The sequence below is a fragment of the Streptomyces tirandamycinicus genome (assembly GCF_003097515.1).
GTDB classification, from domain to species: Bacteria; Actinomycetota; Actinomycetes; order Streptomycetales; family Streptomycetaceae; genus Streptomyces; species Streptomyces tirandamycinicus.
In genome coordinates this window covers 4,943,432-5,174,117 of record NZ_CP029188.1, presented here as the reverse complement: position 1 = coordinate 5,174,117, position 230,686 = coordinate 4,943,432, and the positions used below count along the sequence as shown (strand labels likewise).

At 71.7% G+C, this 230,686-nt stretch carries 200 protein-coding genes, 5 tRNA genes and 6 pseudogenes; 80 read left to right on the top strand and 131 right to left on the bottom strand.

Annotated features, from left to right (window positions below):
* Positions 1-105: 105 nt before the first annotated feature.
* Positions 106-393 (bottom strand): 30S ribosomal protein S15, encoded by a 288-nt coding sequence (gene rpsO, locus DDW44_RS22915; protein ID WP_017947742.1) that lies wholly within the window; start codon positions 391-393, stop codon positions 106-108.
* 471 nt (positions 394-864) lie between these two features.
* Positions 865-2,364, bottom strand: coding sequence for a type VII secretion integral membrane protein EccD (gene eccD / locus DDW44_RS22910; protein WP_108908913.1), 1,500 nt, complete (start codon positions 2,362-2,364; stop codon positions 865-867).
* A 293-nt stretch (positions 2,365-2,657) separates the two neighbouring features.
* Between eccD and eccCa the strand changes: the two genes are divergently transcribed.
* The 6 genes from eccCa (at position 2,658) to DDW44_RS22880 (ending at position 11,739) form a co-directional block, all read left to right on the top strand.
* Positions 2,658-6,626, top strand: a complete 3,969-nt coding sequence (gene eccCa, locus DDW44_RS22905) for a type VII secretion protein EccCa (RefSeq protein ID WP_108907569.1) — start codon at positions 2,658-2,660, stop codon at positions 6,624-6,626.
* 241 nt (positions 6,627-6,867) lie between these two features.
* Positions 6,868-7,452 (top strand): hypothetical protein, encoded by a 585-nt coding sequence (locus tag DDW44_RS22900; RefSeq protein WP_027735285.1) that lies wholly within the window; start codon positions 6,868-6,870, stop codon positions 7,450-7,452.
* A gap of 62 nt (positions 7,453-7,514) precedes the next feature.
* The gene (locus DDW44_RS22895) at positions 7,515-8,024 is read left to right on the top strand and encodes a hypothetical protein (protein WP_108907568.1); all 510 of its coding nucleotides are present in this window, start codon (positions 7,515-7,517) and stop codon (positions 8,022-8,024) included.
* 2 nt (positions 8,025-8,026) lie between these two features.
* Complete coding sequence (locus DDW44_RS22890; RefSeq protein ID WP_108907567.1) at positions 8,027-10,342, top strand: DUF6571 family protein; 2,316 nt, start codon at positions 8,027-8,029, stop codon at positions 10,340-10,342.
* A 74-nt stretch (positions 10,343-10,416) separates the two neighbouring features.
* Positions 10,417-10,971 (top strand): hypothetical protein, encoded by a 555-nt coding sequence (locus DDW44_RS32915; RefSeq protein WP_240800719.1) that lies wholly within the window; start codon positions 10,417-10,419, stop codon positions 10,969-10,971.
* A gap of 219 nt (positions 10,972-11,190) precedes the next feature.
* On the top strand, positions 11,191-11,739 hold the full coding sequence (locus DDW44_RS22880) for a GNAT family N-acetyltransferase (protein ID WP_108907565.1): 549 nt from the start codon (positions 11,191-11,193) through the stop codon (positions 11,737-11,739).
* A gap of 284 nt (positions 11,740-12,023) precedes the next feature.
* Here DDW44_RS22880 and DDW44_RS22875 read toward each other — a convergent pair whose 3' ends face one another.
* The 7 genes from DDW44_RS22875 to eccB form a co-directional block, all read right to left on the bottom strand.
* Positions 12,024-12,326 (bottom strand): WXG100 family type VII secretion target, encoded by a 303-nt coding sequence (locus DDW44_RS22875; protein WP_018891795.1) that lies wholly within the window; start codon positions 12,324-12,326, stop codon positions 12,024-12,026.
* Positions 12,327-12,393: 67 nt separating this feature from the next.
* On the bottom strand, positions 12,394-12,747 hold the full coding sequence (locus tag DDW44_RS22870) for a WXG100 family type VII secretion target (RefSeq protein ID WP_017947732.1): 354 nt from the start codon (positions 12,745-12,747) through the stop codon (positions 12,394-12,396).
* A 118-nt stretch (positions 12,748-12,865) separates the two neighbouring features.
* Entirely contained in the window at positions 12,866-14,020 is a 1,155-nt protein-coding gene (locus DDW44_RS22865; protein ID WP_341867077.1) for a S8 family serine peptidase, read from the bottom strand.
* 115 nt (positions 14,021-14,135) lie between these two features.
* Positions 14,136-15,875, bottom strand: a complete 1,740-nt coding sequence (locus DDW44_RS31765; protein WP_134407279.1) for a hypothetical protein — start codon at positions 15,873-15,875, stop codon at positions 14,136-14,138.
* A gap of 6 nt (positions 15,876-15,881) precedes the next feature.
* Positions 15,882-16,352, bottom strand: coding sequence for a hypothetical protein (locus tag DDW44_RS22855; protein ID WP_108907563.1), 471 nt, complete (start codon positions 16,350-16,352; stop codon positions 15,882-15,884).
* Positions 16,353-16,609: 257 nt separating this feature from the next.
* On the bottom strand, positions 16,610-17,884 hold the full coding sequence (gene mycP, locus DDW44_RS22850) for a type VII secretion-associated serine protease mycosin (protein WP_108907562.1): 1,275 nt from the start codon (positions 17,882-17,884) through the stop codon (positions 16,610-16,612).
* Between the two features lie 19 nt (positions 17,885-17,903).
* A complete protein-coding gene (gene eccB, locus DDW44_RS22845; RefSeq protein ID WP_108907561.1) occupies positions 17,904-19,424 on the bottom strand; it encodes a type VII secretion protein EccB in 1,521 nt (506 codons plus the stop codon).
* 181 nt (positions 19,425-19,605) lie between these two features.
* On the opposite strand from eccB, the gene eccE reads away from it, so the two are divergent.
* From eccE to DDW44_RS22800, 11 genes and pseudogenes are all read left to right on the top strand, one after another.
* Positions 19,606-20,940, top strand: a complete 1,335-nt coding sequence (eccE, locus tag DDW44_RS22840) for a type VII secretion protein EccE (RefSeq protein WP_208647997.1) — start codon at positions 19,606-19,608, stop codon at positions 20,938-20,940.
* Positions 20,940-21,659, top strand: coding sequence for a hypothetical protein (locus DDW44_RS22835; RefSeq protein WP_017947725.1), 720 nt, complete (start codon positions 20,940-20,942; stop codon positions 21,657-21,659). The genes eccE and DDW44_RS22835 overlap by 1 nt, the downstream gene beginning before the upstream one ends.
* Positions 21,660-21,930: 271 nt before the next feature.
* Positions 21,931-22,164 (top strand): DUF397 domain-containing protein, encoded by a 234-nt coding sequence (locus DDW44_RS22830; protein WP_017947724.1) that lies wholly within the window; start codon positions 21,931-21,933, stop codon positions 22,162-22,164.
* Positions 22,165-22,450: 286 nt separating this feature from the next.
* Positions 22,451-22,819: pseudogene (locus DDW44_RS33390) on the top strand (hypothetical protein); the annotation flags it as partial.
* 1,196 nt (positions 22,820-24,015) lie between these two features.
* Positions 24,016-24,126: pseudogene (locus DDW44_RS33385) on the top strand (alpha/beta fold hydrolase); the annotation flags it as partial.
* A 548-nt stretch (positions 24,127-24,674) separates the two neighbouring features.
* Positions 24,675-26,384, top strand: a complete 1,710-nt coding sequence (locus DDW44_RS33380) for a MinD/ParA family ATP-binding protein (RefSeq protein WP_425275656.1) — start codon at positions 24,675-24,677, stop codon at positions 26,382-26,384.
* A 208-nt stretch (positions 26,385-26,592) separates the two neighbouring features.
* Positions 26,593-28,596, top strand: a complete 2,004-nt coding sequence (locus tag DDW44_RS22820; protein WP_108907560.1) for an ABC transporter substrate-binding protein — start codon at positions 26,593-26,595, stop codon at positions 28,594-28,596.
* A gap of 93 nt (positions 28,597-28,689) precedes the next feature.
* Positions 28,690-29,766: an ABC transporter permease gene (locus tag DDW44_RS22815; protein ID WP_425275699.1), complete on the top strand. Its 1,077-nt coding sequence runs from the start codon at positions 28,690-28,692 to the stop codon at positions 29,764-29,766.
* Positions 29,763-30,749 (top strand): ABC transporter permease, encoded by a 987-nt coding sequence (locus tag DDW44_RS22810; RefSeq protein ID WP_108907559.1) that lies wholly within the window; start codon positions 29,763-29,765, stop codon positions 30,747-30,749. Before DDW44_RS22815 ends, DDW44_RS22810 begins: the two co-directional genes overlap by 4 nt.
* Positions 30,746-31,717, top strand: coding sequence for an ABC transporter ATP-binding protein (locus DDW44_RS22805; RefSeq protein ID WP_108907558.1), 972 nt, complete (start codon positions 30,746-30,748; stop codon positions 31,715-31,717). Before DDW44_RS22810 ends, DDW44_RS22805 begins: the two co-directional genes overlap by 4 nt.
* Positions 31,714-32,913 (top strand): ABC transporter ATP-binding protein, encoded by a 1,200-nt coding sequence (locus tag DDW44_RS22800; protein ID WP_108907557.1) that lies wholly within the window; start codon positions 31,714-31,716, stop codon positions 32,911-32,913. The genes DDW44_RS22805 and DDW44_RS22800 overlap by 4 nt, the downstream gene beginning before the upstream one ends.
* Positions 32,914-32,974: 61 nt before the next feature.
* Here the strand turns inward: DDW44_RS22800 and DDW44_RS22795 are convergent, their stop codons facing one another.
* The 9 genes from DDW44_RS22795 to rimP form a co-directional block, all read right to left on the bottom strand.
* Positions 32,975-33,925 carry a bifunctional riboflavin kinase/FAD synthetase gene (locus DDW44_RS22795; protein WP_078544435.1) on the bottom strand — a complete coding sequence of 317 codons (951 nt, stop codon included), beginning with the start codon at positions 33,923-33,925 and terminating at the stop codon, positions 32,975-32,977.
* A gap of 58 nt (positions 33,926-33,983) precedes the next feature.
* Complete coding sequence (locus DDW44_RS22790) at positions 33,984-37,988, bottom strand: trypsin-like peptidase domain-containing protein (RefSeq protein WP_108907556.1); 4,005 nt, start codon at positions 37,986-37,988, stop codon at positions 33,984-33,986.
* A 269-nt stretch (positions 37,989-38,257) separates the two neighbouring features.
* A complete protein-coding gene (truB, locus tag DDW44_RS22785) occupies positions 38,258-39,187 on the bottom strand; it encodes a tRNA pseudouridine(55) synthase TruB (protein WP_108907555.1) in 930 nt (309 codons plus the stop codon).
* The gene (gene rbfA, locus DDW44_RS22780; protein ID WP_108907554.1) at positions 39,184-39,654 is read right to left on the bottom strand and encodes a 30S ribosome-binding factor RbfA; all 471 of its coding nucleotides are present in this window, start codon (positions 39,652-39,654) and stop codon (positions 39,184-39,186) included. The genes truB and rbfA overlap by 4 nt, the downstream gene beginning before the upstream one ends.
* A 56-nt stretch (positions 39,655-39,710) precedes the next feature.
* On the bottom strand, positions 39,711-40,004 hold the full coding sequence (locus DDW44_RS22775; RefSeq protein WP_026281947.1) for a DUF503 domain-containing protein: 294 nt from the start codon (positions 40,002-40,004) through the stop codon (positions 39,711-39,713).
* A gap of 157 nt (positions 40,005-40,161) precedes the next feature.
* Positions 40,162-43,245, bottom strand: a complete 3,084-nt coding sequence (gene infB / locus DDW44_RS22770) for a translation initiation factor IF-2 (protein ID WP_108907553.1) — start codon at positions 43,243-43,245, stop codon at positions 40,162-40,164.
* A 155-nt stretch (positions 43,246-43,400) separates the two neighbouring features.
* On the bottom strand, positions 43,401-43,691 hold the full coding sequence (locus DDW44_RS22765; protein ID WP_078503435.1) for a YlxR family protein: 291 nt from the start codon (positions 43,689-43,691) through the stop codon (positions 43,401-43,403).
* Between the two features lie 172 nt (positions 43,692-43,863).
* Complete coding sequence (gene nusA, locus DDW44_RS22760) at positions 43,864-44,859, bottom strand: transcription termination factor NusA (RefSeq protein ID WP_017947710.1); 996 nt, start codon at positions 44,857-44,859, stop codon at positions 43,864-43,866.
* Between the two features lie 2 nt (positions 44,860-44,861).
* Entirely contained in the window at positions 44,862-45,434 is a 573-nt protein-coding gene (rimP, locus tag DDW44_RS22755; RefSeq protein WP_108907552.1) for a ribosome maturation factor RimP, read from the bottom strand.
* A gap of 186 nt (positions 45,435-45,620) precedes the next feature.
* On the opposite strand from rimP, the gene DDW44_RS22750 reads away from it, so the two are divergent.
* The 3 genes from DDW44_RS22750 to DDW44_RS22740 are packed head-to-tail and all read left to right on the top strand — an operon-like array spanning position 45,621 to position 47,580.
* Positions 45,621-46,262, top strand: a complete 642-nt coding sequence (locus DDW44_RS22750) for a hypothetical protein (RefSeq protein ID WP_108907551.1) — start codon at positions 45,621-45,623, stop codon at positions 46,260-46,262.
* Positions 46,262-46,690 carry a DUF4439 domain-containing protein gene (locus DDW44_RS22745; protein WP_017947707.1) on the top strand — a complete coding sequence of 143 codons (429 nt, stop codon included), beginning with the start codon at positions 46,262-46,264 and terminating at the stop codon, positions 46,688-46,690. Before DDW44_RS22750 ends, DDW44_RS22745 begins: the two co-directional genes overlap by 1 nt.
* Before the next feature lie 17 nt (positions 46,691-46,707).
* The gene (locus tag DDW44_RS22740) at positions 46,708-47,580 is read left to right on the top strand and encodes an aminoglycoside phosphotransferase family protein (protein WP_017947706.1); all 873 of its coding nucleotides are present in this window, start codon (positions 46,708-46,710) and stop codon (positions 47,578-47,580) included.
* Positions 47,581-47,769: 189 nt separating this feature from the next.
* Here the strand turns inward: DDW44_RS22740 and DDW44_RS22735 are convergent, their stop codons facing one another.
* The 8 genes from DDW44_RS22735 to DDW44_RS22700 form a co-directional block, all read right to left on the bottom strand.
* On the bottom strand, positions 47,770-49,464 hold the full coding sequence (locus tag DDW44_RS22735) for a proline--tRNA ligase (RefSeq protein WP_108907550.1): 1,695 nt from the start codon (positions 49,462-49,464) through the stop codon (positions 47,770-47,772).
* A gap of 123 nt (positions 49,465-49,587) precedes the next feature.
* Positions 49,588-50,130 carry a GNAT family N-acetyltransferase gene (locus DDW44_RS22730; RefSeq protein ID WP_018891814.1) on the bottom strand — a complete coding sequence of 181 codons (543 nt, stop codon included), beginning with the start codon at positions 50,128-50,130 and terminating at the stop codon, positions 49,588-49,590.
* A 28-nt stretch (positions 50,131-50,158) separates the two neighbouring features.
* Positions 50,159-51,004: a GNAT family N-acetyltransferase gene (locus DDW44_RS22725; protein ID WP_026281948.1), complete on the bottom strand. Its 846-nt coding sequence runs from the start codon at positions 51,002-51,004 to the stop codon at positions 50,159-50,161.
* A 181-nt stretch (positions 51,005-51,185) separates the two neighbouring features.
* Positions 51,186-52,340 carry a flavodoxin-dependent (E)-4-hydroxy-3-methylbut-2-enyl-diphosphate synthase gene (gene ispG / locus DDW44_RS22720; protein WP_078503432.1) on the bottom strand — a complete coding sequence of 385 codons (1,155 nt, stop codon included), beginning with the start codon at positions 52,338-52,340 and terminating at the stop codon, positions 51,186-51,188.
* Positions 52,341-52,568: 228 nt separating this feature from the next.
* Positions 52,569-53,870 (bottom strand): M50 family metallopeptidase, encoded by a 1,302-nt coding sequence (locus DDW44_RS22715; protein ID WP_018891816.1) that lies wholly within the window; start codon positions 53,868-53,870, stop codon positions 52,569-52,571.
* Positions 53,867-55,129 carry a 1-deoxy-D-xylulose-5-phosphate reductoisomerase gene (gene dxr, locus DDW44_RS22710; protein WP_018891817.1) on the bottom strand — a complete coding sequence of 421 codons (1,263 nt, stop codon included), beginning with the start codon at positions 55,127-55,129 and terminating at the stop codon, positions 53,867-53,869. The genes DDW44_RS22715 and dxr overlap by 4 nt, the downstream gene beginning before the upstream one ends.
* Before the next feature lie 102 nt (positions 55,130-55,231).
* Positions 55,232-57,214: an acyl-CoA dehydrogenase family protein gene (locus DDW44_RS22705; protein WP_051093181.1), complete on the bottom strand. Its 1,983-nt coding sequence runs from the start codon at positions 57,212-57,214 to the stop codon at positions 55,232-55,234.
* 248 nt (positions 57,215-57,462) lie between these two features.
* Positions 57,463-58,413: a LysR family transcriptional regulator gene (locus DDW44_RS22700; protein ID WP_167455525.1), complete on the bottom strand. Its 951-nt coding sequence runs from the start codon at positions 58,411-58,413 to the stop codon at positions 57,463-57,465.
* 508 nt (positions 58,414-58,921) lie between these two features.
* Between DDW44_RS22700 and DDW44_RS22695 the strand changes: the two genes are divergently transcribed.
* Positions 58,922-60,130, top strand: a complete 1,209-nt coding sequence (locus DDW44_RS22695; RefSeq protein ID WP_108907549.1) for an MFS transporter — start codon at positions 58,922-58,924, stop codon at positions 60,128-60,130.
* A gap of 64 nt (positions 60,131-60,194) precedes the next feature.
* Here DDW44_RS22695 and DDW44_RS22690 read toward each other — a convergent pair whose 3' ends face one another.
* The 4 genes from DDW44_RS22690 to DDW44_RS22675 all read right to left on the bottom strand — a co-directional run bounded on the left by DDW44_RS22690 (position 60,195) and on the right by DDW44_RS22675 (position 67,257).
* Positions 60,195-61,640 (bottom strand): aldehyde dehydrogenase family protein, encoded by a 1,446-nt coding sequence (locus DDW44_RS22690; protein WP_108907548.1) that lies wholly within the window; start codon positions 61,638-61,640, stop codon positions 60,195-60,197.
* Positions 61,641-62,002: 362 nt separating this feature from the next.
* Positions 62,003-62,899 (bottom strand): EamA family transporter, encoded by an 897-nt coding sequence (locus tag DDW44_RS22685; RefSeq protein WP_108907547.1) that lies wholly within the window; start codon positions 62,897-62,899, stop codon positions 62,003-62,005.
* Between the two features lie 569 nt (positions 62,900-63,468).
* Positions 63,469-65,061 carry a PucR family transcriptional regulator gene (locus DDW44_RS22680; RefSeq protein WP_108907546.1) on the bottom strand — a complete coding sequence of 531 codons (1,593 nt, stop codon included), beginning with the start codon at positions 65,059-65,061 and terminating at the stop codon, positions 63,469-63,471.
* A gap of 102 nt (positions 65,062-65,163) precedes the next feature.
* Entirely contained in the window at positions 65,164-67,257 is a 2,094-nt protein-coding gene (locus tag DDW44_RS22675) for a type IV secretory system conjugative DNA transfer family protein (protein ID WP_108907545.1), read from the bottom strand.
* A gap of 516 nt (positions 67,258-67,773) precedes the next feature.
* Between DDW44_RS22675 and DDW44_RS22670 the strand changes: the two genes are divergently transcribed.
* On the top strand, positions 67,774-68,337 hold the full coding sequence (locus DDW44_RS22670) for a hypothetical protein (RefSeq protein ID WP_108907544.1): 564 nt from the start codon (positions 67,774-67,776) through the stop codon (positions 68,335-68,337).
* A 57-nt stretch (positions 68,338-68,394) separates the two neighbouring features.
* Here the strand turns inward: DDW44_RS22670 and DDW44_RS22665 are convergent, their stop codons facing one another.
* From DDW44_RS22665 to DDW44_RS22650, 4 genes are all read right to left on the bottom strand, one after another.
* Positions 68,395-69,003, bottom strand: coding sequence for a hypothetical protein (locus DDW44_RS22665; protein ID WP_108907543.1), 609 nt, complete (start codon positions 69,001-69,003; stop codon positions 68,395-68,397).
* The gene (locus tag DDW44_RS22660; protein WP_167455524.1) at positions 69,000-70,721 is read right to left on the bottom strand and encodes a type IV secretory system conjugative DNA transfer family protein; all 1,722 of its coding nucleotides are present in this window, start codon (positions 70,719-70,721) and stop codon (positions 69,000-69,002) included. Before DDW44_RS22660 ends, DDW44_RS22665 begins: the two co-directional genes overlap by 4 nt.
* A gap of 341 nt (positions 70,722-71,062) precedes the next feature.
* Entirely contained in the window at positions 71,063-72,391 is a 1,329-nt protein-coding gene (locus DDW44_RS32910; protein WP_244224085.1) for a DUF2637 domain-containing protein, read from the bottom strand.
* A gap of 68 nt (positions 72,392-72,459) precedes the next feature.
* A complete protein-coding gene (locus DDW44_RS22650) occupies positions 72,460-72,777 on the bottom strand; it encodes a hypothetical protein (protein ID WP_108907541.1) in 318 nt (105 codons plus the stop codon).
* Between the two features lie 278 nt (positions 72,778-73,055).
* On the opposite strand from DDW44_RS22650, the gene DDW44_RS22645 reads away from it, so the two are divergent.
* From DDW44_RS22645 to DDW44_RS22620, 6 genes are all read left to right on the top strand, one after another.
* Complete coding sequence (locus DDW44_RS22645) at positions 73,056-73,256, top strand: hypothetical protein (protein ID WP_108907540.1); 201 nt, start codon at positions 73,056-73,058, stop codon at positions 73,254-73,256.
* Between the two features lie 242 nt (positions 73,257-73,498).
* Positions 73,499-73,684 (top strand): hypothetical protein, encoded by a 186-nt coding sequence (locus DDW44_RS22640; protein WP_108907539.1) that lies wholly within the window; start codon positions 73,499-73,501, stop codon positions 73,682-73,684.
* Positions 73,681-73,953: a hypothetical protein gene (locus DDW44_RS22635; protein ID WP_146207048.1), complete on the top strand. Its 273-nt coding sequence runs from the start codon at positions 73,681-73,683 to the stop codon at positions 73,951-73,953. Before DDW44_RS22640 ends, DDW44_RS22635 begins: the two co-directional genes overlap by 4 nt.
* Complete coding sequence (locus tag DDW44_RS22630; protein WP_108907537.1) at positions 73,953-74,372, top strand: ASCH domain-containing protein; 420 nt, start codon at positions 73,953-73,955, stop codon at positions 74,370-74,372. The genes DDW44_RS22635 and DDW44_RS22630 overlap by 1 nt, the downstream gene beginning before the upstream one ends.
* Positions 74,369-74,554 carry a hypothetical protein gene (locus DDW44_RS22625; RefSeq protein WP_146207047.1) on the top strand — a complete coding sequence of 62 codons (186 nt, stop codon included), beginning with the start codon at positions 74,369-74,371 and terminating at the stop codon, positions 74,552-74,554. The genes DDW44_RS22630 and DDW44_RS22625 overlap by 4 nt, the downstream gene beginning before the upstream one ends.
* Positions 74,551-75,258 carry a hypothetical protein gene (locus tag DDW44_RS22620; RefSeq protein ID WP_108907535.1) on the top strand — a complete coding sequence of 236 codons (708 nt, stop codon included), beginning with the start codon at positions 74,551-74,553 and terminating at the stop codon, positions 75,256-75,258. The genes DDW44_RS22625 and DDW44_RS22620 overlap by 4 nt, the downstream gene beginning before the upstream one ends.
* Before the next feature lie 57 nt (positions 75,259-75,315).
* Here the strand turns inward: DDW44_RS22620 and DDW44_RS22615 are convergent, their stop codons facing one another.
* The 9 genes from DDW44_RS22615 to DDW44_RS22575 form a co-directional block, all read right to left on the bottom strand.
* Positions 75,316-76,140 (bottom strand): hypothetical protein, encoded by an 825-nt coding sequence (locus DDW44_RS22615; RefSeq protein ID WP_108907534.1) that lies wholly within the window; start codon positions 76,138-76,140, stop codon positions 75,316-75,318.
* Entirely contained in the window at positions 76,137-76,820 is a 684-nt protein-coding gene (locus DDW44_RS22610; protein ID WP_240800431.1) for a nucleotide-binding protein, read from the bottom strand. Before DDW44_RS22610 ends, DDW44_RS22615 begins: the two co-directional genes overlap by 4 nt.
* A gap of 232 nt (positions 76,821-77,052) precedes the next feature.
* Positions 77,053-77,670, bottom strand: a complete 618-nt coding sequence (locus DDW44_RS22605) for a restriction endonuclease (RefSeq protein WP_244224225.1) — start codon at positions 77,668-77,670, stop codon at positions 77,053-77,055.
* A gap of 682 nt (positions 77,671-78,352) precedes the next feature.
* Entirely contained in the window at positions 78,353-79,864 is a 1,512-nt protein-coding gene (locus tag DDW44_RS22600; protein WP_208647994.1) for an ATP/GTP-binding protein, read from the bottom strand.
* 11 nt (positions 79,865-79,875) lie between these two features.
* Entirely contained in the window at positions 79,876-81,390 is a 1,515-nt protein-coding gene (locus tag DDW44_RS22595; RefSeq protein ID WP_108908910.1) for an SCO6880 family protein, read from the bottom strand.
* Positions 81,377-82,825, bottom strand: coding sequence for a hypothetical protein (locus tag DDW44_RS32160; RefSeq protein ID WP_108907532.1), 1,449 nt, complete (start codon positions 82,823-82,825; stop codon positions 81,377-81,379). Before DDW44_RS32160 ends, DDW44_RS22595 begins: the two co-directional genes overlap by 14 nt.
* A 2-nt stretch (positions 82,826-82,827) precedes the next feature.
* Positions 82,828-83,577, bottom strand: a complete 750-nt coding sequence (locus DDW44_RS22585) for a DUF8175 domain-containg protein (RefSeq protein WP_108907531.1) — start codon at positions 83,575-83,577, stop codon at positions 82,828-82,830.
* Between the two features lie 16 nt (positions 83,578-83,593).
* Positions 83,594-83,890, bottom strand: a complete 297-nt coding sequence (locus DDW44_RS22580) for a hypothetical protein (protein ID WP_108907530.1) — start codon at positions 83,888-83,890, stop codon at positions 83,594-83,596.
* Positions 83,887-84,387, bottom strand: coding sequence for a DUF6668 family protein (locus DDW44_RS22575; protein WP_146207045.1), 501 nt, complete (start codon positions 84,385-84,387; stop codon positions 83,887-83,889). Before DDW44_RS22575 ends, DDW44_RS22580 begins: the two co-directional genes overlap by 4 nt.
* A 276-nt stretch (positions 84,388-84,663) precedes the next feature.
* On the opposite strand from DDW44_RS22575, the gene DDW44_RS22570 reads away from it, so the two are divergent.
* From DDW44_RS22570 to DDW44_RS22550, 5 genes are all read left to right on the top strand, one after another.
* A complete protein-coding gene (locus DDW44_RS22570; RefSeq protein WP_108907528.1) occupies positions 84,664-85,680 on the top strand; it encodes a bifunctional lytic transglycosylase/C40 family peptidase in 1,017 nt (338 codons plus the stop codon).
* Entirely contained in the window at positions 85,677-86,330 is a 654-nt protein-coding gene (locus DDW44_RS22565; protein ID WP_108907527.1) for a hypothetical protein, read from the top strand. Before DDW44_RS22570 ends, DDW44_RS22565 begins: the two co-directional genes overlap by 4 nt.
* Positions 86,331-86,342: 12 nt before the next feature.
* The gene (locus DDW44_RS31750; RefSeq protein WP_146207044.1) at positions 86,343-87,233 is read left to right on the top strand and encodes a hypothetical protein; all 891 of its coding nucleotides are present in this window, start codon (positions 86,343-86,345) and stop codon (positions 87,231-87,233) included.
* 113 nt (positions 87,234-87,346) lie between these two features.
* The gene (locus DDW44_RS22555) at positions 87,347-87,607 is read left to right on the top strand and encodes a hypothetical protein (protein ID WP_146207043.1); all 261 of its coding nucleotides are present in this window, start codon (positions 87,347-87,349) and stop codon (positions 87,605-87,607) included.
* Between the two features lie 321 nt (positions 87,608-87,928).
* On the top strand, positions 87,929-89,485 hold the full coding sequence (locus tag DDW44_RS22550; RefSeq protein WP_146207042.1) for a hypothetical protein: 1,557 nt from the start codon (positions 87,929-87,931) through the stop codon (positions 89,483-89,485).
* A gap of 546 nt (positions 89,486-90,031) precedes the next feature.
* On the opposite strand, the gene DDW44_RS32155 is transcribed toward DDW44_RS22550, so the two are convergent.
* The gene (locus tag DDW44_RS32155; RefSeq protein ID WP_167455523.1) at positions 90,032-90,190 is read right to left on the bottom strand and encodes a hypothetical protein; all 159 of its coding nucleotides are present in this window, start codon (positions 90,188-90,190) and stop codon (positions 90,032-90,034) included.
* Positions 90,191-90,338: 148 nt separating this feature from the next.
* Positions 90,339-91,199 carry a hypothetical protein gene (locus DDW44_RS22545; protein WP_146207041.1) on the bottom strand — a complete coding sequence of 287 codons (861 nt, stop codon included), beginning with the start codon at positions 91,197-91,199 and terminating at the stop codon, positions 90,339-90,341.
* A 946-nt stretch (positions 91,200-92,145) separates the two neighbouring features.
* On the opposite strand from DDW44_RS22545, the gene DDW44_RS22540 reads away from it, so the two are divergent.
* From DDW44_RS22540 to DDW44_RS22520, 5 genes are all read left to right on the top strand, one after another.
* The gene (locus DDW44_RS22540; RefSeq protein WP_108907522.1) at positions 92,146-92,448 is read left to right on the top strand and encodes a hypothetical protein; all 303 of its coding nucleotides are present in this window, start codon (positions 92,146-92,148) and stop codon (positions 92,446-92,448) included.
* A 110-nt stretch (positions 92,449-92,558) separates the two neighbouring features.
* Entirely contained in the window at positions 92,559-93,635 is a 1,077-nt protein-coding gene (locus DDW44_RS22535) for a tyrosine-type recombinase/integrase (RefSeq protein ID WP_108907521.1), read from the top strand.
* Positions 93,636-94,016: 381 nt separating this feature from the next.
* Complete coding sequence (locus tag DDW44_RS22530; RefSeq protein WP_108907520.1) at positions 94,017-94,841, top strand: hypothetical protein; 825 nt, start codon at positions 94,017-94,019, stop codon at positions 94,839-94,841.
* Positions 94,834-96,048 (top strand): helix-turn-helix domain-containing protein, encoded by a 1,215-nt coding sequence (locus tag DDW44_RS22525; protein WP_244224084.1) that lies wholly within the window; start codon positions 94,834-94,836, stop codon positions 96,046-96,048. Before DDW44_RS22530 ends, DDW44_RS22525 begins: the two co-directional genes overlap by 8 nt.
* A gap of 414 nt (positions 96,049-96,462) precedes the next feature.
* The gene (locus tag DDW44_RS22520) at positions 96,463-97,386 is read left to right on the top strand and encodes a pentapeptide repeat-containing protein (protein ID WP_108908908.1); all 924 of its coding nucleotides are present in this window, start codon (positions 96,463-96,465) and stop codon (positions 97,384-97,386) included.
* Positions 97,387-97,409: 23 nt separating this feature from the next.
* Here DDW44_RS22520 and DDW44_RS22515 read toward each other — a convergent pair whose 3' ends face one another.
* The gene (locus tag DDW44_RS22515) at positions 97,410-97,778 is read right to left on the bottom strand and encodes a recombinase family protein (RefSeq protein ID WP_279634831.1); all 369 of its coding nucleotides are present in this window, start codon (positions 97,776-97,778) and stop codon (positions 97,410-97,412) included.
* A gap of 576 nt (positions 97,779-98,354) precedes the next feature.
* On the opposite strand from DDW44_RS22515, the gene DDW44_RS22510 reads away from it, so the two are divergent.
* From DDW44_RS22510 to DDW44_RS22500, 3 genes are all read left to right on the top strand, one after another.
* A complete protein-coding gene (locus DDW44_RS22510; protein ID WP_244224083.1) occupies positions 98,355-99,425 on the top strand; it encodes a hypothetical protein in 1,071 nt (356 codons plus the stop codon).
* Between the two features lie 423 nt (positions 99,426-99,848).
* Entirely contained in the window at positions 99,849-100,424 is a 576-nt protein-coding gene (locus DDW44_RS22505) for a P-loop NTPase family protein (protein ID WP_108907519.1), read from the top strand.
* A 92-nt stretch (positions 100,425-100,516) separates the two neighbouring features.
* Positions 100,517-101,122, top strand: coding sequence for a helix-turn-helix domain-containing protein (locus tag DDW44_RS22500; protein WP_108907518.1), 606 nt, complete (start codon positions 100,517-100,519; stop codon positions 101,120-101,122).
* 675 nt (positions 101,123-101,797) lie between these two features.
* Here the strand turns inward: DDW44_RS22500 and DDW44_RS22495 are convergent.
* Positions 101,798-102,040 carry a hypothetical protein gene (locus tag DDW44_RS22495; protein ID WP_108907517.1) on the bottom strand — a complete coding sequence of 81 codons (243 nt, stop codon included), beginning with the start codon at positions 102,038-102,040 and terminating at the stop codon, positions 101,798-101,800.
* Positions 102,041-102,212: 172 nt separating this feature from the next.
* Here DDW44_RS22495 and DDW44_RS22490 point away from each other — a divergent pair, with 172 nt between their 5' ends.
* Positions 102,213-102,545 carry a hypothetical protein gene (locus DDW44_RS22490; RefSeq protein ID WP_108907516.1) on the top strand — a complete coding sequence of 111 codons (333 nt, stop codon included), beginning with the start codon at positions 102,213-102,215 and terminating at the stop codon, positions 102,543-102,545.
* Positions 102,546-102,965: 420 nt separating this feature from the next.
* On the opposite strand, the gene DDW44_RS31745 is transcribed toward DDW44_RS22490, so the two are convergent.
* Together DDW44_RS31745 and DDW44_RS22485 are read right to left on the bottom strand one after the other, a co-directional pair.
* Positions 102,966-103,160 (bottom strand): hypothetical protein, encoded by a 195-nt coding sequence (locus DDW44_RS31745; RefSeq protein ID WP_146207040.1) that lies wholly within the window; start codon positions 103,158-103,160, stop codon positions 102,966-102,968.
* Positions 103,161-103,222: 62 nt separating this feature from the next.
* Positions 103,223-103,570, bottom strand: coding sequence for an alkylmercury lyase (locus DDW44_RS22485; RefSeq protein ID WP_108908907.1), 348 nt, complete (start codon positions 103,568-103,570; stop codon positions 103,223-103,225).
* Positions 103,571-103,644: 74 nt separating this feature from the next.
* Here DDW44_RS22485 and DDW44_RS22480 point away from each other — a divergent pair, with 74 nt between their 5' ends.
* From DDW44_RS22480 to DDW44_RS32905, 3 genes and pseudogenes are all read left to right on the top strand, one after another.
* Positions 103,645-104,043: a heavy metal-responsive transcriptional regulator gene (locus DDW44_RS22480; RefSeq protein ID WP_108907515.1), complete on the top strand. Its 399-nt coding sequence runs from the start codon at positions 103,645-103,647 to the stop codon at positions 104,041-104,043.
* Between the two features lie 1,042 nt (positions 104,044-105,085).
* A pseudogene (locus tag DDW44_RS33570) lies at positions 105,086-105,979 on the top strand (helix-turn-helix domain-containing protein); the annotation flags it as partial.
* A gap of 9 nt (positions 105,980-105,988) precedes the next feature.
* Positions 105,989-106,459 carry a hypothetical protein gene (locus DDW44_RS32905; protein ID WP_240800428.1) on the top strand — a complete coding sequence of 157 codons (471 nt, stop codon included), beginning with the start codon at positions 105,989-105,991 and terminating at the stop codon, positions 106,457-106,459.
* Positions 106,460-106,527: 68 nt separating this feature from the next.
* Here DDW44_RS32905 and DDW44_RS22470 read toward each other — a convergent pair whose 3' ends face one another.
* A complete protein-coding gene (locus tag DDW44_RS22470; protein ID WP_108907513.1) occupies positions 106,528-107,136 on the bottom strand; it encodes a hypothetical protein in 609 nt (202 codons plus the stop codon).
* 403 nt (positions 107,137-107,539) lie between these two features.
* A complete protein-coding gene (locus tag DDW44_RS22465; protein ID WP_134403966.1) occupies positions 107,540-108,031 on the bottom strand; it encodes a hypothetical protein in 492 nt (163 codons plus the stop codon).
* A gap of 90 nt (positions 108,032-108,121) precedes the next feature.
* Between DDW44_RS22465 and DDW44_RS32900 the strand changes: the two are divergent.
* From DDW44_RS32900 to mobF, 4 genes and pseudogenes are all read left to right on the top strand, one after another.
* A pseudogene (locus tag DDW44_RS32900) lies at positions 108,122-108,211 on the top strand (ATPase); the annotation flags it as partial.
* Between the two features lie 79 nt (positions 108,212-108,290).
* Positions 108,291-108,872 carry a suppressor of fused domain protein gene (locus tag DDW44_RS22455; protein WP_108907511.1) on the top strand — a complete coding sequence of 194 codons (582 nt, stop codon included), beginning with the start codon at positions 108,291-108,293 and terminating at the stop codon, positions 108,870-108,872.
* A gap of 220 nt (positions 108,873-109,092) precedes the next feature.
* Entirely contained in the window at positions 109,093-109,611 is a 519-nt protein-coding gene (locus DDW44_RS22450) for a hypothetical protein (protein WP_240800429.1), read from the top strand.
* A 288-nt stretch (positions 109,612-109,899) separates the two neighbouring features.
* Positions 109,900-114,501 carry a MobF family relaxase gene (gene mobF, locus DDW44_RS22445; protein WP_167455521.1) on the top strand — a complete coding sequence of 1,534 codons (4,602 nt, stop codon included), beginning with the start codon at positions 109,900-109,902 and terminating at the stop codon, positions 114,499-114,501.
* Between the two features lie 144 nt (positions 114,502-114,645).
* On the opposite strand, the pseudogene DDW44_RS32895 reads toward mobF, so the two are convergent.
* Positions 114,646-114,921, bottom strand: a pseudogene (locus tag DDW44_RS32895) (ATP-binding cassette domain-containing protein); the annotation flags it as partial.
* 311 nt (positions 114,922-115,232) lie between these two features.
* Here DDW44_RS32895 and gabT point away from each other — a divergent pair.
* A complete protein-coding gene (gene gabT, locus DDW44_RS22435) occupies positions 115,233-116,567 on the top strand; it encodes a 4-aminobutyrate--2-oxoglutarate transaminase (protein WP_017947692.1) in 1,335 nt (444 codons plus the stop codon).
* 124 nt (positions 116,568-116,691) lie between these two features.
* Positions 116,692-117,642, top strand: coding sequence for a phosphatase PAP2 family protein (locus DDW44_RS22425; protein ID WP_244224082.1), 951 nt, complete (start codon positions 116,692-116,694; stop codon positions 117,640-117,642).
* 114 nt (positions 117,643-117,756) lie between these two features.
* Here DDW44_RS22425 and DDW44_RS22420 read toward each other — a convergent pair whose 3' ends face one another.
* The 7 genes from DDW44_RS22420 to DDW44_RS22385 form a co-directional block, all read right to left on the bottom strand.
* Complete coding sequence (locus DDW44_RS22420) at positions 117,757-118,248, bottom strand: bifunctional DNA primase/polymerase (RefSeq protein ID WP_108907509.1); 492 nt, start codon at positions 118,246-118,248, stop codon at positions 117,757-117,759.
* A gap of 365 nt (positions 118,249-118,613) precedes the next feature.
* On the bottom strand, positions 118,614-120,026 hold the full coding sequence (locus DDW44_RS22410) for an NAD(P)/FAD-dependent oxidoreductase (protein WP_167455520.1): 1,413 nt from the start codon (positions 120,024-120,026) through the stop codon (positions 118,614-118,616).
* 133 nt (positions 120,027-120,159) lie between these two features.
* Positions 120,160-120,972, bottom strand: coding sequence for an ABC transporter permease (locus tag DDW44_RS22405; RefSeq protein ID WP_108907507.1), 813 nt, complete (start codon positions 120,970-120,972; stop codon positions 120,160-120,162).
* Complete coding sequence (locus tag DDW44_RS22400; RefSeq protein ID WP_017947687.1) at positions 120,972-121,907, bottom strand: ABC transporter permease; 936 nt, start codon at positions 121,905-121,907, stop codon at positions 120,972-120,974. The genes DDW44_RS22405 and DDW44_RS22400 overlap by 1 nt, the downstream gene beginning before the upstream one ends.
* Positions 121,904-123,055, bottom strand: a complete 1,152-nt coding sequence (locus DDW44_RS22395) for an ABC transporter ATP-binding protein (RefSeq protein ID WP_018891826.1) — start codon at positions 123,053-123,055, stop codon at positions 121,904-121,906. The genes DDW44_RS22400 and DDW44_RS22395 overlap by 4 nt, the downstream gene beginning before the upstream one ends.
* 47 nt (positions 123,056-123,102) lie before the next feature.
* On the bottom strand, positions 123,103-124,353 hold the full coding sequence (locus DDW44_RS22390; RefSeq protein ID WP_108907506.1) for a polyamine ABC transporter substrate-binding protein: 1,251 nt from the start codon (positions 124,351-124,353) through the stop codon (positions 123,103-123,105).
* 52 nt (positions 124,354-124,405) lie between these two features.
* Entirely contained in the window at positions 124,406-125,920 is a 1,515-nt protein-coding gene (locus DDW44_RS22385) for a gamma-aminobutyraldehyde dehydrogenase (RefSeq protein ID WP_108907505.1), read from the bottom strand.
* Positions 125,921-126,094: 174 nt separating this feature from the next.
* Between DDW44_RS22385 and DDW44_RS22380 the strand changes: the two genes are divergently transcribed.
* Positions 126,095-126,664 (top strand): NADAR family protein, encoded by a 570-nt coding sequence (locus DDW44_RS22380; protein ID WP_108907504.1) that lies wholly within the window; start codon positions 126,095-126,097, stop codon positions 126,662-126,664.
* Positions 126,665-126,739: 75 nt separating this feature from the next.
* On the opposite strand, the gene DDW44_RS22375 is transcribed toward DDW44_RS22380, so the two are convergent.
* Positions 126,740-127,477: a DUF4190 domain-containing protein gene (locus DDW44_RS22375; protein WP_108907503.1), complete on the bottom strand. Its 738-nt coding sequence runs from the start codon at positions 127,475-127,477 to the stop codon at positions 126,740-126,742.
* 106 nt (positions 127,478-127,583) lie between these two features.
* Here DDW44_RS22375 and DDW44_RS22370 point away from each other — a divergent pair, with 106 nt between their 5' ends.
* A complete protein-coding gene (locus DDW44_RS22370) occupies positions 127,584-128,609 on the top strand; it encodes an adenosine deaminase (RefSeq protein WP_017947681.1) in 1,026 nt (341 codons plus the stop codon).
* 10 nt (positions 128,610-128,619) lie between these two features.
* Complete coding sequence (locus tag DDW44_RS22365) at positions 128,620-129,336, top strand: glycerophosphodiester phosphodiesterase (protein WP_108907502.1); 717 nt, start codon at positions 128,620-128,622, stop codon at positions 129,334-129,336.
* A 147-nt stretch (positions 129,337-129,483) separates the two neighbouring features.
* Here the strand turns inward: DDW44_RS22365 and DDW44_RS22360 are convergent, their stop codons facing one another.
* Positions 129,484-130,677 carry a polyamine ABC transporter substrate-binding protein gene (locus tag DDW44_RS22360; RefSeq protein ID WP_108907501.1) on the bottom strand — a complete coding sequence of 398 codons (1,194 nt, stop codon included), beginning with the start codon at positions 130,675-130,677 and terminating at the stop codon, positions 129,484-129,486.
* 209 nt (positions 130,678-130,886) lie between these two features.
* Positions 130,887-132,326, bottom strand: a complete 1,440-nt coding sequence (locus DDW44_RS22355) for a gamma-aminobutyraldehyde dehydrogenase (protein ID WP_108907500.1) — start codon at positions 132,324-132,326, stop codon at positions 130,887-130,889.
* 190 nt (positions 132,327-132,516) lie between these two features.
* Between DDW44_RS22355 and DDW44_RS22350 the strand changes: the two genes are divergently transcribed.
* From DDW44_RS22350 to DDW44_RS22335, 4 genes are all read left to right on the top strand, one after another.
* Positions 132,517-133,008, top strand: a complete 492-nt coding sequence (locus DDW44_RS22350; protein WP_026281953.1) for an Lrp/AsnC family transcriptional regulator — start codon at positions 132,517-132,519, stop codon at positions 133,006-133,008.
* Positions 132,993-134,381: an aspartate aminotransferase family protein gene (locus DDW44_RS22345; protein ID WP_425275655.1), complete on the top strand. Its 1,389-nt coding sequence runs from the start codon at positions 132,993-132,995 to the stop codon at positions 134,379-134,381. Before DDW44_RS22350 ends, DDW44_RS22345 begins: the two co-directional genes overlap by 16 nt.
* A gap of 227 nt (positions 134,382-134,608) precedes the next feature.
* On the top strand, positions 134,609-135,337 hold the full coding sequence (locus tag DDW44_RS22340) for an ABC transporter ATP-binding protein (protein WP_108907498.1): 729 nt from the start codon (positions 134,609-134,611) through the stop codon (positions 135,335-135,337).
* Positions 135,319-136,455: a hypothetical protein gene (locus DDW44_RS22335; RefSeq protein ID WP_108907497.1), complete on the top strand. Its 1,137-nt coding sequence runs from the start codon at positions 135,319-135,321 to the stop codon at positions 136,453-136,455. The genes DDW44_RS22340 and DDW44_RS22335 overlap by 19 nt, the downstream gene beginning before the upstream one ends.
* 59 nt (positions 136,456-136,514) lie before the next feature.
* Here the strand turns inward: DDW44_RS22335 and DDW44_RS22330 are convergent, their stop codons facing one another.
* The 4 genes from DDW44_RS22330 to rlmN form a co-directional block, all read right to left on the bottom strand.
* Positions 136,515-137,546 carry an ABC transporter ATP-binding protein gene (locus DDW44_RS22330; RefSeq protein WP_108907496.1) on the bottom strand — a complete coding sequence of 344 codons (1,032 nt, stop codon included), beginning with the start codon at positions 137,544-137,546 and terminating at the stop codon, positions 136,515-136,517.
* A complete protein-coding gene (locus DDW44_RS22325; protein ID WP_108907495.1) occupies positions 137,546-139,306 on the bottom strand; it encodes an ABC transporter permease in 1,761 nt (586 codons plus the stop codon). Before DDW44_RS22325 ends, DDW44_RS22330 begins: the two co-directional genes overlap by 1 nt.
* Positions 139,282-140,379, bottom strand: coding sequence for a thiamine ABC transporter substrate-binding protein (locus DDW44_RS22320; RefSeq protein ID WP_108907494.1), 1,098 nt, complete (start codon positions 140,377-140,379; stop codon positions 139,282-139,284). The genes DDW44_RS22325 and DDW44_RS22320 overlap by 25 nt, the downstream gene beginning before the upstream one ends.
* 334 nt (positions 140,380-140,713) lie before the next feature.
* Positions 140,714-141,820, bottom strand: a complete 1,107-nt coding sequence (rlmN, locus tag DDW44_RS22315) for a dual-specificity RNA methyltransferase RlmN (RefSeq protein WP_017947670.1) — start codon at positions 141,818-141,820, stop codon at positions 140,714-140,716.
* Positions 141,821-142,085: 265 nt separating this feature from the next.
* On the opposite strand from rlmN, the gene DDW44_RS22310 reads away from it, so the two are divergent.
* Complete coding sequence (locus tag DDW44_RS22310; protein WP_244224081.1) at positions 142,086-142,595, top strand: hypothetical protein; 510 nt, start codon at positions 142,086-142,088, stop codon at positions 142,593-142,595.
* Between the two features lie 341 nt (positions 142,596-142,936).
* Positions 142,937-144,286 (top strand): FG-GAP repeat domain-containing protein, encoded by a 1,350-nt coding sequence (locus tag DDW44_RS22305; RefSeq protein ID WP_108907492.1) that lies wholly within the window; start codon positions 142,937-142,939, stop codon positions 144,284-144,286.
* A 137-nt stretch (positions 144,287-144,423) separates the two neighbouring features.
* Here the strand turns inward: DDW44_RS22305 and DDW44_RS22300 are convergent, their stop codons facing one another.
* The 6 genes from DDW44_RS22300 to rpsB all read right to left on the bottom strand — a co-directional run bounded on the left by DDW44_RS22300 (position 144,424) and on the right by rpsB (position 150,744).
* Complete coding sequence (locus DDW44_RS22300) at positions 144,424-145,326, bottom strand: alpha/beta hydrolase family protein (protein ID WP_108907491.1); 903 nt, start codon at positions 145,324-145,326, stop codon at positions 144,424-144,426.
* Between the two features lie 783 nt (positions 145,327-146,109).
* Positions 146,110-147,222, bottom strand: coding sequence for a phosphatidate cytidylyltransferase (locus DDW44_RS22295; RefSeq protein WP_108907490.1), 1,113 nt, complete (start codon positions 147,220-147,222; stop codon positions 146,110-146,112).
* Positions 147,222-147,779 (bottom strand): ribosome recycling factor, encoded by a 558-nt coding sequence (gene frr, locus DDW44_RS22290; RefSeq protein WP_026165253.1) that lies wholly within the window; start codon positions 147,777-147,779, stop codon positions 147,222-147,224. Before frr ends, DDW44_RS22295 begins: the two co-directional genes overlap by 1 nt.
* Positions 147,780-147,962: 183 nt before the next feature.
* Complete coding sequence (gene pyrH, locus DDW44_RS22285; RefSeq protein ID WP_037734681.1) at positions 147,963-148,745, bottom strand: UMP kinase; 783 nt, start codon at positions 148,743-148,745, stop codon at positions 147,963-147,965.
* 157 nt (positions 148,746-148,902) lie between these two features.
* Complete coding sequence (gene tsf, locus DDW44_RS22280; protein WP_017947648.1) at positions 148,903-149,739, bottom strand: translation elongation factor Ts; 837 nt, start codon at positions 149,737-149,739, stop codon at positions 148,903-148,905.
* Positions 149,740-149,841: 102 nt separating this feature from the next.
* The gene (gene rpsB / locus DDW44_RS22275; RefSeq protein WP_108907489.1) at positions 149,842-150,744 is read right to left on the bottom strand and encodes a 30S ribosomal protein S2; all 903 of its coding nucleotides are present in this window, start codon (positions 150,742-150,744) and stop codon (positions 149,842-149,844) included.
* Positions 150,745-150,963: 219 nt separating this feature from the next.
* On the opposite strand from rpsB, the pseudogene DDW44_RS22270 reads away from it, so the two are divergent.
* Positions 150,964-151,395 (top strand): annotated as a pseudogene (locus DDW44_RS22270) (peptidoglycan DD-metalloendopeptidase family protein); the annotation flags it as partial.
* Between the two features lie 631 nt (positions 151,396-152,026).
* On the opposite strand, the gene DDW44_RS22265 reads toward DDW44_RS22270, so the two are convergent.
* The 17 genes from DDW44_RS22265 to DDW44_RS22185 form a co-directional block, all read right to left on the bottom strand.
* The gene (locus DDW44_RS22265; protein WP_017947646.1) at positions 152,027-152,587 is read right to left on the bottom strand and encodes a TetR/AcrR family transcriptional regulator; all 561 of its coding nucleotides are present in this window, start codon (positions 152,585-152,587) and stop codon (positions 152,027-152,029) included.
* Between the two features lie 131 nt (positions 152,588-152,718).
* Positions 152,719-153,555: an RNA polymerase sigma factor WhiG gene (gene whiG / locus DDW44_RS22260; RefSeq protein ID WP_026281956.1), complete on the bottom strand. Its 837-nt coding sequence runs from the start codon at positions 153,553-153,555 to the stop codon at positions 152,719-152,721.
* 255 nt (positions 153,556-153,810) lie between these two features.
* Positions 153,811-154,977, bottom strand: a complete 1,167-nt coding sequence (dprA, locus tag DDW44_RS22255) for a DNA-processing protein DprA (protein ID WP_108907488.1) — start codon at positions 154,975-154,977, stop codon at positions 153,811-153,813.
* A 58-nt stretch (positions 154,978-155,035) separates the two neighbouring features.
* Positions 155,036-156,658: a YifB family Mg chelatase-like AAA ATPase gene (locus tag DDW44_RS22250; RefSeq protein WP_108907487.1), complete on the bottom strand. Its 1,623-nt coding sequence runs from the start codon at positions 156,656-156,658 to the stop codon at positions 155,036-155,038.
* A complete protein-coding gene (locus tag DDW44_RS22245) occupies positions 156,658-157,038 on the bottom strand; it encodes a YraN family protein (RefSeq protein WP_018891850.1) in 381 nt (126 codons plus the stop codon). The genes DDW44_RS22250 and DDW44_RS22245 overlap by 1 nt, the downstream gene beginning before the upstream one ends.
* A gap of 107 nt (positions 157,039-157,145) precedes the next feature.
* Positions 157,146-157,454: a DUF2469 domain-containing protein gene (locus DDW44_RS22240; protein ID WP_017947641.1), complete on the bottom strand. Its 309-nt coding sequence runs from the start codon at positions 157,452-157,454 to the stop codon at positions 157,146-157,148.
* A 54-nt stretch (positions 157,455-157,508) separates the two neighbouring features.
* Complete coding sequence (locus DDW44_RS22235; RefSeq protein ID WP_037757749.1) at positions 157,509-158,042, bottom strand: NUDIX hydrolase; 534 nt, start codon at positions 158,040-158,042, stop codon at positions 157,509-157,511.
* Entirely contained in the window at positions 158,035-158,802 is a 768-nt protein-coding gene (gene lepB, locus DDW44_RS22230; protein WP_108907486.1) for a signal peptidase I, read from the bottom strand. Before lepB (DDW44_RS22230) ends, DDW44_RS22235 begins: the two co-directional genes overlap by 8 nt.
* Before the next feature lie 51 nt (positions 158,803-158,853).
* Complete coding sequence (gene lepB, locus DDW44_RS32890) at positions 158,854-159,543, bottom strand: signal peptidase I (protein ID WP_483027315.1); 690 nt, start codon at positions 159,541-159,543, stop codon at positions 158,854-158,856.
* A gap of 121 nt (positions 159,544-159,664) precedes the next feature.
* A complete protein-coding gene (gene lepB / locus DDW44_RS22220) occupies positions 159,665-160,771 on the bottom strand; it encodes a signal peptidase I (RefSeq protein WP_146207039.1) in 1,107 nt (368 codons plus the stop codon).
* Positions 160,764-161,546, bottom strand: coding sequence for a signal peptidase I (lepB, locus tag DDW44_RS22215; RefSeq protein WP_018891854.1), 783 nt, complete (start codon positions 161,544-161,546; stop codon positions 160,764-160,766). The genes lepB (DDW44_RS22220) and lepB (DDW44_RS22215) overlap by 8 nt, the downstream gene beginning before the upstream one ends.
* Positions 161,547-161,618: 72 nt before the next feature.
* Positions 161,619-161,969, bottom strand: coding sequence for a 50S ribosomal protein L19 (rplS, locus tag DDW44_RS22210; RefSeq protein ID WP_017947635.1), 351 nt, complete (start codon positions 161,967-161,969; stop codon positions 161,619-161,621).
* Positions 161,970-162,101: 132 nt separating this feature from the next.
* Positions 162,102-162,923 (bottom strand): tRNA (guanosine(37)-N1)-methyltransferase TrmD, encoded by an 822-nt coding sequence (gene trmD / locus DDW44_RS22205; RefSeq protein ID WP_018891855.1) that lies wholly within the window; start codon positions 162,921-162,923, stop codon positions 162,102-162,104.
* On the bottom strand, positions 162,923-163,480 hold the full coding sequence (gene rimM, locus DDW44_RS22200; protein WP_017947633.1) for a ribosome maturation factor RimM: 558 nt from the start codon (positions 163,478-163,480) through the stop codon (positions 162,923-162,925). Before rimM ends, trmD begins: the two co-directional genes overlap by 1 nt.
* A gap of 78 nt (positions 163,481-163,558) precedes the next feature.
* On the bottom strand, positions 163,559-163,798 hold the full coding sequence (locus DDW44_RS22195; protein ID WP_017947632.1) for an RNA-binding protein: 240 nt from the start codon (positions 163,796-163,798) through the stop codon (positions 163,559-163,561).
* A 2-nt stretch (positions 163,799-163,800) separates the two neighbouring features.
* Positions 163,801-164,241, bottom strand: a complete 441-nt coding sequence (gene rpsP / locus DDW44_RS22190) for a 30S ribosomal protein S16 (RefSeq protein ID WP_018891857.1) — start codon at positions 164,239-164,241, stop codon at positions 163,801-163,803.
* Between the two features lie 233 nt (positions 164,242-164,474).
* Positions 164,475-165,068, bottom strand: a complete 594-nt coding sequence (locus tag DDW44_RS22185; protein ID WP_017947630.1) for a hypothetical protein — start codon at positions 165,066-165,068, stop codon at positions 164,475-164,477.
* A 783-nt stretch (positions 165,069-165,851) separates the two neighbouring features.
* Here DDW44_RS22185 and DDW44_RS22180 point away from each other — a divergent pair.
* Positions 165,852-166,709: a methyltransferase domain-containing protein gene (locus DDW44_RS22180; RefSeq protein ID WP_206307358.1), complete on the top strand. Its 858-nt coding sequence runs from the start codon at positions 165,852-165,854 to the stop codon at positions 166,707-166,709.
* 304 nt (positions 166,710-167,013) lie between these two features.
* Here DDW44_RS22180 and ftsH read toward each other — a convergent pair whose 3' ends face one another.
* The 6 genes from ftsH to nsdA form a co-directional block, all read right to left on the bottom strand.
* Positions 167,014-168,933 carry an ATP-dependent zinc metalloprotease FtsH gene (gene ftsH, locus DDW44_RS22175; RefSeq protein WP_170814254.1) on the bottom strand — a complete coding sequence of 640 codons (1,920 nt, stop codon included), beginning with the start codon at positions 168,931-168,933 and terminating at the stop codon, positions 167,014-167,016.
* A 179-nt stretch (positions 168,934-169,112) separates the two neighbouring features.
* Positions 169,113-170,663, bottom strand: coding sequence for a signal recognition particle protein (gene ffh, locus DDW44_RS22170; RefSeq protein WP_017947627.1), 1,551 nt, complete (start codon positions 170,661-170,663; stop codon positions 169,113-169,115).
* A 269-nt stretch (positions 170,664-170,932) separates the two neighbouring features.
* Entirely contained in the window at positions 170,933-173,389 is a 2,457-nt protein-coding gene (locus DDW44_RS22165; protein ID WP_108907483.1) for a [protein-PII] uridylyltransferase, read from the bottom strand.
* A gap of 13 nt (positions 173,390-173,402) precedes the next feature.
* Positions 173,403-173,741 (bottom strand): P-II family nitrogen regulator, encoded by a 339-nt coding sequence (locus tag DDW44_RS22160; protein ID WP_017947625.1) that lies wholly within the window; start codon positions 173,739-173,741, stop codon positions 173,403-173,405.
* Positions 173,738-175,093, bottom strand: coding sequence for an ammonium transporter (locus DDW44_RS22155; RefSeq protein WP_018891862.1), 1,356 nt, complete (start codon positions 175,091-175,093; stop codon positions 173,738-173,740). The genes DDW44_RS22160 and DDW44_RS22155 overlap by 4 nt, the downstream gene beginning before the upstream one ends.
* A 336-nt stretch (positions 175,094-175,429) precedes the next feature.
* Positions 175,430-176,902, bottom strand: coding sequence for a transcriptional repressor NsdA (nsdA, locus tag DDW44_RS22150; protein ID WP_108907482.1), 1,473 nt, complete (start codon positions 176,900-176,902; stop codon positions 175,430-175,432).
* Between the two features lie 475 nt (positions 176,903-177,377).
* Between nsdA and DDW44_RS22145 the strand changes: the two genes are divergently transcribed.
* Positions 177,378-178,040, top strand: a complete 663-nt coding sequence (locus DDW44_RS22145) for a bifunctional DNA primase/polymerase (RefSeq protein WP_017947622.1) — start codon at positions 177,378-177,380, stop codon at positions 178,038-178,040.
* A 342-nt stretch (positions 178,041-178,382) separates the two neighbouring features.
* Here DDW44_RS22145 and ftsY read toward each other — a convergent pair whose 3' ends face one another.
* The 5 genes from ftsY to DDW44_RS22120 form a co-directional block, all read right to left on the bottom strand.
* Entirely contained in the window at positions 178,383-179,606 is a 1,224-nt protein-coding gene (ftsY, locus tag DDW44_RS22140) for a signal recognition particle-docking protein FtsY (protein WP_017947621.1), read from the bottom strand.
* 419 nt (positions 179,607-180,025) lie between these two features.
* Positions 180,026-181,453, bottom strand: a complete 1,428-nt coding sequence (locus tag DDW44_RS22135; RefSeq protein ID WP_018891865.1) for a sugar porter family MFS transporter — start codon at positions 181,451-181,453, stop codon at positions 180,026-180,028.
* Between the two features lie 279 nt (positions 181,454-181,732).
* A complete protein-coding gene (locus tag DDW44_RS22130) occupies positions 181,733-185,494 on the bottom strand; it encodes an AAA family ATPase (protein ID WP_108908903.1) in 3,762 nt (1,253 codons plus the stop codon).
* A 227-nt stretch (positions 185,495-185,721) separates the two neighbouring features.
* Entirely contained in the window at positions 185,722-185,940 is a 219-nt protein-coding gene (locus DDW44_RS22125; protein WP_017947618.1) for a hypothetical protein, read from the bottom strand.
* 383 nt (positions 185,941-186,323) lie between these two features.
* Positions 186,324-186,605, bottom strand: coding sequence for an acylphosphatase (locus tag DDW44_RS22120; RefSeq protein WP_108907481.1), 282 nt, complete (start codon positions 186,603-186,605; stop codon positions 186,324-186,326).
* Between the two features lie 153 nt (positions 186,606-186,758).
* Here DDW44_RS22120 and DDW44_RS22115 point away from each other — a divergent pair, with 153 nt between their 5' ends.
* Positions 186,759-187,658: a CAP domain-containing protein gene (locus DDW44_RS22115; protein ID WP_108907480.1), complete on the top strand. Its 900-nt coding sequence runs from the start codon at positions 186,759-186,761 to the stop codon at positions 187,656-187,658.
* Between the two features lie 70 nt (positions 187,659-187,728).
* Here the strand turns inward: DDW44_RS22115 and mutM are convergent, their stop codons facing one another.
* The 9 genes from mutM to DDW44_RS22070 form a co-directional block, all read right to left on the bottom strand.
* Positions 187,729-188,610, bottom strand: a complete 882-nt coding sequence (gene mutM / locus DDW44_RS22110; RefSeq protein WP_108907479.1) for a bifunctional DNA-formamidopyrimidine glycosylase/DNA-(apurinic or apyrimidinic site) lyase — start codon at positions 188,608-188,610, stop codon at positions 187,729-187,731.
* Between the two features lie 217 nt (positions 188,611-188,827).
* Entirely contained in the window at positions 188,828-189,697 is an 870-nt protein-coding gene (gene rnc / locus DDW44_RS22105; RefSeq protein WP_108907478.1) for a ribonuclease III, read from the bottom strand.
* A gap of 19 nt (positions 189,698-189,716) precedes the next feature.
* On the bottom strand, positions 189,717-189,890 hold the full coding sequence (gene rpmF, locus DDW44_RS22100; RefSeq protein ID WP_026165248.1) for a 50S ribosomal protein L32: 174 nt from the start codon (positions 189,888-189,890) through the stop codon (positions 189,717-189,719).
* 2 nt (positions 189,891-189,892) lie between these two features.
* Positions 189,893-190,516: a YceD family protein gene (locus DDW44_RS22095; RefSeq protein ID WP_017947612.1), complete on the bottom strand. Its 624-nt coding sequence runs from the start codon at positions 190,514-190,516 to the stop codon at positions 189,893-189,895.
* Positions 190,517-190,676: 160 nt separating this feature from the next.
* A complete protein-coding gene (locus tag DDW44_RS22090; RefSeq protein WP_018891871.1) occupies positions 190,677-191,774 on the bottom strand; it encodes a hypothetical protein in 1,098 nt (365 codons plus the stop codon).
* Positions 191,775-191,916: 142 nt separating this feature from the next.
* A complete protein-coding gene (gene coaD / locus DDW44_RS22085; RefSeq protein WP_017947610.1) occupies positions 191,917-192,426 on the bottom strand; it encodes a pantetheine-phosphate adenylyltransferase in 510 nt (169 codons plus the stop codon).
* The gene (gene rsmD, locus DDW44_RS22080) at positions 192,423-193,007 is read right to left on the bottom strand and encodes a 16S rRNA (guanine(966)-N(2))-methyltransferase RsmD (RefSeq protein ID WP_018891873.1); all 585 of its coding nucleotides are present in this window, start codon (positions 193,005-193,007) and stop codon (positions 192,423-192,425) included. The genes coaD and rsmD overlap by 4 nt, the downstream gene beginning before the upstream one ends.
* Positions 193,008-193,217: 210 nt before the next feature.
* The gene (gene recG, locus DDW44_RS22075) at positions 193,218-195,404 is read right to left on the bottom strand and encodes an ATP-dependent DNA helicase RecG (RefSeq protein WP_017947608.1); all 2,187 of its coding nucleotides are present in this window, start codon (positions 195,402-195,404) and stop codon (positions 193,218-193,220) included.
* 339 nt (positions 195,405-195,743) lie between these two features.
* On the bottom strand, positions 195,744-197,339 hold the full coding sequence (locus DDW44_RS22070) for a DAK2 domain-containing protein (RefSeq protein WP_108907477.1): 1,596 nt from the start codon (positions 197,337-197,339) through the stop codon (positions 195,744-195,746).
* A 267-nt stretch (positions 197,340-197,606) separates the two neighbouring features.
* Between DDW44_RS22070 and rpmB the strand changes: the two genes are divergently transcribed.
* Positions 197,607-197,792 (top strand): 50S ribosomal protein L28, encoded by a 186-nt coding sequence (gene rpmB / locus DDW44_RS22065; RefSeq protein ID WP_003957616.1) that lies wholly within the window; start codon positions 197,607-197,609, stop codon positions 197,790-197,792.
* Positions 197,793-197,975: 183 nt separating this feature from the next.
* On the opposite strand, the gene thiD is transcribed toward rpmB, so the two are convergent.
* Together thiD and DDW44_RS22055 are read right to left on the bottom strand one after the other, a co-directional pair.
* On the bottom strand, positions 197,976-198,782 hold the full coding sequence (gene thiD / locus DDW44_RS22060; protein ID WP_108907476.1) for a bifunctional hydroxymethylpyrimidine kinase/phosphomethylpyrimidine kinase: 807 nt from the start codon (positions 198,780-198,782) through the stop codon (positions 197,976-197,978).
* A complete protein-coding gene (locus DDW44_RS22055) occupies positions 198,779-199,741 on the bottom strand; it encodes a thiamine-phosphate kinase (RefSeq protein ID WP_026281960.1) in 963 nt (320 codons plus the stop codon). The genes thiD and DDW44_RS22055 overlap by 4 nt, the downstream gene beginning before the upstream one ends.
* Positions 199,742-199,983: 242 nt before the next feature.
* Between DDW44_RS22055 and DDW44_RS22050 the strand changes: the two genes are divergently transcribed.
* Positions 199,984-200,217, top strand: a complete 234-nt coding sequence (locus DDW44_RS22050; RefSeq protein WP_017947604.1) for an Lrp/AsnC family transcriptional regulator — start codon at positions 199,984-199,986, stop codon at positions 200,215-200,217.
* Between the two features lie 23 nt (positions 200,218-200,240).
* The gene (locus DDW44_RS22045) at positions 200,241-200,714 is read left to right on the top strand and encodes a DUF3515 domain-containing protein (RefSeq protein ID WP_108907475.1); all 474 of its coding nucleotides are present in this window, start codon (positions 200,241-200,243) and stop codon (positions 200,712-200,714) included.
* A 309-nt stretch (positions 200,715-201,023) separates the two neighbouring features.
* On the opposite strand, the gene DDW44_RS22040 is transcribed toward DDW44_RS22045, so the two are convergent.
* The 3 genes from DDW44_RS22040 to DDW44_RS22030 form a co-directional block, all read right to left on the bottom strand.
* Positions 201,024-202,196, bottom strand: a complete 1,173-nt coding sequence (locus DDW44_RS22040) for a D-alanine--D-alanine ligase family protein (RefSeq protein ID WP_108907474.1) — start codon at positions 202,194-202,196, stop codon at positions 201,024-201,026.
* 84 nt (positions 202,197-202,280) lie between these two features.
* Positions 202,281-203,318, bottom strand: a complete 1,038-nt coding sequence (locus DDW44_RS22035) for an NAD(P)H-dependent glycerol-3-phosphate dehydrogenase (RefSeq protein WP_108907473.1) — start codon at positions 203,316-203,318, stop codon at positions 202,281-202,283.
* Positions 203,315-204,067 carry a lysophospholipid acyltransferase family protein gene (locus DDW44_RS22030; protein WP_108907472.1) on the bottom strand — a complete coding sequence of 251 codons (753 nt, stop codon included), beginning with the start codon at positions 204,065-204,067 and terminating at the stop codon, positions 203,315-203,317. Before DDW44_RS22030 ends, DDW44_RS22035 begins: the two co-directional genes overlap by 4 nt.
* A 110-nt stretch (positions 204,068-204,177) precedes the next feature.
* On the opposite strand from DDW44_RS22030, the gene cofC reads away from it, so the two are divergent.
* Together cofC and DDW44_RS22020 are read left to right on the top strand one after the other, a co-directional pair.
* Complete coding sequence (gene cofC / locus DDW44_RS22025) at positions 204,178-204,867, top strand: 2-phospho-L-lactate guanylyltransferase (protein ID WP_108907471.1); 690 nt, start codon at positions 204,178-204,180, stop codon at positions 204,865-204,867.
* Positions 204,868-204,990: 123 nt separating this feature from the next.
* Positions 204,991-205,194, top strand: a complete 204-nt coding sequence (locus tag DDW44_RS22020) for a hypothetical protein (protein ID WP_108907470.1) — start codon at positions 204,991-204,993, stop codon at positions 205,192-205,194.
* Between the two features lie 168 nt (positions 205,195-205,362).
* Here DDW44_RS22020 and DDW44_RS22015 read toward each other — a convergent pair whose 3' ends face one another.
* The 4 genes from DDW44_RS22015 to leuC form a co-directional block, all read right to left on the bottom strand.
* Complete coding sequence (locus DDW44_RS22015; RefSeq protein WP_108907469.1) at positions 205,363-205,974, bottom strand: HU family DNA-binding protein; 612 nt, start codon at positions 205,972-205,974, stop codon at positions 205,363-205,365.
* A 170-nt stretch (positions 205,975-206,144) separates the two neighbouring features.
* Positions 206,145-206,372, bottom strand: coding sequence for an SCO5555 family protein (locus tag DDW44_RS22010; protein ID WP_017947596.1), 228 nt, complete (start codon positions 206,370-206,372; stop codon positions 206,145-206,147).
* Between the two features lie 104 nt (positions 206,373-206,476).
* Positions 206,477-207,070, bottom strand: coding sequence for a 3-isopropylmalate dehydratase small subunit (leuD, locus tag DDW44_RS22005; protein ID WP_017947595.1), 594 nt, complete (start codon positions 207,068-207,070; stop codon positions 206,477-206,479).
* A 5-nt stretch (positions 207,071-207,075) separates the two neighbouring features.
* Positions 207,076-208,509 carry a 3-isopropylmalate dehydratase large subunit gene (gene leuC / locus DDW44_RS22000; RefSeq protein WP_108907468.1) on the bottom strand — a complete coding sequence of 478 codons (1,434 nt, stop codon included), beginning with the start codon at positions 208,507-208,509 and terminating at the stop codon, positions 207,076-207,078.
* 176 nt (positions 208,510-208,685) lie between these two features.
* Between leuC and ndgR the strand changes: the two genes are divergently transcribed.
* Positions 208,686-209,402, top strand: coding sequence for an IclR family transcriptional regulator NdgR (ndgR, locus tag DDW44_RS21995; RefSeq protein ID WP_017947593.1), 717 nt, complete (start codon positions 208,686-208,688; stop codon positions 209,400-209,402).
* Positions 209,403-209,641: 239 nt separating this feature from the next.
* On the opposite strand, the gene DDW44_RS21990 is transcribed toward ndgR, so the two are convergent.
* Complete coding sequence (locus DDW44_RS21990) at positions 209,642-210,100, bottom strand: DUF4188 domain-containing protein (RefSeq protein WP_018891885.1); 459 nt, start codon at positions 210,098-210,100, stop codon at positions 209,642-209,644.
* Positions 210,101-210,210: 110 nt separating this feature from the next.
* Between DDW44_RS21990 and DDW44_RS21985 the strand changes: the two genes are divergently transcribed.
* Positions 210,211-210,849 (top strand): MerR family transcriptional regulator, encoded by a 639-nt coding sequence (locus DDW44_RS21985; RefSeq protein ID WP_208648052.1) that lies wholly within the window; start codon positions 210,211-210,213, stop codon positions 210,847-210,849.
* 77 nt (positions 210,850-210,926) lie between these two features.
* Here DDW44_RS21985 and DDW44_RS21980 read toward each other — a convergent pair.
* From DDW44_RS21980 to DDW44_RS32150, 9 genes are all read right to left on the bottom strand, one after another.
* Positions 210,927-210,999, bottom strand: a tRNA-Glu gene (locus DDW44_RS21980).
* Between the two features lie 28 nt (positions 211,000-211,027).
* A tRNA-Gln gene (locus tag DDW44_RS21975) sits at positions 211,028-211,099 on the bottom strand.
* Positions 211,100-211,117: 18 nt separating this feature from the next.
* Positions 211,118-211,193, bottom strand: a tRNA-Glu gene (locus tag DDW44_RS21970).
* An 87-nt stretch (positions 211,194-211,280) separates the two neighbouring features.
* A tRNA-Glu gene (locus DDW44_RS21965) sits at positions 211,281-211,353 on the bottom strand.
* A 21-nt stretch (positions 211,354-211,374) separates the two neighbouring features.
* Positions 211,375-211,446, bottom strand: a tRNA-Gln gene (locus tag DDW44_RS21960).
* Between the two features lie 91 nt (positions 211,447-211,537).
* Positions 211,538-212,260, bottom strand: a complete 723-nt coding sequence (locus DDW44_RS21955; RefSeq protein ID WP_018891886.1) for an HAD family hydrolase — start codon at positions 212,258-212,260, stop codon at positions 211,538-211,540.
* A 231-nt stretch (positions 212,261-212,491) separates the two neighbouring features.
* On the bottom strand, positions 212,492-214,006 hold the full coding sequence (gltX, locus tag DDW44_RS21950) for a glutamate--tRNA ligase (RefSeq protein ID WP_108907466.1): 1,515 nt from the start codon (positions 214,004-214,006) through the stop codon (positions 212,492-212,494).
* On the bottom strand, positions 213,999-214,793 hold the full coding sequence (locus DDW44_RS21945) for a fumarylacetoacetate hydrolase family protein (RefSeq protein ID WP_108907465.1): 795 nt from the start codon (positions 214,791-214,793) through the stop codon (positions 213,999-214,001). The genes gltX and DDW44_RS21945 overlap by 8 nt, the downstream gene beginning before the upstream one ends.
* A 76-nt stretch (positions 214,794-214,869) precedes the next feature.
* Positions 214,870-215,046 carry a hypothetical protein gene (locus tag DDW44_RS32150; protein WP_017947587.1) on the bottom strand — a complete coding sequence of 59 codons (177 nt, stop codon included), beginning with the start codon at positions 215,044-215,046 and terminating at the stop codon, positions 214,870-214,872.
* 561 nt (positions 215,047-215,607) lie between these two features.
* On the opposite strand from DDW44_RS32150, the gene DDW44_RS21940 reads away from it, so the two are divergent.
* The 8 genes from DDW44_RS21940 to DDW44_RS21905 all read left to right on the top strand — a co-directional run bounded on the left by DDW44_RS21940 (position 215,608) and on the right by DDW44_RS21905 (position 225,904).
* Entirely contained in the window at positions 215,608-219,030 is a 3,423-nt protein-coding gene (locus tag DDW44_RS21940; protein WP_108907464.1) for a sensor histidine kinase, read from the top strand.
* A 9-nt stretch (positions 219,031-219,039) separates the two neighbouring features.
* Positions 219,040-219,453 carry a roadblock/LC7 domain-containing protein gene (locus tag DDW44_RS21935; RefSeq protein WP_017947585.1) on the top strand — a complete coding sequence of 138 codons (414 nt, stop codon included), beginning with the start codon at positions 219,040-219,042 and terminating at the stop codon, positions 219,451-219,453.
* A 143-nt stretch (positions 219,454-219,596) separates the two neighbouring features.
* Positions 219,597-220,004 carry a DUF742 domain-containing protein gene (locus tag DDW44_RS21930; RefSeq protein ID WP_026165243.1) on the top strand — a complete coding sequence of 136 codons (408 nt, stop codon included), beginning with the start codon at positions 219,597-219,599 and terminating at the stop codon, positions 220,002-220,004.
* Positions 219,985-220,566 carry a GTP-binding protein gene (locus tag DDW44_RS21925; RefSeq protein ID WP_026165628.1) on the top strand — a complete coding sequence of 194 codons (582 nt, stop codon included), beginning with the start codon at positions 219,985-219,987 and terminating at the stop codon, positions 220,564-220,566. Before DDW44_RS21930 ends, DDW44_RS21925 begins: the two co-directional genes overlap by 20 nt.
* A 338-nt stretch (positions 220,567-220,904) precedes the next feature.
* Positions 220,905-224,252 (top strand): sensor histidine kinase, encoded by a 3,348-nt coding sequence (locus tag DDW44_RS21920; RefSeq protein ID WP_108907463.1) that lies wholly within the window; start codon positions 220,905-220,907, stop codon positions 224,250-224,252.
* Between the two features lie 10 nt (positions 224,253-224,262).
* Complete coding sequence (locus DDW44_RS21915) at positions 224,263-224,676, top strand: roadblock/LC7 domain-containing protein (protein WP_030980891.1); 414 nt, start codon at positions 224,263-224,265, stop codon at positions 224,674-224,676.
* Positions 224,677-224,772: 96 nt separating this feature from the next.
* Complete coding sequence (locus DDW44_RS21910) at positions 224,773-225,342, top strand: DUF742 domain-containing protein (protein WP_108907462.1); 570 nt, start codon at positions 224,773-224,775, stop codon at positions 225,340-225,342.
* On the top strand, positions 225,323-225,904 hold the full coding sequence (locus DDW44_RS21905; protein ID WP_026165101.1) for a GTP-binding protein: 582 nt from the start codon (positions 225,323-225,325) through the stop codon (positions 225,902-225,904). The genes DDW44_RS21910 and DDW44_RS21905 overlap by 20 nt, the downstream gene beginning before the upstream one ends.
* Positions 225,905-226,537: 633 nt before the next feature.
* Here DDW44_RS21905 and DDW44_RS21900 read toward each other — a convergent pair.
* Entirely contained in the window at positions 226,538-226,741 is a 204-nt protein-coding gene (locus DDW44_RS21900) for an acyl-CoA carboxylase subunit epsilon (protein ID WP_017946704.1), read from the bottom strand.
* A 21-nt stretch (positions 226,742-226,762) separates the two neighbouring features.
* Positions 226,763-228,346, bottom strand: a complete 1,584-nt coding sequence (locus DDW44_RS21895; RefSeq protein WP_026165102.1) for an acyl-CoA carboxylase subunit beta — start codon at positions 228,344-228,346, stop codon at positions 226,763-226,765.
* Between the two features lie 941 nt (positions 228,347-229,287).
* On the opposite strand from DDW44_RS21895, the gene DDW44_RS21890 reads away from it, so the two are divergent.
* Positions 229,288-229,902: a YceI family protein gene (locus DDW44_RS21890; protein ID WP_108908902.1), complete on the top strand. Its 615-nt coding sequence runs from the start codon at positions 229,288-229,290 to the stop codon at positions 229,900-229,902.
* Positions 229,903-230,071: 169 nt separating this feature from the next.
* Here DDW44_RS21890 and DDW44_RS21885 read toward each other — a convergent pair whose 3' ends face one another.
* Complete coding sequence (locus DDW44_RS21885) at positions 230,072-230,599, bottom strand: GNAT family N-acetyltransferase (RefSeq protein WP_017946707.1); 528 nt, start codon at positions 230,597-230,599, stop codon at positions 230,072-230,074.
* Positions 230,600-230,686: the final 87 nt, after the last annotated feature.

The window sequence follows — 230,686 nt, the reverse complement described above, 5'->3', positions numbered from 1 at the left end:
TCGATACTGCGTTGTGCGACCAGACTACAAAGCGTCCGTGGCACTCCGCACGTACAGCAAAGGGAGCGGCCCCCTGGAAGTGGGAACCGCTCCCTTCACGGCGTCTTACTTGGCGCCCGCCGCACCGCGGCGGATGCCGAGGCGCTCGACCAGCACACGGAAGCGCTGGATGTCCTTCTTGGCCAGGTACTGCAGCAGCCGGCGGCGCTGGCCGACCAGGATCAGCAGACCACGGCGGGAGTGGTGGTCGTGCTTGTGGGTCTTGAGGTGCTCGGTCAGGTCCGAGATGCGGCGGGAGAGCATCGCGACCTGGACCTCGGGGGAGCCGGTGTCGCCCTCCTTGGTGCCGAACTCGGACATGATCTGCTTCTTCGTGGCGGCGTCGAGAGACACTCGGTACTCCTCGTGGTGTTCGGTGCGCCTGCGAGTGCCCCTGGTCTTGGTCTCAGGGGAGCTTCCGTGACTCGGAGGCGAAGGCGCGATGGGCGCTGCTCCCAGAGTCTGTGGGGCTCCGGGGGCGCGTACACAAACGGCCGTCACACAGAGTACCAGCTCCCCGCACCCCGTCCGGCCGCGGACGCCGGGCGGGGTGCGATCGCGGGTTCCGGTCGTGCTTCCGCTCCGGCTTCCCGCTTCCCGCTCGCCGTCCGGGTTCCCGCTTCCCGCTTCCCGTCCGGCTGCTACCGGGTTCCGGTCCGGAGCGGGGGCCGGATGGGCGAACCGGCGTTCCGGCCGGATGTACGAGCCGGGCGGGGCGCCGGCGCCGGGCGCCCCGGGCACGGCCCCGGCCCGGCGCCAGCGGTGAGGGGCCCGGTGTACGGCCCGCAGGCCCTGGTCGGAGGCCTGGTCGGAGGCCCCGGCCGGTCAGGACGTCAGCGCCCGGATGGAGTGGTAGACGCCGAAGACCGCCAGGCACAGCGGTACGAGCGTGAGCAGCACGAACGTCTCCGCGACCTCCAGGAAGCGGCCCCAGAAGGGGGTCACGCCCTTGCGCGGGACGATCAGCCCGATGGCGATGATCACCGCGGCGACGCCGGCGACCGCCGCGGACAGCCACACCGTCCGGACGTCGAGGCCCGTGCCGTCGCCCTTCAGGGCCGCGGCGACGAGCTCGGCGGGCGGATTCAGGCACAGTCCGAGCCCCAGCAGGACGAGCGAGCCCAGGCCGGCCGCGAGGGCGCAGCCGACCTGGGACGTGTAGCGGAAGAGGTGGGCGCGCATCAGCATGGCGATGCCCGTGGCCAGCGCGAGCAGCCGGCCCCAGACGTCGCCGGAGAACCCGAGCACGGCGGCCGAGCCGACGGCCAGCAGGGCGCAGCCGCCGACGAGGCCGACCAGCAGTTCGTGGCCCCGGCGGGCCTGGGCGGCGATGCGCTCGGCGTCGACCGGGCCCTGGGGCGCCTGGTCGACGCCGTAGCCGCCGACCGCGGTGCGCGGGGGCTCGAAGCCCACGGGGAGACGGGCGAAGCGGGTGGACAGGCCCGGGAGGAAGGCGAGGGCCCCGACGGCGAGCGGGGAGCACACCGCGGCGGTCTCGGACGGCTCCATCCCGGTCGTGATCGCGACGAAGGTGACGAGCGTGCCGACGGCCGCGGCGAAGGCGAACGCCACGAAGGGCCCGTCCCCGCCGGGCGCGACCATCATCAGGATCACCGAGACCACCAGCACGGCTGCGCAGGCGAGCAGGAACTGCAGCCGGCCGACGCCCTGGCCCGATGCCACGGGCAGCAGCCCGGCGCCCGCGACGGCGGCGTTCGCCATCGCCCCGATCCCGAGGGCGACGGCCGACCCGCGGTCGGTGTACACCCGGGCGCGCACACACCCGAGCGCGAGCAGCAGCACGGCGGCGACGCCGGCCAGGACACCCGGCAGGCCGTGGGTGTCGTGGCGCGGGTCGGCGGACCACAGCACGAAGGCGAGCAGTACGAGCAGCACCGAACCGCCGAGCAGTCCGGCGCCGCGCATCAGGCCGTCGGTCCACAGCGTGCGGTCGCGGGCGACGGCGGAGGCCACGGCGTCGGACACGTCGTCGAAGACCGCCGGGGGCAGCGACTCGGCGAACGGGCGCAGCGACAGCAGCTCACCGTCGAGGATGCGCTGGGAGAGAAGGGAGCGCGCGCCGTCGAGCACGGTGCCGTCACGGCGGACCAGGTGGTATCCGACCGGGGCGCCCTCCGCCGGGCGCTGCCCCGACAGCCGCAGGACCTCGGGGTAGAGATCGGCGAGGGGGACGTCCTCGGGCAGCGCCACGTCCACGCGGCCGTCGGGCGCGACGACCGTGATCCGGCAGAACCCGGTTCCGCCGCCGGACGGAGTCGTGGTGGCCGGCCGGCCCGCTCCGGTGGCCGCCGCTGGGGCCGTCATACTCACCTGCTGCATCCCCTCGTGTCCGCGCGTGTCCGCGCGTGTCCGCTCGGATCCGCTCGTGTCCGCTCGTATCTGCTCGTGTCCGCTCGTATCCGCCCGGGCCATCGGGCCGGAACCATGTTCCGAATGACCCTCTTTTTGCGGTAGTTCATGCGTGCGCAAACACGTCGGGCCACCCTACCGCCCGCCTCGCCGCCCCCGCGCAAGTAGGATCCCTCCCCGCGGATGGAACCCGTCGCCACGGGGGCGCCGATAGGAACATTTCCGTCCGGCAAGGGAATTGGTGAGCTGTGAGCCAGATCGTCGTCAAGCGCCCACCACGGGTCCTGCCGTCCGAAGTGCCCGGCGAGCCGGTGCAGCTGCAACCACCGCCCGAGCTGCCGAGAGGGCAGCAGGAGGGCGCGCTCATGCAGTTGCTGCCGATGCTCGGCATGGGGGGTTCCGTCGTCTTCTTCTTCATGACGCCGAACCCCATCATGCGGATCATGGGCATGGTGATGATCGCGTCCACCGTCGCCATGGCGATCGCCATGCTGGTGCGCTACCGGCGGGGCACCCAGGGAGAGCTCGCCGGACTGCGCCGCGACTACCTCAAGTACCTGACGCAGACCAGGCGTGCGGTCCTCAGGACGGCGCGGGTGCAGCGGGACGCCCAGTTCTATCTGCACCCGTCGCCCGAGCAGCTGTGGGCGCTGGTGGCCGAGGGAAGCCGGGTGTGGGAGCGCCGGGTCGCCGACGACGACTTCGGGCAGGTGCGCATCGGGCTGGGGAGCCAGCAGCTGGCGACGCCCCTGGTGGCACCCGACACGGCGCCGGTGGACGAGCTGGAGCCGCTGACCGCGGGCGCGATGCAGAAGTTCATCACCGCCCACAGCACACTCGACGGCCTGCCGATGGCGCTGTCCCTGCGGGCCTTCTACCACCTGACCGTGAGCGGCGAGCCGGAGTCGGTCCGGTCCGCCGCGCGGGCCGTCGTCGGCTCGCTCGCCTCGCTGCACTCCCCCGAGGACCTGGTCGTCGCGATCGCGGCCGGCCCCGACGCCGCGGGGCACTGGGAGTGGGCGAAGTGGCTGCCGCACGTGCAGGCGCAGGGCCCGGGCGACGGGGCGGGAAGCCGGCGTCTGATCGCCACCGACGCCCGCGACCTGCAGGACATGCTCGCGAGCCACCTCGAGGGACGCCCGCGTTTCCAGGGCCCCCAGAACCCGCTGCTCGACCGGCCGCACCTCGTCGTCGTCCTCGACGGCCGTACGGTGCCGCCGATGTCGCCGCTGGCCGCCGCCGAGGGACTGCAGGGCGTGACGCTGATCGAGATCGTCCCCGGCGAGATGGGCGCCCCGCGCGGCGGACTGTCCGTCGTGGTGCACCCGGACTCCCTGCGACTGGAGTCGGGGCAGGGCCTGGTGTACGACGGCACCCCGGACCGGCTGAGCGTCGAGGCCGCCGAGGCGCTCGCCCGGCAGCTGGCGCCGCTGCGTGTCGCCGTGGGCGGGGACGACGACGAACCGCTGCTGGCCAATCTCGAGTTCACCGATCTGCTCGGCCTCGGCGACGCCGCCTCCGTGGACGTCAGCCGCACCTGGCGGCCCCGCTCTCAGGCCGAGCGGCTGCGGGTGCCGATCGGTGTGGGCGAGGACGGCTCGCCGGTCATGCTCGACCTGAAGGAGGCCGCACAGGAGGGCATGGGCCCGCACGGTCTGTGCGTCGGCGCAACCGGTTCCGGCAAGTCCGAGCTGCTGCGCACCCTGGTGCTCGGACTCGCCGTGACGCATTCCTCGGAGACGCTGAACTTCGTCCTCGCGGACTTCAAGGGCGGCGCGACCTTCGCCGGAATGTCGCAGATGCCGCACGTCGCCGCCGTCATCACCAACCTGGCGGACGACCTCACCCTGGTCGACCGGATGGGCGACTCCATACGCGGCGAGCTGAACCGCCGCCAGGAGCTGCTCCGGGACGCCGGCAACTACGCCAACATCCACGACTACGAGAAGGCGCGGGCGGCGGGCGCCCCGCTGCAGCCCATTCCGTCGCTGGTGCTCGTCATCGACGAGTTCAGCGAACTGCTCACCGCCAAGCCCGACTTCATCGAGATGTTCGTGCAGATCGGCCGCATCGGCCGGTCCCTCGGCGTCCATCTGCTACTGGCCTCCCAGCGCCTGGAGGAGGGACGGCTGCGCGGTCTGGAGACGTATCTGTCGTACCGGGTCGGTCTGCGGACGTTCTCCGCGGCCGAGTCGCGTGCGGCGATCGGCGTACCGGACGCGTACCACCTGCCCAACGTCCCCGGCTCCGGCTATCTGAAGTTCGGCACCGACGAGATGGTGCGCTTCAAGGCGGCGTACGTCTCCGGTGTGTACCGGGCGAACGGGCAGCACACGGGCGCGCCGGGCGGGCCGCTGCCGGTGGACCGCAGGCCGGTGCCGTTCACGGCCGCACCGGTACCGGTCCGGTACGTCGAGTCGGCGGTACCGGCCCCGGTGCCCGAAGCACGCGGGCCCGAGGACGACGCGCTCGCCGACTCGGTGCTCGACGTGATCGTGCGGCGCCTGGAGGGCCGGGGCGCGGCGGCCCACCAGGTGTGGCTGCCGCCGCTGGACAATCCCCCGCCGCTGGACGAGTTGCTGCCCGGTCTGTCGCCGGTGGAGGGCCGGGGGCTGACGCAGCCGGGATTCGAGGGCGCGGGGCGGCTCGTCGTTCCGCTCGGCGTCGTCGACAAGCCGTACGAGCAGCGCCGGGACACCCTCTACCGGGACTTCTCCGGAGCGGCCGGCCATATGCAGATCGTCGGCGGCCCCCAGTCCGGCAAGTCGACACTGCTGCGGACGATCATCTCGGGCTTCGCGCTCACCCACACCCCGCACGAGGTGCAGTTCTACGGCCTCGACTTCGGCGGCGGCGGCCTGGCATCGGTCGCGGGCCTGCCGCACGTGGGCGGTGTCGCCTCGCGGCTCGACCCCGAGAAGGTCCGCCGTACCGTGGCCGAGGTCTACGGCATCATGACGCGCCGGGAGGAGTACTTCCGCAGCACGGGCGTCGACTCCATCGCCACCTACCGCAGGCTCCGGGCGCGCGGGGAGATCTCCGTGACGGAGCAGCCGTGGGGCGACGTGTTCCTGGTCATCGACGGCTGGGGGAACTTCCGCACCGACTACGAGGGGCTGGAGTCGGCGGTCGTCGACATGGCGGTGCGCGGACTGGGCTACGGGATCCACGTCATCCTCACGGCGTCCCGGTCGATGGATGTGCGCTCCAACATCAAGGACCAGTTGATGAACCGGCTGGAGTTGCGGCTCGGCGACACCATGGACTCTGAACTGGACCGCAAGGCGGCGGTGAACGTGCCGACCGGCGTGCCTGGCCGCGGTCTGACCCCGGAGAAGCTGCACTTCATGGCCGCGGTGCCGCGCATCGACGGCATCAACTCCGACAGCGACCTGTCGGAGGCGACCACCGCGATGGTGCAGGAGGTCGGCCGCCACTGGGCAGGCGCTTCCGCCCCGAAGGTGCGTCTGCTCCCTCGCGTGCTCCCCGGCAACCGGCTCCCCGCGGGATCCGCCGAACCACGGCGCGGTGTGTCGTTCGGGATCGACGAGAACAACCTGGAGCCCGTGTTCGCCGACTTCGGCCGCGACCCGTTCTTCCTGGTGTTCGGCGAGAGCGAGTCCGGCAAGTCGAACCTGCTGCGACTGCTCATCACACAGCTGACGCAACGGTACGACGGCGACGCCGCCAAGTTCTTCGTGATCGACAACCGGCGCGCCCTGCTCGACGTCACCCCCGCCACCCACCTGGCAGAGTACGTACCGATGTCCAACACCATGGACCACCACGTCGACGCCCTGGCGGACCTCATGCAGCGCCGAGCGCCGTCCGCCGAGGTCACCGCACAGCAACTGCGCGACCGGAGCTGGTGGCAGGGCCCTGACGTCTTCGTGGTCGTCGACGACTACGACCTGGTGTCCACATCGAGCGGCAACCCGCTGGCCAAGCTCACCGAGCAATTGCCCTTCGCGCGGGACGTCGGGGTCCGCTTCATCATCGCGCGCAACTCGGCGGGAGCGAGCCGCGCGGCGTACGAGCCCTTCCTGCAACGGATGATGGAGCTCGGCGCACAGGGGCTTCTACTCTCCGGCGACCCGGCGGAGGGCGAGGTGCTCGGCGTCCGCATGCGGCCCATGCCCGCGGGGCGGGGCATCTTCGTGTCCCGCCAGCGTGGGAAGCCGCTGGTGCAGACGGGGTGGTTGGGGGATCCCGAGTGACGGCAGGCACGTGCCGCGCCGTACCGTCCACCGCGCTGCCCTGAGGCCCGGGTACGGCCGTGGAGCGCTGGCGGGCAGCGCGAGCGCGGCCGGGCGGCTGCTGTTGGTGCGCGTCCATGAGGGACACGGCACCGCGCCGCGCGAAGGCCGAACTTCCACGAGCGCGGGCCTACGCCCGCAATGGCAGCGGAACGCCACCGGCCTCGGTCATGGCGGGGGCCCGGAGAAAGGGATCAGAAGCATGACAGGGTTCGCGGTCTTCATGGTGCTCTTCGGCATGGCGTTCGTCACGCTCGGGTTCGCCGACCACAGGGCGATCTGGTGGCGGTTCCAGGCCCGCCGTCACACCGACCCGGCGTCTGCCGAGCCGTCCGACGCCGGGTTCCTCGTCCAGCGGCTGCTCTGTTTCGCGGCCGCCGGCCTGGCGTTCTGGGGCTCCTGGTCAAGCTTTCAGCTCGACGGGCTGGGCCAACCCGACCGGGCCGGTCAGGCCGAGGTGTTCGAGCGAACCGTCGCCGTGGCCGACTGGCTGGACGGATCGACGATGTTCCCGGTGCTGGCCTCGGACGACGGCTCCTGGGTCGAGCGGGTGGACCCGGAGCTCCGAGGACCGGAGAGGGACGATCCGACGGCCGTTCTGGTGTGGCGTTCGGGCTCTCTGGATCCAGAGGGCAACGTGGAGCACTACGAAGTGAGCAGCGAGGACGGCACCACGTGCCTGAAGGTGACGGCCGAGCCGTCACCCGAGCAGCCAGGTCCGGAGGGCATGTCGCCGAGCTACTTCGACGTGCGCGCCGACGCCTCGGAGGGCTCCTGCACGAAGTGAGCACAGGAACCGCAGACGCTTCCTCTTGATGTGCCAGGTAGACAGCCGGAAAGGTGTGCCAGATGGCGTGGGACGAGTGGGAACAGCTCAAGACGCAGGCGGCCGGGCGTCAGTCGGACCAGATGCAGCTGAACCGGGTGCCCGATGAGGGCGGGGGCGGAGGCGGAGGGAGCTACGGCGACCTCAGGGCTTCCGAGAGCGATCTCGCGAAGATCGGCAGCAACGCGTTCACGCTGTTCAACCGCCTGTGGGACGAGGCGCGCGTGGCTGGCCCCAGCAGTTCCAAGGCCGCTGACGACCTCAAGCGCCAGGGCTTCGAGCTCGGGGCCGGGCTCGCCCACGTGGCCAAACGCTGGGACGAACAACTCGGCTCCCTCCGGGACGCCTGCTCCCATATCTCGAACCACATGCGGGTGACGAAGAAGATCCACAAGGACGACGAGCACTACATCACCGGGCAGCTGAGCAGCATCGCCACCCTGGACAGCGGATTCGACGAACGGGTCGGGGAGCCGGGCGCGAAGAACAAGATCTACGGCGACAACGAGAAGGACGAGAAGGACAAGGACTAGTCATGGATCTTGAGACCCTTCGTTTCGCCAAGTTCGGCCTGCTCGACGAAGCCGTCACCGACTGGACGACTCTGATCGGCAAGCTCGCCGGCCTGAAGGAGGACGCCGACGACGGCCTCCGCGTGCAGGCGAACAAGTCGAACTGGACAGGCGAGAACGAGAAGATCTCCAAGCAGTTCATCGGCAGAACAGCCGGCGAGTTCGCCGACGCCCACACCCAGGCCACGTCGATCCGCAACATCCTGAGGGACACCTGCAGCGAGCTGAAGGGCTACCAGGCCAAGCTGAACGAGGCGATCGAGCGCGGGCTCAGGAAGAACCTCACCGTCGTCTCCACGGCCGGCGGCGGCTTCACGGTGAGCATGAACATCCATCCCGATAGAGCCGGCAAGGGGACGAGCGTCCCCAGCCATACCGAGGCGGACGTGACGGCCCTGCGGGACGAGGTGCAGCAAATCCTCGACGGCGCGACCCGGAGCGACAGCTCCGCGACCAGGGTCCTCACGGCACTCGTCGACCAGAGCAAGCTCGGCTTCTCCGATAACGGCTACGCCGATCGGGACACCGCGACCGACGCGCTCCGGGAAGCCGATTCCCTGGCGAAGCTGGCGAAGAAGAACCCCGAGGATCTCACGGTCGAGGAGTTCGACCGGTTGAACGCCGGCCTCAAGAGATTCGCGGGCGACGGCCTCTTCGCCGAGCACTTCGCAAAGACGCTCGGCGGCAAGGGCACCCTGGAGTTCTGGGCCGATCTGAACAGGCCCATGGTCAATCCGGAGCTCATGCACGAGCGGCGCGAGCAGATGGCCGACCTCCAGAAGAACCTCGGCCTCACACTGGCCACGGCCAGCCGGAGTGACACGGCCGCCATGGAGACATGGAAGCGCGATGTCGTAGCCTTCGCCGACAGGCCGCTGGAGAAGAACGGCGGAATGCCCTTCGGCGGTCAGGTCATGAGCAACCTGATGCGATGGGGCGACTACGACGACACGTTCCTGAACGAGTACGGCAACAAGCTCGTCGCCGCGGAGAAGAAGCTCACGCACAACGGCGCCCATGTCGCCTGGCAGCCCCTCGGCATTGATCCACAGCTCAACCACACGGGTACCGACACCGGGTGGGACCCGATGACCGGCTACTTCAAGGCCCTCGCCAACAACCCGCACGCGGCAACCGAGTTCTTCGGTGACACCTTCCTCACCAAGGACGAGGACCACGACTTCAAGGTGGAGGGCAAGGACGACCGGCGCTCGCTGAGCAACTTCGAGTACTTCTTCGAGGAGCGCGACTGGCCCCACGACTACGACAAGGACCGCGAAGAGAGCATCGCGGGGCGGAACAACCTGGCGATGGCGCTGGAGGCCGCGACGACCGGCCATCCGGCAGGTGAGATGCCGACCGCCGACCTCCCGCCGCACTCGGCTGCTCAGGCTCAACTGATGGAGTCCCTCGTCGCCTCGATCGCGGAGGACGACACGCGACTGACGAAGCACGGCCACATGTCCGACAGCATGGGGCAGATCGCTTCGGAATACCTGCCGGACATCAATCGTGCCACGACGGACACGAACGCGGACCCGCAAGCAACCCAGGGCGAAAAGACGGCGAGAGACAACGTGGCGAGGCTCTTCCCTCTCGCCGGTTCGGCAGCGATTCTCGACCACCGGGATGTGTCGCGCTTCCTGCTCACCATCGGACAGGATCCGGACGGCTACGCCGCCGTTCAAGTGGGCCAAAAGGCATATATGACCAACCTCATGGACTACCACCTGAATCCGGATCTCCCGGAGGCCCAGCGCTACAGCGGCGACCAGAAACTCCTTGTCCATGAGATTGCGCACTCCAGCGGCGAGGTGTCAGCCGCCTTGAACGTAGGCCGACAGGAAGCACTGGCCGGCGCGGCGGAAGATGCCGACAAGAAGTACGAGCAATCCGTTGCCAAGTGGAAGAGCGGCATCTCCGGGGGCATTGGCACCGGAATCGGCGTGGGCGTTTCATTCATCGCCACGCCGGTGGTAGGCGCCGTGGTGGGCGGCGGAGCAACCACTGTCAGCGGCGTCGTCCTCGAACATGTATTTCAGGATGCCGAGGGAAAGGCCAAGGACGAAGCCGGCCCCAAGATGGGCGAGAAGTGGGAAAACGGGCTGGAGGACAGCATCAAGTACGCGGTGACCGCCGCCGACACTGCGGCAAGTGCTCATGGGCTTCCACATGGCTCAGATCTTGTGGAGAGCGCCCGCACCGGTTCACGGAACGGCTACGACCTGGGGGGCGGCTTCACGGAGAGCGTGGCCAAGGATCTGCAGACCGACATCTAGACCCCATTCGCTGCGGCGGCAGCACAATCGTCGCCGGCACCGGATCCCTTCAAGGACATACAACGAGGTTCGCGTTGAAGAAGTACCCCGCCCCACGCATGGCTGGCTCCGGGCGCGCCTGTGCCGCCTTGGCCATTGCGGCGCTTGCCGCGCTGACCGGATGCTCCGAGGAGCCTCAGCAGGCGCGGAAGTACTCAGTCCCTGCTTCGCTGTGCGGCATCGCAGTGCAGCCCACCTCCTTGGCCCCGTTCCTTCCAGGCGGCTCCTCACTTTCCACAGCCGAGGCATCCCCAGTGAAGGGGACCAAGCGGTGTGAGGTCCGCGTCGACGGGAAGCCCGCTCTGACGGCCAGTCAGGATTGGCGGGAGAAGAACGCGCGGATCACCGCAGTGGCACTCGACACCAAACACATCGACATGGCCGAGTACGAGACGACCGGCAGCTATCTCTACGAAGCCGGAGGCGCGGTGGCAAGGGTCGACCCGTGCCGTAACCCCTCGTTCACAGGAGACATGTTCGCAATCATCGAAGTGCGTTCGCCCGGCCTTGGCAGCACAGCCGCCATGAAACAGCTGATCACGGAGTACACCGACTCGGTAAGAGAATCCGAGGCATGCTCAAGCGGGTGAACCCGCAGACCCGCTTCCCACCATCACCCATCGCCGACCCTGCACGCCGCCCTCGCGGCCGCCGGCTTGGAGCTCTACCTGCCGCCCCTTGGCGGTAAGTTCGGTCGCTACCCGGGTGCTGACCTGCCGCGACTGTTGACCGACCGGGCCTCGAACAAAGGCCCTGGCCGTGGCCTGCTCTCTCGGATTGCCCTCATGGGCGTGCGATAGGTTGCCGCCATGACCGAGCTCGGAACCGTCGTCTGGCCACCCGCCCCGATACGGACCGAACGGCTTGTACTCCGTCAGTCCGAGGCCCGGGACCGCGCTGCGTTCATCGAACTGTTCGCCCTGCCGGAGGTACGCACCTACCTCGGCGGCCCTCGACCCCGTGACGAGCTCGAACACGCGGTGCCCGAACTGCCAGGCCGACGCCCCGGCCTTTTCGTGGTCGATCTCGACGGAGCGATGATCGGCACGATCACGCTCGATCGGCGCGACGCGGAGCGCCCGGGGCACGTCCGTCCCGAGGCCGGGGAGACCGAGCTCGGCTATATGTTCCTGCCGGAGGCGTGGGGACGCGGGTATGCCGCCGAGGCGTGTGCGGCGGCGCTCGACTGGTTCGCAGACGGGCTTCCCGGCGAGCCGGTGGTGCTTTGCACCCAGACCGCCAACGACCGCTCGATGCGCCTCGCGGCGAAGCTGGGGTTCACCGAGGTGCAACGGTTCGAGGAATGGGGCGCCGAGCAGTGGTTCGGCGTATGGTCCCCGGTCACGGCTTCCGGTTGAGCTTGGACCGGGGCAGCCTCGTCTTCGGGACGGGCACCCCGGCCCTGCCGATGCTTGAGGCGGTACCGGATGGACGTACAGGAGGCCGGCAGTCGTGGTCGTCCATGAGCTGAGTCAGGATGCCCCGGACGTCAAAGGTTCGACAATGATCACGCTCTCGGTCTGACCGGTGATCGCGCTTCGAGCGGGTCCCTTTCCCCGAAACACCGGATCAGGGGTGGGCACCCCTCGCGCGTGCCCACCCCTGATCGGCGTTCCGAGTCACCGGCCGCAGCCGGGACACGTCAGGCGAAGTAGCTGGCGGCCTTCTTGTCGCCACCCATGTAGTCGCCGCCCGCGTTCGCCACGACCTGGCCGATCTGCATGAGCGCGCGGTGGATGTCCGCGGCCTCCTTGTCCCACTTCACCTGCTCCTGGACGTAGGCGTTGTGGGCCTCACCTTCCCAGCCGGCGGCAACGGTGGCCATGGCCGTCTTGATCTCCCGCAGGTCTTCCTCGAGCTTCTTGGCCTGGTTGCCGAGCGTGGTCGCCGCCAGGTCAAGGCCGCCGTACTTGACGACGAGCTCGTCTCCCGAGTTCATGCCCATGATTCCCTCATCTCACGTGTGGTGGTGCTTCGGCCGTGACAGCCGAAGTCAAGCGAGCTCGGCGGTTCTAGAGACCCGCGAGGCCCGACCTGGGGGCGGCGCTCGCACCGGCACCGAGGTCGACGTTGATCGCCTGCACGGCGGCGCGGACGTCGTCTTCCGTGCCGTCCTTGATCCTCCTCGAAGCGCTCATGGCCTCGATGAACTTCGCGAGGATGTTGCCGAGACGCACCATCGAGGTGTTGATCTCCTGCTGCTTCGCGTTGAAGGCGCCGGCGCCGATGCCCTTCCACTGGCCCTCAAGGCTGTCGATCGTGCCCTGGATCTGCTGGAGCTGGCCCTTGATCGAGTTGAACTTCTCGAAGAGCTGCTTCTCGAGCTGAATGACTTGCTGGTCTGAAAGCCGCTGGCCCTGTGACACAGTCGCGTTCCCTTCTGAACTATTGGTGTAAGTGGTTGGATCGCGCCTCACCGGGCAGCAACCAGGCGAAGCTCGACGAAAGGCCGGGCTCTGGACGACCCACGGCCCGGCCGTTCGGTCAGCCGGTGCGCCGTCGTCGGACTACGGCGAATGCGGCGCCCGCAATCGCCACGGCTCCACCGATTCCGAGGATGAGGCCCAACTGACCGCTGTCGTCCGCGGCCTTGCCGGAACCCGTCGTCACGGTGCCCGGCTCCTCACCGTTCTTGGGTGTCCGGGTGGCAGCGGGCGCGGACGAGGCAGCTGAGCCTGCGGAGGCGCCATCGCCATTCCCCTCGTCGGTCAGCGGGCTCACATCCGGAGCACCGGGCTTGCCGATACCGCGGGTGATGTGGGCGTTGGGGCGCACGACTCCGTGACCGAGGTAATGGCTTTTCGAGTCGCCCTTCCACGCATCGCCGCGGCCCGCGCTCTCGAACATGACGCGGAGGACCTGATTGGCGGTCCAGTCCGGGTGAGCGGACCAGATCAACGCGGCGGAGGCGGAAGCGATCGCCGCAGCCTGACTGGTGCCCTCACCGCCGTCGCAGTATCGAGTAAAGGTGGAATCGCACCAGTAGGGAATGTCAGTACCGGGCGCCGCAAGGTCGACAATCTCGCTGTGGTGCGAGTAGTCACCGACTCGACCATCACGATCAATGGCACCAACCGCGACCACTTCTTCGTACTTGGCAGGGTAGCTGGGCTTGTTGCCCTTCTTGGCCGAATTGCCTGCAGCAGCGAATACCAGTTTGCCCTTGCTCTGCGCGTACCTGATCGCCTCACGTTCCCGCTCGGACATGAACTCATTGCCGATCGAAACGCTGATGATCTGTGCATCACTGTCGGCGGCAGCTCTCATGGCCACCACCTCATCCCATTCGTTCACCTTGACGCCCTTCGGGAACGCCTTGGTGGCAACTCGCATGGGAATGATCTTTGCCCCCGGTGCCAGGCCGCGTATACCGCCGCCCTTTCCCGTGCCGGCGATCAACTCAGCCATGGTCGTGCCATGACCCTCGTAGTCATCTGTGGCCTCGCCGGGCGCCTCCGTGGCATCAAGTCCCTTGAGCACTTGGCCTTGCAAGGAAGGTGTTTTCGAGTTTACGCCCGAGTCGATGACAGCAACCTTGATTCCTTCGCCGGTGGATTTCTTCCACATCTCATCGGCGTGCATCGCCTTCAGGTACCACTGCTGAGACTCCATATCTGCCGCAGTGGCGCTGGGCGCCATGCCGACGGAGCATGCTCCGGCCAAAGCCAGTATGCACGCGACACGCCGCCAGGTGGGCATCGCCCATGCTTGATTTGTTCCTGCCGCCATCCCGACTTCCGAACCTTCCCTTTGCCTAGTCAATCACCGGCGGTACAGCACCGCGTCGTTGTGACGACCACGTCTGCTCATCCTCAGACAAGTTGTCAGGTCGAGCGGACACGTTGCGGTCTCGGCCCTGATCACGGGGTTGTCTCTCGCCGCTACCGCCGACAGGACGTGCGTTGCGAGGTGTGCCTACGACTCCGTTCGCACTGGGTGTGCCTTTGCCCGTCGGGCGCTGCGTGACATTTCCGGTGCTCGCGCCGATGACTCCGAACTGGCCGGGGCGAGGCGCCGAGGTACGGCCCGCAGCTACCCCCTCGGCACCGACGACCGTGCCCAGAGGGATCCGAGGCGCGGGCGAGCCGGCTGGAGAACGCTGCGGCGTGCCCCCAACGATGCCGTCCGCACGGCCTGTGCGAGCGCCGCTCGATGGCGTCTGGCCGGTGCGTGCCGCTGACTGCTGGCCGATGGCACCTTGTCGACCGGCGGGAGTCTGGCCCGGCGTACCCATGACACCGGCGCGCCCAGTCGCGGTGCTCGCGCCCATGGGGCCTGAAGGCCGACCGACCGGCCCTTGGTTCCCAGTGGCCGGGTGTGTACCCCCGAGAGCAGCACCATGTCGACCGGTCGCACCGGCGCGACCGGCGGCGGGTGCACTGCCGCCCGACGCGCCCGGACGTCCGACTGCTTGCGCAGCCGGGCCGGTTCCGGTTTTGGCTACGCCGGAAGTACCGGTTGCTCGCGGCACGGTGTTCTTCGCGGCGCCGAAACTCGGGGCCAACGGCGCAACCGGGCTTGGAGGTGTGCCGGGATTGCTGACGGAAGGGGGAGGCGAGGCACTGGGCGCTGCAGCCGAAGGGGCAGGCGGGGCGACGACACTGTCGATCTCCATCGAGGTGTTCCGACCAGGCACCGAAGGAGATGCGCCGAGGGCTTCCTTCCCTGAGCTGTCAGAGACTCCTGCCGTCTCGGTCCTCTCACGACTTGCAGGCTGACCTGCGGCACCCGAGGCTTCGGCCCCTGCGCCACCGGCGGGCTCGTTCCAGAGTCCGCCTTCTCGCGGCCGCGGTACGTCCGCCTGCAGCATCTTCGGCATCGGCGGCGGTTCCTGCGCCGCCAGGGACTCCTCCGATACCGCATAGAACGACGCCAGGCGGTTCATCTGGTTGATGGCCTCCTGGCGGTCCTCCTCCACCTTCACCGCTTCGGCGTACTCAGGGTTGTCCGCCCGGCGCTCGGGCAGAGCGAAGTCCTCCGCCTTCTTCCGGACGAGTCGTCCGTCCCTCGGTGGCTTCGAGTTGCGCACGGACGTCAGGCCCGTGCTGGCTACCTCCATCTGCGTGCTGACCTTGTTGGCGAACGTCCCCAGCCCCCAGGCGTACTTGGCGAGCTCCGTGCCGTACCTGCGGAACTCCCTGCCGGACTCGCCCTCCCAGTGGACGCTCTTGACGTAGTCGTCGAGTTCCTGCGCCGCGGCATTGAGAGCGTCCCGGGCCTTGCCGAGTTCCCGTCCGGCGTTCTCCAGGTCCGACGGATTGGCTTGGTCCAACAGGTCGAGCATCGCGTTGAGGTCGGCGCCCTCGAAACTGGTCTTGCCGAACAGGCTTCCCCGGCTGCCGATGCCGATGTCGTCCATCAGCGCCGTCATGCGCTGATAAGCGTCGGTGGCGCCGAAGACCGTCTCGATCTGGGCCGAGTCGTCGGTCTGCTGCTCGGTTACCTCGGCCGCCTGCTGCTCAGGGGTAAGTTCCGGTTGCTTGTCGTCACTCATCGGGTGTCACCCCATGTCCTCGGTGTCGACGTCCTTGACGTCTGCGTTCTGGCCCGGCGCGTCACCCTGCGGCTTGTCGCGCTTCTCGTGCGCCTCACGCTCCTGGTCCAGGCGTGTCCGGATCCGGTGGAAGCGAGACCGCAGATCCTCCTCGACGTTGTCGAAACCGACATCCGCCCCGTGAACCCCGATCCTCAGCAGCTCGATCTGATCGCCCAGCGACTTGGACAGTGAAGTGAGCGCCTTGTGGACGCGGTTGTACTGGGTGTAAAAGCCGTCCGCCTCCGCGAAAGGCATGTTGGCGCCGCTGAACGACCCCCGGGAGACGGCCTGCGCGGCGACCTTCTTCGTACCGCCGGCCCCGTTCTCCAGTTCCGCGAGCAAGTTGTTCACCCGCTCCTGGAAGCGCTTCAGCGCACCCACACCACGCTCGAGATCCCGCGCGGCGGCGCCCCCGCCACCGTCCCCTGGCGCCATTACGACCGATCCTCCCCGTTTACAGTCGTCACAAGAAATTCACACAGTGCGGCCGTGGATCGTGGTGACTCGTCATTCGACTCGCCATCCGACTCTTCATCCAACTCGCCATTCACCCATACACACAGGCCACTCTAGTCACTGCCTCTGACAGGCCCAAGTGTCTTATCCGTCACCCGACTTCCCCGGCTCGGCCGCGTCGCCGGACGCTCAAGGACACTATGCGGTTGCAACGAGTGCCGCATCCGTAGAGGTACTCAGATGCGACCGGCGCTTGGCTCCTCCGCCCGTCGGTTCCCCGTCTCCGGTTCCGGTCCCCTCGCCCGCCGCCGCGCGTCCCGCACCGTCACCGCGCCGCCGACGATCACGGCGACCAGGATCGCGCCGCCTACGACGACGTACGTCGCGAGGCGGGCGTTGCGTTCATCGGCGGTCTCGCCGAGGTGGAGTTCGGCGGGGGTCGGCGCCTCGGCGCCGGAGAGGCCCTCGCGGGCGACGGGCTTCTCGATCGGCTCGCCGTCCTCGGTGAGAGCGCGGACCGGGTCGACGACACCCCAGCCGACCAGGCGGTCGTGGCCCGCGACGGAGCGTTCCGCGGTCTGCTGGATCTGGGCGACGATCTGCTCCTGCGTCCAGTCCTCGTGCTTGCTCTTGAGGAGCGCCGCGACGCCCGCCACGTAGGGCGCGGAGAAGCTGGTGCCGTTGTCGGCGCAGTGGCCGCCCCCTGGGACCGTGGAGACGATGTCCACGCCGGGGGCCGCGATGCCGACGAAGTCCCCGGACTGGGAGAACGCCGCCCGCTCGTTGTTGCGGTCCGACGAGGCGACGGCGAGGACGCCCTGGTAGGAGGCCGGGTAGGTCTTCTTGACGTTGCCGCCCATGCCGTCGTTGCCGGCCGACGCGACGATCACGACCTCCCGTTCCAGGGCCCTGTCGATGGCCTGCTTCAGCACGGGTGTCGGTTCCACGGCGTTGGCGGTGTCCTGGGAGATGTTGATGACCCCGGCGCCCTCGGCCACCGCGTGGTCGACGGCCCGCGCGAGCGTCTCGGCGGTTCCGTGCCCCTCGGCGTCGTTCTGCTGGATCGGGATGATCGTGGCCTCGGGGGCGAGACCGACGAATCCGGTGCCCTTGGCGGGGCGCGCGGCGATGATGCCGGCGACCTTGGTGCCGTGGCCGACGGTGTCGGTGGTGCCGTTCTCGCTGCCGCGTTCGAGCTTGTCGCCGTTGGCGTCCTTGAGGTCCCGGTCGAGGAGGTTCCGGCCGCTTCCGGCGTCGACCGCCGGGGCGAGCTGCGGGTGCTTGACGTCGACGCCGGTGTCGATGACGGCGACCCGCACGCCCTTGCCGGTGGACTGCTTCCACAGCTCGTCCAGCAGGACGCGCTGCAGCGCCCAGGGGCGGCCCTCGTAGGTCTTGCCCGGGTAGGTGCACTGGTCGGTACCGTTCGCGGCAGCGGGGCCGGCCGGGACGACGACGGCGAGCGCGGCGGCCGCCGGGGCGGCGAGAAGGCGCCGGTACAGGTGCGTCATGTCAGGTCGGGTCCCTGCCTCAGGAGCCCTGCGGCTGGCGCGCGGCGCCGGTGGACAGACGAGGCCCGGTCGGCAGGAAGGCGGACCAGGCGGCCGGTACCGGCACGGGCTCGACGTCCTTGTAGCCGAGGCGGTTCTGGGCCTGCTGGGCCTCCTGCCGGCGGGCCTCCCGTTCCTTGGCGGAGCCGGACGCCCCGATCCCGGAGTCGTCCGTCGCGCTGTCGCCGTTGGACTGCATGGCGTAGCGCAGTCCGGTGTCGGTGACGAGGAAGAGGAAGCCGGTGTCCGTACGGGAGCCCTTGAACTGGCGGAAGAGCTGACCGGAGCCGGGGGTGACGTAGGCGCTGCTGGAACCGGTGGGCAGCGTGGCGGGGAACTCGGTGCCCGCCCAGGTGCTGAGGGTGGTCGAGCCGTCGTCGTGCACCTCGCGGAGGACGTTGCACACGGTGTTGCGGCTTCCCTCGTCCGTGCCGGCCGAGTTGACGGGCTCGGGGGCGTGTTCGGGCCATTTCTTGTCCCGGCCGAAGGCCCGGCCCGGCCGGATGGCGGCGGGGCTGACGGACTCGGCGCGGCCGTCCGGGGCGAGGTCGATCAGATCGCGGCTGCTGAGCAGCAGTTTGGCCGTGAAGTCGGTCACGGGGGCCACGCGGCCGCTGAGCACCACGTACTGCTGGACCCGGGTGCCGTCGGTGGCCTTGAGGACCATGCCGACCTTGTTCACCTCGTCCGGGAGGCCGCCGGGGACACCGGCGTCCGCGCCGGCGCCCGGAACCACCGGGAACCCGATCCTGTCGCCCTTGTGCAGGGTGTCCAGCCAGGCGGCGGACACCCGCTGGGGTGCCCGTCCGAGGCCGACGAGTTGCCGAAGCAGCAGTTCGTCCTCGTCCACGGGGTAGGCCGTGCCTTTGGCGTCGACGATGTAGCGGGTCGCGTCGGGGCCCTCGACGTAGAGCAGTTCTCCGCCGCGCAGCCGGCCGGCGCCCTCGGTCTTCCGCTGTTCGCGCTCGGCGAGGACGAACGCGGCCTTCTGGATGGCGCGGCCGCCCTCGCCCGGCCGTTCGCAGACCGCCCAGCGTTTGGCGACTCCGGCCTCCTTCGCGTCGGGCAGCCGGTCCGGGGCGTAGGGGATGCCGAGGGTGGCGCCATGCGGGATCTTGCCGTTGTCCAGCACGGATTCGTCGACGTTGACGACCTTGCCCTTGTCGGGGTCGAGGAGCAGTTTCGCGGACGACATGTTGAGCACCGGGTGGAGCTGCTTCTTCCCGTTCGTCCTCAGCACCACGTAGCGGGTGGTCGACTTGCTGGCGATGATGACGTTCTCGTTGGGGGTGTCCCAGTTCTGCGGGGCCACCGGCTTGAACATGCCCCACGCGCCGAAGACGGCCAGGACCACCACGGCCACGATGGCTCCGGGGACCACCGCGCGCAGGGGGCGGGGGGCGCCTTCCTCCGACCCCGTCGTGTTCGGCTGCACGAACTGCGCGACCAGTCTCCGCTTCGCGAAGGTGTATGCGTTGAGTTCGTCCCGACGTGATGCCATCTGTCCGCTGTCCCTCTCCCCGCTGGGCGACCAGGTTGCCACACCCCCGCGCTGGGGCACGCCGCCGCACAGCTCCCTACTATGCCTGCCGGCGCTTGCGCCCCACCGCTCAGGTAGGGTGATCGCCCGGTCAACGCCCATGGCAGATCGGTACATACGGACACGAGGGGGCAACGCGGCGATGAGTACGGCGACTCGCTCGCGACGGGGGCGGACTTCCGGGCAGGCCCCGGAGACTTCCCGGCGGCAACGCAGCAACGCCCCGGCGAACGACGCTGCCCCGGCCGTTCCTTCGGCGACCACTCTGCGGCCCCTCGCCGGTGCCGGCCGTGTCGGCCCCTTCCGGCTGCGGCAGCTGGTGCTGGTGGAGCTGGCGCTCGCGCTGGTCCTGGTGGGTGCCGCCCTGGGCGGCCTCTGGCTGCTCCCCGCCTGCGCGGCCGCCGCGGCCCTGCTGCTGCTCGCGGTGCTGCGCAGGCGTGGTCACGCGCTGCCGGACTGGCTTTCCACGGCCGTCGGGCTGCGGGCACGCCGCCGGGCCGCCGGGCCCGCGGGCGCGGAGGTGGACCCGTCTCTGGCGCCTCTCGCGGAAGCCGCGCCCGGCGTACGCCCGTTCACCTACGTGGACCGTGATCGCCGCACGGTCGGGATGCTCGGGGACGGCTCGTTCCTCACGGCCGTGGTACGGGTCGAGGCGAGTGGCTCCGGGCTGCGGCCCGCCTTCGGGGCGCGGGCTCTGCCGATGTCGCTGCTGGGCGGCGCGCTGCGGGTCGACGACATCACCGTGGAGTCGGTGCAGTTGGTCCAGCAGGTGCGTTCCGCGCCCGCGCCGCATCTGCCGCAGCAGTCGGTGGCGCGGCTGTCCTACGGCCCGTTGCAGGAGCGCACGGGGGCTCCCGCGCTGAGGATGACGTGGGTGGCCGTGAGGCTGGACCCGGAGCTCTGCCGGGAGGCCGTAGCGGCCCGCGGCGGTGGCGTCGAGGGCGCGCAGCGCTGTCTGGTGCGGGTCGCCGACCATGTGGCGAGCCGGCTCACCGGGGCCGGGTTCGAGTCGCTGGTCCTGGACCAGGAGGAGCTCAACTCCACGATCGCCACCGCGGTCTGCGCCAGTCCACGGGCCGCGGCGCTCGCGGGCCGGCCCGGTGCGGCGGCCCAGCGCCGTACCGCCGAGACCTCTCGGGTCTGGCGCTGCGACGACCGCTGGCACACGACGTACGCCGTCGGCCGCTGGCCCGAGTTGGGACGCGGTGCGCAGCCGCTGCCCACGCTGGTGTCGACGCTGACCTCGGCCCCGGCCTACGCGACGACCTTCAGCCTCGCGCTGCGGCGCGGTGCACGGCAGGGAGCGCTGGCGGTGAGCGGGCACGTGCGGATCACGGGGGGCTCGGACACCGAACTGGTGGGGGTGCGACGGGAGCTGGAGCAGGCCGCGCGGTCGGCCAAGGTCGGTCTGCTGCGGCTGGATCGCGAGCAGCTGCCCGGGGCACTGGCGACGATGCCGCTGGGAGGTACGCGGTGATGGGGACGGCGACGGGTTCCGCACGTGTGCTGAGGGGGCTGTTCGGTCCCCGGCACCCGGGGCACACCATGGCGGCGGAGGACCTCGGTGCCCTGTCCCTGCCGGTGGGCGACGACGGGGTGGTGATCGGCGACGACGCCGAGGGCCGGCCCCAGATGGTGGGCTTCCACCGTTCGGTTCCGTACGAGGTGCTGCTGATCGGCGGCCTCTGGACGGCGCAGGTGCTGGCGCTGCGGGCTGCCGGCACGGGCGCCCGGGTGGCGGTGGAGACCGGCCGGGCGCATGCGTGGACGGCACTGGCGCAGGCGGCGGGGGCGGGGCTGGAGTGCATCACGCTCCACGAGGTGGGGCGCGTGCCGCCGATGGGTGCCACGGTCGGGAGTCCGGTGGTGGTGGTCCGCGACTGCGGCATGCGGCCTCCGCGGGGGCGCGTGGTGTCGTCGCCGTGGCAGTCGGTGCTCACGCTGCTCCCCTATCTGAGCCCCGTAGCACCGCGCCTGCTGCGGGACGCGACGCTGGTGGGCGTGCAGCGGGTGTCGCCGCAGGAGGCCGAGCAGATCGGCCGGATCCTCGGGCTCGGCCGGGCGGAGAGCGACGCGCTGCCGACCCTCGCCGACGGCGTGACGCTGTGGGTCTCGGGGCGTGAGCGCCACTGGGTGATGACGAGCGGGACGGACGCCGAGACCGGGCTGCTGGGTGTGGCCCGGCGGATCGACTGACATGCAGGCGGCCATCGACCGACATGCCGGCGACCGGGCACCGGCCGTTCCCCGGGGTGGTCGTGCGGCGGTCCTCGGGCGGCTGCCGACCGGAACGGCGCTGGATAGGATGCCCGTGTGACCCGGGCAACATCCGGATGTGCGGCCTCTCTCGGGGATCCATGGGAATCCACGGGGATCCACAAGGGTCTACGGGGATCTCGCGGGGGAGAGCACGGCCCGGCCGGTTCGGGGCACTTCGACTCGGCACCACCGAAAGGAAGCGTGACGCATGGGGAGCGCACAGGAGAAGGACGAGCTGTACGCCCTCGACATCTCCGGCGTCGAGTGGCAGGGTGCGCCCGGCACCAGCCCGGACGAGGAGCGGGTCGAGATCGCGTATCTGCCCGGCGGCGCGGTCGCGATGAGGTCGTCGCTGGACCCGGAGACCGTGCTGCGCTACACGGAGGCCGAGTGGCGGGCCTTCGTACTGGGCGCCCGGGACGGGGAGTTCGACCTGCGCTGACCGGCGCTGACCGGCCCGGACCGGGGCGATGCGCGCTCGGGTGTCCGGGGCGGCGCCTCGGGCCCGCGCTGAACGGCCCGGACCGTGGTGGCGCGTCGGGCCCGGGCTGAGCGTTTCGGGCCGGGGCTCCGGGGGCGCCCGCCACCGCCCTGGACGGTGGGGCTCCCGGCACGGCGATCGGCGGGTGGTCCCCGTCCGTACGGGGCGGAGCGGCGGCCGGGAGGTACCTGAGTGACCGTACGGCGGCGGTACGGCGGCCGGTAGGTGCACCGCATGTGCCGATCCTGTGGCGCCTCGACCGCCCTGTTGCCCGCGGCTCCGCCGGTTTCGCCCGTCACGCCCGGGCTCCCGCCCGTCGCCTGCGAAGGCGCCCGTGGGGAGTGACGCAGGGGACAGTCGCCGGGCGCGCTCCGGCCTGCCGTACCGTCGGTGTTGGCGATTAGGGTGGGTCGGGGCGCGGCGGGGAACCTGCGGGCAGGTGCGCGGCGCCGTACCGGGGAAGAGCCGGGCGGGCCGACGACGGACAGGGTCGCCCCCACCCACCACGGCACGAGGGTGCTCGACCACAGGAGGCACAGTGAACGGCGATCGGGACGAGATCCGCGAGGGCTGGCACACGCCCGTCGACGATCAGTCCGACGCGGAGCCCGCAGAGATGACGGGTGAGTTCACCATCGACTACACCCCGCCCGCCTGGTACACGCAGAACGCGGCGGGGGACGCATCGGGGGGCTCCGCCGCGCAGGGGGCGACGCCCGCGCCGCCGTCCGGGGCACCGGTCGCCATGCCGGGCCCTTCTCGGGACGGCGGATTCGAGCCGAACCACGCTCCGCCGGTGCCCGCCCCGGCGCACCGTGAGACGAACCCGGGGCCCGCCCCGGCGCAGCACCGGGCGAACGCGCCGTCCGCCGAGCCGGCGTCGGCCCCCGCACCCGCACCCGCACCCGCACCCGCGGCGAACTCGGCCCAGGGGCCGGTTCACGATCCCGCTCACCCGGCCGGGGACGGTCCGGCAGCCCCGGCTTCCGCCGTTCCGGGCGGTGCGGCGGCGCAGCCGTTCGGTGGCGGTGACGTCGAGAGCGGCGCGACGATGCGGTTCTCCCCCGCCGCTCTCCAGCGTGAGTTCGCGGAGCGCGAGGCGGCGGCAGCCGCCGCGGCCGCGCGGCAGGGGGCCGGTACGGCCGACGGGGCCCCGGCCCCGACCACCGGTGCCGACGACGCGGACGAGCGGGCGGACGAGGGGGCATCCGTTCAGGAACCCGAGACGCCCGGCGAGCCCTCAGGCGCGGACGAGGCCACCGGCGAGGGCGCCGCGGACGGGACCGCGGACGGCGCCGCCGGGGAGGGTCCGGCGGCCGGGGACGGGATGGGCGAAGTCGGCGAGCACGGTGGGCGCGGCGGGCACGGCGGGAAGTCGGAGGCCGACCACGGCGACCACGGCGACCACGGCGACCACGGCGACCACGGCACGAACGAGCCGTCCGGCAGCACCGCGCCCGTCGCCGAACGGGCCGGCACCGCGCCCGTCGCCGAGCCGTCCGGCGCGGCTCCCGCCGACCTCACGCCCCCCGGCTCCGTACCCACCGGCACCGTCCCGCAGGGCGCCGTCCCCGAGCCCGAGGTACCCCGGGACGACGCGCCCCCGGCCCTGCCGCACGGCGCTCACCCGCTTCCGGCCGGCGCGCAGCCCTGGGCTCCGGCGCCCGGCGCCCCGCAGGACGGCAAGCAGTTCAGCGTCGAGAACTACACCACCGTCCTGCCCGCCACCGTCCAGGGCATCCGGCGCTTCACGATGTGGCGGGGGACGGCCCCGTGGTGGTGCTCCTGCACTCGTCGGTCTGCGACCGCCGGATGTGGGACGAGCAGAGGGACGCACTGGCCGGGGCCGGGTACCGGGTCGTGCGCCCCGACTTCCGGGGCTTCGGCGACACCCCGGCCGAGGCCGTGCGCCCGTACCGCGACGCGGACGACGTCGTCGCTCTTCTGGACACCCTCGGGATGAGGTGCGTGGCCCTCGTCGGGGCGCAGCCACGGCGCAGCCTCTCAAACCGGGACCACCAACTAAGTGGCCCGTACAGCCACAGTCGGCGGACCGGCACACAACCCCGGCTCCCCGGCAGCCGTCCTCGCCCTCGGGGGCGCCCGGTGAGCCCGCCGGTCACGGCTCTCCCCCGCCGGGCGTCCCGCACCAGCGGCCCGCGAGCCCGCAGGGCGGTCACGGTTTCCCCGGGCCCCCGACCGCCCCGCCCCGGCAAGGCGCTGAGGAGCCCGGTCCGGCCGCACCGCAGGCCGGTTACGGATTCCCCCCGCCCGCGTACGGCCCGGACCCGTCCCTGGCGCAGCAGTCGGGCGCACCGCTGCCACCGGCCGCGCCGGCCCCCGAGGCCCGGCCTCCGCACGGCGGCCACGGATTCCCGCAGGGCGGCTACGGCTTCCCCCAGACGACGCGGCAACCCGGCGACACCGCCGCGCTGCCGCCCCAGGCACCCCGGGGCGGGCAGCCACCGCACATGCCCGGCCCGGCCGCTCCGCAGCCGGGGCGGCAGACCGAGGCGCCCGCCCAGCAGCATCCCCATGGGCAGGTGCAGCAGCCCCCGGTCGGCCCGGTCGATCCCCGCACGGGTGCGGCCTGGCCCCAGCCGGTCGCACACGACCAGCGCGAGCGCTCCGTACCGGGTGCGCCGCTCGGATACACGGCGGCGGTGGAGCTGTCCTCCGACCGTCTGCTGCGGAACACCAAGCCCAAGGCCAAGTCGACCCGCAACCCCTCGGCCCGGTTCCGGATCGGCGGCAAGAAGGAGGAGGCCGAGCGGCAGCGCAAGCTCGACCTGATCCGCACCCCGGTGCTGTCCTGCTACCGGATCGCGGTGATCAGTCTCAAGGGCGGCGTCGGCAAGACGACGACCACCACCGCGCTCGGCGCCACCCTGGCCACCGAGCGCCAGGACAAGATCCTGGCGATCGACGCCAACCCGGACGCGGGCACGCTCGGGCGGCGGGTGCGGCGCGAGACCGGTGCGACCATCCGCGACCTGGTCCAGGCGATCCCGTACCTCAACTCGTACATGGACATCCGCCGGTTCACCTCGCAGGCGCCCTCCGGTCTGGAGATCATCGCCAATGACGTGGACCCCGCCGTGTCGACGGCGTTCAGCGACGAGGACTACCGCCGGGCCATCGACGTACTGGGCAGGCAGTACCCGGTCATCCTCACCGATTCCGGTACGGGCCTGCTCTACAGCGCGATGCGTGGCGTGCTGGACCTCGCCGACCAGCTGATCATCATTTCCACGCCGTCCGTGGACGGTGCCAGCAGCGCGAGCACCACACTCGACTGGCTTTCGGCGCACGGCTACGCGGATCTGGTGCAGCGGTCGATCACCGTGATCTCCGGGGTCCGGGAGACCGGCAAGATGATCAAGGTCGAGGACATCGTCCAGCACTTCGAGACCCGCTGCCGCGGTGTGGTGGTCGTGCCGTTCGACGAGCACCTGTCCGCGGGCGCGGAGGTCGACCTGGACATGATGCGCCCGAAGACGCGCGAGGCGTACTTCAACCTGTCGGCCATGGTCGCCGAGGACTTCGCCCGGGCCCAGCAGGCACAGGGCCTGTGGACGTCCGCCGGTCAGGGCCACCAGCCGCCGCACATGGCGCCGCCGATGCCCAACCAGCCGTACGGGGGTCAGCCGCAGCCGGGACCGCCGTACGCGCCGCACCCCGGGCAGCCGCCGCACCCCGGTCAGCAGCAGCACCCCGGCCACCCTCCGTACCACCCCGGCCAGCCGGGCGGCCTGCCGCAGCAGGGAGTTCAGCCTCCGCAGCACTCCGGTCAGCCTCATCAGCCGGGTGGACAGCCGCCGTTCGGGGGACCGGGCGCCCCCGGCGGTCAGCCGCAGTACGGCGGACCGGTGCCGGGCGCGCAGCAGCAGTGGCAGCAGGCGCCCCCGCCGCAGGCGCCGCCGGTGCCGCATCCGGCCGGGCCGCCGCAGCCTGGCGCCTTCCCGGAGCAGCCGATCCCGCCGGGCGCCTCCCCGCAGCAGCCCGCGCGACCGGGCGCCCTCCCGGACCAGCCGGCGCACCCGGGACAGCCGCCGGCCCAGGGCGGGATACCCGGTCAGCCGGAACAGGGTGAACCGCAGGGTCACGTGCCCCCCGCCGGGCACGGATACGGCTACCCCGGGCAGCAGCCGCCGCAGGCACCGCCGGCCTCTCAGCAGTAGGGCGTCAGGGGTTCAGACCAATGAGGGCTCGCACCGTGCTCCACGGTGCGAGCCCTTCGGCGTTCGCGCAGCCCAGCAGCACTTTGACGCGGCGTCACGGCGTTGTTGACTCGTCTGGACCACGCTGATAGACCTTCGCATCACCAGTTGGCGCCCAGAAGATCCACGTGCCTCCTCCACGCGAGTTACGACGCGAGGTCAACGTCCTATGATCACAACGGCTCCGCACCGCTCCCCCGGCCCGAACCCCTTCCTCCGCTCGCGGGCGGGATGCCGCCCCCGCCGCCTGCTGCGGCTGCTGCTCGCCTCCGGCATCGCGGCCTCCGCCCTCTCCGCCGTCCCGCCGCAGGCACAGGCGCAGTCGCAGGCCCAGGCACAGGCACAGACACCGGGTGCCGTGCGCGGCACCGGGCAGCTCATGGACGCCCCGGCGAGCGCGAACGGCGCCGGCGCGAGCGCCGACGACGGCAAGAGCGACGGCAAGAGTGACGGCAAGGACGGGGCGGACAACGTCCTGACCGTGGCGGTCTCGCAGAGCGTCGACTCCCTCAGCCCGTTCCTCGCCCAGCGATTGGTCTCCACCAGCGTCCACCGGCTGGTCTACGAGTACCTGACGAACTACGACCCCAAGGACGCGCGCCCGGTCCCGGGACTCGCGACCGCCTGGAGTCCCTCACCGGACAAGCTGACGTGGACGTACACCATCCGCAAGGACTCCACCTGGTCCGACGGCAGACCGGCCACCGCCGAGGACGCCGCCTGGACCTTCAACAAGATGATGAAGGACCCGAACGCCGCGACCGCCAACGGCAGTTTCACGGCCAACTTCGCCGAGGTCACCGCCCCGGACCCCGGGACACTCGTCATCCGGCTCAAGAAGCCGCAGGCCACCATGACGGCGCTGGACGTCCCGATCGTGCCGAAGCACATCTGGGAGAAGGTCGGCGACTTCTCCACGTTCAACAACGACACCCGGTTCCCGATCGTGGGCAACGGGCCCTTCGTGCTGACCGACTACAAGGTCGACCGGTACATCCGGCTCAGGCCCAACAAGGACTTCTGGCGCGGCGCGCCGAAGTTCGACGAGCTCGTGTTCCGGTACTACAAGGACGGTGACGCGGCGGTCGCCGCGCTGCGCAAGGGCGAGGTCTCCTTCGTCCCCAACCTCACCCCGGCGCAGGCGGCTTCCCTGAAGAACGCCGAGAACATCAAGGTCAACGATGCTCCGGGCCGCCGCTTCTTCGCGCTCGCCACGAACCCGGGCGCACGGGCGAAGAACGGCGGCAGGTTCGGCAGCGGCCACCCCGCGCTGCTCGACCCGGTCGTGCGCAAGGCGCTGTTCCACGCGGTCGACCGGCGGACCATCGTCGACAAGGTGTTCCAGGGGCATGCGGTGGAGGGCGAGGGGTACATCCCGCCTCGCTTCGCCCAATACTTCTGGAAGCCGGATGCCGCCCAGCGGATCGCCCACGATCCGGCGAAGGCGGCCGCACTGCTCGACGAGGCCGGGTACCGGCGGAACGGCAGCGGCAAGCGGCTGGGCAAGGACGGCCGGCCGCTGGACTTCCGCATCCTGTGCCACGCCACCGATCCCCACGACAAGGCGGTCGGCAAGTACCTCCAGGAGTGGTGGGGAGACCTCGGCATCGGGCTGAAGGTCGACTGCCTGGACAATGTGTCCGACCCCTGGCTCAAGGGTGACTACGACCTGGCTTTCGACGGGTGGTCGGTCAATCCCGACCCGGACTTCGTCCTGTCCATCCACACCTGCTCCGCCCTGCCCGCCACCCCCGCGGACACCGGGGCGACCGACAACTTCATCTGCGACGAGCGCTTCGACCGGCTCTACGCGCAGCAGGCGGTGGAGTACGACGCGGCCAAACGCGGCGACCTGGTCAGGCAGATGCAGTCCCGGCTGTACGACACCGGCTTCATGAACGTCATGGTGTACCCGAACGCTCTCGAGGCCTACCGCACCGACCAGATCAAGTCCATCACGACGATGCCCGAGGCCGCGGGCAATCTGTACGGCCAGGACGGTTACTGGAGTTGGTGGTCCGCGGAGCCGGCCGCCGCGGGCCGGGCGTCCTCGGGCGGCGGCGGCTCCTCCGCCACGGTGGCCATCGGCATCGGGATCTCGGTCGTCCTGGTCATAGCGGTCGGCGTCCTCACCAGTCGGCGCCGCCGTGCCACCGCCGACGACCGCGAGTAGCCGATGAGCAGCACCACGGGCTCCTCCGGCCCCTCGCCCGACGTACCGGACGCCCCGGCGGGCACCGCCCCGCCGGGGGCCTCCGGGATCGAGATGAAGGTCGCGGCGGCGTCGCCCGGCTCCCCCGGCGCACGCCCGGGCCGGACGGCCGGCGGGAAGGCGGCGAACCCTGCCTACCCGTCCTACCCGTCCTATCTGGCCTATCTGTCCTATCTGGCCGGCAAGCTCGGCGGAGCCGTGGTGTCGCTGTTCGCCGTCCTCGTGACCAGCTTCTTCCTCTTCCGGATCATCCCCGGTGACCCGGTCAAGGCGATGACGCACGGCATGCCGACCAGCGCGGAGCAACTGGCGACGCTGCGGCGTCAGTTCGGCCTCGACCAGCCGTTGTGGAGGCAGTTCGCCGACTACTGCGCCGGTGCACTGACCGGCGATCTCGGCATGTCGTACCAGTTCCGGGCACCGGTCGGGGAACTCATCGCCCAGAAGTTGCCGGCGACACTGCTGCTCACCGGTGTGGCCGTGGTGGTCTACTCGGCGCTCGGGCTCTGGCTCGGTACGCGCTCGGCATGGCGGCACGGCGGGATCGGCGACCGGCTGAACACGGGCGTGGCGCTGACGCTGTGGTCGGTGCCGTCGTTCTGGCTCGGGCTGCTGCTGATCATCACCTTCTCGGTGGGGATCGGGCCGGTGCCCGGCATGTTCCCGACCGGCGGGATGGAGTCGGGCGGCACCTCCGGCGCCGGGTACGTCCTCGACGTCGCGCACCATATGGTGCTGCCGGTGCTGACCCTGGTGGCCGTCGGCTACGCGCAGACGCTGCTGGTGATGCGCTCCTCGCTGCTCGACGAGATGGGCGGCGACTATCTGACGACGGCCCGGGCGAAGGGGCTGCGGGACGACGACGTACGACGCCGGCACGCGGTCCCCAACGCCCTGCTTCCGACGGTGACGATGGTCTTCATCAACCTCGGCCATGTGGCGGCCGGATCGATCCTCGTCGAGACGGTGTTCTCCTGGCCCGGGCTCGGCGGGCTGTTCTACCAGGCGCTGAGCGTTCCCGACCTGCCGCTGGTGCAGGGGCTGTTCGTGGTGTTCGCGGGGGCGATGATCCTGATGAACCTGCTGGCCGACCTGCTCTATCCGCTGCTCGACCCGAGGGTGGGCCGATGACGAGGTTCACCAGGTCCACCAGGTCCACCAGGTCCACTGGGTCCAAGAGGCCCACGGGGGCGACGGGGTCCACGGGGCCGGCAGGGCCGGCGAGGTCGGCGAGGTCGCTGCACTGGGCACGCCGGCGCGCCTCGGTCGCGCGCTTCTGGCGGCGGTACCGCACCCACCGAGCCGGGGTCGCGGGTCTGGCCGGTCTGGCGCTGCTCGCCCTGATCGCCCTGGCCGCGCCGTGGCTGGTCGGCGGCGACGTCCAGAGTGTCACCCACGCGCCCGGCAGGGCACTGGAGCCGCCGAGCGGCGCCTTCCCCCTCGGCACGGACCAGTTCGGCCGCTCCCTGCTCGGGCTGCTGGTCTGGGGCTCCAGGATCTCGCTCACGGTGGGGCTGCTGGCGGCCGCGCTGTCGGTGGCGATCGGCACGCTGGTGGGCATCGTCGCGGGGCACTACCGCGGCTGGATCTCCACGGCCGTCATGAGGATCACCGACTGGTTCCTCGTGATGCCCACCCTGGTCCTGGCGATCGTGCTGGCCACGGTGCTGTCGCGCAGCGTGTGGACGGTGATCCTGGCCATCGGCGTCACGACCTGGCCGACGACGGCGCGGCTGGTGCGCGCGCAGACGATCGCGGTCGAGTCGCGACCGTACATCGAGCGCGCGAGAGCCCTCGGCGGCGGCCACCGGCACATCATGACCCGTCATGTGCTGCCCCAGGTGATGCCGCTGGTGCTGGCCCAGACGACACTCGGCATCTCCGCCGCCATCCTCACCGAGGCGACGCTGGCCTTCCTCGGGCTCGGCGACCCGTCGGTGGTGTCGTGGGGCGGGATGCTCCAGGACGCCCGGGAGGCGGGCGCGGTGTCGTCGGGCCATTGGTGGTACCTCGCGCCGCCCGGGATCGCCGTCGCACTGGTGGCGCTGGCGTTCACCCTGTGCGGACGGGCCGTGGAGTCCGTCCTCAACCCCCGGCTGGGGGTGTCCCGTTGAGTCTGCTGGAGATCCGGGGACTGCGGGTGACGTACGGATCAGGGGCGTCCGCCGTCCCGGCCGTGCGCGGGGTCGACCTGACGCTCGGCGCCGGACGGAAGCTGGGGGTGGCGGGCGAGTCGGGCTGCGGGAAGTCGACGCTGGCCCTGGCGCTGCTGCGGCTGCTGCCCGCGTCGGCCAGGCTGTCGGGCGAGATCCTGCTGGACGGCGAGGACGTGCTCGCCATGAACTGGGGCCGGCTGCGGGCGGTGCGCTGGGCGGGGGCGTCCATCGTCTTCCAGGGGGCCATGCACTCGCTGAACGCGGTGCACCGCATCGGCGACCAGATCGCGGAGCCGGTGCTCGTGCACGGCCGGGCGACGCCCGCGGCCGCGCAACGGCGAACCGCCGAACTGCTGGAGCAGGTGGGGCTGCCGGCGTCGCGCGCCGCGGCGTACCCGCACGAGCTGTCCGGCGGGCAGCGGCAGCGGGTGATGATCGCGATGGCGCTGGCCTGCGGACCGCGGCTGCTCGTCGCCGACGAGCCGACGACGGCGCTGGACGTGATGATCCAGGCGCAGATCCTGCGGCTGATCGAGCAGCTGGTGTCCGGGGAGGACATCGCACTGCTGATGATCAGCCATGATCTGGCGGTGCTCGCCGACACCTGCGACCGCCTCGCCGTGATGTACGCGGGCCGGGTGGTGGAGGAGGGCCCCGCCCGGGCCGTGTACGACGCGGCGCAGCACCCGTACGGGCAGGCACTGTCGGCGGCGTTCCCGCGGGTCGGGGACCCCGCCTCGCGCCGGGCCCCGCGCGGGCTGCCCGGCGATCCTCCGGACCCCTCTGCGCTGCCGGGCGGGTGCACGTTCCGTCCGCGCTGCCCCGTGGCGCTGGAGGTGTGCGGCCGGGAAGACCAGGAGCTGCGGGAGGCCGGGCCGGACAGGCTCGCGGCCTGTGTGCGCGTGGGTGTGCGGGAGGATTCGTGAGCGCTGTCGACGAGACCGGCACGGACCGGAGCCGGGTCTCCCCGGATACCGCCGCCGTCCCCCTGCTGTCGGCCTCCGGCGTGCGGGTGTCCTTCCCGGGCCGGCGCGGAGCCGCCCCGGCGCGCGCCGTCGACGGCGTGGATCTGGACATCGGCACCGGGGAGATCGTCGCGCTGGTCGGCGAGTCCGGCTGCGGCAAGACGTCCCTGGCCCGGGCACTGCTCGGTCTGGTACGGCCCGAGGCGGGGCGGGTGTCGTTCGGGGGCGTGCCGCTCGGCTACGACTCGCGGGCGCTGAGGGCGTACCGCAGACGGGTGCAGCTGGTGCTGCAGGACCCGAGCGGTTCGCTCAACCCCCGGCACACCGTGTACGACGCGGTGTCCGAGGGGCTGCGCATCCACGGCTACGACGGCGACGAGGGGGCGGCGGTCGCGGAGGCGCTCTCGCGCGCGGGTCTGCGCCCGCCCGAGCGGTTCTTCCTGCGCTACCCGCACGAGCTGTCCGGCGGCCAGCGCCAGCGGGTGGTCATCGCGGGGGCGCTGGTGCTGCGGCCCGAACTCATCGTGGCCGACGAGCCGGTGGCCTCCCTGGACGCCTCGGTGCGGGGCGAGATCCTGGCCCTGCTGCTGCGGCTGCGCGACGAACTGGGCCTCTCCGCGCTGGTGGTGACCCACGACCTGGGTCTGGCGTGGAACATCGCGGACCGGGTGGCCGTGATGTACCTGGGGCGCGTCGTGGAGACGGGAACGGTGGAGGAGGTGCTGACACGACCCCGGCACCCCTACACACAGGCGATGCTGTCGGTGCTGCCGGAGTCGCCGGTCCCGCCGGTGGTCCTCGCGGGCGAGCCGCCGGACCCGTCGCGCGTACCGCCCGGCTGCCGCTTCCACCCCCGCTGCCAGGTCCTCGCCTCGGGCGCCGCCGACGATGTCGCCGCCCGATGCCGTACGGAGGACCCGCCGGTGCTCGCCGGGGGCTCGGCGGGGGCGGTGGCCTGCCATTGGGCGGCGCGGACCGGCACGGCTCCCGCGGACGGCCGCGGCAGGGGCACGAAGGGCACGAAGGGCACGGAACGCACGGCTCCCGCGGACGGCCGCGGCGAGGACGCGGAGAGCACGGAGGGCACGGACGGCCGGGGCGAGGGCACGGACGGCGGCGGGGGCACGGAGGTCGCGGCGGGACCGTCGGGGGCGTGAGGCGTCCAGAGGGGCGCCCCGCGCGCGGTCCTCTCCGGTGCCCGGGCGGTGCCGCCGCGGCCTACGCGTCGTACTCCGCCGTCAGTTCACGCGCGCGCTTCACATCGGTGGCCATGGCGTCGAGAAGGGCCTCGACCGACTCGAACTTCGCCATGCCGCGCACATAGGCGAGGAAGTCGACCGCCACGTGGAGGCCGTACAGGTCGAGGCCGACGCGGTCGATGGCGTACGCCTCGACGGTCCGCTCGGTGCCGTCGAACTGCGGGTTGGTGCCCACGGAGATCGCGGCGGGCATCCGCTCCCCGCCGGCGGTGAGCCAGCCCGCGTAGACTCCGTCCGCGGGGATGGCGGTGTGCGGCAGGGTCTCCACGTTGGCCGTCGGGTAGCCCAGCTCGCGGCCGCGCTGGGCACCGCGGACGACCACGCCTTCGACCCGGTGCGGCCGGCCGAGGATCTCCGCCGCCCCCTCCACGTCGCCCTCGGCGATCAGCCGCCGGGTCAGCGTGGACGAGAAGGGCTCGCCGCCGCCCGCCGCGCCGCGCACGAAGAGGTCGACGACCTCGACCTCGTAGTCGTAGGTGCGGCCGAGCTCGGTCAGGAAGTCGACGTTGCCGGCCGCCCGGTGGCCGAAGCGGAAGTTGGGGCCCTCGATCACCGCGCGGGCGTGGAGCTTGTCCACCAGCACCTTCACGATGAAGTCTGCCGGCGACAGCTTCGAGAACTCGGCGGTGAACGGCAGGATCAGCACCGCGTCCACACCGAGCTCCGCCATCAGCTCCGCGCGCCGGTGGTGCGGCGCGAGCAGCGGCGGGTGGCTCCCGGGGCGGACGACCTCGCTCGGGTGCGGGTCGAAGGTGACCACGACCGACGGCACGCCGAGCTCCCGCGCCCGCTCCACGGCCCGCCCGATGATCAGCTGGTGGCCGCGGTGCACGCCGTCGTAGGAACCGATGGTGACGACGCTGCGCCCCCAGTCCTGGGGGATGTCCTCCAAGCCACGCCAGCGCTGCACTGTGACCGCTCCTCGCCCGAACCCGAAACATCGAACCTGCGTGCGCAATGATGACTTCTTACGCAGGTCTAAGACTGCCATGCCCGCGGAGCGCCGTGGGCATCGGCACCTGGCTGCCCAGCGCCTCCAACGTCCGGTGGGTGCTGGGTCCGATCACCACCGCCCACTCCCGCGGCGCCCCGGCCTGCCACGACACCGCCTCGGCCGCGAATCCGGGCACCTGGCGGGCCAGCTCGACCAGGCGGCGGTCGAAGACGTTCGCGCCCCTCGGGGTGCGCACGAGGAGAAGGCCGACGCGATGGACCAGCTCGCGGACCCGGGGATCCGACGGCCGCACCCCCGGGGCGCGCACGGCGGCCTGGAGCACCGTGTCCAGGACCTCGGGGTCGCCGCCCTCGTACCGCTCGTGCTCCAGGAGGACGTCCAGCAGCTCGGTGCGCAGCGGCTCGCAGGCCGGGCTGCCCGGTGTCCCGAGCACGGCGGCCAGCGCGCACCGCACCGGTGCGGGCCGGCCGCTCAGCAGGTCCACCACGAGCGGCAGGAGCACGGCCCGGGCCGGCACGCCGTGCCGCAGCCGGAGCGCGACGAAGGCCGCCGCGTGCGGGGCGCCGGAGGGCCGCAGGTCCACGTACTCGCTCACCAGCCCGGCCGCGCGGCGGGCCAGCGCGGGGGTGCGGAGCCCCGCGAGCGCCCGCAGCACCTCGCCCGCCGCGCCGCCTGCCCCGTCGCCCGCCGCGCCGCACGCCCCGTCGCCCGATCGACGCAGCGCGGCGCGGAAGGCCGCGAACACCGGCTCGGGGTGGGTCGGGGCCGCGTCGGCGAGGACGTCGGCGGGCACGCCCGGATCGTGGTCGCGGTACGCGTCCACGGCCCGCGCGAGGTAGCTCGGCCGGGTGCGCGGATCGCGGACGAGGACGGCGAGCGCGGCGCCGTGCAGGGCGATGTCGGCGGGCCGGGCGAGCAGCGCCAGCGCCGCGTACCTGAGCAGGTCGCGGTCGGCCCGGGTGGTGACCCGGGCCGCCACGGCAGGCGCGAACTCGGCCGCGGCGAGCCGGCGCGCCGGGCGGGTGTCGTCGTGGGCCCAGCGGTCGACGGCCCGGCAGACGGCGGACGGCTCGTCCTCGGTGAGCGCGGTCAGCAGTTCCCGGGCCCGAGGGTGGGCGGTGCTGACGAGTGCCTCGCAGAGATCGTCGACGGCCCGTCCGCGGTGGGTGTGGAGGAGGGCCTGGGCCGCCGCGGCGACGGTGGGCCGGATGACCGCGCCGGGCGCGGCCGGCAGCGGCCTGTCGTCGGTGAACCACCGGCAGAGCAGCGGCTGGACGGCCCGCGGCGACCGGGCCAGGCGTTCGGCGACCGCGTCCAGATAGCGGGGCGGCGGGCATCCGCCGGGATCCTCCTGACGCCGGCCGGCCGCCGACGGGCCGGGGGCGCCCCGCGCGCCGACGCGGCCGGTCCCGGTGCGCTGCGGCGGCCCGTCCGCCGGGACGAGGCGCCGCAGCAGGTCCATGCGGTCGGCTTCGCCGATGTGCAGCGCGAGCCAGAAGGAGGGGCCGAACTCCCCGAGAGCGGGCGCCCGGCGCGGCCCGCCCGGCCGCAGGGCGCGCAGGGTGATGCGGTCGGCGAGGGTGCGCAGCACACCGAGGTATCTGCGGGTGCGCGGCACGCGCAGCAGCGTCTCCCGGAGCAGTCCGGCGGCCCACCAGCGGATGTCAGCGCCCGATACCCCGGCCTCGCCGGGTGCGCCCGCCTCGCCGGGTGCGCCGGGACCGCCGAAGCCATGTGAGCCACCGGAGCCGCAGGGACCGAAGGGACTACCGGGGCCGCCGGAGCCGCGGGAACCGTTGACGCCGTGGAGGCCGTCGGAACCGGGGCCGCCGGGTTTGTCGAAACCATTCGAGCCACCGGAACCGCCGAAGCCTTGTGAACCGCCGAAGCCGCGGGAACCGTTGACGCCGCGGAGGCCGTCGGACTCGTCGATGCCGTCGCGTCCGCCGAAGCCGGGCGGCACACCCAGGCCGGCCGGCACACCGAAGCCGTCGAAGCCGTGCGGCACACCGAGGCCGCCGGGCACGTCGAAGCCGTCCGGCACGTCAAGGCCGTCAAGACCGCCCGGCACGTCGAAGCCCTCCGGCACCTCAAGGCCGTCGAGCACGTCGACCAGCGCCGTGAGCCTCGGTGCCAGCGCGGACTCCCCTGAGCGGCGGTCCAGCAGGAGCAGCGCCTGGACCGCCGTGCCCAGCCGGTGCCGGGGCAGCGCCGGCGCGCCCGCGTCCGCCCCCGAGGGGTCCGCGCGGTGCAGCAGCGGATGCAGGACCGTGTCCACGTCGAGGTGGGCCGCCTGCAGCCACTCGGCGACCTCCTCGTGGGCGAAGCGGTAGCCGCCGCCCGCGGGCACCAGCAGGCCCGTGGCGAGCACCGCGGACGCCCATCCGGTCCGCCAGGGGAAGACGTCCGCGAAGTCCTCCCGGTCGAGGCCGCCCTCCCCCGGGCCGAGGCAGCGCCGCGCCGCCTCGTGGACCCGTCCGGCCACCCGGGCCGCCAGCAGGCGCACCGAGGTCCCGTCCTGCCCGTGCCCCGCGGCCTCGGCGATCCGCTTCGCCGCCCGCAGGCACATCAGGTCCGTGTGGGCCGCGAGGATCTCCTCGCGCGACGGCTGCCCGGGCACCTCGCCGGGCAGCGCGGCCCGCACCTCCGCGAGCAGCCCGAGGGCCAGCGGATGGCAGGCGTCCGCCGCGGCCGTCGCGCCGGCCGGGAGTCCGAGGCGCGCCCTGGCCTGCTCGGCCTCCCGCGCGGTCAGCGGACCGAGGTGCACGGCCGGCCGGTGCACATGGGCCTCGGGGTACAGGGCCACGGCCCGCTCCCAGTACGCGGGCCGGCAGGCGACCACGAGCCGTACGCCGTGGTCACGCAGCCAGCGCGCCGTCTCCGCCGTCCAGTCGGGGAGCCGGGCGGCCAGGGCGGCGGGCATCTCCTCGGGGCCGTCGAGGAGGACGAACAGCGGCCGCCCGGCCTCGCGGGCGACGCGCGCCACGTGCTCCGGTGTGGCTTCCGCACCGGCCGCGGGGACGGCCCAGGGGCCGCTGCGGTGGGCCGTGATCCCGGCGACGACCCGGCCGGAGCGCACCAGAGCGCGGGCGACGGCGTCCGCCAGGCCGCGGTCGTCCGCCGCGAGGTCGGCGCCGCGCAGCCGGATCGAGACACCCGCGTCGGCCTCGCGGGCCCGCCGGGCGGCGAGCGCGGCGAGTTCGGTGGTACGGCCGCTCCCGAGGGCTCCGGTGAGGGCGAGGACGAGCGCCGGGGACGTCTCGAACTCCGCGAACTCCCGGACCACGTGCGATCGTTCGACGGGTTCGGCACCGGCGTCGCCGGCGCGGACCGGCCGGGCGGGGCCGAGGGACACCGCGGCGAGCCGGCGGGCTCCGGCGAGGTTGAGGTCGGCGCCGAAGCCGGGGACGGTGCGGGCGTTGCGCCGCAGCAGTGCCTCGAGCGGCCCGCCGGGGTCGCGTGCGGCCGCCGTGCGCAGGGGTACGGCGAGTCCCGCCGCGGGGTGCGCCGTGTCCGGGGCGGTGCCCGCGAGGACCGCCACCACGGATCCGGTTGCGGTGTCCACCACCGGCCCGCCGGTGGCCGTGCCGCCGGGCCCCAGCGCGTCGCTCCCCCCGGTGCCGACGGCCAGCTCGAAGGCGCCGTGGAGGGGGTGTGCGCGGCCGGCGGCGGTGTAGCTGGCCGGGATCTCGCCGAGGACGCGGGCCTCGCGCCAGCCACCGGCCGGGATGCGCACGTACGCGCCGTCCCCGGGCCGGTCCCGGAGGGCGACCGGCAGCGGGGTCAGGCCGAGCCCGGTGGTGTGGAGGAGCGCGAGGTCGGCCTCCGGGAGGAGGGTGACGCGGTCGGCGACACCGGTTCCGCCACCGGGCACGCTGAGCACGATCCGGTCGAGCCCGTCGACCGCTTCATGGCTGGTCACGACCGTGCCCCGGTCGTCCACGGCGAAGCCGGTCCCGCGCGGCCGGCCCGCCGGATCACAGATGCGCACCAGCGTCGCCAGGTCCTCGCGTCCCATGGCTCCGACGGTAGGCGGGTGTTGATCACGGAGAGAAGGTCGCCGGACGAACGCGCCCCCGAGTGCACCCCCGGTGCACTCCGAGCGCCTGCCCGTTGGGGTGAATCCTCGGTGCCGGGCGGATAGACACCCTCCGAGGGGGATCGTGGAGCGGGCAGCGGCCCTGCCCGCTCCACGCTGGAACGGCCCGGTGGAACGTCCCGGTGGAAACGTACCGATGGAACGCCCCTTGGAACATCCCGTGAGACCCGGCGGCCCTGCCGCGGGCGTCAGCCGAAGACCGCGAGGCTCTTCGCCTTGCCCCGGTGCTCCTCGACCAGTGCCAGGAACCGCTCCCCGGGCCCGAAGACGGCCACCGGGCTCCGCCCGCCGTAGTCCGGCATGTCCAGGCGCACGCCGTTGAGCAGCAGCCGGGCGCGCCTTTCGTCGACGTCCCAGCGGGGGAACGCCGCGGCGGCGGCCTCGCCGATCGGCATGACCGTCAGCTCCTCCTGGAGCTGGTCGATGGTCCTGGCCGCGTCGAGCCGGTACGGCCCGACGCGGGTGCGGCGCAGTGCGGTCAGGTGTCCGCCGACGCCGAGCCCGGCGCCGAGGTCGCGGGCGAGGGCGCGGACGTAGGTGCCGGAGGAGCAGACCACCGAGACCACGAGGTCGGTGACGGGTGTGCCGTCGTCGGCGACGGCCTCGCGCACGTCGTGGACGGTGAACTGCGAGACGGTCACCGGGCGGGCGGGGATGTCGAACTCTTCGCCGCCGCGGACCCGGGCGTAGGAACGCCTGCCGTCGATCTTGATGGCGCTGACCTTCGACGGCACCTGCATGATGGCGCCGGTGAGTTCGGCGACCCCGGCGTCGATGGCGTCCCGGGGGATGCCGGAGGCGTCGGCGGACGAGGTGACCTCGCCCTCCGCGTCGTCGGTGACCGTGGTCTGGCCGAGCCGGACCGTACCGAGGTACTCCTTCTCGGTGAGCGCCAGATGGCCGAGGAGCTTGGTGGCCTTCTGGACGCCGAGGACGAGCACTCCGGTCGCCATCGGGTCCAGCGTGCCCGCGTGACCGACGCGGCGGGTCCGCGCGATGCCGCGCATCTTGGCGACGACGTCGTGCGAGGTGAAGCCGGCCGGCTTGTCGACGATGATCAGGCCGTCCGGGGTGCCGCCCCCGCCGGCGGCCGGGGCGGCGTTGCTGTGCTGGCTCATTCGGAGGCCGTGTCCTCGTCCCTGCCCCCGGCGTCCACGTCGTTCTCGTCCTCCGGCTTGCGGTAGGGGTCGGCCCCACCCGCGTACGTCTTGCCCGTGGACGCCTGGCGCACCTCGGCGTCCTTGGCCCGCGCCTTGTCGAGCAGGTCGTCGATGGTCCGGGCGTTGTCCGGGAGGGCGTCCGGGACGAACGTCAGGCTCGGCGTGAAGCGGACTCCCGTCTGCCGGCCCACCTCGGACCGCAGGATGCCCTTGGCGGACTCCAGCGCGGCGGCGGACGCCGCGCGCTCCTCGTCGTCCCCGTACACCGTGTAGAAGACCGTGGCCTCCCGCAGGTCGCCGGTGACCCGGGCGTCCGTGATGGTGACGAAGCCCAGCCGTGGATCCTTGATTCGCCGGTCCAGGGTCTCCGCGACCACGACCTGGATGCGATCGGCCAGCTTGCGGGCCCGCGCGTTGTCGGCCACCGGTCCTTCTCCTCTTTCGTGCGATGGTCCGGGGGCACCCCCCGGACGGTGCAGTCTCAATCATCGTCCCCGTGCAGCCGCCGTCGCACCGACAGCAGCTCCACTTCGGGCCGGGCGGCGACGAGGCGCTCGCACCGGTCCAGTACGTCTGTGAGGTGTGCCGGATCCCCGGACACCGCCGCGAGGCCGATCTCGGCCCTGCGGTGCAGGTTCTGACCGCCCACCTCGGCCACCGCCACCGCGTACTTGCGCTGGAGTTCGGCCACGATCGGGCGGACGACGGAGCGTTTCTCCTTCAGCGAGTGGACGTCGCCGAGGAGCAGGTCGAAGGACAGCGTCCCCACAAACATGTATGTCCGGATGTCCCGCCGGTACGGGTTCGGTATGCGCCCTGCCCGCTCTTGGCAGGTACATCAAGGAACCGTACACGCACGGCCGGGGCCGATCGACGGGATTACCTCCCGCCGACCGGCCCCGAGCACGGTGTGCGTGGTCAGCAGCGCCGCGTCAGCCGCGGGGCTTCTCGCGCATCTCGTACGTCGCGATGACGTCGTCGACCTTGATGTCGTTGAAGTTTCCGAGGTTGATACCGCCCTCGAAGCCTTCGCGGATCTCGGTGACGTCGTCCTTGAAGCGACGCAGACCCTCGATCGTGAGGTTCTCCGCGACGACCTTGCCGTCGCGGATGAGGCGCGCCTTGGTGTTGCGCCGGACCTCGCCGGAGCGGATGAGCACACCCGCGATGTTGCCCAGCTTGGACGAGCGGAAGACCTCGCGGATCTCCGCCGTGCCGAGCTCGACCTCTTCGTACTCCGGCTTGAGCATGCCCTTGAGGGCCGCCTCGATCTCCTCGATCGCCTGGTAGATGACCGAGTAGTAGCGGACGTCCACACCCTCGCGCTCGGCCATCTGCGTGGCGCGCCCGGCGGCGCGCACGTTGAAGCCGATCACGATGGCGTCGGAGCCGGTCGCCAGGTCGATGTCCGACTCGGTGACCGCACCGACACCGCGGTGCAGCACCCGGATGTCGACCTCTTCGCCGACGTCCAGCTGGAGCAGCGAGGACTCCAGGGCCTCGACCGAACCGGACGCGTCGCCCTTGATGATGAGGTTGAGCTGCTGGATCTCGCCCGCCTTGAGCACCTTGTCGAGGTCCTCGAGGGACACCCGGCGGGTGCGCTTGGCGAACGCGGCGTTGCGCTCACGGGCGGCGCGCTTCTCGGCGATCTGGCGGGCCGTGCGGTCCTCGTCGACGACCAGGAAGTTGTCGCCGGCGCCCGGGACGTTGGTGAGACCCAGGACCAGGACGGGAGTCGACGGGGTCGCCTCCTCGACGTTGTTGCCCTTGTCGTCGAGCATCGCGCGGACCCGGCCGTACGCGTCGCCGACGACCATGGTGTCACCGATGCGCAGGGTGCCTCGCTGGACCAGGACGGTCGAGACGGCACCGCGGCCGCGGTCGAGGTGGGACTCGATCGCGATGCCCTGCGCGTCCTGCTCCGGGTTGGCCCGCAGGTCCAGGGCGGCGTCCGCGGTCAGGACCACGGCCTCCAGCAGGTTCTCGATGTTGAGTCCCTGCTTGGCGGAGATGTCGACGAACATGGTGTCGCCGCCGTACTCCTCGGCCACCAGGCCGTACTCGGTCAGCTGACCGCGCACCTTCGTCGGGTCGGCGCCCTCGACGTCGATCTTGTTGACCGCGACCACGATCGGCACGTCGGCCGCCTTGGCGTGGTTCAGCGCCTCGATCGTCTGGGGCATCACACCGTCGTTGGCCGCCACCACGAGGATCGCGATGTCGGTCGACTTGGCACCGCGGGCACGCATGGCGGTGAACGCCTCGTGACCCGGGGTGTCGATGAAGGTGATGCGGCGCTCTTCGTCGTTGACCTCGGTCGAGACCTGGTACGCACCGATGTGCTGGGTGATACCGCCGGCCTCGCCCGCGACGACGTTCGTCTTGCGGATCGCGTCCAGCAGCCGGGTCTTGCCGTGGTCGACGTGACCCATGACGGTCACCACCGGCGGACGCGCGACCAGGAACTCCTCGCCGCCCTCGTCCTCGCCGAACTCGATGTCGAAGGACTCGAGCAGCTCGCGGTCCTCCTCCTCCGGGCTGACGATCTGAACCGTGTAGTTCATCTCGCCGGCGAGGATCTGGAGCGTCTCGTCGGAGACCGACTGCGTGGCCGTGACCATCTCGCCGAGGTTCATCATCACGGCGACGAGCGACGCCGGGTTGGCGTTGATCTTCTCCGCGAAGTCGGTGAGGGAGGCACCACGCGACAGACGGACGGTCTCGCCGTTGCCGCGAGGCAGCATCACACCGCCGACCGACGGGGCCTGCATGGCCTCGTACTCCTGGCGCCTCTGCCGCTTCGACTTGCGGCCACGGCGCGCCGGACCGCCGGGACGGCCGAACGCACCCTGCGTGCCACCGCGGCCGCCGGGGCCGCCGGGACGGCCGCCGAAGCCGGGACGGCCACCGCCGCCACCGCCGAAGCCGCCGCCACCACCGGGACGCGGACCGCCGAAGCCGCCACCGCCGCCGCCACCGGGACGACCGCCGCCACCGCCGCCACCGGGACGACCGGCGAAGCCGGGACGACCGGCACCGCCACCGCCACCGGGACGGCCGCCGGGGCCACCGGGACCGCGACCGCCGCCGGGACCGGGACGCGGGCCGGCAGCGGGACGCTGCGGCATCATGCCCGGGTTCGGACGGTTACCGCCGGGGCCGCCGGGACCACCGGCTCCACGCGGAGCCTGGGGACGCGGCATGCCGCCGGGGGTGGGACGGGAACCACCGGGGGCCTGCGGACGGGGACCGCCCTGGCCGGCGCCCTGCGGACGGGGGCCACCGGGGGCACCCGGACCGCCGGGACGCGGGGCACCGCCCGGACGGGGCGCCTGCGGGCGCGCCATTCCGGTCGAGCCACCGGAGGTGAAGGGGTTGTTGCCCGGACGCGGGCCCGCGGGACGGGCACCGGGACGCGGGGCCTGCCGCTCGCCACCGGGGCGCGGGGCACCGGGACGGGCACCGCCGCCCTGGCCCTGACCGGGACGGCCGGCCGGACGCGGGCCGGGAGTGGCACCGGGCCGGGGACCGGCAGCCGGGGCGGCCGGGGGCGCGGTGAACTCCGGGGCGGCCGGAGCGGCCGGAGCCGGCTTCGGGGCCGCCGCGGGCTTGGGGCCCGGGGTCGGCCGCGGGCCGGGGGTCGGTGCCCCGGGAACACTCCGGGGAGCCTCGGCCGCCGCCGGCCTGGGGGCCGGTGCGCCGGGCTTCGGGGCGGCGGGACGCGCCGCCTGCGCCGGGGAGGGCGCGGGGGCAGCGCCCGCACGGCCTTCCGCCGCCGGGGCGGGCTTCGCGGGTGCGGACTTGCGCGGCGCCGCGGGCTTCCCGGCAGAGCGCTTCGCGGGGGAGCCCCCGGAACCCTGCTGGAAAGCATCAGTCAGTTTGCGTACAACCGGCGCCTCGATCGTCGAGGACGCCGAACGGACGAATTCACCGAGTTCCTGGAGCTTGGCCATGACGACCTTGCTCTCCACACCGAACTCCTTGGCGAGTTCGTATACCCGGACCTTAGCCACTTCGCTCCTTTTAGGTCCGGGTTACCGCCGGACCGTCGCTACTTCATGGGCGTACTCATCGCGTACTCATCGAGTGCTCATCGCAATCTCGACCTACTTCCGACTCGCGAGGTACCTGACCGCACGGGGATCCGCGCGGTGCTGCTTACTTCTTCTTACGGTGCGGCCTGCGCCGCCGTCGCCTCGACGACACGGCGTACGTCCGCGGTGTCGAGCGGCCCCTGGGCCCTGAGGGCCCTCGGGAACGCCCGACGGCGAACCGCCAGGTCGAGACAGACCGAGGCGGGGTGCACATAAGCACCCCGGCCGGGCAGCGTACCGCGATGATCGGGGACACACACACCCTCGACCGCCACGATGCGCAGTAGATCGTGCTTGGCCGCTCGCTCCCGACACCCCACGCAGGTTCGCTCAGGGCATGCGCGGGCATGCGTCCGACCAGACACGTCCAAGTCTACCTCCCCGTACCGACCTCACCCCTTTGGGGCAAGAATCGAACAGTTGATGGCTCAAAACTCTCGGCGATCCCCCGGCTACGGAACGAGTCCGGCCGCGGATCCGTTCCCCGGGAGGCGCGCCCGGACGGAGCACCCGACGCTCCCTACCGGGCCGCGCGGGTCAGGCCTGCCCGGCGGGCTGCTCGGTGTCCGGCCTGATGTCGATCCGCCAGCCGGTGAGCCGGGCGGCGAGCCGGGCGTTCTGCCCCTCCTTGCCGATGGCCAGTGACAGCTGGTAGTCGGGGACCGTCACCCGGGCGGACCTGGCGCCGAGATCGACCACCTCGACCTTGGACACCCGGGCAGGGGACAGCGCGTTGGCGACCATCTCCGCCGGGTCGTCCGACCAGTCCACGATGTCGATCTTCTCGCCGTGCAGCTCGGCCATGACGTTGCGCACCCGGCCGCCCATCGGGCCGATGCACGCGCCCTTGGCGTTCAGGCCGCTGCGGGTGGACCGCACGGCGATCTTGGTCCGGTGCCCGGCCTCGCGGGCGATGGCCGCGATCTCGACCGAACCGTCGGCGATCTCCGGCACCTCGAGCGCGAAGAGCTTCTTCACCAGATTGGGGTGGGTCCTCGACAGGGTGACGGAAGGACCGCGCACCCCCTTGGCCACCCGGACGACGTACGTGCGCAGCCGCAGGCCGTGCGAGTACTCCTCGCCCGGCACCTGCTCCTGCACCGGCAGGATGGCCTCCAGCTTGTCGTCCAGCTTGACCAGCACGTTCTTGGGGTCCTTGCCCTGCTGGACCTGGCCCGCCACGATGTCGCCCTCGCGGCGGGCGTACTCACCGAAGGTGACGTCGTTCTCGGCGTCACGCAGCCGCTGCTGGATGACCTGGCGGGCGGTGGAGGCGGCGATCCGCCCGAAGTCGTGCGGGGTGTCGTCGAACTCGCGGGGCTCCTGGCCCTCCTCGAGCTCCGACGGGTCCTCCTTCGCCCACACCGTCACGTGCCCGGTCTGGCGGTTCAGCTCGACCCGGGCGTGCCGGCGGCTGCCCTCGGTGCGGTGGTACGCGATGAGGAGGGCCGACTCGATGGCGTCGACCAGCAGGTCGAAGGCAATCTCCTTCTCCTGCGCCAAGCCCCTCAGGAGCTTCACGTCGATGTCCACGGCTACGCCTCCTCTTCTTTCCGAACGTCTTCCTGGACGTCTTCCTGAACGTCTTGCCGGACGTCCTTCTGAACGCCTTCGGTGTCCTTGCGGTTGAACTCCAGCTCCACACGCGCCCTGGCGATCTCGCCGAAGGCGAGTCTGCGGGAGGTGGGCTTGCGCCCCTTCACGCCCGGCACCTCCAGGTCGAGGCCCTCGTCGTCGACGCCGAGGATCCGGGCGACCAGTTCCCCGCCCGGGCCGCCCTCGGGAGTGGCCAGGTGGAACCGGGCGAGCCGGCCCGTGGCGCGCACGTAGTGGCGGCGTTCCCTGAGCGGGCGCTCGGCCCCGGGGGAGGTCACTTCGAGCTGGTACTCGCCCTCGCCCATGGCGTCGCTCTCGTCGAGCCGGTCGGAGATGACACGGCTGAGCTCGGCGCAGGCGTCGAGATCGACGCCCTCCTCGGAATCCACGACGACGCGGAGCACACGGCGGCGGCCGGCCCGGGACAGCTCGATCTCTTCCAGATCCAGGTCCGCGGCGCTGACGAGCGGTTCGAGCAGTCCGCGCAGCCTCTCGCTCTGGGTGGTGCTCATCCGGGTGACTCCTCGGCCGCGTGTGCTGTTGTGGGTTTCGTCGTGTGTCAGCACAAAGGGTAACCGGTCGCGGGGGGTGTTGCCGTCCACCCGCCGATGACCCGCAGGTACGCTCGCCTGCGGTGATCACATCAAGGCGCCGTCCACCCGATCGGGTGACCGCGCCCCAGGGCCCGAGGAGACCAGGTGGACCGCACGGGAACGACAGGCAGACGTGCGCTCCTGGCCGCCGGGGCGGCCGCCACCGCCGCGGCGCTGACCGGGTGTTCGACGGACGAGCCCGGCCCGCGGCCCGCGACGCTCCGGAGCGAGTCGGCGGAGACCGCGCTGCGCGAGCGCAGTGCCGGGCTGAGCGGCGCCCTGCTGCTGCGGTACGACGCGGTGCTCGCGGCGCATCCGGCGCTGGCGGCCCGACTGTCCCCGCTGCGCGCCGACGTCGTGCGGCATGTCGAGGCACTCGCGCCGACCGGGTCGCGGCTGCTGCCCCGCACCCCGCCGAGCCCCTCGGCGTCCCGTCCGCCGTCACCGGCGCAGGTCTCCCCCGTCGCGGTGCCCCCCGGCCGGGTCTCCCCCCTCCCGGTCTCCCCGGCGCCGGCCGCGTCCGGGCCGGCGCGTCCCGCCGCGTCGTCCCCGGCGGCCCCCGCGCTGCCCCCGGTGCCGGCCGACGCCGGGGCGGCCGTGCGCGAACTCGCCGCGGCCGAGCGGAGCACCGCCGACGCCCACGCCGCCGCGCTGAGCGCCGCCCCACCGGAGTACGCCCGGCTGCTGGCCTCGGTCGCAGCGGCCGGCGCGGTCCACGCCTACCTGCTGACGGAAGGGTCCCGCTGATGAGCGACGCGCTGGTCGCGGCGCAGGCCGCCCTGGCGGCGGAGCACGCCGCCGTGTACGGCTACGGCGTGGTCGGAGGACGGGCCGGTGAGGCCCGCCGCCCCGATGCCCTGGCGGCCTACGCGGCGCACCGGGCCCGCCGGGACGCCCTGGAGCGCGCGGTCCGGGATCTGGGCGGACGGCCCGCCGCCGCGCAGCCCGCCTACACTGTGCCGTTCGCGGTACCCGACCCGGCGGCCGCGGCACGGCTGGCCGCGGTCCTGGAGGACCGGGTGGCGGCCGTCTACTCCGATCTGGTGCGGGCCGCGCGGGGCCCGCTGCGCCAGGACGCCGCGGCCGCGCTGCGCGAGGCGGCGGTGCGGGCGGCGCGGTGGCGCGGCACCGGCGTGGCCTTCCCCGGCCTGGCCGAGCGAGCCGCGACTCAGTGAAAGGGAACGACGCACGCATGGCTTTCGAACCGCCCCAGCGCCTGGTGCGGGCACTGGGCGACAACGAGTGGACCGGGCGGCTGCCGGAGCTCGTCGAGGAGACGGCCGCCCGCGCCGGCCTGGAGGTCGAGCGGGTGATGGTGCCCGGCGGCCGAAGCAGCCTGGTCGTCCTCGTGAGGCGGCAGGACGGCACCCCGGCGGCGCTCAAGCTGGTGCCGCCCCTCGCGGCGCCGGAGCTGGAGCGGGCCGCCCTCGCGCACTGGGACGGCTTCGGGGCGGTGCGGTTGCTGGGCGGCTCGGGGGGCGCGCTGCTGCTGGAACGGCTGCACCCCGAGCGGTCCGTGCGCTCGCTCCCGGAGGCCAAGGCGCTGCTGGAGGCGGCGGGGACGGTGCGGCGGCTGTGGGTGGAGCCGCCCCCCGGCCATGCCTTCGAGACGGTGGCCGAGCGCACGGCACGCCAGGCGTCCGCACTGTCGGACCACGCGGGGACCGCGCCCCGGGCGCTGGTGGACGAGGCGCTGGCCGCGCGCGGGGAACTGCTCGCGGACGCCCCCGAGTCGCTGCTGCTGCACGGCAACTTCCGCCAGAGCAAGGTGCTCTCGGGCGACCGCGCGCCGTGGCTGGCGGTCGGGCCGGAGCCGCTGGTGGGTGAGCGGGCGTACGACCTGGCGCGGCTGGCCCGGGACCGGGTGGAGGATCTGGTCGCCGCGACCTCGGGCGCCTCGGCGGCCCGCCGCCGGGTGAACCGGCTCGCGGACTCGCTGGACGTCGACCGCGACCGGCTGCGTGGCTGGACGCTGTTCCGGGCGGTGGAGTCGGGCACCCGGGCGATCGCCGCAGGCCGGCACGCCGAGGGCGAGCTGTCGCTGGAGTTCGCCGGCTGGCTGTGACCGGCCGGCATCGCGCCGGTGGCCGTACGCCGGGGCCGGCCCGTCACCCGGTGTGCACGACGCCTCCCGCGGGGGCGGAAGGGCCCGGAGGGCACGAGGACGAGAAGCGGGACGGGACCGGTGGCACCGGTTCCGTCCCGCTTCCCCACGTCCCGCCGGGACCCTCCGGGGCCGGGGGGTCCGCCGCGCTCAGGCGGTGAGGCGTGCGATGGCCTCCTCGGCCGTCAGCTCCTCGCGCTCGCCCGTGCGGCGGTCCTTCAGCTCCAGGACGCCCTCGCTCGAGCGGCGGCCCGCCACCAGGATCTTCGGGACACCGATCAGCTCGGCATCGGTGAACTTCACCCCCGGGGAGACACCGGCCCGGTCGTCCACCAGCACCCGCACACCCGCCGCGCCGAGCTTCTCCGCCACGTCGAGCGCGAGCTCGGTCTGCAGCGCCTTGCCCGCGGCGACGACGTGGACGTCCGCCGGGGCGATCTCGGCGGGCCAGCACAGGCCCTGCTCGTCGGCGTGCTGCTCGGCGAGGGCGGCCACCGCGCGGGAGACGCCGATGCCGTACGAGCCCATGGTCACGCGGACCGGCTTGCCGTTCTGGCCCAGGACGTCGAGCTGGAAGGCGTCGGTGTACTTGCGGCCCAGCTGGAAGATGTGGCCGATCTCGATGGCGCGGTCCAGCTTCAGCCCGGCCCCGCAGGCGGGGCACGGGTCCCCGTCCTGGACGACGACCACGTCCAGGTACTCGTCGACCTCGAAGTCGCGGCCGGCGACGACGTTCCGGGCGTGCTTGTCCTGCTTGTTGGCGCCGGTGATCCAGGCGGTGCCCGGGGCGACCCGGGGGTCGGCGAGGTAGCGGACCTTCTCCAGGCCCTGCGGGCCCACGTACCCGCGCACCAGGTCGGGGCGGCCGACGAAGTCCTCGGCGGTGACCAGTTCGACGGCCGCCGGGGCGAGGTGGTCCGTGAGCTTGCCGAGGTCGACCTCCCGGTCACCGGGCACGCCGACGGCGACGATCTCCCCGTCGACCTTCACGAGCAGGTTCTTCAGCGTGGCGGACGCCGGCACCCCCAGGTGGTCGGCGAGCGTCTCGATGGTCGGGGTGTCGGGGGTGTCCAGCTCCTCGACGGGACCGTGCTCGCCGGAGGCCGGCGCGACCGCGAAGGTGACGGCCTCGGTGTTGGCCGCGTAGTGGCAGGAGGGGCAGTGGACGAAGGTGTCCTCGCCCGCGGGGGCCGGGGCCAGGAACTCCTCGGAGGCCGAGCCGCCCATCGCGCCGGAGACGGCGGAGACGATGCGGTGCTCCAGGCCGAGGCGCCGGAAGATCTTGATGTAGGCCTCGCGGTGCAGCCGGTACGACTCCGCCAGCCCCTCGTCGGTGGTGTCGAAGGAGTAGGAGTCCTTCATCTGGAACTCGCGGCCGCGCAGGATGCCGGAGCGCGGACGGGCCTCGTCGCGGTACTTCGTCTGGATCTGGTAGAGGATGACCGGGAGGTCCTTGTACGAGGTGCACTGGTCCTTCACCAGCAGGGTGAAGATCTCCTCGTGCGTCGGCCCGAGCAGGTAGTCCGCGCCCTTGCGGTCCTTCAGGCGGAACAGCTCGGCGCCGTACTCGTCCCAGCGCCCGGTCGCCTCGTACGGCTCCTTGGGCAGCAGCGCGGGCAGCAGCACCTCCTGGGCGCCGATCGCGTCCATCTCCTCGCGGACGACCCGGGCCACGTTCTCCAGGACCCGCATGCCGAGGGGCAGCCAGCTCCAGATGCCCGCCGCGTTCCGCCGGACGTAGCCGGCGCGGACCAGCAGTTTGTGGCTGAGCGTCTCGGCGTCCGCCGGGTCGTCGCGCAGTGTCTTGACCATCAGACGGGACATGCGCTGGACCTGGGCTGCCATGGATTGTCTCCTGCGTACACGTGCGTACAAGAAAGGGTGATGTCCAGGAGGTTAGCCGGGTGGCACCGGCGGGCGGAAATCAGTTCCGCCGCGAACACCCCCCGGTCCGTGCGGCGGGGCCCCTTACGTGCCGCGCAGCAGCGGCAGCGGGGCGCCCATCACCGCGTAGGGCTTCGGGGCGCTGGGGAAGAGGACCCGGCGGGCGAGGTCCCGGTAGCCGAGGGCGCGGTACAGCCCTCGGGCAGGGCTGTCGGTGTCGATCGCGGACAGGATGGAGCGGGACTGGGCGGCGCCGTCGGTGATGGTGGTGATCAGCCGGCGGCCGATCCCGCGCCCCTGGTAGGCGGGGTGGACATGGAGCTCGGTGATCACGAAGGAGTCGTCGAGCCAGTCGTCGGAGCCGTTGCTGCGCAGGTACGGCTCCACGACCGTGGACCACCAGTGGGTGCGGTCGTTCGGCATCCCGTACACGAAGCCCACCAGACGGCCCTCGGGGGTGGTCGCGCCGAGGGCGTGGGCGCCCGGGCAGAGCAGGTGCCGGAGCACGATGTGGCGGCGGATGCCGACCTCCTCCTCGGTCAGGCCGAAGGCGAGGGCCTGCACGGAGAGGGCGTCGTCCACGCGCGCGGCGAGGTTGACCGGCGCCACCTCGACATCGTGTTCCATGCGGGAACCCTACTTCTCCGCCGACCGCTCAGAACAGCACGCTCATGAACGCACCGACCTCGCGGAATCCCACCCGGCGGTACGCCGCGCGGGCCGCGGTGTTGTAGTCGTTCACGTACAGGCTCACCACCGGTGCGACATCGGCGAGGGCGTAGCGGACCACGGCCGCCATCCCGGTCTCGGACAGCCCCCGTCCGCGGTACTCGGGGGCGACCCAGACGCCCTGGACCTGGCAGGCCAGCGGGGTCGCGGCGCCGATCTCGGCCTTGAAGACGACCTTGCCGTCGTCGATGCGGGCGAAGGAGCGGCCCGTGCCGACGAGTTCGGCGATCCGGGCCTGGTAGAGCAGTCCGCCGTCGCCGGCCATCGGGGAGACGCCGACCTCCTCGGTGAACATGGCCACGCAGGCGGGCATGATCACCTCCATCTCGTCCTTGCGGATGCGCCGCACGTACGGGTCCGGCTCGATGTCCGGGGGCACCGACTCGGTGACCATGAGCGGCTGGTGGGCGCGGACTTCACGGGCCGGGCCCCAGCTCGGCTCCAGCAGCTTCCACAGCAGGGCGGTGGCCTCCGCCGGGCCGACGACGGACGAGCAGCGGCGGCCGGCCCTGCGGGCGCGGTCGGCGAAGGCGCGGACGGCCTCGGGGGTGGCGCAGATGGGGACCAGGTTGGCGCCCGAGTAGCAGAGCGAGCGCAGCCGGCCGTCCGCGTACCAGCCCCACATCTCGCCGCCGAGGCGCCAGGGGTCGAGTCCGGCGACCTGGACGCGGGCGGTGACGAACGCGTTGGCGACGGGGTCGCTCTCCAGGACCGCGAGGGCGGCCCCGAGATCGTCGGGGCCGAGGACCCGGCTGGTCGTCTGCGTCAACACGAGAGGGCCCTCCATCACTCCTTGCGGGCAACGACAGGTGCCGCTCGGTCGGCCCGGCCGTGCGCGTACCCGTGGTGGTGTACGGCCCGCCGGTCTGTGCACTTTACCTGCATACCCGGGTCCGGGCCCCTCACGCGAAAGGGCCGGGCCGCCCGCGCGGACCCGGCCCTCAGGAGGGTCGTCAGCTGACGGAGACCTCGGGCTCCCCGGAGGCCACGCCGTCCTTCTCCATCTGCTCGGCGATCTTCAGCGCCTCCTCGATCAGGGTCTCGACGATCTTGGACTCGGGCACCGTCTTGATGACCTCGCCCTTGACGAAGATCTGGCCCTTCCCGTTGCCGGAGGCGACACCGAGGTCGGCCTCGCGGGCCTCGCCGGGGCCGTTGACCACGCAGCCCATGACGGCGACGCGCAGGGGCACCTCCATGCCCTCGAGGCCGGCGGTGACCTGGTCGGCCAGCTTGTAGACGTCGACCTGGGCGCGGCCGCAGGACGGGCAGGAGACGATCTCCAGCCGGCGCTGGCGCAGGTTGAGCGACTCCAGGATCTGGATGCCGACCTTGACCTCCTCGGCCGGGGGCGCGGACAGCGACACCCGGATGGTGTCGCCGATGCCCTCGCTGAGCAGCGCGCCGAAGGCGACGGCGGACTTGATGGTGCCCTGGAAGGCCGGGCCGGCCTCGGTCACGCCCAGGTGGAGCGGGTAGTCGCACTGGGCGGCCAGCTGGCGGTAGGCGTTGACCATGACGACCGGGTCGTTGTGCTTGACCGAGATCTTGATGTCCTGGAAGCCGTGCTCCTCGAAGAGCGAGGCCTCCCACAGCGCCGACTCGACGAGCGCCTCGGGGGTGGCCTTGCCGTACTTCTGGAGCAGCCGCTGGTCGAGCGAGCCCGCGTTCACGCCGATCCGGATGGGGGTGCCGGCGTCCCCGGCCGCCTTGGCGATCTCCTTGACCTTGTCGTCGAACTGCTTGATGTTGCCGGGGTTGACGCGGACCGCGGCGCAGCCGGCGTCGATCGCCGCGAAGACGTACTTCGGCTGGAAGTGGATGTCCGCGATCACCGGGATCTGCGACTTCCGCGCGATGGTGGCGAGCGCGTCGGCGTCGTCCTGCGTGGGGCAGGCGACGCGGACGATCTGGCAGCCGGACGCGGTCAGCTCGGCGATCTGCTGCAGCGTGGCACCGATGTCGGAGGTCCGCGTCGTCGTCATCGACTGCACGGAGACGGGTGCGTCGCCGCCGACGGCGACCGAGCCGACCTGGATCTTGCGGCTGGCCCTCCGGTCGGCGAGCTTGGTCGGAACGGACGGCATACCGAGAGAAATCGCGGTCATCTGCTGTGCAACCCCAAGGTGTGGATCGAGGCCCTGGCAGGGCGGGCTCCAGCCTTCGAGATTACGCCACGGGCGTGCGGCCCGGCACACCGCGGCGGCGAACCACCCGAAGGGACGCGGCCGGACGCCACACGGTGTCCGGCCGCGGTGTCCGGCCGCCTTGTCCGCCGGGGGCCCGGGCCGTGTCACCCGGGGGAACGGCTCCCACTGCTCCCTACCGGTCAGCCCCTAGGAGATCTTCACCGGGTTCACTATGTCCGCCACCAGCACGAGCAGCGTGAAGCAGATGAAGATCCCCGCGACCACGTAGGCCACCGGCATCAGCTTGGCCACGTCGAAGGGGCCCGGGTCGGGCCGGCGGAAGAGCCGAGCGAGGTTGCGCCGCAACGACTCCCAGAGCGCTCCCGCGATGTGCCCGCCGTCCAGGGGCAGCAGCGGCAGCATGTTGAACAGGAAGAGCGACAGGTTGAAGCCGGCGAGCAGCATCATGAACGTCGCGACGATGTTCTGGGTGGGGGCGTCGAGGTTGAGCACCTCGCCGCTGATCCGGGCCGCCCCGACCACCCCGACCGGGGAGTCGTCCTTGCGCTCGCCGTCGCTGAAGGCCGCCGACCACAGGTCGGGCACCTTGGCGGGGAGCGAGACGATCGCCTGGACGCCGTTCTCGAACATGTCGCCCATGCGGTCCATGGACTGCCCGAAGGTCTGGGGCACGATCTCCGTCCGCGCCGCGAAGCCGAGGTAGCCGGCCGGCACGAACTCGCCGGGGACGACCTGGCCGTCCGCGTCCTTCTTGGCCACCATGTTCTTCAGCAGGGTGGCCTGGAGGACCTTCTCCTCACCTCCGCGGTCGACCGTGATGGTGGCGGGGCCGATGGTCTCGCGGATGCGGTTGGACAGGTCGCCCCAGTCGCTGACCGGCACCCCGTCGAAGGCGACGATCCGGTCGTCCTTGAGCAGTCCCGCGGCCGCCGCCGGGGACTCGGGGTCGGTGGACGTGCAGGTGCTGCGTTCCTCGCTCTGCGGGATGACGCACTGCTGCACGCCGGCGACCTGGGTGGTCTGGGTGGCGAAGCCGAACGACATCGAGACGCCGAGGAAGATCGCGACGGCGAGCACCAGGTTCATGAAGGGGCCCGCGAACATCACGATGACGCGCTTCCACGGCTTGCGCGTGTAGAAGAGCCGGGTCTCGTCGCCCGGCCGGAGCTCCTCGAAGGCCGCCGTGCGGGCGTCCTCGATCATGCCGCGCCAGGGGGAGGTGGAGCGGGCCTCGACCCGCCCGTCCGGGCCGGGCGGGAACATCCCGATCATGCGGATGTAGCCGCCGGCCGGGATGGCCTTGATCCCGTACTCGGTCTCGCCCTTGTGGCGCGACCAGATCGTCGGGCCGAAGCCGACCATGTACTGGGGCACGCGGATGCCGAAGAGCTTGGCGGTGGAGAGGTGTCCGAGCTCGTGCCAGGCGATGGAGAAGAGCAGTCCGACGGCGAAGAGCGCTATGCCGAGGACCGTCAACAGAATCGTCATGCGCGAGCCTCCGCTGTCGCCTTCTCCGCCGGTGCGGCCAGTTCCCGGGCGCGGGCGCGCGCCCAGGTCTCCGCCTCCAGGACGTCCTGGACCGTCAGCGAGGTTCCCCCGCGGGGGGTGCCGTGTTCGCCGACGACTGCAGTGACCGTATCCATGATTCCGTTGAACGGCAGCCGTCCCGCGAGGAACGCGTCGACGCATTCCTCGTTCGCGGCGTTGAACACCGCCGGGGCGGTGCCGCCCAGCTCCCCCACGTGCCGGGCCAGTGCCACGGACGGGAAGGCCTCGTCGTCGAGGGGGAAGAACTCCCAGGTGGAGGCGGTCGACCAGTCGAAGGCGGGGGCGGCGTCCGGCACCCGCGCGGGCCAGCCGATACCGACGGCGATGGGGCCGCGCATGTCCGGCGGGGTGGCCTGGGCGAGCGTGGAGCCGTCGGTGAACTCCACCATCGAGTGAACGTAGGACTGTGGGTGGACCACGACCTCGATGCGGTCGAACGGGATGTCGTAGAGGAGGTGTGCCTCGATGACCTCCAGGCCCTTGTTGACCAGGGTGGCGCTGTTGACCGTGATCACCGGGCCCATCGCCCACGTGGGGTGGGCGAGGGCGTCCTCGGGGGTGACCCGGGCCAGCTCGGCCCGGGAGCGGCCGCGGAACGGGCCGCCGGACGCGGTGACGACCAGCTTGCGCACGTCGGCGCGGGTGCCGGCGGCGAGGGCCTGGAACAGCGCGGCGTGCTCGGAGTCGACGGGGATGATCTGGCCGGGCTTCGCGAGGGCCTTGACCAGCGGGCCGCCGACGATGAGCGACTCCTTGTTGGCGAGCGCGAGGGTGCGGCCCGCCTCGAGCGCGGCGAGGGTGGGAGCGAGGCCGATGGATCCGGTGATGCCGTTGAGGACGGTGTGGCACTCGGAGGCGGCGAGCCGGCTCGCCGCGTCGGGCCCGGCCAGGATCTCGGGGAGCGGCTCGCCCGTTCCGTACCGTGCGCCCAGGGCCTCGCGGAGCGCGGGGACGGCGTCCTCGCGGGCGACGGCGACCGAGCGGACCCGCAGCCGGTGGGCCTGCTCGGCGAGCAGGGCGGCCCGCCCTCCGGCGGCGGAGAGCGCGGTGACGCGGAAGCGGTCGGGATTGCGCAGGACCAGGTCGACGGTCTGCGTGCCGATGGACCCGGTGGAGCCGAGGACGACGATGTCCCGGCGGCCTTCGGACGGATCGAAGGCGATGTGCGGATCGGCGAGGGGGGATGGGCTGTCGCTCATGCACCCATTGTGGCCGCAGTCCCCGCGGGTCCCGACAGCGCGTCCCCGGGGGCCGCGGGTGCGGGCCGCCGCGTGGAGGCGGCGGCCCGCACCGGCGGACGGTCAGCGGAACGGGCGGTGGACGTTCTCCCGCGTCGACGGGCCGGGGGTCGCGTCCGCGATCCAGGGGCCGTCGCCGCTCGGGTCGAGGATGCCCTCCTCGAGCCAGGTGTAGGAGCCGGCGAGGACGTCCTTCACCACCGACCGGTCGAGGTCGTCGGTGTTGGTCCACAGCCGTCCGAAGAGCTCCTCGACGCGGATACGGGACTGCCGGCAGAAGGCGTCCGCCAGCCGGTAGGCCTCCCGGCCGTGCTCCCCGGTCCGGCGCAGGAGTTCGGCCCGCACACAGGCGGCGCTCATCGCGAACAGCTCGGCTCCGATGTCGACGACGCGGCCGAGGAAGCCCTGCTTGGTCTCCATCCGGCCCTGCCAGCGGGACATGGCGTAGAAGGTGGAGCGGGCCAGCCGGCGCGAGGTGCGCTCCACGTACCGCAGGTGCGTGGAGAGGTCCGTGTGCCCGCGCGGGTGGAACTCGGCGTAGGAGCGGGGCAGCTGGCCGGGGCCCGCGACCAGCTTGGGCAGCCAGCGGGCGTAGAACGCGGTGGCTGCCGCCCCCGCCCTGGCCTTGTCGCCGAAGGACTTGTCGGGGTCGATGATGTCGCCGGCCACGGAGAGGTGGGCGTCCACCGCCTCGCGCGCGATCAGCAGGTGCATGATCTCGGTGGAGCCCTCGAAGATGCGGTTGATGCGCAGGTCGCGCAGCAACTGCTCGGCGGGGACGGCCCGTTCGCCGCGGGCGGCCAGGGAGTCCGCGGTCTCGAAGCCGCGTCCGCCGCGGATCTGGACCAGTTCGTCGGCGATGAGACAGGACATCTCGGAGCCGTAGAGCTTGGCCAGGGCCGCCTCGATGCGGATGTCGTTGCGGTCCTCGTCGGCCATCTGGGACGCCAGGTCGACGACGGCCTCCATGGCGAAGGTGGTGGCCGCGATGAAGGAGATCTTCGCGCCGACGGCCTCGTGGCCGGCGACCGGCTTGCCCCACTGCTCGCGGACGGCGGACCATTCGCGGGCGATCTTCAAGCACCACTTGCCGGCGCCGACGCACATCGCGGGCAGCGACAGACGGCCGGTGTTCAGCGTGGTCAGGGCGATCTTCAGCCCGGCGCCCTCGGGGCCGATGCGGTTCGCCGCGGGCACCCGGACCCGGTGGAAGCGGGTCACGCCGTTCTCGATGCCGCGCAGGCCCATGAAGGCGTTGCGGTTCTCGACCGTGATGCCCTCGGCGCCCGCCTCGACGACGAACGCGGTGATGCCTCCCCGGTGGCCCTCGGACCTGGGGACTCGGGCCATGACGACGAGGAGGTCGGCGACGACGCCGTTGGTCGTCCACAGCTTCACGCCGTCGAGCACGTAGTCGTCGCCGTCGGGCACCGCCGTGGTGGCCAGGCGCGCCGGATCGGAGCCCACGTCGGGCTCGGTGAGCAGGAACGCCGAGATGTCGGTACGGGCCAGGCGCGGCAGGAACGTCTCCTTCTGCTCCTGGGTGCCGAAGATCTTCAGCGGCTGCGGTACGCCGATCGACTGATGTGCGGACAGCAGCGCACCGATGGCGGGGCTCATCGAGCCGACCAGGGCCAGCGCCTTGTTGTAGTACACCTGGGTGAGGCCGAGGCCGCCGTACTTGGTGTCGATCTTCATACCGAGGGCGCCGAGTTCCTTGAGGCCCTCGATCACCTCGTCCGGTATCCGGGCCTCGCGCTCGATGCGCGCGCCGTCGATCTTCGTCTCGCAGAAGTCGCGCAGTTTGGCGAGGAACTCCTCGCCGCGCTGCACGTCCTCGGAGGCGGGCAGCGGATGGGGATGGATCAGGTCGAGCCGGAAACGGCCGAGGAAGAGCTCCTTGGCGAAGCTGGGCTTGCGCCAGCTCTGCTCGCGCGCGGCCTCGGCGACCTGTCGCGCCTCACGCTCGGTGACCTTCGGGGCCCCTGTGGCCTCTGGGGACACACTGGCCTTCGGGGCGTCCTGAGGGGTGGATGGTGCGGACATGAGGGACTCACCTCGCCGCTGTCGGAGGGCGGCCGGACCGGGAACTACCGACCGGTGCTACTCGTCCGTATCTACCCGAATACCGGCTGCCTCACCAGTCCTGCGGGGCAGCCGGGTGGATCCCGGCCGCCCTACCGCGAAAGGACGGCCGGAGCCCGTGCACGGTGGGTTCCGGCCGGGCCGTCGGTCCGGGCGGCACGGGCCCGCGCCCCTGCCGCGACGGCCGGGAAGCGCGTCGGGGGCGGCCCTCACCCGACACGGTCCGATGGGCCCGCGGACGGGCGCGCGGACGGGCCGGGGCGGCCCCCACCCGGCGCGCCCGTCCGCTCCCCCTCGATGCCCAGCAGCTCCAGGAAGGCCGCGGCCGCCGGGGTGAGGCCCTCCCGGCCCCAGATCACGTACTCGGCGCGCCCCGGGGCGTCCGTGACCTCGATGGTGGCCACCCCGGCCAGGCCCGCGACGTACGCGGGCGGGAGCAGGGCCACGCCGAGGCCCGCCCCCACCAGGCGGGCCAGGTAGTCCGCGTTGGTCACCTCGAAGGCGACCTCGCGGGTCAGGCCGGCGGCGGTGAACGCCAGATCGGACTGGGCCCGGCCGGCGGTCTTCGCCGGGAGGTCCACGAACACCTCCGAGGACAGCCGGCGGAGGTCGACCGACGTCTCGCCGGCGAGCGGGTGGTCCGGGGAGACCACGGCGACCAGCCGCTCCCGGGCGATCTCGCGGGCCATCACACCCCTGGGGCGGGCCGTGATCGGGATGCCGAGGAAGGCCACCTCGATCTCACCCTGCCTGACCCGCTCGACGAGCTCGTCGCTCGCTCCCACACTCACACTGATCCGGGCCTTCGGATGGCGCCGGTGGAAGTCCTTGAGGACGTTGGGGACATCCACGGCGGCGACGGTGGGGATCAGCCCCACCTCGAGGCGTCCGCGCACCTCCCCCACGGTCGCCGCGACTTCGGCGGCGGCCCGCTCCGCCGCGTCCAGGCACCGGCGGGCAGCGGGCAGGAAGGCGGCGCCCGCCGGCGTCAACCGGACCCGGCGACTGGTGCGTTCGAAGAGCCTCGCGCCCAGTTCCCTCTCCAGTCGCGCGATCTGGTGGCTCAGCGCGGACTGGACCACCAGGCAGCGCTGGGCGGCCCTCGTGAAGCTGTTCGTCTCGGCCACGGCGATCACGTACCGCATCTGCTGGAGCTCCATCGATCCATCGTGATACGCGATTCATCGCGTGACAAACATGCGTTGGACTCATCGATGCCCCCGGCTCGACACTGGTGACCACACACACGGCAGCAGGTCCCTCGGGCCGACTCCGCCGGGAGCCCTCGATCGGGGCCGCTTCGGCAAGCCCGAGAGCCTCGATTCCGCTGCCCTCCCCCTGACCCCGCACCTGGGCGCACACCGCCGAGGCTCGCTTCGTCGCGCCCTCGTGCCCGTAGCACCGAAAGGACGAGCGACTGCCATGCGCACCACGCCACCGCGACCCGATCCCGGACGGCGCCGGGCCGCGCCGGACCGAGCCGGACCGAGCCGGACCGATCGTGGTGATCCTCGCCGCCCTCTCCCACGGTGACGGGATCCGAGCCGTCCACGCCCCGGCCTCCCCGCTGGACCCCAGGACCACGAGGCACGCTCACAACCGCGCCAGACCATGCCAGACCGCGCCAGAACACGCCAGACCACGTCCGACTGCGTCCGGAGAGATGACATGACCATTGACGAAGAGACAACGCCCGTCGCACCACGGAAGCAGCTGTCCCCGACCCGGGGATGGCTGGGTGTGGCAGCCATCACCGCAAGTCTGTTCGTCTTCCTCACCACCGAACTCATGCCGATCGGCCTGCTCACCCCGCTCAGCGAGAGCCTCCACGTCTCCGTGGGCACGGCCGGCCTCATGGTCACGGCGCAGGGAGTCGCGGCCGGTCTCGGCGTGCCCTTCCTCGTGGCATGGACGCGGCGCATCAACCGCCGCCGGCTGCTGACCGCGCTGCTGGCCGTCCTGGCCGTCGGCAACCTGATCACCTCGATGGCCCCGACCTACCCGCTGATCCTGGGCACCCGACTGATCATGGGCTTCGCCAGCGGCGTCTTCTGGGCCATCGGCGTCAGCATGGCCATGCGCATCGTCCCCGAGAGGCACGCCAACCGGGCCGCCGCCGTCGTGATGTCCGGCATCTCGGTCGCCACCGTCGTCGGCATCCCGCTCGGCACCGTGCTGGAGAGCGCCGGCGGCTGGCGTGCCACCTTCCTCATCTGGGCGGGCCTCAGCTCCCTGGTGCTCCTCGCGGTCGCCTGCACCGTCCCGTCGCTGCCGTCGGCCAACGCGGTCTCGGTACGCGAGGTCTTCGGACTGCCCGTCAGGAACGTGCCGCTGCGCGTGGTCCTGGTCATGGTCGTCCTCTTCGTCCTCGGCCACTTCGGTGCCTACACCTTCGTCCGTCCCTACCTGGAGGAAAGCGCGTCCGCCACCGCCGGCTTCATCACCGTCGTCCTCATCGTCTTCGGTATCGGCGGTGCGATCGGCAACTTCGTCGGCGGCCTGACCGTCGGCAGGAGCCTGCGGGGCAGCTTCGTCGTGGGCGGCCTCGTCCTGATCGGCGCACTCGGCATGCTGCTGACCACCGGCACGAACGCCGTCGGCGTGATCGCCGCCATGATCCTGTGGGGCCTCGCCTTCGGTGTCGTCCAGCTCAGCCAGATCAACATGACGCTCGCGGCGGCGCCCGAGACCTTCGAGGCCGCCATGTCGCTCAACACCATGGCCTACAACACCTGCATCGCCCTGGGTGCCCTCTTCGGCGGCCTGCTCGCCGACCATGTGGGCGTCCCGGGCGTCATATGGTTCGGCATCGTCCTGGTGGCTCTCGCCGTGATCCTCCGCGCCTCCACCGGCCGCCGGACCACGGCTGCGAGCTGATCCCTGAGAAGAGAGACGGCCGGAGCCCCCGCACAGTGGGCTCCGGCCGTCGGTCGGGGGCGTACTAGAGGGCGAGTCCGGTGAGGACCAGCACCCGCTCGTAGGTGTAGTCGTCCATCGCGAACCGAACGCCCTCGCGTCCCACGCCGGACTGCTTGGCGCCGCCGTAGGGCATCTGGTCGGCGCGGTAGGACGGCACGTCGCCGACGATCACGCCGCCGACCTCCAGCTCCCGGTGGGCGCGGAAGGCGGTCTGCAGGTCGTGCGTGAACACACCCGCCTGCAGGCCGTACTTGGAGTCGTTCACCGCGGCGAAGGCCTCGGTCTCGCCGTCGACGCTCTGCACGGTGAGGACCGGCCCGAAGACCTCCTCGCAGGCGAGCGTCGTGTGCGCCGGCACTCCGCTGAGCACGGTCGGCGCGTAGGAGGCGCCGTCGCGCTTGCCGCCGGTGTGGAGCCGGGCACCCGCCTCGACGGCCTCCTCGACCCAGGACTCGACACGCTTGGCCGCGTCCTCGCTGACCAGCGGGCCGACGTCGGTGGACGGGTCGGAGGGGTCGCCGGTGTTCTGCGCCTCGACCGCCGCGACGATCTTCGGCAGCAGCCGGTCGTACACCGAGGTGTCGGCGATCACGCGCTGCACGGAGATGCAGGACTGGCCGCCCTGGTAGTTGGAGAAGGTGGCGATCCGGGTCGCCGCCCAGTCCAGGTCCTCCTCCGAGGCGAAGTCGGCGAGGACGACGGCCGCGCCGTTGCCGCCCAGCTCCAGGGTGCAGTGCTTGCGCGGCACGGAGTCCATGATCGCGTAGCCGACCTTGTCGGAGCCCGTGAAGGAGATGACCGGGAGGCGCTCGTCCTGGACCAGGGCGGGCATCCTGTCGTTCGGGACCGGGAGCACCGACCAGGAGCCGGCGGGCAGTTCGGTCTCGGCGAGCAGCTCGCCGAGGACCAGGCCGGACAGCGGAGTGGCGGGAGCGGGCTTGAGGATGATCGGCGCCCCGACGGCGATGGCCGGCGCGATCTTGTGGGCGCACAGGTTCAGCGGGAAGTTGAACGGCGCGATGCCGAGGACGACGCCCTTGGGGAAGCGGCGGGTGAGGGCGAGGCGCCCCTGGCCGCCGAGATCCGTGTCGAGGCGCTGGGCGTCGCCGCCGTTGAAGCGGCGGGCCTCCTCGGCGGCGAAGCGGAAGACGGAGACCGCGCGGCCGACCTCGCCGCGGGCCCACTTGACGGGCTTGCCGTTCTCGGCGGAGATCAGCTGGGCGATCTCCTCGGTGCGCTCGACGAGGCGCTTCGACACGTGGTCGAGGGCGGCGGCGCGCACATGGGCCGGGGTCGCGGCGAACTCGTCCACGACGGCGTGGGCCGCGGCAACGGCCTCCTCGACCTGGGCGTCGGTCGGGACGGCGACCGTGCCGACGAGACGGCCGTCCCAGGGCGAGGTCACGTCGAAGGTCGCCTCGCCGGTGGCCTGGCGGCCGGCGAGCCAGAAGGCGTGGGTGGAAGTCATCTTGGGGGTCCCGGCCCTTCCGAAGTAGTGGGTTGCCTCTTCTCACACGGTAGGGCGGCGGGGCCGGATCGTGGGTTGTCCGGCATGGAGTGGTCGGGCGGGCCGCCCTGCCGCTTTGGCGGGTCCGGGAGCCGGAGCCCCGGGGGTCGGGAGTACCGGGGTTCCGGGGTTCCCGGGCTCCGGGGCCGCCACGCCGTCTTCGGCGGTGTGGGGCCGGAGGTCTGGGGCCGCCTTGGCGGGTCCGGGAGCCGGGGGGCGCCGTGCCGCTCACGGGTGCGCCCGGCCGCGGTCGCCCACCCGCCACGACGGGTACGTGGCACCCGGCCGCCTCACGCTCGCCGGCGCCCGGTCTCCGCCGGTCGTCAGCGGCGGCGTTCGGTGCTGACGATCAGGCAGACACCGGCCACGACGACCGCGCCGCCGACCGCAATGGGCCAGGTCAGCCGCTCCCCGAGGACCAGCGAGCCGAGGAGCACGGCGACGACGGGGTTGACGTAGGCGTAGGTGGCCACCAGCGAGAGCGGGGCGGAGTGCAGCAGCCAGGCGTACGCCGTGAACGCGATCAGCGAGCCGAAGACGACGAGATAGGCGAGGGCGGTCCAGGAGCGGCCGGACACCTCGGCGAGGAGGAAGCCCCGCTGCTCACCGCGGCCCAGGCCGACGAGGAGACAGCCCAGGCCGCCCGCGACCATCTCGTAGGCGCTCGTCGCGAACGGGTTGGCCGGCATGGGGATACGGGAGGAGGAGAACGAGCCCACCGACCACAGGACGGTCGCGGCGACCACGGTCAGCACGCCCCAGAGACGGACGTCGCCGCTCAGGCCGGGCAGGGTCAGCACGGCGAGACCCGCGAGCCCGAGCAGGACGCCGCCGTACGCGCCGGGACCCGGGCGCTCGCCGGACGCGCACCGCAGGACGACGACCCAGGCCGGGACGACGGCGACCAGGAGTGCGGCGAGTCCCGACGGGACGGCGGTCTCGGCGAGGACGACCAGCCCGTTGCCGCCCAGGAGCAGCAGCAGCCCGACCACGGCCGCCGAGCCCAGCTGGGCGCGGGTGGCGCGGAGCGCGGACGGCCCCTGGAGCCAGGCGACGATCGCGGCGAGGATCAGGCCGGCGGTGACGAAGCGCGCGCCGGCCGACAGGAACGGCGGCATGGTCTCGACGACCACGCGGATGCCGAGGTACGTGGAACCCCACACGACGTAGACGATGGCGAGCGCGGCCCAGACCGGCCCGGATATCCGGCGGCCGGGCACACGGACGTCCGCGGGCCGAACGGCGGGCGCGGCACCGGGTCCGGAGTCGAGGGGGGCACCTGGTCTGGAGCCGGGTCCGGTACCGGAGGGGGCGCCGGTGCCGGGTCCGTTACCGGTCAGGGCGCCGCGTCCGGCGGGAGGTCTGTTCCCGCCGGATCCGCCGGGGACGGGTACGCCGGGAACGGGTGCGCCGGTGCCTGCGCCGGATTGCGTCATCGGTCCTTCTCGTCTCGTGGAGGCCGGACGGGTGCCACCCCCGCCCAAGCCGGTGATCACGGAGCAGGACCCTAGGCAGTTCGGCAGCCGAATGCCATGTTTTCTGCCCGATTTCGGGCAGCGGAAGGGGAATTGCCTTCACGTTCGCGTTGAAGGGCCGGCATCGCGAGAGTGTCCGGGACCAGGACCGGAGATCGGGACCGGGGCCAGGACCGGCCGCGGAACCCCCGGGACGTCCCTGTCGCGGCCACGGCCCGGGCCAGGCCCTGTCGGGCTACCGGCCAGGAACAGCCGCTGCCGCTGCCGCAGCCATGGGACCGAGACCTGGACCGGGGACGGGCCGTGCCCGGCTGCTACGGCACCGGGCCCTGCTCCGGGGCCGGGGCGGCGGCCGGCAGCGGGGTCTCGGTCGCCTTGAGGGCCAGCCAGAGTTCCATCCGCACGTCCGGGTCGTCCAGGGAGCGACCGAGGATCTCCTCGACGCGCCGCATGCGGTAGCGCAGGGTGTGGCGGTGGACGCCCAGATCGGCCGCGGCCGCGTCCCACTGGCCGTGACGGGAGAGCCAGGCACGCAGGGAGGCCACGAGGTCGCCGCGGCCCGTCGCGTCGTGCTCCCGCAGCGCTCGCAGCATCCCGTCGGCGAAGGCGCGCACCGCGTCGTCGGCGAGCAGCGGCAGCACCGAGCCCGCCGCGAGTTCCTCGTGCTCGACGAGCGCCCGGCCCCGCCTGCGGGCGACGGAGAGCGCCTGCTCGGCCTGCTTGTACGCGGTGGCCGCAGCCACCGGCCCCGCCGGGGCCGACATGCCGACGACGACCCCCGCCTCCTCCGTCTCGCGTTCGGTGTAGGGCTCGCAGGCGAGCGCGACCGCTCCCCCGTCGGCGGCGAGGACGACGAGCCGGTCGTCGCTCTCCCACACGGTCAGCACCGATTCACCCGCCCGGGAGGCGGCGGACTCCAGCGCCTCGGCGAGGGTGTGCGCGGGGTGTTCGGCCGCCGGGTCGGGCTCGCCGTCCGGTTCGGCGATGAGCAGCCGGAACGGGGCGTCCAGGAGTCCTCCGTACAGGTCCCCGGCGACCGTTCTGGCGGGGTCGGGCTGGCCGGCGAGCATCATCCTCAGCACCGCCGCGCCCAGCCGCTGCTCCGCGGCCTGCAGCGAGCGCGACCGTTCCGTGGTCAGGGTCAGCAGCGCCACCGCGGAGTGCACGGCGTAGCGCTCGGCGGTGCCGAGCGGCGCGCCCGTGCCGACCGCGAGGGCACCCCTGACCCGCCGCCCGGTGCCGAGGGACTGGAGTTCCACACGGTCCTCCGTCCCGCCGACGACCGCACTTGCGGGCGCGGGGCGCTCGCGCAGGCGCTCCACGTCTCCCGTGAGCCGGGCCGCGCGCCGGGCGGCCCAGTCGGGAGCGGCGGCGACGACGGCGCCGGAGGCGTCGTAGAGCGCGGCCCAGCCGTCGACATGCGCGGCGAGCTTGGCGAGCAGGGCCGCGGGACCCTCGGCGAGCGCGGCGCGGGTCAGCTCCCGCTGGGCCTCGAAGCCCGCGGTGACGGCCCGGTACTGATCGGCCGCGATCGCCGCGGAGACCGCCTTGCTGATGGCCAGGAAGGGCGTGCGCCGGGGCACCTCCAGGAGGGGGAAGTCCTCGGCGTCGGCCGCCTCCAGCAGAGCGTCGGGGATGTCGTCGTAGTTCACCCCGACGGCGAAGCCCAGCCCCGCGACGCCCGCGCCCGAGAGCCGCCGCACATAGCGCCGCATCGCCTCCCGGTCGGCGGCGTCGAGCGTCATCGCGGTGACGAGCAGCAGCTCGCCCCCCTCCATGTAGGGCACCGGGTCCGCCAGCTCGCTGGCGTGCACCCAGCGCACGGGGGTGCCGAGACGGTCCTCCCCCGCGCGGACGGTCAGCTTGAGCGCGGAGTGCTGGACGAGGGACGCGAGGGTGACCGGCATGGGACCGCGGACTTTCGGCAGAGGGCGAGTGCTTCTCGGTCTGTTGTGCCGTCCCGTATGAACGGCGCACCTCGATTCTGCCACCGCGTACGGGTGCCCGGCTCAGTTCCGCAGATCCACCAGGAGCGGAGGGGTGTGCTCGCCGCGCACCGACGCCAGGGAGAGCACCGCGTGCCCGGCCGGCACGGAATGCGCCAGCTCGGAGGCCGACCAGCGCTCCCGCTCGACCTCACGGACCGTCACCGCCTCGGCGGTCGCCGCCCTGCCCGTCACGACCCGGCGCATGAAGTGCAGCGCCTTGGTCAGCGGCTCGTCGGAGATGATCTGCCGGTTGGTCACGTCCTTGGTCTGCACCCACTCCTTGCCCCAGGACTCGGCGAACCGGCCGCCGTCCCACGGCCCGAGCCCGGCGAACGCCATCCGGCAGCCGACCGCGCCCAGCAGCGGCCCGCGCAGCGGCTCCGGCACGTCCTCCAGGGTGCGCAGCGCCAGCACCACCCCCGCGTGTGCGGAGCGCAGCCGCTGAACGGCCCGGATCGACTCGGGCGTGACCGTGTGTGTGGCGTCGTCCAGCACCAGACAGGCGAACAGCGATCGGTCCGAGCGGCTGAGCACGGCCTCCGTGAACTGGGCGAGGACCAGCCGGGCGATGATCCGCGACGCCTCGGCATGGCCGCGTTCCGGGAGGTCGATCCGGACCCGCAGCGGGTGCTCGAGGGCCCGCAGCGAGAACTGGCGGCCGGGCTCGGCGGTGCGGAAGAACCCGGCGAACGCGGGCCGGTCGAGGAAGGCGATCCGGTCCGCGAGCAGCGTCCCGATGTCGTCGGCGCGCTGGGACTGCCGTACCCGCGCGTCGAGTTCCCGCAGCTGGGACGTCCCGCCCGCGGCCTGCAGTGCGGTACGCAGCCCGTCCAGCGCACCGGGCGCGCCACCGAGGAGGTCGCGCAGTTCGGGCACGGCCGGGAAGTGGCCGTGGACGCCGCGGTACGGCCCGATGAGCTGCGCAAGGGCGGTGGCGGCCCGCCGACCGTCGGCCGTAAGGTCCCCGACGAGCGCCTCGGCGAGGACGCGCGCGGCCTCGTCGGGGTCGTCGCTGCCGCCGTACAGGTCCAGGTCGTGTGTGGACTCCGGCCGGCCCGGGGCGATGACCAGGTCGAAGGCGTCGTCGGGGGCGAGCGCCGTACCGTGCGCGGTGACGGCCACGACCGCGGCGCGGTTCGCGAGGGCCTGCAGGCACATGGACTCCACGACGGGCCGCACCAGCCGCACCGTCTTGCCCGACCCGGACGGCCCGACGGCGAGCAGCGAGGTGCTGAGCAGGGCGGGTTCGAGGGCGACCCCGGTGGTGCGGCGGGCGTAGGGGTTGCGGGGGTGGTCGGCGGCGGTGCCGATCCTGACCTGGCCGGTTGCGAGGTCGTGCACGGCGGTGCGCACCGGCAGATCCCGGACTCCGGAGGGATGGGCGCAGGCCGCGGCGCCCTCGGCACGGACCACGTCCGTGAAGGCCGCCAGTCGCTCGGGCCTGGTCCGCACCCCCTGCCAGGCCCGGCGGATCCGCGCGTAGTCGACGTCGCCGAGCGATCCCGTGCGCGTCGCGTCGGCCAGGGTGCGCGCTGTGTCGTCCAGCCCTGCGGTGCGCAGGTCGGGCCAGTCGGCGGGGTCGTCCTTCGGCGGGGGCGGGGGGACGGGGACGTCCTTCCTCCGGGAGTACCGGCGCCAGATCTCGGGCACGTGGCCGATCCGGGCGAACAGGACGAGCAGTCCGCCGCCGACGAGGGCGTAGTACGCGTAACTCACCGTGGCCCACAGCGGCGGGTCGGCCCGCCAGGAGTCAGGGGTGAGTACCAGCAGCGGCCAGAGCCAGTAGCGGCCGAGGTAGCCGTTCCAGAGCAGGGACCACAGCAGCCACCCCGCGAGCAGGGCGATCAGCGCCCCCGCGAAGAGCCGCCTCGCCGGGACGGGCTCCGGCTCCTCCGCCGGGCGCGGCCGGTGTCCCAGCCGCCAGACGCCCGGTTCGGCCTCGGGCCGCGGGGTGCGCAGCCAGTCGGCGACCGAGGTACCGGCCGCCGCCGGGGCGTGGGCCGGGACCGGCGGGACGGCGGGCGGCATCGGCGGCGGGCCCGCGGGGCGCGGGACGGGCCGCGCGCTGCCGGTGCCGCCGGATCGGGCTCCGCGTGCGTCGTACGTGCCTTCCATCTCCATGAACCCCTGCCCCCTGACCAGCCAGGCCCGCGCGTCTGTGCCACCGTCAATCTAGTGCCCGGCGACGGGGAGTTCAGCGATCCCGCACCGCGAGTACGGCGGGTGGCGGGAGATGTCCGGTGGCCGCACCGCCGCCCTGCCGGGGCTCGCGGGAGGAGGGCGCGGCCCGCCGGGGCGCGAACGGCGGCCGAGCACGGCGGCCGCGGCCCTGCGGCGCGGGACCTGATCTCGGGTACCGGTTCGCCGAGTTCGAGGAAGTAGACGAGTTCGGCCGCGGTAGCCAGGCTGTCGCGGGCCGCGGAGATTCTGGCCGACCGGGAGCAGGTGCGGCAGATGGAGGAGGCCGAGCGGGCACGCCGAGACGAACCGGAAGTACGCCGAGCCCCGGCCGTCGAGATCAGCGGCCGCGAAGTCGAGATGTAGCCCTGCCCCACTTGAGGTACGGAGCGGACTGCCGCATCGGTCGGGTACCCCTGGCAGGCTGTCAGTGCCTGCCGTTACCGTCGTGGGATGGCCAGCAGCAGCGATCCGTGGAGCGAGCGTCCCCAAGCGCCGCACAGGCCCGCCGAGCCACCCCAGCGGTCGATCAGCGAGATCCTGGGCACCCCGGAGCGGCCCAAGATCCTGCCCGGAGTGACGCCGTCGTGGCCGGGCCACGAGTACGGCACGAACTCAGCCCCGCCCCGGCACGAACCGATCCCTAGTGTTCCGGGAGCCGTTCGCCGGCAGCGCGCCGAGCTGGAAGCGCTCCGGGACGACGCCGCCCGGCAGTACCGCGCCGGCGACGCGGCCCGCGTCGAGGTCTACGCCAACCACCGCAAGGACGCAGCCGTGGCCCATGGAGTGTGGGCAGCGGCCGCGTGGCTGCTGGGCGAACTGGAGGCCAGCCCCATCAGCCAGGAGACGCACGCGTACCCGTACACCGCCCGAGAGGTGGGGCGCGAAGAGACCCGGGCGCTGGACTGCGTGGAGCGCAACGCCTGGCGTGACGTGGACGAGGACTACGGAGCCGGGGTGCTGAGCGCGTTGGAGTGGGCGACGAGCACGAGCAGGCCGAGGCCCGTGGCCCAGTGACGCCGAATGCCGAGAGGCCCGAACCGCAGGTTCGGGCCTCTCAACATTCGGCGAAGTTCAGCCGACCGCCTCGCCAGCCTTGAGCATGTGAATGCGGCGCCGCACCGCATCGGTGTCCTGCTCCACCGCCTTGCTCTCCCACGGGTTGGCCTTGTGGGCGTCGGGGCCGAAGCCCGTGCAGTCCTGCAGGATGAACTGCCCCTGCCGGACCGCACCGGGCAGCCAACGGTCCAGCCACTCAGCTACTCGCAACGGGCCCGACTCCGGATCGCTGTACGCCCAGTGGTAGCTGGCCATCAGGCCCGATAGGGCCTCCACCATGTCGGGATGCTGGTACCAGCACGAGGTGGGCTTGTCCGTGTAGCCGAGCATTTCCCGGTACGCCCGGGGCCAGCGAGGCCGGAAGGTCCCTTCCATCCACTCCAGCAGGATCTCCCACGCCTGTGCCTGCTGCTGCGGATTGAACGCCCCCCAGTTCCAGACGGAAGGCTTCGCCTCTTTGGGCTCCTCCGCCAGCCGCTGGACGACCTCGGAGAGCTCCACCAGAGCCTCGGCCAGGCCCTGGCCTTCCAGCGCCTTCAGCCGCGTGTCCAGCGTCTCGATCGCATGCCCCAGCGCCCGAGTACGCTCCCAGACGGCCCTGATCTCCTTCGGCTGGTCGGTCATCCCGCCTGCCTCCCCGCCTCAGCCGCCGACTCGGCCCCCGCGGTCTGCGGCGGGATTACCGGAGCCGTGTCGGGCATCCGAGGAGCCAGCACCGGCCCCTGAACCTGCGTGCCCTGCTTCTTCAGCCTCGCCTCCAGCTTCTCCTGGGCCTTCCCCTGCTTCGCCAGGGCCCTGACGTCAGCGCGCTCCCAGACCGGAGTGAACCGGTACCGGATCGGGGGCAGCCGCCGGTAGAAGATCAGGCCCGTACCCTCCTCCATCTGCCGGACGGCATCCTGCGGCATGACGCGGACCCGTCGCACCGAGACGTTCCGGGACCTCTTGTCCTCGTCCGTCGAGGACGACGAGGCCACTTCCTCGTCCCGCTCGCCGCACAGCACCGACACTTCCTCCAGATCCTGCGGAATGGACAGGCCACCGAGGACGACGCGCACGGAATTGCTCATGATCGTCTGGGCGCCGTTCTGGCCCCACCGCTCCCGTAGCTGTGACGGGGACTGGACGCTGATCAGGAGCTGAATGTTCCTGCCGCCTGCGTCCGCCGACCACTTGTGGAGCGGGAGCGGGCAGATCACGGCCGCCTCGTCCAGCACGAACCGCACGTACGGGTCCAGACGCCCCCCGGGGCTGTTGTCCGCATGGAGATACGCCGCCTCGTAGATCTCGCCGACCAGCGCCGTGAACAGCGGGGCCACGCTTCCGTACTGCTGGTCCCGACCCATCAGGTACAGGGTGCCGCTCGAGCGGAGGAAGTCCTGAACGTCGAACTTCTGCTGACCGGGCCGGGGGGACACGATGTCCATGACCTGGGGCAGCGACATGAACTCGAAGCTTCGGATGAGCGTCAGGTACACGCTGTCCCGGGTCTTCTCCGGGGCCTGCCGCATCTGGTTCAGTCCGTGAGCCCAGCCCGCCGGCACCTCGTCGGGATGGGCCATGAGGATGTCCAGCGGCTCACGGTCCACCGAGTTGGTGACCCAGCTCCGAACCGTCGCCAGGTCCCCGCCCTTGAGCCCGGCCGCGAGGAGGTAGCAGGAGAGGACCATGAAGCTGTGCCCCTCCCAGAAGCTGGCGTTTTCCATGCTTTCGCCGCTGGCCGAGGCAGAGAGGATGTAGCCCGCGCGCCGCAGGGCCACCACGGGGTCCTGGCACCCGTCCACCAGGTTCCAGTGCAGGGAGTTTTCCACGCCCGACACACCGGCGTTGAAGACCCAGATTGGCCGGTGGCGGTCGCGCCTCAGCTGGTGGGTGTGCTCGTAGAGGTCCCCGCGGGTCGACGTCACCACGCACGCGCCTGCCGCGTCGATGATCGCGTTGCCGAGCTGGGCGGACTTGCCCGTACGCGGCGGGGCGTACATCAGCAGGATGTCTTCGCAGGCCATGAACAACTGGCGCTTGTAGAGCAGGTCAGTACCGAGGTGCAGCCCGAGTTCGTGCGGACTGATCGAACGCGCCTTACCACTGGCCAGGGAGGGGCGAAGGGTTCCTGCACGGGCCTGCAGACCTCGCTCGGACAGCCACTTGCGCAGGTCTTTGGGGCCGGCGAAGCCGATGCGCGCCGAGTTTTTGGACGTCGAGGTGGGCCCCGACTTGCCCAGGTCGAGGCGCCGCTTGAGCTGAAAAAGTCCAAGTCCGCCCGCCGCCGCGAGCGTGGCGCCGAAGACGGGCCAGCCACCGAGGGGCCAGTTCGAGCCCACGGTGTTGAGGACGTCGAGCACTGCCCCCACGGAAGGCTCAGGCAGGCCGTCGCTCTCTCCTGCTGCCAGCGCTACGACGGGAAGGCCTGCGGCGCCGAGCGACGCGCGAGGCTTCCCCGCCACCGGGGCGCTCGGCTGGTGGGCAGCGAGGACGCGTCGCATCCAGCGCGGCTCCAGGCCATCACCCAGGCCGCAGCGGCCGGGGCACGTACTCTCTTCCCTGCGTGACATGAGGGTTCCTCTCCTGTCGCGAAGCCCCCGGGGTGGCGGTACCAGCGCTGTCCCGGGGGCGCCCTGTATGGATGGAAACCGGTGACCTGTGGCCACCGTACGGGCCAGAGCTGACACCCCGACCCGGAATTTCAGCTGCCGTGCTTCGCGATGATCGGCCGCAGATACTTGCGCGCCGTGCCCTCTGTGAACCCGGTCCCGGGGTGCAGAGCCCGAGCCAGAGCACTGGCGGACTGAGCCCGTTCCTCCGGAGACAGCTGCAGGTAGCGGTACTCCAGCAGATCCACCCCGGTCAGCTCAGGCGCACTGTCTGGCGGCTCGTCCGCCGACTCGGACGGCACCGCGACGTCCACCGACTCGGCGGTGTCGCCAATTGGCGACAGTGAGGCGGCTGCCTCCTCGGCAGGCCCCGGATCCTTCCGGAACCACTCGCCGCCGATCCGGGCCTGCACCATCTGCGGGCGCCCGTCGCGGCGGGCAGCCACGGCACCGGCGCCGGCCAGCTGCTGGTCGTCGCGCTCGAACTGCTCGAACGAATACCCGTCCACCAGCGGCGCGGGAGTCGGCTCCGGATGACCCGCGATCTCCTCCAGCTCCGCCTCGTACTGCTCATGCTCAGCAGAGCCGCCGTCGAGCGGCTCAGCGTCCGTCTGCTGCGGCACAGCGGGAAGCTCCGGACGTGCGTCGAGACGCTCCAGGCTCGCAGGGAGGGTGATTCCGGCGGCCGCGAGCCCTGTCGGCGCCGTCTCGGCTAGTGGCACCCCGTACCGGGCCAGGCGTAGTGGCATTAGCGCCTCTACCGGAGCCTTTCGGCGCCACCCGCGCCCGAACCGGTTCTGCAGCCGGGCCTGATAGATCAGGCGGTCCTGCTCCATCTTGATGACCTGTTCGTAGCTGCGCAGCTCCCACAGCTTCATCCGCCGCCAGAGCCGGAACGTGGGGACCGGGGCGAGGAGCCAGCGCGTGAAGCGGACGCCTTCCATGTGCTTGTCGGCGGTGATGTCCGCGAGCCGGCCGACAGCGTGCCGGGCCGCCTCCACCGCGACTACGAACAGAATCGGGATGACCGCGTGCATGCCGACGCCCAGCGGGTCCGGCCACGCAGACGCGGCGTTGAACGCGATGGTGGCGGCCGTCAGGAGCCACGCCGTCTGCCGCAGCAGGGGGAACGGAATGCGCAGCCAAGTCAGCAGCAGATCGAGGGCCAGCAGCACGACAATGCCCGCGTCCACTCCGATGGGGAACCAGTAGGCGAAGTCCCCGAAGCCCTCCTCCTGCGCGAGCTTGCGCACCGCGGTGTACGACCCGGCGAAGCCGATGCCCGAGATGATCACGGCGCCAACGATCACCACGCCGATCAGCAGGTGGTGGACGCGCGTCAGCTGCGGGACGCGCCTCGAATCTTCGGAGGCTGGCGCAGCCCGCGGGGGATCTGCGGCCTTACCCTGGTAGTGACGCATGCAGGTCTCCAAGTCTTCAGCGTCGCGGCCCTGGTGGTGTTGCCTCACCACCGGGGTCTGTTGGTTACTCAGGCACCTCTCGTCGGCCGTCGTTGCTGTAGTTCCTCGATGTACGCGAGCAAGTTGGTTCGCAGTTCCGCTTCCGTATCGCCCACGAGGCGGTCACGGTGGGCAAGGATCGCGTCAACGGCAACGCGGATCACGGTATTTGCCGTGATGCGCTCACCCTTATGTGAGCGCGCCGCCTGCAGCTCCCGCGCCACGACGTCCAGTTCGATCAACTGGTCGCCGCGCAGCTGCACGTACTTCGGTGACAGCTGCTCGCGGGCCGCCGCCGCAGCCTCACTGAGGCTGGACGAGCGCCGCGCCGGCGGTTCCTTCGCCATTTCGCCCCCTCGGGGTCTCGGAGTCAGTGACCCCAAGAGGCTATGACCTTGGAACTCTGGCGCCGCGATATGGGCCAGTGCATTTCCCACGCTCCCCTCCTCTCGTCGTCCACGCAAAGAATCATACCTCAAGACTCTTGAAGTTCAAGACTCTGAAAGTTACTGTTCCTGGCATGCGAGAGGGCCAGGGGTTCCCGCCCCGGCCCTCCCCGCCCGGACGAGCGCGCCAACGCTCTCCGGGCTTGGGAAACCCCTGAATCCAGAGACGAGGGATCTCCATGAGCAAGTCTCGCAGCCGCACCAGCGGCTTCTCCATCCCGCCCCCCGCATCGGCCCCCCGACTGCTGCTGGTCGGCAAGAAGGGACCTGCCTTCACCAGCCCCTGCCCCGACTGCGCGGGGTTCGACACGGTCGTGATCCGCCGAAACGGCCGCTCCACCACCGTCCGCTGCACCTGCCAGCTGGAGGCGGCCGCATGACCGAGGAAGAGCGCAAGGAACTCAGCCGCAAGAACTCCGAGGTCAACAGGCGCAGCAGCAAGGGGTCTGGCCGATGAGTGACCGCCCCACCCTGCCGATGCGTCCCACGCCGCACCAGCGCGACGGACGCCAGCCGCAGCCCCAGGACGCGCGGCCCCACCCCGCCCGATAGGGCCCCGCGGGCCGTCCTCGTCCGAGGGCGGCCCGCCTCTTCCTGCTCGCCTTGATGGAGAGGCCACCCCATGAACCACTGCACCAACGCCACCGTGCTGGAACGGATCCTCGACAGCGACCCGCGGGCCCACGGCCACGCGGAGGCGCTGGCGGCCGGACACCGCGCTGGCGAACACCCCGCCGCTCACGTCCACTACGACCTCCCCGGCGCCGCCTTCATCGTCGTCGCCCCGCAGGGTGGTGCGTCCGCATGACCATTGCCCGCGAACGCTTCATCGCCTTTGCCGCCATCGTGCTGTCTGTGCTGGCCATCGCTACCTCTGTCGAGCTAGGCCGGACATTGGTGCAGGCCCTGCTGTCCGGACTGGCCATGTACGGCACCGTGGTGGTGCTGGCCGCCCTCGCCCTGTCCGTGAGGCTCCGCAAGATCAGCAAGGTCAGCCGAGGACTCGTCGCGCTCGCCGTCATCGTCGCCCTTCTCCTGTACGGCGTGGGCAAGGCCCTCGCGGAGGTGATCTCCTGATGCGAGGACTCACCATCCGCCAGCCGTGGGCGGCCGCCATCACCTACGCCGACAAGCGCGTGGAGAACCGCACATGGCCCACCAGCTATCAGGGCCCCGTCCTCATCCATGCGAGTCGGACCATGGACCGCCGACACGGACCCATGGTGGCGGCCGTGGTCCGCGGGCTGCAGCTGGATGTGGGCGCCGTGCTGGCCGTCGCCCGGATCATCGCCTGTCACGAGGATGATGGAGAGTGCACCCCGTGGTCCCTCCCGGGTCACTTCCACCATGTGCTGGACGAGGTGACAGCCCTCCCTCTTCCGATTCCGTGGGTGGGCGCACAGGGCCTTTGGGCGCCGCCGGCCGCGCTCATGGAGAGAGTGCGCCAGCAGCTTTCGCCTGAGACTGCCTCCCACGTTCTGCGAGAGGGGCAGTGATGCTTCAGGACCTCCGCACGACCGAGGGCTATCGCCTGGAGGGTGGCTACCAGCTGCCCATACTGCTGCTCACCGGCCCCGTGCCCGCGACCCGCGAGGGTACGGACGAGGCGGGGCTGCTGTCGCCAATTGGCGACAGTGACGACGCGCGCCCGCCAGCCGATCCGGAGGTGGGGCGGTGAGCGAGCAGACCCCCGGGCCGTTCAGTCCGGCGCTCTACCTGATCGAGCATGCCCGGCCCGTACCGGCGACGTTCCGCCCCGTCCCGCAGCTGCCGCCCCGGCAGTCCGGAGCCAGCTGGCTCTGGGAGCACTTCGGCCGGATCGCCCCGGGCTTGGCCACCAGCAGCCTGTCCGTGCTCGGTTGGAGTTGGAACGGCGCCTTGCCGGACGGCTCCACTGCCCCTTTGTGGATCAACGGCACTCTGTCGGCGCTCGCAGGGTGCGTCGGCTGCGTGGCGGCGGCCAAGCCGCACGGCGACAACGCCACCGTCCGCCTTGCGTTCGCCATCGCGGCCGCGCTCGCGGCCGCAGGCGTCACCGCGTGGACCCCGGACTGGCAGCTGGCCGCCCTGCTGTGGGTCGTGGTCACCGCGGCGGTGTACGCGGTGTGCGCGCCCCTGTGGCGGGGTGACCTGCGCGAGACTCGCGCTCAGGAGCACGAGCTGGCTTTGGAGCAGGCCAAGGGCGCCAACGCGGCCCGCGTCGCCGCCATCGAGGCAGCCGCCACGGTGGCGACCGCACAGTGGGAGTGCCGGCAGGAGGAGGCCCGCGTGCAGGCCATCGTTGCGGCCTCGCAGGCGCGGCAGCAGCGGACGGTGGAGCCCGGCCAGGAGCTGGACGTGCAGGCCCTCGTGAAGGCCGCCCGGGTGGCCGAACTCAACTGACGTACGGCCAACGAAGAGGGCCTCCGCCGTGGCGGGGGCCCTGCTTCATGCTCTTGCTCAGGCCGTGGCCGGGTGGGCGCGGTTGCCCAGCTTCACCGCCGCCGAGCGGATGCGGCTCAGGTCCTGGTTGGCCTCCCCAGCGTCGAAGGGAGCCACGTTCCTGGCCAGGGCCTCATCCAGCAGACGCACGGCCTTTTCCGCAGCGGCTGCGGCCGCGCGGATGTCGGCGTTGACCAGCTCCGCCGCAGCGTCGTCGTCCACCAGCTCCGCGTCCACCACGTCGTCTTCGCCGGCAGAATCCGACAGGGACTGCGCAGAGGCGGTGAACTGTTCAGCCCGCCGGCTGATGACGGCGGCCGTCAACTTCCTCCCGCTCTCCGTGGCATCTTGCCTGGCTTCCTTGAACAGCTGCTGCGCTGCCAGGTCTCCCTGCTGGCGGACCACGGGAGCTATCGTCCGCGCCTGAGACTCCGGGAGCGTGTCGACTACGGCCGCTCCGAGCGGGGCGAGAGCCCGCCGGACCAGTGCCAGGTCCATCAGCCGGTACGCGTACGAGCGGTCCCAGCCCCATCGGCCCTTGATGTAGTGCCCGAACTTCTCGTACCCGGCGAGGATGAACAGCTCCCCGTCCCGGATTTCCTCCAGCAGCAGGCCGAGTTCCTGGCGGTGGCGGAGCTGCAGCTGGCGAACGCTCTGCTGGTACTGGCCAATGGACGCTTCAATGCGGCCCTCCAGCTCGGTCAGACGGGCCTCAGGGGTGAGGTCCACTGCCGTCTGCGCTGAGGTCTGAGCGGGCAGCTGCGCGCCTTGGCCCCGTGTCTGCAGACCAGCGACCAGTGCCGCTCCGAACCCCGCCTTGGCCTTTGCGGATTGCTTGCTCACCGGGCCACCACGTCCAGAATCTCCCGCGCCATGTCGTCCATTTCCGACCCTTCCCTGACCCTGACCGGCTCGCCGAAGGACTGGGCCAGCCCGTCCCGACCGTTGGACAGGTGATAGCGCGACCGCAGCACGGTGTAGCCCGCCTCCGAAAGGATCTCGTCCATGTCGTCGGCCGAGGCCGCGCTGCGGTCGACCATGGACAACAGGATGACCAGCCTCGGCGCCCTGGCCCCGGTCGCCTCCAGCTGCTGAATCGCGCCGAGGACCGAGGCCGCCCTGTTCAGTTCGTTCTTGGTGGGCTGCATGCAGAGCACCGCGAGATCCACGGAACTGAGGACCGCCAGGTGCGGGCCGTCCTTCTTCCGCTCCCACGCGCCCGTGTCGAGGGCACCCACACCCTTCTCCGGGGTGAGCCGCAGCGCCTCGTTGCGGATCTGGTGTATAGCCGGCGCTGGATAGACCGGTGCGCCCAGGTCCACGGCTTGCGCGTGCTCGTACAGGGTGCCGTGCTCGTTGTCGCCGGGCACGTCTGTGTCTATCCCGATGCACGGCACGCCGTACGACGTCCAGTAGGCCAGGAACTGGGCGAGCATCGTGGACTTGCCCGCGCCGCCCTTCCCCACGAAGGCCACCCGGCGGCCCTCAGAGGGCAGCACCGGGACGGGGCGAGATGTAGTCATGGCACCGGACGGTACCGCTCCACTCCCCGCAGGTTGGAGTCGACGTCGTGGCTGAGCCGGAAAGCGCCGGGATTGCCCTCGTTTGCGCTTGGGCTGTCGCCAATTGGCGACAGCAGCCGACCCGGCCGGGGCGCGACCGGCGCCGACGGGGGCTCTGCTCCCGTAGCCGGAGTGTCGGAGGGCAGAGGAAGAGGCTCGACTCGGCTTCTGTCTGGGCGAGCCTCCGTCTCTGTCAGTTGAGAGTGGGCGGTTTCCGCGGCGGTGGAACGGCCTGCAGTAACTCCCACAGGGGCTGTGAGCCCGAGGCCCAAACGGCCAGGGTCTTGCGGTCCACCACGTGCAGCCGCTGCTCTTTTGCGAAGACCCGGGCCGGCGCGGTCACTCTGCCATTCGTCACGATCACGGCGACATCTGCTCCGTGCACCTGCCGGGCTGTGCCGTTCAGCACCTGCAGATCAGGAGTACCCACCGGTGCGCCACGGTCACCGTGGCGACGGTGCTTGCACTGGACGACCCATCGCCGTCCGTAGGGATCCGTGGCCTTCACATCCGCCCCCAGGTCGCCACCACCACCCACGCGCTGAGCGTTCTGGCACCCATCGCGATGCAACAGGTCACGTATGGCGTGCTCGAACTCCCGATGATGGAGCCCGTCCAGCTGCCCCAACGCGTACCGCAGTCCCCTGGCTCGCACCTCCTCCCATTGAGCTTGCTGGGCCCGCTGATGGAGCCAGGCGCCGGCACCCGCCGCCCCGACGACACCCGCGATGAGCAGCACCCACCAGTGCGCCAGAAGCCAGTTCACCACCGCCACGACCAGAGTGACGGCAGCGACCGCGGCCACCAGCATGAGCAACAGATCGGCGTCGGAACCACGCCGCACGGGGCGTCTGCGGGGCGGGCGCTTCCTTGCGGGGCGCCGCCGGGCTGGCGGCCGTCGACGTGTCACCGGTGCCTCTTGGGTGACGGGAACCGGATGGGATACGACACCGTCGGCTCGGGCTTCTTGATCCGCAGAGTGGGAGCGTTGTCGAAGCGGATCGGATAGGACGTCCTCGGCTGGGGCCGCGGAGTCTTCGCATCGGCTGCACCGGACGCCTTGCCGTTGCCCAGCCCCAGCACGGCTAAGCCGATCACGGCTAAGACAGCCATTTCCCGTCGGGCCCCCGGCGCCCATCGCGAGTGCCCCCGAACCGCTGTCCCATCTGAGCGCACGTACGGCCGTACCCAAGGCATGGAAGCCTCCCCCTCGAAGCGAATCCCCGCGCAGCTGCCCATGGTGGCATCGGGCACTGACAACCGGTCAGGACAGCACTACATCTGGTGATCAAGGAAGGTGGAAACAGGCCAGGTCACCACGGCCGCCCGGGACACTGGCGAGCTTTCCGCGAGTAGTGGGTGCAGGTCGGGGCGGTCCGTCGTCGCGAGGGCCTCCGAAGGGCACCACAGCCTCCGCCGGACCGCCAGACCAAGTCGCCTACGGCGGCCGCACGGGCGTGCGCCTGGCCCCCCGCAGCGGCCGCGGTAGGGCTCTACGCCTGCCCGGTCGACGTGGGGCCACCCGCGACGGGCCCCGGTGTGGCCGGGCCGGCCTGGTGCCAGCGTTTGTTGGTGTCGTTCACCGCCAGCTCCGAGGGTGTGAGGTCCACGTGCATGGCGATGCCGGGCCTGCCGCCCACCTTGATGAGGAAGTTCCCTCGCCCCGGGGGGTCCACGGTCGCGTCCGAGGTGTCCCATCCGGGCGGGGTGGACCACTCCGTGATCCGCTGCTGCTCGATCTGCGACAGGTCGACCACCTGCGCCAGGCGGGGCATTTCACTGCGGGGCTGGCCGGCGGTGATGACCATTCCGGCCCGCTCCACGAAGCCGGACGCCTTCTGCCGGTCCTCCTCCGTGGGCAGTGCGAGCAGGTCCCGCATGGTGTGCGTGACCATCGCCATCCCCACGCCCCTGGTGCGGTTCACCCGGGTGAGGACGTCGACCCGCTCCACCAGGCCGCTGGACGCTCTGAGTACGCGCCACAGCTCATCGAGGACGAGGAAGTATCTGCGCTCAGGTTCCAGGCCCGCGTCGGACAGGGCGTGCGCGGCCGCCACGGCGCCGAACCCGTAGGACCAGCAGCTGAGGAGTGCGGCCGCCTGCAGCATCACCTCGGAGTCGTCGATGGAGGAGACGTCGAAGCAGACCGGTGCGTCCAGCCTCATGGGCTCGGTGGTCGGGTGGGCGAAGGTGTCACCGAGTCGCCCGCGCCCGAGGAGCCCGGCCAGGGACGACTCCAGGCGCTCCGTGATGTCCCGGTAGCGGTCGATGCTGCCGCGGTCGAGCGCTGCCGTGCGCATCGGCTCCGGAGCGTCCTTGACCACCCGTAGCAGGTCGCCGAGTACCGGCACGCCGTCGTGCCGCTCGTCCAGGACGTCGAGGGCGGCCGCCAGAAGCGTCTCCTCCCGGTCTGTGGGAGGTTCCCTCCGCAGAATCGTGATGAGCCCGCTCACCGCGTTCAGGCGCCGCCCGTGCGCGTCCGCGAGCAGCGCCCGCCGGGCCTCACCGGTCAGCCGGTCAGCGGCCGACAGCGCCTCCCCGGGGTCCAGGATGTTGAGGTTGCCGCGCCCGCGGCCCAGGGTGATGACCTGCCCGCCCAAGGCTCGGATCAGGTCCACGTAGTCCGGTTTCAAGTCCCCGAAGATCAGCGGGTGGACGCCGTACCCGGCCAGGCCGAGCGCCATACGCCGGATCACCGTGGACTTGCCCAGGCCCGGCTGGCCGAGGACGAACGCCGAGGGGTTGGAGATCAGTCCGGCCCGCTGGAACCACGAGATGGGGTCGCAGCAGACCGTGGCTCCGGAGTGGAGGTCACGGCCGAGCGGCACGCCCTTGGTCGGTGTGCCGCTCCCCGCGCCGAAGGGCCACAGACCGCAGACCTGAACCGTGGTGCCGCGCCATTCCGGTGCAGGGTCGAGGTACGTCTGGGCGCCACCCCCGGCCCCTGGCCAGCCTCGAAGGCCCGGCCGCCGGCGGGGCGTTGTACCGCGTGATGGAGCTGCCATGGGAACCCCCTTCACATGTTGTCGCGGACGGACGCGGGCACGGTCAGGTGCAGTGGCAGAACCAGGCCGATCGGCAGGCAGGCCGCGAACGCGGCCGCTTGGGATCCGGTCACCGGCCGCAGGTGGATGCGCGCCGGCGCCGCGAGGTTGTCCATGGCCGCTAGGGCCCGCGGCAGGGCATCCGGCGAGGACACCGTGGCCGTGGCCAGCAGCGCGAAGCGGACCACGCCCGCGCCGGACGCTTCCTCCTGCGCCGACTGCTCGGCCGCCTGCAGCGCCAGGTCATCCCGAGCCCGGCCCGCCGCCGACTGCATCGCGCGGAATCGCGCGTCCTTGCGGTCCCGCTCCACGATCCGAGCCGCCGACGCCGGATCGTGCGGCCGGTACAGCAGCGTCACGCGCTTGCGAGCGATATCGGGGTGCGGCGCCAGAAGCCCGGTGAGCACGGACGACAGCACCTCACCGCGAGGCGCCTCGCTCATGGCCCAGGTCACCGACGAGGCACTGTCGTGCCGGTAGGACTCCCAGCGCTCCTCAGCGCCGTGAGGCCCCGCGTCCTGCCACGTCAGCCCGCTGCCGCCCGCGGCCCGCGCCTGCTCCACCAGGGTGGCCACCGCAGGGTCGTAGGCGATGCGCACCGCTTCCGCGAGCTCCACCGCGGTCATCGGCCGCGCGGCCCCCGCCCCGGTCATCGACAGACCGGACGTCAGGCCAGGCAGACGGTTGCCGATGTCCACGGCCATGTCGTCCACCGTGCGCCGAGGATGGCCCGGGCGAGCGGCACCGGAGTACGTGAGGGCAACGCGCGTGGAGATCTGCGCCGAACCGGCCGGGTACTCCTCCAGAACCTGCTGCAGCATCGTGCGCGCCAGCTCCGGGGCATCCGCCGCGAGGTTGCTCCTGACCTCGTTCTGCAGCCGCAGCCCGCTGTCCGGGGCCGTCTCCACCGTCACGCTCACCCCGACCAAGCCCGGCTCCGTGGCCAGGCCGGCGAGCCACTGCCCCCAGTACGCCACCCACACGTCGATCTGCTGTTGGTCGACCAGCGAGGCGCCGTCCGCATCGCAGGTCAGCACGACCACGTGATGGTTGGAGTTGGGGTAGGTCAGCAGCGCGAACGGGCGGCCGTAGCTGTCCTGTGCCTCGCTCAGCACGGACGAGGCCGCGACCCCCGGCAGCGTGCAGGTGCCGTGACCGGTGCGGCCCAGCGGACCCGACCGGTACAGGTTCGAGCCCCGGGCGACGCTGCCCCGCCAGGCCAGCCGGGTGGACATCCTCGTCAGCAGCGTGCGGCCGTGCCGGTCCCGAATCGTCAACGGCGCCAGCACCAGCGCCACCAGCACGGCGAGCACGAGCGCGAGGACGATGGACACGAGCATGGACAGCACGACCACGCACAGCCCGCCGAGGAGCAGCAGCGTGGGCGCGAGTCCCAGTTGCCCGATGCCCGCGGTCCGCGGCCGCCGCCAGTTGCCATAGGTACGCTGCGCCGCCGGACCGGCGCCTTTGAGGTCACTTGCTGCCACGAGGGCCCCCACCGTTCTTGGGAGTACGTGCGGACGGGTGCGGCGGGGCGGAGCCCGCAGGCGACGGCCGCCCGGAGCCCCCCGGCCCGCGCGACGCCGCCGACGCCGGCGGCGATCCGCCGCCACGGGGCCCAGGCTTCGCCCCCGAGGGCGCCCCTGCGGACCGTGAACTGCCGCCGGACGTCGAGGGAGCGGACGTCTGCCGCGGCACCGCCCCGGCAGCGCCCTGCCCCGAAGAAGTGGGCGCGGGCGCCGAGGCCGGGGCGGCCCCGCCGCCGGACCCGCTGCCACCGCCGGAGCCGCCGCCAGAAGGAGCGCCGCCCGGCCGGCCACCGCCAGGGCGCCCGCCACCACCCGCGCCCGCGGCACCCGATCCTGAAGCCCCGCCCGCGCCGCCGCCGGCGCGGGCTGCGCCGCTGGCGGCCGCTCCACGCCCGGCCATCGCCGCGCCGCCCGTCTTGAGGGCAATGGCCCCCGTCGCCACGCGGGCCGCCATGCTGGACGTGCTCTTTCCTTCTCCGCCGAGGCCGCCCTGGTCCACCACCGGGGCGATGAACCGCATCAGCGCGGGCAGCGTGAGGCCGGTGAGGATGAGCAGCGTGACGCCGTACAGCTGGGAGAGCAGGTCCTTCTTGTCACCGGTCGAGAACTGGGAGAACGCCGCGGCGTAGGCGATGGCGGCCGTCGGTTTGAAGGCGAGGAACGCCAGGATCCAGCCCACGCTCTTCTTCCACCAGGCCCGGCCCTGCTCGGTGCCGGACGCGGCGGCCGCGAGCGGCAGCGTGCCGACGAGGATGAACAGCATCGCCTGTCGGACGATCACCGAGATGAGCTGCACCAGGCCGCTCAGGAGAAGCAGGATCGCCACCACGAGGCTGACCGCGAGTTGGTCAACGTCGTTGAGCGCGGTCATGTCGAGCAGCTTGCTGCTGAACGCCTTCACGCAGGCGTCCGTCGCTTCCGCCCCGGGGCAGCCGAGGGACCGGTTGACGATCCAGACGGAGAACGCGTCGCCCGCCTTGGCGAGCAGGTTGACCACGGCGACCGCCGCCGAGGTGGCGACGATGAGACGCAGGATCGCGGCCGCCGCCTCGCGGGCCGGCTCCGCGCGTCTCGTCCAGGCCATGTGGCCCGCCGCGACGAGCAGGGAGAGTACCGCCAGCCATTGCGTGATGGCCAGGGTGGAGCTGAACAGGAACGCGACCGTGCCCGAGTCCTGCGCGAGCGTCGGGCTGTCCGCCCGGAGCCAGCCCAGGGCCAGCTCCTTGACCATCCAGACCGCGCCCTCCTGGAAGGAGTGCACGATCTCCTCCCAGGCGGACGCCGCTGCCTCGGCGATCTCCTCTTTGGCGGCGTCCTTGGCCTGGCAGGCTATCGGGGTGCCGAACCCCGGCAATTCCTCCAGGTTCTCTTCCCAGAAGTCGCACCAGCCCACGACTACACACCGCCCCACGGGACGTAGCCGGACAGGTCGTCCACTGTGCGCTGCGGAGGACTGACCGCCGGAATCTCCAGCTGCCAGTCCCCGCCCTGCCAGCGCAGGGTCAGCGTGGACGCCTGCAGCACCCCGCTCCCGAACCGCGTCACCACCTGCAGGACCGCGGTATCCGGGGTGTAGGTCACGTACTGGAAGCCCGCGATCTGGCCCAGCTCGCCCGGCACGGGCGCCACGGAGGGCTGGCTCTTCTCGAACTCCGCCCGCTTCTCTAGCAGCAGCTGCTGGCCGTCGCCGTACGTCTGCTCCTTGACCACCGTCTGCCAGTCGTCGGCGACCAGGTACCGGGTGCCGATCTGCGCGGCCGCGAAGAGCGCACCCGTGGGGGAGTGCGCGTAGCACCGCGCCACGTCACCCTCCACCACGGCGGGGCCCGCTTCCTTGGAGACCGGCACGGCCGCGCTGCGGACGAGCTGCCACTCCGCCGCCGGCGCCGTACGCGGCACCGAACCGGAGGCAGCCAGCTCCGGGCAGCCGCCGTCCGCCCCGGCACCGGGCGAGGACGGAGACGAGGATGCGGCACCCGACCCGGGCGCCGCATCGTTGCTCGAGGATCGGTCGCCGGTCGTGAGGACGACGACCACGCCCATCACGACCAACACCGCGAGGAAGAGGCCGCTCGCCTGCCACATGCGCGAGGAGAACGGGCTGGACTGGCCGCCGTCGGTCCGTGCGGAGGAACGCTCGCTCATCACCCGGGCCCCGCTCTCAGGTCAGGGCCGTGACGAGCGCCGACGCGCTGCCGACCAGCACGCACGCGAACATCACGGCCGCGAGACCGCCCATGTGCTCTCCGCCGTCACCGCGGCGGTAGGTGACCGCCATACGTCCGCCGACGATGAGCACGCCGGCGACGCACAGCACCGTGACCACCTGAAACACCCAGTGCAACACGGTCGTGAGCTTGTCCCAACCGGGCGGGTTCCCCGCGCCCTTGGACGGGTCGGGCGCCGCGAGGAGGGCCTGCTGGCCCGCGTCCGCGAGGACGTGCAGGGTGTCGATCATTGGGGGACCCCCGATTCGGTGAGTGTCTGCAGATCGCGAGCCAGCCGGGCCAGCTCGCGGGGTGCGGCGTCGACGGGCGGCCGGCCCAGCCGCCACGACTCGGCCCAGGGAACCGTCCACGTGCGGGGGAAGCCGCCCGAGACGAGCTTTTGAAGATCACGCAGGGGGGCGGGCAGCTTGCCGGGAGCGTCGGCGACGACGACCAGGCCCAGCACCTCCACCCCCGGCACGGACCCGGACGCCCACTGCCGTCCGGCGAGTTGAGCCGCCAGCAGGCCCGAGGCGTGCGAGCGAGCCACCAGGACCACGCGCTGCAGCGGGCCCATCGGCGGCACGGGCCAGCAGCGGGCCGCATCACTGCCCCCGGGCACCACGGCACTGAGAGAGGTCACCCCGGCCCCGCCGTGGCAGCCCAGCCACCACCAGCGCGCCCCGCGGGCCGACTGCAGCGGCAGCCCCTGCGGCGGCGCCGTGACGCCACCCGGCTGAGGCCCCACAGGACGGGCAGGCTCCCGAGCCGTCTCCGCCGTCTCAGGAGGCACGCTCTGTGCAGTGCCCGCGTCTCTCTCGCGCGTCACCCAGGGATTGGTCACCACAGGCCCCCCTTGCCTTTACAAAAGGTCACAGTCTCCCAGACCCGATAAGTTGGTCAACTTCCTTTGTGCAAAGCGAACATGACGCCTGTTCGGGCATGATGAGACGTCATATCAGGGGGGAACGACAATGGGCCAGATTCGCAGTGACGAACCTGAAGCAAAGTCCGGGGGGACGCAGTGAGCATCAAAGGCGCCCCGGCCGCCCTACTCGCCGCCGGCGGCACCGCCCTCGCACTGATCGCCACCGCAATCACCGGCGGCAGCATCGACGAACAGGACAACGCCCCCGGCGGCCAGGGAGGACTCGGCCTCAACGTCGAAGCAGTGCCCGCCGCCTACCGGGACTGGATCCTGCAGGCCGGGAAAACGTGCGCGGACGTGTCCCCGGCACTCATCGCCGCACAGATTGAAGCCGAGTCCGGCTGGAACCCCACAGCGCGATCACCCGTAGGCGCCCAGGGGCTGAGCCAGTTCATGCCCGGCACCTGGGACACCTGGGGAGTGGACGCCGACAACAACGGCACGGCCGACCCGTTCAGCCCGGCCGACGCCATCATGACCCAGGCCCGCTACGACTGCTGGCTCGCCGAGAAGGTCCGAAGCTACAAGATCAAGAACACCGACGTACGGCGCCTCATGCTCGCCGCCTACAACGCAGGACCCGGCGCCGTCGAGCAATACCGCGGCATCCCCCCGTACGCCGAGACACAGGCATACGTCGCCCGCATCCTCCGCCGCGTCGCCAAATACTCCGTCACCATCGAGGAGCCCGCCGGACCGTTCGGCGCCCGCGTCGTCGCCCACGCCCAGCGCTGGACCGGCACCCCCTACTCATGGGGCGGAGGCACCATCAACGGCCCCAGCTTCGGCGTCGCCCACGGCGCCGGCACCCGCGGATTCGACTGCTCATCGCTGGTCCAGTACGCCGTCTACCACGCATCCGGCGGAAAGCTCACGATCGGCCGGACCTCCCAGGCACAGGTCACCCAGGGCAAGCCCGTCACCCGCGACGACCTCCGCCCCGGCGACATCATCGGCTTCCGGCTCAACGGCGCGAGCTGGGACCACGTGGCCATCTACATAGGAGACGGGCAGATCCTCCACGCCCCCCGCACCGGCCAGACCGTATCCACTGCCCGACTCGGTGATGGCTACTACGCCAGCAAGCCCCAGACGATCCGGAGATTCGGATGACGCCCCGCCGTATCGCCCGCGCCCTGCCCCTGGTCCTGGCCGCCGTGCTCGCCGCCGGATGCACCAGCTCCAGCAGCAGCGAACCCGCGGCCGGAGCACCACCGGCCGAGCCGAAGAGCCCCGCCCCGACCGGAGTCGGACCGTACCCCGAACCGGCCAGACCCACCCCCGCCCCGGCCCGCTCCCACGCCCGGATCCAGCAGCCGCACGGCGGCATCCCCTCCCCCGCCGGCATCGACCAGACCGACGCCGGCGCCGTCTCCCGAGGCGCCCTCACAGCCCTCATGACCTACGACACCATCACCGACGACTCCCGCACCGAGGCCTCCATCAGGACCGCCGACGCCGGATGGTGCACCCCCGCCTTCGCCGCCCAGCTCCGCTCAGCCACCACCCACGCCGGCCCCGGCGCCACCTGGACCAGCTGGACCCAGCACCGCGCGTACACCACGGTGGCACTCACCGCGGCCGACGAGGCAGGCCGCCCAGCCGACACCCCCACCACCGCCTACCGGCAGTGGATCGTCGCCATCACCCCCCACGGCCGCGACGGATGGAAAGGCCCGGCCGAGGAATACACGGCATTCGTAGAGCTCACCCGGGCCCAGGCCGGCGCACTGTGGCGCCTCAGCTCACTGTCGCTGCAGTAGGAGGAGACCGCTGTGACCATCACCGACGTACCGGCATGGCCGCTCTACAAGCTCACCGCCGACCAGGACGGCACCGTCACCATCACCGGCCCCGCCGCCCCCAAGGACACATTCCCCGACCGCGCCAGCGCCGTGAACGCGGTCGCCCAACTCGCCGCCGTCCTCCGCCCACCCCGCCCCGTACGCGCTGAAGCAGTCGACGCAGACGGCACCGCCTGGCCCGTCACCATCGCCCCGGACAGCACCGTCACCGAAGCAGGCCGCCCGACCAAACCCCGCAAGAAGGACCGCCAGGCCCGCACCGAGGAGGCAGCCTCCGTTCCTGCCGACAAAGTTCCGGTAGAGGAGCGACCTGTTCTCTCCGGAGTCCAGCAGCTGCTCGCCCAGGCCCAAGCTCGCCAACAGCAGCACCTCGTCCCCGCACCGAGAGCAGAGGCCCCGCCAGCGGCTTCCATCGAGGACGACCCCCACCGGGCCATCACCGAGGCTAGCCAGGCCGGCCGCCACCGCGAGGCCGCAGCCATCGCAGCCGCCTGCGAGCAGGCGGCCCTCCGCAGCCATGGGCCAGCTTCCGCCGAAGTGGCCCACTGGATCGAGGTCCGCGCGTTCCTCGCCCTGCAGGAAGGCGCCGCCTACCGGGCCTGCCAGCTGTGGCTGCAGGGCGCAGTAGTCCGCCTCACCGCAACCCAGCCCCCAGACCACCCTGAAGTCGTCGAGGCTGTCGATCGCGCCCACCACGCCTGGCACCTCGTCATCGAGCCAGACAAAGCACGCGAGTTGGGCACCGAGCTACTGAGTCTCCGTACTCGTGTCACCCGAAAGAGTGGCGCACTTGCGGACGTACAACGACGACTTGCGAAACTCTCCGAGGGCCCTACAGCCCCGCAATCTCGGGGTTTTTGAGACTGAACCGGCTACGGGGAAGTCGACAAGTGCCCTGTTCTGCCACAAGGAAGTCGCAAGACACGCGCGAAAGTGTGGACCACACCTGTCCCGACGCCGCTAGGATCTTGGCCATGGCAGTACGAGGACGACAGCAACCAGGCCGGACGGGAGTCTTCCCTGCGGACAAGGCGTTGCGCGCCACCGTGATGCTTAAGCCCGGCGACTACGTACGCGGCTTGTACGAGGAGCTGGTGAACGACATGGGCATCTCAGGCGCCGAAGTGCTCAGGGAAGCCCTCACCGAGCTGCACAAGAGGGAAGCCCGCCGCAAGGCAAGGCACTCGCACAAGACAGCTCTGCACGACAGCGAGGAGTTGCCACAGACCGGATGACGACAACGTCCGGACGCGCAAAAGCCCTGACCCGAAACGTCAGATCAGGGCACCGCTTCGTCCGGCGGGACCACCTCATTCAGAGCTTGGCGGCAGACGTCTGAGAAGTCCCTATTCCCATATGTAAGGCCCTTTCAGGCGCCGGACGTGGTCCGGGGCCAGGCCTTCGTGTCTCCCAGAACTAGCTCCAGGAGCATCAACATCGTAGCCCATCGCTGCGATGGCAGCCCAGTGCGCCCTGAATCCGGTGTGTCCGCACAGTCGGGGTCGGCGCAGGTCACGCGGCCGTCGCTGGACCGGGAACCCGTCGCTGTCCTCCGCATGCCCGAGATCACTCTGACCATGTGGTACCGGGTGGCGGAGCTGTCCTACGGGCGAGGCTTGCTGCCCGCGACGAAATTCCGCCTGGCTCGGTTCCTCTCGCAGCAGGAGCTGGACCCCGCCACCGGCCGCGTGGTCGGTCAGTGGGGCACGGGCCGCACAGACGGCGGCATGACGCTGGCCGCCCGCTACGCCTGGCAGTTCGGCGTAGGAGAAGACCGCTTCTGGGACGACCTGAAGGGCCTGTACCGGCACGGCTTCGCCGCCAGAGTGGTGGCCCCGGCCCCCGGCCGGCGGGCCGTCTATGCCCTCGTCCTGCGGACCGACGCCATCCCCTGTGACCTCCCGGACGACCTGGCCCAGCGGCTAAAAGTCTGGGACCTCCCGGAAGTCGAGGACCCGCACGAGGACACCCAGTACGGGCGCCTCACCGACGCCGCCGCGGTGCTGTCCGATGAACCAGCCGTCATCCCCGTGGACGAGGGCACCGCTTCCGAGCTGGCCGCCGCCCCTCGCTGGGAGCACCCGGCCAACTCACCGGCCGCGCTCGCCGCCGAAGCCATCCGCCGCTCTGCCATGGCCATGGGGAAGCAGTCAGGACCACAAGATCTGCGGTGCTGGGCCGTGGTGGACCGAGACCGGGCCGAGTCCCTGACTCAACGACTGATGACCAATGGCAAAGCGTCCCCTCTTAACGCGAAGGAGGTTTCACCACTATCTGGTCTTTTCTCTACAGGTAGTAGGGGGCTGAGCTGGCCAAACAAGATGGGACAAACAAAAACGACGCCTTCGGCGGCACCTAGAACAGCATCCGCCTTCCTGTCTGGGGACGACCCGCACGCCGTCGCAGACAGGGTCATCCGGCGAGCCTGGCACGCCTGGAGGGCCCAACTGGGGCACGGGAAAGTTCTTTTGCCCTCCGGGCACTGGGACGAACTTGGGCACTGGCACAGCGGTTCCGCGTGGTCCGACCTGCAGCGCACGGTCCGGATTGCACTACGCCGCTCCACCGAGGGCGAACTGGTCGACCTGCTGTCCAGCAGCGTGGCTGGAGTGGACGACGTGGGCCGCCTGGCTGCATGGAGGCTGTGGCGCCTGATCAACGCCCGCCGGGACACTCACGGCCACGGCGGCCGCCGGCCCACCGTCGCCCAGGCAGACCACGTCACCAGGTGGGACAACGTCGCCACCGCCGTGGCCGAGCGAGCCCGCACCATGGCGGCCTCCCCCGCCCCAGTGGACCTGGACGATCGGGAGGCCGCGCTGCACGAACAGGAACGACGCCGCGAAGCCGCGCGCCTCGCGGCGGAGGCCGAGCTGGCTCGGGAAGCCAGGCGGGCCGACCTCACCAGCAGGTGGGGGCTGGATCGCTACGCACCAGGCCCGCAGCAGGACCTGCCACGCCGTTGGACATCACGCGAGCCCGAGTTCGTTCACCAGGAACAGACCGCGGAACGCCGGCGCATCGATATGCCCCAGGTTCGCTCCACGACTGAGGAGACTCACCGGGCGGCCGTGGAGCGCGCCCGCGCCGAGAAGCGCCACCGTCGAAGCTGAACCGGCCCCGGTAACAGTCGCCGCACCCTAGGCAGCGGCCCCAGGCTCCCGTGCGGATACGCCGCACAGGAGCCTGCTCTTCAGGCTTCCGGAACCAAACATTGAAGCAGGCAGCGTCACAGTTATGCCGACTACGGCGACGCGGACGGGCCGGCGCCTTGGTGATCAGAAGTGGAAGAGGGGCCCGTCGACGTCGAGGGGGCTCCGCTCCGGCCCGATTCGGGACGCTGCACATCGGCCCCGGAGTCCTAGCTCGGACACCAGGGAACAAGTATCCTGCGGTAGCTTTCAGGGTGCCTCGAGGTCCGCAGGGCCAGCGGGGGTCGCCATGATGCTGGACCCTGTACGCGGGCTGGTCATGCGTGAGCAGAACCTCGGCTACATCGTGGAGGCCGTCACCGCCTGGTACAAGAAGCGCTCACCCTCTCACGCTGAACAACGAACGCGCCCTGCCGGTCGATGGACGACTGGCAGGGCGCGTTCGTGTTGGTCAACTACGGTCGGAGAGTCGGGGTGCCGTTAGCAAGCCTCTCGGCGGCTGGTAATTCAGCAAGCGATGCTCAGGTTCCCGGGTGGCTCGTCCCGCCTTTGGATGAAGACTTCCGGAGCGAGCACGGTCATGATGCCGAGCCAGGTTCCGAGGTTATCGACGTAGGCAGGGTCGATGCCCCGCAGGACGACGAGGCCGACGACAACCAGGAGCACCCTGACCCACCTCCGGCGCGGGGAGAGGGGGTGCGCCGGGGCGCCACTGGGTATAGAGGTCATACTGTTGTTCCCATCTGCCGGCCTTGCCGGCGCTTGGACCGCGTTCGCCCCAGGTTTGGTAGCCAGGGAGGGGCGGCGCGGTTCTCTACTTCCCGGCCTCCGTTTGGGCAGGGAATGCTTCGAGCCCCGTGGGGGGCAGTCCGCGCTGGTGGAAGGGCCTCACCAGCCGGTAGAGGGGGCGTGAACCTCTTCCCGAGCGGGCGGCGAGAGTGTCGAAGTACTCAAACCCAGCCGGCGCCAGGATTCCGTTCTCCACTAGGTCGTCGATGCCGCTCGCCACAGTCTTCTGGGCCAGGCCGTACCACTCGCTGATCCTGGCGTGGACGAGCGGGAACTTGTGTTTCCTCTGGGCGAGGGCGATCAGGAACATCGCCTTGCCCGCGAGGGTGAGCTTGGTGTGCAAGCCCTCCTCCCAGTACTCGAACGGGAGCTGGAGGTACTTCTCGCCGACGTTCGCGGGCGGCTCGTACGGCCCGCTGCCGTCCTCCATGCACTTGGTGACGGTGGTCCTGCGCTGAGACCCACGGGCCGTGGTGATGAGGTCGAGGTCCTTCAGGGCTTTCCATGCCCGGGAGACCGCCGACGCTCCGGACTTCTGGTCGAAGATGCCGATCGTCCTGGCCCACGTGGTCGACCACTCCGTCACCGAGTGACCTGGGCCGCCTGTGATGGCCGCGACGAGGAGGTAGAGGTCGAGCGCCCGCTCCTGGCGGCTTGAGACGAGCGACTTCAGGGCTCCGGGCTCCGTGTCCCGCCCCTCTCCGAGCTGGAGGAAGACCCTTCTGATCGGGACGGTTCGGTTGGTCCTTGCCGAGCGCTCCAGGATCATCTCGATGGTCCTGGCCTGGCTCAGGAATCCCTCGGTGTCGGAGGTGCCGGCCGACTCGTCCCGACCTATCTCGTTCCCCGACTCCGGTTTGGTTGCGGTGTTCTGAATCGGCGTCATACCGATAGAGTCGCACATCTATGGCAGCTCAGTCCAACCTGAAACTGCTGGTCAGCTACGCTGACTTGACGCTAAGTAGTGCAAGATAGGATGACTAGGTAGATGGCTATGTGAGAACACCGTGTAGGACGAACAGTCAAGATACCTAGTACGCGGTTTGAAGGGCCCGGAGGTTCCGAGGGAGCGACTCGGTCTGCGAATCGGTGACGGGCAAAAAATCTTGACTCTATCCGTCACCCGGGCTGGCACTTGGACGACCGGAACGAAACGCTCGAGGGACGCCCCGGTCGCCGAGGCGGAGGAACAGACACATGGCGCACGGACAACCCCCGCGCGAGGGGTGGGGGAACGGCCAAGAGGTAGCGACCGCCGCTGACAGGGCGAGAGGAAACCGCGATTGGCCCCATGGGCAGCGCCACAGGGCCGCTCCTGCGAGCCCCGGTTACGCGTGAACGTCGGCTCAGCCTCGGCGGCGCCGGGCTTACTGGGCGCGGCGGATCGCCTGGGTGTATCCGGGGGACGTTGCTGAAGGGGATGCGGTTGAGCTTGAGCCGTTCGGGGTGGGCACCGCCCAGGGGGCTCGTTCCGGCAGTCGTCGCCGGATCCGGCCCGGCCCTTCAGGCAGCGGCCCGTACGGCGAGGGCCGTACTTTCGGCGGGCGGGGGTGTGGGCAGCATGAGGTTCCTCCGGACATGAGATTGGTTGCGCCTGTCTGCTGGCGAGCGCACAGACCTTGGGGAACTGGGTTAGACGCGCAACCCTGGTGGCTTTTCGGCGCGTGAGGCCAAATCGCACGCCGTCTGGCGAACCGTGATCCTGGAGGGCTGAGCGCCCATCTATACCCTGATGAGTCGAACGCGTACGCTCCCGCCCAGGCGGGGAGAAATCTCCCATCCGCGTTGCTCGCGCCCCTTTGCGGCGGGCGCTCGACCACCGGGGAAGGCGCATGACGACGAGTGCCCGCGTCCTTCGGGAACAGTTGGCAGCCATCAAGCACCTCCGGGACACCTACGCAGGTGACGATCCCAACCATCCGCTGCTGGCCAGACTCGACCAGCAGATAGCTGACCTGGAGTCGCAGCCAGGTGTCGGCAAAAACGTCGCGGCCACAGACGAACCCTTCCGCCGCACGCTTGCTGAGCAGGAACGTGCTGCGAGGCGGAAGGAGTTCTCCCTCTCTCGCGCCGAACGGGCAGCCTTTCGCGACGCACTGAGGATCCGGTACGCCTTCGGTGGCGTGCGCGAGTAGCTATCGCGATCAGGCGTGCCTGGCTCGGTTCTCTTCAGATCGGCCTGTTGCGCTCTGGCTCCCGGTAAGTTGCCTTACCAGGAGCCAGAACCGCGCCAAGGGAGCCGCCCGTGGACACGTCACCCGCGACCGCCGACACCGAGCCGAAAGCCCTCGTCCCGGCAAGCCGGACCGGCGGACTCTCGCCCGAGGCCCGCGCCGCGGTCGAGGAAGGCATCCCGCCCGAGACCCGCCGCGGCTACGCCGGCGACTGGCACCGCTTCACCACCTGGTGCACGCACACCGGCCGCAGGGCCCTGCCCGCGAGCGCGGACACTGTTACCGAGTACATGACCCACCTCAAAAGGGAGGACAAGAGCCCCGGCACCATGGACCGGGCCCTGGCCTCCATCGCCGTCGCCCACCAAGCCGCCGAGCAGCCCAAGCCCGCCACCATCGGCGCCCGACGCGTACTGAAAGGCCACGAGGCCGAACGCAAGCGCTCCAAGGACCCGCGCCGCCGGACCCGCCGCGCGGCCGCCGCCACCCCTGCCGTGCTCCGCACCATGGTCGCGGCCGTCGACACCACCAAGGCGAGCGGACGACGCGACGTCGCTGCCCTGCTGCTCGGGTTTTCCATCGCCGCTCGCCGCTCCGAACTGCGCCTGCTGGACTGGGCCGACGTCGCCGACGTCGAGGAAGGCCTGGCCGTCGAGGTCTGGCGACCGAAGGTCAACCACGAAGGCCCCCTCGGAGTCCCCTACGGCTCCAACCCGGCCACCTGCCCCGTCCGTGCCCTCCGCGCCTGGCGCCAGTGCCTCATCGACCGCGGCCGCCAGCCGACCGGACCGCTGTTCCTCCGCATCGACCGGCACGACCGTATCGCCCACCCCATGCGCCGCCACGGCAAGCCGATCGGCGACCCCACCGGCCGGATCACCGGCGAAGGCATCGGCGACCTCATCACCCGCGCCGCAGCTCGAGCCCACCTCACCGCACCGACCGACCTCCTGCCCGATCTCCCGCCGCGGTGGAGCGGGCACAGCCTCCGCCGCGGCTTCGCCACCGCCGCCAAACAGGCCGGCGCCGACCTCATCGAGACCGGCCGCCACGGCGGCTGGGCCGACGGCTCCGCATCCCTCGCAGCCTACTTCGAGGAAGCCGGCATCTGGGACGAAACGAACCCGCTGTACGGCATCGGCCTGTAAGACACGCCAGGGTCACAGTGATGCCCATTTCTGTGACAGTGCAGGTCAACGCGTTGGAGACGATCAGATGAGGCTCGCGGGGTACGTCCTGGTGTCGATCGGCAGTCAACTGGACGGGTTCGGGCTGGAGGACCAGGAGCGCATCCGGCCGTGGGGAACATCGGTACAGCCATTCACGGTAGCGAGCATTCCGCTTGCGATCGGACGGCCGGTTGTGCCAGCCCGTCTTGGATTGCACGGCGCGACGACAGGTCGACCTGCCTGCCGCTCCGGAACCAAGCGCGCCCGCCGCCACACCGACCGGGCAAATGAAGTCTATAAATTAAGTCATGGTGCTATGTTGATGTCGGTTCGGTAAGTGACTAGCTCCCTGGGGGGATCATGGCTGGTGAAATCACGCCGTCGCAGTGGGCCGTTGAGCAGTTCGGTGATCACGCCGCGGAGGTGATACGGCATGTGGTTAAGGGGCTGGCACGTGGTCAGCAAACCGCCTACGAGGTACAGGTGGCGGCCCAGAAGGCGGGGGCCGAGGACAAGCGCGCCTACGGCAGCATGTGGGCCACGCGCTACGGACAGGTCGTCAAGCAGTTCGAGCTGGCCGAACTCCCCGGCTATGAGGCCCGTAAGCCCAAAGGGGCGTCGTACAGCCTGGCGGTCGTCAAGGGGCGAGTGCTGATCCCCTTTCGGCATGCCGACTCGCTGAAGGAACCGATCTCCCGCGCAAAGCTGAGCACGAAGATTCCCCACCAGGTCTCCCGCGACAACGGCGTAGGCGCTGCGCAACCTCCACCGACGCTGTTCGACAGCGATTCCGAGACCACCGAGCCGGCGGCGCACCCCTCGGTGGCGGAGGCCGCAGCGGCGGCCGAGGCGGAGCAGCTGACGGTGATCTACGTCGCGTACGCTGCCAACGCCGACAGCGACAAGGTCCTGGCCGCCTGGTGGGGTACGCCGACGTCGCTGGAGGACGACGGCGCCATGGTGTGGACCCCGGAGTCGCTCGACATGAGCATCGCCGCCGCCGAGCAGGACTCCAGCGACTCCCGCGATGACCTGCGCGATGCAGGTATTAGTGTCCCCCGCGAAAAGGGCTTCACCGGGGGAGACCTGCCTGTTCTGGGCGTCACGCATCGCTTCGAGGTCGTCAAGCGTCCGTCCGCCGAACAGGAACCAACCATTTCCGACATAGAAAACGGCGATGAGTAAGAACACCCAACCACCGCTGTTCACCCCCCCCGGCAGCCGCGGCGGCTCCGGTAAGGCCCGCGCCGACCGGGGCCAACCGTCCCCGGCTGCCGTGCACGAGCTCTTCGACCCCGCCCGGCTGGCCCAAGCCCGCAGCCTCATCGGGATGACGAAGAGGCGGCTGGCCGACGAGCTGGGGGTGACCCCTGCTGCGGTGAGCCAGTACGAGATGGGCACCAACCGGCCGCGCCCCGACCTGCTGCCGCGCCTGGCCGAGATTTTGGATGTGCCGCTGACGTACTTCCTGGCGGGGCGGCCCCACGCGCGGCTGGATCCCTCGGCCGCGCACTTCCGCAGTCTGCGCAGCACCCGGGCCTACCAGCGCGCCAAAGCCGTCGCGTTCACCGAACAGGTCTGGGAGCTGACCTACGCACTGGAGAAGCGTGTCCAGCTCCCCGTGGTCGATCTCCCCGGCTTCGCCGGCGGCGAGGTGCACCCGGGCACCGATTTGCCCAGCGAACCTGCCTCCGCCGCCCGAGCCCTGCGAGTCGCGTGGGGGCTGGGCACCGGGCCCATCGCTCACCTGGTCCGGCGCCTGGAAGCGCATGGCATCGTTGTGGTCACCCCGCAGCGCGACGAGGACCTGCGCTCCGTCGACGCCTTCTCCACCTCGCGCCTCCCGCGCCCGTTGATCGTACTGACGCCCAACCGGACGGACGACGTCTACCGGCATCGCTTCAGCGCCGCCCACGAGCTGGGCCACCTGATCCTGCACGGCGACACCAATCCCGGTGACATCACCCAGGAACGCGAGGCCGACACCTTCGCAGCCGAGTTCCTCACCCCTCGCGAATCGATCCTGCCCGAGCTGCCCGCACGGGCGGACCTGCACAAGCTCTCGCAGCTCCGCGACGGTTGGGGGGTCTCGGTGCACTCCTTGTTGTACCGCTGCAGAGAACTCGGCCTCCTGTCGGACTCCTCGGCCAGCCGCGCCTACCAGCGGCTGCACGGCCTGCAGGGGCAACCCGGTTTCGCTCCGGAACCCCTGGCTGGCTATCCCGGCGAACAGTCCGCGCTGCTGTCCCAGGCCTTCGCCCTCGCCTGCGACCACGGGCTGACAATTGCCGAACTGGCTCACGAGCTGGCCTGGAGTGCAGCCCAGGTGCGGCGCATGCTCGGTTGCGAGGAAGACCGCCCAGCCCTCCGGCTGGTCAGCAGCTCATCCTGATGGCCTGTTGGCGGGGTCCGGCTGCCGGGCCCCGCCGCAGATCAGCCCGCGGGCCGGCAGGCCTGCGGTTCTCCTCAGCGCCGGCCTGCTCCCGCAGGGAAGATCGTGTCGCTCGATGAAGCCGCTCTTGGCTCCGCCCCCTCGTTGGCCCGCCGGGCCAACCCTGCGCCATGGATACCGGATGAGCTCCCCGTTTCCGGCGTCCAGAGCCAGCGTGACGGATACTCAGGAGCGACAGCGGGGCAGCGGGTGTGCTCTTGGCGTCACAGCTCCCGGTTACAGACTGATCTGCCGCACGACAGCGAGAGACCGCACCACCCCTGACTCCTCGTCTAGTCGAGCGTCACCCGCAAAGGGGTGAGTTAACCAGCTCTCGCGTGGCAGGTGCCGCTTGGCTGGGTTCTGGTGATCAACATGGGATCAAAGTTGTCGCAGATGTCGCCGCTCGCGAGATGGGCCTGCGTAGCCATCGCTGTAGCCGGTGTATTGGTCTTGTTCACAGTGGTGCTGTGGCGACTGCCATGGTGGCTAGATCACAAGTACCTCAACAAGAATCTCTCGGCCGCGCAGGGCACCGTGGTGTCAGGGCTGCGTACCGTTCTGACTGCGTTGGGCGGGGGGGCGTTGGTAGCTGCCGGATTGGTCTACACCCACCGGACCGTGGAACTGAGCCGAGAAGGACATGTCACCGACCGGTTCAGCACGGCAATCAGCCAGGTCGCCTCCGACAAACCGCTTGAGCAACTCGGCGGCATTTACGCGCTAGAACGGATCATGCGGGATTCAGCGAAGGACCATGTCACGATCGTTGAGGTGCTCGCCTCCTTTGTTCGGGAGCACGCCCCATTGAGTGATCCACCCACCAAGAAGGAGCGCCCGCAGCACACCGAGTCGGTTCAGGCTGCGTTGACTGTGCTGAGCCGTCGACCACGGGATCGGGCAGAACCCTTCATCGTCAACCTGCAACGGACTGATCTAAGGGGCGCCGACCTAAGCGATGCGCATCTGCCTGATGCCTGGCTGCGAGGGACGAATTTGGAAGGGGCCTGGCTGGAGGGCGCGAACTTCCGAGGAGCACAGTTGCTCGGTGCAAACCTTGATAGCGCACAGCTGCGCGGTGCTCACCTGGAGGGCTCGTTGTTGGGTGGCGCTGACTTGTCGAAGGCGAAGGGGCTGACGGTCGAGCAACTGGTCACGGCTTTCCCTACCAGCTTCACCGACCTGCCGTGGGACCTCGCACGCGATCCCAGAGTCAGGGCCCGGATTGATGTAGCGGAAGAGGAACTGCATGAGCTGGCCGGCAGCCCGCCGCCTCCACACAGGAAACTGAAGGAGTGACCTTGCAGCGTTGAAGTAGCTGGTCAGTGAAGAGGCCTGTCCGACGTCAGGGCGTTCCGGCCAGCAACCAGTTCCGGCACGTACTTGTACAGCGTCGTACGGGAGACGCCGAGCAGCTTTGCGATCGAGGTGATGGTGTTCTCCGGCTGCGCGAGCAGGGCACGGGCGTGCCGGATCTGTTTCTCTGTCATCGCGGGCGGTCGCCCGATGCGCTCACCGCGGGCCCGAGCTGCCGCCAGGCCCTCATGGGTGCCCTGCACGATGAGTTCGCGGATGAACTCTGCGAGCGCGGCGAAGACGTGGAACACCAGGCGGCCGCCGGGCGTGGTGGTGTCTAGCGATTCGTGGAGCGACTGGAAGCCGATGCCGCGCTTTCGTAGGCCGGAGACGATCGGTTGTTGAACAACGCTGGATAGGAGCAGTAAGCAGGGGTCGAGTACGGCCGCGGGCCGCTCACGACATCACGCAGGCCCTAGGCCCGGCGGGGGTGGCGGCAGCGGGTCACAGGTCGGGCGGGGACGCCCTGGCGGGCCTGGCGGCCCTCCAGGGTGGTCTGGCGGGCGCCTTCGGCGCGTTCACCGCCAGACCATCCCGCGCAAGCGCGGGACGCCAGGCCGGGCGCCTTCGGCGCGTTCACCGGCCTGGTGGCTGGTCCTGCGCAGCAAGCTGCGCGCACCGGACCAGCCATCCCCTTCCTCTGCTGTGACCCGCTGCCGCCATCCCCGCCGGGCCTGCCGATAAACACGCTCTGAGCTGGGCTTTTGCGTAGACAGGTGAGCTGAAATGCTGTAAGGTTGTGCATGTCGGAAGGGGCGGCACACCCCGACCGACAACCAGCCACGAGGGAAGGAAATCCAATGGCCCGTCAGTTGCTTCCGGTAGCTCTGGAGAATCAGCGCAGAGACGTTCCCGTGGTGGACTCGCTCCCGGCGAAGGGGTTCCCCGGGTACGTGAACGGCGTTCAGCGCATGGGCACTGTCCACGACGTCTACGGGTGGACCAACGTCCACGCCCACATCAACATGTCGCCCGATGAGGCATACGCCCTCACCGACAAGCGGTCGCCGCACGCCCTGTACGAGCTCATGCTCATGTCCGCCGGGGCCACCCCCCGGCCGGGGCTCCACGACCACTCGCCCGAGTTCGGCAAGGCACTGGGGGTCGTCGCAGCCCGCTTTGCAGAGCACTGCCGCGCCTACGAGCTGAGCCCGGTCGTTTCGTGGAGCTACGACCCGCACACCGTTGACCGCGAGTCCATCCAGGGAGAGAAGCGGTTCCATGCCCACCTCGTCGGGCGCACGCAGGCAGAGCGCGCAGCCGTCGCGGCGCGGTCCATGCGGGCAGGCCAGCTCTCCACTGTCCGATCGCGCCGCATAGTCGAGGAGTCATCCGTACTGGGTGCGCTGATCAGCGCGGACATCGTGGACGGCGACGCCCTGCGGGTGCTTGAGCCCGTACCGGCGCTCTCCACCCCCACCGCCACGGCTACGGCTCAGTTCCTGCTGCCGCAGGGATGGGAGAGCCTGACCAGCCCCGAGCTGCCCGCAGATCTGACGTACATCCACCGCAAGCTGCGGAAGATGTATGACGAGATCCTGCGTGTCTGCACCACCGGCACGGCGGGAATGTGGCGGCGGCCCGCAGTCCGGGAGTTCGACCCGCAGCACATCGACGTTCCGCTACGGGCCGCGACCCGGGCGACGCTCGCCCACTACCTCCGGGGTCTGCGCCCGGAACTGCTCTCTGAGCCCGCCAAGCGCTCGCGGGTCGCGTACGTCTACCCGCTCGCCGATCTTGCCTACGCGGTGACGATCGCCGAGCAGGACGGGCAGGTGTTCCTGCACCTGCGCGTCAACGTGTTCTCCGACCTGGGAGGCGCGGGGATCAGCATCATGGACGGAGTGATCGTGAAGACGAAGAAGGGGGTGGGCGACATGCGCTCCGACGAGACCGCAGCGCGGGCAGCGTTCCAAGCTGAGTTCCTGCGGATGCTGCACCGCCACCCGATGGCGGCGCGGGCCCTGTTCCCCCGCCTGTAGAACCCCAGGCCGGACCCGGGCACCGGGTCCGGCGCCCCACTGCCCCGGCCCGCCACCAGGCGGGCCGGGGCGCCGGCGTAAAGGACAGCCGCAAGCGGCTGGCGTCCGCCCCTTGAAGCGCCCTTCGGGCGCGGGGCGGACCAGCGGAAACGCCGCCCCCTGAGTGGCCTTCGGCCACGGGCGGCTTTCTCTGCCCTACGGGCAGGCGCTTCGCGCCGGGCCCCTTCAAGCGCCCTTCGGGCGCGGGCCCGCCCCTGCGGGGCCACGGAGCCGCCTCCGGCGGCCGGCCCAAGCCCCGAACGACTCCCAGCTACGAGTCTGGTTGCTGTAATGTTTAAAATGGCAAGTCCGGGGTGTGGACGCTGCCACCGCCGGCCGAAGGCTGGCACAGCCCGGGCGCCGCACCGCGAAGGCAAGGAATCCATGCGGAAAATCGCACTCTTCGGACCACCCGCCACAGGGAAAACCACCCTGGCCAAGTGGCTCTCAGCAGAGCTCGGCTACCCACACACAGACCTCGATGACCTTCTCTTCACCCCTGATGGCCCCCTGCCGCTGCCGGAGTTCCGCCGACAGGCAGGAGAGATCACCCGGCACGACGCATGGATCGTCGAAGGGAACTTCTCCAAGCTGGCCGATGTGGTCTGGCACCGAGCCGACGTACTTGTGTGGCTCGACTTCCCACTGCCTCTGATCGTGTACCGCATCGTGCGCCGCAGCCTCTACCAGCTCACCGGACACGACGACAGCCCACAAGCAAGGCGACTGACCTGGAGCAAGGCCTTCTTCCACCGCCGGTCGCTGCTACGCACCGCCATCCGCAAATACCGGCACAACCGGCCCCGCTACGCCCTGCAGGTAGCGGAGACAGCCGATCGGGGCGTCCAGGTCGTCAGGCTTCGTAACCCGCGTGAAGTCCGCAGATGGATGACGGAAATGAGGAAAGGGCCGACGGAGAGCCACTCACACGGAGCGACCCGGCACACCGCCGGCCCTTGACCAACCATCCGTGCCAGCGGAACGCCAGCGTAGGAAGTACCACCAGCCTACAAGGTTCCGCCCGCGACCCTAGCAGTCCAAGGAACCCCACAGTGATCCCCCGCAACCGGCCAGTGATCAACGAGGCCGACATCGCCCAGCAAGCCGGCGTCCCCATCGCCACCTGGCGGCGCCGCGATGCCCCCGCCTTCCGCCAGCGCGTAGCAAGCCTCTTCCCCCGCAGCCGCATCCTGATCTACGACCTCGCCCAAGCCCGCGCCTACCTCATGGGCAAACCCCTCCCCACGCTGCCCACCGGAGAACATCCCGACGACCTCCTCAACGACGAAGAGGCAGCCGCCCTCCTCGGCGTCACGGCAAGCACCGTCCGCGCCTACGCGACCCAGGGCTACATCTCAGCAGGCAAGACCCTCTACAGCCTCCGCGTGTGGCCCCGCGGCGACCTCGAAGAACGCCGAAACAACCCACCCGGACAAGGAAAGGGCGGAGGCCGCCCACCAGGCACAGGAAAAGGCCCACGCAAAGCACACGCCTACGAAGGCGATCCACGCCTGCACACCGCGACCGAAGCCCTCAGCACCGCCGGCGACACCCCCCGCCACCACATCGCAGCAGCCCTCGCCCAACAGCACGGTGGATCAACACGCACCTGGGAACGCGTCCTCGCCCAGGCCAGCCAGACCTCCCCACCCGACTGACCCGTAGGTGGCGGGCCAGACCGCTCGCGCCAGCAAGCAGTGCGGGCCTGCCGTCCCCCGGACCGCTACCGCACCCGGCCCGTCCCCATGACCTGATTCCGGACCAGGTGGCCGGTATACGTGACGGGCGCGTTGCCGACTGCGGCGGGCGCCGTGGCGACGCAGAAGACGCTGGCTACGGGAGGGGGTGGGCTCGCCGGGGCCCCGTCGGCCGTCAGCCCGCCGGACACGGGCCGACCGCCGTACTCCCGCCGTCACGACAACAGACGCGCAAGGAGACCGCACCGCCCGGCCCGGGCTGAGGGGGAGCAGCTGCTGCCGCGATGTGGCCGAGCCCGTCATGGGCGCTCCGCTCAGCCCCCGCAGTAGCGAGTCGCCCGTCCGTCGAACGGTCGGAAACTGTCGCCAATTGGCGACAGCCGGCAGCCCCGGCCCCCGACGCAGCTCGAGGCTCAGGAGCCCCCGTGGGGTACGCGCTGCGACTCGACTCACCACCAGCGCACTAGGCGAGGAGGCGACGTCGGATCCAATCGTCACGTGACGGTTGAGCCTCGCGGTGGTACCCTCCCTGCAAGCGTCACGTGACGATTGTAGGGGAGACTCGCCATGGCGATCTGTCAGGTATGCGATGCAGATCTGCCCCCACAGCGCGGACCGCGCGCCCGCCGCTACTGCTCACGCGCCTGCCAAGCCAAGGCGTATCGCACCCGCCAAAGGCTCGACGCGCGCCCCCTCACTTCTGGCGACGCACAGAGCCTGCTCGCCCAGTACGAGGGTGTGCCCGCGCTGGAGCTCGCCGATCAACTCGCACTCGCTGCTCGACAACTGGCCGATGCCCTGACCGCCGGGCGGTCCGTCGACGAGGGCGATCTCGACGTGCTGACGCGAATCCCGGCTGTTCTCACGACCCGAGCCCAACAGGCCGTCCCGTCCGACATGGCCGCGCGCAGGCAGAGTCACGCCCCCAGAGCGGCCGCGACAAGTGCGGCCGCCACCCCCACCACGAGGCAACCGCACGCCGACACCGAGCAGAGCGCCCCCCTCACGCGACCTGAGACACGCACCACTAGCGTCACGTGACGATTCGGCGGTGGCGCCCACCGCCAACAGCATCCAGCCTCGGCCGCAGAAACTCGCGCAGAACAAGGCCCGCGCCGTTGTCAACGCCGCAGAACTCGTACGACACCCAGATCACCGGGAGAACCACCAGTGGATCCTGCGCAGCGGCGACACGGTTCTCGGATACGTGGAGCCGACATACGGCGGTACCTCTCGCTCCGGCCGCAACGGCTGGACCGGCCGCCTCGGCGGGATCGCCGGCCGGCGCTGCACGACTCGCGACGCCGCGGCGCTCGACCTGGCGGAGCGCTGGATCCGGGTTGTCACCGCTGTACCGAAACGCACCATCACCGGCGACTCCTGACCAACGTGACCACCAATGGAGGCGGTCCCCGCTCAGCGCACGGAACCTGCCCCACCGCCCGGCGGTGACGGCCCACTGTGCCCTCGTCTTCTCGCTCACATCGTGTCCAGGTCGACGGCGGCCGGTGGCTGAGGGGCCCGGTCGCCCGGTCCGCGGTCGTCCGGCCCTCAAACTCGCCGCGGCCTTCAGGATCTTGTCCGCCCGCTTCAGCTCGGCGTTCTCCTTCTTCAACGCCTTGAGCTGGGCTTGATTCCTCCGTCGTGGCTTTGTTCACGAGTTGTGACGTCGATTGTTCACGTGTTTGGGAGGCGCCCCGCAGTCGGCGTGTTCGATGTTCACGAGAGTCGACAGCATCTTGGCCTGGCCCATAGTGAGGGCGAATGGCCAGCCACGGGGCGGGTGACGGCCCGAGCATTCCGATCATTGAGGGGGGCGCGGTGGGCGGCAGGCCTGTCGCCGTCGCCTCAGCCACCAGCCGACGGTCCCGGTGGTGAGCAGCACCGCGGTGACGACGGCCCACCAGCTGCCGAGCCAGGCCGCGAGCGCGCCTGAGGCCACCGCGACGATCAGGGCGGGTCCCGCACAGCACACGAGGGCCGCGGCGGCCACTGCCACGAGCAGTCCGAACGTACCGACCGGACTGCTCGGGTCGCGGCGTCGGCCGGGGCGAGACGGCCCTACCCGGCCCGGCCGGCGGCCCGGTCCGCGCCGCCGGTGCCGGTGCCGGGGATACCGAGCACGCGCCGCAGCTCCTCCATGGAGGGTGCCCCGCCGATCCGGCCGTCGGCGCTGCGGTAGAGCCGGCAGGACACGGTGGCCGGGGCGTCCGGCTCGGCGAACGGGTCACGGCCGTCGACCAGCAGCGTCGGGGAGCCGTGCATGCCCCTGCGCTCGGCCTCCGCCTGGCCCTCGACCACGTGCTCGGCGAGCTCTACGTCGGTGCGGCCCGCCAGGACGAGCTCCAGCCGTTCCTTGAGCACCGGGCCGTTCGGGCAGTCCGGGACGATCAGCATCTCCACACGCATCAGCGCCACCTCCAGGTCACGCGCTCACGGTAGTCCTTCCACCGCACTGGAAGGTCAAGGGCTACGGTGAAGGTATGCGCATCGGAGACCTCGCCGCCGCCACCGGCACCACCACCAAGACCCTGCGCTTCTACGAGCAGGCCGGACTGCTGGCGGACCCGCCCCGCACCTCGGGCGGCTACCGCGACTACCCGGCCCACACCACAACCCGGGTCGCCTTCATCCGCTCCGCCCAAGCGGCCGGTTTCAGCCTCGCCGAGATCCGCGACGTCCTCGCGATCCGCGACGGCGGCCAGCCGCCCTGCACACACGTCACCGCCCTGCTCGCCCGGCACCTCGCCGATGTCGAGCGCCGCATCGCCGAACTGGAAACGACCCGAGCCATGCTGCGCGAGCTGACCCACACCGCCTCCGCAACCGACCCCGCGACCTGCACCGAAGGCGACATCTGCCGCATCCTCGCTGCCGACTGAGCTGAACGCTGCCCGCCGGCGCTGTCCGAACCCATGAACATTTCGAATCCGGCACGCCGCCAGCCGCCTCCCAAACTGCTGGACATGCGCTGCCCGTTCTCGTGAACAGGGCCATCCGTCGTCCCCCTGGACGCGTTCCCGTGTCGATCTCTTGCTGCTTCACTCAGTTCCGCAGCGTCTCGCGGGAGATGCCGAGCTTGTCGGTGACCGCCTGCAGGGCCGCCGTCTCGTTCGGGTGGTCGTCGCGCACCTCGGCGACCATGCGCACCGTACGACGGCGCAACCACCATTCGACACGGGGCGCTACATCTGCAGTCGGTCCAGTTCGTCGGGACACGCCGGGCTTGAAGTTGTCAGCCGGGTCTGTCACTCCAGACGCCCTTGCCGGCCAACCCCTTCCGGTCCGTGGGTCCTCAGGTCAAGATGGGCGCCTTCTGACTCGTGCCTCCAGCTGACACAACCTCTCCATCATGTGTGGGGTCGTCGGTTACTGGAGTCATCCCTGAGCGTGCCGACCGGTCATGGATTACCAAGATCCCTGTGCTTGTGCAGTGCTTTTCCGAATCTGCGTGCACGTTGACCGCCCGGACTCTACGAAAGTGTCCGATAAGGGGCGAATGATCACAAGAAGGGGAGCATTTGTCCGAATGGCCTTTGGGCAGACCGTGTTACTACAGTCACGGAGCGCGAACCCACTCACTTCTCACAGATCCCGGGTTCGCGCTCCATCGCTACTACGGACAGAGGAAGCTCGATGTCTGCATCCCCCGGCCGTTTCTCGGTCAAACGCCTGATGCGCCGTTCCGATGGTCCTGACAGTAACAAAGCAGTCTCGGGCCCGGATATGCCTGTCAACACCCAGGCAACACCTGACAACTTGCTGCAGCCTACGCACCAAGCGGCTGGCGTAGCGTTTCCGCCTCTGATCGTTGTTCCCGAGGCGTCGTTTTCCGTCGCGCTCATCGCCGCTCTCGCACCTGCTGCCCTCTGGGCGCTTGCGAAGTGGGCGACGGCACGCAGGGTGAAGGCTCCCCGCTGACGGATGCCGGGGGGCAGCTGCGTCGGCCCCCGGTGCCGCCCCGCCGAGTCCGTTCCCTACGAAACGGACTCGGCAGCACCTTCTTTCGTCACGTTTCCCGAATGCGTTGACCTTTCGTCGCGCCGGGTCCCGATCCGTCAGGAAGTTTTCGGCATGGGGAACACATTTTCGCCCAGCAACTGTAAGCGGTGCGGCGAAGAACTGGCGCAGCAGCACACCGGGCGTCCAGGGGAGTACTGCGGCACAAAGTGCCGACAGGCTGCGCACCGTGACCGGCGTAAGGCGGCGTCGCCGGACACAGAGCAGTTCGACGCCTATCTGCGAGCGGAACTCGTCGCTTCCGGCAACGCGATCCAGCAGCTGCTCGACACACTCGACATCCCCGGGGCAGCCGGAAACATCCCGTTACGACAGTTTCTCGAAGTTCAGCGCAGCATCGATCAGCTGACGGTCGCGATGGTGGGCCGCGCACGGCAGTGTGGGGAGCCCTGGGAGACCATCAGCACGCTGCTGGGAATGACCCGGGAGACTGCACGCCGTAAGTACGCGCCGCCGGTGGTCCACCGTGCCCTCAACCGGACGCAAACGCACAAGCACACCCCGCGAACGGACGCCCCTGCGCCCAACCAGTCGGGAACACGTCGCACGTCAGCGGATGATCGCTCCGGTACCCCGTCAGCCGGCGCAGAGCGGCCTGGGCTGCCGCAGCAGACTCCGCCATGCGCCAACCCGCAGGACCTGGCCAGCGTCCTGAGTAGTCTGCAGCGAGCCTCCGGGCAGAGCCTGCGCGCCCTGGGAGCGCGTACGGGGCTGTCCCCCAGCTTCCTGTCGAGACTGATGAACGGCGAGAGGTTCCCGACATGGAGAGACGCGGCAGCCATCGCCCGCGCATGCGGAGCAGACCCCGTGATCCTCAGGAAGGTCTGGGAGGATGCAGAGGCACGCCGGGGCCGGGAGAAGCGCCCCCACACCCTGGCGTCCGCGCTGCGATACCTGCACATGCGGGCCGGCCGCCCGACTCCCTGGGCCATCGCCACCACCAGCGGCACCCTGAGCCAGGACCATGTCACCGGACTACTCGAAGGAACAGCCGTCTACGACTGGGAGCACGTCGAACGCCTCGTCCAGGTCCTCGACGGGGAGCCGAGCTTCTTCCGCCCTCTGTGGGAACAGACCGCTCCCACTCCGCAGGCGTGGTCCCCGGCGCCGGCCCGCAAGAAGACCCCACGGCCGCAGAACCAGCCGAAACCTACGACACGGGCGGAAGAACTCCTGTGCGCCTTCAGCGAAGCACTGGGCAAATCAACACCTTCCTCAACACCGCGACGCGCCCTCGCCGCCCCCATCCAAGCCGCCACACACTGGCCAGGTAGATAGGACGCCTGTCCTATCCCGCTGGTGCCGCCAGGGGCGGGCCTCGGATACGTCGTGAGCAGGGCCAGGCGTTAGTCCAGGGTGAGCTGGAAGTAGGCCGTTTCGCGGAACGAGGCGGTCGGCGGGGTCACTTCCACCGTGACCGTGATCCCTTCGCCGTTCGGCCTGATGCGGACCGGGACGGTGCGCTTGCGGTCCGGGCTGAGGGGTGACACGAGGCCTGCGGCAGCCTCCCTCGAGTTCAGCCAGTTCAGGGTGGTTTCAGAGGAGTAGTCGTCGAGTGCCCAGCCCGCGCGGACGACCAGGGGTGCGGAGCTGTATGCGGAGACGCCCGCGTCGGGCGACTCTCCGATGGGGTGGATCGTTTCGTCGGTGCCGTTGTCGTAGGTCACAGTGAGGCCGTAGGTGCCGTCGGGCTCCGGGCGCGGGCGGCTGACGGTCACTTTCAGGCCGTCCTCGTACCGCGCGGTCGCGCCGGGGCCGAGGGGGTCCGCGACCGATCCGGCGGGGCCGCTCTGATCCAGTTGGCCGTAGCCGTCGAGGCCCTTCTCGAACTCGGCCAGCCCCCAAGCTCCGAGGCCGGTCAGTCCAAGGAGGACGAGGACGGCGATCGCGCAGCCCTTGAACCACCGGGGCGTGTCCGGAGATGGGGTGTCGGTGAGGGCCCAATCCGTGTCCATGCGGGTCACGCTAGGCAGCCATGACCCCGCGGATCATGAGCGGGAGTACTCAGGGACCGTGTGAGTAGCCAGCGGGGTTAAGGGCGCCGCGTCCCCTGTCCCGGAGGTGCGGGGTGTTTGGCGTGCGGTCGGGTGAGGGTCGAACTCTCCCGCGGGGGCCGTGTAGAGCTCACCAAGATCTCCTTCATAAGCGTCGGTTGAGCGTTCTTGGGAGCCAGCTACCACCGTTCTCAGTTCTCACTGACGTAGCCGGCAGGGAACCGGTCCCCGGAGGGCGAGGCCGCGGCGCTCCGTTCTCGCGTGTGAGAGCGCCTGTAACCAGATGTGCGCCAGCTTCCCCAGCCCCGGTACTGGGAGGCAGACGCACGAAGGTGCCCCGCCCGGATCGAGCGGGGCAGCTTTGTCACTGGGCGAGTTCGCCGATGTGCTTGGCGACTGCCTCCATGTGCTTGATGCCGATGTCCATCTCGGACGCCATCAGGTCGAACGACGCCTGGTCCCCGCTGACTGCACCGTCGGAGCACGCTTTGGCGGATGCGGTGAGGTGCTCAAGGGCGAGGTTCCATCGTTGGGCGGTGGCCGGGTGCGGCATGGGGGTGCCGCCGCGGGCGGTTTCGAGATTGGCCGTGAGCGTGGAGCAGCTGTCGCGGAGGCCATCGAGGTCGATGGGGTCTGAGTCTTCCTGGACGGCAGAGAGGTCTGCCATGAGGGTCTGGAGGGTGTCCATGCCGCCGTTGTCGCGCCATTCGACCATCTGCTGGGCGGCGTCCATGGTGGGTGACGGCGATGCTGTAGGGGTTGGAGTTGGCGGTTCGGCGGTTGGGGTTGTGCGGTTGCCGCAGCCGGTGAGGCTGACGGCGAGGACTGCGGCGAGGATGATGGTGCGGGTGTTCATGTACCCCCCTGGCTGGTGCGAGGGTTTGCATCATGGCCGTGGAGTGCGCCGGGTGACGGCGCAGTGACGGGTTCGTGACGTTCGGCCTAGTTCAACGGCACCATCATCGAGACCGGCACCGACTCCTACCGCCTCGCCGGCACCCGAGCCCGAGCCGAGGAGCCGGTCAAGGCCGGCTGAACCATCCGGGTCCGCCCCGCCTCCGGCGGGGCGGACTCACAGCCAGGACACCTGGGCCAGCCGTGAGATCCTCTCCCTCATGTTCGAGAGCGAGCGCAGCCAGCGGGCGATAGCAGGCGTCGAGGCCCACGTTCGCGACTTCTTTACCGGCCATGCGATCACGGCCAGCGATTACGACCTGGGACCTGGGCGAAGGGAAGCGGTTCTCAGTCTGCGGATCGTCACCGTCAGCCCAGGGCCGCGCGCCGAAAGCTGGGCCTACATCACCGCCGGCTGTTGGTCCACGGTCGAGACCGACGGCGACGGCCTCGAATTCGTCCTCACCGCGCCCGTCCGCGACGAACGCTTCGTTGATCTTCTGGCCATGACCGCCTACTACCACGCCGATCACCACCTCGATCTCGGGCACAGCCTGCCCATCGGGGAGCCGTGGCTGCCCGGGTCCCACTGCGACCACCTGCTGATCAGCCCCCCCTACCTGCACGGCCCTGACCTGGAGCACTGCCCGCTGCCGGACGGCCATGCCCGCATCCTCTGGGCCCTTCCTGCCACCGCAGCCGAGATGGCATACCGCCGTGAGCACGGCCACGAGGCCCTTGAACAGCTCTTCGATGAGCACGCGATCGTCCCGACCGATCCAAGGCGTCCGTCCGTCGCCTGAACCTCGCGGCAGTCCGGGCACAAGCGGCAGCGCTGCTCGCGCGAGAGGCCGAGTGGCCCCAGCGCACCATCAGTGCTACCCGACGCTCTCCCGCTCTCGCGAGCGCGCGCCCGTAGTGTGCGCCTTCCGGCTGCAGGGGCTACCCCGCTCTGGAACGCGGGGCCATGGTGTGCTGGAAGCGCGGGGCGCCGTTCCAGCGCCCGCGAGGGAGGAGGACGCCGTGCCGGAAGAGCAGATGCCCTTGGTGCCGTGGGAGCGTTTGGCCGCCGACGCCGAGACCGTCGCGCGGTACGAGGCGAAGGTGCACCGCGGAGGCGGACCGGACGCCCACCATTGGTGGTTGGGCGCCATCAGCGACTCCGGCCACGGGAAGCTCCGCGCGGGCAGTCGAGCGGCAGGCACCTCCCGGGTGGTGTCGGCCCACGTACTGGGGTGGGCCATCCATCACGGGGCGGCCGCTCTGAGGAACGGTGCCGTGATTCGGCACACGTGCGATGAGTCGAGCTGCCAGAACCCCCGGCACTGGCTGATCGGGGAGCGGCTGCAGAACGTCGTGGATTACGCGGCCCGGTCGCGCCTGGCCGGCCACGCGCTCGCGGACGTGCGGGGTGCGGCTGGACGAGCAGTCGCCGTCCGGGACGCCATCCTGGCCGCCGAGACGGGACACGAGGCAGCCGCCATTACGGCAGCCATCGCCGCCGGGCACCCTTCCGGCGCCCACCAAGACGCTCTTTGGTGAAGAACCCAAACCACCACGCTTGGTAACAGTCGAAGAGGCCCAGCCCCTCCCAGGGGGCGGGCCTCTCGCCGTCTGCGGCCACCGTAGCTGCCCCGCTTCCACTCGCGCCAGCACGCATGCCCAGGGAGCATCAGCAGACAGGAAGCAAAGACGCACTACCACCGAGCCAGAGACCCCAGCAGCACCACGAACCACCCACTGAAAGACACCCTCTGAATGTCCGTCACGCACTACCCAAAGGCACTCACACCCTTGCATTAATATCCGATGGCCCGTAGCGTGATCAGCATGACCGCCACTGTCTCGCCCGGATCTGACCCGGGTTACCTGATCAATCAGGTGGGCAAAGGCGGCGAACACTACTACTTGAAGGCGATCGAGCAGGCCGGTGAACCGGCCGGTATCTGGCTCGGAGACGGCGCTAATGATCTTGGTCTGACGGGTGAAGTCGACCATGCACTGATGAGCGACATGTACTCGAAGTTCACCGACCCGCGCCTGCACGAGGACGTTCGAGCGTCACTCTCCGCTATCGCGGTCGAGCCCGGATCGGACGAGTACAAAGCCCAGGTGGCCGCCATCTACGACGCCGCTCGGCTGGGCCGGCGGCCGATGGACTACACGAAGTCCACGGAAGAGCGCGTGGCGGCCGCGCTCGAGGAACTGGGGCCGGACGCGACACCCGAGCAGTGCCGCGCGGCGGAGCTGAAGGTGCGGCAGAACGCCCCGGCCGCCCGCTCGTACTACGACGTCACGTTCTCGGTTCCGAAGTCGTACAGCCTGCTGCACGCCGGATTCCAGGTCGAGGCCGCGCGGCTGCGAGACGCCGGCGACCTGGAAGGCGCAGCCGCCGCCGCGGCGAAGGCGGACGCGGTGTGGGAATCCGTGATGGAAGGCGTGCAGGCCGGACTGGAATTCCTGCAGGAAGAGGCCGGGTACGCGCGCGACGGCCGTCACGGCGCGAAGGATGCCGAGGGCACGCCGACCGGCCGCCAGGTCGACGCGCACCGCTGGACTGTCGCCAGCTTCCGCCAGCACACCAGCCGGGACAACGACCCGCAGCTTCACATCCACAACGCCATCTGGAACCGCGTGGAGGTCACGTCCACGGACGAGGTGACCGGCGAGACGCGGTCGAAGTGGCTGGCCATCGACGGGCAGGAGATCTACCGGCACACCAAGGCGGCCGGGCACCTCTTCGAGAAGACGGCTGACGAGGCCCTGTACCGGCGGCTGCAGCTGCGCACCGCGATGCGGCCGGATGGTATGGCCCGCGAGGTACTCGGCGTTCCCGAGGACTTGCGGGACAAGTTCAGCGGACGGCGCCGGACAATCACGAAGAGGACCGCCGAGCTCGCGGCCGCGTGGGAGGACCGGAACGGACGCCCGCCGTCCCCACACGAGCTGGCGAAGATGGCGCAGTGGGCGAACCTGAACGAGCGGAAGAACAAGACCCAGGCGATTCCACGTGAGCAGCTGCTGGCCCGCTGGGAGGCCGACATGGTGGCCGAGACCCGCGAATCCCTGGCGGGCGTTCCAGCTCTGGCAGAGCGCGCGAGCGCCGAGCTGGAACAGTTGGAACGCCGCCGCGCAGAGTTGGAATCGGGGTTGGAATTCGACCCGGAGGCCGTAGTGCGGCACGCGGTCGAGACCGTCCAGGAGCAGAAGAGCGCATGGCGCCGGGCCGACCTCGTGGTGGAGATCACCAAGCAGCTGCCCGACTGTCTCGGCGGGTTGGAACGGCACCAGGTCAAGGCTCTGGTGAACGAGCTGGCCGATACCGCGCTGCAGTCCGGTGGAGACGCCGGCGTGGTTCGGCTGACCGCCGCCAACCTCGTCCCGCTCCCGCAGGAGCTGACACGCGAGGACGGACTGTCCGTCTACGGCCGCCACGGCGCCCGCCGCTACGCCACCGAGGCCCATCTGGAGCGCGAGGGGCGGCTGATCGCCAAGGCCACCGAGCTGGGCGCCCCGGCCGTCGCGCGCGCCGCGATCGACGAGGTCGTGGCCGTCGCCGGACTCAACGAGGGCCAGGAGAAGGCCCTGCGCGGCATCCTCGGCTCCGGGCGCCGGATGGAGGTGGTCGCCGCCCCCGCTGGAACTGGAAAGAGCCGCCTTGCGGGCGCCGTCCACGACGTCTGGACCCGGGAAGTCGGGCCCGTGCTCGGGTTGACCGTCAGCCAGCGGGCCGCCCGAGTGCTGGCCGAGGAAGGCGTGCGGAACTCCGCGAACATCGCGAAGTTCCTGACCACGAACCGTCGGCTGGAATCCGGTCTGCCGGTTTTGGAATCGGACCGCGAGGCCCACCAGCTGCGGCCCGGGCAGCTGGTCATGGTTGACGAGGCGTCCATGGCCGAGCAGGGCCAGCTGGACGAGATCCGCCGCTACGCGGACCGCGTGGGGGCCAAGGTGATGTACGTGGGCGACAGCGCCCAGCTGGGCGCCGTGGGCGCCGGCGGCATGTTCGCGCACCTCAGCGACGAGCTGCCCAACGTGCATCGACTCGACGCCGTGATGCGCTTCTCCCACGAGTGGGAGAAGGAGGCGTCACTGCAGCTGCGCGACGGGAAGCGCGAGGCTCTGGCCGCGTACGAGGACCGCGGCCGGCTGCGCGGCGGCACCTGCGAGGAGATGGTGGCGGCCGCCTACCAGTCCTGGCTGTCCGACCACGTGAGCGGCAAGAACGCGCTCCTGATCGCCGAGACCAACGCGCAGGCGGACGAGTTGGCCGCGCGTGCCCGCGCCGACCTCGTACGGCTCGGCCTGGTCGCCGAGGACGGCATTGAACTGCAGAAGCGCGGCCTGACCGTGGGTGTCGGCGACATGATCCAGCTGCGCGACAACAACCGGAGCCTGACCAGCGCGAGCGGTGAGCGGTTCGCCACGAACAGGGACGTGGTGAAGGTTCTCGGCGTCACGGAGCGGGGGGTGACCGTCGCCTACGACGACGGGGACACTCTCCAGCTGCCGCTGGATTACGTCCGTAGCCACGTGGATCTGGCGTACGCCGGCACCGTGCACTCCGCCCAGGGCCGCACCGTCGACACCTGCCACACGCTCGTGGAAGGGGCTGGAACACGCGAGGCGTTCTATGTGGCGATGACGCGCGGCCGCGATTCCAACACGGCGTACGTGGCCACCGACACCCCCGGTCTGCCCGTCGAGGAACGGCCCGACAAGCTCGCCGTCCTGACGCAGACGCTCGACAATTCCAGCATCGAGAAGTCGGCCACCCAGGCACAGCGGGAAGAGCTGGAATGGTCCCGCTCGCTCGCGAAGCACGCGTTCGAACTGGAAGACCTGTCGACCGAGGCCGCAGAGCTGCGCTTCGGCCGCGTGCTCCACGAGCAGCTGGGCCCGGAGCGCTACCGCGAGCTGCGCGACAGCGAGGCATATAGCTCCCTCGTCAGGCTCGGACGCAGCGCCGAGGCCGAAGGCCACGACGCCATCGACCTGATGCGCGATGTCATCGGCCAGGGCCGGCTGGAGGACGCCAAGGATCTGGGCAAGGTGCTCCACTGGCGACTGGAGCAGCGCATCGACGCGGCCGAGCGCCACCAGGTGCGGACCGACGAGCGCCGCGTGCGTGAAGCGGTCGAGGTCCAGGAGCGGACCGTCACCGACCTTATGGGCGAGCTGTCCACGCTGCCCGTCGCCGACGCCGACCGCGAGCAGGCCGAGGCGGAGGCCGTTTCGCACACTCGGGCCGGCGACCCGGCGGACGCACAGCGAGCCGCCGAAGCCACAGCCGACCAGGCGCGGCAGCAGGCCGCGCTGGACCAGGCGATGGCCATGCAGCTGGGCGCCGAAGTGCTGCACGGGGCACAGGAGTCGCAGGAGCGGGCCCGCATCGCGGAGGAGCGGCACGCGGCCGCCGAGGAGCGCGCCGACTGGCGAACCCGGACCGCTGGAATCGAGGGCCCCAAGGGCGAGTACGCCCGCGCCCTCGCTGAGATCGCCGAGGAGAAGCGGCTGGAACTGGGCCGGGAGCTGGCGGCCGCCGAGGAACTGCCGCAGTGGGCCCGCGACACGCTCGGGCCCGTCCCGGACGACCCGGCATGGCAGCAGCGCTGGATCGAGCGGGCCGGGACGGTCATGGCGTACCGCGAGGCCCACGAGTACGACAGCGAGCGCGACCCGATCGGCCCGAGGCCGGGCCGCGGAGCTGTCGACGTCCGCCAGGACTGGGACCGCGCCTACCGGGCACTGGGCGAGCCGGACGACCGCATGGAACTGGTCGGAGCGTCCGACGCCACGCTGCGGCAGGCCATCGAGCGGTACGAGCGCGAGACCGCGTGGGCACCGCCGCACGTGGCCGGCCAGCTGCGCGAGGCGAGCGAGTCCCTGGCCGACGCCGAGCGCGAGTCCCTGCAGAAATACATCGCCGCGATGGAGGCCGAGACCGACGACCGGCGCCGGGAGATGGCCGAGGCCGCCCAGGCGTACGAGGCCCTGGCCACCACGCTGGCCGAGGACGTCGAGAAGCTGGAACAGGTCCATACGGCCCGCACCGCGTGGCACGAGCACACCGAGGACGTACGCCAGCGAGCCCAGGAGGCCCAGCGCCAGCTGGAACTGCGCTCGCCGGAACCGGAATACTTGGAACGCCGCGAAGACACGCAGGAGGCCACGCTGGAATCCGGTGCGCCCGTGTTCCAGTCCGAAGCCGAGCGGCTGCGCGAGGCACACGAGCGGGCCCATGAAGCGGGACACCTCCTCACGGGCGAGGAGCTGACAGAGGCCGTCCGTACTGCCGGGCGGGCCGCGGAGATTCTGGCCGACCGGGAGCAGGTGCGGCAGATGGAGGAGGCCGAGCGGGCACGCCGAGACGAACCGGAAGTACGCCGAGCCCCGGCCGTCGAGATCAGCGGCCGCGAAGTCGAGATGTAGCCCTGCCCCACTTGAGGTACGGAGCGGACTGCCGCATCGGTCGGGTACCCCTGGCAGGCTGTCAGTGCCTGCCGTTACCGTCGTGGGATGGCCAGCAGCAGCGATCCGTGGAGCGAGCGTCCCCAAGCGCCGCACAGGCCCGCCCACGATCTGGATGTTGCGGCGGACGGCCTTCAGCGCCCGCGCCGACAGCCGGGTGACGTCCTCCCCCTTGTACCGGATGACCCCGCTCGTCGGCCGCTCCAGGTTGACCAGCAGCTTCGCGAGGGTGGACTTCCCGCAGCCGGACTCGCCCACCACGCCGAGCGTCTCGCCGGCGAACAGGTCGAGGTCGACACCGTCGACCGCCCTGACCGCCCCCACCTGCTTCCGGAACACGATGCCCCGGGTGAGCGGATAGTGCTTGTGCAGGCCCCGCACCGGCCCTGCGGCGCGCCCCGGCCGCGAGGCCCGGCCGCCACTCGTCCGCCACTCGCCGCCACTCGCCGCCACTCGTCCGCCGCCCGTCCGCCGCCCGTCCGCCGCCCGTCCGCTGCCCGTCCGCGGGAGCCCTTCGCGGCCGGGGCGCCCCCGGTCGGCAGGCCCGCCCCGCCGCACCCTCCGCGCTCTATGTCCGCCACGGACAAGGACACGCCCCCACCACTACCGAACGGAGCATGCCGGACCCCCCGGACCGGACCTAGCCTGCGAAGAAAGAAGAAGTGCGTCCGGAAACACCCCCAGGAGCCCTCATGAGCGCAATTCCGCAGGAGCGCCGCGTCGTCACCGCCATCCCCGGCCCCAAGTCGCAGGAGCTGCAGGCCCGCCGCCTCTCCGCGGTCGCGGGCGGCGTGGGCTCCGTGCTGCCGGTGTTCACCGCGCGTGCCGACGGCGGCATCATCGAGGACGTCGACGGCAACCGTCTGATCGACTTCGGGTCCGGTATCGCCGTGACCACCGTGGGTGCCTCGGCCGAGGCCGTGGTACGCCGCGCCTCCGCACAGCTCGCGGACTTCACCCACACCTGCTTCATGGTCACGCCGTACGAGGGCTACGTCGAGGTCTGTGAGGCCCTGGCCGAGCTCACCCCGGGCGACCACGCCAAGAAGTCGGCGCTGTTCAACTCGGGCGCCGAGGCCGTCGAGAACGCCGTCAAGATCGCGCGTGCGTACACCAAGCGCCAGGCCGTCGTCGTCTTCGACCACGGCTACCACGGCCGCACCAACCTCACCATGGCGCTGACCGCGAAGAACATGCCGTACAAGCACGGCTTCGGCCCGTTCGCCCCCGAGGTGTACCGCGTACCGGTCGCCTACGGCTACCGCTGGCCCAGCGGCCCGGACAACTGCGGTCCCGAAGCCGCCGCCCAGGCCATCGACCAGATCACCAAGCAGATCGGCCCGGACAACGTCGCAGCGATCATCATCGAGCCGGTCCTCGGCGAGGGCGGCTTCATCGAGCCGGCGAAGGGCTTCCTCCCGGCGGTCGCGCGGTTCGCCAAGGACCACGGCATCGTGTTCGTCGCGGACGAGATCCAGTCCGGCTTCTGCCGCACCGGCCAGTGGTTCGCCTGCGAGGACGAGGGCATCGTCCCGGACCTGATCACCACCGCCAAGGGCATCGCCGGCGGCCTGCCGCTGTCCGCCGTCACCGGGCGCGCCGAGATCATGGACGCCGCCCACGCGGGTGGCCTCGGCGGCACCTACGGCGGCAACCCGGTCGCCTGCGCCGGTGCGCTCGGCGCCATCGAGACCATGCGCGAGCAGGACCTCAACGGCAAGGCCAAGCGCATCGAGGAGGTCATGAAGGGCCGCCTCTCCGCGATGGCGGAGAAGTTCGACGTCATCGGCGACATCCGCGGCCGAGGCGGCATGATCGCGATCGAGCTGGTCAAGGACCGCGCCACCAAGGAGCCCAACGCCGAGGCCGCCGGCGCGCTCGCCAAGGCCTGCCACGCCGAGGGCGTCCTCGTGCTCACCTGCGGCACCTACGGCAACGTGCTCCGCTTCCTGCCCCCGCTGGTGATCGGCGAGGACCTGCTCAACGAGGGACTGGACGTCATCGAGACGGCGCTCGCGGGCGTCTGAGCGGGACGCGCGGGGTGTGACCGCCCGTAATCGCGCGCTCTCTGTGAAGAAGGTGTGGGGGGGCAATGGCGGGATGGCATTCCCGCTGTCGGTCCCCCCTCCTGCTGCCGTACGGTTTCCGCAGATGAGAGAAACACCCCGCTCGCAGGAGACTGCGGGCGAATCCAGGGCGTGGCCTCCCCAGCCCCGCTCTGGGCGTGCCCTGGCGCACACCACCGGAGCCTCGTGCTCCGGATCTCCTCTCCGATCGGACGGCCGCCCGCCCCAAACCCCCCGGGGCGCGCGGCGCACCGATCCTCACGGCCGTCCCGGAACCACCCCCCCTGTTCCGGGGCGGCCGTCCTCCTTCCTCCGATCCGGGTTCCTCCGATCCGGGTTCCTCCGATCCGGCTTCCTCCGACCCGGCGGATCCCCCCGGACCGCGTTCCCCGGACTCCCCGGATTCCCGGCATTGCGCGGACCGCGCGGACCGCTGGGCGCCCCCGCCGTCGTCGCGGCCGCGTGCGCCGTCCTCCTCGCCCTGATCACCTGGCAGGTCGTGGCCCACGGTCCGCTGCGCGCGCTGGACGAGCGCGTCGACCGGGCGGTCGTGGGCAGCGGCCCCGCGTACCTCACCGAGTTCCTCGCCGACCTCGGCAACATGCAGGTCGCCCTGCCGGTCCTGGCCGCGGCCGCCGGTCTGGCGCTGCGCCGCCGCCAGTGGGTACCCGCGGCGGCGGTCGCCGTCGCCATGGCCCTGATACCGGCCCTGGTGGCTCCGCTGAAGGCACTGACGGACCGGCCGGGTCCGCTGACCCCGGAGACGGGGTACTTCCCGTCGGGCCACGCCGCGACCGCGCTGGTGGCGTACGCCGGAGCCGCCCTCCTCGTCGGCAGACGGCTGATGCCCGTCGCCGCGCTGCTCACCGTGGCGACGGGCATCGGGCTGGTGCTGCGCGGCCACCACTGGCCGCTGGACGTCCTCGCGAGCTGGTCCCTGTGCGGGGTGCTGCTGGCCGGTGCGGTGGCGGCCTGCTCCAGGGTCGGGAGCCGCCGTACCACCGAAGCGCCCGGCTGCCGAACCGGTCCGGGTTGATCGACCGGGTCTTGGGGCCGCCCCGCACGGCCGGGAGCCGCCGGTCCGGTCCGGCGGGAACCCCGGCGGGAACCCCGGTGGGCCTTCCCGGTCAGCCGCCTTCCCCTGTCGCCGTCATCCCTCCCCCTCGCAGGCGACCAGAGCCGCCGCCTCGTGCATGGCCAGCTCCAGCAGTGCGGGGTCGGTGAGGGTGCCCGACCCGTCCGGGAGAACCAGCCAGCGCACGCCCCCGGCGGTCCGGCCGGGGTACGGGAGCACCACCCAGGCACCGCGCCCCGCGGTGTGCGTACCCGTGGCGACCCACCACTCCGACACTCCCGGCGGCACGAAGAAGCCCATGCGCGGCGCCGTGGCAGGGCCACGGCGGACGGCGCCGAAGTCGGCCAGGACCGGCCCCGGCCGGCCGGTGAGCCGCTTCAGCACGTCCAGCGTCGGCCCGGCGATCCTGCCGGGCAGGACGAGCACGTCCCAGTGCCGGCCCGCCGGGAGCAGCACCAGCCCCCTGGGGTCACTCTCCCACCGCCTGCGCCTGCCCTCGGGGTCGGATGCGGCCGACACCAGCCACTCCACCGCCGCACCGGTCCGCCGGCCCCCGGTTCCCGTCATCTCCCCAGCCTCCGTTTCCGTGCGCCTCGCCGCGTGCGCGGTCCGTGCGTTCACCCGTGGAGAGCGGGAACCGCCCGTGCTATGACGCGGGTTCGGGCAGCCGGTGAAACATGTCCGTCAGGGAGCCGCTACAGCCGGGAGCACCGGGACAGCCGGAAGGACCGGGACGGACGAGGACCGGGACGGACGAGGACCGTAAGGGCGGGGAGTACCCGGAGAGCCGGGACGGCCGGGACGGCCGGGACGGCCGGGACGGCCGGGACAGCCGGAAGCACCGGGAGATCCGGACGTGCTGCGAGGCGGCACGGCAAGGCCGGCGGCCGGGCGCCGGGTGGGCGCGCGGCCGCCGTCCGTACGCGGAGGTGTCAGCTGTCGAATCCGAGGCCGAGCCGGTCCATCGTCCTCAGCCACAGATTGCGCCGGCCGCCGCGGGCGTCCGCCCGGGCCAGCGACCACTTGGTGAGGCCGATTCCGGCCCAGGCCACCGGCTCCGGCGGGAACGGCAGCGGCTTCTTGCGGACCATCGCCAGCTCGGTGCGCTCGGTGCGCTCGCCGTCGAGCAGGTCGAGCATCACATCGCCGCCGAAGCGGGTGGCGCCGACGCCGAGCCCGGTGTACCCGGCCGCGTAGGCGACCTTTCCCCCGTGCGCCGTGCCGAAGAACGCCGAGAAGCGCGAGCAGGTGTCGATGGCACCGCCCCACGCATGGGTGAAGCGCAGGCCTTCCAGTTGCGGGAAGCACGCGAAGAACTGGCCAGCCAGTTTCAGGTACGTCTCCGGCCGGTGGTCCATCTCGGCGGTGACCTTCCCACCGTACGGGTAGACGGCGTCGTAGCCGCCCCAGAGGATCCGGTCGTCGGCGGTGATCCGGAAGTAGTGGAACTGGTTGGCGCTGTCGCCGAGGCCCTGCCGGTTGCGCCAGCCGATCGCCTCGCGCTGGGCGGGCGAGAGCGGCTCGGTCATCAGCGCGTAGTCGTACACCGGCACGGTGTACGGGCGGATCCGCTTGACGAGCGAGGGGAAGACGTTCGTGCCGAGCGCGATCCGCCGGGCGAAGACCCGGCCGTAGGAGGTGCGCACGGCCATGCCGGCGCCCGCGGGGGACAGGTCGAGCGCCCGGGTGTTCTCGTAGATCCGTACACCGAGGTCGAGGCAGGCCCGCTTGAGGCCCCAGGCCAGCCTGGCCGGGTGGAGCATCGCCACCCCCTGACGGTCCCAGAGGCCGCCGAGGAAGGTCGGGGAATCGACCTCGGCGCGCACGGCGTCCCGGTCCAGCAGTTCCAGACCGCCGAAGCCGAGCCGGCCGGCCTCCTCGTGCAGCGCCCGGAGCTCGTCGAGCTGGTACGGCTCGGTGGCCACGTCGATCTCGCCGGTGCGCTCGAAGTCGCAGTCGATGCCGTAGCGGGCGACGGCGGCCTCGATGGCGTCGAGGTTCCGCGCGCCGAGCTCCTCCAGCCTGGCCAGGTCGTCCGGCCAGCGGGCCAGGCCGTTTGCGAGACCGTGGGTCAGGGAAGCGGCGCAGAAGCCGCCGTTTCGGCCCGAGGCGGCCCAGCCCACCTCGCGGCCCTCGACCAGGACGACGTCCCGCCGCGGGTCCCGCTCCTTGGCGAGGAGCGCGGTCCACAGTCCGCTGTAGCCGCCGCCGACGACGAGCAGATCGGTCCTCTCGTCGCCGGTGAGGGCGGGCAGGGCGGCGGGCTTGCCGGGGTCTTCCAGCCAGAAGGGGACGGGCTGGGCGTCGGAGAGTGATGAGGCAAAGGTCATGGCTGCTGGGGCCATGGTTTCCACTCCTTCGTGGCGCTACTCGGTGCTACTCGGTGCTGCATGCTGCTGCCTACCGCTTGCTGTTCGCTGCTTGCCTGCTACCGCTGCTTGCTGCCGCTTGCTGCTGCTCGCCGCTTGCCGCTTGCCGCTACGCGGACTGCGCGGTCTTCCGCCGCCGGCCGCTGATGATCTGACCCGCGACGACGACGATGACGGCGAGGGCGAACATGGCCGTACCGATGACGTTGATCTGGACGGGCGTGCCGCGCTGGGCCGAGCCCCAGACGAACATCGGGAAGGTGACCGTGTTGCCCGAGTTGAAGTTGGTGATGATGAAGTCGTCGAACGAGAGCGCGAAGGCGAGCATCGCGCCCGCGGCGATGCCCGGCGCCGCGATCGGCAGCGTGACCCGCAGGAAGGTCTGCACGGGTCCCGCGTAGAGGTCCTTGGCGGCCTCCTCCAGCCTGGGGTCCATCGACATCACCCGCGCCTTGACCGCCACCACGACGAAACTGAGGCAGAACATGGTGTGCGCGATCAGAATGGTCGTCGGGCCGAGCTCCGCCCCCAGGTTGAGGAAGAGCGTCAGCAGCGAGGCCGCCATGACGACCTCGGGCATCGCCATCGGCAGGAAGATCAGTGAGTTGATCGCCCCGCGGGCCCGGAACCGGTAGCGGACGAGCGCGAAGGCGATCATCGAGCCGAGGACCGTGGCACCGATCGTCGCCCAGAGCGCGATCCACAGCGAGAGGCTGAGCGAGTCGCAGATGCCGGAGACGCCGCACGGGTCCTGCCACGCGTGGGTGGAGAACTCCCGCCAGGAGTAGTTGAAGCGCCCGGCCGGCTTGTTGAAGGAGAACACCATCACGATGATGTTCGGCAGGATCAGGTACGCGAGCGTGAGCAGGCCCGCGATCACCACCAGGTTGCGGCGTATCCACGCCGTCGAGAGTCGCAGCATCAGACGAGATCCTCCGTACCGGCCCGGCGGATGTAGACCGTCACCATGATCAGCACGACGGCCATGAGAATGAACGACAACGCGGCCGCGGTCGGGTAGTCGAGCACCCGCAGGAACTGCGACTGGATGACGTTGCCGACCATCCGGGTGTCGGTGGAGCCGAGCAGTTCGGCGTTGACGTAGTCGCCGCTGGCCGGGATGAAGGTCAGCAGCGTCCCGGAGACGACACCCGGCATCGACAGCGGGAACGTCACCTTGCGGAAGACGGTCGACGGCTTGGCGTACAGGTCTCCGGCCGCCTCGTGGAGCCGCGGGTCGATCCGCTCCAGCGAGGTGTAGAGCGGAAGGATCATGAACGGCAGGAAGTTGTACGTCAGACCGGTGACCACGGCGAGCGGGGTGGCCAGCACCCGGTTCCCCTCGGTCATCCCGAGCCAGCCGGTGACGTCGAGGAAGCCGATGGTGTTGAGCACGTCCACCACCGGTCCGCCGTCCGCGAGGATCGTCTTCCACGCGAGCGTCCGGATCAGGAAGCTGGTGAAGAACGGCGCGATGACCAGCACCAGCAGCAGATTGCGCCAGCGTCCCGCCTTGAACGCGATGAGGTACGCCAGCGGGTAGCCGAGCAGCAGGCACAGGATCGTGGCCGTGCCGGCGTACAGCACCGACCGCAGGAACTGCGGGTAGTACTCGCTGAGCGCGTCCCAGTAGGTCTGGAAGTGCCAGGTGACCTCGAAGCCCTCTTCCAGTGAGCCGGTCTGCACGGAGGTCGACGCCTGGTAGACGAGCGGCAGGGCGAAGAAGACCAGCAGCCACAGGATGCCCGGCAGCAGCAGCCAGTACGGCACCAGCTTGCGGCGCACCGGCTGCTTGCGCGGTACCGGTCCGGTGCCGGCGGGGGCGGGCGAGGCGGGGGGTGCCTCGGTGACGGTCATGCTGTCTCCTCCACCGTCTCCACGCCCGCGTCGATGTCCATGGCGGCGTCGAGGCCGAACGTGTGCTCGGGGTTCCAGTGCAGGACGACCTCGGCGCCGGGGACGAGGCGCGGGTCCCGCTCGATGTTCTGCACGTACACCTCCAGCTCCGGGCAGACCGGGCTGTCGATGACGAACTGGGTGGAGACGCCGATGAAGCTGGAGTCCGCGATCCTGCCGGTGAACCGGTTGCGCCCCTCGGCTATGTCACCGGCGTCGTCGGCGTGCGCCAGGGAGATCTTCTCGGGCCGTACACCGACGAGAAGCTTGCCGCCGGTGCGGGTCGGCGTGGCGCAGCGTGCGGTGGGAAGCCGCAGTTTGGCGTCGGCCGCGGTCACCACGACCTCGCCGCCGGTTGCCTCGGCGACCTCGGCCTCGATGAGGTTGGAGGTGCCGAGGAAGTTGGCGACGAAGGTCGTCTGCGGGTTCTCGTAGAGCTCGGAGGGTGCGCCCAGCTGCTCGACCCGGCCGCCGTTCATGACCGCGACCGTGTCGGCCATGGTCATGGCCTCCTCCTGGTCGTGGGTGACGTGGACGAAGGTGATGCCGACCTCGGTCTGGATGCGCTTGAGCTCCAGCTGCATCTGGCGGCGCAGTTTGAGGTCGAGGGCGCCGAGCGGCTCGTCCAGCAGCAGCACCTGGGGGTGGTTGATGAGCGCGCGGGCGACGGCGACGCGCTGCTGCTGGCCGCCGGAGAGCTGGTGGGGCTTGTGCCTGGCCTTGTCGCCGAGCTGGACGAGCTCCAGCATCTCGTCGACCTGCTTCTTCACGGACTTGATGCCGCGGCGGCGGAGCCCGAAGGCGACGTTCTCGTGGATGGTCAGGTGGGGGAAGAGGGCGTAGCTCTGGAAGACGGTGTTGACCGGGCGCTTGTACGGCGGGAGGTCGGTGACGTCCCGGTCGCCGAGGAAGACGGAGCCGGTGGTCGGGTCCTCCAGTCCGGCGATCATCCGCAGCGTGGTGGTCTTGCCGCAGCCGGAGGCGCCGAGCAGGGCGAAGAACGAGCCCTCGGGGACGGTCAGGTCCAGCGGGTGCACGGCGGTGAACGAGCCGTAGGTCTTGCTGATCCCGGTGAGGCGGACGTCTCCGCCCGCTGTCTTGTCAGTCATGGATCGCGGTCCCAGGTGTCGAGAGGGGAGCAGGGAAGCAGGCAGGGTCAGGCGCCGATGAGCTTGGCGAACTTCTCTTCGTACGCCGTCTCTTCCTCGCTGCTGAGCGAGCGGAAGGCATGGGACTTCGCGGCCATGGCCTTGTCCGGGAGGATCAGCGTGTTCCTGGCGAGTGCCGGGTCGATCTTGGCGAGTTCGGGGCCGACGCCCTCGACCGGGCAGACGTAGTTGATGTAGGCGGCGAGCTGGGCCGCGACCGGGAGCTCGTAGTAGTAGTCGATGAGCTTCTCGGCGTTGGTCTTGTGCCGGGCCTTGGCCGGGACCAGCAGGTTGTCGCTGGAGGTCATATAGCCGGCGTCGGGGACGACGAACTGGATGTCGGGGTTGTCCACCCGGAGCTGGACGAGGTCCCCGGCCCAGGCCAGACAGGCGGCGATGTCGCCCTTGTCCAGGTCCGAGGTGTAGTCGTTGCCGGTGAAGCGGCGGATCTGCCGGGTGTCCACGGCCCGCTGGAGCTTGGCGATCGCCGCGTCGTAGTCGTCGCCGGTGACCTTCCCGGGGTCCTTGCCCATGTCGAGCAGGGTCATCCCGACGGTGTCGCGCATCTCGGAGAGGCAGGCGACCCGGCCGCGCAGCGCCTTGTCCTCGAGGAGCTGGGAGACGCTCTCGACCTTCCGGCCCCCGGTCGCCTTGGCGTTGTACGCGATGACGGTGGAGATGCCGGTCCAGGGGTAGGAGTAGGCCCGTCCGGGGTCCCAGTCCGGGCTGCGGAACTGCGGCGACAGATGGGCGTAGGCGTTCGGCAGGTTGGCGGGGTCGAGCTTCTGCGCCCAGCCGAGGCGGATGATGCGGGCCGCGAGCCAGTCGGTGACGTTGATCAGGTCGCGCCCGGTCTCCTGGCCGGCGGCGAGCTGCGGCCGGATCTTGCCGAAGAACTCGACGTTGTCGTTGATGTCCTCGGTGTAGGCGACGCTGATCCCGGTGCGCTTGGTGAACGCGTCGAGCGTGGGGTGGCTCTTCTCGTCCTCGCTGATGTCGATGTACTGGGTCCAGTTGGAGAAGGTGATCCGCTTCTCCTCGGCCGAGCGGTCGTCGGAGGCCGCGGCCCCTTCGCCCTCGCGCTTGGCGGGCGGGATTCCGCACGCGTTCAGAGCGCCCATGCCGCCTATGGTGAGCGCGCCTATGCCCGTCGCTCGCAGCAGCGAGCGGCGGGACAGCGCGCCCCGGCCACTGCTCAAGCTCCGCCGCATAGCGGCCAGCTGGGCCTCCGAGAGGCGCTCGGGCTGGTACTGCTTCATGCGCTGTGTTGCCTTTCGGGATGGGCCGCCGTCGGTCGTACGGCCGCGGCTGTTATCGGTCTCCGAAGATCGTGCGGTGCCAGTCCTTGCGGACCACCGCGGTGTTGTCGTACATCACATGCTTGACCTGCGTGTACTCCTCGAAGGAGTACATCGACATGTCCTTTCCGAACCCGCTGGCCCGGTAGCCGCCGTGGGGCATCTCGCTGATGATCGGGATGTGGTCGTTGACCCATACGCAGCCCGCCTTGATCTCGCGGGTGGCGCGGCCCGTGCGGTACACGTCGCGGCTCCAGGCGGAGGCGGCGAGGCCGTAGGGGGTGTCGTTGGCCAGCGCGATGCCCTCGTCGTCGGAGTCGAACGGCAGGACCACCAGGACGGGTCCGAAGATCTCGGACTGCACGACCTCGCTGTCCTGCGCGGCGCCCGCGATCAGCGTGGGCAGGTAGTAGGCGCCCTTCTCCAGGTCGCCGCCGGGGGCCCTGCCGCCGGTGACGACGGTGGCGTACGAGCGGGCCCGGTCGACGAAGCCGGCGACCCGGTCGCGCTGGGTGTGCGAGACGAGCGGGCCGAGGTCGGTCGCCGGGTCGAAGGGGTCGCCGAGCCGTACGGTCGCCATCAGGTCGGCGACCCCGGCGACGAAGGCGTCGAACAGCGGGCGCTGGACGTAGGCGCGGGTGGCCGCGGTGCAGTCCTGGCCGCTGTTGATCAGTGCGCCGGCGACGGCCCCGTGGACGGCGGCGTCGAGGTCCGCGTCGTCGAACACGACGAACGGGGCCTTGCCGCCGAGCTCCAGGTGGAGCCGCTTGACGGTGGCGGTGGCGACCTCGGCGACCCGCTTGCCGACGGGCGTCGAGCCGGTGAACGACGTCATGGCGACGTCGGGGTGGCCGACCAGGTGCTCGCCCGCCTCCCTGCCGGTGCCGGTGACGATGTTGAGGACGCCGTCGGGGACGCCTGCCTCGGTCGCGGCCTGGGCGAACATCAGCGAGGTCAGCGGGGTGATCTCGGCGGGCTTGAGGACGATGGTGTTGCCCGCGGCGATGGCGGGGAGGACCTTCCAGGCGGCCATCTGGAGGGGGTAGTTCCAGGGCGCGATGGACCCGACGACGCCGATCGGCTCGCGGCGTACGTACGACGTGTGGTCACCGCTGTACTCGCCCGCGGACTGGCCCTGGAGATGGCGGGCGGCCCCGGCGAAGAACGCGGTGTTGTCGACGGTTCCGGGGACGTCGAACTCGCGGCTCAGCTTGATCGGCTTCCCGCATTGGAGCGATTCCGCCTGGGCGAGGTCCTCGGCCTGCTCGGCGAGCACGGACGCGAACCGGTGCAGGGCGTCGGAGCGCTCGCCGGGCGTCGCGCCCGCCCAGCCGGGGAACGCCGCCCGGGCCGCGGCGACGGCGGCGTCGACGTCCTCGGTGCCCGCCAGGTCGTGGCTGAGCACCTGCTCCCCGGTGGCGGGGTTTACGATTGCGTGACTATGTCCCGATGTGCCGGGGCGCAGCCTTCCATCGATGTACTGTGCGCCGCCCTTGAGGCGGTCCTGCACCTGGAAGCGGTTGCCCATGACGCTCTCCGTAGCTCCAGATCGAAGTGAGTGCCGATCCTGACAGAGGCAGAGTTCCCCAACAAGTGATTCCGTAGTTGCCTTTTGGTTACGCGACGGATTCGGTCGACCATGTGTCGCGTTAGCAGGGAAATCCCGTACGGACTGTCAGTGGCGGCTGCCAGACTCACGTGCATGGAGATCATCGACGTATCGGTCGAGAAGCTGACAGAGCGGATCAGCAGGGGTGAACGGGTCGCATATCTGCACTTCTGGGGACACCGGCCGGGGCCCGGCGGTGCCGTGGGCGCCGGTTGCCTGAGCCAGTGGTGGCCGGCGCCGTTCACCGTGGACGGAATCGAGTATGCGACGGCCGAGCACTGGATGATGGCCCGCAAGGCCCGCCTCTTCGGTGACGGGGAGGCCGAGGCTAAGGCCGTGGCGGCCGCGGGCCCCGCCCAGGCGAAGAAGGTGGGCCGGCTGGTGCGCGGCTTCAGCGACGCGACCTGGGAGCGGGAGCGCTTCGGCATCGTCGTCGAGGGGAACGTCCACAAGTTCTCACAGCACCCGGAGGAGGCCGCGTTCCTGCTGGGCACCGGGGAGCGCGTGCTGGTGGAGGCGAGCCCGATGGACCGCATATGGGGCATCGGCCTCGCGGCGGACGACGAGCGGGCGCACGACCCGGCCCGCTGGCGCGGGCTGAACCTGCTGGGCTTCGCGCTGATGGAGGTCCGGGAGCGGCTGAGGACGGGCCGGACGGAGTGAGGCGTCCCGCCCGGACGGGTCCGGGACGGGCGCTCCGCGGCGGGCGGGACCGGGCGGCGCGGGGGGCCGCCCGGTTCAGCGCGTCGCCGTGGCCACGGTGAGTGACGCCGACCAGGGATCCTCGTCGGACCCGTCGCGGAACTCCGGATCGTTGGCCATCGCCCAGATCAGGAAGCCGAGGAACGCCGCACCGACCAGGACGCCGACGGCACCGAGGATGATCCCGGCGAGTGCCATCCCGCCGTTGTTCGCCTCGCCGCGCCGCGCACGGGCTCGCCCGATGAAGCCGAAGATCAGTGCCAGGACGCCGAGGATGATCCCGAGGCCGTACAGGCAGAACCCGGCGACGGCGACGATGCCGAGGACCAGCGCGGTGATCCCCATGCCGTTCGCCGGGGCCGGTGCCCAGCCGCCACTGCCGTAGCCGGGATAGCCCGGGTATCCGGTGTGGCCGCCGTACGGCCAGCCCGCCGAGCCGCCGTAGGTGCCTCCCGGCCCTCCGGCGGGATGGCCGTACGGGCCCGGCGGGGTCTGCCCGGGTCCGCCCGGGGCGACCGGCGGCGGGGGTACGGCACCCCCCTGGTGTCCGGCGCCCGCCCCGGCGCCGGGAGCCGCGAAGGGATCACCGCCCGGCACGGAGGTGACCGTCGGCTGGTCGTGGGCACCGGGAGGGCCGCCATGCGGCGTGCCTCCGCGGCCGCTGCCGCTCCCCTTGCGCAAGTCCACCCCGTCCTGCGGGGTGCGGCGCTCCGGCGGAGCCCACGGATCCTCCTGGCCGTTCCCGTCCGGCCGCCGCTCGCTCTGGTCCGACATGAGCCTCCCCCATCGTGGTCCTGTCATGCTACGGGCCCGCTCCACGCGCACCCGCCCCGCTTACGATGATCCCTGACCGGTACGGACAGCACACGCGGAGGACCCGGTGACCGATCTGCTTCCCTTCATCGAGGGCCTTCCCAAGGCCGAGCTCCACGTCCACCACGTGGGCTCGGCGTCACCGCGGATCGTGTCCGAGCTGGCGGCCAGGCACCCGGACTCCCAGGTCCCGATCGACCCGGCGGCGCTCGCCGAGTACTTCTCCTTCACCGACTTCGCGCACTTCATCGAGGTCTATCTGTCGGTCGTGGACCTGGTCCGCACCCCCGACGACGTCCGACTGCTGACGTTCGAGGTCGCCCGGGACATGGCCCGGCAGAACATCCGGTACGCGGAGCTCACCGTGACCCCGTTCAGCTCGACCCGCCGCGGCATCCCCGAGCAGGGGTTCATGGAGGCGATCGAGGACGCCCGCAAGGCGGCCGAGGCCGAACTGGGCGTCCTGCTGCGCTGGTGCTTCGACATCCCCGGCGAGGCGGGCCTCGACGCCGCCGAGGAGACCGCCCGGCTCGCCGTCGACCTGCGCCCCGAGGGGCTGGTGTCGTTCGGTCTCGGCGGGCCCGAGATCGGCGTGCCCCGGCCGCAGTTCAAGCCGTACTTCGACCGCGCCATAGCCGCCGGTCTGCGGTCCGTTCCGCACGCCGGCGAGACCACGGGCCCGCAGACCGTCTGGGACGCACTGCACCACCTGCGGGCCGAGCGCATCGGCCACGGCACCAGTGCCCCGCGGGACCCGGAACTGCTGGCGCACCTCGCCGAGCACCGGATCCCGCTGGAGGTCTGCCCGACCTCCAACATCGCCACCCGGGCCGTCGCCACGCTCGACGAGCACCCCATCAGGGAGATGGTCGCGGCCGGCGTGCTCGTCACCGTCAACAGCGACGATCCGCCGATGTTCGGGACCGACCTCAACAACGAGTACGCGGTGGCCGCCCGGCTGCTGGACCTCGACGAGCGGGGCGTGGCCGCCCTCGCGAAGAACGCCGTGGAGGCGTCGTTCCTCGACCCGGCGGGCAAGGCGCGGATCGCCGGCGAGATCGACGCGTACACCGAGCAGTGGCTCGCGAAGTGAGGCACGGCCGGTGCGCGGTGTCACGGCCGTAGGGCATCGCGGCGACCCGTACGTCGCACGCGAGAACACCCTGCCCTCGCTGCGGGCGGCGATCGACCGGGGCGCGGACGCCGTCGAGGTCGACGTCCGGCTGACCCGTGACGGTGTACCCGTGCTGCTCCACGACGACACCCTCCGGCGCCTGTGGGGCCACGACCTGCCGCTGACCCGGCTCTCCCACGCCCAGCTCACCGAGCTGACCGGCGGCGGGGTGCCCACCCTCGCCGCGGCGCTGACCGCGGCCGGCGGCCACCGCCTGATGCTGGACCTGCCGGGGGCGGACGAGGCGTCCGTGCGCACGGTCGTCGGCGCGGTCCACGAGGGCGGCGCCGCCGACCGGGTGTACTACACGGGCGGTCCCGCCGGCATGCTGGCGGTCCGGGACGCCGACCCGGGCGCGGAGATCGCGCTGACCTGGACCACACTCGCGCCGCCGCGTCCCGTGCTGCTCGCGTCGCTGAGGCCGCGCTGGCTCAACTACCGCTTCGGGCTGGTGAGCCGGGAACTGGCGGAGGAGGTCCACGCGAGCGGCTATCTGCTCTCGGCGTGGACGGCGGACACCCGCGGGGCCATGCGCAGACTCGTGGGCTGCGGAGTCGACTCGATCACCACCAACCGGGTGGACGCGCTGACCCGTGTCCTCGCCGGGCCCCGGACGGGCGAGGACCGGCGGCGGCGGAGGGCGTGAACGGGCCGCGGGCGGCGGCCGGGACCGGATCCGCCCCCGTGCCCGCACCCGCACCCGCACCCGCACCCGCACCCGCACGGCGACGCCCTCAGGGCCGCTCCGGAGCCGTGCCCGGCGTGGGCCCACCGCGCACGGGCCGAAGCCGGGCTACAGCCCCACGATCCCGTTCCATCGCTTCGCGAAGTCCCGCCGCTCCGCGGAGGTGATGTCGCGGGCGATCGCCAGCCGCCGCCGCATGGCGGCGTCGGGGAAGATCAGCGGGTCCTCGGCCAGCGCGGCGAGTTCCGCGTCACCGGACCCGGCGAGGACGTCGCGGGCCGCGGGCACCGGGCAGACGTAGTTGACCCAGGCGGCGAGTTCGGCCGCGACCTCGGGTTCGTAGTAGTAGTCGACGAGGGCTTCGGCGTTCCTCTTGTGCCGGGCGAGGTTGGGGATCATCAGGGACTCCGCCCAGAGCTCGGCGCCCTCCTCCGGCACCACGAACGCGATGTCCGGGTTGTCGGCCTGGAGCTGGATGACGTCGCCCGAGTAGGCCTGGCAGGCGAGGACGTCTCCGGAGGAGAGGTCCTTGACGTAGTCGTTGCCGGTGAAGCGGCGGATGTGCCCGCGCCGTACCAGCTCTTCCACCTGGTCGCACACGGTGTGGAAGTCGTCGGGGGTCCAGCGCGTGACGTCCACGCCGTTGCCCTGCATCAGGAGGGCGAAGGACTCGTCCAGCCCGGACAGCAGGGTGACCCTTCCCCTGAGGTCGGCGGCCCACAGGTCCGCGGTGCTCCGCAGCTCGCGGCCCAGGCGGGCGCGGTTGTACGCGATGCCGGTGATCCCGGACTGCCAGGGCACGCTGTGCCGCCGACCGGTGTCGAAGGCGGGCGAGCGCAGCTGGGGGTCCAGGTGCTCGGCGACGTTCGGCTGGCGGGCGCGGTCCATCTCCTGCACCCATCCCAGGCGTACGAAGCGGGCGGCCATCCAGTCGCTGACGACGACGAGGTCCCGCCCGGTGGCCTGATGGTTCATCAGAGCCGGGCCGATCTTGCCGAAGAACTCGTCGTTGTCGTTGATCTCCTCGGTGTAGCGGACCGAGATCCCGGTGCGTTCGGTGAAGGCGTCGAGGGTGGGGCGCCGGGAGGCGCCCTCCCCGTCGGTGTCGATGTAGAGCGGCCAGTTGGCGAAGTCGAGGGTGCGCTCGCGGCCGGAGAGGTCGCGCCCGGCGCGGTCGGCGGGCCGTACGTAGGCCGGGGGCACCCCGCAGCCGGCGAGCGTGAGTCCCGCGGCTCCGGCCGCGGCGGCGCCCAGTCCGCGCAGCACGGAGCGCCGGGGCAGGGGGCGGGACGTACCGGGCATCGGCGCTCTCTTCGGCTTGGCGGGCACGGTCCGCAGGATGCCGGGCCGGCGGATCGGGCGGCAATGGACGGTCCGTCGAGCGGGAGGCCGGGGCGCCGACACCCTGTCGAGGGCCCGTCTGCGGCTCCGGGCATGCCCGAGGCCACCGGGGCGATGCCCCGGTGGCCTCGGGCGGTGCGGCGGGAGGCGTGCGCCGCCCGCCGGTCGGGCTACGCGTCGAGGGACGTCATCACGTGCTTGATGCGCGTGTAGTCGTCGAAGCCGTACGCCGACAGGTCCTTGCCGTAGCCGGACTTCTTGAAGCCGCCGTGCGGCATCTCGGCGACCAGGGGGATGTGGGTGTTGATCCACACGCAGCCGAAGTCCAGCACCTTGGACATGCGCATCGCGCGGGCGTGGTCCTTCGTCCAGACCGACGACGCGAGGGCGTACTCCACGCCGTTCGCGTACTCGACGGCCTGGGCCTCGTCGGTGAAGGACTGGACCGTGATGACCGGGCCGAAGACCTCCTTCTGCACGATCTCGTCGTCCTGCTTGAGGCCGGAGACGACCGTCGGGGCGTAGAAGTAGCCCTTGTCGCCGACGCGCTGGCCGCCGGCCTCGACCTTCGCGTGGGCCGGGAGCCGGTCGATGAAGCCGGAGACCTGGTTCAGCTGGTTCTCGTTGTTGAGCGGGCCGAACAGCACGTCCTCGTCGTCGGGCATGCCGGTCTTGGTCTCCTGGGCGGCCTTGGCCAGCGCGCTCACGAACTCGTCGTGGATGGACTCGTGCACCAGTACGCGGGTCGCGGCCGTGCAGTCCTGGCCGGCGTTGAAGAAGCCGGCGACGGAGATGTCCTCGACGGCCTTCGCGATGTCGGTGTCCTCGAACACGACGACCGGCGCCTTGCCTCCCAGTTCCAGGTGCACCCGCTTGAGGTCCTTCGACGCCGACTCCGCGACCTGCATGCCGGCCCGTACCGAACCGGTGATGGAGGCCATCGCCGGGACCGGGTGCTCGACCATCATCCGGCCGGTGTCGCGGTCGCCGCAGATGACGTTGAAGACGCCCTTCGGCACGATCGAGCCGATGATCTCGGCGATCAGGACGGTGGAGGCGGGGGTGGTGTCGGACGGCTTGAGCACCACGGTGTTGCCGGCGGCGAGGGCCGGGGCGAACTTCCACACCGCCATCATCATCGGGTAGTTCCACGGGGCGACCTGCGCGCAGACGCCGACCGGTTCACGGCGCACGATGGAGGTCAGCCCCTCCATGTACTCGCCCGCCGAGCGGCCCTCCAGCATCCGGGCCGCGCCCGCGAAGAAGCGGATCTGGTCGACCATGGGGGGGATCTCTTCGCTGCGGGTGAGCCCGAGCGGCTTGCCGGTGTTCTCCGACTCGGCCGCGATCAGCTCCTCGGCCCGCTCCTCGAACGCGTCCGCGATCTTCAGCAGCGCCTTCTGGCGCTCGGCCGGCGTGGTGTCGCGCCAGCCCGGGAACGCCGCGGCGGCGGCGGCCATGGCGGCGTCCACGTCCGCCTGGCCGGACAGCGGGGAGGTCGCGTACGCCTCGCCCGTGGCCGGGTTGACCACCTCGATGGTCCGCCCGTCAGCGGCGTCCCGGAACTCTCCGTCGATGTAATTGCGCAGACGACGCAGTTCGGTGGTCACAGCCACCCCTCCTCAGATGTCCGATGGGTGAGACACCCCCACACTACGCGGCCCAGGCTAGCCCGACGAGCGACGCTTTCGACAGACCCGACACCGCTCGACTTCGAAATCGGTGACATTTCAATCGCTGAACAACGAATTTCATCGCTCAGAGGTTGCAGAATCTACGACTCCGGTGCACAGTGTGCTCGTGGCAAGTCGAAGCGCAGACTCCAGGACCGCGGGTGGCACCTCCCCCACGATCGATGCCGTCTCCCTGGCGATCATCGAGCAGTTGCAGGAGGACGGACGCCGTCCCTACGCCGCGATAGGCAAGGCCGTGGGCCTGTCCGAGGCGGCCGTCCGGCAGCGCGTCCAGAAGCTGCTCGACCAGGGCGTGATGCAGATCGTCGCCGTCACGGACCCGCTCACCGTGGGCCTGCGGCGCCAGGCGATGGTCGGGATCAACGTCGAGGGCGACCTGGACCCGGTGGCGGACGCGCTCACCGCCATGTCCGAGTGCGAGTACGTCGTCATGACGGCGGGCTCGTTCGACCTGATGGTGGAGATCGTCTGCGAGGACGACGACCACCTGCTTGAAGTGATCAACCGGCGCATCCGCACCCTCCCCGGTGTGCGCTCCACCGAGAGCTTCGTCTACCTCAAGCTCAAGAAGCAGACCTACATGTGGGGAACCCGATAGCCGTGAGCAAGGACCGCAGCGACCTCTCCAAGTCCGCCTACGACCACCTGTGGATGCACTTCACCCGCATGTCGTCGTACGAGAACTCCCCCGTGCCCACCATCGTGCGCGGTGAAGGCACCTACATCTACGACGACAAGGGCAAGCGCTACCTCGACGGCCTCGCCGGCCTGTTCGTGGTCCAGGCGGGCCACGGCCGCCGGGAGCTGGCCGAGGTGGCCGCCAGGCAGGCCGAGGAACTCGCCTTCTTCCCCGTGTGGTCCTACGCCCACCCGAAGGCCGTCGAACTCGCCGAGCGGCTCGCGGGCGAGGCCCCCGGCGACCTCAACAAGGTCTTCTTCACCACCGGCGGCGGCGAGGCGGTCGAGACCGCCTGGAAGCTCGCCAAGCAGTACTTCAAGCTCACCGGCAAGCCGACCAAGTACAAGGTGATCTCCCGCGCGGTCGCCTACCACGGCACCCCGCAGGGCGCCCTGTCCATCACCGGCCTGCCGGGGCTGAAGGCCCCGTTCGAGCCGCTGGTGCCGGGTGCGCACAAGGTCCCGAACACCAACATCTACCGCGCGCCGCTGCACGGCGAGGACCCCGAGGCCTTCGGCCGCTGGGCCGCCGACCAGATCGAGCAGCAGATCCTCTTCGAGGGCCCCGACACCGTCGCCGCGGTCTTCCTGGAGCCGGTGCAGAACGCCGGCGGCTGCTTCCCGCCCCCGCCAGGGTACTTCCAGCGGGTCCGCGAGATCTGCGACCAGTACGACGTACTGCTGGTCTCCGACGAGGTCATCTGCGCCTTCGGTCGCCTCGGCAAGACCTTCGCCTGCGACAAGTTCGGCTACGTACCGGACATGATCACCTGCGCCAAGGGCATGACCTCGGGCTACTCCCCGATCGGCGCCTGCATCGTCTCCGACCGGCTCGCCGAGCCGTTCTACAAGGGCGACAACACCTTCCTGCACGGCTACACCTTCGGCGGCCACCCGGTCTCCGCTGCCGTCGGCCTCGCCAACCTCGACCTGTTCGAGCGCGAGAAGCTCAACCAGCACGTCCTGGACAACGAGGGCGCCTTCCTCTCCACGCTCCAGAAGCTGCACGACCTGCCGATCGTCGGCGACGTCCGCGGCAACGGCTTCTTCTACGGCATCGAACTCGTGAAGGACAAGAGCACCAAGGAGTCCTTCAACGAGGAGGAGACCGAGCGGGTCCTCTACGGCTTCCTCTCCAAGGCGCTGTTCGACGCCGGCCTGTACTGCCGTGCCGACGACCGCGGCGACCCGGTCGTCCAGCTCGCCCCGCCGCTGATCTCCACCCAGGAGACCTTCGACGAGATCGAGCAGATCCTGCGCGGTGTCCTCACCGAGGCCTGGTCGAAGCTGTAGGACCGCCGGTACCGGACCACACCGGCCGCCGGGTGGCGTGCCCTCGCCGCCCGGCCGCCGGCCCTCGCGGCCCGGACGCCTCCCTTCGGGTGAGAAGGGAGGCGTCCGGGCCGCGTGCCGTACCCGTACCCGGCCCGGAGTCCCTACGGTGCTGTGACCGATCGGCATCGGGACCGTTCGCCCGTGCGGCGGAACGGAGCCCACGGATCTGAACCGAGGTGCACGCCATGGTGGTCCCGCCGGACAACGATGTGCTCTGGGCGAGGTCCCTGAACCACGACTTCGGCGGCTCGCCCGCCCTCCGCGGAGTCTCCCTCGGGGTGCGCGAGGGCGAGATCCTCGCCGTGAACGGCCCGCGCGGCAGCGGGAAGACGACCCTGCTGCGCTGCCTGTCCGGCCAGATCGTGCCGCAGCAGGGCGAGGTGTGGTTCAACAGCACACCCGTCCACACCATGGGGGCACTGAACCGCGAGCGGCTGCGGCGCGAGCGCTTCGGCTGGATCGGCCCGGAGCCCCAGCTGGTACCCGAACTGACCGCCTGGGAGAACACGGCGCTGCCGCTGCTGCTGCGCGGCTCCTCCCACCGCAAGGCCAGGACCACCGCCCTGGAGTGGATGGAACGGCTCGACATCGGCCGCTGCGCCCGCAAGCGCCCCCGGGCCCTGCTGCAGTCGCAGCGGCAGCGGATCGCGCTCGCCCGCGCCCTGGTCACCACACCCGCGGTGCTGTTCGCCGACGAGCCGACCGCGACACTGCACAGCGCCGACCGGGCCCAGGTGCTGCGCACCCTCACCACCGCCGCCCGGTCCCACCGCATCACCCTCGTGCTCGCGACCCATGACGAGGAGGTCGCCACGCTCGCCGACCGCGGGGTGACGCTGGTGGACGGCCGGCGCGTCACCCCGACGCAGGACGCGGACACGGAAGGCCGGGCCGAGTGCTCGCTCTCCGTCTGAGCCGCGGCTCCCATCCGCTGGTCCTGCTGCGCCGGCTCCTGGTGGCGGCGGCCTCGGCGGGCGTCGGCTTCCTCCTCCTGTGCACGCTGTCCTACGCGGTGTCCGGTCCGCACCCCGCCGATCCGGCGGCGCAGCGACTGGCCTGGTGCCTCGCCCCGCTGGCGGCCACCGTCCAGTTCGCGGTGGCGGTGGCCCGTACCGACCCGGGCACACGGCCGCGCCAGGGCCTGTCCGCCGTCGGGCTGGGACCGGTCCGGATGAGTGCGCTGGCCGCCGCGTCCACCGCCGTGTCCGGTGCCCTCGGCAGCGCGGTGGCCCTGCTCCTCTTCCTGCACCTGCGCGGCGACCTGAGCGGAACGCCGTTCGACGGCGATGCGGCGGAACTGCTCGCCGCGGGCGAGGCGCTGCCGCTGGGCGCGGTGTTCCTGCTCCTCGCGCTCGTCCCGGTCCTCGGGGCCGGGGCGGCCGCGCTCGCCCTCCGTCCGCCCCGCAGGAGGACCGGTGAACTCCCCGGCGACGAGCCGGAGCACACCACGGGAGCCCCCGGCGGCCTCCCCTGGGGCGTCGCGCTGACGGCCGTGGGCGTCGCGGTCGAGGCGTACACGGCCCGGGGTGCCGGAAGCACCGGCGGCGCCCCCGGCGGGGTGCTCGCCGGCTGGACGCTGACCGCGGTGGGGCTGGCGACGGCCGGCCCCGGCATCGTCCATCTGTGCGGGCGGGTACTGCAGTCCGTACGGCCCGGAGCGATGCGCCTGCTCGCGGGGCGGGCGCTCATGGACGACGCACGCCGGATCGGCCGCCCGCTCGGGGTCGTGTGCGCCGTGGTGTCCACCCTGATCGCGGCCTCCGCCCTCGCCGGGGAACGTCCGCAGCCCTTCGGCCCGCTCACCGCTCTCGGGGCGGTGCTCGTCGCGGCCTGCACCGTGGCGGCTCTGCTCACCTCGGCCGTGGAGGCGCGGCAGGCCCGCGCGGCCACCCGGGCGGGCCTGCTGGAACTGGGCGCCTCCGCGTCCCTGCTGCAGGCCACCGCCCTGCTCCGGGCCGTGGTCCTGCTCGCGGTCTTCGCGCCGCTCACCTGGGCGGTGGCGGAACTGGCGGCCCTGCCGCTGCGGCGCTGACCGGGGGGACGGGGAGGTCGGCCCGGCCGCCCGGGGAACGGGCCGCCGGCCCGGCCGGATCAGGCGCCGGTGCCGGGCCGCAGGACCACCACGTCCTCCGCGGCGAACACGGCCCCGACCTCCGTTCCCACCTCGGGAGCGTCCCTGAGTCCGCACTCGGCCTCCAGTGGCGGCGCGTCGTGCGGCCGCAGCCGCACCGCGACATGGTGGCCGCGGAAGGTCAGCGACTCCACCACGCACGGCAGTCCCGCGCCGCTCGGCCCGAGCCGTACCGCGGACGGCCGCACCAGCAGCCGGCAGGCCCCCTGGGGCGAGCCCGCGGGGACCGGGACGCCGCCCCAGGGGGTGGCGGCGGTGCCACCGGTCACCGTCGCGGGCACCACATTGGCGAAGCCGAGGAACCGGGCGACGAACTCGGAGGCGGGCCGCTGCCACACGTCCCGGGGCGTACCCGACTGGGCGACCCGCCCGTCCCGCATGACCACGACCCGGTCGGCGAGCGCGAAGGCCTCCCCCTGGTCATGGGTGACGGCGAGCACCGTCGTGCCCAGCCGGCGGAACACCGCACGCAGTTCGACGACGAGCCGTTCCCTGAGGGTGCGGTCGAGCTGGCCGAGGGGCTCGTCGAGCATCAGCAGCCGGGGCCTGGGCGCCAGCGCCCGGGCGAGGGCGACGCGCTGCTGCTCCCCGCCGGACAGCGCGCCGACGGCCCGCCTCGCGGCGCCGGGGAGGCCGACCAGCTCCAGCAGCTCCTCCACCCGCTGCCGCTGCTCACCCTTCGGTACGCCGTGCATCCGCAGGCCGAAGGCGACGTTGCCGCCGACGTCGCGCTGCGGGAAGAGCTGGTGGTCCTGGAACATCAGGCCCACCCCGCGCCGGTGCACCGGCACCCCGGACTGGTCGGCGCCACCGAGCAGGACCCGGCCGCCGTCCAGTGGCTGCAGTCCGGTGACGGCCCTCAGCAGGGTCGACTTGCCGCTGCCGCTCGGCCCGAGCACGCACACGATCTCGTGGTCGGCCACCTCCAGATCCACCGCGTCCAGCGCCGCCCGCCGCCCGAAGCGTACGGTCGCGCCCTCCAGCGCCAGCATCAGAACTCCCCTGCGGAACGGTCGGGGCGGAGCCGGTCGAGCAGCAGCAGGGCCACCGCGCAGACCAGCATGAGGATCGTCGAGAGCGCCATCGCCTGCCCGTAGTTGAGTTCGCCGGGACGGCCGAGGAGCCGGGCCACGGCGACCGGGAGCGTCGGGTTGTCCGGCCGGGCGATGAAGACGGTGGCGCCGAACTCGCCGAGCGAGACGGCGAAGGCGAAACCGGCGGCGACCAGCAGCGCCCGGCGCACCAGCGGCAGGTCCACCTCGCGCCACACGCGCAGCGGCGAGGCGCCCAGCACGGCCGCGGCCTCCCGCAGCCGTGCGTCGACGGCCCGCAGCACGGGCAGCATCGTCCGCACCACGAAGGGCACCCCGACCAGGGCCTGCGCCAGCGGCACCAGGATCCAGGAGGTGCGCAGGTCGAGCGGTGGTTCGTCGAGGGTGATGAGGAAACCGAAGCCCACGGTGACGGCGGAGACTCCGAGCGGCAGCATCAGCAGCGCGTCGAAGCCGCGGACGACCCGGCCCGCCGTGGGGGCTCCCCCGGAAGCGGTCCGGGGGAAGGCGAGCGCCGCGGCCGCGAGGGAGCCCACGAGGAGCGCGACGGCGGTGGCGGCGAGCGCGTACTGGAGGGAGTTCCACACCGCCTCCAGCGGCGGGACGAGGAACGTGCCGCCGCTCGCCTCGGCCGACTGCAGGGCCCGGTAGAAGACGAGGCCGTACCCGCCGGGCCCGTCGAACGACCGCTCCACCAGCACCGCGAGCGGTGCCGCGATCAGCAGTCCGACCGTGGCGAGCACGGAGCCGAGCAGGGCCCGCTGCGCGGCGCCCCTCGGGCGGTGCGCGGTGTGCGACGGATCGACGAGCCGCAGCGCGGTCTCCCGGCGCCGCACGGTCCGGGCGTGCACGGCGAGGATGCCGCCGACGGCGGCGAACTGCACCAGGGTCAGCACGGCGGCCGTGGACAGGTCCAGCACCTGGGCGGTCTGCCGGTAGATCTCCACCTCGAGCGTGGTGTACGCCGGGCCGCCGAGGATCTGCACGACACCGAACGAGGTGAAGGTGAAGAGGAACACCATCAGCGCCGCGGCGGCCACGGCCGGGGCCAGCGCGGGCAGCGTGACACGCCGCCAGGCCGTGAAGCGGCCCGCGCCGAGCACCCGGGCCGCCTCCTCCTGGCGGGGGTCGAGCTGGGCCCACAGGCCGCCGACGGTCCGCACCACCACGGCGTAGTTGAAGAACACATGGGCGAGGAGGATCGCCCAGACCGTGGTGTCGAGCCGTACGCCCCACAGGTCGTCGAGGAGCCCGCCACGGCCCAGGAGGGCCAGGAAGGCGGTGCCGACGACGACGGTGGGCAGGACGAACGGCACGGTGACGACCGCCCGCAGGAGTTCCTTCCCGGGGAAGTCGAGACGGGCCAGGACGTATGCGCCGGGCAGCGCGATCAGCAGGGTCAGGCCCGTGGAGGCGACCGCCTGCCAGAGGGTGAACCAGAGCACCCCGAGGATGTCGGGGCGGGCGACGACCTCGGCGATCTGGCCGAACCGCCAGGAGTCCCCCTCCCGCAGCCCGCGGCCGACGATCGAGGCCACGGGATAGGCGAAGAACAGGGCGAAGAACGCCACCGGCAGGGCCAGCAGGGCCGCCCGTGCCGCGGCGCCGCGCAGGGACGCCTTCCCGCGCGGGAGCCTCCTCCCGCGCGGGCCGGCGCTCCCGCCGGACGCCTCCGCTACTTCAGGACGAGCGAGGACCACGACTGGATCCACTGGTCGCGGTTCTCGGCGATCTTCTCCGGGGCCATCGTCCGCGGCTCGGCGATCACCTCACCGAACTCGGTGAACAGCGGGGGCAGCTTCGCGTCCTCGGCCACCGGGTTCACGAACATGGTGAGCGGCATGTCCTCCTGGAACTTCCTGCTGATCAGGAAGTCCAGCAGGGCCTTGCCGCCGGCCTCGTTCCGGGCGCCGTCGAGCAGGCCCGCGGCCTCGATCTGGCGGAAGCAGGTGCCGGTGGAGACGCCGGTCGGCGCCGTCTTCGGCCGGGGCTCGGCGTACAGCACCTCGACCGGGGGGCTGGAGGCGTACGAGACGACGAGCGGCCGGTCGCCCTTGGCCGCCCGCCCGCCGGCGGAACCGGAGAACTCCTGGTTGTAGGCGATCTCCCAGCTGTCGACGACCTTCACGCCGTTCGCCCGCAGCTTCTTCCAGTAGTCCTGCCAGCCGTCGTCCCCGTAGGCGGCGGCGGTGCCGAGGAGGAAGCCGAGGCCGGGCGAGGATCGCTCGGGGTTCTCGACGACCAGCAGGTTCCGGTAGGCGGGCTCGGCGAGGTCGTCGAGGGTCTGCGGCGGGGCGAGCTTGCGGTCGGCGAAGTACTTCCTGTCGTAGTTGACGCAGATGTCACCGCTGTCGACCGGCGTGACCCGGTGCTTGCCCGGGTCGAGCCGGACGGCCTCGGGGACCCGCTCCAGGCCCTTGGCCTCGTACGGGGTGAAGAGGCCGTTGTCGAGGGCCCGGGAGAGCGTGGTGTTGTCGACGCCGAAGAACACGTCGCCCTGCGGGGAGCCCTTGGTGAGGATCTCCTTGTTGAGCGCCTCGACGGCGTCTCCGCTCTTCAGCACCTTGACCGTGTAGCCGGTCTGCTCGGTGAACTCCTTCAGCACGGCGGGCGAGGCGTTGAAGGAGTCGTGGCTGACCAGCGTCACGGTCTTGGAGCCGCTGCCGTCCGCTCCGGCGGAGCCGTCCCCCGAGCCGCCTCCGCAGGCCGCGAGGGTGGTCACGCCGAGGGCCGCGGCGAGCGCGCTGACGGCGATCTTCTTGGTGGTGCTCACTGATTCCTCCTGGGCATGACCAGGAAGAGACGCGGCCCTGCCCGGCTGCGGGATCCTCGGGATCCAGGAGCCGGGCAGGGCGCAACAGCTTGAGTCTCGTCCGAACTTCCTACCCGGAATGACCCGGGCGAGGTTCAGAGGGTCTGCGGTCTGACGGTCACCGCACTCTCAGCGCTGTGGCGCTCCCCTGTCGGAATATGCAGATGTCCGGGCCAGCGTACAGCGGCACGCCGGGAGCTCCGCAGGGCCGGGGCGGTCCCGGGGCCGGCCACCGGTGCGCCGGCCGGCTGGGTGCACTGATCACGAGCGTGGTCGACGCCTGTGATCGATACGCCTAGCGCTCGGATGCGGCGAGCTGCCCGCAGGCCCCGTCGATCTCCTGGCCGCGGGTGTCCCGGACGGTGACCGGAACGCCGTGGGCGGCGATGGCCTCGATGAAGGCCTTCTCGTCCTCGGGCCGGGAGGCCGTCCACTTGGAGCCCGGGGTCGGGTTCAGCGGGATCAGGTTGACATGCACCCGCTTGCCCTTGAGGAGGCGCCCGAGCAGGTCGCCGCGCCATGCCTGGTCGTTGATGTCGCGGATCAGGGCGTACTCGATCGAGATGCGGCGGCCGGACCTCTCCGCGTACTCCCAGGCGGCGTCCAGGACCTCCCGCACCTTCCAGCGCGTGTTGACGGGTACCAGGGTGTCGCGCAGTTCGTCGTCCGGGGCGTGCAGGGAGACGGCGAGACGGCACTTGAAGCCCTCGTCGGCGAACCGCAGCATCGCCGGGACGAGGCCCACGGTGGACACGGTGATCCCGCGCTGCGACAGGCCGAGGCCGTCGGGCTCGGGATCGGTGAGCCTTCGGATGGCCCCGACCACCCGGTTGTAGTTGGCCAGCGGCTCGCCCATGCCCATGAACACGATGTTGGACAGCCGGGCGGGACCTCCGGGGACCTCGCCGTCGCGGAGGGCCCGCATCCCGTCCACGATCTGGTGCACGATCTCCGCGGTGGACAGGTTCCGGTCGAGACCGGCCTGGCCGGTGGCGCAGAACGGGCAGTTCATCCCGCAGCCGGCCTGTGAGGAGATGCACATCGTCACCCGGTCCGGGTAGCGCATCAGCACCGACTCGACGAGCGTGCCGTCGTGGAGCCGCCACAGCGTCTTGCGGGTGGTGTCGTCGTCGCAGGAGACGTGCCGGACCACGGACATCAGGTCGGGCAGCAGCTCCGACGCGAGCCGCTCCCGCGCGGCCGCGGGGATGTCGGTCCACTGCTCAGGGGCGTGCGCGTAGCGCGCGAAGTAGTGCTGCGACAGCTGCTTCGCCCGGAACGGCTTCTCGCCGATCGCGGCGACGGCGTCCTTCCGCTCGGCGGGCGTGAGGTCGGCGAGGTGCCGCGGGGGCTTCTTGGCTCCGCGGGGGGCGACGAAGGTGAGTTCTCCGGGCTTGGGCATGGTCGTACCAGTGTCGCAGATCGATGCGGGTGGCCTGCGGCCGTCGCCCGCTTGCGACCTCGCCCGCTTGCGACCGTCGTCGGCGGGCGTCACCGGTCGCCGAGCCTGGCGCACGGTAGCTGCCCGCGGCTTCCCGGTGTGCCTCTGTGGCCGGGCACGTGGCGGGCACGGCCGTCCCCTCGGCCCAGACGCACCGGGCCGGTCCGTCCGCATCACCCCTCGCATAGTGTGGCGGCACACCGCTGCCAGCACGGGGGGACACGGCGTGGATCGAGGACGGGGCCGGCGTATTCGGCGTGCGAGGCTGCTCGGTGCCGCCACGACGGCACTTCTCGCCGTAGTGGCGGTGGTCGGCACCGGGATCAGGGCCGACCTGCCCTGGTGGGCGGTGGCGGCTGCGGCATTGCCGACGGCAGGGCTGGGCGGCTGGACCGGGGCACAGATCGGCAGACAGCGTGGTATCCGCAACGAGGTCCTGGAGCCCGGAGAGACGGTGCTCGACACGTACACCGTTCGCCCTCCGTACACCGAGCACACTCCGCCGGCGGCTCACGAAGGGCCGCAGTACCAACTTCGCGTGACCACGCGCAGCCTGGAGATGTGGGAACGCTCCGCCCTGCTGTGGCGGCACCCATGGCCGGAGCTGCGTCTGGTCATGGTCGGCCCGCGACTGCACATCCAGCACGGAGGCCGCGACGCCGGGACGATGCTGCTGGAGCAGCCGGGCGCCGCTCAGGAGATATGCGGCGTCGCCAGGCGGTACGGGGTCAACTGACACTCTGCTGCGTCCCCCCGCGCGGTCGCGTCCCGGGCAGCGGTGTGCGCCCGGGCAGCGGTGTGTGGGCTGCCACCTGGGCGGCGTAGCGGCTTTGGGCGCTGGCTGCCTGGCCAATTGACCGGGGCCCGTACGCCGGTCGCGCATCGGGCCGTCCGCAAGAGCCGCCCACGATGGCCCGACGCGGGCCCCGATCCCGGAGGCTCCCCCCGCAGCGGCCACGGAGACGGCGGAGCCGAGGGCCGGGCGAGGCCCGCGAGAGCCCGCGTGGCATGGAGCCCGGCATCCGCCTCGGCTACGCTCGAATGAGTGTCATGGACACCACAAAGCGAGGTGCTGGGATGCATGCGCTGCTCCGATCCGCACTGGCCGTGGTCATCGCCCTGCCGCCCCTGGGTATGGCCTCCTCAGGCCGGCCGTCGCCCGCCGCTCCCGCGGCCGTCTCCTTCTCCCCGCACACGGTCGACGGGAACCTGGCCGGCGCGGCCTTCGCCGTGGCGAGCGACGTCCGGGGGGACGCCCGCCAGGAGATCGTCGCCACGGGATTCGGTCACTTCACCACCGTGCCGGGCGGCCCGCCGGTACCTCCGGCAGCCGGCCGGCTCGCCCTGTACCAGCAGCGTGGGCCCGGCCTCGGGTCGTGGTCGAAGCGGCTGGTGTTCGACACCGACGCCAGGATCCCCTTTCCCAACGAACCGAACGTGGCCGACGTCGACGGCGACGGCGACCGCGACATCGTGGTGCCGGGCGGGTTCTTCGCCTGCACCTCCCGGTGTGGATCCCTGACCTGGTGGGAGCAGCGCGCGGGCGGCACTTGGCGGCGCCACGACATCGTGCCGCCGGGCAGTTCACCGCTCTTCTACCACCGCGCCCTTCTGGTCGACTTCGACGGCGACGGCCGGCGGGACCTGGTGACCGTCGGGGAGTCCCTGCAACCCGTCTCCAGGATCGAGGGCCTGCCGCCGGCCAGCGCCTGGGCCCAGGTCTTCCGGGGCACGGACGGCCCCGAGCGCTTCAGCCGTGAGCCGATCGACCTCGCCCCCGGCGGCGGCGCGCTCCCCGTCGTGGCGGACGTCGACTCCGACGGCGATCTGGACCTGGCCTCCGCGCAGTACTTCGAGCCGGGGGCCGCGTTCGTCTGGCTGGAGCGCACGGACGGGGTGAGCCGGGAGCATCCGATGGGCCGGTTCACGACCCACGTCATCGACAGCACCCAGGGCAAGGCCATCCAGCTGCGGCCGGTGCACGACCTCCACGGCGACGGGCGGACGACCTGGGTCGGCTCCAACCACACCAACACCGCCTTCCCTCCGGGTTCGACCGACCCCGCCTCGCAGGTGGTCTCCTTCGGCGTTCCCGCCGACCCGCGCTCCCGGTGGACCCCTACTCCCCTCTCGAGCGGCATCACCGCACGGGGCCGGGCCGGTCAGGGGGCACCCGGCGTGTTCGGCAGCGGTGATCTGGACGGCGACCGCGACATCGACCTTCTGGTGTCCGGCGACGGCGACGACCGGCTGTTCTGGCTGGAGCAGAAGGCCGGCCGCGCGTTCGAGACGCATGTCCTCGCCACCGGCGCCGGCCAGGCGGGAGGCGCCGTGGTCACGGATCTCGACCGCCGCCGGCCCCTGCGGAACGAGGCAGTGTTCACCGTGTTCGAGTCGGACAGCGTCACCGTCTGGACCCGCGACTGACCGTCCGTGCCGGCCGTCCGTGCCGACCGTCCGCGGGGTCGGCACCAACCGTGCGACGGTCGCCGCGGAACCGCCTGCCCGGCCTGCCGGGGCGCCGAGGCGCTGCGGCAGGCCGGGCGGTGTCATTCGACGGCCGGCTACGGCTTCGCGGAGTAGACGACGCCGGGAAGGTTCTGCGCGGCCGGCCCCCAGACCTGGTCGTACAGGGTCCGGTCACCGGCGAGGGTGTAGAGCAGATACGCCGTGGTGACGCCCCGTGTGAGTCTCTGCTGGGTGGCGCGGTCGATCGATCCGCTGTCGCAGCCGAAGCCCGAGGTGTCGACGAAGCCGCAGTGGAAGCCGCCCGTGATGACGCGGAGCTGGGTGGGGGCGGGCTTGGCGTCGTACATCTTCTGCTGGTGACCGGCCACACCGGCGATGGAGTCGGCGCTTCCGCCGACGAACTGGGCCGGTATGCGCAGGCCGCCGGAGGCGGTGACCGCGGACGGGTTGGTCTCGGCGGCCGCGAGTGTGGAGACGCTCTTGACCGCCGTGCTGCGGGCGGACGCGAGCAGTGCGGCGCCGCCTCCCATGGAGTGTCCGGAGAGGCCGAGGCGATCGACGTCGATGGCACCGGCGAAGCGGGAGCCAGGGGTTCCGTTCTGGGTCGTGAGCCAGCTCAGGGACGCCGCCAGGTCGTCGGCGAACCCCGAGTGGCTGGGGAAGAGGCCGCCCTGGCTCTTCGGCGCGACGGCGACGAAGCCCCAGGATGCGTAGTGCCGCAGCAGACTCTGGTACTTGGAGATGTCCTGGAAGAAGCCGTGCCCGAACGCGAGCGCGGGATGGGCACCGGGAGCGACCGGCGTGTCGGCGCCCGCCGACGCACTCGGGTACCAGACCCGCGCGCCGAACGAGCGGCCGGACGCGGACACGGTCAGGTCGGTGTAACCGACGGCGAACGAACCGGGCGCGGACGGGTCCACCGCCGCCGCCTTCGGATGTGCGCCGGCGGACGGGACGGGTGCGCCGGCGAGCAGGGCCGCTGCGAGCACGAGCGGCATGAGAACGGCACGTACGGGTGCTGGTAGCACGATGTCACCCTTTCCATGGCAGGACGCGTGCTTTGACGTGAACATGACACTTCGAACGCCGCTTCCGCCGGTCGTCAAACCGACGGGAGCACGGGGAGTGTCTCAATGATTGAGATACTTGGCTATCGAGTCTGCACGGGGAATGTTCCGGCGCTGCACGGCACCTGCCGTACCGGCTCATCTCGACTGAAGAAGCGCCGACGGGCCGCGGGAGGCCGGGGGCCGGGGCCGGGCGGAGACCGTCGGGCCACCGGACGGCTCAGGCCGCGAGCGGTGTGCGCGCCAGGCTGAAGCTTTCCGGCCCGGAGTCGCCCGGGCCGGGAGCGGTACGGGCGGGCGGACACGCCGGGCCGGGCAGGGCAAGGCAGGTCCGCTCCGGGAGGAGTGCGGGCCGGGAGCAGTACACAGGTGGGCGGCAGGCGCCGGGCCGCGAGCGGTACGGGCGGCGCCGTACGGAGAGAGGCCCGGGCGTCCGGTCGGCTCCGGGGCGGCCGTCGTGCCGTCCTCCCCGAGGGCGGCGGCCCGGCTCGGCGGGGGGCCGGACGCGGTCCGCCGACCGCGCTGGGCTCCGGTCCTGCCGGCTACGGGCTCCGGCACCGTGGCCGCGTCCGGTCGCTGCGGCCGGTCGCCGGGATGCCGGTCAGCGCTGACGGCCCTGCCCGGTGTCGAACCGGCCCTCATCCCGTCACCTGCCCTGATCCCGTCACCGGCCCGGACGGCGCTCATGCCGCGTCCGGACCGGCACCACCCGGATCAGCCGGCGCCGACGAACACCACGAACAGCAGCCACACCACCGGCGCCGTGGGCAGCAGCGAGTCCAGCCGGTCCATGATGCCCCCGTGACCCGGCAGCAGGGAGCCCATGTCCTTGATGCCCAGGTCCCGCTTGATCATCGACTCACCGAGGTCGCCCAGGGTCGCGCTGACCGCGACCGCGAGGCCGAGGACCAGGCCCTGCCACCAGGTGCCGCCGTCGATCATGAGCGGCATGCAGACGGCGCCCGCCGCCATGCCGAACGCCACGGCGCCCAGCAGTCCCTCGCGGGTCTTCCCGGGGCTGATGCGCGGCGCGAGCTTGTGCCTGCCGAAACGCCAGCCGATCGCGTACGCGCCGGTGTCGCTCACGACCGTCAGCAGGAGGAACGTGAAGACCCGCTGCGGGCCGTCCTCCGCGGTGAGCATCATCGCGACGAACGTGGCGAGGAACGGCACGTAGAACGTCGCGAAGAGCCCGGCCGTGACGTCCCTGAGGTAGCCCTCGGGCGGCTCGGTCATCCGCCAGACCAGCACCGCCAGGGCGGTGAGGGCGGTGGCGACCCACGCGCCCTCGGCGCCCCGGACGTAGCCGGCCACGACCATCGCCGCGCCGCCCACCGCGAGCGGCACCAGGGGGGCCCTGATGCCCTTGCGCTCCCGGAGGCGGGAGGTGAGCTCCCACAGCCCGACGACCACGGCGACGGCGATCACGCCGACGAACACGGACTTGACGACGAACAGAGCCGCGACGATCACCGCACCGAGCCCGACGCCGACCCCTATGGCAGCACGGAGATCACGGCCTGCGCGCTTCTTCTGCGGCGGCTGCGGCTCCGACGGCTGGGGGGCCGCAGGCGGCGGAGGGGTGGGCATGGGCTCCTGCGGCATCTCGTCGCGGACCGGGGGGCCGCTCAGCCGAGCGGCCCCCCGATCACGGTCTTCGCGGTCTGCGGCGTCTCTCCCTGCGTCGGGATCACCCGGCACGATGGGCATGGGCCGAGTCTGCTGGGTACCAGGCTCATCGTATGCGGGACCCGCCGGGGCAGCCCCCTGGTCGGGCGGGCCCCAGTAGCCGGTGCTCGTCGGGGCCCCCCGGGAAGAGTCGTTCATCAGACCTCGAGCAGCTCGGCTTCCTTGTGCTTGAGCAGCTCGTCCACCTGCGCGACGTACTTCGCGGTGGTGTCGTCGAGCTCCTTCTCCGCACGGCGGCCCTCGTCCTCGCCGACCTCGCCGTCCTTGATCAGCTTGTCGATGGCCTCCTTGGCCTTGCGGCGCACGGAGCGGATCGAGATGCGGGAGTCCTCGGCCTTGCCCTTGGCGACCTTGATGAACTCGCGGCGGCGCTCCTCGGTGAGCTCGGGGAACACCACCCGGATGATGTTTCCGTCGTTGCTGGGGTTGACGCCCAGGTCGGAGTCGCGGATCGCCTGCTCGATGTTGCGCAGGGCGCTCTTGTCGAACGGGGTCACCACGGCCATGCGCGGCTCCGGCACCGAGAACGAGGCCAGCTGGTTGATCGGCGTCAGCGCGCCGTAGTAGTCGGCCACGATCTTGTTGAACATCGCCGGGTGCGCACGCCCGGTGCGGATCGCGGCGAAGTCCTCCTTGGCGACCACGACGGCCTTCTCCATCTTCTCCTCGGCCTCGAGGAGGGTCTCTTCGATCACCACTTGCTCCTGCGTGTCTTGGTAGTCCCGGCGTGTACGAATGGCGACCCGGCCCGGCCCCCTGGAGCGGGTCCGCGGGCCGGTCCGAGCCACGCGTACGACGCCTGCGAAAGTTGGCGGCGCGTCTCCCCTGCACGGTGTCCGACCGGCAGGGCTTTGTCCATCCCGGGGCGGCGCCCCGGGTCAGGCACGGGTGCCCTGGTCGCTCACGAGCGTGCCGATCTTCTCACCCCGGACGGCCCGAGCGATATTGCCCGCGGCGAGCAGTTCGAAGACGAGGATCGGCAGGGCGTTGTCGCGGCAGAGGGTGATGGCGGTGGCGTCGGCGACCTTGAGGTCGCGGGCGAGCACCTCCCCGTACTCCAGGGCGTCGAACTTCACCGCGTCCGGATTGGCCTTGGGGTCGGAGTCGTAGACGCCGTCGACCCCGTTCTTGCCCATCAGCAGCGCCTCGGCGTCGATCTCCAGGGCGCGCTGGGCCGCGGTGGTGTCGGTGGAGAAGTACGGCATGCCCATACCGGCGCCGAAGATGACGACGCGCCCCTTCTCGAGGTGGCGCACCGCCCGCAGCGGAATGTAGGGCTCCGCGACCTGGCCCATGGTGATGGCGGTCTGGACGCGGGAGTCGATCCCCTCCTTCTCCAGGAAGTCCTGGAGGGCGAGGCAGTTCATGACCGTGCCGAGCATGCCCATGTAGTCGGAGCGCGCCCGGTCCATGCCGCGCACCTGCAGCTCGGCCCCGCGGAAGAAGTTGCCGCCGCCGATGACCACCGCGATCTGCGCGCCGTCACGGACGACCGCGGCGATCTCCCTGGCGATGGCATGGACGACGTCGGGGTCGACGCCCAGGCCGGTGCCGCCGGAGAAGGCCTCCCCTGACAGCTTCAGCATGAAGCGGCCGGCTTTCGTGCCGGTGCGGTCGCTCTTGTCGTCGGCGGCCGGATTGGCGTCCGCGCCCTTGTTCATGGAGATCTCCTCGTGCACATACGAAGAAGGCCATTGCCGGTGGGTGCTGGTGTCCCTGCGGCAATGGCCTCCTCGTCAGATCTGCGGTCGTCCGGCGTCACGCGGCCGACGACTGCGGGAAAACCCTATCGGGCTCCCGTGTCGATCGCGTACCGGCTCAGATGCCGACCTTGATGCGCGAGAAGCGCTTCAGGGCGACACCGGCCTCGTCCAGGATCTGCTGGACGGACTTCTTGTTGTCCAGCGCGTACGGCTGGCCCAGGAGGGTGGCGTCCTTGAAGAAGCCGTTGAGGCGGCCCTCGACGATCTTCGGCAGGGCGGCCTCGGGCTTGCCCTCGGCGCGGGTGGTCTCCTCGGCGACGCGGCGCTCGGACTCGACGACCTCGGCCGGGACGTCCTCACGGGACAGGTACTTCGGCGCGAAGGCGGCGATGTGCTGGGCGACGCCCTTGGCGACCTCGGCGTTCGGCTTGTCGAGCTCGACGAGGACACCGATCTGCGGGGGCAGGTCGGGCATCGTGCGGTGCATGTACGCGGTCACGTAGGCACCGGAGAACTGCGCGAACCGGTCCAGGACGATCTTCTCGCCGAGGTTGGCGTTGGCCTCGTCGACGTACGCCTGCACGGTCTTGCCGGGCTCGATCTCGGAGGCGAGCAGGGCCTCGATGTCGGCCGGAGCGGTGGCGGCGACGTGGGCGGCGAGCGCGCCCGCGACGGCCTGGAACTTCTCGCCCTTGGCGACGAAGTCCGTCTCGCACTTCAGCTCGACGATCACACCGGAGGTGCTGTCGTCGGCGATGAGGGAGACGACGGCGCCGTTCTCGGCGGAGCGGCCCTCGCGCTTGGCGACGCCCTTCTGGCCCTTGATGCGCAGGGCCTCGACGGCCTTGTCGACGTTGCCGTCGGCCTCGTCGAGCGCCTTCTTGCAGTCCATCATGCCCGCGCCGGTGAGCTCGCGGAGCTTCTTAACGTCAGCGGCGGTGTAGTTCGCCATGTCTGTGAATCTCTCTGAAGTCGAAGAGCTGAGGTCGAACGATCTACGGGCCGACGGCGGGGGCTTCATGGGCCCCCGCCGCCGGCTACCGGAACCTGGGTGTCAGGCCTTGTCGGCGTCCGCGGCCGGAGCCTCGGCAGCGGCGTCGGCCGCCTGCTCGGCGTCGGCCGGCTTCTCGGCGTCGGCCGGCTTCTCAGCCTCGGCGGCCGGGGTCTCGTCGGCCTTCTTCTCGCCCTCGAGCAGGTCGCGCTCCCACTCGGCCAACGGCTCGCCGGCGGCCTTCTCGCCCGGCTTCGAGTCACCGGTCGCGACGCCGGAACGGGCGATGAGGCCCTCCGCGACGGCGTCGGCGATCACGCGGGTGAGCAGGGTGACGGAGCGGATCGCGTCGTCGTTGCCCGGGATCTTGTAGTCGACCTCGTCCGGGTCGCAGTTGGTGTCGAGGATCGCGACGACCGGGATGTGGAGCTTGCGCGCCTCACCGACGGCGATGTGCTCCTTCTTGGTGTCGACGATCCAGACGGCGCTCGGAACCTTCTGCATCTCGCGGATGCCACCGAGGGTCTTCTCCAGCTTGGCCTTCTCGCGCGAGAGGACCAGGAGCTCCTTCTTGGTGAGACCGGAGGCGGCCACGTCCTCGAAGTCGATCGCCTCGAGCTCCTTCAGACGCTGAAGGCGCTTGTAGACGGTGGAGAAGTTGGTGAGCATGCCGCCGAGCCAGCGCTGGTTGACGTAGGGCATGCCGACGCGGGTGGCCTGCTCGGCGATGGCCTCCTGCGCCTGCTTCTTCGTGCCGACGAACATGATGGAGCCGCCGTGCGCGACGGTCTCCTTGACGAACTCGTAGGCGCGGTCGATGTACGACAGCGACTGGAGCAGGTCGATGATGTAGATGCCGTTGCGCTCGGTGAAGATGAAGCGCTTCATCTTCGGGTTCCAGCGACGGGTCTGGTGACCGAAGTGGACGCCGCTCTCCAGCAGCTCCCGCATCGTGACGACGGCCATGGCCGTATCTCCTTGAGTTTTCCCGGTTGTGTCCTGACGCCCCGGCGCGCCGTGCCACAGGGGACCGAGAGGCGCGGCCACCGACCGATGACGAGGGTGGTGGCGGGGCGTGCGAAGTCGACCCGGGTGACCCGGATCGCCAGAAGAAGTGTACGGGACCGCGGGGGTGCCGGGTGACGGCGATGTCCACAACCGGCCGGTCGTCCACAGATCCGGACCATGATCAGCGCGGCGATGGCCGGTTGCGGGACCGTCGGCGTCATGAATCGCGTACGAGCAGTCGTGACGACGGCGCTGGCGGCGGTGCTGCTGGTCCTGGTCTCCCCGGTGGCGGCGCGGGCGGCGGTCTGGCCGGTGGGCCCGCCCCGCCCCTCGGTGGTGCGGGGCTGGGCACCGCCGCCCTCCCCGTACGGGCGGGGCCACCGCGGTGTGGACCTGGCGGCGCCCCCGGGCACCGAGGTGCGCGCCGCGGCGCCGGGCCGGGTGTCCTTCGCCGGGCCGGTGGCGGGGCGCGGAGTGCTGTCGATCGAACTGGCGGGTACGGGCGGCCTGCCGCTGCGCACGACCTACGAGCCGGTGCGCCCACTGGTCCGGCCGGGTGCCCTGGTGTCCGAGGGGCAGGTGGTGGCGGTGGTGGCGGAGGGTTCCTCGCACTGTCCGCCCGGCTGTCTGCACTGGGGACTCCGGCGCGGCGACGAGTACCTCGACCCGCTCTCCCTCCTGCCCGCGTCGGCCCTGCGCCGCGGCCCGTCCCGGCTGCTTCCGGTGTTCGGCGTACCGGGGCCGCCGACGGCACCCGGGGGAGCGCTGCCGGCACCGGGGGGAGCACTGCCGGGGCTCGCCGAGGTGTCGGCCGCTCCGTCCCGGGCGGGCGCGGACGCGGTCCAGGCCCTGCTGCTGGCGGCGGCGATCGCCGCCCACAGGGCGCCACGCCACCGGCGACGGCCCGGCCCGGCCCGCAGGAGGGAGGGCAGACGCTGCTCGTGGGCGGGCGCTGCGGAGCCGCGCACCGGCCGCGGCGCAGGGGGCGGGGCGGGAACGGCGCAGTGGGCACCGGAGCGACGCAGTGGAGCGCGGCACGGGCACCGAGTGCGCAGGAATGGCACGGGCACCGGGGTTGGTACGTGGGGCACGGGCACCGAGTGCGGCAGGAATCGCACGGCACCGGGCCGGCACGTGGCGTACGGCACGGACTCGGGCGCGGGAGGGCACGGGCACGGAGTGCGGCCGGAATCGCCCGGGCACGAGGCCCGCAGGTCCGGCAGAAGGGGTCGGTGCGGGCTCAGGCTCCCCGGACCCCGCGGAGCGCCATCGAGACCGCGGCCTCGGCGATGGCGGGGGGCTCCTCGGCGGCGCCCAGCTCGATACGGCGCACCGCGGCGTCCACGACCCCCTGGAGGAGCATGGCCGCGAGTCGGGGATGCTGGTGCCCCAGCTCCCCGAGCGCCTCCACGATCATGGCGACCAGCCCGCCGTGCGCGGCGCGGATCTTCTCCCTGGCGCCGTCGTCCAGCTCGCTCGCCGAGATCGCGACGACCGCCCGGTGGCGCCGGTCGCCGACGAGCTCGAGCTGACGGCGCACATAGGCCTCGACCTTGCCCTCGGCGGTGTCCGCGGCCGCCATGGCTGCCTCCACCTCCGCCGCCCAGACGGGGAAGTCGACGGCGCACAGCTCTTCGACCACCGCGGCGCGGGAGCGGAAGTACTCGTAGACGGAGGATCTGGCCAGGCCCGTGCGCTCGGCGAGGGCGGGGAAGGTGAGCGCCTCCGTCCCCCCTTCGGACAGCAGGGAGCGTGCGGCGTCCAGCAGAGCGGCGCGCTGCATGGTCCGGTGCTCGGCCACGGAGGCCGCTCGAATCCTTGGCACGGAACCACTTTACGGCGAGGACGGCTCGCACGGGCGGGACCGTGCCGGATCGGCCCGGCCCCGCTGCCGGCTCCGCGGTGGGGCCGGCCCCGGCGGGCGGCGCCGCCTCATCTGGCGACGTCGGCCAGTTTCGCCCTGAGTTGCAGTACGGACTTGGTGTGGATCTGGCTGACCCGGCTCTCGGTGACGCCCAGGACGTTGCCGATCTCGGCCAGCGTCAGGCCTTCGTAGTAGTAGAGGGTGACGACGGTCTTCTCCCGGTCGGGGAGCGTGTTGATGGCGCGGGCGAGGAGGCGTCGCAGCTCGCGGTCCTCGGCCACCTCCACCGGATTGTCCGCTGCGGTGTCCTCCAGGGTGTCCATGAGGCTGAGCCGGTCGCCGCCCTCGCCCCCGACATGGAGCAGTTCCTCCAGGGCGACCACGTTCGCCAGGGACAACTGGCTGAAGACGGAGTGCAGTTCCTCGAGCGAGATGCCCATCTCGGCGGCCACCTCGCTCTCGGAGGGGGTGCGCCGCAGTTGCGCCTCCAGCGTGGCGTACGCACGCTCGACGTTACGGGCCTTCTGCCGCACGGAGCGAGGGATCCAGTCCAGTGCCCGCAACTCGTCGATCATGGCGCCCCGGATCCGGGTGATCGCGTACGTCTCGAACTTGATCGAACGCTCGATGTCGAACTTCTCGATCGCGTCGATGAGTCCGAAGACCCCGGAGGAAACGAAGTCCGCCTGCTCGACGTTGGACGGCAGTCCGACGCTCACCCGGCCCGCGACGTACTTCACCAGCGGTGAGTAGTGCAGGATCAGCTGCTCCCGCAACCGTTCGTCACCGGTGGCCTTGTACGACCGCCACAGCTCTTCGAGCGACGAGGGCGCGGGCGGCCGCACGGAACCACGGGCAGCGGGGGGAACTGCCGCGTGGTCAGACCCGGAGGTGTGCTGGGGCATGCGTTGCCTTTGAGCCGTTCTGCCGTGGAGCGTGATGGGACGGGTTGTCTGGGCCGGGGGCTGGGCGGTGAACCTGGCGAGCGTAGCGTGACTGGCGGATAGCGGTGCGCGAACGGCGGCGGATCGCGCCTCGGTGAGTGTGTACCTTCGGCCACATCTTCGAACGAGGGCCGGGGCAGCGGGCACCGGCCCTCGGGCTGTCGCGAAGGTGCGGCCGGGGCCATCGGGCTCACCCTGTCACCCGAATGCCCCAGGTCAAGCATCGCCTCGCCGTACGTTCGAGCCCGTTGTGTCTCCCGGGGCCAACTGCCAGCGGTCCCCTCGGCGTTCGACGAAGCCCAGGGAGTGCAGTTCGTACAGCCTCGCGAGGGTCTCGTCGGGCGAGGTGCCGGCTCGAACGGCGACCTCCCGGCCGTCGAGGGCGGCGCGGACCGGGAGCGCCTCCAGAACACGTGCGCAGCCGGGCCCGAGAAGGTCTCTGGGGAGCACGGGTCCCCGGCGCGCGGGGGCGAGTTCACCGATGTCACCGACCAGTTCGACCACTTCGTCGGGGTCGGTGACCAGCACCGCCCCGCTGCGCAGCAGTTCGTGCACCCCCGAGGAGAGCCCGCTGGTCACCGGGCCGGGAACACCCATGGTGAGGCGTCCGAGGCGCTCCGCGGCACGGGCGGTGGCCAGGGAACCGCTCCGGTACTCGGCCTCCACGACGACGGTGCCCCGCGACAGGGCCGCGATGACCCGGTTCCGCAGCACGAACCGGCTGCGTGTGGGGTGGGCTCCCGGCGGCAACTCCGCTACGACCAGACCCTGTTCGACCATGCGGCCGATCAACTCGGTGTGCCCCCGGGGGTAGACGGTGTCCACCCCGCAGGCCAGCACGGCGACCGTGGCGCCCCCCGTGGACAGGGCACCCCGATGGGCGGCGGCGTCGATCCCGTACGCCGCGCCGGAGACGACGACCCAGCCGCGTTCGGCCAGACCCGAGGCGAGTGTCCCGGACACATGGGCGCCGTACGGGGTGCAGGCTCTGGCACCCACCACGGCGACCGAGCGCAGGGCCCATATCCGCAGGTCGGCGGGGCCTCGCACCCAGAGCCCGACCGGTCTCGCGTCTCCGAGGTCGTCCAGCTGCCCCGGCCACTCCGGGTCCCCCGGGCACACGAAACGCCCGCCCAGCTCGGCCACCCGCTCCAGATCGCGCTCCGGACGGGCCGCCGCTGCCCGGGTCCGGTAGCCCCGCATCCGCTCCTCCCCGGCTCCGGGGAGGGGGTTCTCGGTCCCGGCGGGCGCGGTGAGACGGGTCAGGAGCTCCACCGGGCCGTACCGGCGCAGCCATCCGCCCGCGCGCTCATCACCCGGTTCGACGACCCCTGTCAACGCCGCACGCGCCCTGCGCTCCTCCTCACCCGCTCCGGCGGTCATGCCGGGGCTCCCCACTCCGTGCCCGGGCGCCGGGGCGGCCCGTGCACGGGACCGGTGCTCATCGCCCGGCTCCGAAGCCCGCCGGGACGCCGCGGGCGATGCCCGTGCGCAGTTGCAGCGCCAGGTCCACATCCCGTGCATGGGGCCGGTCACGGCCGGCGAGGTCGGCGACCGTCCAGGCGACCCGGAGCACCCGGTCCATGCCCCTGGCCGTGAGCAGCCCCCGCTCCATGTCCCGCTCCGCCGCGGCGAGCGCGCCGGGAGCGGTGTGCCAGCGGGTGCGCAGCTCATGGCCGGGCACCTCGCTGTTGGCGCGCCACGGGGTGCCGGACAGCCGGGCGGCCGCCCGGTCCCGCGCCTCCCCGACCCGGGCCGCGACGGACGCGGACGGCTCGCCGCGGGCGCCCTGGCCCAGCAGGTCGGCGCGGCTGACGGGCTCCACCTCGACCCGCAGGTCCACCCGGTCGAGCAGCGGGCCGGAGAGCCGTGCCTGGTAGCGCCGGATCAGCGCGGGAGGGCAGTCGCATCCCGCGCCGTGCAGGGTGTGGCGCCCGCAGGGGCAGGGGTTGGCCGCGAGCATCAGGAGGAACCGGGCGGGCAGCCGGACCACACCCGCACTCCGCGCCACGATCACATGACCCGATTCGAGGGGCTGGCGGAGGGCGTCGAGCGCCTTGCCGGAGAACTCCGGGGCCTCGTCCAGGAACAGGACGCCCCGGTGCGCCAGGGAGACCGCTCCGGGCCTCGGCACGCCCTGCCCGCCGCCCACGAGGGACTGCATCGTCGCAGAGTGGTGCGGGGCGCAGTAGGGCGGGGTGCGCACCAGGGGTTCGCCGGGCGGGAGGATGCCCGCGACCGAGTGGACGGCGGTGATCTCGAGGGACTCCTTGCGGGTGAGCGGCGGGAGCACCGACGGAAGCCGCTCCGCGAGCATGGTCTTGCCCGCGCCCGGAGGTCCCTGGAGCAGCAGGTGGTGTCTCCCGGCCGCGGCGACCTCGAGCGCGGTCCGTGCCCCGTGCTGACCGGCGACGTCCGCCAGGTCGGGCAGGGAGCCGGCCCGGTCCGGATCGGCGGGGAGTCCCGTGCCCGGCCCGGCGCCGGGCACCACCAGCCCCGCGAGCAGGGCACCGGGCCGGCCGTCGCCGTCGGGCTCCTCCTCCGGCACCGGCTCGTCGTTCAGCACCGCGATCAGCTGGCGGAGACTGCGCACGCCGAGGACCGAGACGCCCGGCACGAGCGAGGCCTCGCCCGCGGTCCGCTCGGGCACGACGACCTGCTGGTAGCCGGCCTCCGCCGCGGCGAGGACCGCGGGCAGGACGCCCCGCACCGGCCGCACCCTGCCGTCCAGGCCGAGCTCGCCGAGGAGCACCAGATCCGCGATCGCCCTGGGATCGACGCGCTCGGCCGCGCCCAGGACCGCGCAGGCTACGGCGAGGTCGAACCCACTGCCGCCCTTGGGCACGGACGCCGGGCTGAGGCCGACCGTGAGCTTCTTCTGCGGCCACTCGGCACCGGAGTTGACGACCGCCGCCCGGACCCGGTCGCGGCTCTCCACGAGGCTCTTGTCCGGCAGCCCGACCAGGGTGAAGGCCGCGACCCCCGGTTCCAGGTCCGCCTGGACCTCCACGACCACGCCCTCGACGCCCACCAGCGCCACGGAGCAGGTGCGGGCGAATCCCATCAGGCCACCCCCGTCACGTGCTCGACCCGGGGCGCTCCCCGCCGGGGGAGCAGCACCGCCACGAGATCGATCCGCACCCCGCCGCGGGGTGGTGGTCCCCCGTGGAGCTCCAGCCAGCACGCGGCCAGACGTCTGAGGCGGTCCGCCTTGGCCGTGGTGATCGCGGCCATCGGATGTTCGAAGGGCGCCCGCCCCTCCGGGCCGCCCCTGCGCGTCTTGACCTCGCAGACGACCACCGTGTCGCCGTCCCGGGCGACGATGTCGATCTCGCCGGCCCGTCCGCATCGCCAGTTCCGGGCGAGCACGGCCATCCCGCCCGCCGCCAGCCGCCGGGCCGCCAGTTCCTCGCCGTACCGCCCCAGTGCACGCGTCGCGTTCATCTCGGCACCACCTCCGGCACCGACTCTGACGCGCGTGGCCCCGGCGGGTGGATCTTGGTGGAAAACCGCCTCGCTGTGGAAAACCGCGCCCCTCGTTCGGGTGAGGGTCAGCCCTGGGGGAGCTCCAGATCGCTCTTGTTCAGCTCCTCGATGTTCACGTCCTTGAACGTGAGCACCCGGACCTGCTTCACGAACCTGGCCGGCCGGTACATGTCCCAGACCCAGGCGTCCGCCATGGACACCTCGAAGAAGACCTCGCCCTGCACCGAGTGCACCTGCATCTCGTAGTCATTGGTGAGGTAGAAGCGACGCTCGGTCTCGATCACGTACTTGAACAGACCGACGACGTCGCGGTACTCCCGGTAGAGCTTCAGCTCCATCTCGGTCTCGTACTTCTCGAGGTCCTCGGCGCTCATGGCATGTTCCCCTTCAGCCGTGCGTCCCCCCATTGTGCGCCAGCCCCCGCGTCCCTAGACGACTTCCCGGGCCAGGACCACGGGCGCACTCGGAGGCCCCTCGTCGAGCAGCGTGCGCAGCAGCTCGGCGAGCCTGGTCGGGTACACCGTCTCACGCGCCGCGGACAGTTCGGCGGAGGTCCACCACCTGAGCCCGGCGACACTGCGCCGCTCCAGCCGGGTCAGCCCCGTCAGGCTGGTCGCCGTCTGCCGGGTACGCGCCAGGTAGTACCACTCGTCCTGGTCCCAGCGGCGCCCGTCGAACGGGAAGGAGCACTGGCGCTGCCAGATCACCGGCCCCAGCTCGACCTCCGTGATCCCCGTCTCCTCGGCCAGTTCGCGCAGCGCGGCCTCCTCCCGGGACTCCGTGCCCTCGACCCCGCCGCCGGGCGTGAACCACCAGTCGTCGTCCGGATCGTCCGGCTCGAAGCCGTGCAGCAGCAGCACGCGGTCGTCGGGATCGAGCAGGATCACCCGGGAGACCCGGCGCAGCGCGGGCCCGTCCGCGGCCGCCCCGGGTGCCAGGCCCTCCGCGGGCTCCTCAGGCATCCGCGGCCGCCCCGCTCCGCCCGGCCGCCCCGCTCCGCCCGGCCGACCGCCGCCGTCGGCCGGCGAGCCCGGCGAGCGGCCCCCAGGCGGCCCCGCCCAGGATCAGCACGGCACCGGCCGTCACCGTCGCCAGAACCTGCCGGATGGGCCCGGGCTCGGAGATCCCGCCCGGCAGGGCGGCGAAGCTCCGCGGCCGTTCCAGGACTCCGCCGAGAGGCCAGGCGACGGCGTCCAGCCGGGCGCTGACGGCCCCGGCCGGCACCGTGCCCTGGCCGGCCTCCTGAAGGTGCGCTCGGGAGTCCACGGAGGTCCTGCGCTCGTCCCCCAGGAGGAAGAGCTTCCCCTCGGGCACCGAGACGGTGAAACCGATCGGCGAGGCGGGCTCCTCACCGCGCAGATACGGTTCCTCGACGGCCCTGCCGTCGACGGTCATCCGGCCGTCCGCGTCGCAGCAGGCGACCGTGTCCCCGCCGATCCCGACCACGCGCTTCACCATCGGCGCGTCCGCCCACACCCGGTCGGTGAAGACGACGACGTCCCCGCGCCGGACCTCGGAGCCGTCGATCCGCTCCGCCAGCACCCGGTCTCCCGGCGCCACGGTGGGGGACATCGAGTCCGTCGGCACCGTGTACGGCTGGTAGAGCAGCGCCCCCCAGACGAAGCCGCCGAGGAAGAGCACACAGCCGACGGCCACGGCGAGCCCCGACAGCACACTGCCGAGGCGGCCGCGGCCGTTGCCCGTACGTCCCATTCCGCTCATCGCAGCGCTCCCTGCCTCCCAGGACCGGCGATCGCTGATCCGAGCGGCACCCTACCCGCCGGTTCGCCCGCCGGTCAGCCGCCTCCGGCGGACCAGCACGATCGGCAACGCGCCCGCCGCGGCGAGTGCGCCGGGCACGGCGGTCCCGCCGATCGGCGCCGCCGCGTTCAGTCCGGGCTGGTCGAAGGTGTCCGGAACGGGCAGCGTGGACCAGCGGTCGAACGGCCAGGCCACCACCACGGCCCGCCCCACGACGTCCTCGTTGCTGACCGTGCCGTTGTAGGGCAGCTCCTGGTGGTAGCGGGAGTCCAGGGAGTTGTCCCGGTTGTCGCCCATCACCCAGATCCGGCCCTCGGGCACCCGGATCGGCCCGAACGGCTTGTCGTCGCAGGGCGTGCTGCCCGGGCGGATGTACGACGTCTCGTCCAGGGCCTTGCCGTTGACCATGACCTTGCCCCCCTTCTTGCAGGAGACGGTGTCACCGCCTACCGCGATGACCCGCTTGATCAGGTCCTTCTGCTCCGACGACGGCATCAGGCCGATGAAGCTCAGGAACCGCTGCACCAGGTTGGGCTCGGGGGTGTGGGTGTCGTCCAGCCAGCCGCCCGGATCGTGGAACACCACGACCTCGCCGCGCTCGGGCTCGGAGCCGAACCAGGGAGTCAGCTTGTCGACCAGCACCCGGTCGCCCCGCTGCAGCGTGTTCATCATCGAGTCGGACGGGATCGAGAACGCCTGCACCAGGAAGGTCTTGATCAGCAGCGCCAGCACCAGCGCGATACCGACCAGCAGCGGCAGTTCCTTCCAGAAGGACCGCTGCTTCTTCGCACCGGTACCGGACGAGCCGCCGTCGCCCGCCGCCTCACCGTCCCCCGAAGCGCCGTCGCCCTGCGGGGGAAGGCCGTCGGAGCTGCCGGAACCGGGGGAAGGCCTCGCGTACCGCTCGGGCCGCTCCTCGGGCCCCTCGTGTCCGGACCGTGCGCCTACCGCCACATCCCCCACATCCACTCCTCACTCCGTGCGACCGCCGGCGCCCGAGAAGACGCAGGCCCACCACTCCCATAACGAGCGGGAGTTCCGCAGGGCTCGGGAGCAGGACCACTCCTTTGTGATCCCGGGAGGACACACTATGCGACGGTCCGAGTGCGGTGGCCGTCCCGGCGCGCGCATCGGGCACCGAGGCGTACGTACCCCTCTCCTCCAGTTTGCGCCAGTGGTCCAGCGGCCACGCGATGACCACGGCGCGCCCGACGACCTCCTCCTCCGAGACGGTGCCGCTGTACTCCTCGTCGAGGTGGAACCGGGAGTCGGCCGAGTTCGACCGGTGGTCGCCCATCACGAAGAGCCGGCCCTCGGGGACCTGCACGTCGAACCGCATCGTCGACGGGGCGTTGCCGGGGTGCAGATACGGCTCGTTCAGCGGGACCCCGTTGACCGTGACCCTGCCGTCCGCGTCGCAGCACTTCACCGAGTCGCCGCCGACGGCGACGACCCGCTTGATCAGGTCCTGCTCGTCGTCGCTCGGCAGCAGGCCGATGAAGGTCAGTACGTCCTTGACCTGCTTGACGACGATCGGGTCGTCCGGCCGCGGGGTCTGCTCGTCCTCGAGCCAGCCGCCGGGGTCCTTGAAGACGACGACGTCGCCGCGCTCGGGCTTGGAGCCGAACCAGGGCGTCAGCTTGTCGACCAGGACCCGGTCGTCGATGCGGATCGTCTGCTCCATCGAGCCGGAGGGGATGACGAACGCCTGCACCAGGAACGTCTTGAGCACCAGGGCGATCACCAGCGCCACCGTGATCAGGATCGGGATCTCCTTGACCGCGGAGCGCTGCCGCCGTCTCTTCACCTTCTTGGCGAGCCTGCGCCGCTCGGCGCGCCCGGGGAGCGTCCGGCCGCCGTCGGTGGGCCGGGTACCGGTGGGCAGCCTGGTGTCGGCCCGGTGGCTCGCACGGCGTCCGCGGCTACCCATGGGCGCCTTCCGGCGCGGTCACGCGGTCGAAGGCGCCGGTCGCCGGCAGCGGGGACCAGCGGCCGGCCGGCCAGCCGATCCAGTCCGCGCGTCCGACGACCCTGTCGAGGGGCACCGTGCCACCGCCGGGCTCGCCGAGGTGGTCGCGGGAGTCGCGCGACCTGCTGCGGTGGTCGCCCATGACCCACAGGGTCCCCTGCGGTACGACGATGTCGAAGGGCACGTGCGACGCGGCGTCACCGGCGTACAGATAGCTCTCGTCGACCGGTACGCCGTTCACCTCGAGCCGTCCCCCCTTGTCGCAGCAGACCACGCGGTCGCCGCCCACGCCCACCACACGTTTGACGAAATCGGTGTCGGACGGTTCCGCGAGCCCGAGGGCGGAGAGCCCCTCCCGGGCGGCGGCGCTGACCGGGTTCTCCGCCACGCCCTCCGGGACGAAGGAGCCGGTGCCGTCGAACACGACCACGTCACCGCGCCGCGGCTCGGAGCCGAAGCGGTACGCCAGCTTGTTCACCAGCACCCGGTCGCCGACCTCCAGGGCGGGCTGCATGGAAGTGCTGGGGATCAGGAACGGCTGCATCACGAAGTGGCTGAGGAGCAGCAGGAAGACGGCGCAGGCACCGCCGAGGACACCGGCTCGCCGCCAGGGGGACCACCGCCGGGGGGACTGCCGGGAAACGCGCACGGAGCGCGACCCCTCTCCGGCGCCGGACCCGTGGGTCTCGGGGGCGGAAGAGCGGTCGCGCTCCGTGTGCAGTGCTTCGGTGTCCATCGGGGCCAGATGCTATCCGGCCGCCGTAAGAACCGTATGAGGCCTCAGCGGGGCACGGGTGTGAGCCGCGGCTCAGTTCTCGCGCTTCTCCTTGATCTTCGCGGCCTTGCCGCGCAGCTCACGCAGGTAGTAGAGCTTGGCACGGCGGACGTCGCCGCGGGTGACCAGCTCGATCTTCTCGAAGATCGGGCTGTGCACCGGGAAGGTGCGCTCGACGCCGACGGAGAAGGAGACCTTGCGGACCGTGAAGGTCTCGCTGACGCCCGAACCCTGGCGGCGGATGACGACGCCCTTGAACTGCTGGATGCGGGAGCGGTTGCCCTCGATGACGCGGACGTGGACGTTCACGGTGTCACCGGGGCGGAAGGCGGGGAGGTCGGTCCGCAGCGAGGCGGCGTTGACGGCGTCGAGCACGTGCGACATGTTCGTCTGCTTTCTTCGCCGATGCCACAGGTCATCGACGGCAATAGGAAGTGATCGTGAAGGAGCCGCGGCGTCGGGACGGGCGTCGTGTCCCCCTGTGGCAGGGGCGCACGCCGGACGAACGGCAGCGGCCTATTCTTCCACGGCCTGAGGCCTGCGCCAAAATCGGCCGTCGGGAGACGGCGCCCAGCCCAGGATGGAGAGGATCTCCCGGTCCTTCCTGTCGAACGCGGACGGGTCGCAGCGCTCGATCAGGTCCGGCCGGTGCAGGGCGGTCCGGCGGAAGGCCTCGTCCCGGCGCCATCGGGCGATCCTGCCGTGGTGGCCGCTGAGCAGCACGTCCGGGACACCGCGGCCGCGCCAGAGCGGCGGCTTGGTGTAGACGGGGCCCTCCAGGAGGTCGGCCATGGCGCCGGGCGCGAAGGAGTCGTCGCGGTGGGATTCGGCGTTTCCGAGGACGCCGGGGAGCAGCCGTGCGACGGCCTCGGTCATGACGAGGACGGCGGCCTCGCCCCCGGCCAGCACATAGTCGCCGATGGAGACCTCGTGGACGGGTATGCGGGTCGCGTACTCGTCGACCACACGGCGGTCGATGCCCTCGTAGCGGGCCGGGGTGAAGATCAGCCAGGGCCGCTCGGAGAGTTCGACGGCGAGCTCCTGGGTGAACGGGCGGCCGCTGGGGGTGGGCACCACCAGCGCGGGTGCGCAGGCGCCCGACTCGTAGCCGGCGGCGAGGACCTCGTCCAGCGCCTCGCCCCAGGGCTCGGTCTTCATGACCATGCCCGGTCCGCCGCCGTACGGGGTGTCGTCGACGGTGCTGTGCCGGTCGTACGTCCAGTCCCGCAGGTCGTGGACGTGGACGTCGAGCTGCCCGCGGGCCCGGGCCTTGCCGACGAGCGAGACGTTCAGCGGCTCCAGGTACTCGGGGAAGATGGTGACGACGTCGAGCCGCATCAGTTCCCGTCCCCGGTGTCCGCGTCACGCCGCGAGGCGGTCTCCGCACGGTCGTCGACCAGGCCGGGGGGCGGGTCGACGACGGCCTTCTGCGCGGCCAGGTCGATCTCGGTGACGATCTGCCCGACGAACGGGATCATGACCTCGCTGCCGTCGGGCCGCTCGACGATGAAGAGGTCCTGGGACGGCAGATGGGAGATCTCCGTGATCCGGCCGATCTCCGTGCCGTCCGCGAGCACCACGTCCAGGTCCATGAGCTGGTGGTCGTAGTACTCGTCGGGCTCCTCCGGCAGCGCCTCCGGGTCGATCTCGGCGATCAGCAGGGTGTTGCGCAGGGCCTCGGCGCCGCTGCGGTCCTTCACGCCCTCGAAGCGCAGCAGCAGACGACCGCTGTGCACCCGGCCGGTCTCGATGGTCAGCGGACCGGCGGAGGCCGGGTCGGTGGCCAGGACGGCTCCGGGGGCGAGCCGCAGTTCCGGCTCGTCGGTACGCACCTCGACGGTGACCTCGCCCTTGACGCCGTGGGCGCGGCCGATCCGTGCGACTACCAGCTGCACGCTCAAAGCTCCTGTCGTACGACGACGGGCCGGGGAGGGCCGGTCGGCCCTCCCCGGCCCGCGCCGGTGATCAACTGTTCAGCGGACCTGGTCCACGTCGACGAGGTCGACCCGGATGCCACGGCCGCCGATGGCGCCCACGACGGTGCGCAGGGCGCGCGCGGTGCGGCCGTTGCGGCCGATCACCTTACCGAGATCGTCGGGGTGCACCCGGACCTCGAGCACCCGGCCGCGACGCAGGTTGCGCGAGGCGACCTGCACGTCCTCGGGGTTGTCGACGATGCCCTTCACGAGGTGCTCGAGAGCCTCCTCGAGCATGCTCAGGCCTCGGTGGACTCGGCGGGGGCCTCAGCCTCGTCCGCCTTCTTCTCGGTCTTCTTCGACTTCTGGGTGATGGCCTCACCCTTGCCCTCTTCGCCCTCGAGAGCCTTGGCGAACTCGTCGAAGGAGCGGCGCTTCTCTTCCTTCGTCGCCGGGGCGAGGAGCGGCTTCTCCGGGGCGGGCAGGCCCTTGTGCTTCTGCCAGTCGCCGGTGAGCTTCAGGATCGCGAGGACCGGCTCGGTCGGCTGGGCGCCGACGGACAGCCAGTACTGGGCGCGCTCCGAGTCGACCTCGATGCGCGACGGGTTGTACGTCGGGTGGTACAGACCGATCTCCTCGATGGCCCGGCCGTCACGGCGGGTACGGGAGTCGGCGACGACGATGCGGTAGTGAGGCGAACGGATCTTGCCCAGACGCTTCAGCTTGATCTTGACTGCCACGGGAGTGGGATCTCCTGGTTTTGACGTGGTTGGGCACAACGAGATGCCGCGTGGGGTTGCGGTACCCGATGGCCCGATGGACGCGTCAGCCGGAGGAGAGAGGGGTCCTGTGCGACTGTCGAGTACAGCTAGACATTGTGCCACACGGATACCGCCCGGCTGACCCGAGGCCGTGGGGCCCCGGGCCGGGCCGGCCGGTCACTCCCGGTGGACGGTCGGGCGGGGTGCCCCGCTCAGCTCGCCGCCGCCACCGGTTCGGGGATGCGGAAGGGCTTGCCGCAGCCGCCGCAGACGATCGGCGCCTGGGCGAGGACCGAGGGGACCACCCGGACGTTTCTCCCGCAGTCGCAGACCGCCTTGACCCGGACGCCGCCCCCGGACGAGCCGTGGCGGGCCGCCGGGCCGCGGAAGGTCCGTTTGGTGTCGGATGCCGTGGCGACCGTGTGCGCCGCGAGGGCGCGCTGCAGCCGCTCGATGGTCGGCCGGTACCGCCGCTTCGCCTCGGGGGTGAGTGTGACCAGCGAGAAGCCGCTGCTGGGGTGCGGCTCATCCGGGTGGTCCAGGCCCATCTCCTCGGCGATCGCCAGGAACCGGCGGTTGTGGTAGCGGCCGGCGCGCGAGGTGTCGCGGACCCCCCGGGCGGCGGCGATGCCGTGGACTGCCTCGTGGAGCAGTCGCTCGAAGGAGAGCTCGTGCCCGCAGGCCGACGAGGACTCTCCGATCAGTGACTCTGGCGCGGCAAGATCGGGCAGCTCGGGGTGGTGCCGCTGAATGTCGGCCCACGCCTGTGCCAGCTCTGCGGCGAGAACAGGTGGTGTCGTGCTCACGTCGTGACAACGAGCCGGACGCCCCCCGGGTTCCATTCCGGGGCATCCCAAATAATTTGCACGTACCCGTCAGTTGCCCTTGATGCGTCCTGACGAGGGCGGGTGCGCTGATCTGCGGAGAAGCCTCGCAGCTCACTACAAGGTGGTACGTAGCCACGCGTCCAGGCAGCAACGCGACACCGGCCGGAGCCGTTGCACGCCCGCGGGCCGCGCGCCGGGGCGGACGCGCCCGGCAGGGGCGCGCCGTCGGCCGAACGCGACCTGCGCCCGCGCGCCTTGCGCCGCTTCCGGCGGGGCCCGGCACCGGCCCTCCGGCCGCCGGGATGCCACCCCCGGCGGTCCGGGGCACGCCCCGGGCTCCCCCCGCGGGCGCCCGGCTCCCGCCGCAGCCGCCGGCGGACGTCCGCGGCAGCCGCCCCGCAGCCGGCAGACCGCAGACCGCAGACCGCTGGGGCGGACCACCGCAGTGCCGCGTACGGGGCCGCCGTCCGCGCTCTGAGTTCGGCGAGGCCCGCCGGGCCCCGGGACCGGCGGCGGAAGCCCGCGGCCCCGGCACGGGACGCGCGGCCCTGCCGTGGCGGGAATCGTGAGGGGGCGGCACTCTGGATGCGGAAAGGTTCCGGGCGCGGGGGCGCACGACCGGGGCATCCGAGCCATTGCGGTGCGACCTCTGGACGTACCGAGCGAAGCGCAGTTCCCTGGCATACGGGGGGCGCGAGCGATACGACACGGGGGCTGTCCAGCAGGGCAAGGCTGACCTCTTGGCGGATTGGGGCGCTTTCGATGACACCTACGCTCGTCCCGCACCACCCTCGTACGTCCTCAGCGCCCCCGGCGGATGCCGGGAGGCGCGCCCGTGACTGGGCCGAGATCCAGGAGCGGATGCTGGTGCCGCTCTACGAGGCGGTGTACGAGCACCTGGAGGTCGGCGCCGGCACCCGCGTACTGGGCCTCGGCTGCGGTTCCGGCCTGGCCCTGCTGCTGGCCGCGGAGCGCGGGGCGAGCGTCACCGGCGTCGACACGGACCGGGCGAGGACGGCGCTGGCGCGCGAGCGGCTCGCCTCCGGGCAGCAGCACCCCGGCTCCGGGGCCGCGCCCGGGGCGCGGGTGGTCGAGGGCGGGCCGGAGCAGGCCGCCGATCCCCGGCGCCCGCTGTTCAGCATGATCACGGTTTTTCAGCCGATCGGGTGTACGGCCGGCGACTCCGACGGATTGGTGCCCGCGCTGGAGGCGGCGGTTCCGCTCGCCGAGCGCGGCAGCCCCGTGGTGCTGGCGGGCTGGGGCCCGCCCGAGCGGTGTGCCACCTCGGCCGTGCTGCGGGTGGCGAGCAGACTCACCGAGCGGCTCCGCTCGGACGGCGGCTGGCGGCCGACGCTCAGGGACGACCTGGAGGACGTCGCGTCCAGGGCGGGGATACGCCCGGACGGCTCGGGCCGGGTGTCGTGCCCCTTCGGCTACGCGGACCTGGACAGCGCCGTGCGCGGCCTGCTGTCGACCGGCCTGTTCGACGCGGCGGTACGGGCAACGGACCCGGCGCAGGTGGAGAAGGAGGTCAAGGAGGCGCTCCATCCCCATGTGCGGGCCGACGGGACGGTGTGGATGCCGAACGTCTTCCGGTACCTGATAGCCCGTACGCCGTGACAGCGCTTACGCCGTGACGGCCCGTACGACGTGACGGCCCGTACGCCCTGACGGCGCCTGCCCCGTGACGGACGGCCAGGGAGCCCGGGCCCGCGATGGGCAGGGCACAGCGCCACGGGCCCGCGATCAGCGATCAGCGATCAGCGATCAGCGATCAGCGGGAAGGTACCTCGACCCGCAGGGCGGCGCCGCGGTCTGGAAGCTCCCCCGAGCCACCATTGGCACCGCAAGCACCTGCCGCCACGGGCACCCGAGGGCGCCGCCCGTGCCCCGCGCCCTCGTGCCCCACGCCCCGGTCCCGGTTTCAGTGGCCGTTGGCGTCCTTCTTGAGCCGTGGGATCCCCGCGGCCCGGTACGCCTCCTCCTCGTCCAGCGTCTCGGCGGCGAGGAGTGCCTCGGCCAGTGCGTCCAGCCGGTCCCGGTTCTCGCGGAGCTGCCGGCAGGCGCTCTCGTAGCACTCCTCGGCGATCCTGCGCATCTCGTGGTCCACCGCGTCCAGCGTCGCCGGGGCCGCGGTGAGTCCGTACGGCTCCTGGCCGTCCCCCGACACGGCGGTGAAGCGGCCGACGCGCTCGCTCATCCCCCAGCGTCCGACCATGCCCCTGACCAGCCGGGTCACCTGCTCCAGGTCGTTCTCCGAGCCGGTGGTGACGATCCCGAAGACGACGTGCTCCGCCGCCATGCCGCCGAGCGCGCCGATGATCCTGCCGCGCAGGTACTCCTCGGTGTAGGCGTACTTGTCGGCGTCGGGGGTGGACAGGGTGACGCCCAGTGCCCGGCCGCGCGGGACGATCGTGACCTTGCGAACGGGGTCGGCGCCCGGCTGGAGCATGCCGAGCAGGGCGTGGCCGCTCTCGTGGTACGCCGTCCTGCGGCGCTCGCCCTCGGGCATCACGAGCGCGCGCTCCGCGCCGAGCTGCACCTTCTCCAGGGCGTCGGAGAGATCCCGCTGGGTCACCCCGTCCTGCCGCCGCTTGACCGCGAGCAGGGCGGCCTCGTTGGCGAGGTTGGCCAGTTCGGCACCGGTCATGCCCGGTGTGGTTCGGGCCACCTGCACCAGGTCGACGCTCGGCGCGAGCGGGATGTCCCGGGTGTGGATCCTGAGGATCGCCTCACGGCCCGCCCGGTCGGGCGGGCTGACGTGCACGATCCGGTCGAACCGGCCGGGCCGGGTGAGCGCCGGGTCCAGGACGTCCGCGCGGTTGGTCGCGGCGATCACGACGACGCCCTCCGAGCCGGTGAAGCCGTCCATCTCGGTCAGGATCTGGTTGAGGGTCTGCTCGCGCTCGTCGTGCCCGCCGACGGTCGCGCCCCCGCCGCGTACCCGTCCGATGGTGTCGATCTCGTCGATGAAGACGATGGCCGGGGCGACCTTGCGGGCCTCGGCGAACAGCTCGCGGACGCGAGAGGCGCCGACGCCCACGATCATCTCGATGAACTCCGACGCGGACGCGGAGAAGAACGGCACCCCGGCCTCGCCCGCCACGGCCCGCGCGAGCAGCGTCTTGCCGGTGCCGGGCGGACCGGCGAGCAGGACGCCGCCGGGCATGCGCGCGCCCATGGCCCGGTAGACCTCGGGGTTCTTCAGGAAGTCGACGACGTCGTCCAGCTCGCCCTGGACCTCGTCGATCCCCGCCACGTCGGCGAAGGTGGTGCGCCGGTGGGGTTCCAGCTCCACGGGGCGGGGCGGCGCCTTGCGGCCCAGTGGGCCGCCCAGACGTGGCCCCAGGCGTCTCGCCAGAGCCACCCAGAGCAGCACCAGGATCAGGATCGGTGCGAGGGAGAGCAGCAGATTGGTCAGCAGGCTGCGCTGGACGACGACCGGTTCGGCCGTCACGGTCACGCCCTTCTGGGTCAGCTGCCGCCACAGGTCGTCCTCCGCGAACTCCGGTCGCTGGGTGCGGAATGTGGTGTAGTCGCCCTCGCCGCCGGGAATCGGCTGCCCCGTTCTCAGTTCGCCCTCGATCGTGTCGCCCTTGGCGTAGATCTTGGTGACGTTGCCGGCCTCGACCTGCTTGCTGAACTCGGTGTACGAGATCCTCTGCTCGTCGCCCCCGGCGAAGTACGACAGGATTCCGTAGGCGACGAGGAAGAGGGCCGCGGCGGTCGCGACGAGCACGATCCAGCCCCCGGGCGGCTTCCTGCGCGGCGGCGCCGGTGGCGGTGCCCCCTCCGACCGCCAGGGCTGGTCGGTGCGATCGCGCGGGGGTACGGAATTGGCCACGGCCTGCCCTCCGGTCCCTCGGCTGATCCCGATCTCTGCCCATCAGCGCACAAAACGGGGCCCGCTGCCACCCGGCGCGGGCCGCGGTGACCCGGGCGTCCGGGCCGCCGGGGGCGCGGGACGGCCGAGGGCCCCGCGATCGGGTGATCGCGGGGCCGGGGTGCTCGTGGCCGGACCCGTCAGCCCATGAACTTCCTGAACTCCTCCGGGAGCTCGAAGTCCTGCGCGCCCTGGCCGCCCGCCGGCAGCCCGAACGGGCTCCCCTGGCCGGACTGCTCGCGGCGGGCCTGCGCGGCCTGCTCCTCGGCCTTGCGCTTCATCGGGTTGCCGGAGCGCTGCTTGCCCTTGGCCTGCTTCTGCTTCTTCTTCTGACGGCCCGGGCCGCCCCCCATGCCCGGGATGCCCGGCATGCCCGGCATGCCCCCGCCCTGGGCCATGCGCGACATCATCTTGCGGGCCTCGAAGAACCGCTCCACCAGGTTCTTCACCGCGCTGACGTCGACACCGGAACCACGGGCGATACGGGCCCGGCGGGAGCCGTTGATGATCGTCGGGTCGGTGCGCTCGCCGGGCGTCATCGACTTGATGATCGCCGCCGTACGGTCGACGTCCCGCTCGTCGATGTTGTTGATCTGGTCCTTGATCTGACCCATGCCCGGCAGCATCCCGAGCAGCTTGGAGATGGAGCCCATCTTCCTGACCTGCTCCATCTGGGCCAGGAAGTCGTCGAGCGTGAACTCCTTGGGTCCCTTCGCCAGCTTGGCCGCCATCTTCTCGGCCTCGGCCTGGCTGAAGGTCTGCTCGGCCTTCTCGATCAGCGACAGCATGTCGCCCATGCCAAGGATGCGGGACGCCATGCGGTCCGGGTGGAACGCGTCGAACTCGTCCAGCTTCTCGCCGTTCGAGGCGAACATGATCTGCTTGCCGGTGACGTGCGCGATGGAGAGCGCGGCACCGCCGCGGGCGTCGCCGTCCAGCTTGGACAGCACCACTCCGTCGAAGCCGACGCCGTCGCGGAAGGCCTCCGCGGTGTTGACCGCGTCCTGACCGATCATCGCGTCGACGACGAAGAGGACCTCGTCGGGGCCGACCGCGTCACGGATGTCCGCGGCCTGCTGCATCATCTCCTGGTCGATGCCGAGCCGGCCCGCGGTGTCGACGATGACGATGTCGTGGACCTTCGACTTCGCGTACTCGATCGACTCCTTGGCGACCTGCACCGGGTCGCCCACACCGTTGCCGGGCTGGGGCGCGAAGACCCCGACGCCCGCGCGCTCGGCGACGACCGCCAGCTGGTTCACGGCGTTGGGGCGCTGCAGGTCGCAGGCGACGAGCAGCGGGGAGTGGCCCTGGCCCTTGAGCCACAGGCCGAGCTTGCCGGCCAGGGTGGTCTTACCGGCGCCCTGGAGGCCCGCGAGCATGATCACCGTGGGCGGCTGCTTGGCGAAGCGCAGCCGGCGGGTCTCGCCGCCGAGGATGCCGATGAGCTCCTCGTTGACGATCTTGATGACCTGCTGGGCGGGGTTCAGCGCCTGGGACACCTCGGCGCCGAGGGCGCGCTCCTTGACCTGCTTGATGAAGGCGCGCACGACGGGCAGTGCCACATCGGCCTCGAGCAGCGCGATACGGATCTCACGTGCCGTGGCGTCGATGTCGGCCTCGGACAGGCGGCCCTTGCCCCGGAGGTTCTTGAATGTCGCTGCAAGGCGGTCGGAGAGGGTGTCGAACACGGTGGTCGCGGATCCTCAGGTCTCGGGGGCGGGCGGACGGATGTCACCCCAGGGTATCCGGCCGCATGGCATGGGGTCTGCCCCCCGGCACGCGGCCGGACGCCGGTGGTGCGGGGTCCGGATGCGCGGGGCGAGGGTCTGCCCGCCGGCACGGGGTCCGGATGGGCGCGGCGAGGGTCTGCCCGCCGGCACGGGGTCCGAATGGGCGCGGCGAGGGTCTGCCCGCCGGCACGGACCCCGACGGATCCCCCCGCCCGGGTCCGCGGCGTTCACCCGGTCCGCAGCGCGGCCTCCACGGCCCGTGCCACGTCCACCGCCTCCTCGGGCGGCAGCGGGGCGCCCTGGGGGCCTGTGACGTAGAACGCGTCCACCGCGTTCGCTCCGAGCGTCGACACCCGCGCGCTGCGCACGCTGACCGCCGCGGACTCCAGGGCGTGGCCGATCCGGTGCAGCAGCCCGGGAGCGTCCTGGGCGCGGACCTCGATGACCGTGGCCAGCCGGGACGCCGCCGGGGCGACGGTGACCCTCGGCGGAGGCGCCTTCACCCCCCGCCGGCGCGGGTACGCGGCGTCCCGCTCGGCGAGCCGGGCGGCCACGTCCAGGGAGCCGTCGAGGGCCCGCACGAGGTCGGAGCGCAGCCGGGCGGCCTGCGGGAGCGAGCCGTAGGCGGCGGCGACCCGCCAGTTCAGGACGAGGACGGTCCCCGGCCCCACCTCCCGGGGGAGTTCCACCGCGCGCAGGTCGGCGGCGCGGACGGTGAGCCGGTGCAGCGCGAGCACGCCGGCGACGGCCGGCAGCACCGACGGCTGGTCGGGTACGGCGATGAGGAGTTCGACGCCGACGGGCTCGGGTTCGCCGTCCGGCTGCGGGGTCTCGGCCTGGGCCGCGTGCAGGGCGAGGACCGGTCCGCGGGTGCGCAGTGCCTCGACGGCCAGGCGCTCCTGCTCGGCGCTGGTCACGGCGGGCTCCGGTTCGTCCGTGCCCTGCCCGGTGAGGAGGCCCGCGACCCGTTTGACCAGGTCGGCGACGAGCGATCCCCGCCAGGCGGACCACGCCGCCGGCCCGGTCGCCAGGGCGTCGGCCTCGGTCAGGGCGTGCAGCAGTTCCAGCGTGCCGGGCGTGCCGACGGCGTCCGCGACCGCCCGCACGGTCGCGGGGTCCTCCAGATCGCGCCGGGTGGCGGTCTCGACGAGCAGCAGGTGGTGGCGCACCAGGGTGGCGATCACGCCCGTGTCCTGCCGGTCGAAGCCGATGCGGGCGGCGACGTCGCGCGCGATGGTCTCGCCGGCCACGGAGTGGTCGCCCGGCCAGCCCTTGCCGATGTCGTGGAGCAGGGCCGCGACGAGGAGCAGGTCGGGGCGGCCGACGCGGCGGGTCAGCGCGGCGGCGCGGACGGCGGCCTCGACGAGGTGGCGGTCGACCGTCCAGGTGTGCACGGGATTGCGCTGGGGCCGGCAGCGGACCCGCTCCCAGTCGGGCAGCAGCCGGGTGATCAGCCCCTCGGCCTCCAGCGCCTCCCACACCGCGACGGTCGGTTCGCCCGCTCCGAGCAGGGTGACGAGCTCCTCCCGCGCCTCGGCGGGCCAGGGCACGGGAAGCGGCTTGGTCGCGGCGGCCAGATGGCGTACGGCGTGCAGGGAGAGCGGCACGCCGGACTGGGCCGCCGCGGCGGCCGCGCGCAGCGGCAGCACCGGGTCGCGCTCCGGTCTGGCCGAGCGGGCGAGGACGGCCTCGCCGTCCATCTCGACGACGCCCTCGGCGAGGGGGGTGCGCTCGGGTTCCGGGCGGCGCCCGCCCCAGATGCCGCGCAGCCGGGGCCGCGCGGACCGGGCCTTGAGCACCCGGTTCACCTCTCGCCAGGTGACGTCGGCGGCGTACGAGACGGTCCGCGCGGCCTCGTACACCTGGCGCAGCAGCGCGTCGGCGTCCAGCAGGCCGAGGGCCCGGGCCACCTGGTCCTGCTCCTGGAGGGCGAGCCGGTCGGTGGCCCGTCCGGTGGTGAGGTGGAGGGCGTCGCGGGTGTCGAGGAGGGCGCGGCGGGCCTCGGCCAGGCCCTCGCGGGGGGCGTCGGCGAGCCATGACGCGGCGACCGCGCGCAGGGCCGTGGCGTCGCGCAGGCCGCCTCGGGACTCCTTGAGGTCGGGTTCCAGCAGGAACTGCAGCTCGCCCTGGCGCTCGGCGCGTTCGCGGCAGAGCTCGCCGAGTTCGGGGAGCCGGCCGGGCGCCTGGTTGCGCCAGTCGGCGAGGACGGCCGTGCGCAGTCCGGCGGCCATGCCGAGGTCTCCGGCGACGGCGCGGGCGTCGAGCAGCCCCAGCTGCACCTTGATGTCCTCGCCGGCCGTCCGCCGGGCCTCGGCCGGGGTCCGGACCGAGTGGTCGAGCGCGAGCCCGAGATCCCACACCGGGTACCAGATCCGGTCGGCCAGCGAGGCGAGCGCGCCCGGGTCGGCGTCGCCATCGTGCAGCAGGAGGAGGTCGAGGTCGCTGCGGGGCGAGAGCTCGCCGCGCCCGTAGCCGCCGACGGCGACGAGCGCGGCGCCGCGCACCCCGGTGTCCTCTTTGGCCGCGGCGAAGAGCGCCGCGAGCCAGTCGTCGGTGAGCCGGGCCAGCGCGGCACGGCGCGACGGCCCGGACCGCGTCTCCTCCTGGAGGAGACGCAGCCGGGCCGCCGCGTAGCCGCTGGGTCCCGAGCCCTCGGTTTCCGTGGTCAGATCGACGCTCGTCACCCAGAACTCCCGTCTACAGCGCGTCCGGGCCGCGTTCGCCGGTCCGGACGCGGACCGCGGTGTCGACCGGCACGCTCCACACCTTTCCGTCACCGATCTTGCCGGTGCGGGCGGCCTTCACCACCACCTCGATGAGCTGGTCGGCGTCGTCGTCCTCGGCCAGGACCTCGATCCGGATCTTGGGGACGAGGTCGACGGTGTACTCGGCGCCGCGGTAGACCTCGGTGTGGCCGCGCTGCCGCCCGTAGCCGCTGGCCTCGGTGACCGTGAGCCCCTGGACCCCGAAGGCCTGCAGGGCCTCCTTGATCTCGTCCAGCCGGTGCGGCTTGACGACTGCGGTGATGAGCTTCATGCGTCCACCTTCCTGGTCTGCGGTGCGGCTGCCACGGTCTCGGCGGGTGCGGGGGCGGTCTTGCGGGAGCCTGCGCCGCCGCCCGCCCCGCTGAAGTCGTACGCGGTCTCGGCGTGCTCGACCTGGTCGATGCCCGAGATCTCGTCGTCCTCACCGACCCTCATGCCGATCGTCTTGTCGAGGACGAGGGCCAGGATCGCGGAGACGATCAGAGAGTAGGCCAGGACCGCGAAGACGCCGACGGCCTGCTTGCCGAGTTGCTCGAATCCGCCGCCGTAGAAGAGGCCCTTGGCGTCGGACTGGACGCCGCCGGTGGCGAAGAAGCCGACGAGCAGCGAGCCGACGACACCGCCGACGAGGTGGACGCCGACGACGTCCAGGGAGTCGTCGTAGCCGAACCGGTACTTGAGGCCGACTGCCATGGCGCAGAGCAGACCGGCGACGGCACCGATGGCGATGGCGCCGAGCGGGGAGGAGGAGCCTCCGGAGGGGGTGATGGCGACGAGGCCCGCGACCGCGCCGGAGGCGGCGCCGAGCGTGGTGAAGGAGCCGTGGCGGATCTTCTCGTAGGCGAGCCAGGCGAGCATCGCGGCGGCCGTGGCGACCTGCGTGTTGACGAACATGACCGCGCCCACGCCGTCGTCGTTGCCGAGCCACGAGCCGGCGTTGAAGCCGAACCAGCCGAACCACAGCAGACCGGCGCCCAGCATCACCAGGGGCAGGCTGTGCGGCCGCATCGGGTCCTTCTTGAAGCCGACGCGCTTGCCGATCACGAGGATCACACCGAGGGCCGCGGCTCCCGCGTTGATGTGGACCGCGGTACCGCCGGCGAAGTCGATGACGCCCATCTCGAACAGCCAGCCGCCCGAGCCCCAGACCCAGTGCGCGACCGGGAAGTAGACGACGGTGGCCCACAGGGCGACGAACAGGGCCCAGGCGGTGAACTTGACCCGGTCCGCGAGGGCGCCGCTGATCAGCGCGGGCGTGATGATCGCGAACATCAGCTGGAAGACGGCGAAGACGTACACCGGGATGGTGTAGCCGTCCCAGAGCTGGTTGATCCCGATGCCGCTCAGGCCGACGTAGTCGGAGGACCAGCCGATGAGGGAGCCGGAGTCGGTGCCGAAGGCGAGGCTGAAGCCGTAGAGCACCCACAGGATGGTGACGATCCCGAGGCTGATGAAGCACATCATCAGCATGTTCAGGGTGCTCTTGACGCGGACCATGCCTCCGTAGAAGAAGGCCAGGCCGGGCGTCATCAGCATCACCAGCGCGGAGCAGATGAGCATGAAACCGGTGTTGGCGGCAGACAGCCCGGGGGCGTCTGCGGCAAGTGTGATGCCTGGGGGCATCGGCGTCTCCTCGTCGTCGTGCGGCCTGTGCGGGGCGGGAGCCTGGGCTGTCGGCGGCCGGTCCGGCTGGATCCGGTACGGCCGCCTCGTGAGTCGGCCCGTTATGGGGCATGAGGTTGGCGCGCCGGGGTTTCCGCCGATGCCGCACGATGTTTCGCCGCAGTGACGAAGAGGGCGGGCGTGTTACACGCCCATGAACTGGAGGGTCACGGGAAGGTCACGCGCGTACCCTCCGCGGGCACACGACCGGCGCGACGGTCACCCGGTTGACCTGGCGTGGGGAGCCGAGTCGGGCGGTAGGGGCGGCCGTCGCGCCGGAGTTCTGTGGAGGGCTGCTCAGACCGCTTCCGCGGTCTCCGGCAGCTGTGCGGTGATGAGATCCGTGAGGTGCGCGACCTCGGGGACGTCGCCGAAGTCCCTGGCCGCCGTGTCGACCGTCTTGCGCAGCCGGGTGTTGACCCGCTCCGAGCGCACCCGCCGGGCGATGTGCAGTGCCTGCTCGGCGAGCCGGGTGGACTGCTCGGGCTCCCGCTTCAGCAGATGCACCGTCGCCATGCCGACGAGGTTGAGTGCATACGAGCGCTGGTGCTCGTCGTCCTCGCTGAAGAGGTCGACCGCGCGCTCCATGACGGGCTCGGCGAGCGAGGCGTACATGGGGCTGCGGCCGGCGACATAGGCGAGGTCCCGGTACGAGTGGGCGTTCTCGCCGTTGAGCTCGGCCTCGGAGAAGAAGCGGATCCAGTCGGGCTCCGGCTCGCGGGTCTCGAGCGCGTCGGCGAAGGTGTCCTCGGCCATCCGCACGGCCCGCTTGGTCTTGCTGGGCTGGCCCATGTTGGCGTAGGCGCGGGCCTCCATCGCATACAGCATCGCCTGCGTGCGCGGGGTCGCGCACTCGCGGCTGCCGTACTGCGCGAGGTGGATGAGCTCCAGTGCGTCGTCGGGCCGGCCCAGGTGGATCATCTGCCGGCTCATGGAGGAGAGGATGTACGAGCCGAGGGGCTTGTCACCGGCCTCCTTGGCGGCGTGCAGGGCGAGCACGAAGTACTTCTGCGCGGTGGGCTGCAGCCCCACGTCGTAGCTCATCCAGCCGGCCAGCTCGGCCAGTTCCGCGGCGCAGGTGAACAGCCTTCGGGAGACGGCCGCGGGCTGCGGCTCCTGGAGCAGGTCGGTCACTTCGTGGAGCTGGCCGACGACGGCCTTGCGGCGCAGCCCGCCGCCGCACTGGGCGTCCCACTGGCGGAACATGGCCGTCGTGGACTCCAGCAGGTCCAGTTCGGGCCTGGAGAGCCGGGAGGGCCGCCGGACGCCCGCGGAGTCGGCCGGCCCGGGGCCGGACGGCGGGGTGGGCACCAGCCAGCGCTGCATCGGCTCGATGAGGGCCGGGCCGGCCGAGAGCGCGAGCGACGTCCCGAGGAACCCCCGGCGGGCCAGCATCAGGTCGCTGCGCGAGAACTCGCTGAGCAGCGCCACGGTCTGGTGGCCCGCCCAGGGGAGGTCGACGCCGGACACCGAGGGTGACTGGTGCGCCGTCCGGAGCCCCAGGTCCTCGACGGCGACGACGGTGCCGAACCGCTCGGAGAACAGTTCGCTGAGGATGCGCGGGATGGGCTCGCGCGGCTGCTCGCCGTCGAGCCATCTGCGGACGCGTGAGGTGTCGGTGCTGATGTGGTGCGCGCCGATCTGCCGGGCCCGGCGGTTGACCTGCCGGGCCAGCTCGCCCTTCGACCAGCCGCTGCGTACGAACCACGAGCCGAGCTGCTCGTTCGGGCGCTTGCCGTTGCCCGTGCCGTCCGCGTCGCTGCCGCTCACAGGAACGCCCCCATCCGCTTGTCGTCCTTGCCTGTCGTGCCACGAAGTCCCGCCGGGATGCCCTGCCCCGCGGAGCGGTGTCCGAACCCCTAGCAGAATGCCGCGGGTCGCGGTCCTCCGTCCGGCGGTCGCCCCCCTTCGAACAGGAAACCGACTTGCCCCCGGCATACCCGTGGAAGCAGCGAGCCCCCGGGCCCGTGCACCGAAAGTAATCCTACGATCACCGGTCTCGCCATGGCGATTCCGGAAACGCCACCATTCGCCACCCCTTCGAATGAACTCCCCCGCGGCCAGGCGCGATTCACTGGGCACACGACGGTCAGGAGTCGGCGGAGCGTTGCACGCCAGGGCGCGCGGAACCGGCCGCACCACCCCGAGTGACACATCGCACCGGCGAACCGGGACGACGGCGACGCAGCGTCACCGGCAGACTCCTTTTCGTAACCATCGGTGCGTTCGACCCGTTGGAGGGGGCATGGGCTTCACGATCGGCGGCTCCCGGGTCCGGGAGATCCGGCCCGGCTCACGGCGCCGCGGCCGTACGACGGCGTGCACGGCGGTCGCCGAGTGCACGGGACTGTGGGGCTGGGACGTGGCGCCGGGCGCGCGGGCCGCGGCGGGCCGATGCTCCTGCGGGGACGCCGGCTGCCCGGCCCCGGGAGCGCACCCCCTGGAGTTCGCGCCCGAGGTACCGGCCGGCGCGACCCTCGACGAGGTGGCGAAGGCATGGGCGGAGGTGCCCGGCGCCTCGGCCCTGCTCCCCGTGGGCCGCACCTTCGACGTCCTGGAGGTCTCCGAGGCCGCCGGGCGCCGCGCCCTGCTGAGGCTGGAGCGGATGGGCGTGCCGCTGGGGCCGGTGTCCGCGACGCCGACGGGCCGCGCGCAGTTCTTCGTGGCCCCCGGCGCGGCCCGGGAGCTGCCGCATCTGCTCTACCGGATGGGCTGGGACGACGCCGGACTGGACCTGCGCTGCCTCGGCACGGGCCACTATGTGACGGCCCCGCCCTCCGACCACGCCGGTCTCGGCCCGTCCCGCTGGCTCCGGCCGCCGGCCCTCGGTTCCTGCGAGGCCCCGCCCCAGGCCCGGCTGCTGCTGGGGACGCTCGCCTACATCTGCCACCGCTCCACCGCCCCCTGACCGGCTGCCGGCCGGGCCCCCGAAGACCCCCGACGGCAGCCGTCGGCCCTGCCCTCCCACGCCCCTGCCGCCGACTCCCCCTCGGGCGCTCGCCGGGCGCAGCGCCTGTGGGGCCCTCCGCGCACGGCTCCGCCCGGACCGCCCCCGCGCCGCCCGTGTTCCACAGGCGGTGCGTCCGCCCGTGGAACACGGGCCCCGAAACGCCCTCCGCCGCGCCGCTGGGGGAGCGGCGCGGCGGACTGCAAGCGGGACCGGGGGTGGGCAGCAGGCGGCCGGTAGGCGGAGTGCGGCCGGACGGGGAGCCCGGACGGAGGGCCCGGACGGGGAGCCCCCCGTGGTCCGCTAGTCGCCGACCAGAGCGTCGACGAAGGCCTCCGGCTCGAAGGGGGCCAGGTCGTCCGGGCCCTCACCGAGGCCGACCAGCTTGACCGGCACACCGAGCTCGCGCTGGACGGAGATGACGATGCCGCCCTTGGCAGTGCCGTCGAGCTTGGTGAGGACGATGCCGGTGATGTCGACGACCTCGGCGAAGACACGGGCCTGGACCAGGCCGTTCTGGCCCGTCGTGGCATCGAGGACGAGCAGCACCTCGTCCAGCGGGCCGTGCTTCTCGACCACGCGCTTGACCTTGCCCAGCTCGTCCATGAGACCGGTCTTGGTGTGCAGCCGGCCCGCCGTGTCGATGAGGACGACGTCGGCACCCTCGGCGATGCCCTCCTTGACCGCGTCATAGGCGATCGAGGCCGGGTCGCCGCCCTCGGGTCCGCGCACGGTGCGTGCACCGACGCGCTCACCCCAGGTCTGCAGCTGGTCGGCGGCCGCCGCGCGGAACGTGTCCGCCGCGCCGAGGACGACGCTGCGCCCGTCCGCGACGAGCACCCGGGCCAGCTTGCCGGTGGTGGTGGTCTTGCCCGTGCCGTTGACTCCGACGACCAGCACGACGCCGGGGGTGTCCAGGCCGCTCTCGGTCCGCACCGAGCGGTCCGCGTCCGTACCGATGAGCCGCAGCAGCTCCTCGCGGAGCAGCCCCCGCAGCTCGTCCGGGGTGCGGGTGCCGAGGACCCTCACCCGCTCCCGCAGGTGGTCGACCAGCTCCTGCGTCGCCGCGACCCCGACGTCGGCGGTGAGGAGGATGTCCTCGATCTCCTCCCACGTCTCCTCGTCGAGGTGCTCGCGGGACAGCAGGCTGAGCAGCCCCTTGCCCAGGGTGTTCTGGGAGCGGGCCAGACGGGCGCGGAGCCGCACCAGGCGGCCCGCGGCCGGTTCCGGGATCTCGATCGAGGGAGCCTCGGGCTCGGCGACGACCGGATCCTCGACGGCGGCGGGCTCGGCGACGGCCTCCTCCGCGGACGGGAGGTCGACCTCCTCGATGGTGCGGCGGGGCTCTTCCCGCGGCGCCTCCGCCTCCTCACCGACGTGCGGCTCGGCTGGCGGAGCGGTGATGGTCGGCGTGCTCGACGGCGCCGAGGGCGGCAGCTGCTTCTTCCTGCGGCTGCTGACCACGAGCCCGCTGATCGCGCCGATCGCGACCAGGGCGATGACTACAGCAAGGATGACGATTTCCATAACGCCACCCAGTATCGGCCAAGGCCACCGGGGACCAGCCCCCTGGGAGGACCGCACGAGGAGTTGCGCACCTTTTTGGACCTATTGCCGGAGTCGTCACGCAGCCCCTCCCGGCTGACGGTGCCCCTTCCGGCTGACGGCGCCCCTTCCGGCCTGACGCGCCCCTTCCAGTCTGACGGCGCCCCTTCCGGCCCGGTCGCGGTCGCCGCGTACCGCGGCAGCGTCGCCCCGGAGCCGCCCGCGCAGGCGGCCGAGCGCGCGCAGCCCCGGCCTGGTCGGTGCCGGCCGGGGAGCACCACGGCCGCCCCCGGCAGCCGCGGGCGTTCGGCCCGTCCGGTGAACGGGCACTGCCCCGGCTCAGGGGATGAGCCGGGGCAGTGCCGTGGCCGGTCGGCCGAGAGGAGCGGGGCAGCGGGGACTCAGCCCATCTCCTCCAACGCCTTGCCCTTCGTCTCCGGCACCCATTTGAGGATGAACGGGATCGAGAGCGCGGCGAAGACCGTGTAGATGACGTACGCGCCCGAGAGGTTCCAGTCCGAGAGGGTCGGGAACGTCACGGTGATCAGCCAGTTGGCGATCCACTGGGCCGAGGCGGCGACGCCCAGCGCGGCCGCGCGGATCTTGCCCGGGAACATCTCGCCGAGCAGCACCCACACCACCACGCCCCACGAGAGCGCGAAGAAGAGCACGAAGAAGTTGGCGGCGAAGAGGGCGACGGTGCCCTGGAGGCCGGGCAGCGAGACCTCGTCACCGACCTCCGTCTTGTACGAGAAGGCCCAGGCGGCGAGTCCCAGCGAGATCGCCATGCCCCCCGAGCCGATGAGGGCCAGCGGTTTCCGTCCGATCCGGTCCACCAGGACCATCGCGATCACCGTACCGATGATGTTCACGATCGACGTCTCGAACGAGTAGAAGAACGAGCTCTCCGGGTTGACGCCGACCGACTGCCACAGCGCCGAGCTGTAGTAGAAGATCACGTTGATGCCGACGAGCTGCTGGAAGACGGACAGGCCGATACCGACCCAGACGATCGGCAGGAAGAGGAACCTGCCGCCGAGCAGGTCCCTGAAGGAGGGCTTGCGCTCGTGGCGCATGTTCTGCTCGATCTCGACGACCCGCTTGTCCAGGTCCACGGCCCGGCCCTCGACGTCGCGGAGCACCTTGCGCGCCTCGGGGTGGCGGCCGACCGAGATCAGGTATCGGGGCGACTCGGGGATGAGGAAGGACAGCACGCCGTAGAGCACGGCCGGGACGAACTCGATGCCGAGCATCCACTGCCAGGCCTCCAGTCCGCCGATCTCACCGCGCTGGTCTCCGTCGGCGATGGTCAGAATGGTCCAGTTGACCAGCTGTGAGAGGGCGATGCCGGTGACGATGGCGGCCTGCTGGAAGGACGCGAGCCGGCCGCGGTAGGCGGACGGGGACACCTCGGCGATGTAGGCGGGGGCGATGACCGAGGCCATGCCGATGGCGACGCCGCCGACGATGCGCCACATGGCCAGGTCCCAGAGGGCGAACGGCAGCGCGGAGCCGATGGCACTGGCGGCGAACAGCACGGCGGCGATCTGCATGACCCGGATGCGCCCGATGCGGTCGGCGAGCCGGCCGGCGGTGGCCGCGCCGATGGCGCAGCCGATCAGTGCGGCCGCGATGACCTGGGCGAGTGCTTCGGAGCCCACCTCGAAGCGGTCGCGGATGGCCACGACGGCTCCATTGATCACCGCGCTGTCATAGCCGAAGAGGAAGCCTCCCATGGCTGCCGACGCCGCGATGAAGACGACATGGCTGAGGTGCTCCGGCCTGGCCTTGCGGCCTTCGGGCGCCTGCGCCTGCGGTGTGCTGGTCACGGTGTACTCCTGGGGCCACCCGGCGACGGCGCCGGGGGTGGGGGCGAGCCCTTCCAGTGGCGCACAACACAGCGCCGCCCACCACTTGAAGGTAAAAGCAACGCTGCAGAGACTATGCGTTCAAGTTTCGAAGTCAACAGCCGGGTCGTCCGTCCCACGAACCTGCACTTCGGTCACACTTGTGTACGAGTAATGAAGATCGGGGGTGGCTCTCTCCTGGGAGGTGTCCCGGGAAGCATCCGGGCCTCCCCGCCGGCGGAGGAGAGGCGGGGAAGGGGCTCAGCGGAGCCGCTGACTGATGACCTTGGACACACCGTCACCCTGCATGGAGACGCCGTAGAGCGCGTCCGCGACCTCCATCGTCCGCTTCTGATGGGTGATCACGATCAGCTGGGAGCTCTCCTGGAGCTCCTGCATGATGCGGATCAGCCGCTGGAGGTTGGTGTCGTCGAGTGCCGCCTCGACCTCGTCCATCACATAGAAGGGGCTGGGCCGGGCCTTGAAGATGGACACCAGCATCGCCACGGCGGTCAGCGAGCGCTCGCCGCCGGAGAGCAGCGACAGCCTCTTGACCTTCTTGCCCGGGGGCCGGGCCTCCACGTCCACGCCCGTGGTGAGCATGTTGTCGGGGTCGGTCAGCACCAGCCGGCCCTCACCGCCCGGGAAGAGGCGCGAGAACACGCCCTCGAACTCGCGTGCGGTGTCCCGGTACGCGTCCGTGAAGACCTGCTCGACGCGCTCGTCGACCTCCTTCACGACCTGGAGCAGGTCGGCCCGGGTCTTCTTCAGGTCCTCGAGCTGCTCGGACAGGAACTTGTGGCGCTCCTCCAGGGCAGAGAACTCCTCCAGGGCGAGCGGATTCACCTTTCCGAGTTGCTGATAGGCCCGTTCGGCGGACCTGAGCCGCTTCTCCTGCTCGGCGCGGACGAACGGCCGCGGCTGGTTGCGCGGGTGCCCGGGGTCCTCGGGGAGCTCCTCCCCCTCGGCCGGCGGCGACGGCGGTACGGGCTGGTCGGGACCGTACTCCGCGACCAGCCCGGCCGGTTCGACGCCCAGCTCCTCCAGCGCCCTGGTCTCCAGCTGCTCGATCCGCAGCCGCTTCTCGGCTCCGAGGACCTCGCCGCGGTGCACGGAGTCGGTGAGCTTGTCCAGCTCGCTCTTGAGGTCCCGGCCCTCCGCGCGGGCGGCGGTCAGCTCGCGCTCCCGCTCCGCCTTGGCCGCCTCGGCGGCGGCACGCTCCCGCTCCGCCCGGACGACGGACACCTCGGCGTGGGCCAGGAGCTGACGGGCACCGCTCGCCACCGCCTCGGCGACGGCCGCCTCGTGGCGGAGCCTGGCACGGCGCCGCTCGGCGCGCGCCCGCGCCTCGCGTTCCGCGCGTGCTCCGCGGTCCAGCGCGTCGGCACGCCCGGCGAGCCCCTTCACCCGCTCCTCGTGGGTACGGACCTGCAGCCGGGCCTCCATCTCGGTCTGCCGGGCGTTGGCGCCGTCGGCGGCGAGCCGGTCCCGCGCCGAGGTGTCCGGCTCCTCGTCGACGGGGGTCTCCTCGGCGACGGCCAGCCTCTCGGCCAGCTCCTTCGCCTCGTACAGCGCCTTCTCCAGGGCGGCCTGGGCGCGCTCGGCCGCCGCGGCGGTGCGTTCGGCCTCCCCGGCGGCGCCGCGGGCCTGCCCGGACAGCCGGCCCAGTTGCTGGGCGACGCCGGCCTTCTCCTTCTCGGCCGCCCGTCTCCGCTCGCCCAGCTCCTCCACGAGGGAGGCGCACGCCGTACGCCGCCCGGCCGCCTCGCGCTGCCCCGCCGCGAGTTCGTCGCACCGCACGGCCAGCTCCTCCAGCTCGGCCGCGGCCTCGTCGACCGACGCCCGGACCTCCAGGAGGCTGGGCACACCCGCGGAGCCCCCGTGGGCGAAGTGGGCGCCGAGCAGGTCGCCCTCGGCGGTGACCGCCACCAGTCCCGGCTCCGCACGGACCAGGTCCTCGGCGTCCTCCAGCGTCCCGACGACCACCGTGTCCCGGAGGAGCCTCGCCACGGCCGGCATCAGCTCCTGCGGCCCGCTCACCAGGTCGACGGCCCGGGGCGCCCCCGCCGCTCCTTCACCATCGCGGGGCGGGGCGGTCGCCGCGGGGGCGGGCACCTGGTGCGGCTGTGCGGCCGCGCCGGGGCGGTCGCCCGGTGCCCACACCGGAACCGCGGGCTGCACGGGCGGCGGATGCGCCGGGCCCTCGGGCGTGGTGGCGCGGTCCGCGGGCGGCCGCGCGGGAGCCGGGATCCCGGCCGCGGGCACTCCCCCGTCGCCGTGGGCCGTACGGGGGCCGCCCGGTACCGGCGCGGACAGCAGCAGGGACGCACGGCCCGCGTCCTGCTTGCGGAGCAGCCGGATGGCGTCGGCCGCCGTGGCGGGATCCGCGACGGCGACCGCGTCCGCCGCCGCCCCGAGGGCCGCCGCGATGGGGAGTTCGTAGCCGGGAGCGACCGTCAGCAGCTCGGCGGCGGGGCCCAGCAGTCCGGCGAGCCGGCCCCGGGCGGAGAGCAGTGCGCCGGTGCCGTCCTTGCGGCGAAGGCCCTGCGCGAGGGCGTCGTGGCGTGCGGCGACGGCGGCCCGCTCGCGTTCGGCGGCCGTGGCCGCCTCCCGGGCGGCCGACAGGGCCGCCTCCGCCTCGGACAGTTCACGCCTCGCCGCCTCGTGCCGTTCCGCCAGCGCGGTGTCGTCCGCCGCCAGCCCGTCGACCTCGGCCTTGAGCTGCTCGTACTCCTCCTGGGCCGCGATCGCCCGCTCGCGCGCCTCGTCCCGGGCGGCCGCCAGCCGGTCGATCTCCGCCTGGGCCGAAGCGGCGCGTGAGCGGGCGGCGTTGACCTGCCCGTTGAGGCGGGCGAGGCCTTCGCGGCGGTCGGCGATCGCCCGGGCCACATCCTTCAGCCGGCGCTCCTCGACCGCCAGTTCGCGCTCCAGTTCGGCACGGTGGGCGACGGTGTCCTCCAGCGCGCGCTGGGCCGCCTCCAACGCGGCCTCCAGCTCGGCCTCCTGCTCGCGGATCCGCGCCGCCTCCCGCTCCATGTCCTCCGGGTCGCGGCCGCGCCGCTCCTCCGCGGGCACCGACCCGGCGCTCTTCACCCGGGCCTCGGCCAGCGACACCGTGCCGCGCACCCGTTCGGCCAGCTGGGAGAGCTCGTAGAAGGTCTGCTGGGCCCGCTGCAGCCGGGGTGCCAGCCGGCGCACCTCGTCCTCCAGGTCCGCCTCCCGGGCCAGGGCCCTCTTGAGCTCGGCCTCCGCGGCCTCCTTGCGCTCCTTGAGCGCGGCCTCGTCGGCGACTTCGGTCCTGAGCGCCTCGCGCATGCGCACGAGGTCGTCGGCGAGGAGACGCAGGCGGGCGTCGCGCAGGTCGGCCTGGATGACCGCGGCCCGGCGCGCCACGGCGGCCTGCCGGCCCAGCGGTTTGAGCTGCCGCCGCAGTTCGTCGGTGAGGTCCTGGACACGGGCGAGGTTCGCCTGCATGGCGTCGAGCTTCCGCAGGGCCTTCTCCTTGCGCCTGCGGTGCTTGAGGACGCCCGCGGCCTCCTCGATGAACGCCCGGCGTCCCATCGGGTCCGCGTGGAGGACGGAGTCGAGCTGGCCCTGCCCGACGATGACGTGCATCTCCCGCCCGATACCCGAATCGGACAGGAGTTCCTGGATATCCAGCAGCCGGCAGGTGTCCCCGTTGATCTGGTACTCGCTGCCGCCGTTGCGGAACATGATTCGCGTGATCGTGACTTCGGCGTATTCGATCGGGAGCGCCCCGTCGGAATTGTCGATCGTGAGGGATACCTCCGCACGGCCGAGCGGCGGGCGCCCGGTCGTCCCCGCGAAGATGACGTCCTCCATCTTTCCGCCGCGCAGGGACTTCGCCCCCTGCTCGCCCATGACCCAGGACAGCGCGTCCACGACATTGGACTTGCCGGAGCCGTTCGGCCCCACGACGCAGGTGATGCCGGGCTCGAAGCGCAGCGTCGTCGCCGAGGCGAAGGATTTGAACCCGCGGAGGGTCAGGGCCTTGAGGTGCACGCCGCCGGACTCTACCTCCCGGTGCCCGGAGATCGCGGTCGGCGCAGTTTCACCGGCCCGCCGCGAGGTGCACACGCCACGGTTTCATCGCTGAATATGCAGGGCACATCAGACGGTAAGCAGTGCACCACGGAGGGGGAGACAAGAAGAAGGGACGCCGAAGCGTCCCTTGCATACATGCCTGCCGTGCGAGAGAGTTTCTCACCGGATCCCCACGGGATCGAGGATCAGGTGAGCGCCGGCTCGCCCTTGGGTACGTCGATGTCGATGCCTTCGAGCAACGACTCGCCATGGTGCCGTGCGGCGGCAGCGCTCAGCGCGTCGTTCTCGGACTGGATCCGTACGAGCTCGGACTCCAGGTCCTGGACGCGCTGCTGAAGCCGTCGCATCTCGGCGAGGAGTCGCGGGTCGGAACCGCCGACGTAACCGAGAAGCGCCTTTGCCATGATGGATGGTCCTCCACACTGAGTGACCGACCGATGCGGTGTGGGTCGTGAGGGATTTCCGCACCCGCGGTGCTCGGCAGCGCTTGTGTTCACTGCGATTCCTGCCACCGAACAGCCAGGGTGCGCGGGGCTTCCAGCGTCTCACCAAAAAGTTTGACGGTCAACACGATCACACCCCGTATCGGTGACAGGCCGCGGGTCCGCGGCCGGGGCACCCACGGCGGCGGCTCTCCCGCGGACCCCGGGGGGTTCGGAGATCATCGTTACTGGCGCAGCCTGGCACGGCGGCACCGTTGTTGGCAACCACCAGCACGTTTCTTTCGAACATGCATGCTGTGGGCAGTCGGATGAACACATCGCGTGCCCGCGTGCCGCCGTTCCGATCAGCGGATCGCGAATCCGTCGTAGCCACCGCGCGGACGGCCCCAGATCTCGGTCACGCCGGCAACGGCACCGGGCGTGTCGGACGACCGCAGCCACTCCAGAAGACGGTGGCAATTCTCACGCGGACCCTCCGCCACGATCTGCACCCTGCCGTCTTCGAGGTTGAGCGCGAACCCGCGAAGGCCACCGATCTCCAGGGCGTTCTCCCTGGTGAACCAGCGGAAACCCACTCCCTGTACGCGGCCGCGTACCCATGCGGTCATCCGTGCGTGCTCGTGCATGCGCGAAACCTACACGGACGCGCACCGGGCAATGCCCGTCGGGTCACATCGCCCACTCCCGACATCGCGTACAGTCGCGACGCAAACGGACTCGCCCGTTCGGGCGAGTCCTTCCACTGATTCAGCTGAAGTCGAGACCGGAAGGGCGAGCGGATGGGACGCCACCGCCGGAAGAAGCGGGTTCCCGGGCCCGTACGCACCGGACTGCTCGGGATCGCCGCCGCCGCCGCGGTGGGCGCCGTCGCCGTCGCGGCCGGGCTGCTGCCGGGCGGCGACGTGTTCACCTCGGGAGACGGTAAGACCGCCGCCCAGCAGGTGCGCGAGGTGGCCTCCGGCGACCACGAGGCCCAGGGCGGACCCTCCTCGTCCCCGTCCGGGCGCACCACGGCGGAGACGGCCCCCAGCCCGTCGAAGGGCATGTCCTCGACCTCGGAGAACGGCTCCCCGTCGGCGGCCGCGCCGAAGCCGCCGGCGAAGGAGACGCCGAAGAAGGACGCACCCGCGAAGAAGGCTGCCGAGTCCAAGCAGTCGAAGCAGTCGAAGCCCACGGCCGCGGCCGACGGCTCGGGGACTGCCGGGACTGCCGGGAACGACACGGCGGAGCGCAAGGGCAGCGCCCCGGAGCGCCGGGCCGCCCCCGCGCCGGCCAAGCCCCGGCCCACGGCGCCGTCCGGCGAGACCGCGGCGGAGGCCGAGGTGCTGGCCCTGGTCAACAAGGAACGCGCCAAGGTGGGCTGCGCCCCGGTGCACCCGGATCCCTCACTGGCCCGCCTCGCCGGCAGGTTCAGCTCCGACATGGCCGCGCGGGGCTTCTTCGATCACACCGACCCGGAGGGCGACAGCCCCTGGGACCGTGCCGCGCAGGCAGGCGTCGGCGGGCTCGGGGCCGAGAACATCGCCCGTGGCCAGGCCGACGCCCGGACCGTCATGAACGCCTGGATGAACAGCGACGGCCACCGGGCGAACATCCTCAACTGCGAGTACCGGACGCTGGGTGTGGGGGTCTCCTTCGCCCAGGGCGGCCCATGGTGGACGCAGGACTTCGGCTTCTGAGACAACCGCAGGTCGGAGACCTGGTTTCGCCCCCGGGCCGTCCCGGAGGCGGTCGTCAGTGCAGGGGACGCTACGACGTGACGCGCGGCAGTGAGCGGGGCGGCCGGGGCGGGCGCTGGCAGCGCGGGCAGAAGTAGCTGGAGCGGTTCATCCAGGGGCGCCGGCGTATCGCCGTACCGCAGCGGCGGCATGGCTCGTCCTCGCGTCCGTACGCGTCGAGCGACCGGTCGAAGTAGCCCGACTCGCCGTTCACGTTGACGTAGAGACTGTCGAAGCTGGTACCGCCGACGGCGAGGGCGGCGTTCATCACGTCCCGTACATGGCCGAGGAGTTCGGCGGAGCGGGGGCGGGTGAGGCCCGCCGTGGGCCGGTCGTAGTGGAGCCCGGCCCGCCACAGGGCCTCGTCGGCGTAGATGTTGCCGACACCGCTGATCAGGGACTGGTCCAGCAGGGCGCGCTTGATCGTGGTCCGGCGCAGCCGGAGCGCCATGTGGAAGGCGGCGTCGTCGAACTCGGGGTCGAGGGGGTCCCGGGCGATATGGGCGATCGCGTCCGGGAGCCCGTCCGGGGTCGTGTCGTGGAGCGACAGCCCGCCGAAGGTGCGCTGGTCGACGAAGCGGAGTTCGGTGCCGAGGCCGTCCTCGAAACGGATCCGGATCCTCAGGTGCTTCTCGTCCACCGCGGTCTCCGGCTGGACGAGCAGTTGCCCACTCATCCCGAGGTGTCCCAGGACGGCGCTGCCGCCGTCCTCCAGCGGCAGCCAGAGGTACTTCCCGCGCCGCCGGGCGGTCCCGATCCGCCGGCCGAGGAGCCTGGCCGCGAAGTCGCCGCCACCGCCGAGGTGCCGGCGCACGGCCCGCGGGTGCAGGACCTCCACGCCGCCCACGGTCCGCCCGGAGACCCACCGCTCGAGTCCCCGCCGCACGACTTCCACCTCGGGCAGCTCGGGCACGTATCTCCTCCGGATCTCGACCTACTCGACGCCCGCAGCGTACCTCCGCGCCGCCTTCGCACGGGCCGCGGGCCGGTGCGCCGGACGCCGCCGCACGGAGCGGCGGGCCTCCGCCGTCGCCGCCCCCGGGCGGGGAGGGACGCGGGTGGGAGGCGAATGCCTGCGGGCAGAGGAGAACCCCGCCGCGCGGGCCGCGGCGGGGTTCGGAAGCAGAGCGTCAGGCGGTGGCGCGGGACGAAGGGGTGTCGGCGGCCCCTTCGGCCTCCGCGGTCGCGGGGGCTTCTTCCGCCTCGGCGGCCCCGGCCGCCTCCGCGGTCCCGGGGGCTGCTGTCGCCCCGGCGGTCCCGGCGGCTTCGGCGGCCTTCGCCACCGCCGCACGCTCGTCCGCCGCGGCGCGGATCGCCCGCCACGCGGACTCCGCGGCCTGCTGCTCCGCTTCCTTCTTGCTGCGGCCGGTGCCGGTGCCGTACGAGACACCACCGACGCGGGCGGCAGCAGTGAAGGTCTTCTCGTGGTCCGGACCCGTCTCGGAGACCAGGTACTCGGGCACTCCGAGCGCCTCGGCGGCCGTCAGCTCCTGGAGGCTGGTCTTCCAGTCCAGGCCGGCGCCGAGGTTCGAGGACTTCTCGATCAGCGGGTCGAAGAGCCGGTGCACCAGCTCGGACGCCGCGTCGAGGCCCTGGTCGAGATAGACCGCGCCGATCACCGCTTCCAGGGTGTCGGCGAGGATGGACGCCTTGTCCCGCCCGCCCGTGCCCTCTTCACCCCGGCCGAGGCGGATGAAGGACCCGAGATCGAGACTCCGGCCGACCTCCGCCAGCGCACGCGAATTGACCACCGCGGCCCGCAGTTTGGCCAGCTGGCCCTCGGGCAGATCGGGGTGGCTCCGGTACAGCGTGTCCGTGACCACCAGGCCGAGCACGGAGTCCCCGAGGAACTCCAGCCGCTCGTTGGTGGGCAGACCGCCGTTCTCGTACGCGTACGAGCGATGGGTCAGCGCACGGACCAGAAGGGCGGACTCGAGTCGATACCCGAGCCGCCCTTCCAGAAGCGTGTGGGACGAGGCCGAACTGATGCTGTCGGACATCGTGCCTCTCACCAGCCGCTCAGACCTCGAGGACCTGGCGCTTGTTGTAGGTACCGCAGCTCGGGCACGCGATGTGCTGCTGCTTCGGCTCCTGGCAGCGCTCACACGAAACCAGGGTGGGGACCGCAGCCTTCCACTGCGACCGGCGGTGGCGCGTGTTGCTGCGCGACATCTTCCGCTTCGGAACAGCCACGGCTACTTCTCCTGCTTCTCGTCGACGCGTGCTGATCGAGGCGCGTCGCCGCTCTTCTTGTCCTTCTCACCGGTTCCGAGTGAATCGGCGAGTCCCTGCAGTGCCGCCCAACGGATGTCGACGGCGTCGTGGTGGTGGTCCGGATCGGCGTTCAGGTCGGCCCCGCAGTCGGAGCACAGCCCTGCACAGTCCTCCCGGCACACCGGCTGCATCGGCAGTGCGAGCACCACCGCGTCACGCAGCACGGGCTCGAGGTCGAACAGTCCGTCCTCGAGGAAGGTCACGCCCTCGTCCTCGGCGTCGTCGCCGGGCGCCGGCTCCTTGGCACGGCCCCGGTCGTCGGCGTCGGGGTACGAGAACATCTCCTGGAAGTCCGCCACGACCTCGTGGCGCAGCGGCTCCAGACACCTTACGCACTCCCCCTCGGCCGCGGCACTTGCGGTGCCCGTGACGAGCACCCCTTCCATGACGGACTCGAGGCGGAGCTCCAGCTCCACGGGCGCGCCCTCGGGCACGCCGATGACCCCCTCGATACCGAGGACCGCGGGCGCGGCGGGCGCCGGCACGGAACGGGAGAGCCGCTGGAGCGCACCGGGACGCCGGCCCAGCTCGTGCGTGTCGAACACGAGGGGGTTGCGGTGGTCGAGGCGGGCGTTCAGGGCTCTTCCTGCTTTCGGATCGCATGTGGGAGGCCGCGATTCCAGCGCAGCGTGAATCCACGCTCTCGCGACCGAAGAGCCAGGATACTGGACCGTTCGCTCCAGGCCCAATCCGGTCCGTACCGGATCAGCGCCCCTGCTCGTAGCGCCGCAGCTGCTCCATGTCGATCATGCTGGTGTCGAAGAAGCTCGTCTCGTCCAGCGAGGCCGGCTGGGCAGGGGCCTGATCGGTGTGCTGCTGGGCCCCGTAGCCTGCGGCGTACGCGTCCTGGCCGTACCCCTGGCCGTAGCTCTGGGCGTACCCCTGGTCGTAGCCCTGCTGCTGCCCGTAGCCCGCGGCGTAGGGGTCCTGCGGGTACGCGTACACGTCCTGGACCGGGGCCTGGGGCTGGGGCTGGGCCTGGGCGGCAGCGGGCTGGTAGGGGTACGGCTCGGCCTGCGCCGGGATCCGGGGCGGCTGCGCCTGCTGCCGGGCTTGCGGCTCCGGGTCGGCCAGCTCCGCGAGACCGGCGAGGTAGTCGGCGTCGCTGGTGTGCCCCACGCCTCCGGCGGAGTCCTGTGCGGCCATGTGCGCGCCGAGCTCGTCCGTCGCGATCCGGCCGTGCAGTTTCTGCCTGCCCCGCCCGACGGCCTCCAGCGTCTTGGCGAGCACCGCCTCGAAGGCGCCGAGCTTGGCGTCCACGTAGTCGTCCGCGCGCTGGATCAGGGTCTGCGGGTCCGCGCTGTACTCGGGGGCGTCGTCGTCGGCCGGGTCGGGGTAGCCCTGGCCGGCCGCCCCGGGGCCGCGGCCGAGCAGCTTCTCACGGCCCCGGTCGACGGAACCGATGGTCTTGTTGAGGACGACCTCGAAGTTGGCGAGTTTGGAGTCGACGTAGTCGTCGGCCTCGGCGCGGATCTCCTCGGCCTCCCGGCGGGCTTCGGCGAGGATCCGGTCGGCCTCCTCCTGGGACTGCCGGGCGATCTGGGTGCCGGAGAGCAGGGTGCCGCGCTCGGAGTGGGCGGCCTGGATGATCCGCTCGGCTTCCTGGCGGGCCTGCTCGACCATCTGCTCGCGGTCGCCGATCAGCTCCCGGGCCTGGGCGAGCGAGCCGGGCAGCGCCTGCCGGACCTCTTCGAGCATCGCGAGCAGTTCGGCGCGGTTGACCACGCAGGAGGCCGACATGGGCATGGACCGGGCGTTCCCGACCGCCTCGACGATGTCGTCGAGCTTCTTCTGCACGTCCACCGTGTGCTCGCCACTCTCTACAGTCACTACAGCCGTTTTGGAGCCGGACGCAACGACTGTACGGCCAGCCGGTACCGGTCCGACACCGGGTGACGGAACGTCAGAGGAAGGTGGGGAAGCGGTATCCGCGCCGCCTCCCGCGTCACTTCCCGGGGAGCCGTTCGGTCAGCGCCGCGAGGACGGCCGGCGGCACCAGGTGGGAGACGTCCCCGCCCCACGCCGCGACTTCCTTGACCAGCGAGGACGACAGGAAGCTGTAGGTCGGGCTGGTCGGCACGAAGAGCGTCTCGACACCCGACAGGCCGTTGTTCATCTGGGCCATCTGGAGCTCGTAGTCGAAGTCGCTGACCGCCCGCAGGCCCTTGACGATGGCGGGGATGTCCCGCTCCTTGCAGTAGTCGACGAGGAGGCCGTGGTACGCCTCGACCTCGACGTTGCCGTACTCGGCGGTGACCTCGCGGATCAGCCCGATCCGCTCGTCGACGGTGAAGAGCCCCTGCTTGGACTGGTTGATCATCACCACCACGTGCACCACGTCGTACAGCTTGGAGGCTCGGGCGATGATGTCGAGGTGTCCATTGGTGATGGGGTCGAACGACCCCGGACAGACGGCGCGGCGCAACTGAAGTCCCTCGCTCTCCGGTCCGGTCATGGTGCGTCTTCGCACGCAGCGGCGGCGCGACCGTACCAAAGCGTCCCCTCGCCGTAGCGACGGGCCCGCAACGGCTCGATCCCGTCCGGCCAGGCGAACTCTCCGCCCCTGGTGCTGCGCTCCACGGTGACGAGGGCGTCCTCCGCGAGCCAGCCCCCCGAGCGGAGTGTGAGGAGAATCTCGCGAAGATCGTCGTCCGTGACCGCGTACGGCGGGTCGAGGAACACCACGTCGTACGGCTCGGCCGGTGGCGGGCCCTGGACGATCTGCTCGGCCCGGCCGGCCCGGACCTCGGCACCGGGCAGCGCCAGGGTCCTGGCGTTCTCCCTGACCGTGCGGGCGGCGCGGGTGTCGGCCTCGACGAGCAGGGCGTGGGACGCGCCCCGGGACAGCGCCTCCAGGCCGACGGCACCCGAGCCCGCGTAGAGATCGGCGACGCGCAGTCCCGCGAGGGAGCCGAGCAGCGACTCCCAGGTGGAGAACAGGCCCTCGCGGGCCCGGTCGGAGGTGGGGCGGGTGCCGTTGCCCGGCGGTACGGCCAGGCGGCGTCCGCCGGCCGCGCCGGCGATCACGCGGGTCATCTGGGTCCTTCGCGGAAGACAGCGCTCGATCGGCTCGACGGCCTGGTCGTGGCGATCGGACCGATCCGGTCATCTCCACGATATGGGTTGCGGGCGGCCGCGGACCCCGCCCGTCCCCGGGCCCGGTACGGCCGGAGCGCTACGGCCGGGCGCGGACCGCCGGCCCTGCCCGGGCCCGGCCGCGCGGGAGCGCCGGGGCCGGGCCGCGGCTCAGCCCTTGTCCAGGTACTGCTCGCGGTCCTTGTCCAGCAGGGCGTCCAGCGCCGTACGCAGCTCCGGAAGACCCTCCAGCTCCGGGTCGGCGCCGACGACGGACACGGCCTCCTCGCGGGCCGCGGCGATGATCTCCTCGTCCTCGATGACCGCGAGGACCCGCAGCGAGGAACGCACTCCGGACTGGGCCTGGCCCAGCACATCGCCCTCGCGGCGCTGCTCGAGGTCGATCCGGGAGAGCTCGAAGCCGTCCAGGGTGGCGGCCACCGCGCCGAGCCGGGCACGCGCCGGGCTCGCCTCGGGCATCTCCGTGACCAGCAGGCAGAGCCCGGGGGCCGAGCCGCGGCCGACCCGTCCGCGCAGCTGGTGGAGCTGGGAGACGCCGAAGCGGTCGGCGTCCATGATCACCATGGCGGTGGCGTTCGGCACGTTCACGCCGACCTCGATGACGGTCGTGGCGACGAGCACGTCCACCTCGCCCGCGGCGAAGCGGCGCATCACGGCGTCCTTGTCGTCGGGCGGCATGCGGCCGTGCAGCACCTCCACGCGCAGGCCCCTCAGCGGTCCGGCCGCCAGCTGCCCGGCCACGTCCAGCACGGCCAGCGGCGGCCGCTTCTCGGCCTCGTCCTCCGGCGACGTGCGCCGGGCCTCGGTGGAGGCGTCGAGGTCGTCGCCGATCCGCGGGCAGACGACGTACGCCTGGTGACCGGTCTCCACCTCCTCGCGCACCCGCTCCCAGGCCCGCGCCAGGAAGTGCGGCTTGTCCGCGGCGGGGACCACGTGCGAGGCGATCGGCGAGCGCCCGGCGGGCAGCTGGTCCAGCACGGACGTCTCCAGGTCGCCGAAGACCGTCATGGCGACCGTGCGCGGGATCGGGGTGGCGGTCATGACCAGCAGGTGCGGCGGCTGCTTGCCCTTGCCGCGCAGGGCGTCGCGCTGCTCGACGCCGAATCGGTGCTGCTCGTCCACGACGACCAGGCCCAGGTCGTGGAACTGCACCTTGTCCTCGATCAGGGCGTGGGTGCCGATGACGATCCCCGCCTCGCCGGTGGCGAGGTCGAGCAGGGCATGGCGGCGGGCGGCCGCACCCATCGACCCGGTGAGCAGCACGACCTTGGTGGCACGCTCGGCGCCGCCGAGCATCCCGCCCTCGGCGAGGTCGCCCATCATCTCGACGACGGACCGGTGGTGCTGCTGGGCCAGGACCTCGGTGGGCGCGAGCATCGCCGCCTGCCCTCCCGCGTCCACCACGGCGAGCATGGCGCGCAGGGCGACCATGGTCTTGCCGCTGCCGACCTCGCCTTGGAGCAGCCGGTGCATCGGATGCTCCGTGGCCAGGTCGCCGAAGATCTCGGCGGAGACCTTCCGCTGGCCCTCGGTGAGGGTGAACGGCAGCCGTGCGTCGAAGGCGTCCAGCAGTCCGTCCGGCACGGGCCGGCGGGCGACGGCGGGAAGCTGGGCGTCCGCGTACCGGCGCCGGGCCAGGGCCACTTGGAGGACGAATGCCTCGTCCCACTTCAGCCGCTGTCTCGCCTCCTCCACGTCGGCCTTGGTCTGCGGACGGTGGATCTTGAGCAGTGCCTGTGGGAGGGGGACGAGACCGCGGCCCTCGCGCAGCGCGGCCGGCAGCGGGTCCACGGCCTCCGTCGCGTGCGGGAGGACGGCGTCCACGGCCTTGGCGATCTTCCAGGACTCCAGGCCCTTGCAGGCCGGGTAGATCGGGATGAGTCTTCCGGCGAAGGCGCTGACCGCGCCCTCGCCGCTCTCGGCGTCGAGCCGCTCGTACGTGGGGTGGGCGAGTTGCAGCTTGCGGTTGAACACGGAGACCTTGCCCGCGAACATGGCGCGGGTGCCGGGCAGCAGGTCCTTGTGGGGCCGGTGCGCACCGCGCCCGAAGAACACCAGCTGGAGCCGACCGCTGCCGTCGGTGATGGTGACCTCCAGCCGCCGGCCGCGCCCGCCGTTGAACGTGAGCACCCGGGCGTCGGCGACCTGGGCGACGACGGTCACATGCTCGTCCAGCGGCAGCTCGGCGAGCCGGGTCAGCTGCCCGCGCTCCTCGTACCGGCGCGGATAGTGGTGCAGCAGATCACCGACGGTGCGCAGGTCGAGGTTCTCGGCCATGACCTTGGCGGTCGCGGGGCCGAGCGTCTTGGTCAGCGGTTCGTCCAGCACGCCGTCCATTGCACACCACGGCACCGACAACCGTCGCGCGTCCGCGGGAGCGGCGCGTTCCGAGGGGCGTACGGCACGCAGGGGAGGCGCCCGGGAGGTGCTGCGAGCCCTCCCGGGGGCCGCGAACCACCGCGAACTCCTGCGTACCGGCATGCACCGGCGTGCACCGGCGTGCACCGGCGTGCACCGCTGCTACCGCCTGCTACCGCTGATAACCCTGCTACCGCCGTGTACTGCAGCACACCTCCGTGAACCGCCGTGAACCGCCGTGAGCACCCTGCGAACCGCCGGGCAGCCACCGGGCAGCCGCCGGGAGACCGCCACGGCGCCACCGTCCGCCCCGGGCGGTCACTCCACGCCGACGAGGAGCGGGGCTCCCGCGCCCCCGTGGTAGATCACCGTGTCCACGGCCAGGTGCCCCGCCCGCACATGCGCCTCCAGCCGGTCGCCCAGTTCCGGCGGCGCGTCCTCGGGGAGGACCAGGGTGACGAGTTCGCCGCCGGCCGAGAGCATCCGGTCGAGAACCGTTTCGGCGGTGGTCGCGAGGTCCGCGCCGATCACCGCCACGTCGCCCTCGATGAGCCCCAGTACGTCGCCCGCCTGGCAGACGCCGGCGGAGGTGAAGGACTGCCGTTCGGCGACGGCCAGTTCGCCGTAGCGGGTCGCCCCCGCCGCCGAGGTCATGGCGACCACGTCCTCGTCGAAGCGGCGCCCGGGCTCGTGGACGGCGAGCGCGGCGATGCCCTGGACCGCCGAGCGGGTGGGGATGAGGGCGACCCGGACGCCCTCGTTGCGGGCCTGCTCGGCCGCCGCCGCCGCGGTGTGCCGCAGCTCGGTGTCGTTGGGGAGGAGCACGACCTCGCGGGCGTGCGCGCGCCGGATGGCCTCGACGAGTTCACCGCTGGCGGGCGGCTCGCCGGGCCTAGCGAGCACCGTGGTCGCGCCGGCCTCGGCGCACAGCCCGGCGAGCCCCTCGCCCGGCACCACGGCGACGACGGCCCGCTGGATGCGCTCCCGCGGCTCTGCGTGCCCGGCCGCCGCGAAGTGGGTGATCCGGATGCGGTACGGCCGGCCCGCCTCCACCCCGGCCTCCACCACCGCGCCCGCGTCGTCGGCGTGCACATGGACGTTCCACAGCCCGTCGCCGCCGACCACGACCAGCGAGTCGCCGAGCGCGTCGAGCCGTTCCCTCAGCCGGGCCACGGCGTCGTCGCCGGCCTCCAGCAGGTAGATCACCTCGAAGGCCGGCCCTCCGGCGTCGCACGCGTCGGCGGCCGTCGCCGTCACCGCCGGATGGACCCGTGCCGCGTGGCGTACCGGGGCCTCCCCCGTGACCGCCTCCGCCAGGGCGCCCAGCACCGCCACCAGCCCCTGCCCTCCCGCGTCCACCACACCGGCCCGCCCCAGCACGTCGAGCTGGTCCGGCGTCTCCTCCAGGGCCCGGCGCGCGGCCGCGTAGGCGGCCGCGACCGCCGCCGCGTCATCGCCGGGTGCCGTGCCGTCCGCGGCCCGGGCGGCGGCCGAGGCGACGCTCAGGATCGTGCCCTCCACGGGGTGCGCCACCGCCCGGTGTGCGGATTCCGCGGCCCGCCGCAGCGCGCCGGCGGCCCCGCCGCCGCCCTCCCCGAGCACCTCGGCCATACCGCGCAGCAACTGCGCCAGGATCGTTCCCGAGTTGCCCCGCGCCCCGATCAGCGCGCCGTGCGCCATGGCCCGCACGGTGTCGGCTAGCGCGGGGGCGGCCGAGCCGGTCTCGTACGCCGCGAACACCGCCTCCACGGCGGTGGCCGCGGACTCGACGGTCAGATAGAGGTTGGTGCCGGTGTCACCGTCCGCGACCGGATAGACGTTGATCGCGTCGATCTCCTCGCGCTCCCGGCCCAGTGCGTCCAGGGCGAGCGAGCACCAGGTGCGGACCGCCAGGGCATCGAGGGGCTGGGGCAACGAGGTCCTCCTTCGGCATTCCCTCCACACCGCGGGCGGACGTGGGCGGGGAGGCTGGGCTGCACCGCAGGGTAGACCCGGGCGGCGCCCGGAGCCGGGGTGGGGGCGCTGACGACCGTGGTAGTTTCGTTCTACGGACGCAGCCGTTGTATGCTGCTCCGGTTGCCCGATGAGAGTCGGGCCATTCCCCCGGCAAGCCACTTCAGACCACTGATTCCGGCACGCCGGATTTCACTGTAAGTGCATCTGAAGTCTTTGGAGTGACCCGTGGCTGCCAACTGCGACGTCTGCGGCAAGGGGCCGGGCTTCGGCAACAACATCTCCCACTCGCACCGCCGCACGTCTCGTCGCTGGAACCCGAACATCCAGCGCGTGCGTGCCGTGGTCGGTCGGACGCCGAAGCGGCTCAACGTCTGCACCTCGTGCATCAAGGCCGGCAAGGTCTCGCGCTAAGTGATGCTCCCCGCGTTCGTGCGGGGATGATCCCGCCGACGCTCCGTCGTAGCGCAGCCCTCCGGTTGCCGTGAAAGCCGGTCCACCTCTCGGTGGGCCGGCTTTTCGCCGTTCGCGTGGCGCCCGTGCCGGGCCGCGGCCCGGGCGTCTGCAGCCACCCGGGCGGTGTCCGGCCCGGGTGGTTCAGCCGCCCGGCCGGCGCCGTTCCCAGGCGTGGTCCACGGGCCCGATCCCGCCGCCGAGCGGGAAGCCCGCGGCGATCGCGCCCGTCACATACGCCTTGGCGGTCGCGACGGCCTCCGGGACGTCCGCCCCCTTGGCGAGTTCCGCCGCGACGGCCGAGGCGAGGGTGCAGCCCGTACCGTGCGTGTGCCGGTTGTCGTACCGCGGGGCGCGCAGCCAGTGCGTCGCGGTGCCGTCGGTGAGCAGGTCCACCGCGTCCCCGGCGAGATGACCGCCCTTGATCAGCGCCCAGCGCGGCCCGAGCGCGAGCACCGCGTCCGCCGCACGGGGCAGGTCGTCCTCGCTCTCCACGCACACACCGGTGAGAGCGGCGACCTCGTCGAGGTTGGGGGTGGCGACCGTGGCCACCGGCAGCAGCACCGTGCGGACGGAGTCGAGCGCGGACGCGGCCAGCAGGGCGTCGCCGTGCTTGGAGACGCCGACCGGGTCGACGACCACGGGGGCGTCCGTGCCGGCCAGCAGGTCCGCGACGGCCTCGACGAGCTCCGCCGAGGCGAGCATCCCGGTCTTCACTGCCTGGACGCCGATGTCGTCCACGACGCTCCGGTACTGGGCCCGTACCGCCTCGACCGGCAGCTCCCAGGCTCCCTGCACCCCGAGCGAGTTCTGCGCGGTGACGGCCGTGACGACGCTCATCCCGTGCACGCCGAGCGCGAGCATGGCCTTGAGGTCCGCCTGGACACCGGCGCCGCCGCCGGAGTCGGACCCGGCGACGGTGAGCACCCGCGGCGGCGCCTGCCGGCTCACGCCTCCCCCCCGAAGTGGTCCCAGCCGCCCTTGCTGGTCCACGGTGCGCCGTCGACCGTCACCTGCGGCAGCGCCGACGGGTTGAGCACCTCGCCGATCACCTTCCACCGGGCGGGCAGCTTCGCGTCCGGCGGGAAGGTGGCGACGATCGCGTGGTCCTCGCCTCCGCTGAGCACCCACTGGAGGGGGTCGACGCCGACGGCCTGGCCGATGTCGTTCATCTGCGAGGGGATGTCGATCAGTCCGGAGCGCAGGTCGATGCGGACCTTGCTGGCGTCGGCGATGTGGCCGAGGTCGGCCACGAGTCCGTCGCTGACGTCGGTCATCGCCGTGGCGCCCAGTCCGGCGGCGGCGGGACCCGCGTGGTACGGCGGTTCGGGACGCCGGTGCGCCTCGACGAAAGCCCGCGGCGAGCGGAACCCGCGCGACAGCACCGCGTGCCCGGCGGCGGACCAGCCCAACCACCCGGTGTACGCGACGACATCGCCGGGCTGGGCCCCGGCCCTGGTCACCGGGTCGTGGTTGCGGAGGTCGCCGAGAGCGGTGATCGCCAGGGTGATTGTGTCACCGCGGACGACGTCGCCGCCGACGACGGCCGCGCCGGCGACCTGGCACTCGTCGCGGATGCCGTCCATCAGCTCGGTGGCCCAGGTGACCGGGAGGTCGGCGGGGACCACCAGGCCGAGCAGCAGCGCGGTCGGCACGGCACCCATGGCGGCGATGTCGGCGAGGTTCTGCGCCGCCGCCTTGCGGCCCACGTCGTAGGCCGTGGACCAGTCGCGCCGGAAGTGCCGTCCCTCCAGCAGCAGGTCGGTGCTGGCCACGACCCTGCGGTCGGGTGCGGACACGACCGCGGCGTCGTCGCCGGGTCCGAGCCGTACCGCGGGAGTGGAGGTGAGCCTGGAGGTGAGCTCCCTGATGAGCCCGAACTCCCCCAGCTCGCCCACAGTGCCCTTCATCTCGTCATGCCCTTCGTCGCCACGGTGCCGCCGGACGGCCCGGCCCACCTGCTGTCCGTGCGGTCGCGAGCCGTCACCGCTGTAGGTACCGTCGAGTAGGCCCCGTCGGCCGTCAACTTCTGTGCCCGGTACGCCACGCTGCGCGCGCCCCGGGGCGCGCGGGTCTCCCCGCGGCCCGCGACGACGCGATACCGTGGCGTCCCTTCTCCCCACATGATCCTCGTGGCCGCCCTGGAGGTTCCGTGGTACAGGCGTACATCCTCATCCAGACCGAGGTGGGCAAGGCGTCGACGGTCGCCGACACCATCTCCAAGATCCCGGGAGTGATCCAGGCCGAGGACGTGACGGGTCCCTACGACGTGATCGTGCGCGCCCAGGCCGACACCGTCGACGAACTGGGCCGGATGGTGGTCGCCAAGGTCCAGCAAGTGGACGGCATCACCCGTACGCTCACCTGCCCCGTCGTGCACCTCTAGCCCCCGTCTACGCTTGGCCGGTGATGTCTCACCGCCGGCTCCCGTTCCTGCCCCTCGCCGCCGTGCTGCTGGCGGCCGCGGGCTGCTCCGCCACGGACGCCGCCCGGCCGGTCGCCGTTCCCGCTCCCCCCGCCGAGGAGAAGGCCCTGTGCCTGGCGCTGCACAAGGCGTTGCCGGCGTCGGTGGCCGGTGAGAGCCGCCGGGATCCCGAGCCCCGCTCCGAGCTCACCGCCGGGTGGGGGGACGCCGCGATCGTACTGCGCTGCGGCGTGCCCCGCCCCGCGGGGCTGCAGAGCACCCAGGCGGACGGGGTGGAGGTGAACGGCGTGAACTGGTTCTCCGAGGAACTGGAGGACGGCGCCCGGTTCACCACCACGTACCGCAGGACGTACGTCGAGGTGACGCTCTCGGACCGGTTCACGGACATGGGGCCGCTGACGGAACTCGCGGGGCCGGTCGCCAAAACCGTCCCGCCGCGCTTCACCCGGACTCCCTAGCCCGCGTCAGGACGGGCGGCGAAAAGGGAGCGTCGTCCGCCCGCGGGGCGGGGCGGGGCGGCGGCATCCGGCGCGCCGCCGCACGGCGGTGGGAGCGGTGGGAGGGGAGCACCGTGCCCGCGCCGGCCGTCGGCAAGACGCGGGGCATCGGCGAGGCGCGGGGGCGGCGAGGCGCGGGGGAACTCCCGTGGCCGAAGGGCTGCGGGGAAGTGCGCGCCGGACGCCCCCGGCGAGGGTCTCGCAACCCGCCCCAGGGCCCCGGAAGCACGGTTGCCCCCGCACCCGGTGACGGGTGCGGGGGGGGACGGCTCAGCGCAGGCCGGTGGAGCGGCGGAGCGCCGCCTGGACCAGACGGTCGACGAGTTCCGCGTAGTCGACCCCGGACTCCTGCCACATGCGCGGGTACATGGAGATGGGCGTGAAGCCCGGCATGGTGTTGATCTCGTTGATCACGAACTCGCCCGACTCGGTGAGGAAGAAGTCCGCGCGGACCAGCCCCTCGCAGGACGCGGCCTCGAACGCCTCGACGGCGAGCCGCTGCACCTCGGCGGTCTGCTCGCCGGTGAGCGGCGCGGGCACCAGCCCGGTGGCCGAGTCGATGTACTTGGCCTCGAAGTCGTAGAAGTCGTGCGCGGAAACGGGCGGGATCTCGGCCGGCACGCTGGCACGGGGGCCGTCCTCGAACTCCAGCACACCGCACTCGATCTCGCGGCCGCGCAGCAGCGCCTCCACGATGACCTTGGGGTCGTGGCGCCGGGCCTCCTCCACGGCCTCGTCCAGCCCGGCGAGGTCGTCGACCTTGGTGATGCCGATCGAGGAACCGGCGCGGGCGGGCTTCACGAACAGCGGCCAGCCGTGCTCACCGGCGAAGTCGACGATCTTCCTGCGGGCGGCGGAAGGATCCTGCTCCCACTCCCGGGGCCGGAGCACCGTGTAGGGGCCGACCGGCAGTCCGAAGGAGGCGAAGACGCGCTTCATGTACTCCTTGTCCTGGCCGACGGCCGAGGCGAGCACGCCGGATCCCACGTAGGGGACTCCGGCGAGCTCGAGCAGGCCCTGGAGCGTGCCGTCCTCGCCGTACGGACCGTGCAGCACGGGGAAGACGACGTCGACCTCGCCGAGGGCCTTGGGGACGGAGCCCGGCTCGCTGTAGACGACCTCGCGGTTGGCGGGGTCGACGGAGAGGACCACGCCGCCCTCGGCCGACTCGGCGAGGTCGCCGACGGACGGCAGCCGCCGGTCGGCGATGGCCATCCGGTCGGGCTCGTCGGCGGTGAGCGCCCAGCGGCCGTCCGCCGTGATGCCGATGGGAAGGACCTCGTACTTGGTGCGGTCGATGGCACGCAGTACCGCGCCGGCCGTCACGACGGAGATCGCGTGCTCGGAGCTTCGGCCGCCGAAGACGACCGCGACGCGCGGCTTGCGGAGCGCCTCACCGCCGGTGGGGGCAAGGCCGGTGCTCTGGGACTGGTTCTCGCTCATATCGCGACGAGCGTACCCTGCGCCTCCGCCGGGTCGAAGGGGCGCGCGGCCACCGAACGGAAGAGTGAGCTCCGGCTGCTTTCCTCAGTGGCGCTCGGGCTTGGCGCTGCGGGACATCAGCTCCTTGAGCGCCACCACCGGCGGCTTGCCCTCGTGGACGATCGACACGACCGTCTCGGTGATGGGCATGTCGACGCCGTGCCGGCGGGCCAGGTCCAGAACGGACTCGCAGGACTTCACGCCCTCGGCCGTCTGCTTGGTCGCGGCGATGGTCTCCTGGAGCGTCATCCCCCGGCCGAGGTTGGTGCCGAAGGTGTGGTTCCGGGAGAGCGGCGAGGAGCAGGTGGCCACGAGGTCGCCGAGGCCGGCGAGGCCCGAGAACGTCATCGGGTCGGCGCCCATGGCGAGTCCGAGGCGGGTCGTCTCGGCGAGCCCCCGGGTGATGAGGGTGGCCTTGGAGTTGTCGCCGAGACCCATGCCGTCCGCGATGCCGACGGCCAGGCCGATCACGTTCTTGACCGCCCCGCCGAGTTCGCAGCCGACGACGTCGGTGTTGGTGTAGGCGCGGAAGTAGGGGGTCATGCAGGCGGACTGGAGGCGCCGGGCGACGTCCTCGTCGGCGCACGCGACGACCGCCGCGGCGGGCTGGCGGTCGGCGATCTCCTTGGCCAGGTTGGGCCCGGTGAGGACGGCGACCCTCCGCCTGACCTCGTCCGGGGCGCCCCCGGCGGGCGCCTTGGCGACCACCTCCTCGATGACCTCGCTCATCCGCTTGGCGGTGCCGAGTTCGACGCCCTTCATCAGCGAGACCAGCACGGTGCGGGGGGCCAGCAGCGGCGCCCATTCCGTGAGGTTGGCGCGCAGCGTCTGGGACGGGACGACGAGGACGGTGAAGTCGGCGTCCCGGGCCGCCTCGGCAGGGTCGGTCGTGGCCCGGACCGCCTCGGGGAGCCGGACGCCGGGCAGGTAGTCGGGGTTGGTGCGGGTGCTGTTGACGGCGTCGACCAGCCCGGCGCGGCGGCCCCAGAGGGTCACCTCGCAGCCCGCGTCGGCCAGGACCATCGAGAAGGCCGTGCCCCAGGAGCCCGTACCGAAGACGGCTGCTTTGACGGAACGAGTCACTTTGTCCCCTCCTCCGCGGCCCTGCGCCGCTGATCGGCCCGCGCCCGGCGGTGGTCGTACGGCGTGGCCGGCGCCCGCTCGCCGCGGATCTCCTCCAGCTGCGCGGTGATCGCGGCCATGATGGCCTCGGTGGCCTCGCGCAGGACGTCGGGGGTGGGCTCCAGCCCGTGGAACCGGGACAGGTCCACGGGCGGGCCCGCCTGCACGATCAGGGTCTTCCGGGGGAACAGCCGCAGCTTGTTCTGCGTGGCGTACGGCGGCATCGCCAGGTTGGCGCCCCACTGGGCGACGGGAATGACCGGGGCCTTGGTGAGGAGTGCGACGCGGGCGGCGCCGGTCTTGCCGACCATCGGCCACATCGCGGGGTCCCGGGTCAGCGTGCCCTCGGGGTAGAACGCGACGCATTCACCGCTCTCGATGGCGTCGACGGCGGCCCGGAAGGCGTCCAGGGCGTTCGTCGTCTCCCGGTAGACGGGGATCTGGCCCGTGCGGCGAAGCATCATGCCGACGAAAGAGGCCTCGAAGAGCCCGGCCTTCGCCAGGAAGCGCGGGACCCGTCCGGTGTTGTACTGGTAGTGCGCGTAGGAGAGCGGGTCCAGGTAGGAGTTGTGATTCACCGCCGTGATGAATCCTCCGTCGGCCGGAATGTGCTCCATTCCCCGCCAGTCCCGCTTGAACAGAACCACCAGCGGCGGTTTCGCGATGACCGCGGCAAGGCGGTACCAGAAGCCGATTCTGCGGCGGGACACTCGGACACCTTCCTCTTTGGACCTGACTGCCGCCCGGCTGGCGCCCGGCTGCTGGGGGTCAAGTGTCGCCCCAGGCCCCTGGTCTGTCGAGGACACCGTACGCCCCGCTCGTGACACCGGGCCGCCGGGACGGCGGGACGGCGGGTGACAATGTGCCCGTGCACTGGTCACTGGTCGTCCCCCTGAAGCCGCTGGCACTGGCCAAGAGCAGGCTGTCGGAGGCCGCGGGTGGTGCGATGCGCCCGGCGTTCGCACTCGCCTTCGCGCAGGACACCGTCGCCCGGGCGCTGTCCTGCCGTGCCGTGCGGGATGTGGTGGTCGTCACCGACGATCCGCTGGCGGCGGCCGAGCTGAACAGGCTGGGCGCGCGTACCGTGCCGGACTCGCCGGGCGCCGGGCTCAACGCCGCGCTGGCCCACGGGGCCGCCGAGGCGCGTGCGCTGCGGCCGGCCGCGGCGGTGGCGGCGCTCAACGCGGACCTGCCGGCCCTGCGCCCCGAGGAATTGGACCGGGTGCTCGCCGTGGCCGGGCAATTCCCCAGGGCTTTCCTGGCGGACGCCGCCGGAATTGGCACGACATTCCTGTCCGCGGCACCCGGCGTGGAATTGCGTCCCGCATTCGGCGGGCACTCGCGGCACCGGCATTCGGCCTCCGGGGCCGTGGAAATCGAATTGGACGGGGTGGAGTCGGTACGCCGCGACGTGGACACCGGGGACGATCTGCGGGCCGCCCTCGCGCTGGGAGTCGGCCCGCGGACCGCCGCCCGGTGCGCCGCGGCACCGGCCGCCTGGTGCTGCTGAACCCGCCGCGGCTCCCCGTGCGGCCGCGGACGGCGCCGGGGCCTGTCCGGCCCGGGCCGACCGGACTGGCCCGGGCCGACCGCGACGGAACACCCGTCGCCCGCGCCGGATAGGCTCCGGGGCATGCAGGCGACCGCGTACACGTACGACCCAGCGACCCGCAGCGGGAGTGTGCTGCTCGACGACGGGACTCCGGTGGACTTCGGCACCGCGGCGTTCGACGCCGGGGGGCTGCGGCTGCTCCGCCCGGGCCAGCGGGTCCGCATCGAGACCGAGGGCGAGGGCGACGCCTTCCGGATCACCCTGGTGACCCTGCAGACGCTCTGACCGTCCCGGGGCGCCCCGGACGACGACGGACCGGGACCGGGACCGAGGCGGCCCGAGGTAGTCAGAGGCAGTCAGAGGCAGCTTGAAACGGTCCGGGGAACGCCGCGGGCCGGGCTCCCCAAGGGGAGTCCGGCCCGTCGCGTGAGTGGCCCTGAACTGGTGCGCCGCTTACTTCTTGCGGGCGGTGGCCTTCTTGGCGGAGGTCTTGCGCGCGGTGGCCTTCTTCGCCGGCGCCTTCTTGGCCGTCGCCTTCTTGGCGGGAGCGGTCTTCTTCGCCGCCGTCTTCTTGGCGGTGGTCTTCTTCGCCGCCGCGGTGGTCTTCTTGGCGGTGGTCTTCTTCGCCGCCGTGGTCTTCTTCGCCGTGGTCTTCTTGGCCGTGGTCTTCTTCGCGGCGGCCTTCTTGGCCGTCGCCTTCTTCGCGGCGGCCTTCTTGGCGGCGGTCCCCATCTGGAGGCTTCCCTTGGGAGCCTTCTTGACGGACACTTCGCCACCCCTGGGGAGCTTCTTCGTGCCGCTCACCAGGTCCTTGAAGCCCTGGCCGGCGCGGAACCGCGGCACCGAGGTCTTCTTGACCCGTACGCGCTCGCCCGTCTGCGGGTTGCGGGCGTAGCGGGCCGGACGGTCCACCTTCTCGAACGAGCCGAAGCCGGTGACCGAAACCCGGTCGCCGCCGACAACCGCGCGGACGATCGCGTCGAGGACCGCGTCGACAGCGTCGGCGGCCTGCTGCCGACCGCCCATCTTGTCGGCAATCGCTTCTACGAGCTGCGCCTTGTTCACGTCTTCCCCTTCGGAGACATCGCCGGAACGAAACTGTTCAAGCTATTTCGCACGTTAGGCAGATATATACCGCAAATCAAACACGAAACGGGCTAATCACCCTAGTGCCGCAACGAAGTCGACCGTCGCGGCACGCGACCGCGCCGCATATCGGCCCACTCGGCGGGTGGTCAGTCACCTTGGGGGAATCGACCTTCATCGAGGTCCTTCATCAACCGGTCCAGGCGCCTTGCGGCGTCTGCGAGATCGTGCTTCGCCACGGCCGTCACTGCCAGCAGCTTCCGGGACAGCGCCATCCGTACGCCCTCCGGAACATGCAGTTCGCGCACCCTTGTGTGCGCTTCCTTCAGTCGGGCCGCGACCGCCTCGTAGAGCTCGAGTTGGCTGTCGCGTTCCATGCACCGATTGTGCCATCTGGGGCGAGTTGTCGCCCCGGGGGGCCTCAACATGCGACTGCGCCCCCCACCGGGCGGTGGGGGGCGCAGTACCGGGAAACCGCTGCTCAGACCTCGATCGTGCGGGGTTTGAACGAGGGCCTGGAGGCTTCGTGGGCGGCGATGTCCGCTTCGTTCTGAAGGGTGAGGCTGATGTCGTCGAGTCCGTTGAGCAGCCTCCAACGGGCGTTCTCGTCGAGTTCGAAGCCGGCGGTGATGCCCTCGGCGCGGACCTCCCGGGCCTGAAGGTCCACGGTGATGTCGGCGTCGGGGTCGGCCTCGGTCAGTTCCCAGAGGCGGTCCACCGTGGCCTGCGGGAGGACCACGGTCAGCAGGCCGTTCTTGAGCGAGTTGCCGCGGAAGATGTCGGCGAAGCGGGAGGAGATCACGGCCTTGAAGCCGTAGTTCTGCAGGGCCCAGACGGCGTGCTCCCGGGACGACCCGGTGCCGAAGTCGGGGCCGGCGACCAGGACGGTCGCACCCTGCCGTTCGCGCTGGTTGAGGACGAAGTCGTCGTTCTTGCGCCAGGCCTCGAACAGTCCGTCCTCGAACCCGTCGCGGGTGACCTTCTTCAGCCAGTGGGCGGGGATGATCTGGTCGGTGTCGACGTTGCTGCGGCGCAGCGGGACGGCCCGGCCGGTGTGGGTGGTGAAGGCTTCCATGGTGGTCAGACTCCGGCGGGTGCGGGCGTGGCGGACGCGTCGGTCAGGTCGGCGGGTGAGGCGAGGTGGCCGAGGACCGCGGTGGCGGCGGCGACCTGCGGTGAGACCAGGTGGGTGCGGCCGCCCTTGCCCTGGCGCCCCTCGAAGTTGCGGTTGGAGGTGGAGGCCGAGCGCTCCCCGGGGGCGAGCTGGTCGGGGTTCATGCCCAGGCACATCGAGCAACCCGCGTGCCGCCATTCGGCGCCGGCTTCCTTGAAGACCTTGTCCAGGCCCTCCTCGACGGCCTGCAGCGCGACGCGCACCGAGCCGGGGACGACCAGCATCCGTACGCCGTCGGCGACTTTGCGGCCGGTGAGGATGTCCGCGGCGGCGCGCAGGTCCTCGATACGGCCGTTGGTGCAGGAGCCTACGAAGACGGTGTCGACCCGGATGTCGCGCAGCGGCTGGCCGGCGGTCAACCCCATGTACTCCAGGGCCTTTTCGGCCGCGAGGCGCTCCGATGCGTCCTCGTACGATGCCGGGTCGGGGACGCTGGCGGAGAGCGGGGCGCCCTGGCCGGGGTTGGTGCCCCAGGTGACGAAGGGGGAGAGCTCGGCGGCGTCGATGAACACCTCGGCGTCGAAGACCGCGTCGTCGTCGGTGCGCAGGGTCTTCCAGTACGCGACCGCGGCGTCCCAGTCCTCGCCCTCGGGCGCGTGGTCGCGTCCCCGCAGGTAGTCGAACGTGGTCTGGTCGGGGGCGATCATGCCCGCCCGGGCACCGGCCTCGATCGACATGTTGCAGATGGTCATGCGGGCCTCCATCGAGAGCTTCTCGATGGCGGAGCCCCGGTACTCCAGGACGTAGCCCTGGCCGCCGCCGGTGCCGATCCTGGCGATGATGGCCAGGATCAGGTCCTTGGCGGTGACTCCGTCGGGCAGCTCCCCCTCCACGGTGATCGCCATGGTCCTGGGGCGGGCCATGGGCAGCGTCTGGGTGGCCAGGACGTGCTCGACCTGCGAGGTTCCGATGCCGAACGCCAGCGCGCCGAAGGCGCCGTGGGTGGAGGTGTGGGAGTCGCCGCAGACCACCGTGGTGCCCGGCTGGGTCAGTCCCAGCTGCGGTCCCACCACGTGCACCACGCCCTGCTCGACGTCGCCCAGCGGGTGCAGCCGGACGCCGAACTCCGCGCAGTTCTTGCGCAGGGTCTCCAGCTGGGCTCGGGAGACCGGGTCGGCGATGGGCTTGTCGATGTCCAGGGTCGGGGTGTTGTGGTCCTCGGTCGCGATGGTGAGGTCGAGCCGCCGCACCCGGCGGCCGCTCTGACGAAGACCGTCGAACGCCTGCGGGCTCGTCACCTCGTGCAGGAGGTGGAGATCGATGTAGAGGAGGTCTGGCTCGCCCTCGGCGCGCCGGACGACATGGTCGTCCCAGACCTTCTCCGCGAGTGTCCTGCCCATCGCTTTCCCTCCGGCCCGGCAGCGTCGCCGGGCACCAGCTAGAGATCGATTGCTCCTCCGTCCGCATGTCGGGCCGGGCGGAGGGCGCGGGCCCTTGTGCGGGCACACGTCCAGAGTCGCAACTTCTCGGGGAATATGAACTTGCGTTTCACAGAGTGAGACGCGAATATCGTTGCATGGACAACTCTAGCGGTGTCGGCGTTCTCGACAAGGCAGCTCTGGTGCTGAGCGCCCTGGAGTCCGGTCCGGCCACCCTCGCCGGGCTGGTCGCGGCGACAGGGCTCGCACGACCCACGGCACATCGCCTCGCCGTGGCTCTGGAACACCACCGGATGGTGGCGAGGGACATGCAGGGCCGGTTCATCCTCGGCCCGCGCCTGGCGGAGCTCGCCGCCGCGGCGGGCGAGGACCGGCTGCTGGCCACGGCGGGGCCGGTGCTGACGCATCTGCGCGACGTGACGGGCGAGAGCGCGCAGCTCTACCGCCGGCAGGGAGACATGCGCATCTGCGTGGCGGCCGCCGAGCGGCTGTCCGGACTGCGGGACACGGTACCCGTCGGCTCCACGCTCACGATGAAGGCGGGCTCCTCGGCCCAGATCCTGATGGCCTGGGAGGAGCCGGAGCGGCTGCACCGCGGCCTGCAAGGGGCCCGCTTCACCGCGACGGCGCTGTCCGGTGTACGGCGCCGGGGCTGGGCGCAGTCGATCGGCGAGCGCGAGCCGGGCGTCGCGTCCGTCTCGGCGCCGGTACGCGGCCCCTCCAACCGGGTCGTCGCCGCCGTCTCGGTCTCCGGGCCGATCGAGCGGCTCACCCGGCACCCCGGCCGGATGCACGCGCAGGCCGTGATCGACGCGGCGGCGCGCCTCTCCGACGCACTGCGCCGCTCCGGCTGACGTTCCCGCCCGACGGCATCCCGCCGACGGCACTCCCCCGACGGCGCTCCCCCGACGGCGCTCCCGGACGGCGCACCTCGGCTCGGTCCGCGCCCGCGCCCGCCTGCGCCCGCCCGCACCCCTCGGTTGCCCGTCGGCTGCCCGTCGGCGCGAGCGCGCTCCCGTGCGGAGCCGCCCGGTGCCGGGCGACGGGCCGGCGCCCCGCCGCGCCGCCGGAGGCACGGCCGGGCGCCCCGCGATCACGCGGAGCGCAGGCGCTCCGCAGCCCGGTCGCCGCGGCGGGCGACGGGGACGACCCCGGTCGCCGCCCCCAGCCCGTACGCGGGCATGTTCACATAGACGTTCTCGTACGAGCCCGCCGGCACGATGTACGTCTCGTGCCAGAAGCCGACCCGGCCCCTGCCCTCGCGCATCCGCTTGTTGAACGCCGCCCAGGCCGGGCGGTGCCCCTTGTCCTGGTCCGCCGCGTAGGCGAAGAGCTTCTCCACGCTGTCCCAGTACTGGACGACGAAGAGGACGCGCGGGCCGCCCAGCAGCAGCCGGTGGCCGAGCAGCCCGCCGCCCTCGTCCCGCGACAGTTCCTTCAGCATCCGCGACATGGCCCGGAACACCGGCCACCAACTCCGTACCGCGCGGAAGCTGTTGATACGCATCCCGATGAGGAAGACGATCACGTCGCCCTGCGCATCGGCGGTCATTCGACCCTGGATCGGAGTGCTGCCCATCGCTGTTTCCCCTTGGACTCACCTTGGATAGTTCTACTATCCATGATTGGATAGTGACACTCTCCAAGAAGGGGCGCAAGTGCATGAGGCTCGCGGAACTGAGCGAACGCAGCGGGGTGCCGATACCGACGATCAAGTACTACCTGCGTGAGCGGCTGCTGCCGCCGGGCCACCGGATCAGCGCCCGGCAGGCCGAGTACGACGAGGGGCATCTGCGCCGGCTCCGCCTGGTCCGCGCGCTGATCCAGGTCGGCCGGATGCCGGTGGCGACGGCGCGCGAGGTGCTGGCGGCCGTCGCCGACGACGACCTCGACCCCCACAGGCGATTCGGCGCGGCCGTCTGGGCCATCCCGGACGCCCCGGAGCCGGACGAGGGCGACCCGGCCGTGGACGCGGCATGCCGCGCGGCGGACGCCCTGCTGGAGCAGTTGGGCTGGACGTTCGGACGGGAGGTGGGCGCGCAGTCACCCGCCTACCGGATGGTGGTCTCCGGGATCGCCACGATGGTGCGCCTCGGATATCCCTGCGACGTCGGGCAACTGCTGCCGTACGGCCGGAGCGCGGCCGAACTGGCCGTCGCGGACCTGGACTTGGTGGAGGGGTACGAGCCCGGGGAGGAGCAGGTGGAGGCGGCGGTGGCGCTGACCGTGCTCTACGAGCCGGTGCTGCTCGGCCTGCGCAGACTGGCCCAGGCCGAGGAGTCGAACCGCCGGTTCGGATGACCGGGAAGGGCCGCGCCGCACAGGGAGGACGGGAAAGACGGAGAGGCCCTCCCGGACGGAAGGGCCTCTCCTCGGTGTACCCCCGACCGGATTCGAACCGGCGCTACCGCCTTGAGAGGGCGGCGTGCTAGGCCGCTACACAACGGGGGCAAGATCTTGATCCATCAGGACGGATCAGCTGGCCTACCTGGACTCGAACCAAGACTAACTGAACCAGAATCAGTCGTGCTGCCAATTACACCATAGGCCACTGGTGGTTTAGACCAGTTGGTACCCCCGACCGGATTCGAACCGGCGCTACCGCCTTGAGAGGGCGGCGTGCTAGGCCGCTACACAACGGGGGCCTGGGCGATCCCCACCCGGCATGAGCCGGGTGTTTTTTCACTGCGGGACCACCGGGTGCGACCCGGTGATCACGCGGGAAGGATCTGTACCCCCGACCGGATTCGAACCGGCGCTACTGCCTTGAGAGGGCAGCGTGCTAGGCCGCTACACAACGGGGGCTTTGCAGATGAGCTCTGCGAGCTGGCCTACCTGGACTCGAACCAAGACTAACTGAACCAGAATCAGTCGTGCTGCCAATTACACCATAGGCCACCAAAACTCAACCCCCCTGCGGGGGTTTTGTTCAGGTTGTGCGCTTCCGGTTCCGGCCTTTCGGCCCGCTTCCCTCGGCGCAGGAAGAACATTACCCGAAGGAGGACGGCGCTCCAAAACGGGTATCCGCCCGCAACAGGGCGGGCAGCTCCCCCAGGCCGGTGATCCTGGTCAGCTCCGGCCGGCCGCCCACCCCGCCGCGGTCCAGCCAGATGCCGGCCAGACCGGCGGCCACGGCTCCCTCGGCGTCGATGTCCGGGTGGTCACCGACGTACGCCACCTGCCCCGGCGGCAGCCCGAGCGCGTCGCACGCGGCGTGGAAGGCGGCTGCCCGGGGCTTGGCGACGCCCAGTTCCGCCGCGCACACCACCGCCTCGAAGCGGTCGCGCACGCCCAGCACCGTCAGCTTGCGGTGCTGGTTGCGGAGGGACGAGTTCGACAGCACACCGTGCCGGAAGCCGTCCGCCAGCCGGTCCAGCGCGGGCACGGCGTCGGGGAACAGCTGCCAGGCCGCCTCGTAGTGGGTGACATAGCGGGCGAACCACTCGTCCGCCCGGGCGTCGCTCATGGCCGGCACCCCCAGGAAGTCCCGGACCCGGTCGCGCCGCTGGGCCTCGAAGTCCACTCCTCCGGCCTCGAAGCGCCGCCAGTGGAAGTGAGTGAGCTCCTTCCAGCGGGTCAGGGCCTGGTCGACGGACGCGTAGGCCTCGGCCAGACCCTCGGCCCGAAGATGCCGCTCCAGACCCGCGCGGTCGGCACCGGCGTAGTCGAAGATCGTGTCGTCGATGTCCCACAGGACGGCTCGGATCGGCATGGTCCGAGGCTACGCCGAAGGGGTGGCCTCCCGGCCGGAGACGGGCGGAAGGGCGCCGGGCGGGCCGGGGCGGCGCCCCCGCCACGGCGGGACGGCTGCCGTCGGGCGCATCGGCTGCCGGGCGCATCGGCTGCCGGAAGGGGTGCACCGGCGGGAGGACGCCCGCTCCCGGAAGACGCCCCGGGGGGCGGCGGCCCGTGGCCACCGCCCCCGGGGACGCTCGGCGACGGACTACGCCCCGAGCTTCTCCAGCGCCGTGTCGATGCGCGCCAGCGACTTCTCGCGGCCCAGGATCTGCAGCGACTCGAAGAGCGGCAGGCCCACCGTGCGGCCGGTGACCGCGACGCGGACGGGGGCCTGCGCCTTGCCGAGCTTGAGGCCGTGCTCCTCGCCCGCGGCCAGGACCGCCTCCTTCAGCGCCTCCGGGTGGGCCCAGTCGGCGGCCGCGAGCCTGTCGCGGGCCGTGCGCAGCAGGGCGCCGGAGCCCTCCTTCATCGCCTTCTGCCAGGACGTCTCGTCCTCGACCGGCTCCTTGCGGAAGAGGAAGTCGACATTGGCGGTGATGTCGGAGAGGACCGTCAGCCGGGTCTGGGCGTACGGGGCGATGGCCTCCCACGCGGACCGGTCGAAGTCCTCGGGCTCCCAGTTGGCGTGCGGGGCACGGAGCCAGGGCTCGCAGGCCTCGGCGAAGGCCTTCACGTCCAGCCGGCGGATGTGGTCGGCGTTGATCGCCTCGGCCTTCTTGAGGTCGAAGCGGGCCGGGTTGGCGTTGACGTCCGCGATGTCGAACTTCCCGACCATCTCGGCGACGGAGAACACGTCCTGGTCGGCGGAGAAGGACCAGCCGAGCAGGGAGAGGTAGTTGAGCAGGCCCTCGGGCAGGAACCCGCGCTCCCGGTAGAGGTTCAGGGACGCCTGCGGGTCGCGCTTGGAGAGCTTCTTGTTGCCCTCGCCCATGACGTACGGCAGGTGCCCGAAGAGCGGGATCCGGTGGGCGAGGCCGAGGTCGATCAGCGCCCGGTAGAGCGCGATCTGCCGCGGGGTGGAGGAGAGCAGGTCCTCGCCGCGCAGTACGTGGGTGATGTCCATCAGCGCGTCGTCGACCGGGTTGACCAGCGTGTAGAGGGGCGCGCCGGTGGCCCGGACGATGCCGTAGTCCGGCACGTTGTCCGGGGTGAAGGTGAGCTCGCCGCGGACCAGGTCGGTGAAGGTGATCGGCTCGTCGGGCATCCGGAACCGGATGATCGACTCGCGGCCCTCGCGCTCGTAGGCGGCCTTCCGCTCGTCGGAGAGGTCGCGGCAGTGGCCGTCGTAGCCGGAGGGCCGGCCGGCCGCGCGGGCGGCCTCGCGGCGCTCGTCGAGCTCGGTGACCGTGCAGTAGCAGTGGTAGGCGTACCCGCCGGCCAGCAGCTTCCCGGCGACGTCCCGGTAGAGGTCCATGCGCTGCGACTGGCGGTACGGCTCGTGCGGCCCGCCGACCTCGGGGCCCTCGTCCCAGTCGAGCCCCAGCCAGCGCAGCGAGTCCAGGAGCTGCTGGTACGACTCCTCGGAGTCGCGCGCCGCGTCCGTGTCCTCGATGCGGAAGACCATGGTGCCCTGGTTGTGCCGCGCGAAGGCCCAGTTGAAGAGGGCGGTGCGGACCAGGCCCACATGGGGGTTGCCGGTCGGCGAGGGACAGAAACGTACGCGAGGGGGTGCCCCCTGCTCGAGCGGAGCCGAGTGCTGGGGGGAGGGTCCGTTAGCCACGCTTGATCACCTTGTTGGTGAGAGTGCCGATGCCTTCGATGGTGACGGCGACCTCGTCGCCGACGTTGAGGGGGCCGACCCCGGCGGGGGTGCCGGTGAGGATGACGTCTCCGGGCAGCAGCGTCATGGCCTCGGTGAGGTGGACGACCAGGTCCTCGATGGAGTGGATCATGTCGCTCGTGCGACCCAGCTGGCGCTGCTCGCCGTTGACCGTGCACTGGATGGTGAGGTCGCCGGCGCGGGCCAGGTCGATGCCGGTCTCCACCCAGGGGCCGAGCGGGCAGGCGGTGTCGAAGCCCTTGGCCCGGGCCCACTGCTTCTCGCGCCGCTGGGCGTCGCGGGCGGTGACGTCGTTGGCGCAGGTGTAGCCGAGGACGACGTCCTTGACCCGTTCACGCGGGACGTCGCGGCACAGCCGGCCGATCACGACGGCGAGCTCGGCCTCGTAGTGCACCTCGTCGGAGAACGAGGGGTACTCGATCGCGTCGCCGGTGCCGATCACCGAGGTGGTGGGCTTGAAGAAGGCGACCGGCACCTCCGGGACCTCGTTGCCGAGCTCCGCGGCGTGCTCCGCGTAGTTGCGGCCGATGGCCACCACCTTGTTCGGGAGGACGGGCGGCAGCAGCCTGACCTTGCTCAGCGGCATCTTCGTACCCGAGAGCTCGAAGTCGCCGTAGGGGATGCCCTTGATCACGTCCAGGACGAGGCCGGCCGGATCGCCGGTTCCCTCGCCCTCGACCGCGCCGAAGGCGACATTGCCGTCGATGGAGAATCTGGCGATCCGCACGGGTGCCTCGCGCCCCTTTTGTTGGCCGGAGTCTGACGCTCCAGGCTAACGCGCGGGAGGGGGCCGTCCTGCCGGGTCAGAACGCCGCGGGGGCGTCCACCAGGGTGGTCCGGCGGGGGTTGGCCGTCTGGACGGGAAGGACGGCGGACGGTTCCGGCCGCGCCTCCGGCTGCAGATCGCCGGCGTCCTCGAGGTGCGCCAGGGTCGTGCGGCGGGGGTTGGCTATGTTGCGGAACATCGTCGTCGTCTTCATCGCTCGCCTAGTCAGTGTGCCGGTGCTTGTAAAGCGTCAGGCTAAGCAGCGATTTCCCTCCGAAAGCACGGAAGAGCCAACGATCTACGTGTGAGTTTGCTCACGACCGCAAGCCCAATTGCGTCATTTCAGACAACCGAACGCTCACTCGGAATCGGACATCGCGGACTTGAACACGCCATTCCGCTCCCGATCATCGCGACTGGGACACCCCCCACCCGTAAACGACTCGTTCGCAAAAGCCCGATTCCTCCGCTATCCCTTTCTACGTCTTGTGACATCCCGCTCACAACGTGTCACTCAGGTCACAGGCCGGTACACGGCCCTTGTTGGAGATCCGGCACTGTGCTGGAATTCCACGCACCGCCGCGGGTTACGACCGGCGCGCAGGGGGCGCAACGCAGCGCCGAGTGGCGGCGGGGAAGGGGGGAAGCGCCGGTCCACGACCACCTGGGGGCGCCTCCACCGCCCCTACGACGCCGACACCGTCCTTCCGTACCGCGGGGGACGCCTGGTCCAGAGGTTGCGACGCTAGTGCAGGGACGTTTCAAGAGGGATGGCATGGGGCGTCCCCAGGCCCGCAAGGGCCAAGGGGAAGCTGCCACTGAGAAGGAGCCGCGCGGCACGAACGACCGCGGCCCCTCGCCCCAGCACGCCCAGAACCAGGGGCCGGCGGCCGACAGCGGTGACCGCGGAGCGCGCCACGGCGCGGCCCCGGCCGCCGCGGAACCGGCGGACCGGCCCAAGGCCAAGGGCCCGTCCGACACGGGCTCCCGCATCGCCCTGCGCAACTGGCGCATCAGCACCCGGCTGGTCTCCCTGCTCGCGCTCCCCGTCGTCGCGGCGACCACCCTGGGTGGTCTGCGTATCAACGAGTCGATGAACGACATCGAGCAGCTGGACCACATGCAGCTGCTCACCAAGCTGACCAAGGAGGCCACGGCCCTCGCCGAGGCGCTCCAGGAGGAGCGCGACCACGCGGCCGGTCCGCTGGCGAACAACGGCAACGTCGACGCCTTCGAGGTCACCCAGCCCCGCCGGGAGACGGACCGCCGGAGGGAGGCCTTCCTCGCCGCGACCGTCTCCATCGGCGACACCTCGGGCGACGAGGCGCTGGAGAGCATCCACGCCAACGTCAGCCAGATCGCCCAGCAGGTGACGACGATCGCCAAGATCCGGGGCACCGCCTACGACGGCGAGGGATCGACCACGCAGACCGTCAACCGGTACAACCGGCTGATCACGTCGCTGCTCACGCTGTCCCAGGACATGGCCCAGGCCACCAACAACCCCGAGATGATCAAGCGCACCCGTGCGCTGGCGGCGTTCTCCGCCGCCAAGGAGTACGCGTCCATCCAGCGCGCGATCATCGCGGCCGCGCTCCCGGCCAACGCCAAGACCGCCGGCGAGATGAGCGAGAACGACCGCCTCACCGGCGACGACGCCGCCGAGAACGAGAAGCAGGCGCTCGCCTCGTTCAAGCGCATCTACGCCTCCCTCGGCGGCAACGCCGAGGAGCTGACCGCCCCGCTGGTGGACGGCAACTCCGAGATCGAGGAGGCGAACGAGTACGCCACTCGCGTCCTCAGCCGCCCCAGCGGCCTCGCCGGTGCCGAGCGCCGCGGTTACAAGGACTGGACGGACCAGGCCGACACCAAGATCGACGCGATGAACACCATCGAGAAGACGCTTCTCGGTGAGATGGAGAGCAAGGCCCGCGAGCTCAAGCAGGAGTCGCAGCAGGACGCCATCATCAACGGTGCGCTCATCCTGCTGGTGCTCGGTGTGTCGCTCGTCGGCGCCTTCGTCGTCGCCCGGTCCATGATCCGCTCGCTGCGCCGGCTGCAGGACACCGCCACCAGGGTCGCCCAGGACCGCCTGCCCGAACTGGTCAAGCAGCTCTCCGAGGCCGACCCGCAGGACGTGGACACCACGGTCGAGTCCGTGGGCGTGCACTCCCGGGACGAGATCGGGAAGGTGGCCGCGGCCTTCGACGACGTGCACCGCGAGGCGGTCCGCCTCGCCGCCGAGCAGGCCCTGCTGCGAGGCAACGTCAACGCGATGTTCACCAACCTGTCGCGCCGCTCGCAGGGCCTCATCCAGCGTCAGCTGTCGCTGATCTCCGAGCTGGAGTCCCGCGAGGCCGACCCGGACCAGCTGTCCTCCCTCTTCAAGCTGGACCACCTGGCGACCCGCATGCGCCGTAACGGCGAGAACCTCCTCGTCCTCGCGGGCGAGGAGCCGGGCCGCCGCTGGACCAGGCCCGTCCCCCTGGTCGACGTGCTCCGTGCCGCGGCCTCCGAGGTGGAGCAGTACGAGCGCATCGAGTTGGCCTCCGTGCCGGCGACCGACGTCGCGGGCCGGGTCGTCAACGACCTCGTGCACCTGCTCGCCGAGCTGCTGGAGAACGCGACGTCGTTCTCCTCGCCGCAGACCAAGGTGCGCGTGACCGGTCACGCCCTGCCCGACGGCCGGGTGCTCGTCGAGATCCACGACACCGGTATCGGCCTCTCCCCCGAGGACCTCGCCGCGATCAACGAGCGGCTGGCGTCGCCGCCGACCGTGGACGTCTCGGTGTCCCGCCGCATGGGTCTGTTCGTGGTCGGCCGCCTGTCCCTGCGGCACGGCATCCGCATCCAGCTCCGTCCCTCCGACTCCGGTGGCACGACCGCGCTGGTCATGCTCCCCGTCGATGTCGCCCACGGCGGCAAGAAGGCACCGGGCAAGCCCGGCCCGGGCGGGCAGAACGGCGCTCCGCAGGCTCCCGCCGGCGCCGGCCGTCCCGGTCTCGGCAGCGGTCCCCAGGCCGGGCCCGGTGGCCGTCCCGCCCCCGGCGGACAGCGCGGGCAGGTCGGCGCGGGATCGGCGCCGCGTGCGGCACTTCCCGGCCGCGACGGCGGCCCGCAGCAGGGCGGCCCGGGCCAGGACCCCGCACGGCAGGACTTCTCCGGGCAGGACTTCTCCCGGCAGGGCGGCACCGCCGCGGGCTCGTTCGGCGCGTTCGGCGGGGACTCCGGCCGCGGCCGCCCGGCCGGACCGGGTGCGCAGGACCGGGGCCAGGGCGAACGGGGCCGCGACTCCGGGCGCCCGGCGCCCGGCGGCGGCCCGCGAGGCGAACTGCCCGGCAGCGGCCGGCAGCAGCGTCCGCAGCCCGCCGGCTGGGGCGGCGAGCAGTCCCGTTCCGCCCAGGAGGCGCCGCGCGGTCACGAGGACCCGGACACCGCGGGTCGCTTCGCGGGGCCCGGTGCCGCGGGCGGCGACGGTCACGGCGGCCGCCCCGCGACCCAGGACCCCGCGGCCACCGAGCAGTTCGCGCGTCCCGACTTCAACGCCCCGCGTCCGCCGGCGGCGGGCCAGGGCCGGCCCGGAACCCCGCGTCCGCGCCAGGGCGGTGCCGACTTCGGCGCCCCGCGCCCGGCCGTGGGCAGCCTGCCCGCGCAGCCGCAGCCCGAGGCGCTGCCGCCGGCGTCCGGACCCGGCGACGGCCGCACCCCGCTGTACGACACGCTGGAGACGAACTGGTTCCACCAGAACCAGGGCGGCGGGGTGAACGGGGCCGCGCAGCCCCCGGCCGAGCCGTCGCAGTCCCAGCCGACCGGACGCCCCGCCCCGACGGGCCCGTCGCGCCGCCCGGCGGCCGACCAGGGCCGGCCGGTGCAGGGCGGCCAGCACGACGCGGGTGGCGCCTCGTGGCGCACCTCGCCCAATGACGAGCTGGTGCGCCAGGCCGAGCGGGTCCGCAAGCCCGCGGCCGGCGGCGTCACCACCTCGGGTCTGCCCCGCCGGGTCCCGCGCGCCAACCTCGTGCCGGGAACCGCGCAGGAGCAGCCCCACCAGACCGGTCCGCAGGTGTCCCGTGCGCCGGACGACGTGCGGGGCCGGCTGACCAATCTCCGTCGGGGCATCCAGCAGGGGCGTCAGGCGGGCGGCTCCGGAAACACCGGTAGCTTCAACGTCGGCCCCACTCACCAGCAGGAGCGTTAGTTGAGCCCGATGAGCCAGGCGGCGCAGAATCTGAACTGGTTGATCACCAACTTCGTGGACAACACCCCCGGGGTGTCCCACACCGTGGTGGTCTCCGCCGACGGTCTGCTGCTGGCGATGTCCGAAGGGTTTCCGCGCGACCGCGCCGACCAACTGGCGGCGGTGGCGTCCGGACTGACCTCGCTGACCGCGGGGGCGTCCCGGATCTTCGAAGGCGGCGCGGTCAACCAGACCGTCGTGGAGATGGAGCGCGGCTTCCTCTTCATCATGTCCATCTCGGACGGCTCCTCGCTGGCCGTCCTCGCCCATCCCGACGCCGACATCGGCCTCGTGGGCTACGAGATGGCTCTCCTGGTCGACCGTGCCGGCACCGTCCTCACCCCGGACCTGCGTGCCGAACTCCAAGGGAGCCTTCTCCACTAGCGATCACCGGCGGGCCCGCCGTCCGCGGGTGCGCCCCAGGCAACCCCTCATCCGTCCACTCACCGTCCGGCCGCCCCAACCGGCCCCCCACCGGCCCAGTCAGACGGCACAGCCGACCACTTGCTGTCACGCCCGGAGGATTCATGACCCCGCCCCCCGCCTCTCACGATCCGTACGGTGTCCCCATGGACACCGATTACGGTCATGAAGGCGACCAGCCGCTGGTGCGTCCGTACGCGATGACCGGCGGCCGGACCCGGCCGCGCTATCAACTCGCCATCGAGGCGCTGGTCAGCACCACGGCCGACCCGGCGCACCTGTCGACGCTGCTGCCCGAGCACCAGCGGATCTGCCACCTCTGCCGGGAGGTCAAGTCGGTGGCCGAGGTGTCGGCGCTGCTGTCGATGCCGCTGGGTGTGGCGCGGATCCTGGTGGCGGACCTGGCGGAAGCCGGCATGGTGGCGATCCACCAGCCGGGTAACGGAGAGGCCGGCGGCACGCCGGACGTGACACTGCTCGAAAGGGTGCTCAGTGGACTTCGCAAGCTCTAGCGGCGGTGCTGCCCGCTCAACCACCAGTGCGAAGATCGTGGTGGCGGGTGGCTTCGGCGTGGGCAAGACCACGTTCGTCGGCGCCGTCTCGGAGATCAACCCGCTGCGCACCGAGGCCGTCATGACGTCCGCGTCGGCCGGCATCGACGACCTCACCCACACCGGCGACAAGACCACCACCACGGTGGCCATGGACTTCGGCCGCATCACACTCGACCAGGACCTCATCCTCTACCTGTTCGGCACCCCCGGACAGGACCGCTTCTGGTTCATGTGGGACGACCTCGTCCGCGGCGCCATCGGCGCCGTCGTCCTCGTCGACACCCGCAGACTCGCCGACTGCTTCCCCGCCGTCGACTACTTCGAGAACAGCGGCCTGCCGTTCGTCGTGGCTCTCAACGGCTTCGAGGGACACCAGCCGTACACGCCGGAGGAGGTGCGCGAGGCGTTGCAGATCGGACCCGACGCACCGATCATCACGACCGACGCCCGCCACCGCGCCGACGCCAAGAGCGCCCTCATCACCCTCGTCGAACACGCACTCATGGCCCGCCTCAAGTAGAAGTGGTCACAAGGCAGTTGTCGTAGACCTTTCATGGACGGGCCGTGTCCCTTTGACACGGCCCGCCTCCATGTTCATAACGTTTCGACAGAGAATTCGGGGGGTTCGGACACCCGACGCATCCGAGTGGTACCGCTGTGCTCATACAGGCCCCTCTTTTTGCCGGGGCTCGTTCTTTATGCCCGTTTTATCTTTGGTTCGGAGAGTCCGGATCGGCCGGTTCCCTCTGTTTGGAACCGACCCCCCCGGCGTGCTGAAATCAACGAACTCATGAGTAGTACGGCCCTGAACAATAATCGGCACAACCTAGGTGCCGACGCCGAGAGGTTGTTGGTCGAGTGAGGCGAAGCAAGACGAGCTCCGCGGAGCAGCAGTCGCGGGGCAACTTCACCCCGCCCCTGCGCGCAGCGGCGTCGCCCGCGGATGTGCAGCCCGTGGAGCCCACCACCACCGGTGGCAGCTCCAGCAGGCTGTCGCCGCGCAACTGGCGTGTGCCGACCCGGCTGAACGCGATCCTCCTCATACCCGTGCTGGTCGGCCTCGTCATGGGCGGCTTCCAGGTGAAGGGGTCGATCGACACCTGGAACGAGGCCCAGGACGCCGAGAAGACGGCGCTCATCGTCCGCGCCGCCTCGGAGTACGGCCAGGCCCTCCTCAACGAGCGGGACCTCACCGCGGAGCCCCTGCTGAAGGGCGACCGGGAGAGCAGGGTCGTCACGGAGGCGCGGGCCGCCACCGACGCGGCCAAGCGGAAGTTCGACGAGGCCGTCAAGGACATGCCGGAGAAGGAGGGCCTCCAGCGGCGCCTGAACCTGTTCCGCGCCGCGGAGCCCGGCCTGGAGAGGCTGCGCGAGGTCGCCTACACGACCCAGTTCGAGACGGCGACCAAGTCCGAGGGCGAGGACCCGGACGACCCCTCCGACGACCAGCGGGGCCCGGTCGCCACCCAGGAGAGCTACGTCGGCGTCCAGCACTACCTGATGGAGTTCGCCAACGAACTCGGTCTCGGCACCGGCAACGTGACGAGCTACGGCCGGATGGTGTACGCGATCCAGCTGGCCAAGGCCGCCGAATCGCTTCAGCGCTCCATCGGCATGGAACTGCTCGTCCGTCCGAGCAAGAAGAAGGACATCAGGGCCGGCCAGACCATCGCCTTCACCTCCTACGCGTACCTCGAGGGCATCGCCCTCGGCGAGTACCAGTCCGGCGGCACCCAGGCCGACGTGGACAGGCTGAAGGAGGTCATGGCCAAGAAGACGGAGGAGGGCCGGAAGGCGCTTGCCGCCGCCGCCACCGCCGCGGCCGCCTCGGGCCAGACGTTCCAGCCTCCGCCCAAGGACGAGGACGGCTCCGTCCTCGGCGGCATGGTCGGTGCGATCAGCACCGGTGCCGACCCCGACGAGCTCGCGGAGATCGGCGTCACCAAGGACGTCTGGATGCCGGCCGCCACCGCCAAGTTCGAGGGCTACAGCGAGGTCGAGAAGGAACTCGTCGACAAGGCCGTGGCCGAGGCGGCCCGGATCTCCGACGAGGCCAAGACCGATGCCTTCGTCAACGGTCTGATCGTCGTCGTCGCGCTGCTCACCGCGTTCATCCTGGCCGGCATGGTGGCCCGCCAGATGAGCCGCTCGATGCGCCAGCTGCGCACCGCCGCCTTCGGCATCGCCGAGCAGCGCCTGCCGATGCTCGTCGACCAGCTCTCGCGCACCGAGCCGGGCCGGGTGGACACCCGTGTGCAGCCGATCCCGATCGACAGCCAGGACGAGATCGGCGAGGTCGCCCGCGCCTTCGACCAGGTCCACCGCGAGGCCGTGCGGCTCGCCGCCGAGCAGGCGATGCTCCGCGGCAACGTCAACGCGATCTTCACCAACCTGTCGCGCCGCAACCAGTCCCTGATCGAGGGACAGCTGACCCTGATCACCGACCTGGAGAACAACGAGGCCGACCCGGACCAGCTGGAGAACCTCTTCAAGCTGGACCACCTGGCGACCCGTATGCGCCGCAACGGCGAGAACCTCCTCGTGCTCGCCGGCGAGGAGCCGGGCCGCCGCTGGAACCAGCCGGTGCCGCTGGTGGACGTGCTCCGCGCCGCCTCCTCCGAGGTGGAGTCCTACGAGCGCATCGAGCTCACCGGCGTCCCGGAGACCGAGATCCACGGCCAGGCCGTGACCGACCTCGTGCACCTGCTCGCCGAGCTGCTGGAGAACGCCACCACGTTCTCGTCCCCGCAGACGAAGGTCCGCGTCACCGCGACGCGGCTGCCCGACGGCCGGGTCATGATCGAGATTCATGACAAGGGCATCGGGCTGACCGCCGAGGACTTCGCCGACATCAACCACAAGCTGGCCAACCCGCCGACGGTGGACGCCGCCGTCTCGCAGCGCATGGGCCTCTTCGTGGTCGGCCGGCTGTCCGACCGGCACGGCATCCGCGTCCAGCTCCGCCCGTCGGGCGAGCAGGCCGGTACGACGTCGCTGGTCATGCTCCCGGACGCGATCACCCACGGCGGCGGTGGCGAGGCGGCGGTCCCCGAGGACGACTTCACGGTCTCCCAGATGATCCCGGCGCAGGAGTCCTTCGAAGCCGCTCCGATGCGCACCGCGGCGGAGCTCGGTTTCGACGACTCCCGCTACGAGGAGCAACCGGCCGAAGCCCGGCAGCTGGACCCGGTCAACCGCTCGCTGATGCGCGAGGAACGACGGGCGGCGCTGGAGGCGCAGTCCGGCGGCGACCGTCCGCTGTTCCGCGACGAGTCCGAGCAGGGCTACGCCGATCAGGGGAGCTACGCCGAGGAGCAGTACGAGCAGGGCTACGCACAGGAGCAGCAGTCCGCCTACGACCAGAACGGGTACGAGCGCAACGGCTACGAGCCCGGCGGCTACGACCGGAACGGCTACAACGCCGACGGGTACGACGCCAACGGGTACGAGAACACGGGCGAGTTCCAGGTTTCCGGCGGTTACCCCGAGCACCGGGAGCAGACCTATGCGGAAGCCTCGTACGATGGCTCGCAGGGCTCCGCACCGGAGTACGACAACGGCTACGCTCCCCGGCCCGGCCAGGGAGAGTGGGCGGACCAGAACGCGTACCAGGGTGCGTACGAGCCGGAGTACCGGCCGGATGCGGAATCTGCTCCCCCCGCTCCCGCGAACGGCGCGGAGCGCGTAGGCTTCGAGCGTCCGGCTCCGGCCACCGGCTCCGGCCACCAGCTGACGGACGCCGGTCTGCCGCGCCGCGGCAGCAGCCAGCAGGGACAGCAGGCGCAGGGACAGCAGGCGCAGCAGGAGGCGCAGTGGCCTTCCTCCACCGGCAGCGCCGGCCGGACGCAGGAACGGGCCGAGCAGCAGGCCCCCCAGGCGGCCCAGGCCGGAGGCACGGAGGCGGGCGGCTCCGACGAGTGGCGCTCGAAGAACGACGAGCGCTGGCAGCGGGCCGAGAAGCTCCGCAAGCCTGCGGCCGGCGGAGTCACCTCGTCCGGGCTTCCCCGCCGGGTTCCCAAGGCCAATCTGATCGAGGGCACGGCAGAGCAGACCCCGCAGAGCGGCCCTCAGGTGTCCCGCGCCCCTGAGGACGTGCGTGGCAGGTTGAGCAACCTGCGGCGCGGTGTCCAGCAGGGACGCAGCGCGGGAACGGACACGAACGGATCGGGCTACGGCCCGGGCAGTACCTACAACCAGGAGCGTTAGTGTGAGCCCGATGAGCCAGGCGGCGCAGAATCTGAACTGGTTGATCACCAACTTCGTGGACAACACCCCCGGGGTGTCCCACACCGTGGTGGTCTCCGCCGACGGACTCCTGCTGGCGATGTCCGAAGGGTTTCCGCGCGACCGCGCCGACCAACTGGCGGCGGTGGCGTCCGGACTGACCTCGCTGACCGCGGGGGCGTCCCGGATCTTCGAAGGCGGCGCGGTCAACCAGACCGTCGTGGAGATGGAGCGCGGCTTCCTCTTCATCATGTCCATCTCGGACGGCTCCTCGCTGGCCGTCCTCGCCCACCCCGACGCCGACATCGGCCTCGTGGGCTACGAGATGGCTCTCCTGGTCGACCGTGCCGGCACCGTCCTCACCCCGGACCTGCGTGCCGAACTCCAGGGAAGTCTTCTCAACTAGCTGAACGGCAGTGCGTTTGCCGCCACCGCGCCATAGGGTGCGGTGGCGCGGCTCCACAGGGACATGGACCGGCGTACGGCACTCGGAGGAGGAATCGTGGCAACACCCCCAGGCGGACACCCATACGAAGGGGCTCAGCAGTCTCCGGGTGAGCACGCTCAGAACCGCTTCAACTTCCCCTCTTCACCGAGCAGGGGCGGTGGTCCCCAGCCCTATCAGCGGCCGCAGCAGCCGTACGACCCGTCGTACCACCAGCCGCAGGGGCCCCGGAGCCGTCCGGCGGCTCCTCGCCGGGCTCCGGAGCCGGGTCCCGCGTCGGGCGGCAGCAACCCGCTGGTGCGTCCGTACGCGATGACCGGCGGCCGGACCCGGCCGCGCTACCAGCTCGCCATCGAGGCGCTGGTCAGCACCACGGCCGATCCCGCCCGGCTGCAAGGGCAGTTGCCCGAGCACCAGCGGATCTGCCGGCTGTGCTTCGAGATCAAGTCGGTGGCCGAGATCTCGGCACTCCTCTCCATCCCCCTCGGCGTCGCCCGGATCCTCGTAGCCGACCTGGCCGAGGCCGGACTCGTCGCCATCCACCAGCCCGGCGGCGACGAGACCGCCGGCGGCCAGCCAGACGTGACACTGCTCGAAAGGGTGCTCAGTGGACTTCGCAAGCTCTAGCGGCGGTGCTGCCCGCTCAACCACCAGTGCGAAGATCGTGGTGGCGGGTGGCTTCGGCGTGGGCAAGACCACGTTCGTCGGCGCCGTCTCGGAGATCAACCCGCTGCGCACCGAGGCCGTCATGACGTCCGCGTCGGCCGGCATCGACGACCTCACACACACCGGCGACAAGACCACCACCACGGTGGCCATGGACTTCGGCCGCATCACACTCGACCAGGACCTCATCCTCTACCTGTTCGGCACCCCCGGACAGGACCGCTTCTGGTTCATGTGGGACGACCTCGTCCGCGGCGCCATCGGCGCCGTCGTCCTCGTCGACACCCGCAGACTCGCCGACTGCTTCCCCGCCGTCGACTACTTCGAGAACAGCGGCCTCCCGTTCGTCATCGCCCTCAACGGCTTCGACGGCCACCAGCCCTACACTCCCGACGAAGTCCGCGAAGCCCTCCAGATCGGACCCGACGCACCGATCATCACCACCGACGCCCGCCACCGCGCCGACGCCAAGAGCGCCCTCATCACCCTCGTCGAACACGCACTCATGGCCCGCCTGCGCTAGGACCGTCGCGCGGCAGGACCACCGCGGGCCAGGACCGTCGCGCGGCAGGACCGTCAGGCCGTGCGTCCCGGGTGCGCCGTCCCAGCGCGTCCGTCCTCTCGCCCCGTCCCGGCCGGGACGGGGAACGGCGAGAACCCCTTCCGGTCCCCGACGCCGTCAGCCCTCCGCCCCGCTGGACCTCGTCCAGCGGGGCGGAGGGCTGTGCGGGGTGGGTTGCCGGGCGTGCGACGGTCCTGTCGCAGGGGCCGGGAGCGACGGCGGCACCGGTGGCCATCGGCCCCCACCGGCCACGCGTGCGGCCCCCGGCCGGGTACGGCCGCAACGCGGCCGGTGGCCGCCTTCCGGGACTCCTCTCCTTCGCCGACCCCCGACGGCGCCCGACGGCGCCCGACGGCTCTCTCGGCTCTCAGCGGCTCTCAGCGGCTCCCGTAGCAGAACGTCGGCGCCCGACGGCTCTCATCGGCGACGCGGATCCCGCCCCGAACACGACGACGGCCTGCGCGACCCCAAGCGGGTCGTGCAGGCCGTCTGCAGGCTGTGGTCGTACGGGCCGTGGTCGTACCGCCCCCCGATCGGCCGGGGGCGTCCGTTCCCGGACGGGCCAAGGGCCCGGGGCCCGGAGGGGCGGCGGTGTCAGCCCTGCCAGGAGTGCGGCGCGCGGAAGCCGGACTGACGCTCCAGACGGCGCCACCCGGCGGTGCTGCGGCCGCGGTGGGCCTGGGCTGCCTGCGGCTGCGACGCGGCGCGGGCGAGGAGAACGGCCGTGATCGCGGCGAGTTCCTCGGGGTCGGCGTGACCCTTCTCGACGCGGAGCAGGGATTCGGCGGGCGTGATCATATGCAGCATTCTCCTCGTGGGTTACTGCGGGGGGTTGCCGTGCTTGCGGGACGGCAGGTCGGCGTGCTTCGTACGGAGCATGGCGAGGGAGCGGATCAGCACCTCGCGGGTCTCGGCCGGGTCGATGACGTCGTCGACCAGTCCGCGCTCCGCCGCGTAGTAGGGATGCATCAGCTCGGCCTTGTACTCCTTGACCATGCGGGCGCGCATGGCGTCGGGGTCCTCGGCATCGGCGATCTGACGGCGGAAGATGACGTTGGCCGCGCCCTCGGCGCCCATCACGGCGATCTCGTTCGTCGGCCACGCGTAGGTGAGGTCGGCCCCGATGGACTGGGAGTCCATGACGATGTACGCGCCGCCGTAGGCCTTGCGCAGGATCAGCGAGATGCGGGGCACGGTGGCGTTGCAGTAGGCGTAGAGGAGCTTCGCGCCGTGACGGATGATGCCGCCGTGCTCCTGGTCGACTCCGGGCAGGAAGCCCGGCACGTCCAGCAGCGTGATGATCGGGATGTTGAAGGCGTCGCACATCTGGACGAAGCGCGCGGCCTTCTCGCTCGCCTCGATGTCGAGGACGCCGGCCAGCGACTGCGGCTGGTTGGCCACGATCCCGACGACCTGGCCGTCGAGACGGCCGAGGGCGCAGATGATGTTGCGCGCCCAGCGCTCGTGGATCTCCAGGTAGTCGCCGTCGTCGACGATCTCCTCGATCACCTTGTGCATGTCGTAGGGACGGTTGCCGTCGGCCGGGACCAGGTCCAGCAGGACGTCCGAGCGGCGGTCCGCCGGGTCCTCGCTCTGCACCTGCGGCGGGTTCTCCCGATTGTTCTGCGGGAGCATCGACAGCAGGTAGCGGACCTCCGCGATGCAGGTCTCCTCGTCGTCGTAGGCGAAGTGGGCCACACCGCTCGTCTCGGCGTGCACGTCGGCGCCGCCGAGGCCGTTCTGCGTGATGTCCTCCCCGGTGACCGCCTTGACCACGTCCGGGCCGGTGATGAACATCTGCGAGGTCTCACGGACCATGAACACGAAGTCGGTGAGCGCCGGCGAGTAGGCCGCGCCGCCGGCGCACGGGCCGAGCATCACGCTGATCTGCGGGATGACTCCCGAGGCCCTGGTGTTGCGCTGGAAGATGCCGCCGTAGCCCGCGAGGGCGGAGACGCCCTCCTGGATACGGGCCCCGGCGCCGTCGTTCAGGGACACCAGGGGCGCACCGGCCGCGATCGCCATGTCCATGATCTTGTGGATCTTCGTGGCGTGGGCCTCGCCGAGGGCACCGCCGAAGATCCGGAAGTCGTGTGCGTAGACGAAGACCGTGCGGCCCTCGACCGTGCCCCAGCCCGTGATCACACCGTCGGTGTAGGGCTTCTTCGCTTCGAGTCCGAAGCCCGAGGCACGGTGCCGCCGGAGCTGCTCGACCTCACGGAACGACCCCGCGTCCAGCAGCAGCTCGATGCGCTCTCGCGCGGTCAGCTTGCCCTTGGCGTGCTGCGCCTCGGTGGCCCGGTCACCGGGTCCGCGCCGCGCCTGCTCACGAAGGGCGTGCAGCTCGGCCACACGCCCTCGCGCGTCGGTCGGCTCGCCTGCGGTCTCGTCCAAAACGGTCATGTACGAACCCTACGGAGCCCACCGAGAAAATCCTGCCGTTGACTCCGTACAGTCTCGCGCCCGTTCTGCTGTCACCCCCGCACAGAACCGTTTCGCAGCGCAGGTGAAGTACCAGTGGAAGGTCCCGGCGATTTGTCGTGGTCCGACAACGGCGTCAGACGATGGCCACCGCACGGCAAGGTACGACACCCGACGCTCCCCCGAGCGCGACGCGACCTGGGGCACGGGCCCCGCACCCCGTACCCCGGCCGGAGGATCCGGGTCCGGGGCCAGCCGCACCGGACGGGCATGAGACGCGCTCCAACGACCGCCCCGGACACGGGGGTTCGCCGGCGCGAAGCCCGCGGGACCGGGCGCCCGCCCGTTCCGGCGAGCCCGCCGCGGACATGACGATCAGGGTACCCACCGCGGTGGCCGGCCGGCACGGTGCCGCAGTCGGCGCCCGCGGGCGGACGACGGCCGACTGGCGGATATCCGCATTGTCGGGGATCTCCAGCCGCCCCGGCCGCCGGGCGCCGGCCGCCACCGCCCGGCGGGAGGCCCCGGGGGCCCGGATGTACTCGTACGACGAGTTCACCGGATCGGTCCCTTCGGCCGGGCCACCGGGCCCGGAGCCGCAGACCCGCAGCGACAGGGCCGGAGGCGACAGGGCCGGAGGCGACAGGGCCGGAAGCGACAGGGCCGGAAGCGGCGGGGCCGCCGTTCGGGGCGCCGAGGGCATCGGAGCCCCGCGACGACCCGGCCGGCGTCCCTCGGGGCCGCACGCCACGGCGACGGGCGGAACGGCCACGGGCGGAGCAGCCACGAAGGGATGTGGGCCAGAGGCCGACCAAAAGGTTGAAACTTGAACGGGAATGCTTCTATGGTGGACGTCGTTGAAGGTTCAACGAGTGGCCGGGAAGGCCACCGACCCGCCCGACCACGTCCCCGAGGAGCACATCATGGGCCTGTTCAACCGCAAGACCGACGCCGCCACCGACACCGCCACCGCCGTGCGTACGGTGGACCCGGCCCTGGCCGCGCTGACCGGCACGTACACCATCGACCCGGCCCACAGCAGCATCGGCTTCACCGTTCGCCACGCGATGGTCACCAATGTGCGCGGTACGTTCGGCGACCACGAGGGCACCCTGCACCTGGACGGCGAGGACCCCTCCCGCTCCACCGCGGCCATCGAGGTCGGGATCTCCGGGATCGACACCGGCATCGCCGACCGCGACGCCCACCTGCGCAGCGGCGACTTCTTCGACGTCGAGAGGTTCCCGGTGATGTCCTTCCGCTCGAGCAGCGCCGAGCAGCTCGGCGGCGAGAAGTACCGCATCACCGGAGACCTCACCATCAAGGACGTCACCCGCCCGCTCTCCATCGACCTGGAGTTCAACGGCGCGGCGACCGACGTCTACGGCAACCAGCGCGTCGGCTTCGAGGGCGGCGCCGAGATCCTGCGCTCCGACTGGGGCCTGACCTGGAACGCCGCGCTGGAAGCCGGCGGCGTGATGGTCAGCGACAAGGTGAAGCTGCACTTCGACATCTCGGCGATCAGGCAGGCCGCCTGACCGCGCGCCTCCGCCCGGCCGGTGCTCCCCCACCCCCCCCCGGACGGGGGAGCACCGCCGTACACACCCGGGCGCCCTCACGTGCGGTCCCACGGCGCGGCGTGGGACCGCACGTGTCCGGCGCGCATCGGAGGCCACGGGCCCGGCCGGGCGGCGGGGCGGTGAGCAGTCACCGCCCTCGCCACAGCGGAATCTCGACGTCGATGACCGGGCCGGTGGCGCGGCCGGGCGGCGCGTGCAGGTTCTCCAGCACCTGGAGCATCGGCACATTGGCCGCGTCGACCGCCGCGGTCAGGGTGTGGAGCCCGATCCGCCGGGCGACCTCGGCCGCATGGGCGGCGAGCGCGGTGCCCAGACCCTTGCGCTGCCAGGCGTCCTCGATCAGCACGGCGAACTCCCCCACGCCCCACCGGTCGGTACGCATGACATTGGTCATCGCGATGACGCGGTCCGTCCGGTGGGCGGTGGTGGTGACCAGGGTGGTGCCGCGCTGCGGATCGCACAGCAGCCGCCAGCCGGCGGCGGACAGCCCGGGCGTCCCCGCGTGATAGCGCATGGCCCGGCTCCCGGCCGAGCAGCGGCGGTGCAGCGCCTGGACCGGACCGAGGTCGGCGGGGGCCGCCTCGCGCGTCCGGGTGAGTGTGCCGTCGGCCAGGGTGATGGGGTGTCCGGTGCGTCGCGTCCCGGTTGCGGACATACGGGGGCCTCCTCGGTCGGCCGGTACGAATGGAGCGCCGCGGACCCCCGTACGGGCGGACGCCCGTCGCGGCACATGTCACAGTCT

Bases quoted from the DNA above. Each gene is read 5' to 3' on its own strand.
- DDW44_RS22865 (WP_341867077.1), bottom strand. From the start codon at position 14,020: ATGGCGCCCAGCGCCACTGCGGCAGATATGGAGTCTCAGCAGTGGTAC.
- DDW44_RS22690 (WP_108907548.1), bottom strand. From the start codon at position 61,640: ATGACTTCCACCCACGCCTTCTGGCTCGCCGGCCGCCAGGCCACCGGC.
- DDW44_RS22835 (WP_017947725.1), top strand. From the start codon at position 20,940: ATGGGGACGGCGACGGGTTCCGCACGTGTGCTGAGGGGGCTGTTCGGT.
- DDW44_RS22555 (WP_146207043.1), top strand. From the start codon at position 87,347: ATGGCAGTACGAGGACGACAGCAACCAGGCCGGACGGGAGTCTTCCCT.
- leuC (WP_108907468.1), bottom strand. From the start codon at position 208,509: ATGGGCAGGACACTCGCGGAGAAGGTCTGGGACGACCATGTCGTCCGG.
- rpsB (WP_108907489.1), bottom strand. From the start codon at position 150,744: ATGGCCGTCGTCACGATGCGGGAGCTGCTGGAGAGCGGCGTCCACTTC.
- DDW44_RS22665 (WP_108907543.1), bottom strand. From the start codon at position 69,003: ATGACCGACCAGCCGAAGGAGATCAGGGCCGTCTGGGAGCGTACTCGG.
- DDW44_RS22180 (WP_206307358.1), top strand. From the start codon at position 165,852: ATGACACCTACGCTCGTCCCGCACCACCCTCGTACGTCCTCAGCGCCC.
- DDW44_RS22360 (WP_108907501.1), bottom strand. From the start codon at position 130,677: ATGCCCGGTACGTCCCGCCCCCTGCCCCGGCGCTCCGTGCTGCGCGGA.
- DDW44_RS22735 (WP_108907550.1), bottom strand. From the start codon at position 49,464: ATGGCAGCCCAGGTCCAGCGCATGTCCCGTCTGATGGTCAAGACACTG.
- DDW44_RS22775 (WP_026281947.1), bottom strand. From the start codon at position 40,004: ATGTTTGTGGGGACGCTGTCCTTCGACCTGCTCCTCGGCGACGTCCAC.
- DDW44_RS22610 (WP_240800431.1), bottom strand. From the start codon at position 76,820: ATGACTACATCTCGCCCCGTCCCGGTGCTGCCCTCTGAGGGCCGCCGG.
- tsf (WP_017947648.1), bottom strand. From the start codon at position 149,739: ATGGCGAACTACACCGCCGCTGACGTTAAGAAGCTCCGCGAGCTCACC.
- DDW44_RS22895 (WP_108907568.1), top strand. From the start codon at position 7,515: ATGGCGTGGGACGAGTGGGAACAGCTCAAGACGCAGGCGGCCGGGCGT.
- DDW44_RS22300 (WP_108907491.1), bottom strand. From the start codon at position 145,326: ATGCCGCTCGTGCTCGCAGCGGCCCTGCTCGCCGGCGCACCCGTCCCG.
- DDW44_RS22425 (WP_244224082.1), top strand. From the start codon at position 116,692: ATGAGAGAAACACCCCGCTCGCAGGAGACTGCGGGCGAATCCAGGGCG.
- mobF (WP_167455521.1), top strand. From the start codon at position 109,900: ATGACCGCCACTGTCTCGCCCGGATCTGACCCGGGTTACCTGATCAAT.
- DDW44_RS22890 (WP_108907567.1), top strand. From the start codon at position 8,027: ATGGATCTTGAGACCCTTCGTTTCGCCAAGTTCGGCCTGCTCGACGAA.
- DDW44_RS22830 (WP_017947724.1), top strand. From the start codon at position 21,931: ATGGGGAGCGCACAGGAGAAGGACGAGCTGTACGCCCTCGACATCTCC.
- DDW44_RS22055 (WP_026281960.1), bottom strand. From the start codon at position 199,741: ATGAAGGGCACTGTGGGCGAGCTGGGGGAGTTCGGGCTCATCAGGGAG.
- DDW44_RS22375 (WP_108907503.1), bottom strand. From the start codon at position 127,477: ATGTCGGACCAGAGCGAGCGGCGGCCGGACGGGAACGGCCAGGAGGAT.
- ftsY (WP_017947621.1), bottom strand. From the start codon at position 179,606: ATGGAAATCGTCATCCTTGCTGTAGTCATCGCCCTGGTCGCGATCGGC.
- DDW44_RS22505 (WP_108907519.1), top strand. From the start codon at position 99,849: ATGCGGAAAATCGCACTCTTCGGACCACCCGCCACAGGGAAAACCACC.
- DDW44_RS21900 (WP_017946704.1), bottom strand. From the start codon at position 226,741: ATGATCACGCCCGCCGAATCCCTGCTCCGCGTCGAGAAGGGTCACGCC.
- DDW44_RS22705 (WP_051093181.1), bottom strand. From the start codon at position 57,214: ATGTCCGCACCATCCACCCCTCAGGACGCCCCGAAGGCCAGTGTGTCC.
- rsmD (WP_018891873.1), bottom strand. From the start codon at position 193,007: ATGACCCGCGTGATCGCCGGCGCGGCCGGCGGACGCCGCCTGGCCGTA.
- DDW44_RS22580 (WP_108907530.1), bottom strand. From the start codon at position 83,890: ATGATCGACACCCTGCACGTCCTCGCGGACGCGGGCCAGCAGGCCCTC.
- DDW44_RS22020 (WP_108907470.1), top strand. From the start codon at position 204,991: ATGCAGGCGACCGCGTACACGTACGACCCAGCGACCCGCAGCGGGAGT.
- DDW44_RS22525 (WP_244224084.1), top strand. From the start codon at position 94,834: ATGAGTAAGAACACCCAACCACCGCTGTTCACCCCCCCCGGCAGCCGC.
- DDW44_RS21930 (WP_026165243.1), top strand. From the start codon at position 219,597: ATGACCCCGCCCCCCGCCTCTCACGATCCGTACGGTGTCCCCATGGAC.
- DDW44_RS22390 (WP_108907506.1), bottom strand. From the start codon at position 124,353: ATGAAGCAGTACCAGCCCGAGCGCCTCTCGGAGGCCCAGCTGGCCGCT.
- DDW44_RS21985 (WP_208648052.1), top strand. From the start codon at position 210,211: ATGAGGCTCGCGGAACTGAGCGAACGCAGCGGGGTGCCGATACCGACG.
- DDW44_RS22630 (WP_108907537.1), top strand. From the start codon at position 73,953: ATGCGAGGACTCACCATCCGCCAGCCGTGGGCGGCCGCCATCACCTAC.
- DDW44_RS22810 (WP_108907559.1), top strand. From the start codon at position 29,763: ATGACGAGGTTCACCAGGTCCACCAGGTCCACCAGGTCCACTGGGTCC.
- DDW44_RS22855 (WP_108907563.1), bottom strand. From the start codon at position 16,352: ATGGCGCCAGGGGACGGTGGCGGGGGCGCCGCCGCGCGGGATCTCGAG.
- eccE (WP_208647997.1), top strand. From the start codon at position 19,606: ATGAGTACGGCGACTCGCTCGCGACGGGGGCGGACTTCCGGGCAGGCC.
- DDW44_RS22245 (WP_018891850.1), bottom strand. From the start codon at position 157,038: ATGAACGCGACGCGTGCACTGGGGCGGTACGGCGAGGAACTGGCGGCC.
- DDW44_RS22530 (WP_108907520.1), top strand. From the start codon at position 94,017: ATGGCTGGTGAAATCACGCCGTCGCAGTGGGCCGTTGAGCAGTTCGGT.
- DDW44_RS22635 (WP_146207048.1), top strand. From the start codon at position 73,681: ATGACCATTGCCCGCGAACGCTTCATCGCCTTTGCCGCCATCGTGCTG.
- lepB (WP_146207039.1), bottom strand. From the start codon at position 160,771: ATGGGTAGCCGCGGACGCCGTGCGAGCCACCGGGCCGACACCAGGCTG.
- DDW44_RS22815 (WP_425275699.1), top strand. From the start codon at position 28,690: ATGAAGGTCGCGGCGGCGTCGCCCGGCTCCCCCGGCGCACGCCCGGGC.
- DDW44_RS22010 (WP_017947596.1), bottom strand. From the start codon at position 206,372: ATGGAACGCGACAGCCAACTCGAGCTCTACGAGGCGGTCGCGGCCCGA.
- DDW44_RS22155 (WP_018891862.1), bottom strand. From the start codon at position 175,093: ATGCCCCCAGGCATCACACTTGCCGCAGACGCCCCCGGGCTGTCTGCC.
- DDW44_RS22330 (WP_108907496.1), bottom strand. From the start codon at position 137,546: ATGCTGGCGCTGGAGGGCGCGACCGTACGCTTCGGGCGGCGGGCGGCG.
- eccD (WP_108908913.1), bottom strand. From the start codon at position 2,364: ATGACGGCCCCAGCGGCGGCCACCGGAGCGGGCCGGCCGGCCACCACG.
- DDW44_RS22875 (WP_018891795.1), bottom strand. From the start codon at position 12,326: ATGGGCATGAACTCGGGAGACGAGCTCGTCGTCAAGTACGGCGGCCTT.
- truB (WP_108907555.1), bottom strand. From the start codon at position 39,187: ATGAGCCAGCACAGCAACGCCGCCCCGGCCGCCGGCGGGGGCGGCACC.
- DDW44_RS22145 (WP_017947622.1), top strand. From the start codon at position 177,378: ATGGGCTTCACGATCGGCGGCTCCCGGGTCCGGGAGATCCGGCCCGGC.
- DDW44_RS22455 (WP_108907511.1), top strand. From the start codon at position 108,291: ATGTTCGAGAGCGAGCGCAGCCAGCGGGCGATAGCAGGCGTCGAGGCC.
- DDW44_RS22240 (WP_017947641.1), bottom strand. From the start codon at position 157,454: ATGAGCGCCGAGGACCTCGAGAAGTACGAGACCGAGATGGAGCTGAAG.
- DDW44_RS22510 (WP_244224083.1), top strand. From the start codon at position 98,355: ATGGGCACTGTCCACGACGTCTACGGGTGGACCAACGTCCACGCCCAC.
- DDW44_RS22395 (WP_018891826.1), bottom strand. From the start codon at position 123,055: ATGACTGACAAGACAGCGGGCGGAGACGTCCGCCTCACCGGGATCAGC.
- DDW44_RS22880 (WP_108907565.1), top strand. From the start codon at position 11,191: ATGACCGAGCTCGGAACCGTCGTCTGGCCACCCGCCCCGATACGGACC.
- DDW44_RS22235 (WP_037757749.1), bottom strand. From the start codon at position 158,042: ATGCCTGAGGAGCCCGCGGAGGGCCTGGCACCCGGGGCGGCCGCGGAC.
- pyrH (WP_037734681.1), bottom strand. From the start codon at position 148,745: ATGAACAAGGGCGCGGACGCCAATCCGGCCGCCGACGACAAGAGCGAC.
- DDW44_RS22540 (WP_108907522.1), top strand. From the start codon at position 92,146: ATGACGACGAGTGCCCGCGTCCTTCGGGAACAGTTGGCAGCCATCAAG.
- DDW44_RS22115 (WP_108907480.1), top strand. From the start codon at position 186,759: ATGGGACGCCACCGCCGGAAGAAGCGGGTTCCCGGGCCCGTACGCACC.
- DDW44_RS22305 (WP_108907492.1), top strand. From the start codon at position 142,937: ATGCATGCGCTGCTCCGATCCGCACTGGCCGTGGTCATCGCCCTGCCG.
- DDW44_RS22380 (WP_108907504.1), top strand. From the start codon at position 126,095: ATGGAGATCATCGACGTATCGGTCGAGAAGCTGACAGAGCGGATCAGC.
- DDW44_RS22040 (WP_108907474.1), bottom strand. From the start codon at position 202,196: ATGAGCGAGAACCAGTCCCAGAGCACCGGCCTTGCCCCCACCGGCGGT.
- DDW44_RS22650 (WP_108907541.1), bottom strand. From the start codon at position 72,777: ATGGCGAAGGAACCGCCGGCGCGGCGCTCGTCCAGCCTCAGTGAGGCT.
- DDW44_RS22545 (WP_146207041.1), bottom strand. From the start codon at position 91,199: ATGACGCCGATTCAGAACACCGCAACCAAACCGGAGTCGGGGAACGAG.
- dxr (WP_018891817.1), bottom strand. From the start codon at position 55,129: ATGAGCGACAGCCCATCCCCCCTCGCCGATCCGCACATCGCCTTCGAT.
- DDW44_RS22740 (WP_017947706.1), top strand. From the start codon at position 46,708: ATGGCTTTCGAACCGCCCCAGCGCCTGGTGCGGGCACTGGGCGACAAC.
- DDW44_RS21990 (WP_018891885.1), bottom strand. From the start codon at position 210,100: ATGACCGCCGATGCGCAGGGCGACGTGATCGTCTTCCTCATCGGGATG.
- DDW44_RS22400 (WP_017947687.1), bottom strand. From the start codon at position 121,907: ATGACCGTCACCGAGGCACCCCCCGCCTCGCCCGCCCCCGCCGGCACC.
- DDW44_RS22470 (WP_108907513.1), bottom strand. From the start codon at position 107,136: ATGGACACGGATTGGGCCCTCACCGACACCCCATCTCCGGACACGCCC.
- rnc (WP_108907478.1), bottom strand. From the start codon at position 189,697: ATGTCCGACAGCATCAGTTCGGCCTCGTCCCACACGCTTCTGGAAGGG.
- DDW44_RS22730 (WP_018891814.1), bottom strand. From the start codon at position 50,130: ATGGAACACGATGTCGAGGTGGCGCCGGTCAACCTCGCCGCGCGCGTG.
- DDW44_RS22295 (WP_108907490.1), bottom strand. From the start codon at position 147,222: ATGAACGACTCTTCCCGGGGGGCCCCGACGAGCACCGGCTACTGGGGC.
- DDW44_RS21890 (WP_108908902.1), top strand. From the start codon at position 229,288: ATGGGCCTGTTCAACCGCAAGACCGACGCCGCCACCGACACCGCCACC.
- DDW44_RS22195 (WP_017947632.1), bottom strand. From the start codon at position 163,798: ATGCTCGAGGAGGCTCTCGAGCACCTCGTGAAGGGCATCGTCGACAAC.
- DDW44_RS22790 (WP_108907556.1), bottom strand. From the start codon at position 37,988: ATGGGACGCGAGGACCTGGCGACGCTGGTGCGCATCTGTGATCCGGCG.
- DDW44_RS22675 (WP_108907545.1), bottom strand. From the start codon at position 67,257: ATGGAAGGCACGTACGACGCACGCGGAGCCCGATCCGGCGGCACCGGC.
- DDW44_RS22585 (WP_108907531.1), bottom strand. From the start codon at position 83,577: ATGAGCGAGCGTTCCTCCGCACGGACCGACGGCGGCCAGTCCAGCCCG.
- DDW44_RS31765 (WP_134407279.1), bottom strand. From the start codon at position 15,875: ATGAGTGACGACAAGCAACCGGAACTTACCCCTGAGCAGCAGGCGGCC.
- DDW44_RS22420 (WP_108907509.1), bottom strand. From the start codon at position 118,248: ATGACGGGAACCGGGGGCCGGCGGACCGGTGCGGCGGTGGAGTGGCTG.
- DDW44_RS21915 (WP_030980891.1), top strand. From the start codon at position 224,263: ATGAGCCAGGCGGCGCAGAATCTGAACTGGTTGATCACCAACTTCGTG.
- rplS (WP_017947635.1), bottom strand. From the start codon at position 161,969: ATGTCGCACGTGCTCGACGCCGTCAACGCCGCCTCGCTGCGGACCGAC.
- DDW44_RS22900 (WP_027735285.1), top strand. From the start codon at position 6,868: ATGACAGGGTTCGCGGTCTTCATGGTGCTCTTCGGCATGGCGTTCGTC.
- DDW44_RS22485 (WP_108908907.1), bottom strand. From the start codon at position 103,570: ATGCGTGTGGAGATGCTGATCGTCCCGGACTGCCCGAACGGCCCGGTG.
- DDW44_RS32150 (WP_017947587.1), bottom strand. From the start codon at position 215,046: ATGAAGACGACGACGATGTTCCGCAACATAGCCAACCCCCGCCGCACG.
- DDW44_RS22160 (WP_017947625.1), bottom strand. From the start codon at position 173,741: ATGAAGCTCATCACCGCAGTCGTCAAGCCGCACCGGCTGGACGAGATC.
- whiG (WP_026281956.1), bottom strand. From the start codon at position 153,555: ATGCCCCAGCACACCTCCGGGTCTGACCACGCGGCAGTTCCCCCCGCT.
- DDW44_RS22410 (WP_167455520.1), bottom strand. From the start codon at position 120,026: ATGGCCCCAGCAGCCATGACCTTTGCCTCATCACTCTCCGACGCCCAG.
- DDW44_RS22565 (WP_108907527.1), top strand. From the start codon at position 85,677: ATGACGCCCCGCCGTATCGCCCGCGCCCTGCCCCTGGTCCTGGCCGCC.
- trmD (WP_018891855.1), bottom strand. From the start codon at position 162,923: ATGCGGCTCGACGTCGTCACCATCTTCCCCGAGTACCTGGAGCCGCTG.
- DDW44_RS22550 (WP_146207042.1), top strand. From the start codon at position 87,929: ATGCCCGAGATCACTCTGACCATGTGGTACCGGGTGGCGGAGCTGTCC.
- DDW44_RS22680 (WP_108907546.1), bottom strand. From the start codon at position 65,061: ATGCCGGTCACCCTCGCGTCCCTCGTCCAGCACTCCGCGCTCAAGCTG.
- DDW44_RS21940 (WP_108907464.1), top strand. From the start codon at position 215,608: ATGGGGCGTCCCCAGGCCCGCAAGGGCCAAGGGGAAGCTGCCACTGAG.
- DDW44_RS21885 (WP_017946707.1), bottom strand. From the start codon at position 230,599: ATGTCCGCAACCGGGACGCGACGCACCGGACACCCCATCACCCTGGCC.
- DDW44_RS22340 (WP_108907498.1), top strand. From the start codon at position 134,609: ATGGTGGTCCCGCCGGACAACGATGTGCTCTGGGCGAGGTCCCTGAAC.
- DDW44_RS22670 (WP_108907544.1), top strand. From the start codon at position 67,774: ATGGCCAGCAGCAGCGATCCGTGGAGCGAGCGTCCCCAAGCGCCGCAC.
- DDW44_RS22385 (WP_108907505.1), bottom strand. From the start codon at position 125,920: ATGGGCAACCGCTTCCAGGTGCAGGACCGCCTCAAGGGCGGCGCACAG.
- DDW44_RS22120 (WP_108907481.1), bottom strand. From the start codon at position 186,605: ATGCACGAGCACGCACGGATGACCGCATGGGTACGCGGCCGCGTACAG.
- DDW44_RS22700 (WP_167455525.1), bottom strand. From the start codon at position 58,413: ATGGAGCTCCAGCAGATGCGGTACGTGATCGCCGTGGCCGAGACGAAC.
- eccB (WP_108907561.1), bottom strand. From the start codon at position 19,424: ATGGCATCACGTCGGGACGAACTCAACGCATACACCTTCGCGAAGCGG.
- DDW44_RS22605 (WP_244224225.1), bottom strand. From the start codon at position 77,670: ATGCTGGTGGCCGCGGTCGCTGCCGTCACTCTGGTCGTGGCGGTGGTG.
- rimP (WP_108907552.1), bottom strand. From the start codon at position 45,434: ATGAGCACCACCCAGAGCGAGAGGCTGCGCGGACTGCTCGAACCGCTC.
- ndgR (WP_017947593.1), top strand. From the start codon at position 208,686: ATGGACAACTCTAGCGGTGTCGGCGTTCTCGACAAGGCAGCTCTGGTG.
- DDW44_RS22600 (WP_208647994.1), bottom strand. From the start codon at position 79,864: ATGGCAGCTCCATCACGCGGTACAACGCCCCGCCGGCGGCCGGGCCTT.
- DDW44_RS22820 (WP_108907560.1), top strand. From the start codon at position 26,593: ATGATCACAACGGCTCCGCACCGCTCCCCCGGCCCGAACCCCTTCCTC.
- DDW44_RS22480 (WP_108907515.1), top strand. From the start codon at position 103,645: ATGCGCATCGGAGACCTCGCCGCCGCCACCGGCACCACCACCAAGACC.
- mycP (WP_108907562.1), bottom strand. From the start codon at position 17,884: ATGACGCACCTGTACCGGCGCCTTCTCGCCGCCCCGGCGGCCGCCGCG.
- gabT (WP_017947692.1), top strand. From the start codon at position 115,233: ATGAGCGCAATTCCGCAGGAGCGCCGCGTCGTCACCGCCATCCCCGGC.
- leuD (WP_017947595.1), bottom strand. From the start codon at position 207,070: ATGGAAGCCTTCACCACCCACACCGGCCGGGCCGTCCCGCTGCGCCGC.
- ispG (WP_078503432.1), bottom strand. From the start codon at position 52,340: ATGACCGCGATTTCTCTCGGTATGCCGTCCGTTCCGACCAAGCTCGCC.
- DDW44_RS33380 (WP_425275656.1), top strand. From the start codon at position 24,675: ATGCCCGGCCCGGCCGCTCCGCAGCCGGGGCGGCAGACCGAGGCGCCC.
- recG (WP_017947608.1), bottom strand. From the start codon at position 195,404: ATGGACGGCGTGCTGGACGAACCGCTGACCAAGACGCTCGGCCCCGCG.
- DDW44_RS22125 (WP_017947618.1), bottom strand. From the start codon at position 185,940: ATGGCAAAGGCGCTTCTCGGTTACGTCGGCGGTTCCGACCCGCGACTC.
- DDW44_RS22645 (WP_108907540.1), top strand. From the start codon at position 73,056: ATGAGCAAGTCTCGCAGCCGCACCAGCGGCTTCTCCATCCCGCCCCCC.
- coaD (WP_017947610.1), bottom strand. From the start codon at position 192,426: ATGACCGGACCGGAGAGCGAGGGACTTCAGTTGCGCCGCGCCGTCTGT.
- dprA (WP_108907488.1), bottom strand. From the start codon at position 154,977: ATGACCGCCGGAGCGGGTGAGGAGGAGCGCAGGGCGCGTGCGGCGTTG.
- lepB (WP_108907486.1), bottom strand. From the start codon at position 158,802: ATGAGCGGAATGGGACGTACGGGCAACGGCCGCGGCCGCCTCGGCAGT.
- lepB (WP_018891854.1), bottom strand. From the start codon at position 161,546: ATGGACACCGAAGCACTGCACACGGAGCGCGACCGCTCTTCCGCCCCC.
- DDW44_RS21895 (WP_026165102.1), bottom strand. From the start codon at position 228,346: ATGACCGTTTTGGACGAGACCGCAGGCGAGCCGACCGACGCGCGAGGG.
- DDW44_RS22405 (WP_108907507.1), bottom strand. From the start codon at position 120,972: ATGCTGCGACTCTCGACGGCGTGGATACGCCGCAACCTGGTGGTGATC.
- DDW44_RS21955 (WP_018891886.1), bottom strand. From the start codon at position 212,260: ATGCCGATCCGAGCCGTCCTGTGGGACATCGACGACACGATCTTCGAC.
- DDW44_RS22745 (WP_017947707.1), top strand. From the start codon at position 46,262: ATGAGCGACGCGCTGGTCGCGGCGCAGGCCGCCCTGGCGGCGGAGCAC.
- DDW44_RS22465 (WP_134403966.1), bottom strand. From the start codon at position 108,031: ATGAACACCCGCACCATCATCCTCGCCGCAGTCCTCGCCGTCAGCCTC.
- DDW44_RS22045 (WP_108907475.1), top strand. From the start codon at position 200,241: ATGTCTCACCGCCGGCTCCCGTTCCTGCCCCTCGCCGCCGTGCTGCTG.
- DDW44_RS21935 (WP_017947585.1), top strand. From the start codon at position 219,040: ATGAGCCAGGCGGCGCAGAATCTGAACTGGTTGATCACCAACTTCGTG.
- rlmN (WP_017947670.1), bottom strand. From the start codon at position 141,820: ATGCCCAAGCCCGGAGAACTCACCTTCGTCGCCCCCCGCGGAGCCAAG.
- DDW44_RS22520 (WP_108908908.1), top strand. From the start codon at position 96,463: ATGGGATCAAAGTTGTCGCAGATGTCGCCGCTCGCGAGATGGGCCTGC.
- DDW44_RS32910 (WP_244224085.1), bottom strand. From the start codon at position 72,391: ATGCGTCACTACCAGGGTAAGGCCGCAGATCCCCCGCGGGCTGCGCCA.
- DDW44_RS22695 (WP_108907549.1), top strand. From the start codon at position 58,922: ATGACCATTGACGAAGAGACAACGCCCGTCGCACCACGGAAGCAGCTG.
- DDW44_RS22250 (WP_108907487.1), bottom strand. From the start codon at position 156,658: ATGGGATTCGCCCGCACCTGCTCCGTGGCGCTGGTGGGCGTCGAGGGC.
- DDW44_RS22640 (WP_108907539.1), top strand. From the start codon at position 73,499: ATGAACCACTGCACCAACGCCACCGTGCTGGAACGGATCCTCGACAGC.
- DDW44_RS22715 (WP_018891816.1), bottom strand. From the start codon at position 53,870: ATGACGATTCTGTTGACGGTCCTCGGCATAGCGCTCTTCGCCGTCGGA.